The following is a 225,512-nucleotide window of genomic DNA, read 5'->3' as shown; positions in this document are numbered from 1 at the left end:
GAGATGCGTGACCGCCGCCGCGCCATAGGCGAGACGGCCCAGCATCATGGCGTGGCGCACGGCCTCCATGAGGTTGGAACTGTCATTGGACGACGAGCCGTCAACGCCGAGGCCGACAATGGCGCCTGCGGCTTCCAGATCTTTCGTGCGGCAGGTGCCTGAGGCGAGAACCATGTTCGATGTCGGACAGTGGCAGACGCCGACCTTGTGCTTGCCGAGGCGGCATACTTCTTCATCGTTGAAGTGGATGCCATGGGCGAGCCAGACGCGGGAATTGAGCCAACCGACTTCTTCGAGATAGTCGAGTGGGCGCAGGCCGAACTGGGAGATGCAGAATTCATCCTCGTCATGCGTTTCGCCGAGATGGGTATGGAGGCGGCAGTCGTGTTTGTCGGCGAGAGCCGCCGAGTCGATCATCAATTGTTTGGTGACGTTGAAAGGGGCACATGGCGCGAGCGCGACCTGCAAATAGGAGCCTTCTGAGCGGTCGTGATATTTGTGGAGCACCCGCTCGCAGTCGGCGAGCACCGTGTCATAGTCCTGCATCAGCCTTTCATCGGCGATCCCGCCATTCTTCGTTCCGACATTGATGGCACCGCGCGTCAGCGTCATGCGCATGCCGAGCTTCGATGCCTCCTCGGCTTCGATGTCCACGGCGTCGGGTATATCGCCCGGAAAGACGAAGAGGTGATCTGACGCTGTCGTGCAGCCGGACATCAGCATTTCCGTCAGCGCCACGCGCGTTGCGAGGCGGAAGCTGTCGCGGTTCAGGTGATCGCCCCAGATCGGATAGAGCGATTTCAGCCAGGGAAAGAGTTCCTTGTTGATCGCCTGCGGATGCGCGCGGGTGAGCGTCTGGAAGAAATGGTGATGCGTATTGATGAGGCCGGGGAGAACGACATGCCGTCCCGCATCGAAGACCTCATCGCAGGGTATGGAGGGGCCATCGCGACCGACGAGTTCGGCGATACGTCCATCCTCGATAACGATTCCGCGCTCGGCGCCTTCGGCCAGGACGGCAATGGGATCACGCAACCAGGTTCTCATGTCGTCGCCTTACGCTTTTGAATAGCCGAGAACGGCTTTCACTTCGAGAAATTCGGTCATGCCGAAGGTGCCGAGTTCGCGCCCGTTGCCGGATTGCTTGTAGCCGCCGAAGGGCGCGTTGAAATCGAAGGGCGGGTTGTTGATGAAGATGCGGCCGGCGCGGATGTGGGCTGCGACGTGTCGGGCGCGGGCTTCGTCTTTTGAATGGACGTAGCCTGCGAGCCCGTAGACCGTGTCGTTGGCGAGGCGTATCGCTTCGGCTTCATCGTCATAGGTGAGGATCGAAAGGACGGGCCCGAATATCTCCTGCCGCGCGATGGTCATGTCGGGCGTGACGTTGGCGAAGATGGTCGGGCGGACGAAGTATCCGCGATTGAGGTCCTGTGGTCTGCCGGGGCCGCCCACCACGAGCGTCGCGCCCTCTGCAAGTCCAGCGTCGATCATCGAGCCGACCTTGGAGAACTGCGCCGCGCCGGTGACCGGGCCCATGGTGGCTTCCGGCAAGGTTGGATCGCCGACAGCGACCGATGCGGCGATGGCTTTTGCGCGGTCGATGATTTCGTCGAGTTGCGAGCGGTGAACGAACATGCGCGTTGGCGCTATGCAGGACTGGCCTGAATTGATGAAGCAGCGATTGACGCCGTCGGCGACTGCCAGGTCGAGGTCCGCATCCGGCAAGATGATATTGGCAGACTTGCCGCCGAGTTCCTGGTGGACGCGCTTCACTGTTTTCGCGGCAGCTTCGGCAACGAGAATGCCTGCGCGGGTCGAGCCTGTGAAGGACACCATGTCGATGTCCGGATGCGCGGCAATTGCCGCGCCCACCTCCGCGCCCGTGCCGTTGACAAGGTTGAAGACGCCCTTCGGCACACCGGCTTCGTGCAGGACTTCGGCGAGGATAAGCGCGCTCAGCGGCGAAAGTTCGCTCGGCTTCAGCACTACGGTGCAGCCGGCCGCAAGTGCGGGCGCGAGCTTCGTTACGATCTGGTTGAGCGGCCAGTTCCATGGCGTGATGAGGCCGCAGACGCCGATCGCCTCATGCGCGATCAGCGTCGTGCCTCTCAGCGTCTCGAATTCGAAATCGCGCAGGACGGCAGCGGCATCTTCAAAATAGATGATGCTGGAGCCGGTCTGAATGTCCCATGCGAGTTTCGAGGGTGCGCCCATTTCCGCCGTCACGGCACGGGCGAGATCCTCGCGCCGCGCCTTGAAGCATTCGACGATGCGCCCGAAAAGAGCGAGGCGCTCCTCTCTGCTCGTTGCGGCAAAGGCCGGGAAGGCGGCACGGGCCGCCGCCACCGCGCGGTCGACATCGGCAACGCTGCCGTGGCTGATCTGCGCGACGGGAGTTTCCGTCGCTGGATTGATCACATCGGCAGGATTGGGGCTCGCCGGTTCAACCCATCTTCCGTCGATATAAAAAGGGCGGGGATCTGGCATACTTACATCACGTCATATTTAACTGCGGTGGCATCGAGCGCTTCGCGCGCGATGCCGAACATCGTGTCGATTTCAGGCCTGGTGATGACGAGCGGCGGCATGAGGCTCATCGTGTCGCCATTGGCGCGGAAGGCGAGGCCGCGCTTTAGGGCTTCGGTGCTGCAGGCCTCGCCGATCTTCGCCTCATAGGGGAAGGATTCGCGCGTCTTCTTGTTCTGCACGATCTCAAGGCCGCCCATGAGGCCGACCGAGCGCACATCACCGATCAGCGGGTGGTCGACGAATGTTTCGAGCTTCGAGCGGAAATAGGGGACGAGCTCGGCGGCTGCCGTTTCGACGATGCGTTCCTCTTCGAGGATGCGGATGTTCTCAAGCGCAACAGCGCAGCAGGCGGGATGACCCGAATAGGTGAAGCCATGCGCCCATTCACCGCCTTTCTCGATCAGCATGTCGGCCACGCGGTCCGACATGGCGCAGGCGGAAAGCGGCAGATAGCCCGAAGTGATGCCCTTGCCGAGCTGCATGAGGTCCGGCGTGATGCCGTAATGATCGGCGCCGAACCATTGGCCGGTGCGGCCGAAGCCGCATACGACTTCATCGGCGACGAGAAGCACATCGTATTTCTTGCAAATGCGCTGGATCTCCGGCCAATAGGTCATGGGCGGACAGATCGCGCCGCCTGCGCTTTGCGCAGGCTCGGCGAAGAAAGCGGCAACCTTGTCGGCGCCGACCTCCAGAATCTTTTCTTCAAGCCAGCCCGCAGCGACGATGCCGAATTCGTCGGCATTCATCTCAGGTCCGTGCCTGTACTGATAGGGCGTCTTGATGTGGACGATGCCAGGAAGCGGAATATCGCCGCCCGCTGTGTACATTGGCGGAATGCCGGAAAGACTTGCCGCCATATGCGTGCTGCCGTGATAGGCGAGTTCGCGGGCGATGACGACGCGGCGTTGCGGCTGGCCCGCGAGATCCCAGTAGCGGCGGATGGTGCGCATGGCGGTCTCGTTCGCTTCCGAGCCTGACGACTGGAAGAAGACATGGTTCAGTCCCTCCGGCAGCATGCTCGCAAGCTTCTCGGCAAGCGTGACGGCAGCGCGGTGCGTGGTCTTGAAAAAGGACTGGCAAAAGGAGAGTTCGAGCATCTGCTCGGCGGCCGCGTTGACAAGCTCCTTGCGGCCATAGCCGATATTGACACAGCCAAGACCCGACAAGCCGTCGATGATGCGCTTGCCGTCCGTATCCCAGACATAAACGCCTTCACCCCGCGTTGCCACGCGCGAGCCGGTTTGGCGGAGTCCTGCATGATCGGTGAAGGGATGGAGGTAATGCGCCCGGTCGAGCACCTGCCAGGCCTGTGTTTCCATGCTTTTGTAGGTCAAGATGTCACTCGCATACAGCGCGGCGGGACTGCCGCTCTGGCGGCCATTGAGCCTTCATTCGTAACGGGATGCCAGCTTGCCACCTGGTCTGGCGAGGCACGAAAACATGACCGACCGTGCGTCATTCAGTGAGAGAGCCCGTTGCGGTAGTCGCGGGGCGAGACACCAAATTGCCGCCGGAAGCTCCGGCTGAAATGCGAGAAGTCCTTGAAGCCGCAGCTCAGCGCGATGGTGTTGATCGGCCAGCCGCGCTTCAGCGGATCGGCGAGGTCTCGTCTGATCCGGTCGAGCCGGTGTGTCTGAATCCAGCGCGCGACCTGCTGCTCCTCGGCCTCGAAGAGGTCATAGAGGTGGCGGAGTGAAATATGGTGAGCCTCTGCGATGGCGCGGGGCGTGAGGTCGGGCTGGTCCAGCCTGTCGAGAATGTAGGCTTTGATCCGGTCGAGCTGCGATATGCGGTTGACCGTGGAGGCAGGTTCGATATTTGCGCCCAGCAGAGCCGTCGCAAGAAGATCGAGCGTGTGCTGTTCGAGGCGCGAGGCGATAAAGCCCGGAATACCTTCCGGCGCGTCGCAGAGCGCGGCGGCAAAGTCGTAGAAGAAGCGGCCGGGAATGCCGTCAGTGGGGATATGCCGGGAGATCAGCGCGTCGATATTCGGCACGCGGTCGCGCAGCGCCTCGCGCGGCACCTTCAGCGAGAGTTGCCGATATGGTCCGTCGAAGCGCATCTGATAGGGACGGCGGCTGTCATAGAGAATGACGGAGCGTGGGCCGGAAGCGACCTCGCGCCCGTCCTGGGTAAAGGCACTTGCCCCGTCTATCTGGACGTTGATTTCATACCAGCGGTCGTCGTCGCGGGTGATGTCGCGTTCGCTCCTCGTTACGTCGAGACTCGTCGAGACGATGTTGGCCAGCGTCACCTCGCCGAATTTGAGCCATGAGACGCGGCCATAAAAGCCTTCATGGCTCGACCGGCTGAGGCGCGTGGGCGGAAAGAGCCGGTTGGTCGCCGCGTGCCAGTAGTCGAGACGATCGCGTGGAGGAACGGCCTCGGTGCAGAGGTTCTGCCAGCTACCTGTCGCCTGGGCCATGCCGCTCTCTCCGCTGTTCCATCTTCAGGTTGAAAGAATATCCGCGCCGTCGAAGATGCTTTCCGGCGTGAAAGGAGTGGTGATGAGCCCGTCTTCCAGCATGTAGCGGATGAAGACGTCGAGCATCGCCCGGTTCTTTGCAAAGCCGACCGGCCAGTAATCCTTGCCAAGCTTCTCTTCGGTCTGGAGCAGCGCTTCGAGTTGCCAGGGCAGCATGGTGGAAAGGGCCGCGGAATCGAAAAGCTTCGAGCGGGCAACTTCCTGCGCGGCTGCGAAGGCGTTGAAGAGTTTGCGCGGCAGAGTCGGGGCGGCCTCGACCAGCGGGCGCTTGATCGCGAGGATGTGCATGGGCGGGAAGATGCTCGTCTTCTCGAAATAGCCGAGTTCCGCCTCCATCGGATTTTCGAAGAGACGGCCGACATTCGCCGACGGCCAGGTGCTCGGGGCGCGCGCCGTATAGAGCGCGTCGATCTCACCGCTTTCGAGAAGCGCCGCGAGGCTAGCATCGGTACGATGCTCGATCTTGAACTGCTCCGGGTAAAATTGCGGATGCTCGTCGCCCGAGCGCGGGGCATCGAGGCCGCCGCTCACATAGATGGGTGATGTGCGCGGGAGTCCGAAATGCTCCTCGAAAATTCCGCGCAGCCAGACGGCCGCCGCCATGTCGAAAACCATCATGCCGATACGCTTGCCCGCGAGATCGGCAGGCGTCCTGATGCCTTTCGTCTTGTTGATGAAGACGCAGGAGAGGCGGAAATGCCGTGAGGGGAATAGCGGTACGGCCACATAGGGGCGTTCCGGCGTCTCCAGCGTGCGCAGATAGGTTGCGATGGGGAACTCGCAGGCGTCGAAAGTATGGTCTTTCAACTGCCTGTTGAAGAGCGCCTGCACGCCCATCAGCGAGATTTCCGCATCGATGCCATCGAGCGGGACTTCGCCATTCGCCAGCGGCCTTGTCCTGTCGCTGTCGCTGACGCCGATCTTCAGCTTCTTTGATGCCATTTTTTCGCTTCTCTTCGCTTACGCCGTGGGACGCAGGCGCGCCATCAGATCGTCGAGGAGTTCGGGCAGCGCAAGCGGCGTCGCATTGGCGCCGCCGCGCGCATAGACGCCATAGGCATGGGTGAGGTCGGTGCCGAGCCGGTCGGCGAGCCGCTCCACGGCTTCCTTGCATTGCTCGGGCGTCGGCAGGCAGGTGATCTTCTGGCCCTCAGGCAGATGGTCATTCGCGCCGATGAGTTCGAGGCGCGTCGTTCCAACCTTGCGGGATGCCGCGACATTGTTCGCCGAGCGTTCGCTGCGGCCGATGACGAAGCTGCGGTGGGTAAGGCCGGGCGCAACCCAGGAAACGATGTCGTCGTAATTGTGTCCGATGCGCGCGACGACGGTGGCGACAGCCTCCGCCATGGCGTTGTGCATCACCACATAGGCGCGGCGTTCCTCGTCGCCCCATTTCCAGCGGTTCGCGGAGACGGCAGTCGCGGTCGAATCTGTGCGCCAGGGTGAGACGGCATTGCCGCGCTTTTCAAAGAGGCCCGGATCGTCATAGGCGGTCGCGGGCGAGGGCTGGCCGCGATACTCGACGATGTGTTCGTAAGGCACGACGCCCATGGGTTCGGAAATCACCATGCGGTGAATGAGCAAGCCTTCGTCGTCAATCAGCGGCGAAAGATTGAGCACTTCCTGCGAGAAGGAAGGTTCGAGCCGAGCCTGTAATTCCTGCGGTAGATATTGGCGCGATGTGGGGCGGAATCCGGAGTCGATCAGCCGCTGGTTGATAGCCTTGTGCTCCGAGGAGAAGGGGTAAGGCTTGGTCTTGGTGCAAGGCATGAAAAGCAGCACACGACGCTTTGCCTTGGGAAACTTGGGCTCATATTCCTTCCGCACAAAATCGATCCATGCAGCAATGCGCGGATGCGCGAGCGAGTCGACATTGTCCTGCGGGCTATAGAGGCAGAGCGTTGGATCGAGCTGGAAGGGGCTTTCGATTTTCTGCGAGGATTCGAGGAAGCGCTGGTCGCGGTCGATGATGGTAACCATGAGTACTCTCGGAACGATTGAGCTTCAGGCCTCGGCCCGAAACGCATTCAGGAAAACGATGTTGCGACGATGGCCGCCGATGCCGTCGCCTGCGCGCCAGGGGCAGATTTGACGCTTTGGCTCGGGGCGGTTTCGCTTCGCCATTTTGTCGCGACGCATGCTTGACTGGACATTCGGCGAGTTTCCCAAACGCTTACTCATCTGCCCCAGGGACCAGCCGGTATCCGACGCAATTACGCTGCATGTGTCGCGCATTTATGGAGGTCGGCCCGATCCGGTTTTCCGGTCACTCGGAGCAGTATCTACCTAGCAATGCTTGTACCAGTTCAGCGGCGGCGCGATCCCGGCATCGCGCCAAGGGGGTGGCGAAAAACTAGGCAATCACCGCATTGATTTGGGGCAAATGATCCTCTGTGGAGCGGTTTTTGCGTTCAGCATGTGCGAGGAAGGTTTCAAACGAGCGGCGGATAAGGGCCGGATCGATCTCCCGCGCGATGACGACGATTTCGGCTCCGCCGTTCGCCGCTGGTTGGGCCACATGTTCGGGCATGTGGACGATGTGGCGCACGGACTGGATGACCACGGGACCATGTTGTTCTTCGCCCGCGATCGTCATGATGCCTTTCATCCTGAGAATATTGGGGCCGTGCCGGTGCAAGAGCAACGAGAGCCAGCTTGCGAAGACGGCCCAGTCGACCGGCGAAGGCCAGCGAAGCACAGTTGAGGCAATGTGGTGATGGTGTGTGTGAACCGCTGACGCAACCGGCGCTTTCCTATGGCGTGGTTGTAGCGCGTGCAGGTCGAAGGGGTCTGTGTTGTCGTGCGGGCTGCATTCACGCAACGCTGCGATCGGGTTGATTGCCCCTACCACGGCGCAGGCCAATTCGACCGCGCCTTCGTCCGCCATGTCCGCTTTGGTGAAGAGGACGATGTCGGCGGCGACGATCTGCGCGACGGCCTCCTGCTGTTCGGCCAGAGTCGTCGGCGCATGGCAGAGATCGACCAGCGTGACGACACGGCCGAGCCTAAGGCGCGGGCGCAACATCGGATCAGAAACGAGCGTGGCGAGGAGCGACGCGGGATCGGCGATGCCGGACGTCTCGATCAGAATGCGCGTGAAAGGGCGAACCTTGCCGCCTGCGCGATTTTCCAGAAGTTGCAGCAGGGACGCGCGGAGATCGCCATCGGTCGCGCAGCAGAGACAGCCATCGGCGAAGGTTCCGGCCTTGAGGCCGGACAGCCCCATCAGGCTTTGGTCGACGGGAGGGGCGGCATATTCGTTGACCAGCACGGCCACGCCGGAAAGAGCGCCGGCTTCGGCAAGTCGCCGCACCAGCGATGTCTTTCCTGCACCGAGAAAGCCCGTCAGAACATCGACGATGACAGGGGCGTCGCCTGTCATTCTTTCGCCTGTGCTTCGAGGCCGTCGAAAAATGCGTCGTCGAGCGGGTCCGGCATGGCGCGACCGAGCCGATCGACGGCGCGCCAGATGCTGGCCAGATCAGTCGCCAGTTCGCGCTTGCCCGTCGGGCCCGTCAATTGAAAGCGGTCGCGCCATGCCGTCAGGCGGACGCCGGCGGGTGCGGCAAGTTCACCCGCCATGTGTGCGATGCGTATACGCACCGCGCCCTGTCGCGCCGCCGTGAGCGGGCCGGCACTCCAGTGCCTGTGTTCGCTGAAGGATCCGCAGAAGCCGCACATCAGCGTCAGGGCCTCGGACCTTGTGTGCCGCGCGGAAAACGCACAAGGAAATCCCGGGCGATTTCTTCGAAGGTCACGAAACACACGCCGGGATGGCTTGCCATATGGCTGAAGAAGCGCTCATGCATGGAGAGCACTTGCGGGCGGCCCGAGACGTCCGGGTGGATCGTGATGGTGAAGGCCGCATAATCATATTCGCGATAGACCCAATCGAACTGGTCGCGCCAAAGCTCCTCGATATCGCGCGGATTGACGAAACCGTGGCTGTTGGGCGAGGCCTTCATGAACATCATGGGCGGCAGATCGTCGATGTACCAGGAAGCAGGAATTTCGACGAGGTCTGTTTCCGTGCCCCGGTTCATCGGCTTCATCCACGTCTCGGCCGGCTTGCCGTAGTCGATCTTCGACCAGCTTTCGCCCTTGCGCGCGTAATAGGGAAAGAAGTCGTTATGCATCAGACTGTGGTCGTAGAGGATGCCGCGTTCGAGCAGCAGTTCGATCGTGCCCGCGCTGAATTCCCACCACGGCGCGACATAACCGACGGGCGGGCGGCCCTGCAACTTCGTGATGAGCTCGATGGATTTGTCGATGACGGCGGCTTCCTGATCTGGCGTCATCATCAGCGGATTTTCATGCGAATAGCCATGCATGCCGATTTCATGACCAGCATTGGCGACCGCTTTCATCTCGTCGGGAAACGTCTCGATGGAATGGCCGGGGGCGAACCATGTCGTCTCGATGCCGAAGCGGTCGAACATGCGCAGCAGGCGAGGAATGCCGACCTCGCCTGCAAAGACGCCGCGCGAGATGTCGCAGGGACTGTCCTCGCCGCCATAGGAGCCAAGCCAACCCGCGACCGCATCGACGTCGATGCCGTAAGCAACCAGAATTTCCTTCGTCACCAGACTTTCTCCTCGATGCATGAATTGGCGATGGAGTGAACGAGAGCGGCGATGTTTCCAATTGTGGATTGGCCGAGGATCAGCGCGAGCAGAAGCCGCGCCTTGGGACCGTTGAGATCACCTGCAAAAATAGCGCCTGCCCTTTCAAGATCCGCGCCGCCTCCCTGTCCGTAGATCGGCTCGACGCGGCCTTCCGGCGAGCGTGAGGTGACGAGAACGGGGACGCCGCGCGCACTGAGCTGTGAGATGAGGGCGACGATGTTCGGCGTTGCGTTGCCGCGCCCCGTTGCCGCCAGCACGATGCCGCGCGCGCCCGCCTCGGCGCAGAGCTTCAGAATCCTGTCATCCCCGCCGAGTGTCAGCGTGACGAGATCGACGGGTCCGGCGAGTCTTGCCTCGCAAAAACGTGCGAAGGGAGTGGGCCGCTGCGTGATACGAACGACACTGCGATCCACGGTGCCTATCGGTCCGCTGGCGGCGGTGAAGGCGTGCCGACGCGAGCTGTGCCTCTTGGTGGCGTCGCGGGCGGTGAGTATATCGCCGTCGAAGACGACCAGAACGCCGAGACCGGATGCCGCGCCTGTACCCGCAACGCGGATCGCATCAGCGAGGTTGCGCGGCCCGTCACGGTCCGGTTCGTCTGCTGAGGCTTGTGCGCCGGTGAAGACGACTGGCTTGCCCGGCTCAAGCAGAAGGCCGGCCAGAAAGGCGGTTTCCTCCAGCGTGTCCGTTCCATGCGTGACGACGACACCCGCTATGTCGTCTCGAGACCGCGTCTCCTCTATCGCCTCCACGATGGTGAGCGCATCGTCGAAGGAGAGCGCGTAGCTGTTGCGCGTGAGGATGCTGCGGCCTTCGACAGGCGGAAGGCAGGCGGTGGGTAGTCCCGCGAGAAGGACGTTTGCGTCCAGCGCCGCATGTACGGAGCCGCTCGACTGATCGTAGGTCGAGGCGATTGTGCCGCCCGTGGTGAGTATGGCGACCTTACCGGCGAATGAGGCGGCCTCTTCCATGCGTCAGTTTCCGGCGAGAATTTGGCCCCAGCCGGGGATGGCGAGGTCGACGCCTGTCATCAGGCAGGCTTCGCGAAAAGTGATGGCGATCGAGTCGACAATGGGTATGCCGAGTTCGGTTTCCATCTCTTCAACGAGTTCGGTCGCATTGAAATTCGTGCAGACGACGGCGATGCAATCGGGCTTGCTTTGCGCGGCCGCGCGCAGAAGTCTCCTGATCGGTTCGGGGTCGGTCGCACCGATCTCGATATTCTCTCGGGCGCCGAGGCTCGCCGCGCCGACAACCTCGAAGCCCTGTCGCGCATATTCGACGCCGATCTGCCCCGTGATATCCGACGTGTAGGGAACAGCGAGCGCGATGCGGCGCCAGCTGTTCTCACGAAAGGTTTTGCAGAAGGCAATGGTCGTGGTCGAAGCGGCGATGCCTGTTTCGCGGGTGATCGCTTCGCAAAGCGCGACGTCGTTCTCGAGGCCGCGCCAGCTTGCCGAGGAGCCGTTCCAGAGGATCGCATTGAGCGGCGCGTCGGCGAGAAGGCGCGCGGCGGCAAGCATTGGCTCCAGCTGGAATTGCGCCTCCGAGGACCCGCTGAGAGCCAGATGCGTCACCGTCATGCGCGAAAAGTGATGCGTCATGCGATGCTTCAGCGGCTCGTTCATCGCATAGGTGAGCGGTTCGAGGGCTGTGTTGGAAGAGGGCGTGATGTGGCCGATGCGGATGGTTTTGCTCATTAGGCGACGCCTGAAACATTGAGGTCGGGGAGGCCGGGTGAAAAGCGGCCCTGATAGAAGACGAGGGGCGAGCCCTCGCGCGACGTGAGGTCGATGACTTCGCCGACGAAGATGCGGTGATCGCCTGCGTCATAGATGTGGCGCGTGCGGCATTCGAGATGGGCGAGCGCATCGGTGAGGAGGGGAAGGCCAAGCGTCGACGGCGCGAGTTCGTGACCATCGAAGACATCTTCGGCGCCCTTGGCGAAATGCTGTGCAAGAGGCATTTGTTCGGCGGAAAGAATGTTGATGGCGAAATGGCCCGCTTCTTCAAAAACAGGACGAGATCGCGATGTCTCCCGCAGGCTCCAGAGAACGAGCGGCGGTTCGAGGGAGACGGACGCGAAGGAGTTGATCGTCATGCCGACTTGCGCCTCACCGAGGCGGGCCGTGACCACGGCAACGCCGGTCGCGAAGAGAGAACAGGCCCGGCGGAAATCCTGAACACCGATTGTGGTGGACATGACAGTCATTGGCTTTTCTCACGCGGGTTTACAAAACGCTCGACACCGAGGGGTTCTTCGGACGCCTTCTCGGCGAAAGCGACGACATGCGGCTCCAGCCTTGCTGCCAGTGGCCGCGCATCGGCGAGCTTCGCGGAGAGCTTGAGGACGGCTTCGCGTACACGCTCGCGTAGGCCGGATGTATCGATGGCGGTGAAGCGGCCACCGGAAAAGACCATGCGGCCATTCGCCATGACGTCGCTGATCGATGCAGTGTCTGCTGCTGTCACGATCTGGTTGACAGGATCGGTGAGTGGGATGAAATCGAGGTGATCGAGATCGAAGAAAACAAGATCGGCGGCCGCGCCGAGTTCCATTCGGCCCGTGTTTGCAAAGCCGGTGATGCCCGCGCTGCCTTGCGTCGCAAGTCTCAACGTCTCTGTTGCATTGAGCCAGTTTTCGCGGGGGCCGGAAAATCCACGCGATGCATAGGAAGCAAGCCGCATTGCCTGAAGCATGCTGAGCGCATCGGAAGAGTTTGCACCATCGGTCGCGAGGCCGACATTGATGCCTCGGTCGAGCATGGCGCGCACATGCGCCATGCCGGAGCCGAGGCGGAGGTTACTCGCGGGGATATGCGCGACGGAGCATTGATGCTTGGCAAGGAGGTCGAGGTCGCTTCCGTCGAGCCATACGCCGTGAGCGGCAACGAAGCCGGGGCGCAGGATGCCGCGGTCAGCCAGATAGCGCACGGGCGAGACACCCCAGAGTTTCCGCGCCGTGGTTGCTTGAAGCCGGGATTCCGCAATATGCATGTGAATCGGCAGGTCATGCCGTTCGGCAAGATCGATGCAGCGCGCGAGAAAATCTTCCGAGCAGTGATGCGGGATCGTCGGCGCGATGGCGAGTTCGATCCCTTCCGGCAACTCGTCGCGACCCTCAGCTATGTCCTCAATGGCTGCAATCGTGGCATCTGCGCTACCGAGATCGAACTGGCTGACGGTCTTGCGGAGATCTTCCGGCAGGGAATCGAGCAGGCCAGGGATGGCGGTGAAGAGCGTCTTGTCAGCGACCATCGGCGCGAGCACCGCCTTCATGCCTGCGTCGGCATAGGCGCGTGCGACGGCGGCGAAGCCCGCTTTCGTCGGCAGCGGAAATTCATAAACGAGATCGAAGCAGGAGGTGCAGCCCTTGGACAGCATGTCGAGAGCGCCGAGCAGGGCGGAGAGATAGATCGTCTCCGTGTCGCGCGCGCCTGCGAGCCAGGGGCCATTGGTCAGCGAGGCTTCGAGCGTCCAGCGATCGGCCACGCCTTTGACGAGATTGGAATGTCCGTGCGTATGCGCATTGACGAAGGCGGGCAGGATCAAGCGGTTCGAGGCGTCATGAATTTTCGCGCCCGGCGCCGCAATGCTTCCCGGCGCGGCGACGGCAACGATGCGAGCGCCTTCGACCAGAAGATCGCGAGGCTCCACAAGGGCCGATGCCGGGTCGGCAACCAGACCGCCGCGGATGAGGAGTTGCGCCGCGCTCATGATGTCACCGGAGGATGCTCTGCGATCCAGTGCCGCGCGAGGTCGGAGCGTCCGGCGATCCAGACATCATCATGCTGCGCGACAAGATCGAGAAAGCGGCTGATGCCTTCGAGGCGCGCGGGCTGGCCGGAGATACGGGAATGAAGGCTCACCGTCATCAGGCGCGGGCTGCGGGCGCTTTCGGCGTGGAGGACGCGGAAGGCGCTGGCGAGGTGCTCATAGAACTCCGATGCCGTCGCGAGCTTTGCGGTGGCGAGCCTGTTGTCGTTATTCGTGAATGTGTGCGGCACGATGAGGTGGAGCTTGCCTGCGACATCAACCCAGTAGGGAAGATCGTCGGCATAGGAGTCCGCGTCGTAGAGAAATCCGCCATGCTCGACGAGAAGCGCGCGTGTTCGCTCGCTCGGCGAGTAGCGGCTCTGCCAGCCGAGCGGCGCGCGGCCAAGCGTTTGTTGGAGGCCTTTTACGGCGGCGGCGATGGCGTTGCGTTCCGCGTCTTCGCTCATGTTGAACTGGCGCAGGAAACGGTCGCCATGGCAGCAGAGGTCGAACTTTCCTTCACGGATTGCGCTTGCGATTTCCGGATTGCGCAATAGGGCTTGCGTACAGACGTTCATGGTCAGCGGCACACCGCGCTCGACGAAGAGGTCGTGGAGCCGCCAGAAGCCGACGCGGGAACCATATTCGAAGAGCGTTTCGGCCACGAAGTCGCGTGTGCCAGCGGGCACCTCGCCGAAAATCCCATCGGTCAGCGCGATTTCGGTTGCGGCGTCGCCATCGGGCAGGGAGGGCTCGGCCCCCTCCTCAACATTGAGCACGATGACGAGCGCCATGCGCGCCCCGCCTGGCCAGCGGGCATCTGGCCTGTTGCGGCCATAGCCCACGAAGTCGCGCTGTCCGTTGGGCAAAATCTTCATGCGGCGCCGTCCAGTGCACCGAGGTTCTCGGCAAAAGCGAGAAGCCGCTCTTCTCCGCGCGGACCTGCGATGAGCGAAAGTCCGATGGGGCAGCCATCGAATGTCGTCGCCAGGATGTTGATCTGCGGCAACCGGGTCAGGCTCGCAATGCAGGTGAGCGCCAGCGTCTTTTCGCGGAACTCGACCTGTGCGGAGACGGGCGCGTCGCGAAGCGGCGGCAGGTCATGCGCGGTCGGGATGATGATGAAGCCGTCATCGCCGAGAAGGTCGATGAGCCGCGTGGTCAGCGCCTCGCGCTTGAGGACGGCTGCGGCGACGGCCTCCGGCTTGATGGTCGATGAAAGCTCGATGCGTTCGGCAACTGCCTGGCTCAGGTTCCGCCCCGGCGCTGTGCCCCATTGGCCGAGAGTCGACCAGAGATCATGGAGCTGGAGCGGGCGGAACGTGTCGAGCCAATAATCGACGCCTTCCTCGAAGAGGGTGATTTCGCGCGTCGCTCCAAGCGCATTCGCGAAAGGAAGAAGCGCGGCGCCGATGCTGCGCGAGGGAATGTCGAACGTGTCCCGGGCGAGGAGCAAGCGAGGCGCGGAGTATTTGCCGACGGGGCCCAGATAGACCTCGCTCACGCGGCGGAGCATGGCGGCGTCCCGCGCGAGCCAGCCCACCGTGTCGAAGCTCGGCGCCATCGCCATGACGCCTGCGACCGATACGCGGCCGAATGTCGTGCGAAGACCATAAAGGCCGCAGAAGCTCGCCGGCACACGGATCGAGCCGCCGGTATCGGAACCGAGCGCGAAGTCGCAGAAGCCTGCGGCGACGGCTGAAGCCGAGCCGCTGGACGAGCCGCCGGGCACACGGTCGGGGGCTTTCGGGTTGATGGGGATGCCGAAATGCGGGTTCATGCCGAACATGCCGCAGGCGACTTCATCCGTATGCGTCTTGCCGATGAGGCGTGCGCCAGCTGCGAGCGCTACGACGACGGACGGAGCCGTCGCGACAGCGGGAGCGCTGTCCCGCAGCCTGTCCGGATTGCCGCAGGCGGTCTTGTAGCCCGCGACGTCGAAGAGATCCTTCACCGCGAAATCGAGACCGGCAAGCGCGCCGGTCTCCGAAATCTGAAGGGAGGCAGGCCCATGCTCGGCAAAGGCGAGCCGCCGGATTTCATCCGACGAGACTGTCACTGATCCGTGCATCGACGCTCACTCCGCTGCGGAGCGCGAAGATCCAGCGGAGGGCAGATCGTAGGAATTCATGAACTCGTCCACGAATCCCTTGACTCCGTCCCAGTCGAAGAAGCGGAAGGAGTTTCCGCGCGTGACGAAAGTCGGGCCGGAATAGAACATCTCGTATTGCAGATGCCGCGAACCGAATTCCGAGCCGACGGCATCCCAAGCGAGCTTCATCAGCTTCACGCGGCCTTCCGACGTGGTGCTGACCGAGCGCTGCGTCTTCTGGATGATAGCGTTGGTTTCCGGCGTATCGAAATCGGCATAGGAAGACGGCACCATGATGAGGCCCCCGCCGGCGAGCGTGCGGATCGCCTCCACGACTTCCGGGTAGGTGTTTTGGGCGATCACCTGCGCCGTGCAGAGAATGCTGCGGTTCGGCACGTAATAGCCGTGGTAATTTTCGCCAGAGGCTTCCATCGCGATGACGAGCGCCTCGATATTGTTGACCTTGGCCGCCAGCAGGCCGAGCGTCTCGCGCACCTGCGGATAATTGATGATGTTGTTGATTTCCGCGATCTTGCGGGCGAGGCCCAGCAGGAATTGCAGCTTCACCATCAGGCGGATCATGCACTGATAGTTCTGGAAGACATGCGTGCGCGTGTCATGCCACTGCGCCTGCGCCATCTTCATGTCCTTGTAGACGAAGACGCGGTCCCACGGAATCTTCACATCGTCGAAATAGATGACGGCGTCGTTCTCGTCAAACTGGGCGGAGAGCGGGTAGTCGAATGTGGAGGTCGCATTCTGCTCATAACTGCGGCGCGACATCAGCGTCAGGCCCTTTGCGCCGATGGGTACGGCTGCCGTAAAGGCATAGGCCTCATCGCCCGCCTGCAGGGCCTGGAATCCGGAAACCAGAACCTCGTTCGCCATGATGCCGCTGGTTGCAAGCATCTTCGCGCCACGAATGGTGATGCCGGTCGAGTCTTCGTCCACTACTGAGGCGACGAGATGAGGATCGGGCTGACCACTGGCGGATTTCGCCTTGTCGGACTGCGGATTGATGATGACGTAGGAGAGGTAGAGGTCGTTGTCGCGGGCATATTCGTAATAGCTCTCGACCGCGCGGGCGCGCGCCGGATTGTTCTCGTGGAAGACATGCAGGCCCATGCGGAAGCCCGCCATGGTCGAGGCGACGTGGTCCGGTGAGCGACCGACCATGCCGCAGGTCATGCGCGACCATTTGACGAGTGCTTCGCGCCGCTCGACCAGCTCACGGTGGTTGCGGGGCAGCTGCCAGGCGCGGCTCACCTGATCGCCAGTCTTGGGCGAGGTGAAGGTCATCGCATCGATGTTCTGGGGAGCCGCCTGGAAATCGTAGAAATTGCCGGCCGTGGCGACGGCATGAGCGAAAGCGGGATCGGTCGTCACATCCGCGACGCGGCGCCCATCGATGAAGATGGTCCGCCCGTCCTTAAGGCTGTCAATGTGGCGCTTGCTGTCTTTTACCATGGCGGGTCCGCTTTCTGAGCTGGAGACCGACGCCAGGCTTCATGCCCTTTGCAAATCGGAGGAAAGGCCGTTTGAAAGATAAAGGGTATGTCCGAATAACTCGGAATGACGCATCTCCCATTTTCGGGTCCGATGCTGCATTGCAACAAGACTAGCGTTGGCGGCTGGCGGGCGTCAAGCACTCCGCGCGGATTTCGCGTGAAAATGTAAGGTCGCTTGAAAATATATCAACTAATGCTAATATAAGATTTTGTTGAAACACGTCGTCGGCGGGCGGCGACGGGACTAGTTTGAGCATGGCCATGGCGGCGGATATCAGGGATCTGGAGGCGAGCGCCGCCGAGGCGACGAAGCTCCTCGGTGCGCTCGCCAATGAGCGACGGCTGTTGATCCTTTGCCAGATCGCGGACCGTGAAATCTCGGTCGGCGATCTGCAGGAACTCGTCGGTATCAGCCAGTCGGCGCTCTCCCAGCATCTTGCTCTGCTGCGTGAGCTGGGGCTGGTGGCCACGCGGCGCGAAGCGCAGACGATCTATTACAAGCTTGCGAGCCCGGCGGCGCAGCGCGTCATCGAAACGCTGGCCGATATTTATTGCCCGCCCGCAAAGGCGCGAGCCATGAAGAGGAAAATCTGATGTCGCTGAAACCGGTTGACGCAGCCACCGTCAAGTCGTGGCTCGATGCGGGCGATGCCGTGCTTGTCGATATTCGCGAGCGCAATGAGCATGCCGCCGAGCATATCGCCGGCGCTCATCTCGTGCCCCTGTCGGAACTCGGCGAGCACGACCTGAAGTCGCTCGGCAAGCAGCAAGTCGTCTTTCACTGCAAGGGCGGCATGCGCACGACCACGAATGCGGGCAAGCTTGCCGCAGCCTGCGAGGGCGAGCTTTTCGAACTAACCGGCGGCATCGAGGGCTGGAAGCGAGCGGGCCTGCCGGTCAAGCAAGGCTGACCTTTCGCCGGTCTTTCAGGCTCAAAGCTTTTTCAGAACATCCGCGACCTGGGCGATGACGTCCGGCTCCATATGGGCGAAAAGCGGCATGCGGAGAAGGCCGTCGCCCGCGTGTTCTGCGACCTTCATGTCGCTGCCCGTGCGGCCGAAGCGCTTGCCCGCGGGCGAATTGTGTAGCGGAGCGAAATGAGCTGAAGCCGTGAGCCCTTCGGCGACCAGAAGGTCGCGGGCCTTGGCGCGGAGGTCGCCGCTCTCGAAAACCAGCCAATAGATATGGCCGTTGTGGCGGCAGGCATTGGGCACCACGGCGCGCCGGGCGAGGCCCCGCGCTTCGAGCGGCGCCAGCGCGGCATGATAGGTCTCCCACAGCGCGACGCGACGCTCATTGATAGCATCGGCCTGTTCGAGCTGGGCAAGCAGCAGAGCGGCGACGATCTCGCTCGGCAGGAAGGATGAGCCGAGGTCGACCCACGTGTATTTGTCGATCTCGCCGCGGAAGAACTGGGCGCGGTTCGTACCCTTTTCGCGCACGATTTCGGCGCGTAAGCGGTAAGCGGGATCGTTCACCAGCAGCGCGCCGCCTTCACCGGCGATGACGTTCTTGCTGGCATGGAAGCTTAGCGCGGCAAGCGCGCCGAGCGTCCCCAGCGGCTTGCCCTTGTAGGTCGCGCCGTAACCTTGCGCAGCATCCTCGACCACGATGAGGTTGTGCTTCTGCGCGATGGCGAGAATGGTGTCCATCTCGCAGGAAATGCCTGCGTAATGCACCGGCATGATGGCGCGGGTCTTGGGCGTGATGGCCGCCTCGACAAGCGTCTCGTCGAGATTGAGCGTATCGGCGCGGATGTCGACGAAGACCGGAACGCCGCCGCGCAGAGCGATGGCGTTGGCCGAGCTCACGAAGGTATAGGTCGGGATGATGACCTCGTCGCCCGGCTGGATTTCGAGCAACAGGCCGATCATGTCGAGTGCGCCGGTGCCGGAATGGGTAAGCAGCGCCTTGTGGGTGCCCGTTTCCTCCTCGATCAGCGCGTGGCAGGCCTTGGTGAATTTGCCGTCGCCCGCAAGCTGCTTCGCCGAAAGAACTTCGTCCAGATACTGTCTCTCGCGGCCGGCGAGGGTTGGCTCGTAATAGGGAACGGTCATTTGTGTCTGCCAGGGCGGGGTGGGCCGGACGGGCGGCGGGAACAAACGTCCAGGCCCGAGTCGGCGCTCATTCAACAGGCCCGATGATGCTTATGCAAGGGGTGGCCTATGGTCGTTCCCAGGCCCCGGATTTGAGCAGCGCCAGCGCTTCGTGGAGGTCGGCGGCGGCGTGAACCGCGAAGCCGGGCCGCGCAAGTTTCAGCGCAGCGGCGCGTTCCTTTTCGCCATGTCCGGTGAGGACATGGATGGCATGGGTGAGCCCTGCATTGCGGGCCGCTTCGACGTCGCTCGCCTTGTCGCCGATCATGATGCTCGCGCCGAGGTCCAGGCCCAGCTTTTCGGCGGCGAGTTCGAGCATGGCCGGGCCGGGTTTGCGCCAGCGCGCATGCTCCTGCCCGAAGCCCTCCGTGTGGTCTTCATGGAAGGCGCAGGCGATGACGAGGTCGAGCGCCACATTGCGCGCCGCGAGCTGCCGCGCCACTTCCGCCTCTACCGCCTCATATTCCGCCCAGCTGAAGCGCCCGCGCGCGACGCCTGATTGATTGGTGATGGCGGCCACCGCGATGCCCCGCGCATGCGCCCAGCCGATCAGCTCTGCAATGCCCGTTTCCAGAGCCACGTCTTCAGGCCGCGAGAGGTAGTTAATCTCGCGCACGATGACGCCATCGCGGTCGAGAAAGAGGGCGGGGCCGCCATGCCGCGCGGGCGCGGGGTCGGAAATCCAGACGCCGTTCTCCAGAAGCATCAGCCTGCACGCCCGATCATTGTTCCACCTCGCTGTGAATAGCCATTAGATCATGGCTCCCGTGTTTCGTGAAAGGGTGGCGGCTCTGTTCATGAATTTGATGAAGCGCTCTGCTGTTCCCGTGGCCGTTGTCATCATTCCAGCAGTGTTTCCATCAATCTGTGCTCGCATTGTCACATTCGACACAAGAAGTTCATAAGCACTTCACGCAAGCCCTGTAGCTGCTGAAAAGCCGGCACGAGATTTTCGGGCATTCGATTCGCCGGCCTATAGCGCGAAAGCGAGGGACGACGTGACCGACCAGGCCGCTGCCATTGCCGAACCTCTGGTGGAAGAAGGCGCCCTCCTGCGCCCCAAGGAACGTTTGAACCGCGCCGTGCACCGGCACAGTGCGGCCTCGAAAGAGGGTGTTCTGGAGCGGCTTTTCACGCTGCTCTTCACCGGCCTTGTCTATCCGCAGATCTGGGAAGACCCGGTGATCGACCTCGAAGCGATGGAACTTCGCCCCGAGCATCACGTGGTGGCGATCGCATCGGGCGGCTGCAACGTCATGTCCTATCTCGCCGCGGGTCCCGCCCGCATCACGGCGGTGGACCTCAATCCGGCGCATGTGGCGCTCGGACGCCTGAAGCTTGCCGCCGCCGCGCATATGCCGAGCTATGAACACTTCTTCCGCTTCTTCGGCGAGGCGGACAGCCAGGCCAATCTCGAAGCCTATCAGCGTTTTCTGCGCGACCGGCTCGACGATGATACGTTCCACTATTGGGAGCGTCGGTCGATTTCTGGCCGCAAGCGCATCACGCTCTTCACGCGCAATTTCTATCGCTATGGCCTTCTCGGCTATTTCATCGGCTGGGCGCATCTCGCTGCGAAGCTTTATGGCGTCGATTTTCGTCCGTTGCTCGACGCCGGTTCGCTCGCCGGTCAGCGGGTCTTTTTCGATACGAAGCTCGCGCCTCTCTTCGACAGGAAATTCGTGCGTCGCGTCACCGACAATCCGGCTTCGCTCTACGGCCTCGGCATTCCGCCGTCGCAATATGAGAAGCTTGCCGGTGGGCGGCCGATGCATGAGGTGCTGCGCGAGCGCCTCGAACGGCTCGCCTGCGGCTTTCCCATCGCCGACAATTATTTCGCATGGCAGGCCTTTGCCCGCCACTATGCACCGGGCGACAATCCCTCTCTGCCGCCCTATCTTCAGCGCGAAAATTTCGCCGCATTGCAGGCTGGCGCCGGGCGCGTCGAGGTGATGAACCGCAACTTCACCGAATTCCTGCGCAGCGAGCCCGATGCAAGTGCCGACCGCTATGTCCTGCTCGATGCGCAGGATTGGATGACCGACGAACAGCTGAACGACATCTGGCGTGAAATGACGCGCACGGCGCGCCCCGGCGCGCGCGTTATCTTCCGCACGGCTGCCGAGCCGACCTTGCTGCCCGGTCGTGTTGTGCCCGAAATCCTCGACCGTTGGCATTACGAGGCCGAGCGTTCGCACGATTGGACTCAGCGTGACCGCTCTTCGATCTATGGCGGCTTCCATCTCTATACGTTCAAAGGCTGAGGGACGCACATGTCGATCGCCGACACCGGACATTCGCATTTGATGGACCGGGTCTACCGGAACCAGCGGCATATCTACGACCTCACCCGGCGCTATTACCTCCTCGGCCGCGACCGGCTCATTGCCGGTCTCGGCGCGCGGCCGGGCATGCGCGTTCTCGAAGTTGGCTGCGGCACGGGCCGCAACCTCATCTCCGCGCTGCGGCGCTTTCCGCAGGCCGAGTTCTACGGCATGGACATCTCGTCGGAGATGCTCGCGACCGCGCGCGCCGCGGCGTGCAAGGCGCGGCTCGAACAGCGGGTGAGCTTTGCGCAGGGCGATGCGACTGATTTCGATCCGGAGCGCGCGTTCGGCATCCGGAAATTCGAGCGTGTCTTCATGTCCTACACGGTGTCGATGATCCCGGAATGGCGTAGGGCCGTCGAGCAGGCGATGCGGAATGTCGCGCCGGGCGGCAGTCTTCACATCGTCGATTTCGGCCAGCAGGAGGGGCTGCCCCGCTTCTTCCGGGCGTTGCTTTTCGCCTGGCTCGGCTGGTTCCATGTCAGCCCGCGTGCAGATCTGCGCGAGGCGCTGGGTGAAATCGCCGCCGCACATGATGCAACGCTCGATTTTCAGTCACTTCATCGCGGCTATAGCTGGCTCGCTGTGCTGAAACGTCCCGCCTGATTTTTGCCCTGTTGATCTCCTTCAATGTAATCTGGTGCTGGTTGGTCTAGTCTTCGGTCGATTGTGAATGCGTATCGATAGGTTGAAGCAGGGTGTCGCCAGTGCAGCGTTATTCGTCTATCTCCCGGCTATCCGGTCTGGTTTTTCTGACAGTGGCCGGGTTTTTCCTTCCGGGCGGCGGTGCTCAGGCGGGGGAATGCGCCGCTTCGCTTGGAAGCATCGCCTCGTTGAGCGCAGGCCTGCGCACCGAAATTCGCACCGATGATCTGCAGCGGTTATATTCCGGCGCGCAGGGGCCTTGTCTGTGGTCTAGCCAGAACGCGGCTGCGCTCATAGCCACGTTGAGCAAGGCGGGCGAGCAGGGGCTCGATCCCGGGATCTTCCATCTCGGCGATATTGCGCGGCTCCATGGTTCACCTACGGACGCGGCTCTGCGAGATCTGCTTCTTTCCGACGACGCACTTCGCTATGCGCGGATCATGACGCGGGGACAGGTCGATCCCACGACTGTCGATTCCGATATCGATTTCGACATCTATCCCGGCGACGTGCTGCCCGGATTGAAGACGGCGCTCACCGACGGCGATGTTTCGACCTGGCTCGCAGGTCTCCCGCCGCAGCAGCCTCAATATGCGGCTCTTATCGGCCTGCTCGCGCATTACCGCGCGCTCGCCGCACAGGGCGGTTGGCACATGATCGACCCCCCCGAAACCTCTGTGAAGCCCGGCAAGTCGAGCCCGCTCGTCGCGACGCTGAGGCAGCGTCTCGCAGCGGAAGGCTATCTCGCGAATGCCGAAGGTAGCGATGTTTTGACAGGCGATGTGCTCGCGGCGCTGAAGCAATTTCAGGAACGTCATGGTCTCGACGATGACGGCGCGTTGGGCAAGAAGACCGCCGCCGCGCTCAATGTAAGCGCCGCCGCGCGCGCCGAGCAGATCGCGCTCAATCTCGAGCGGTGGCGGCAACTGTCGCGCGGCATCCCCCCGACGCGTATCGAGGTCAACACAGCATCGGCCACAGCGGCACTCATCGTGGACCAGAAGCCCGTGTTGCGCATGCGCACTGTTGTTGGCGCCAGGAAGACGCCGACGCCGCTGGTGCGTAGCGATATTCGCGCGGTGGTGGTCAATCCGCCATGGGTCGTGCCGGTGTCGATCGTGCGCAAGGAGATCATGCCGGCGCTGCGACGCAATCCGGATTATCTCGAAGCGCACAACATGGAGTGGAAGAACGGCCAGATCGTGCAGGCACCAGGGCCGAAGAATTCGCTGGGCCGGATCAAGTTCGAATTGCACAGCGCCTTCGACGTCTATCTGCACGACACGCCGGCGCGGAGTCTCTTCAATAAAGCCGATCGCGATGCGCGTGCCCGCAGCCATGGCTGCGTCCGTCTCGAAAAGCCGCTCGACCTCGCCGAGAAGCTCCTCAAGGCCAATGTGAACTGGCCACGCGAGCGCATCGAAGCGGCGATTGAAGAGGGCGCGACTCAGCGTGTGCAGATGGCGACCGACATTCCCGTGGTGATCGCCTACTGGACGGCCTTTGCCGACGAGGATGGAGCCGCGGAATTCCGCGAGGATATTTACGGCCGCGACGCGCGGCTCGCGGCGGCGCTGCCGCATGGCGGAGAAGCAGCGCCAGCGCCCGGAATGGGCCCGGTCAGCATGGCACCTGTGAGCGGAGCCAAGGTGGGGGCCTGCATGGCCTGAGGGTGATTGCAGTTGCGTCTCATGATCGCATGGCTGCAATGTCATTTGACGCCGGAGACCGTATTTTCTATACGGGATTGGCGGGGGTCCACAAACTTCGAGAGGTAGCGTGGCGTTGGATTTCACACGCAGAGGTTTTTTCGGTCTGGGCGCTGGTGCAGCGACCCTGGCGCTCACGAAACCGGCACTTGCCGCGGGCCCCTCACGTCGGGCCCTGAAATTCCATAATACGCATACGGGCGAAGTTTTTGGCGCGACCTATTGGGCGGACGGCGCCTACGTGCCTGAGGCGCTCACAGGGATCAAGAAGGTCCTGCGCGACCATCGCAACGGCGCCGAGCACGACATCGACACGCGGCTGCTCGATCTTCTGGTCGTGCTGCGAGGCAAGCTCGATACGAACTCCCATTTCGAAGTGATCTCCGGCTATCGGTCGCCCGAAAGCAACGCGAAGATGCACAAGGTGAGCGGCGGCGTCGCCAAGCACAGTCTCCACATGCAGGGAGAGGCGATCGACATTCGTGTGCCGGGTCGCGATCTCGCGGCGGTGCATAAGGCGGCGCTGGTGCTCAAGGGCGGCGGCGTCGGCTATTATCCGGCATCCGACTTCGTACATGTCGATTGCGGCCGTGTGCGCCATTGGCAGCAGGGCCGCGACGCCTGATTGCCGTTTCAAACGCTGTTACCACGGCTGACAGGTGGATTCTTGTCTTCGATAGGCTGTGCCTGAAAATGCCGAGCATCGTAAGCTGACTTGACGGCACCCGGGGGCGCCGAAGGGGAGTTTTGCGTCGGACGGTTTTGACCGTGCGGGCATCAAGGGGAAGACCGGAAATGGAAATCGAGCCGTCGCTTGCGGGCTACAAGGCCGTCGCCAGACTCTACAACGCATTGATGACCGGCCTTGTGCTGACGTTGGTATCGCGCAAGGGCGAGGACGCAGCGGCGCAATTCGTGTTCGGACATTTTCGCCGTCAACATCTTGAAAAGTTTTTGCCCGGATTGAAGAAGCTCGGGCTCGACCATCTTCCGGACGCTGTCGCTTGCGCCCAGTACCATTATTTTTCCAACGCGCTGGGCGGCGTGAAAACCGAATTCATGCCGGAGAATGATCGCAAGGCCTGGGTGCGCTATCCGCCGCCGCGGTGGATCTGGCAGGGCACCGCCATTTGCGGCGTCCCGGCCAAGGTCAACGAGGCCATGCTGCATGGCTGGCACGGGCACAACGGCGTTTCGCTCGGCAATCCATGTCTGGGCTTTGTCTGCACGGGCCAAACGGTCGAAGGCGCGCCGGGACTCGAGGGCTATTACTTCGACTATGGCCGCGAGATTTCGGAATCGGAGCGCGTCCGCTTTGCGCCCGATGAACATGCGCCCGATTTCGATGCGACCAAGGTGCCGAAGCTCGACAGCGCAAGTTGGCCCGATGAGCGCTTGAAGAGGGTAGAGCGGGCCTATGCGATGGAATATGTACGATCGCTGGTCCCGACCATGCTCGATCTCTTCGGCCCGGATGTGACGCGCATGGAACTTGGTCGCGCGGCGCGGCTCATCGGCTTGCAGTTCTATGACGAGACGGCGGCGCTTCTCGGCATCGAGCCGGGATCGGCGATGCAGTTCGCGGATTATCTCGGGCGGATCGCGGCGGCCCAAGGCGAGCATGTTGAAATCGCGAAAGAAGCTGGCGCCGTTGTGCTGCGCCAGCGCGGCTGGAAATTGATGGCGGGGCTTGAGCCGGGCAAAGCCGCCTTCCGGGCGTGGAACACGCTTTGGGAGGGAGCGCTTGCCGTTCACAATCGCCACCTTCGGCTTGATGCCGAATATGGCAACGACGGGATCATCTGGCGAATTACCCGCTGACGGGCCGCGCGGTCAGGCCTTCGCGGCAGCGTGCCGCGCAGCATCGGGATTTGGCAGGAAGCCAGCGATGAGTCCCAGTGCCGGAAGGAAGGCGCAGACCGCATAGACGAAGTCGATGCTCGTCATGTCGGCGAGCTCGCCGAGCACGGCAGCACCGATTCCGCCCATGCCGAAGGCGAAGCCGAAGAAGAGGCCTGCCACCGTACCGACCCGGCCCGGCATCAGCTCCTGCGCATAGACAATGATCGCGGGAAATGCCGAAGCGAGAACGACGCCGATAGGCACGCTGAGGAACGCCGTCCAGAAGAGATTGGCGTGGGGCAGGATCAGTGTGAATGGCAGTACGCCGAGGATCGACCCCCAGATCACATATTTGCGCCCGAAGCGGTCGCCGAGCGGGCCGCCGATGATCGTGCCGGCTGCAACCGCGCCGAGGAAGACGAAGAGCAGCACCTGCGCGTGCTCCACCGACACGTGGAACTTCTCGATCAGATAGAAGGTGTAGTAGCTGGTGAAGCTCGCAAGATAGAAATATTTCGAAAAGATCAGCAGCAAGAGGATGCCGATGGCCATGCGGATGCGCCGCGTCGGCAAGGCGTGAATGTTCGTCGTTCCTTGCGCGGGTCTCTTTACGATGGGCGCTGCGTGGCGCTTGTACCAGCCACCGACATTCCAGAGCAGCACAATGCCGAGCATGGCGGCGATGGAAAACCAGGCGACACTCGCCTGACCCTTCTGGATGACGATGAAGGCAGCGAGCAGCGGACCGATTGCCGAACCCGCATTGCCGCCCACCTGGAAAAGCGATTGCGCCAGCCCATGCCGCCCGCCGGACGCCATGCGCGCGACGCGCGAGGATTCGGGATGGAAGATCGACGAACCCGTGCCGACAAGCGCGGCGGCGGCAAGCAGCAGGAGGAAGGAGCTTGCGACCGAGAGAAGAAGCAGACCTGCGAGCGTGAAGCCCATGCCGATGGCGAGCGACCAGGGGCTTGAGCGCTTGTCGGTGTAGAGGCCGACGACAGGCTGCAACAGCGAGGCGGTCATCTGATAGGTGAGGGTGATGAGCCCCACCTGTCCGAAGTCGAGACCGTAATTCTCTTTCAGCATCGGATAGATCGCCGGCAACAGCGATTGCAGCATGTCGTTGATGAGATGACAGAGGCTGATTGCGGCGAGCACGACGAAGGCCGTGTCCTTGGCCGAAGAGGCGGGAGCATTCGCAACGTTGTCACTCACGATCGTCTCCCATGTATCGGCAAGCGGACCGGCCCATTGGATCCGGTCCGCATCGCCTGTCAGCTGAAAGCCTGTATCCCCGTGATCTCGCGGCCGAGGATCAACGCATGAACGTCATGCGTGCCTTCATAGGTATTCACTGCTTCGAGATTCATCGCGTGGCGGATGACGTGATATTCGTCCGAGACGCCATTGCCGCCATGCATGTCGCGCGCGACGCGGGCAATATCAAGGGCCTTGCCGCAATTGTTGCGCTTCATCAGCGAGATCGCGGCGGGCGCGGCCTTGCCTTCGTCGAAGAGGCGGCCGAGCTGCAGGCAGCCCTGAAGGCCGAGCGTGATCTCCGTTTGCATGTCGGCGAGCTTTTTCTGGATGAGCTGGTTCGCGGCGAGCGGGCGTCCAAACTGCTTGCGGTCAAGCGTATATTGCCGCGCCGCATGCCAGCAGAATTCCGCCGCGCCCATGGCGCCCCAGGCGATGCCATAGCGGGCGCGATTGAGGCAGCCGAAGGGGCCGGCAAGGCCGCGGACGTTGGGCAGCAGATTTTCGTCGGGCACAAAAACGTCCTGCAGAGAGATTTCGCCGGTGATGGAGGCGCGGAGCGAGAACTTGCCCTCGATCTTCGGCGTCGAGAAGCCCTTGAAGGCGCGTTCGACGACGAAGCCGCGGATGACGTCATCCTCCGTCTTCGCCCAGACGACGGCGAGATCGGCGATGGGTGCATTGGTGATCCACATCTTCGCGCCGTTGAGGATGTAGCCGCCATCGACCTTCTTCGCGCGGGTCTTCATCGACCCCGGATCGGAGCCATGGTCGGGCTCGGTCAGGCCGAAGCAGCCGACCCATTCGCCGGTGGCGAGCTTGGGCAGATATTTCTCGCGCTGGGCCTCCGAGCCATAGGCATAGATCGGGTGCATCACGAGCGAGGACTGAACGCTCATCGCCGAGCGGTAGCCGCTGTCGACGCGCTCAACTTCGCGGGCGGCGAGGCCATAGCAGACATAGGAGAGGCCGGCGCAACCATATTTCTCCGGCAGCGTCGGGCCGAGCAACCCTTGGGCGCCCATCTCGTTCATGATCTCGCGATGGAAGATCTCGTGGCGGTTGGCCTCTTTCACGCGGGTAAAGAGCTTTTCCTGCGCATAGGCGCGGGCGCTGTCGCGCACAAGGCGCTCTTCTTCGGTGAGCTGTTCGTCGAGGAGGAGCGGATCCTCCCAGTTGAAGGGCGGAAGCGGCGGATTGGTCTTCACGGCTTCTGACATCGGCTTGACCTCGCGGAAATAGGCGTTTGGCCGGTCATATAGCAGGGCACAGGGGGATGCGCGACTCCCCTTCCGCGCAAGGCATCAGCGATTTTCCGAGGCGATATAGGCGGCGACGTGCTCCGCCAGATGGTCGAACATCAGCCGCATACGGCGGCTGGTTCTGAGGTCCTCATGCATGGCGACCCAGACCTCCAGCTGGAAGCCGATGAGGCCGGGAAGGATGGGGACGAGCCCATCGCGTTTGGCCAGTGCGATCTGGCAGAAGCCAAGACCGAAGCCCGCTCGCTGGGCCGCATATTGTGCGACGTCGCTGTCGCAGCGAAAGGCGAAGAGGTCTCGGGAAATCGGTATGCCGAGACCCTCGAGGCGGCGGACGGAGGGCTCACGGTCGAAGCCGATGATCGGATGGGCTGTGATCTCCTCGACGCTCCTGGGTGCCCCGTGCTTCTCGACGTAGCTCGGATGGGCGTGCAGCCCGAGATGAATGGTGCCGATCTTCTTTGCCACGAGGGCGGCTTGCGTGGGCCTGACCATGCGGATGGCGATGTCGGCATCGCGGCGCAGCAGGTCTTCGGTGCGGTTCGACAACAGCAACTCGACCGCGATGCGCGGATGCTGCTCATGGAAGGCGGCGAGGATCGGGGGCAGAACTTCGGTGCCAATGATCTCGCTCGCGGTGATGCGGACCGTACCCCGGTCTTCCTCGGCCTCGCCGGAGGCTGCTCGTTGCAGGGCCTCGGCGGCGGCGGCCATGGCCTCCGCATGGGGCACGAGGGCCAGTGCTCCTTCGGTGGCGTTAAGGCCCGTCTGCGAACGCGTGAAGAGGGCGATACCCAGCGCCTGTTCCAGCGCGTCGATATGGCGACCGACGGTCGGCTGGGTGATGTCGAGCGCCCGGGCGGCGCCAGAAAGGCTTCCCTCCCGGACCACGGCGAGAAAGGAGCGGTAAAGCTCCCAGCCTGGCTGCGTGTTTGTCATTCAAAAACGTATATCAATCAGCCGATAATAGGCAATTCATATTCGTATTTGAATAGATCATCTTTTCGGGGTCAACAGGAATCCAGGTTGATTGAACAAGAGGACGGAACATGACCCGTACAGCTCTCATCATCGGCGCTACAGGCGGAATCGGCAGCGAAATGGCTCTGGCGCTCAAGGCACGCGGCTGGAACGTCCGGGCGCTCAACCGCAATCCGGAAAAGGCCGCGCGGGGCTTTGCGCGGCTCGGTAGCCTCGAATGGGTGAAGGGCGACGCCATGAATGCGTCGGACGTCATCGCCGCCTCGGAAGGTGTGAGCCTGGTCGTTCATGCCGCGAACCCGCCCGGCTACAGGAACTGGAAGGGCACGGCCCTGCCCATGCTCGAAAGCTCGATTGCCGCGGCGAAGGCGGCAGGCGCACGGATCGTCTTTCCGGGGACGGTCTATAATTTCGGGCCGGATGCCTTTCCGCTCATCAGCGAGACCTCGCCGCAAAACCCGAAGACGCGCAAGGGGGCGATCCGCGTCGCGATGGAAATGCGGCTGCGCCGGGCCTCGAAAGAAGGCGTGCCGGTGCTGATCGTTCGAGCGGGCGATTTCTTCGGGCCGTATGGCGGTAACAACTGGTTCGGACAGGGGCTGGTGAAAATGGGCAAGCCTCTCCGCTCAGTTACCTATCCGGGCAAGCGCGATGTCGGTCATGCCTGGGCCTATCTTCCCGATCTTGCCGAGACGATGGTTCGTCTCATCGAGCGTGATAAGGATCTCGCCGATTTCGACGTCTTTCACTTCGGTGGTCATTGGTTCGAGAAGGGCGTCGAGATTGCGGATGCGACGCGCAAGGCAGCGGGTGTCCCCGATGCACCGATCCGCAGCTTTCCCTGGTTCGCCCTCTATCTCGCTTCGCCTTTCGTCGAGACGTTCCGCGAGATGGTCGAGATGCGTTACCTCTGGAAACGCCCCGTCCGCCTCGACAATCGGAAGCTTGTCGCCTTTCTCGGTGAGGAGCCGCATACGCCGACTGATGTTGCGTTGTGCGTCGCGCTCAAAGGTCTGGGTTGTCTCGACGCGAAATCGTTCAAAGCCGGTGCAATCGGCGCTGAAAGGAGGATGTGATGTGCATGCCTGAAGAAATCAGGGCGCGGGCCGCGCGGATTATGCTCTCGCTCGGCGGAGCCATCGTCGGGACCGCAGTTTGGATCCTCTCGGCTCTGATCCTCGGACACTGACGAATGCTGTCACCCCGGCATCCTGGCCGGGGTGACAGGTTGTTGCTTTACTCGGCAGCCGCCTGCAATCCGGCGAGCGCTTCGCGCGGCATGCGCTCGGCGAATTCGCGGCAAGCCTGAAGATATTCGGCCTTGAGGCGGGCGATGAGCTCGCCTACGGGCGGCGCGTCCTTGATCTGGCCGATGCCCTGACCCGAACCCCAGATATCCTTCCAGGCCTTGGCCTTGGTGTTGCCGCCGGACCCGAAATTCATCTTCGACTTGTCGGCTTCGGGCAGATTGTATGGATCGAGACCGGCAGCGGCGATGGACGGCGCAAGGTAATTGCCGTGAACGCCGGTGAAGAGGTTCGAATAGACGATATCCCCGGCGGCGTAGTCGATCAGCGCCTGCTTGTAGGCGGCCTCGGCATTGGCTTCGGCGGTGGCGACGAAGCGCGTGCCCATATAGGCGAGGTCCGCACCCATGGCGAGCGCGCCTGCGATTCCGTAGCCGTCTGCGATCGAGCCCGAGAGCAGCACCGTGCCCTTGAACCACTGCTTCACTTCGCGCACCAGCGCGAAGGGCGAATGTGTGCCCGCATGGCCGCCCGCGCCCGCGCAGACGAGGATGAGGCCATCGACGCCCTGCTCAGCCGCCTTCTTCGCATGCTTCACATTGATGACGTCATGGAAGACGACGCCGCCATAGGAATGCGCAGCGTCGACAACTTCCGCAGGCGGACGAAGGCTTGTGATGATGATCGGCACTTCGAGCTTCGTGCAGACTTCGATGTCATGGGCGAGGCGATCATTCGACGAGTGGCAGATCTGGTTGACGGCGAAGGGCGCAACCTTCTTTTCCGGGTGCTTCGCCTGATATTCGGCGAGTTCGTCCTTGATCCGCTTGATCCATTCCTCCAGCACATGCGCGGGCCGCGCATTGAGCGCCGGGAAGGAGCCGACGATGCCGGCCTTGCACTGCTCAATGACGAGTTCGGGGCCCGAGACGATGAAGAGCGGCGAGCCGACGACGGGCAGTTCGAGCCGGTTCTTGAGGTTGTTAGTCAAAGCCATGAGCGTTTCCTGACCGGGTGTTGTGAAGCGTTGGCAAAACTATGGTCTGGCGGCGTGGCCTTGTCTGCGCACAAATCCACACAGGCCTGTGCGCAGATGATCAGCGCCCCGCGAGGCGGGCGCGATCCGCCTTTGCCCTTGCGGCAATGAAGTCCATTGCGGCGCGGACTGGCGGCGTGTCCTTGAGATCGGGATGCGTCAGCAGCCAGATGTCGGTCGCGCTGTAGAGCTTTTCCGGCGAGATTCGCAGAAGCTGCGGATAGGCGTCGCCGGTGAGGCAGGTGAGCGCCGAAATGCCGACGCCTGCAAGTACGGCATAGGCCGTGTCGATCTGCGAGGAGAAGCGCAGATGCGTCGCCGCGTTGCGGGTCACATGTGCGCTCCAGCGGGCGAGTTCCTGATTGGCGCTCGATCCGGCGAAGCCGAGGATGGAGTGTTCCGCCCATTCCTCGCGCTTTGTCGGCAGGCCGTGGTCCGCCGCGTAACTCTTCGAGGCGTAGAAGGCGACGCCGAGGCGGCCGATCTTGCGGCCGACGAGGTTTTCTTCGCCGGGCCCATAAAGCCGAATGACGATGTCGGCTTCGCGGCGGCGGACGCTGGCAGGCCAGGACTCGGTGACGAAATCGAGTTCGATGCCGGGATATTGCTCGTGGAAGCCAGGCAGATGCGGCATCAGCCAATGGGCGGTGATGCCGGGCGCCGTGGACACGCGAACAGTGCCGCGCGGCTCGCCATCATCGGCGGTGGCGGCGCGGATCGCGCGCTCGGCAGCCATGGCCATCGGCTCGACCTCGGCCTTGAGGCGCTCGCCTGCAGCGGTGAGTGCGTACCCGGCGGGCTCGCGAATGAAGAGTTTCGTGCCGAGCGCCTTTTCAAGCGCGGCGACGTGGCGGCCGACTGTTGCGTGGCTCAAGCTGAGTCTGCGTCCGGCTGCCGAAAGGCTCTGAGCCTCAGCCACCGCAAGGAATATGCGGTAAGCGTCCCAGCCCGCGCCCGGCGTCTCATCACTGTTCATTGCCGAACACCCCTATGCCAATTTCTGCCGAAAGATGCGCCCTGCGTCCGTCGATTTCAAGTCGAAGCAGGGCGACGCAGGGGAAGCGTGGGCTTCGCCGTGCCGCAAGCAAGAGGCTGCAAAGCCAGCGCGCCTTCTGCTAGAAAGGTGGGGTCAAGGCATCAGGCCGAATGGCCAATTCAGGGAGAGAAATCCGTGCTCAAGACCAGATTTACGGAGATGTTCGGGGTCGAGCACCCCATCGTTCAGGGTGGCATGCAGTGGGTTGGCCGCGCGACGCTTGTTTCAGCGGTTGCGAATGCGGGCGCGCTCGGTTTCATCACCGCGCTCACGCAGCCGACGCCGGAAGATCTCGTGAAGGAGATCAAGAAGTGCCGCGAGATGACGGACAAGACCTTCGGCGTCAACCTTACCATCCTGCCCGCGCTGAAGCCGCCGCCCTATGCCGAGTATCGCCAGGCGATCATCGAAAGCGGCATCAAGGTTGTCGAGACTGCGGGCTACAAGCCGCAGGAGCATGTCGAGGACTTCAAGAAGCACGGCATCAAGGTCATCCACAAGTGCACGGCCGTCCGCCACGCGCTTTCCGCCGAGCGCATGGGCGTTGATGCGGTTTCGATCGACGGTTTCGAATGCGCGGGGCATCCAGGCGAAGACGATATTCCGGGTCTGATCCTCATCGCGGCTGCCGCCGACAAGGTGAAGATCCCGCTCGTCGCCTCGGGCGGCATCGCGGATGCGCGCGGCCTCGTCGCGGCGCTGGCACTGGGCGCGGAAGGCGTCAATATGGGTACGCGCTTCATGTGCACGGTCGAAAGCCCCATTCACCAGAAGGTGAAGGAACAGATCGTCGCCAATGACGAACGCGCCACCGACCTCATCTTCCGTACACTGCACAATACGGCGCGCGTGGCGAAGAATGCGGTGAGCCAGGAAGTCGTCGCGATCGAGCGGAAGGGCGGCGCGAAGATCGAGGACATCGCGCATCTCGTCTCCGGTGCGCGTGGCAAGGTCGTCTACGAGCAGGGCGATCCCGATTACGGCATCTGGTCGGCCGGCATGGTGCAGGGCCTTATCCACGACATTCCGACGGTGAAGGACCTCGTGGCCCGCATCGTCTCGGAAGCGGAAGGCATCATCGCGACGCGTCTTAACCGTATGGCGGGCATCTCCGTGGCGCGCGCCGCTGAGTAAGCGTCTCACTTCTTGAATTGAGCCCGCGCCGGAAACGGCGCGGGCTTTTATTTGGGTGGTGTCTTCGGCCGATGATCCATGTCGAGTAGCATAAACACTGACGTTGGTTCACATTTGGTGGTGCACCATATGCCCCATGCAGAGGTTCCATAGTCGAAGAAGTAGAGGCCAAGTTTTCTCTTCGAGACGGAAGTCAGGTCCAGTCTGTAGCCGTCCGGCTTGACTTTATCTGGGGCAAGAGCCGCGTGAAAAGCTTTGTAAGCTTCCTCATACTCGTCTCCTGATATCCTTCGCATATCTATCTTTGAAAAATAGGATGCGTTGCCCACCCGCTCCGGGTTCTCGCGGACCATCTGCGAGGGAATAAAGACAGGCGAATAGGTTCCCGGTGGCGTCCATATCCAATGTTCACGGCTGGCAATGACATGCCCATAGGGCGTACAGATTATGCGCCCCCATTTGTTGAGCGGTGACGGGAGCTCCATGGCGGCGTCCTTGGGAGTGCCGGTACAAGAATCGGCCCATGCCGTCGCTGGCAGGAAAAAGAATACGATGCCGGCGAGAGCGCATAGGTGCTTTGAGGCGATCATATTCTCTCCGGTCTATCTAGGACATTTGTCGAAGTACGGTTTAAATCTACCGTGCCTTTATTGATCAGTCTCCTGATTGTATGCATTGCTTCAATCCGCGCAGGTCACGCACCTCGATCTCACGATAGCCGAGTGCGACGAAGCCCTTCTTCTCGAAGTCGCGCAAAAAGCCGTTGACCGTCTTGCGGGAGAGACCGGACAATTCCGCGAGTTCGTCCTGCCGGATTGGCAGAGAGACCTCGCCGTCGGTGTCGCCCCATGTGGTCGCATAGGTGTATAGGCGCGCGGCGAGGCGGGCGCGAGGGCTGAGACGTGAGCGCTCCGCAATGATTTTGACTGCCCAGATGAGCTGTTCGGTGGCGAGTTCCGCAAAGTGAATCCAGAGCGACGGTTGTTCGTGGGCAATGGCCGCGAGCGCATGTTGTGGGATGAAGATGATTTCCGACCGTTCGCGGGCAATGGCGGTTGCGACGCGGTGGCCGCCGAGGATCTGTGCCGCATAGCCGAAGATCGTGCCCGGCCCGGAAATGTTCACCGGCACGTTCTCGCCATTGTCGAGCGCGACGAGCGTTGTCACCGAGCCGCTCAGGACGCCATAGAGCCCGCGCGCCTCGTCGCCCTTGTCGTAGAGCCAGTGGCCCGCATCGACGGTCGAAACCTGCGCGCGCTGGATCAACTGCCGGCGAAGCTCCGCCGGCCGGCGGCTGAACCATGCGTTGTGATTCAAAACCCTGGCTACACGCTCATGCGGGCTGGCAGGTCCGGCCATCGGGCCCCTCGAGATTGTTACCTAAGTAACATTTTTGTCCGAATGCGGCCCTATTCTCAAGCTTAATGAGGGTGCCTTTCGGAGGAGGAAACGATGGCGACACCAGTGGTGAGGAAGCTGACGGCGGGATGTGGGGCGGAGGTGCTGGGGGTAGACCTCACACGGCTCAGCAACAGCGAGATGGAACTCGTGCGGCAGGCTTATGTCGATCACGGGGTGATCTTCTTTCGCGATCAGAACCTGACGCCCGAGCAGCACATCGCCTTTGCGCGGCGCTGGGGCGAGATCGACATCAACAAGTTCTTTCCCGCGAACGGGCAATATCCCGAGATTGCGGAAGTGCGGAAGGAAAAGGATCAGAAGACCAATATCGGCGGCGGATGGCATACGGATCATTCCTACGATCCGACGCCCGCCATGGGCTCGATTCTCGTTGCGCGCGAATTGCCCGCAGAGGGCGGCGACACGCTTTTCTCCAACATGTATGCCGCTTATGACGCGCTGTCCGAGGGGCTGAAGCAGACGCTCGCCAATCTCAAGTCCGTGCATTCGAACGCGCTCGCCTTCGGCGCGGCGGGCTTTTACAAGAACAGCGATCAGGCGGGCGGCTTCAAGGGCGAGAGCCTCGTCGGGGAAGCGGCGCATCCCGTCGTCATCACGCATCCCTTGAGCGGCCGCAAGGCGCTCTATGTCAACCCGGCCTTCACGACGCATTTCGAAGGTTGGACGCCGCTTGAAAGCAGGCCGTTGCTCGACTTGCTCTATGCGCATGCGGTTCGGCCCGAGTTCACCTGCCGCTTCCAGTGGCGCGACGGTTCGGTTGCCTTCTGGGACAATCGCGCGACCTGGCATTATGCCGTGAACGACTATCACGGCGAGCGGCGTCTGCTGCATCGCATCACGATCGGCGGTTGCGCGCTCAACTGAGTTTGTTTCCTCCTCTTCCGGCTCGTGGCAGACTTGGCGCCATGAGGGAAAGAGCCGGATCAACCGGCTATGGAGGAGGGACTCATGGCTGAGGCTGCCACAAAAGCATCCATTCAGGTCGCGCCGCGGCAGGGCGGCTTCGGCGCCGCGATCACTGGTGTCGATCTCCGCCAGCCGCTCGATGCGGGGGTGTTGGCGGATATTCGCCGCGTCTGGCTCGCCCATCGCGTCGTCTGGCTTCCGGGCCAGCCGCTATCGCTCGACGATCTCGAGCGCTTCACGCTGTCGATGGGCGATTGGGGCCGCACGGATTTCATCAAGCCGCTCGACGGCCATCCGAACGTGCTCGAACTCCGCCGCGAACCGGATGAGCGTTCATCCAATTTCGGCGCAGGCTGGCACTCGGATTATTCATTCCAGCCGGAGCCACCTGCGGCGACGTTGCTTCTGTCGAAGATCACGCCGCCTGTCGGTGGCGACACGCTGTTCGCCGACATGTATGCGGCCTATGACGATCTCTCCGACGCGATGAAGAAGATGCTCGCGCCGCTCAATGCGGTTCATAGCGCGGCGCTTCCCTATTCGAAGGAAGGCTTCTACGCCAATGAAGGCAAGGCGCGGTCGATGACGATCATTCCGTCGGACGAAGCGAAGAAGACCGAGCTTCACCCGGTGGTGCGGACGCATCCGGAGACGGGCCGCAAGTGTCTCTACGTCAATCGCGTTTACACGATCGGTATCGAAGGCATGACGAGGGATGAAGGCGAGGCGTTGATCGGCTTCCTCACGAAGCATTCGACGCAGGAGAAATATGTCTATCGTCACAAGTGGCAGGTCGACATGCTGACCATGTGGGACAATCGCTGTGTCCAGCATTACGCCGATGGCGGCTATGACGGGCACCGGCGGCTGATGTATCGCACGACGACGGCAGGCGACAGACCGAGGTGATTATCCTAATCCTTGCCGATGCCTATGGCATACATCGCCACGGCAGCTGGGCTACCTGTGTCGATGATGTGCATCGTGAGTTTGCCGGTGGCATTAATGTGCTGACCGTCCAGATTTTGGTCGATCTTTCCTTCTTGTGGCAATAGCTCAATCTGTCTGACATTCGCCATGTCTTCGTTGGGTTCCCCGTCTCCTCCCTTCAGACAGGTCGGATGATCGAGATCGACGATCAGATAAACAGTCTTTTCGTCGGTGTCGGGGCTTTCTCCGAAGCCCGGCGGGCCATAGCCGTGCATGACATGTGCAACACCGGAAATTGTGCTTGTCGCCGGTTCGTAGAATAGGCACTCGGCTGCGTATGCTGTGCGGCCATTCAGAAGAAGTGCTATTGCGATGGCTACGAAGCGCTTTGGCATGGCGTAGCGCCTACCTCGTAAAAAGCAGCAGCAAAATCCCGCAGATCACCAACGCAATGCCGAAGAACTCTAGTCGCTCCGTCTTCTCGCGAAACAGGAAATGCGAAGAGACGAAGGTGAAGACGAGTTCGATCTGTCCGAGCGCGCGGACGTAGGCGGCGTTCTCGATGGTCATGGCGGTGAACCAGCCCATCGAGGCGAGGGAGCCTGCGATGCCGACGAGTGAGCTGACCTTCCATGCCCGCGCCGTGCCGACGAGTTGGGATGGTTCGCGCCATGCGAGCCATGCCGTCATGGCGACAGTCTGGATGACGAGCACCACGACGAGCGTGAAAGCGGCGGGCATCAGGAAGTCCGGGCGGCCGAGCGAGAGCGAGGCAGCGCGATAGGCAACCGCCGAAATGCCGAAGCCCGCACCCGAGCCGAGACCCATCAGCGTCGGGCGCTCCGCGAATGAACGAACGAAATTCGCGAAAGTCAGATGCGACTTCGCCATCGAGATAGCAACGACGCCCGCGAGGCTTACAAGGATCGCGGCGACGGCGCCGGAGCTTGGATGATCGCCCAGCACAATGATGCCAAAAAGGGCCGCCTGTACCGTCTCTGTCTTCGAATAGGTCGTGCCTACGGCGAAGTTCCGATAGGCAAAGAGCGCGACGAGCAGCGCGGTCGCCAGTATCTGTGCGAAACCGCCTATGACGCAGTAGAGAAGGAACGTCCGGTTCGGCGTCGGGATGTCATAGCCCGCAATCGCATGAAGGCCCCAGAAATAGGCGAGCGCGATAGGCAGGCCAAAGGCGAAGCGCACATAGGTTGCAGCGATGGCAGAGAGGTCGCCCGTCAGCTGCTTCTGCAGCGTCGAACGCATGTTCTGCAGAAAGGCCGCGGCGATGGTGAGGGGGATCCAGAGGGGCATGATGCTTTGCGCGCGCTTTACCGGCGCGCCCATGTCTTCGCTTGCGATGCTCCATAAAGGAAGACGTGGATGGCCGGGTCAAGCCCGGCCATGACGTATTCGGGGCGGGCGTGACCGCGCCGCCTCACATTGATCGCGCCGATCAATCCTCTATTGCAGCGTAAACGAGCTGCTGCATTTGAGGCCGCAGCGGGTAGGTGCTCGACGGCATGAGTTGCGTCATCAGGATGGCGACAATTTCTTCTTCCGGGTCGATCCAGAAATAGGTCGAGGCGGCGCCGCCCCATGAATAGTTGCCGACAGAGCCAATCGACTGCGCTTCCGCAGGATCGAGGATCACCTGAAAGCCGAGGCCGAAGCCCGCGCCTTCGGCGGCGAGCTCGCCGAAGCTCGACAGGCTCATTTCCTTCATCGTGCGCCCGCCGGGCAGATGGTTGAGCCGCATGAATTCGAGCGTCTTGCGCGAAATGACGCGCGTGCCATCGAGTTCGCCGCCATTGAGGCACATCTGGCAGAAGCGCCAATAGTCCGTCATGGTCGAGACGAGGCCGCCGCCGCCGGACAGGAAGGGCTTCGCCTTCACATAGGCGCTGGTCTCGTCGCTCCTGTCGACGAGGCGCGTTTCACCTGTCTGCGCGTTCTTCTCGTAATTGGCCGTGAAGCGGTGGAGCTTTTCCTTCGGCACGGTGAAGCCCGTGTCGACCATGCCGAGCGGCATGAATATTCGCGACTGAAGGAATTCGTCGAGCGGACGACCGGAGAGCACCTCAATCAGATAGCCGCAGACGTCGGTGGCGACGGAATAGTTCCAGAATTCGCCGGGCGAGAAGAGAAGCGGAATTTCGGCAAGGCGCTCGATCATCTCCTTCAGCGTCATCTTGTCTTTTGCCAGACTGTCGATGCCCGCGCGGCGATAGAGCCGGTCCACCGGATGCTGGTTCATGAAGTCGTAGGTGAGGCCGGATGTATGCGTAAGGAGATCGCGGATCGTCATCGGCCGCGCAGGTTCCTTCGTCGCCCATGCCGCGTTGGTGCCGCCCGCCCAGACGCGCAGCTTCCTGAATTCGGGGATATAGCGCGAAACCTCGTGGTTGAGCTGAAAGTGCCCCTCCTCGAAGAGCATCATCAACGCGACGCTCGTGATCGGCTTCGACATGGAATAGATGCGGAAGATCGAGTCACGCTCCATGGGCGCACCCAAGTCGCGGTCGCGCTTGCCGATGCTCTCGAAATGGACAATCTGGCCACGCCGTGAAACGAGCGTTGAAAGGCCTGCGAGCTTGCCCTTGTCCACATAGGAGCCGAAATAATCGGGAATGGCGGCGAGGCGATCTGCATTCAGACCGACATCTTCGGGCCGTGCGAGCTTCGTGGCGATATTCATTTTTTATCCTCCCTTTTTTCTATCGGTGCGTCAGCGGAAGCAGTCCGCGATTTTGCCGAGCCAGCGTCTGACGTTTTCCTTTTCTGTCACGCCGGGCGCCTTTCCGTTACGCACGAGAATAAGATCGATATCGGGTGCGATGACAGTGAACTGTCCTTCATAGCCATTGGCCGAGAAAGAGCCCCGACCGCCGAGGCCAAGCCACCAATGGGCGCCATAGGGGCCGTCAACCGTCGTCTCCTGCTGCCAGGTCGGCGTGCGAGCATAATCGACCCAGCCGGGCGGCAGAATGCGCCTTCCGTCCCAGACGCCGTCGCGCATATAGAGCAGGCCGAAGCGCGCAAAGTCGCGCGGTGTCGCGAAGCAGAAGGACGAACCGATGAAGGTGCCGGCCTTGTCGAATTTCGGCCGCGGCGTTCTCATGCCGATCGGCTCGAAGAGGCGCTCGCGCATGAAGCTCTCGAAGTCCGGGCCGAAAGCGTCGGCGGCCTGGGCCGCACAGCGGCTGACGATGTTCGTCGTTCCGCTGGCGTAGGAATAGAATGTGCCGGGCTTGTGGGCGAGGGGAAAGGAGGCGGCGAAATGCGCAACATCTTCCTTGCCCTTGCCCCAAAGCATCTCGACCACGTCGGAGGGGCGATCGGGCAAATATTCCTCAATGAAGGCAAGGCCGCTCGACATGCGCAGAAGCAGATCGGGCGTGATGGCGCGGCGAGGGTCGTCGGCCGCCTCGCGCCATTCGCGGACATCGGCGGGCGCCTGGATGTCGAGTTTGCCGTCATCCACCAGAATACCCACCAGCGCCTGCGTGATGCTCTTTGCTTCCGACCATGAGGGGCAGGTGACATCGGGACCGTGGTTGGGGCCGTAGCGTTCGTAGACGAGGCGTCCCTTGTGCACTGCGACGAAGGCGAAGGTCTCGCCGAAATCGCCATGCTGACGGACGAAGGGCGCATCGACCAGCGCATCGAAGCGCGCGCGATCCATGCCAGCTGGAAGATCGCCGAGCGGCCATTCCTCGGTGGGCCAGGGCGTACCGGCGGGCTGCGGGGGAAGCGGCGGCAGGGATGTCATGCGAGGTCCATCGAATACGGTTGGGTTCGCTCAAAACTAACTGCTTTTTCGACGTATGGGAAAGGTCCGACGGGCACCGTAGCCGTTGTGCTTGGCGGAGAGACCGCTATCCTCAATCCCAACAACCTGATGGGGAGAAGAGAATGGCGTTACCGCGGCTCCAGATCGAAGGCGAATGGTTCGAGGGTGAGGATGGCAGGACGCATATCCTGCGGGGTGTCAATCTCGGCGGCGATTGCAAGGTTCCATTCACGCCGAACGGCTACACGAATATTCCGACCGATTTTTCCGATCACCGTACCGTCTCCTTCATCGGCCGCCCTTTTCCGCTTGCCGAGGCCGCGGAACATCTCGGCAGGCTTAAGGCATGGGGTTTCAATTGCGTCCGCCTGCTGACGACATGGGAGGCCGTCGAGCATGCGGGGCCGGGCAATTATGATGAGGCCTATCTCGATTATTTCGCCACGATCTGCCGCATGGCGGACGAGCACGGGCTCTATGTCTTCATCGACTTTCATCAGGATGTCTGGAGCCGGATGACGGGCGGCGACGGCGCGCCGGGATGGACCTTCGAGACTGTCGGCCTCGACTTCACGAAGTTCCACGCGGCGGGCGCGGCGCATGTGATGCAATACAAATATGACTTCGCGCGGGGCGGGCGGCAGGAAGACCGCTATCCGACGATGACCTGGTCGCAGAACTACCGCTATCCGGCGAACGCGCTGATGTGGACTTTCTTCTTCGCCGGCAAGGCCTTCTGTCCGGACTTCATGGTCGAAGGCCGGAACGTGCAGGACTTCCTGCAGGATCACTATCTCGGTGCGATGGAGGCCGTCGCGCATCGTGTGAAGGGCTTGCCGAACGTGCTCGGCTTCGACTCGCTCAACGAGCCGGGTTCCGGCTATGTCGAGAAGCATATGAGCTATCGCCATGTCGGCCCCAGCGAGCTCGACAGGAGCGGGCCGCAGCCGGGGCTTGCCTGGTCGCCGATTGACGGGCTCGCTGTCGCGCGCGGGCTCTCGCGTGACATTCCGAATTTCCGTGTCGACAAGGCGGCGGGCAAGATCGTCCGCATGGATGACGAGCGGGTCAACGCCGCCGAGGTTTCGATCTGGCTCAAGGGCGCGGAATGCCCCTTCGAGCGGGCAGGGGCCTATCGCGTCAAGGACGGTGGTGTCGAGGTTGTCGACGAATTCTTCTTCATGAAGCGCAGCGGACACGTCGTCTCCATGGAGCGGGATTTCATGTCGCCCTTCTTTCACCGCGTTGCCGACCGGGTTCGCGGCATCGATCCCGACTGGCTTCTCTTCGCGGAGGTCGACCCGTGGCGGCTCGGACACGGCTTCCCGAAGGAAACGCCGCGCGGCACCGTCAATGCGAGCCACTGGTACGATGTGGGAACGCTGGTGACCAAGGAATTCAGGATTCCGGAGACGCCCGAACAGATGCAGGCGCGCGAGGATTCCTATACGCGCAATCTCGCCTTCATCAAGAGCCTCGGCAGCTCTCTCAACGAGGGCCTTGGCGCGCCCACGCTGATCGGCGAATTCGGCATTCCGTTCGATCTCGACCACGCGGCAGCCTACAAGGCCTGGGCCGAGGGCGACCGCAGTTCAAAGCCGTGGGAAGAGCATGTGGTCGCGCTCGATCTCATGTACAACGCGATGGACGCGCTGCTCATCTCCTCGACGCAGTGGAATTATACGGCGTCGAACCGTAACGATCAGGCGGTGGGGGACGGCTGGAACCAGGAAGATCTTTCCATCTATTCCGCCGATCAAGGCGGCTCTGCCAACGACATCAACAGTGGCGGGCGCGCGCTCGAAGGGTTCGTCAGGCCCTATGCGCGGACAACGGCGGGCCGTCCGCTGAAGATGAAGTTCAAGCGCGAGACGGGTGCGTTCCGCTATGTCTATGAGGCGACGCGCGAGGGCGAGACGGAAATCTTCGTGCCGAGGCTTCAATATCCCAAGGGTTTCACGGTTGAAGTTGAAGGGGGCTCGGCGGTGCGGGATGACGCCAATCAACGCCTGCTGGTGCGGGCGGATATGCCGGGCAAGGTGGGCGTGAGCATTACGCCAATACGCTAGTCTGCAAGCGACGCCGAGATGGCGTCGGCGGCGGCGCGCATGGGAGCGAGGTAGCGGCGTGTCGCCTCCTCCTCGGTCATGGCCGAGCCGAAATAGCGCATGGTGAGCGTGGCGACGACCTGATTGCCCTGCATGACAGGCACGGCGAGGCCCGTGGCAGGTTCGCCGGGCATGGGGGCCGTAGAGGCATAGCCACGTTTCCGGATTTCAGCGATGAGACGCGTCACGGCTTTTTCGTCCTTCGCCATGGCATTCGTGGGGGCTTTCGACAAGCGCAGAACCGAAAGGATCGTCTGACGCTCCGTCTCCGGACAAAAAGCGATATAAGCGCGGCCAAGTGCTGAAAGGAGTATCGGCAGGCGCGCGTCGAGATAGTCAGGACCTGTTCCGAGCGGACTCTTGCGAAGAGTGCCGGTGCGCACGAGCATCGCGTCGCCATCGAAGGTCGCAAGCGCGACCGGCCATTTATGCTCGGCGGTGAGGGCATGCATGACGGGACGTGCCGCCTCCACAACCTGATCGGTATGGCGGAAGCCATCGGACAGGCGCAGGACGCGAGCTGTCAGGCTGTAGCCCGCGCGGCGCGAGACGCGGCGCACATATTTGCCGGCAATCAGAGTCTCGAGCAGCCGGACGAGAGTGGGCTTCGGCAGTTTCGTTCGCTCATGCAACCGCTCGAGCGTCGTCACCGTCTCCTTGTTGAGCGCTTCGAGAATATGCAGTGCCCGGAGGACGGGCTGTACCGGCTGATTGTCCATGACGCGATCATAATTCCGTATTGCGGAATTGCAAAACTTTGAACGCGCATCGGCGGGCATGTCCTGCCTAGTTAGGCGGGGCTCGGCGCCGGGCCCCGACGAAGAGGAGAATAGCGATGAAAAGATTCGCCTATTGGGGCGGCATTATCGTGCTGGGGCTCGCGCTCGGCGTCGGCTCTGCCGCTTTCATGCTGAGGCTCGGCGCGCTCGATGGTGGCTACAGCGTCGGCCCCTGGAAAACCGGAACCGATTTCGGCAGCGCCAACGCGGACATGTATACGCGGGCGCGCGTCGCGCTTTACGGTCTTCTCGCGCTCGATCGGAAGGAGACCATGTATTACACAGCCTCGACCGACGACGCGGGCAAACCGCTCTCGGGCGATTGTACCTATGTGGTCGAAGGCAAGGATCTCGCCGCGCGCTGGTGGAGCGTCACGGCCTATGGGCCCGACAGCTTTCTCATTCCGAACGAAGCCAATGTTTACTCCTTCGCCAAGACGACAGTGAAGCGCGAGGCGGATGGGCATTATATCGTGCGCGTTTCGGCGGATCGTCAGGAAGGCAACTGGCTGCCGGTGAAGCGGGGGCAGAGCTTCGACATGACGGCGCGCTTCTATAATCCGGATGCAGAGGTCTCAGCCGCGCCGGCTTCGGCGGAACTTCCCCGCATTACGAAGGAGAGCTGCAAATGAAGCGCATCCTGACATTTATCGTCGGCGTGGCCATTGTCGCTGGCGCCGTTCATGTGGCGACGGTACAGGCCTTGCCGCGCGTCATCATGGCGAAGGTGATGAGCGCAATCGCCGGCGATGCGGAGGTGAACAAGTTCGTCGAGATGCCGCTTGCGACCGCGGCGGCGCGGCGCGTCGTGCGGCCGAGCCCAGATCTCGCCTACTCGGTCTGCATTCTCGATCTCTCGAAGGGGGCCGTGCGTGTGCAGGTGCCGCTGACCGGGCCCTACACCTCGGTCGCGCTCTACTCCTCGACGACGGACAATTATTTCGTGCGCAACGATCGCGAGGCCAAGGGCAAGGAACTCGATGTCGTCATCGTGCCGAAGGGCGCGGCCCCCGCGAACGTCCCTGAAGGCACGGACGTTGTGACGGCGCCGACTGCCAAGGGGCTCGTTCTGGTGCGGCGCGTGGTCGAGAGCGCGGAGGCCTTCCCGGCACTTGATGAGGTCCGCAAGAAGGGGACTTGCGCTCCCTTTCAGGGGTGAGCGCCGAACGGGGCCGCAGTCCGAGGAGGGGGTGCGGCCCCGCTTCGATCAGATGCTATCGCTGACGGCGAGCGCGAACGAGTAGACGAGTGCCACTTCCTTCAGCCGCTCGAAACGGCCGGGCGCGCCGCCATGCCCCGCTTCCATGTTGATGCGAAGAAGTGTGAGGTTTGCGTCGGTGCGGAGAGCACGGAGCTTCGCCGCCCATTTCGCGGGTTCCCAATAGGTCACGCGCGGATCTGTGAGGCCGCCAAGAGCGAAGATGTGCGGATAGGATTGCGCGCGCACATTGTCGTAAGGTGAGTAGGACGCCATGTATTTATAGGCGTCCTCATCCTCGATGGGATTGCCCCATTCATGCCATTCGGGCGGTGTCAGCGGCAGCGATGCGTCGAGCATGGTTGCCATGACATCGACAAAGGGCACTTCCGCGATGATGCCGTTGAAGAGATCGGGCGCCATGTTGGCGACGGCGCCCATCAGCATGCCGCCCGCGCTGCCGCCATGGCAGACGATCCGCCCGCGTGAGGTGAGGCCCTCTTTCGCCAGATGCTCGCCTGCCGCGATGAAGTCGGTGAAGGTGTTGCGTTTCTTCAGGAGCTTGCCGTCCGAATACCAGCGATAGCCTTTTTCCTTGCCGCCGCGAATATGTGCGATGGCATAAACGAAACCGCGATCGACAAGCGACAGCGCCGTCACCGAGAAGGAGGCGGGGATGCTGATGCCGTAAGAGCCGTAGCCATAGAGAAGACAGGGCGCGCTGCCGTCGAGCTTCGTCGTCTTGCGATAGAGCAGCGAGACGGGAACGAGTTCGCCGTCGCCAGCCTTGGCAAAAATACGCCGCGTGACGTAATCGGCCGGGTTGTGACCGGAGGGAACTTCCTGGCGCTTTCTCAACGTACGGGCGCGGCTCTCCATGTCGTAGTCATAGACTTCCGACGGGGTCGTCATGGAGTTGTAGGCAAAGCGCGTGCGCGTCGTGTTGTATTCGTAGCCCGACGAGAGGTTGAGGTCGTAGGCCTCCTCGTCGAAACCGATTTCGTGTTCCGCGCCGTCGCCAAGGCGGCGGATGACGATGCGGCTCAGGCCGTCGCGGCGTTCGAGCCGCGCGTGGTGGTTGCGATAGGCGACATGCGCAAGGACGAGCGTGCCGGGACGATGGGGCACGAAATCGCGCCAGTTCGCGCGTTCAGGCGCGGCGACCGGCGCTTCCATGAGCTTGAAATCTTCCGCGCCATCGACATTGGTGAGGATGAGGAAGCGCTCGCGGTCCTCATCATGCTCGATGTCGTATTCGACGCCATGCTCCCGCGCCGCGACGAGGCGCGGCGGTGTCGCGGGTGCGCCAGCCGGGATGAGGCGGAGTTCGCTCGTCTGATGGTCATGTATGTCGATGAGAAGGAAGCGCCCGCTCTGCGTCTTGCCGACGTCGACATAGAAGCCGTGATCTTCTTCCTCATAGACGAGCGTATCGTCCTTGGCGTGCGTGCCGACAATGTGACGGAAGACCTTGAGCGGACGGTGCTCTTCATCGACATGGACATAGAGAAAGCTCTTGCCGTTCGCATCCCATGCGATGTCACCGGAGGTGTCGGGCACCTCGTCGGCGAGGTCCTTGCCCGTCGCGGCGTCGCGAACGCGGATAGTGAAATATTCCGAGCCTTTGCGGTCTGCCGTCCAGGCGACGAGGTCATGCATCGGCGCGTGGTCGACCTCGCCGATACGGAAATAGGCTTCGCCTTCGGCTTCCTTGTTGCAGTCGAGCAGGACTTGTTCCGATCCCTCCGTGTCGAGGCGGCAGAAGATCGGATGCTGCGAGCCCTGCGCATAGCGGAGGTAATAGGCGAAGGGGCCGTCGGGTGAGGGAACCGAGGCGTCCTCCTCCTTGATGCGCCCTTTCATCTCGGCAAAGAGCGTTTCGCGCAAATCGCCAAGTGGTGCGAGGGCAGCGTCGGTGTAGTCGTTTTCGGCTTCGAGATAGGCGCGGATATCGGGCGAGAGCGCGGCGGGGTCGCGCATCACATCGCGCCAGTTCTGATCGCGCAGCCATGCGTAGTCATCCGTACGGGTGATGCCGTGGTGGGTGTCGGATGCCAGGTGTTTGGCGGCGATGGGGGCAGAGGCGGGGGGCGTGAGGTTCATGCTGCAACTCTATCTGTCATCCCGGCCTTGTGCCGGGATCCAGGGGCAACAAGCACGGAGCAAGCGGCCCCTGGACCCCGGGATGAAGCCGGGGTGACATCAATAATCCGGATCAGGGCGCTTCCTGATCATCGTCAGGTTCGAAGTCGAGCGCGGTGCCGTTCATGCAGAAGCGCAGGCCGGTGGGGCGGGGGCCATCGGGGAAGACGTGGCCGAGATGGGCCTCGCAGGTGGCACAGCGCGCTTCGATGCGGCGCATGCCGTGAGAGACGTCTTCATGCTCGTCGACGGCGTCCTGCATGATGGGAGCGAAGAAGCTAGGCCAGCCGGAGCCGCTTTCATATTTCGTTTCGGAGCGGAAAAGGGGCGCGCCGCAGGCGACGCAGTGGAAGGTGCCCTTGCGATGCTCGTCGAGCCAGGGGCCGGTGAAGGCGCGCTCGGTGCCGGACTGCCGCGTTACCTGATATTGCTCGGGCGTCAGTTCTTCGCGCCATTCCGCTTCGCTTTTGACCACCTTGGGGCGGGACTTGTCGGACATGGGGAGACCTCCGCTGAGAGAAGAATGCCCGCGCCGCAGGAGGCGGCGCGGGCGGTATCTCATTCGAAAATGAGGCTCAGCGTCTCGGCGACCATTGCCGGGCGCTCCTGGCCCTCGATTTCCATCGTCACTTCATTGGTGACCTGCCAGCCGCCGGCCTTGGGCTGCGCGTCCTTCAGCTTCACGCGGGCGCGGACCTTGGAACCGACCGGCACCATCTGGGTGAAGCGCACCGAGTTCGAGCCGTAGTTGATGCCACGGGTCGCGCTCTTGACCGTGCTGACCATGCCCATGAGGTAGGGGAGCAGCGACAGGGTGAGATAGCCATGCGCGATGGTGGGCATGCCGAGCTCTTTCTTGGCGCGCTCGGGATCGACATGGATCCACTGATGGTCGCCCGTCGCGTCGGCGAACTTGTTGATCCGGTCCTGGTCGATCTGGACCCAATCGCTGACACCGATCTCGTTGCCTTTTTCGGCGATGTAGTCGGCGACTGTATTGAAGGTGCGCATGCGCTGTCTCCCGTTCGAATTATGGGGTATTCTGCAGGGACCGGGAGCCCGGCCCCGTTGGCGGGTAAACTAGCCGCGTGGGGCCGCGCCGCCAACCGGGAATCGGTAGGGGGGCCGGCGGCGGCTTTTAGAAAGAAAGCCGCATGCGGACGCGGCGGTCGTCCTCGGAATCCGAGGTCAGGGCCTCATTGAGCCAGCCCCATGCCTCGCCTTCCGGCACAATAACGATCTTGGAGCGCGGCCAGCCCAGGGCCTCGAAGGCATGGGCCACATTCGCCGCGCGCTTGCGGGCGAGGCGGGCATTGGCTGCCTCGTCGCCCGTCTTGCTCGACTTGCCGAAAAGGCAGATCTGGCCTGCCTGTTTGCCGGTGGCGAGGCCATGGACATATTCGATCCGCTCCTGGCCGTCCGGCTTGATGCGGCTCGAATTGGTGTCGAAATAGACGTAGTAGTCCTGGGTGAAAGCGCGGCCCGCGCCGGGGTTGTTCCGGCAGCGGCCGCCATAGGTCGAGACCTCGTCGGCCATGGCAGGCGTCGTTGCGAGCAGGGCGATAGAGACCGCAAGTCCTGCGGCGGCAAGCGCCAGACGTTCGATGTGCATGTTTGCCCCCATCAGATTCGGTGGCCCAACCTAGCATATTGACCGCCGGAAACCATGCGGGCGGCCAATGGCCGCCCGCGGATGTCATCAAACGATCTTCGATTCCTTGTTGCCCCAGTACCGGTCGCGAATGAGGCGCTTGTAGAGCTTGCCCGTCGGATGGCGCGGCAACTGCTCCTCGAAGTCGATCGAACGCGGGCATTTGATGGGCGACAAATGCTGCTTGCAGAACTCGAGGAGCTCCGCTTCAAGCGCCGGGCCTGCGTCGGTCCAGTCGACAGGCTGAACGACGGCCTTCACCTCTTCGCCGAAATCCTCGTTGGGCACGCCGATGACCGCGACGTCCGCGACCTTCGGATGGAGGACCAGCGTATTCTCGGCTTCCTGCGGGTAGATGTTGACGCCGCCCGAGATGATCATGAAGGCCTTGCGGTCGGTGAGATAGACATAGCCTTCCTCGTCGAGGCGGCCGATGTCCCCCAGCGTCGACCAGCCCTTGGAGTGGCGGCTCTCGGCGGTTTTCTTCGGGTCGTTGTGATATTCGAACTGCGTGGCGCTTTCGAAATAGATCGTGCCCGCTTCTCCGACCGGAAGCTCGTTGCCTTCGTCGTCGCAGATATGGACGATTGCGTTGAGCGCCTTGCCGACGGAGCCCCTGTGGGAGAGCCATTCCTTCGAGTCGAGCGCGCAGAAGCCGTTGCCTTCCGAACCTGCATAATATTCGAAGATCACCGGACCCCACCAGTCGATCATCTGCTGCTTCACCGGCACGGGGCAGGGGGCGGCGGCATGGATCGCCACTTTCAGCGAGGAGACGTCGTACTTCTTGCGAACGTCTTCCGGCATTTTCAGCATGCGAACGAACATGGTCGGCACCCACTGGCTGTGCGTGACCTTGTACTTTTCGATGAGCTTCAGCGCTTCCTCGGCGTCGAAATGTTCCATGACGATGACGGTGCCACCGAGGCGCTGGGCGGTCATGCACCAGCGGAGCGGCGCTGCGTGGTAGAGCGGCGCGGGTGAGAGATAGATGGTGTTCTCGTCGAAGCCGTAGAGCAGCTGGGCGAGGCCGGTGAGGCCAGTCTCCTCGTCGATGGCACCGCCGGTCAGCGGGTGCTTCACGCCTTTCGGGCGGCCGGTCGTGCCGGACGAATAGAGCATGTCGGTGCCGGCGCTCTGGTCGGCGATGGGTGTCGTCGGGAAGGCGTTGCGCGCCTCTTCATAGGTCTCGTAGCCGGGGATGTCGCCGCCGATGGCGAAGCAGCGCTCGACCTTGGGGACGAGCTTCTCCGCAACGAGCTGGGCGGCAACCGGCTCCAGCGCCTTTGAGACGAAGAGGAGGCGCGCGCCGCAATCGCCAACGATGTACGCAACTTCGCTGGCCGTCAGGCGCGAGGGGACGCAGGTGAAATAAAGACCGGCGCGCTGGGCAGCCCAGCAGATTTCGAAATAGCGGACATTGTTGTCCATGAAGATCGCGATGGCGTCGCCGGCCTTCAGGCCCGCCGCGCGAAAGAGATGTGCGAGCTGGTTGGAGCGTTCGTCGAGCTCCTTGAAAGTGACGGTCTCGCCGGTCGAGGCCATGATGTAGGCGGGTTTCGACGGCGTCTTCTGCGCGTGAATATAGGGATGCATTAGGGTCCTCTCCCGGGGCTCTGAACGGACGGAAACGTACTCCGCCGAGCCGGACTTCGCTTTTATGTTGGTCCGTTGTTATATCTGGGCGGGACATTTGCCGCGCCACATCTTTGCGTGAAAGTGAGCGCAAGATGATGGCCTCGTCAACTCATGCGCGTTGACGCAGGGGCGGCGCGGCGCAGACGACAAGAAATTCAGGCAATTTGCCATCAACAGGGAGAGGAAGCATGAGCTACCAGACAATCAAATACGAAGTGTCGGAAGGGATTCTGACCATCACGCTCAATCGGCCCGACAAGCTGAACGCCTTTACCGGCGAAATGATGTCCGAGCTGATCGACGCCTTCGACAAGGCGGATGCAGACGACAATGTACGCGCGATCATCGTGACGGGCGAGGGCCGCGCCTTCTGCGCCGGTGCCGATCTCTCCGCGGGCGCCAAGACGTTCGACTATGCCGAGCGCGATGACCGGCCCGACAAGGCCGCGTCGCCCATTATGCCCAACGGCGAAATCGACTGGAGCCACCCCTCCGTGCGCGATGGCGGCGGCCGCGTGACGCTGCGCATTTACGAATGCCTGAAGCCCGTCATCGCTGCGGTCAACGGACCGGCTGTCGGTATCGGCGTTACCATGCAGCTTGCGATGGATGTCCGTCTTGCGTCGGAGAATGCGAAGTTCGGCTTCGTTTTTGCGCGTCGCGGCATCGTGCCGGAAGCTTGCTCGAGCTGGTTCCTGCCGCGCATCGTCGGCATTTCCCAAGCGCTCGAATGGACCTATACGGGCCGCGTGTTCGATGCACAGGAAGCGCAGGAAGGCCGTCTGGTAAAGAAGGTCTACAAGGCTGACGAGCTGCTTCCCGCCGCCCGGGCGCTAGCCCGTGAGATCGCCGACAATACGGCGCCCGTTTCCGTTGCGCTGACGCGGCAGATGCTGTGGCGTCTTTCGGCGCAGGATCATCCGATGGAAGCGCACAAGATCGACAGCCGCGCCATTTATGCGCGCGGGGCCTCGGCGGACGCCAAGGAAGGCGTCATGTCCTTCCTCGAGAAGCGCCCGGCAACCTATCCGAACAAGGTCTCGACGGACATGCCGTCCTTCTTCCCCTGGTGGGACGAGAAGAAATACAGCTGAGACTTGCATATCCGAAGTCCGCTTCCGGGCGGGCTTCGGAATTGTGCGTCAGTCAGCCTGCGCCTTCGCACCCGAATGGCTGCCCGCCTTTTGCGGCAGGAACAGGATGCAGGCGATGATGAAGACTGCGAGGACCGCCGAGGCCGTATAGCGGCTGAAGGCGAGGCCGCCCTGATCGAGGGGTTTGTCGAGCAAGTCGCCGACCGTCGCGCCGAGCGGCCGCGTCAGGATAAAGGCAAACCAGAACAGCAGCGTGTGCGAGATTTTCGTGAAGTAATAGGCGGCTGCGACGAGCGCCAGCCCCGCGCCGAAGACCAGCGCCCCACCCTCATAGCCGAGCCCGTTGGTGTCGGCCATCCAGTCACCAAGCGCAGTGCCGAGCGTTTGCGAGAAGAGGATCGTCACCCAGTAAAATATCTCGACCTTGTGCGAGGTGATGGCGGCGACCGAAACGGAGCCGGCCGAACGGTACCAGATGCCGAGCGATGCGATGAGCAGCGCGAGAAGGAGCGACGATCCGCCTGCATAGCCGATTCCCAATGAGCGGTCGGCAAAATCGGCCATCGTCGTTCCCGCCGTCGTGGTCGCGATGACGACCACCCAATAGAGCAGGGGATGAAAGGCCTTCGCCCTGACCTGCGCAACGACGGCCACGAGAAAGATACCAATGAAGATGATGCTGCTGACGGCATAGCCGAGATTGAGCGACATGGACACTGCGTCGCCACCGGTTTCGCCGAGTGTCGTTGCAGCGACCTTGATGATCCAGAAGGCAAGAGTGACCTGGGGCACCTTGCTCAAACTGGCTTCGTCGAACTTGTTCATGTGATGGGCTTTCGAGGCGGACAGCGGAGCTTCAGGGATTGGGTGTGTAGTTGCGGTTCTACGCTTCGACGTTCCATAGCGGCGTGAAGAAGAAGATCGCGAGCCAGAGTACCATCATAAGGGTGCAGGGCACCAGCAGCGCGTTGAGCGGCCCGAGCCATTTCGCGACGAAGCCGGTGAGGAGCGCGCCGATGGGGCCGCCGCCGATCGAGCCGAGCTGGAACGCGGCGAGCATGCGGGCGCGCAGCGCCTCGGTTGCCGCTTCCTGAACAATGGCGCGGGACTGGCTCATCGATATGCCGCCGGAGAGGCCCCAGATTAACGCGAGCAGGTTCACCGTCCAGAGCGGCGGGCCGAAATGCATGAGTATGGTGACAATGGAGCCGGTGAATCCCGTGAGCATCATCATGCGGCCCTGACGTTTGATCGGGCGGAAGCGGCTCAGCATCAGTGATGAAAAGCCGATGCCGCCAAAGAAGCACATATTGAGGAAACCGATCTCGAAGGATGTGCCGTGATAGACGTCGCAGACAAGCACCGGGAAGAGCACGAGAAAGACGCCCATGAAGAGCACGCCGGAAAAGAAGCTATAGAGCAGTACGGGCCGGATGCTCTCATGCCGCCAGACGGCTTCGAGCCCCTCGCGCACGTCGCGGAAGGGTGAGCGGCGGGCGGGAGCGCCGGGACGCGGTGTGGGCAGGACAACGGAAAGCCGCGAGGTGGTGAAGGCGGCAAGTCCGAGGCCGAGGCATTGAAGGGCGAGGAGCGCGGGTGCGCCGACGATGACCGCGCTGCCCGCTACGAGATAGCCGATCACCTGCGCGAGAAATTGTCCGCCCATGACAAGGGCGACGGCGTGCTGGATGTGGCCGCCGGGCCGCGACGCGGCGACGCGTGAGAGCATGGCATCGCGGGCGGGCATGACGAAGCCGCCAAGCGCCGACATGAGCAGCGCATAACAGATCATCAGCGGATAGCTGAGCCAGCCCGTGAAGATCAGCATGGCGAGGATCGCAGGCGGAACGATGGCGGCGAGTTGCAGGCGGAAGAGATGGGTGCGGAGTTCCCGCCGGTCGGCCATGGCACCGCCGAAAAGGCCGAGCACCATCATGGGTAGCATGGAGAGCATCTGGGCGATGCCGACGCGGTCGGAGCTTTCATGCAGAACGATAGCGACGATCCAGGGAAAGAGGACGCCCTGGATGCCGGCCGAAAAGAAATAGATCCAGACGCCCGACATGTACCAGGCGAATTCGTTACCCCTGTCCGCTGCGGCTTTCGCCGCCGGTTCCCGCGGACGCTCCATGACACTCCCCTCACTCTTCGCGGCGTTGACCGCTCCGTCCCTTGTCGCCTTCTATCGCGTTTGCTTCTTCGATGCTCGCTTGGGGGGCGACCAATGTGAAATTTTTTTGACAAGCTACTGGAAAGGCGCGGTTTTAGTCAGTGGTAAAGGAAACGCGGGCGATAAGGGACGCAGATGCGCCACGATTCTTCAGCCTCGAGTTCAGGATGATGACGACGACAGCCCGCGAGCTAGCCGAACCGGTCGAGCCGATCGACCCGGATATAACGTGCGCCGAGGTTTTCGATTTTCTTCTTTCCGATGGCGAGGTGTTGAACATTCCCGTGGTTGAGCAGGGCCGCCCCGTCGGTCTCGTGAATCGGCTGGATTTCATGCTCGTTTATGTGCGCATGTACGGGCGCGAGATTTATGGCCGCCAGCCCATCAGCGCCCTGATGCACAAGTCGCCGACCATCGTCGAAGCGGGCGCGAGCTGCGAGGAAATCAATGCGCGGCTCTCGGAGCTTGCGGGCAGCTCGCCGCTGCAGGGGTTCATCGTGGTGGAGAGGGAACAGTATATCGGGCTCGGCTCCGCCGCCGTGCTGATGCGCGTCATGGCGGAAATCAACATGCGCCGCGCGGAGGAACTGGAGCAGCAGCGTCGTCGTGCGGAGGCGGCGAGTGAAAGCAAGACGCAGTTTCTCGCCAGCATGAGCCATGAGCTTCGCACCCCCCTCAACGCGATCATCGGCTTTGCCGATCTGATGCGCATGCAGCTCTTCGGCGATATCCAGCCCTCGCGCTATCTCGAATACGTGCATGACATTCACGGCAGTGGCGTTCACCTGCTGCACATGATCAACGAATTGCTCGACATGGCGAAGATCGAGGCTGGACGCTTCGATCTTCATGACGCCGAGATTTGCCCGCTCGAAATCTGTGAGGAAGTGACGCGCATGCTGCGCCAGTCGGTCGAGACGGCGCGGGTGCAGTTCGAAATGCGCGTGGCGAGCGACCTGCCGCATATCATGGCCGATGAGCAGCAGATACGGCGCATCCTCGTCAATCTCCTGTCGAACGCCATCAAGTTTACGCCTGCGGGCGGACGGATCACGCTGTCCTTCGCCGAACGCGCCGATGGCGGGCTCGAACTCGCCGTCGCAGATACCGGCATCGGCATTCCGGCAGACAAGCTCGAAAAGGTGCTGGAGCCGTTCGAGCAGGTGGAGAATTCCTTCACGCGTACGCGGGCTGGAACGGGGCTCGGCCTGCCGCTCACCAAGGCGATGGTCGAGGCGCATGGCGGTCGGCTTTGGATCGAAAGCGTGATCGACAAGGGCACGCGGGTGCGGGCGGTTTTGCCGGCCGAGCGCGTTTTGCGCGAGGCGAAGAACGACGCGGCCTGAGGCTCAGGCAGTGTTGCACGATCTTCGCTTTCGGCTTCGGGGGTCTGCGGTCAACAAATGGCGTTCGCTGACGATATATTCCAGTTCGGCCTCGATCATGGCCCGCGCGAGGCCGATCTTGAACTTGTGATAGGCAGCGGCTGTCGGCACGGATGAACGAGCAAGTTCATCAAGATATCCTCGCAGTTCGCTGAGACGGTCGTCGAGAAGCCGGTCTATGTGCGAGGCGGGCAGCAAGCACGCGAACTGCAGCGGAAACAACAACTCAGACCGAAATTTTTGACGAATCCGGCAATGCAGCAGTGCGTCCAGACACAGTTTGCGTCCGGCTTCGGTCAGGCAATAGACCTTCTTGTTCGGTCGACTTGTTTGTTCGACGCGGACGAACTGCACCAGTCCACTGTCGGCTAGTTCGTTCAATAATGGGTAGAGATTGCTGATGCGTATGTCGAGGACGCCAGCGATGTCGCCATCCAGCGCCTTTTTAATGTCGTAACCGGCCATCGGTCCGTTCAAGAGCAGGCACAGAAGAATCTCCCTCGTATTCAATGGCAACCTCGCGATCTCCCCCATGGGTGCTTCAATACCAAGAGTGTAAGAAAATGCAAATATTAAAACCTCTATCATTTAATGAATACTATTAAAGTCAATATTACTATTTAAACATAATTGTCCAATATTTAAAAAAGTGAAACTCTTCTTGTGGTGACTGTCGACTCAACCGCTAACTTGACGCAGTCACAACAAGAATTGACCGGCGACTCCTCTCGCTAGGTCAGCATCCCTCGACACCTAGCGGCCGGCCCGAAAGGTCGGCCGTAATTCTGTGGCTGTTTAAAATCAATATTCCCTGGGGAGGGCATAATGAATTTTCCCGTTCTCACGACAACCGTACCTCGATTGGGCAGCCGTGCGTTGCTGCTTGCCTTTCTTTTCCTGATGTCGACCGCGGGTGCTGCGTATGCCGACGAATTTACCTTTGGCGAGATCAGCGTCAGCATCGACACTACGGTTAGCCTTGGAGTTTCAACGCGCGTATCAAACAGAGATTGCAGTCACGTCGCGAAGGGCGATGGAGGGTGTCCTTCCGGCGTGAATGCCGGCGGACTCAACACCGACGACGGCAACCTCAACTTCGATCGTTGGGATCTAACGGGCGCGACCGTGAAATCCGTCTCGGATGTCAACGTCAAATGGCAGAATTCAGGAATCTTTCTGAGGCCGCGCCTTTATTATGACGCTGTCTATGCCCAAGACGATCTTCAGTGGCGAGACCTCAATCACGACGCCAAGCAGCGGCTTGATTATGGTGTTGGGATTCTCGACGCCTTTGCCTATTCGAACTTCGAGGTAGGGGGACATTCCGCAGCCCTGCGCTTCGGCAAGCAGGTCGTGAACTGGGGCGAAAGCACATTCCAGCGCGGCGGTATCAACGCCTATCAGGCGATAGATGTCAGTGCGGCGCGCCGTCCGGGTGCCGAACTCAAGGACATCATTACGCCGATGCCAATGGTCTTCGGCTCGCTTCAGATCACCGATACACTCAGTACCGAAGCGTTCTGGCAGTTTGGTCATGCCGAGACGGAGGTCGATCCATCCGGCTCTTACTTCTCGACCAGCGATATCACGGGCGCGGGATCGATCTCGCTAAATAGTGGTGGAACGAACGATTCGGACGCCATCATTCATATTTATCGAACGGCCGATAAGCGCGGGAGCGACACGGATCAGTTCGGATTTGCTCTCCGCAATTACTTTGCCGGTCTCGGCGACGGAACGGACACGGCGCTCTATTTCGTCCGCTACACGAGCAAGCTGCCCTATATCGGCGTCATCTCCGGCTCTCCGGCTCTTCGACCTTTGCCGAGACATGTGTGGCGCTTTATGGGCACGCCTGCGCGAATGCGACGCAAGTTGGAACGGCATATGTCGTCGGGGCGAATAAGGTCAAATATTACTATGAATTTCCTGACAAGATTAATGCGATGGGCGCGAGCTTCAACACGACCGTCGGCGGAACAGCGCTGTCGGGGGAAGCGAGCTTTACGCCTGACATGCCCTTGGCGACCGACTTCTACGAACAGCTTGCATCGATCGCGGACGGAACGGGCGCGACGCCCTATCTGACGGGAGGCGCTTACACGCGCTGGAGCCGTCTGGCTGGAGCAGCGCCGGGTCAATCTTCGGTGACACATGTGGACCTCGACACCTGGCAGGGGCAGATCACAACGATCACGGTGTTCAATGGTAGCGACCCGCTACCGAAGCTCATTCATTCGGATAGCGCCACCTTCGTTTTCAATCCCGGGTTCGTCTATGCGAAAGATGCAGGGCTCTATCCGTTGAGCTACAGCGGGTCCAATGGAGGCCTCCGCAACTACTATGCGGCCTACTACATCACGCCCGACTACTACGGAAATGCAAACCAGAACGGCGTCTATGCCACTGACTGGTCATGGGGGTTTACGACGCTGCTATCCGCGACCTACAACAATCCTTGGGGTCTACCCATTACCCTGTCGCCCGTTCTTCAGTTCTCGGATGGTATTCAGGGGCGATCGCCCGGACCGAACACCGCCGGCTATTCCAAGGGCATGAAGACGGCGACCGTCGGGCTCAATGGCACCTATCAGCAATGGACCGGATCATTGAGCTACACCAACTACTTCGGTGGTGGCTGGTACAACAGCCTGACCGATCGCGACTTTGCTGCGGTTAGCCTGTCTTATTCGTTCTGATACGTCGAGACTGGCTGGGACCCCGGCTGCAGAGATGCTGCCGGGCGCTTCCCGCAAGCTCAATGCTCTCTGTCAGTGGTGAGGGCGCTCATCGACGCATAGGTGTGGATAATACGTCCCGTGGTCGACGTGGCTGCGGCTGCAATCATGGCCGCTGCTATCGTGTCAGCAGGAATGCCGCGATAGATCTTCGTGGGGCCGATGAGCAGCGGATTGAGCAATGGCATTGCGGCCATCATGGCGGCTTCGGCGGGGCGGCGCTCGGCGCGGTCGCCGAGGATGAGGCCGGGCCGGAAGATATGTGTTGCCTCGAAGCCGAGCGCGCTCGCCGCTTCTTCCGCCTCGCCTTTCACGCGCGAATAGAAAATCGTCGAACCTGCGCTCGCGCCGATGGCTGAGACGAGGAGAAAGCGTGTCGCGCCGGACGCCTTCGCAGCGCGGGCGAAATTCACAACATAATCGAAATCGACGCGGTGGAAGGCGGGCTGGCTGCCGGCTTTTCTGATTGTTGTGCCCAATGCGCAGAAGGCGTCGTCGGCATGGACGGCGGATTTTGCGAGGGCGAGTTCCAGCGTGTCGAAATCGGTGACGATCTCGGTGAGCTTCGGATGCGAGAAGCCGAGGCTGCGCCGGGTGACCGCGATCACGCGGTCATAGGCGGGGGCATCGAGCAGGCGCTTCAGCAGGATGCCGCCGACGAGGCCGGTGGCGCCGGCAAGGAGAGCCGTCTTGGTCATTTTGGCGCTTCTCCCGTGTAGCGGGCGCGTGGCCTGATCATCTGGCCTGAACGATATTGTTCGATCGCATGGCCGATCCAGCCCGCCGTGCGGCCAAGGACGAAGATTGCAAGGCCTGTTCCTGGCATCATTCTCAGTGTGACACTGAGTGCGCCGACTGCGAAGTCGATATTCGGGTGGACGCCACCCGCCTCCGCCATGACGTTGACAATGCGTTGAACGCGGAGGAAGGCCGGGTCGTCTCCGTGATTGGCGCGCATGAGATCGAGCAGAGTCGACGCGCGGGGGTCGCCATCCGGATAGAGCGGATGACCGAAGCCCGGTACCAGGTCGCCATTGCGCAGTCGGTTCAGAACCGCGTCTTCAATGTCCTGGCGATGGGCGATGTCGGTGAGGAAGCTTTCAACGCGGCTGGTGAAGGCGCCGTGGCGCGGGCCTTGCGCGGCGCATATGCCCGCCTGCACGGCGGCGTAAAGCGTGGCGCCCGTGCCCGCGACGCAGCGCACGGTGAAGGCGGAGGCGTTGAGCTCGTGGTCGGCGCAGAGGACCAGAGCGGCGCGGATCAGCTCCGCTGCGCGGCGGTCGCCAAAGGTGAGCGAACGGGCAAGGACTTCGTGCACCGGATCGGCGGAAGGCGCGACGCCAGCAATGACTGAGGCGACGAAGCGCAGGAGCCGCGCGCCGGTGGCGGCAAGGCCCCGATCCGTCATGTTGTAGACGGATGGATCGTCGAGCCCCGCGAGAGGCAGCAGCGAGAGGCATCGCTCGATGCGGGGCGCGTCGGAAAGGTCGGCCGCCAACTTTTCAAGCAGCGGCGTCATGTGCGGCACGGCATCGCGGGTGAAGGGCTGCACGTCGCGGCAACCCCAAAGCAGGGCGGCCACCTGCTCGAGGCTCGAGCTGCGGGCAAGCGCCATTGCGTTCGAGCCGCGGTAATGGAGCTTGCCGTCGGCAATGAGGGTGATCGCGGAGTCGAGGACCGGCGCGCCGCCGTAATTGAGCGCGGCCGTGAGCGCGTCCCGTCCGCCTTCGAATTGGGGTGAGGTCGGGCCGCTGCCCGCGACGCGGCGCTGTTTCAGCGCCCGCACATCCTCGGCCCGGTATCGCTTGGCCCGGCTGTCGGGCACCGGCTCCGATCGGATCATGTCGCGGCTTACATAGGCGTAGAGGGTCGCCAGGCTGACGCCGAGTTCGGCGGCGGCCTCCTTTGCGGAGAGGTAGAGGTTTTCGGGCGGTGGAGCGGCTTTTGGCATGTGTTGTTTTTATATAGATTGATTAGCTTAATCAAGATTGACGATATTTGTGCGGCGCAACACCTTTGACGCATGAGGCCCGCTCATGGGTCTGCGGAAATGAGGTGTGAGATGTCCAATGGTCATTTTTCAGATGTGAGCAAGGCGAGCGCCTTCGGCCTCGACAATGTGGTCGCCGCCGAGACTCCCTTGAGCCATGTCGACGGCGAAGCCGGGCGGCTCATCATCGCCGGTCACGATGTCGAGGATCTGGTTGCGGCTTACGACTTCGAGGGCGCGGTCGCGTTGCTCTGGCGGGTGGCGGGGCTTGAGCCTGCACCCTCCGGCGACGATGTCCGCCGCGATCTCGGCCGGGCGCGCATGGAGGCCTTCCGGCTTGTTCCGGCGCTTCTGGCAGCGACCAGGGGGCTCAGCGTGACCGAGGGGTTGAGGACGGGGTTCTCGCTGCTTTCGGACGAGGGAGATCTCGCGGCGCATATCAGGACGGTTGGCAGCGCGCCTGTCTTCATCGCCGCGCTGTGCCGCCGGGACGAAGGCAAGGACGCCATCGCGCCGGACGCGGAGGTGGGCCACGCCGCCGATTTCATCCGCATGCTGAGGGGCGCGCCCGCGAGTGAAGCGGAGGTAAGAGCGCTCAATGCCTATCTCGTTACCGTCACTGATCATGGCATGAATGCCTCGACCTTCACGGCGCGTGTGATCGCCTCGACGCGGGCAGGCATGATCTCGGCTGTTGTCGGCGCCTTCTGCGCGTTGAAGGGGCCGCTTCATGGCGGCGCGCCGGGCCATGTGCTCGACATGCTGGATGATATCGGTACGCGCGAAAACATCGACGCGTGGCTTGTCCGGGAGATTGCGAAGGGCGAGCGGTTGATGGGCTTTGGCCATCGTGTCTACAAGGTGCGCGATCCCCGCGCCGATGTCTTCAACAAGGCGGTGATGCTGCTCACCAATGGCAATGAGCGTGTGCGCTTTGCCCGCGATGTCGAGACGGCAGCACTTGCGGCGTTGAAGGCCGCGAAGCCCAATCAGCGGCTCGACACCAATATGGAGTACTACACCGCCGTCCTGCTCGAGGCGCTGGGCATTCCGCGCGTCGCCGTCACCGCCGTGTTCGGCATGTCGCGCGTCGCGGGCTGGAGCGCTCATGTGATCGAGCAGGAGCGCGTCGGCAGGCTCATCCGGCCACAGTCGCGCTATGTCGGCCGTTGGCCCGACGACAAGGCTGCGTGAAGTCGCTCTTTCAGCAAGGCGGCTTCGAACCGAAGGCGGCGCGCGCAAGCTCGATGGCAGGTCTGTCGAGCAGCGCGGGCTGCCATTCGGCCTGGCGCACGATGCGCGAGGCGAGCTGGTCGTAGGATTGTGGTCCGTCGATATTCGCGCATTCATCAGCCGAGCGCGGCAGGTCCAGCGCTTCCTTTGTATCGCCGGCGCTGCGGACATAGTGGGTCGAGGCGAAATAGCCCGCTATGTATTTGCGGCAAAGAAGGGCGGGGCGCGGCGTCGGGCCTTGCGGGTTCAGCCGGTATTCGGCAAGCGCCTGGCAGGCCGTGACGAGATCGCGTCCGGTCGATATGCGGCTTCCGGCCTGGGCCGGGGACGCGACCAATGAGGTGGCAAGCGCGAAAAGAAGCGCGGCTATTGCGGTTGAACGCATGGCTTCGGCCTCCCCGCGCTTGTGTCGTCCAGCGTTTACTCGGCGGGCTTTTCGACGCCGAACCAGCGGTCCTTGAGCCGCGACACGCATTCGCCTTCCGAATATTGGCTGGTCATGGCGCGGGCGAGGCTCTCGGCGGCTTCCGGCGTTTCTCCGGGTTCGACGCCCATGGCCTTCGCCACCTTCGAATAGCTCTCTCGCGCGAGGTCCTTGGCCAGGATGCGGCAGGGGTCAAGCGTCCCGTAACGGACGAGCGGAGTTCCGATGGCTGCGATGAGTAGCACGATAATCAGACCAAGGATGATGCGCATCGGGACGTCTCCGCTCTGTCGTTCAATGGCTGCCTTTTCACTGGCGGCCTTTTTGTTCAGTAGCCACTTGGACCGTTGCTTCGGCCGCGGCCATATTCGCTGCCGGCGCTTGGGGATGCCGCCGTGCTGGTGCGGCAGGCATTGAAGCCCTTCTTCCATCCGGCGCGATAGGCCTTGCTCGTGCGCCACATGTCCGGATCCCGGATGACGGTCGAGGAATTGCCGGGAATATAGCCCGTGCCGGTGCCGCAGCCGGCGGAATAGCCCGTCGGGTAGTTCGGGTCATCCGACTGATCGTCGCCGAAAGTGCCACAGCCGGAGAGGGCGAGGCCAAGCACGAGGCCGAGCAGGGCGGTTTTTCGGATATTCCTTGTCATAATTCCATTCCGGCTCTTGTCATTTCGCGGCGAAGCATAGCGGAGCAGCTTCTGCCCGCAAGCCTGGGCGCTTATTAGCTTTATAGTTTACGACCTTTTAACAGGCATGATGCTCAGATGGGGCTTTGCGGGAGGGAAGTGCCTCCGGCGGCTGACAAGTGGCGACCATGGCTTCGATCGCAATACCGGGCAATATGAGTTTCGGCGCATCCGCGTCGTCAACCGCCCATGAGCGCGATTTGCTGCTGAGGCGGCTTGCGGATCTCGCCGTTCTGCCTCCAAGCCATATTACCACGCAGGAACGCGGCCTTGTCGACATGGTGATGGCGACGGCGGTTTCTCGCCTCGACGAAGGAGTGCGCAGGCGGCTTGCCGAACGCATCGCGCCGTTACCGGAAGGCCCGCGCGAATTGACCCTGACGCTTGCGCGCGATGCCTTCTCCGTCGCCGAACCCATTCTTGCGCAATCCGTGAGCCTCGGCGCCACCGATCTTGCCGATATCGTGCGTGACGCCGGACGCGATCATGCGCTTGCGATTGCGGGCAGGCGCTCGCTCCCGCCCGTTGTCGTCGATGCGCTGGTCGATCATGGCAATGCAGAGACCATCTGCCGGATGCTCGCGAACAAGGGTGCGCTGCTCTCCTCCCGTGCGGTGGAGACGCTGGCGCGGCGGAGTTCCAGCGAACCGGAATTCGTGCCGCTATTGCTCGCGCGGTCAGAACTCAATACGCGGCAGGCGCTTCTCATGTTCTGGTGGAGCCCTTCGCAGGTCAGAAGCGAGATCCTTGCGCGCTTCACCGTGGAGCGGCGCATGATGCATGTCGCGCTCGACGATGTGCTTGAAACCGGCATGGAGGCGGCGGACACCGACGAAGCGTTGCGCGTCGTCCTGTCGCTTGTGCGTCCGCCGAGATCGGCGTCAAAGTCGCATCTCGGGCAGCTGGCCAGTTTCGCCGGCAGCGGGCAGAGCGAGGAATTTGTCGGCGCACTGGCCGAAGCGGGCCGTATTCGGACCGAAACGGCGTTCCGCATCGTCAACGACACGGGTGGCGAACCGCTCGCGGTTTTCGCCAAGGCCGTTGGCTTCACGCGCGGCGAGTTCGGCGATCTCATGGTCCATGCCGCGAGCATTCGCGGCGGTGCCATTCCCTCGCGCGGTGACGTCGAGCGCATCGTCAAGGTTTTCGATGCGATCTCTATCGACCGCGCCGATCTCGTGCTTCATTCCTGGGACTGGTCGATTTCGGGCGATGCGCAGATCGTCCTGCCCACCGAGTAGCAGGGCGCCTATTCGGCTGCTGAAACCGCGATGCCTGCCTTCTCCGTCGCAGCGAGATCAAGCGTCGCTGCAGTTGCCGGAGGCTGGAAGATGGGTTTGCTGACGATGGTCTCGAGGGCGCGCTGCGCTTTCTCGGCCGTGGCGATGATGTCGCCTTCGGCCTGATCGACGAGATCGAGAACTTCCCGCGCACCTGCCAGAACGCCGTCGAGCCAGCCATCGGGATTGCTGCCCTGCGCCTTGAGCGCAACCGCGTCGGCAGCGAGTGTCGTCACCGTGCGGCGCACGGCGGCGGTGTTGAAATCCATCGAACCGTTCACCAGACCGACGAGCAGGCGAACCTGCGCCCGCACGCCGTCGATCAGCGCATTGCGTTCGCGCAGCCGCTTCTCGCCTTCGTCGGCAGGCGGCGCGAGATCGTCGAGCGAGACATCGAGAACGCGGGCGATCGCGGCCATGGTGCGGAAGGTGCCATCCTTCTTGCCGGTTTCGATTTCGGAAAGATAGGCGGGGCTCATGCCTGCGGCGCGGGCGAGTGCCACGGCTTTCAGTCCCCGAAACTCACGCCAGACGCGAACCGGATTTTCGCCATCCGCGATCCGGTGCGCGACTTTCGCGGGCGCGCCGCCGAGACGTTCGGTCAGCGCGGCGCGGGCTTGGGAAAGCTCGCTCGCGGCGTCGGTCACGCGCGTCAGCGTTTCATATTCGGCAACGGGAACGAGAACGTAGAGCGGTGCGCCGTCGGGCCCCATCACGCGCTGATGGGGCTTGTCGTCGGATTCGCTTCTGGATGTCTGATCGCTCACGAAATTCCGCTCCGCTCGTCGTCTGCCCCACCAGCCGAAGTCGGCTTCCGCGCGGGGTCATCGTCAGATATCCGATTCTCGGCATCCATGGTGCGGAATCCGCAGGCCGGGTGATGCCGAAGATCGAAACATAGGCCGCACGGAAAGTCCATCAAGCGCGCGGGGTGCGGGCGCGATCAGCTCCGCCAGCGGAGCGTCGTTGGCTTTACGGGATTTTCGAAGGGGCGGCCCTGCTCCCCCGCTTCCTGCCATTCGGTCTTCAGGCGGTGATACCACTTCGCCTGCACGTCCGAGTCGTTGATGAGCATGAGACGCGGATCGAAGCGCAGGCCTTCCTGCTGAAGGTCCACCATGGCGCGGTCCTGATCGAGGAAAGCGCGCATGAAGGGACGCAGAACGGGTTTCAGCATCGTGAGGAGCGGCATGGTCCAATAGAAGGATTGCGTAATCTCCGTCGTCTTTTCATCGACGGGAGTGACGCAGGTCAGGCCGGTGACGCGGTGGCGTCCGGCGGTGATGCGCTCGATGCGGATGCCGGGCAGGCGGAAGGAGATTTCCGTGCGCGGCGCGCCACCCAGAATTTTGTAGGCAAATGAATTGCTCGACGGCGCATGCTCGACCATCGCGAAGCCGAGTTCCGCCGGCGCGAAGGCCTTCGCCTTTTCATGGATCGACTTCTGCGTCCGCCAATACCAGCTGCGATGAACGAAGGGACCGTGGGCAGGATCCATCAGACCGATGACCGCATGATCGATATGACAGGAGAACGTCATCTTCTCGCGGATGTTGGGCCTCTGGTCGGCATCGAAGCCGGGCATCAGCGGCGGCTCGCCCGCAGGCGCGAGGTCGGCGCGTTTGTCGTCGGCGATATAGATCCAGATATTGCCCTGGACCTCGCGCACCGGATAGTGGCGAACGCGGATGCGCGAGACTTCGATATCCTGACCGGGGACGAGTGAGGGAATTTCGGCGCAATGGCCATCGGTGCCGAATTTCCAGCCGTGATAGGGGCATTCGACGGCGGTGTGTCCGCAGCCGCTCGACTTGGCGTCATAGAGCTTGCCGGCGGATAGGGGCACGCCGCGATGGGGGCAGATGTCGCGCAGCGCAAACGGCTCGCCCGCCTCGTCGCGCCCGATGAGGATCGGCTCGCCCAGCAGCACCTTGTGGATCATGGCGCCGGGGGCGAGCGTTTCGCCGGGGGCGCCGAAATACCAGATGTCTTTCAGGAACAAACCAATCTCCAGGTCATGCGCGTAAAGGTGCCCGCATAATGCGCGGGGGCGGGCCATTCGGCCAAGCGTTCATACGTCGCAGGGCGGGGCGGCGACAGCACCGACACATTTTTGTCGCATAGATCGAGGGCAATGGCGATGAGCCGTGTTGTCGACTGTGGACCGTCCCTGTATCCGCCAATTTCGTCTTGGGTTCACTTGCTGAATATTAGATCGTTTAAAACACTGTATTCATTGTGAATTCTGCTGGCATTGCGCTTTCAATACGAATTGATATAAATACGCCGTCGTTTTTTACCCTTGACTTGATGTCGGTTTGGTTGCGCAGCAGGGCGTGGGAATATCGGGGGCGATATGAGCGAAAAGGCGGGGTTGATCGGCATGACGGCGGAGATCGTTTCCGCCTATGTGGGCAATAACGAAGTGCTGGCCGAGGATATTTCGGGCCTAATTCATAAGGTCTATGCGGCATTGGCGCAGGCGGAAAGCGGAGCAGCTTCCGCGCAGGCGGAACGGCCGGAGCCGGCAGTGTCGGCGCGCAAGTCGATTACGCCGGACTATCTTGTCTGTCTCGAGGACGGCAAGAAGTTCAAGTCGCTGAAGCGGCATCTGCGGACGCATTACAATTTGAGCCCGGAAGAATATCGCGAGAAGTGGGGGCTGCCTCGCGACTATCCGATGGTGGCGCCGAACTATGCGCAGGCGCGCTCCAAGCTCGCGAAGAAGATGGGGCTCGGCCAGAAGGGCCGCCGCCGCACGGGTCGCCGCGCCGCAGTCAGATAACTGCGCTTCGAGCTTTTTCGTTTTCTGTGTGCTTCCCGATGCCGCCATGCGCCTTGCCAAGGCTCGCGGCGGGATTCATCATCGTTAACGTGATTCGCAGGCTGCCAATGGTCGCCTGCCATGCTGGGGGACACGTCCATTCTGACCGCCGCCGAACAGGCTATCCGCGCACAGCTCATTATTCCCGAGCAGCAGGAGCTTTTCGACTATTGGCGGTCGAAGCGCGGCGCATCTGGCTATCCGATGCGGGCGGATATTCAGCCCGGTGAGATCAAGGCGCTGCTGCCCTGCATCAGCCTTCTCGATATTCTCGATGGAGGCCCGGTCGGCGGCACGCCGAAGCTCCGCGTCCGGTTGGCGGGAACGCGCCTGCGCGATTATCTCGGTATCGAAATGACGGGGCGCTGCCTCGACGAGTTCGACCTCGGCGACCAGCGTCTTTATTGGGATGCGGCCTACCGCGAAGTTGCGGAAGGAGGGCGGCCTGCGCAGGGCGTGGTTCCGCTGACGCCGTGGCGGCAACCGCATATCTTCCAGTTCTGGCTGCGCCTGCCTCTCGTCGATGGCGAGGGCCGCATTGTCATGGTGCTGGGCCATGATGCCTTCCTGCAGTCGGAAAAGGCACATGCGCTGGCGAACCGGGCCAATCTCCGCATAGCCTGAATTGGGCATCGCTACCGGAGCCAGACCATGTTCGTCTTTGCTGAAACCCGCCGTCTGCCAACGTTTCTCGCCGGATTGGTCCTGCTGAGTGCGGCAGGTCTTTCCGCCGCCCATGCCGAGGGGGCGCGGATCGAGGAAGGCGACAAGACGATCTCAAAAGGGCAATCGGCCGAATTCAAGGTGATCGCGCCGCGCGACACATCCTCCGAACTCGCGGCCTGGTGTGAAGTGAACGCCGGAGGCGCGGCCAAACTCACCTTCGACGGCGAGCATTATATCCCGCTGTCCGAGCCCGCCGTGGGCGACGCGGTGACGTTGAAGTCCGGCGAGACGAAGCGTTTCGAGCTCAACGGCACGATCGAGAAGAACAAGGGCGACGCCTATATCGCCTTCGTCTTCACCGATGTTCCGCAGGCCATGTGCTTTCCGGGCATGGATTGTGGCGGCGCCGCAGGCGGCGCGGAGAGCGTGAAGGTCGTCTGCGGCAATCGCTGATTGCTGGCGGGCGATCGCCCAAATTTCTCAGAGATAGCGAATGAGCATGACGACCGGGGCGACCCATCCCGATCGTGGCAGCGAACGCGCCTGTGCGCCCGATTGCGGCGGCACCAGAAAATAATCTCCGTCTACTGAAGAAATGAAGCGGCCGAAACCGCTCTCTTCTCCGTCTACCTCGACGATGCAATCGCGGCCGAGTGCGCGCGCGGCATGTTCCGGCGACAGCCGATCGGCGATCACCACGTCGCCCGCGCAATAAAGACCGATATTGGCGCGAATGCGCAGCGCGACCGGATTTCGTGCTGGAGATTCAAGCGTCAGCGTTTCATCGCCCGCAGGCAGGACGCTTTCAAAATGCCCGTCGCGGCCGATCTGACCGATGCAGGGAATGGAGGCGGCGCGCGGCGGCGTGGAGATCAGGTCCGCGACCTGCACATCCAGCGCGTCGGCGAATTTCGCCAGCCAGTCCATCGAAACGGTCATGTCGGAAGTTTCGAGCCGGGAGACGGTTGCAGCCGTCGTCCCGATGCGATGAGCCAATTCCGACTGCGTCATGCCTCTCAATCTTCGGAAGTGGCGGATTCTTGTTTGGGTCACTCCGTCCTCCTGTCGTTTCGAAATGCGTCGAAAAATTACGCAAACTTATCCCCGCTCTATACTGAATCCGTAATTTTACCATGTGAGTATACGAGGGGTTCTCGTAATGTTCCGTTAACTTTGCGTCAACTGCCCAGGAGGGGACGACATGCAATTTGTGAGTGTGGGTCATACAAGCAGGTTCAATCTGGTGAGAAAGGCGGTTCTCCCGGATTTTGGGGGGCATCTGGCCCGACGACCGCTGGCCATCAAGGCGCGCATGAGCAGGGATGTCGCCTGGGCGGCGCAGGTGGCGTTGACACAGGAGATCATCGCGCAGGCCTTCAACATACCGGTGGGCGAGCTTCGGGCGGCCACTCGCCGCAAGGCCCGGGTGGCGCTGGCGCGGCAGATCGCGATGTATCTCGTCCATGTCGCCTTCGGGCTCAATCTCTCGGAAGTCGGACTTCACTTCGGCAGGGACCGGACGACGGCAGCCCATGCCTGCCGGCAGATGGAGGATCGCCGCGACGATCAGGATTTTGACATGCTTCTAGATCGGCTCGAACGAGCGGTTCGCGCCATGCCGGTAACGGAGCGCATGCAATGATGGCCGCGGCGCAAGAACCTCGGGCGTTGGTTGCGGAGCGGGAAATCGAGCGCGAGGTTCGGCGGCTCTTTCCCCGGTTGAGCGAAGGCGAGGCCTATGTCGCGCCGATGCCGGATGGAGGTTATGGCCTTTTCGTCGCACGTAATCGCTGGCACGCGCCCATCGCGCGGATCGAGGCGCCTGCCTGGCGGGCAATCGAGCGGCGCGATTTCGTAGAGCTTGCCAGTGAGGCGCGTTGGCGGCCGAGCTCCGCGGGGTTGGCCTATTGGCGGCGCCTTGGCGCTGGCGCCGATCCGTTCCGCGCCCAGCACCAGCTTTCCACGGTGAAGCAGGTCGGCGATGTCGCAGTCGATTTCAACGAGGGCGAGTCTCCGCTCGGGTGGCTCAGGCGGCGAAAGGGGGCGGATGGGCAACCGCTCGTTTCGTCAACCCAGTTCGAGGCGGGAGAACGGTTGCGCCGCGATTTCACGCTGTCGTCCATGACGCCACGGCTTACCACCGACTGGTCGGCGGCGATGACGGCGGATAGCGGCGGACGCAGGCCCCGCGATCCATCCGATGTGACCGACCGGGCGCTCGCTGCTCGCGAGCGGCTGGCCCGGGCGCTCAGGGCCGTCGGGCCGAAGCTTTCCGACCTGGCGCTGGCGGTTTGCTGCCATTTGCAGGGACTTGAAGCGGCGGAACAGGATTTTGGCTGGCCACGACGGTCGGCCAAGGTCGTGCTGCAGATCGCGCTCGATCGCCTCGCCATGCATTACGGGCTGGACGAAGAAAATGGGCGTCAGCCGTGAGCGGCGGCGGAAACGGCGCGGGCGTCGCGCTGGATGCGACCAACCATGGAATAAAGGCCATTCGACCGCTGCGGGCTCAGATGCTCGTTGAGGCCGAGTTTCGCCATTATTTCCTTCGCATCGATGGCGAGGATCTCGGCGGGCGTCTTGCCGGAATAGATGCGGAGCAGGATGGCGATCAGTCCACGGACGATATGGGCATCGCTGTCGCCGCGGAATACGAGATGCGGGCCATCCGCTTCGGCGTGAGGTTCGGTGACGAGCCAGACCTGGCTCACGCAGCCTTGCACCTTGTTTTCGGGCGAGTGCTCCTCCGCGCTCAGGGGAGCGAGTTCGCGACCGAGCTCGATGACATAGCGATAGCGCTCTTCCCAATCGTCGAGGAAGGAAAAGTCTGCGATCAGGTCTTCAATGCTCATGCCGCTTTGCCATTTCGGGCCGTTGTCCAGCCGGAGCCGGGAGGGCCGCGTCGTCCATTTCTGCTCAGGACATAGCGACGATGGCGCGGATGCACAAGCTTTGCGACCAAAGGGGCCGCTTGCTGGGAACGCCGCCCGGCGGGTAGGCAAACCAACCGGGCAGCGTTCGGCCGGCCAGAGGCTTAGGACAAAGCTTCCGGCCGGCGGTCCTCAAGCACCCGCAAGGTGCGCCGGGGGAACGGGCCGCGGCGTGGGCGGAAGGTTGACCGCGTCGGCAGGGCTTTGGGCGGGCTGTTCCTGCTGCTCATGGGCCTTTTCGGTCAACCAGAGAAAGAGCTTGCTGCCGTAATAGGCGGTCTGATGCGCGACATGAGCGACGACGGCATGGCTGCGTTCGCAGACATCGGCGTTACGGCTGCAAAAGCCCATCATGTCCTGCGCCGAGCGGGCGGCGAGCGTCAGCATTTCGCCGGCGTCGATGTCAGGCTTTGCCTCGGGCGCGGGCCCGCCTTCGACATAAGTAGCGGCGCTGAGGCCATCCGTTCCGGGCTCGCGCGCCGAGCTTTCGTAACCTGCGGCAGGCAGCAGGAAGGCGAGGACCGTCAGCCAGAAGGCGGCTCTGAGAATGAACGACATGGGCAATTCCTTTCGCGTCTCGACTGCGAAATTAGCCCCGATCTACTGCGCGCCAGTTAAGTCGATACGTAAAATGCAATAATAAATGGCTTCAAATCGACGTTGAGTTACTGATGGTTGAAATGAAGATTATTTTGTTTCTTGTTATTTAGTCTAATTCGACACCAATTCGATTCAAAATCGAGGCAGAGTTGTTTCAATTTTTATCGATGGCGGAATGTCGCCGTTTTTGGTGCCGGACATGAAAAAAGGCCCCGTGGATATTCCACGAGGCCTTTGCTTTGAAGTGTTCCGGCGGATCAGCGCGCCGAGGCCGGCAGGGAAGACGCCCAGCAGGCGCGCACATCTTCGACGCCATGGGTGCCGGTGCACCAGGCCTCTTCCGAGGGGAAGTGGGCTGCAGCGATACACTGGTTGAGATTGAGACGCGCCCAGTTGAGGCAGGTCGCCGTTTCGTCGCGTGTGGCGGCGTTCACCACAGGGGCGGAGAGAACCTGACGCGCGCCGAGTGCGAGGATCTTCGACATCACCGTCGGCGTACCGGCCTGGGCTTCGCCGATAGGCGAGAAGGACCGGGCAAGCGAAGCGAGGCGCGTTGACATGGACGGCGCGGCGGTGGATTGGGCCGGCGCTTCTGCATACTGGGCGGGAGAGAGCGGCTCCATCATGCCCCATTTCTCGCGCTGGAACTGGTGGGCCACGTCCATGAGGCGCTTGTGCAGGCTCGCCATGCGCTGGTTCTCGGCGCTGACGGAAGCGACAACATCTGCCTCTGCGGCGCCGGCGCCGGCGATGCCCCGCACATAATCGGGGTTGTCGAGTGCGGCGAGAACCCTGGCCTCGCCGTTGCGGCTCACTTCGTCATGCACCCCTTGAGCGAAGATCTTGTTCTGCGCCGCGGTCATCGCGCGTACCGCGTACCAGCCGGCAGCCATGTCATCGGGCTGGGCGAAACGCAGACCCTTCAGTATGCGGCGCACTTCCTTGGGCGAGTTGAGTTTGCTCTTTTCCGCAAGCGCGATTGCATCGTCATATTTCAGATAGACGCCCGCGAGCTGGCGGATCGGCACGCTGAAGCTGAAGGTGCTGAGGCCCGCGGTCGGTGAAGTGGATGCAACCTTGAACTCGCGATGGCGCGGCGAGGGCAGGGGAATGGGGATGCCGGCGCTCGCGACATTTTCCGCCGCAGGGCTTGCAGCTGCATATGCTGGCGCAGCGGCGGCGGCCTTTACGGGCGCGGCCTTGTTGCTTTCATTCTCGGCCGAACCACCCTGAATGATCGTGCAGCCCGCGATCAACAAACCCAGAAGGATCGAACTCGCGCCAATCGTCACGCCACGCTTCAACCGCATGAACGCAACCCGGTTCTTCAAACCCAACATGCAAGTCCCCTTTGAAAGCGAGTCCGTTAGTTTTGCTTTTCGGCGTCTACCTGCCTGACGCACCGTCGGGGCAAGCTTTTCGACTGTCCGGTTTCGGTGCGGCGCCCGACGTGTTAACGGATTGGTAGGGATTCTAATGCGCGTCGCCTGCTTCGGCAAAGCGGAAAGATCGCTAAAGTCCGGCTACTTGTCGCCGAAGTGCAATGCATCGCAGATCCAGGGATGGAATATGGAAAGTGCGCCGCGACTAAAGGCGGAAATCTGGGTGAAAGCGCTGATCCGTCGCTGCGAGGTCGCGGGCGCGCAGGCCATGGTCGTGCGCCGAGGTGACGCGCATTCGGGCGTCGTGCTCGTCAAAGTGAACAGACTCGACCGCTCCGCTTCGGTTTATTCACCCGCGCGCGCGGGCGATGGCTCGCTGATCTGGATGGCAGGCACGGGGCCTGAGCCCGTGCCCGAACCAGAGGCTGATGCCTATATCGAAAGGCAGCGCAAATTCGATCCGGACATCTGGGTCGTGGAAATCGAGGATCGCGCGGGGCGGCACTTCCTTCAGGAGCCGGTGGCCTGAAACTCAGGGCCGCATGAACATGAAGTCCTCGTCCGGGTCGAGATGCTCGGCGGCTTCGAGGAGTTCGGCGCGGATGTCTTCCGGGCTTCGCGTTTCGCGCCAGACGCGGAGCACGCCTTCAAAGAAGATGCGGGCGACGGCGTCGGTGGAAAGCTGCTTTTCGCGTGCTTCGGCGATGGCGGCCTCGAAATGCGGGGAGGCGATGTCGCGGGCTGTGGTCATGGGTTTTGTCTTCTCATAAGTGAATGTCGAATGAGGGGAGAATGCCCGGGGACGGCGCCGGAGGCCAGCCTGTCAAGATGTCGCGCATCGGGGCCCTCAGGCGGGTGACATATCGGGTCCCTTCGAGTAGGTTCCGGCCCGCAGAGCGGCATGACGCTTCAAGCGGAACTGGAGACCATCTTGAGCACGATCGCGGACGAGGTCCAGAAGCGGCGGACCTTTGCCATCATCTCCCATCCTGACGCCGGCAAGACGACGCTGACGGAAAACCTGCTCCTTATGGGCGGCGCGATCCATCTCGCCGGTCAGGTGAAGGCGCGCGGCGACTCGCGCCGCGCCCGGTCGGACTGGATGAAGATCGAGCAGGAGCGCGGTATCTCGGTTTCCTCGGCGGTCATGACCTTCGCCTACGAAGGCATCACCTGCAATCTGCTCGACACGCCGGGCCATGAAGACTTCTCGGAAGACACCTACCGCACGCTGACAGCGGCGGACTCGGCCATCATGGTCATCGACGCGGCGAAGGGCATCGAAGCGCAGACGCTGAAGCTCTTCGAAGTCTGCCGCCTGCGCGACGTGCCGATCATCACCTTCATCAACAAGATCGACCGCGAAGGCGTCAGCCCCTTCGAGTTGATGGATGAAATCGCGACCAAGCTCGCGCTCGATACCGCGCCGATGATGTGGTCGGCGGGCATGGGCGGCTTGCTCAAGGGCATCTTCGATCCCGAGCGCGACCGTTTCATTCCCTATGACCGCATGAGCGAGGGCAAGGAAGCGACGAGCCTCTCGGGAAGCGAGATCGCCAAATATATGAGCGCGGACGAGCTCGCTGCCTTCCGCGAGGAAATGGAACTCGCGCGCGAAGGCTCGCCCGCCTTCGATCTTGACGCCTATCGCGCCGGCCATCTCACGCCCGTCTATTTCGGCAGCGCGCTCAGGAAGCTCGGCGTGCGCGAGCTTCTGAACGCCGTCGTGCAATTTGCGCCGACGCCGCGTCCGCAGCCCTCGTCTGTGCGGCTCGTGCAGCCGACCGAGCCCAAGGTCGCGGGCTTCGTTTTCAAGGTGCAGGCCAACATGGACGCCAACCATCGCGACCGCATCGCCTTCATGCGGCTCTGCTCGGGCAAGTTCAAGCGCGGCATGCGGCTCAAGGTTTCCGGTTCCGGCAAGACCATCGGCATTCACAATCCGACGCTCTTCTTCGCGCAGGATCGCGAACTCGTGGATGAAGCCTATGCGGGCGACATCATCGGCATTCCGAACCATGGCACGATCCGCGTCGGCGACACGCTGACAGAGTCGGAAGACCTGACCTTTACCGGCATTCCGAACTTCGCGCCGGAAATCCTGCAGCGCGTACGCCTTGACGACCCGATGAAAGCCAAGCACATGCGCCGCGCGCTCGAAAGCCTCGCGGAAGAGGGCGTGACACAGGTCTTCAAGCCACAGCTCGGCGCGAACTGGATCGTCGGCGTCGTCGGTCGCCTCCAGCTCGAAGTTCTGGCCGCCCGCATCGAGACTGAATACGAGATCAAGGTGAGCTTCGAAGCCTCGCCCTTCGAGACAGCCCGCTGGGTCACGGCGGAAGACCCGGCGGAACTCAGGCGTTTCGTCGATGCGCATCGTGGCAACATGGCCGACGACCGCGACGGCGCGCCGGTGTTCCTTGCAAAGAGCAATTGGGAACTTGGCTACACGGCGGAGAAATGGCCACATGTCCGCTTCTCCGCCACGCGCGAACGCGCGCCGGTGGCCGCCTAGCTTCAGCCCTTCGCGCTTGCGACGGCCTTGTCGACGGCGACCCTCAGCGTCTCAGCGATGCGGTCGAGTTCGCCATCTTCAACGGTGAAGGCCGGGCCCACGCAGACGATGTCGCGGATCTCGCCCGTGCCGCCGCTATAGAAGAAGACGCCTTCCTTCAGGCCGGCGGCGACGACGCGCCCCGTCATGCCGGTTTCGACGGGGAAGCGTTCCAGCGTCTCGCGATCTTTTACGATCTCGATGGCGCGCAGCAGGCCGCGCCCGCGAATTTCGGCGACGTTCGGATGCTGGCCGAGTGCTGCTTCGAGGCGCGCACCGAGAGCGTCGCCCTTGGTCGCCGAACGCGCGACGAGATCCTCGCGCTCCATGATTTCGAGCACCTTGTCGGCAGCGGCGCAGGCGCCTGGATGTGCGCCATAGGTGTAGAACATCAGCGCTTCGCCCTTCGCGGCGAGCGGCGCGACGACGGCATCGGTCGCGAAGACGCCGACGATGGGCGCATAGCCGCCCGCAAGGCCCTTGCCTGCGAACATGATGTCGGGCTCAAGGCCGTAATGCTCGGCGGCGAAGCGCTTGCCGGTGCGGCCATAGCCGACCATGACTTCGTCGGAAACGATCAGGATGCCATGGCGGCGGCAGATTTCCTGCACCATCGGCCAGTAGCGTGGGCCGGGCTCGATGGCGCCGCCGGAGGAACCGTTGAGCGGCTCGCCGACAAAGGCAGCGATGGTTTCCGGGCCTTCGCGCAGGATCGTTTCTTCGAGCGCTTTGGCCGCGGCAATGTCGAAGTCTGGATGATTGCGGCCAAGCGGCGAGCGCAGCGCATAGGGCGTCGGCACATGGAGCACATGCGGCATCACGCTTTCGAAGCCCGCCTTGCGCGCGACATGGCCGCCGACGGCAAGCGTCAGCGCGGTGGTGCCATGATAGGAAATCTCGCGGCCGATGATCTTGACGCGCCTCGTCTCGCCCTTGGCCTGAAAATGCTGAATGGCGAGTTTGATGGCTGCGTCGCCCGCTTCTGACCCGCCGCTCGCCAGCCAGACGCGGGTCAGGTGCGGCGGCAGCCAGGCGCGGCGCAGACGCTCGACCAGGCGCAGGCGCTCTGGCGTCGAGAAGGGCGGCACCGCGTAGGACATGGAGACCATGGCCGCCGCGCAGGCGTCCGCCACTTCCTTCCGCCCATGACCCACATTCGAAACGATGGCACCGCCCGAGGCGTCCAGAATCGATCCGCCATTGCGGAGATAGAGCGTGCGACCCTCCGCATGGGAGAGGTCGATGGAGACGCGGGCGGGAACGAAGGGCCAGGGAGAGTCGTGCATGGCGAATCCTGAGTCGGAGGGCAAAAGGCTGCGCATTATGCCTTAGCGCGTGTTGCGCTTCCATGTCGCCTCATGTCGGGAGTAGAGTGCGCTCATCCCGGAGGTCGATCTTGAAAGTCGTCGTCATTGGTGCCGGTATCGTCGGCGTCACCACAGCTTATGAATTCGCCGAACGCGGCCATCAGGTGATCCTCATCGACAAGCGCGAGGGGGCGGGCCTCGAGACGAGCTACGCCAATGGCGGTCAGCTCGGCGCGGGCGAAGTCGCGCCATGGGCTGGGCCGGAAGTGCCCTGGCTCGCGCTCAAATGGATGGGCCGCGCGGATGGGCCGTTCAGACTGAGGCTGAAGGCAGATCCCGAACAATGGATATGGCTGCTGCGCTTTCTCATGCGCTGCCGCGCCTCGGCGCGGGAGGAGCGCGTGTTGCCGAACCTCGGCCTGGCGCTGCTGACGCAATCCCGCATGGATGAGATTGCGGCGAAGCTCACGAGCGAAGGTGCGCCACTTGCCTTCGACGAGCGGCGCGACGGCATCATGCAGATTTTCCATTACGAGCGCTCGCTGAAGGAGGCGGCGCATGGCGCGGAGACGATGCGCCGGGCAGGGCTGGAACAGCGTGTTCTGACGGCGGCGGAATGCGTGGAGGTGGAGCCGGCGCTCGCTTCCTCCGTGCAGCGCGGCGAGATTGTCGGCGGGCTTTACTGCGCGAGCGACAGAAGCGGCGACGCGCATGTTTTCACGCGCGAGCTGGCGGCACGCGCGGAACGCCTCGGCGTACGTTTCGTCACCGGCGCGGAGGTCGAGCGCTTCGAAACACAAGGCGACAGGATCACAGGTGTCAGAACCAATGGCTGGCTTTTCGGTGGCGACGCCGTCGTGCTCGCGGCGGGCATTGGCTCGGCGAAGCTTGCGCGGCAGCTTGGTCTGCGCATTCCGGTCTATCCGCTGAAGGGCTATTCGGTGACGGTGCCCGCAGGCGAAGGCGTTGCGCCGAAAGTCAGTCTCACCGACGAGGCGCGCAAGATCGTGGTGAGCCGGTTTGGGGATCGCATGCGCGTGGCGGGTACGGCGGAAGTGTCCGGCTATGACACCACGCTCGAAATGCCGCGCGCGAAATCGGTGCTTGATGGATTGCTCAGTCTTTTGCCGCAGCTTTCGGCGGGGGCCGGCGAGGCCCAGTTCTGGACCGGCCTGCGCCCGATGAGCTCGGATGGAAGCCCATTAATTGGGCAGGCAGGGCGATACCGGAACCTCTACCTCAATACCGGGCACGGGTCGCTAGGTTGGACGCTGGGGGCTGGAAGTGCTGCGGCGCTCGCCGATGCGGTCTGCGGCGAGACGCCCAGACTTGACCTAACTCCTTTCAATATAAAGAGATTTTCATTTATTTGAGCTTGCTTGAGCCAGTGTGCGACAGTTTTTTGTGCGGTGCACAATAAATGCTTGACGGCGGAGTGTGGGCAATTTAATTATTGTGCAACGCACAAATTCGGCGTGGATTTGTGCAGATGCCTCCCAAAGGCGGCATTTATGCAATGAGGAGAATGGACGATGACGGAAACGACCGCGGCTCCCAAAGCCAAGAAGACCACAAAGTCGAAGCCCACGGCCGCGTCGGCGAAAGCCGCTCCGAAGGCTGCTGCAGCCAAGAAGAAGACCCCGATCGAAGTCGCGTCGGGCATCATTACTGAACTCACCCGCACCAATTTCGAAGAATCTGTCGAGGCGGCGAAGGCCGTGATGAAGTCGGGCGACATCAAGGCCGCCATCGAACTTCAGAACGAGTTTCTCCGCACCGCCTTCAAGCGCAACATCGACGCCGCCCGCGAGATCAACGAGATCACCGTGTCGGCCATGCGCGAAGCCGTTGCCCCCTATGCCGAGAAGTTCAACGACGCGATCGAGAAGCTTCGCGCCGCGTAATTCGCGCGATCTGATCGTCTTCCTTTAGTAGTCCTGTTGCGTAAGGCCCGACGCTCGAAAGAGCGCCGGGCTTAGTTTTTTGGCCGGTTGCTTTACCGGCGGCTAACCGATGATGCCTAGAGTTTCAGTCCTCAGGCGGACGGGGACGGTATGGACGGATTCAGACGATCGGCGAAGTGGAAGGGTTCGGGCCTCATGGCGCTGATGGCGCTGATGCTGACGGCCTGCGCCCAGCAAGCCGATTTCGGCCGCGACGCGCCGACGGCCTTTGATCGTCTCGAGGAAAAGACACTCACCTATCTGGGCGAGGGGGGTGAGGTTTCGCTACCGCTCACATCCGCCGAACGAGACCTCCGCGCCATGTCGTCGGATTTCTCGACGGGAGGCCTCGCGCCAGGCAAGGGCGCTGTGACCGCCATGACCGAGTGGATCGAGTCTCAGGTCACGACACCTCCGCCAGCGAGTCTCGCCTATTATGAGGCTTTGGCCGACAGGCATCGTGCGAGCCCGGTTTCCCTCGTCAATGCGCTGGGCGACGACATCGCGGTCGACAACGCGCGGATGGATATGATCGAGCCGGTCTGCGACGACGTGATTGCCGCCGATCATTCGCGGGCGGATGAACTTCTCGGTTCAGAGCGCACGCGCGCCGTCATTGATTATGAAGGGCCCGAGACATTCGCCAAGGCGCAGGCCCGTATCGGCGAGAATGGTGTCCTGATCGACAAAACCGTGACCGCGCTCGCGTCGCGGCTTGTCGGCTATCGCGTCGCGCTGGCCCATGCGCGGCTCGATGCGCCGGTCGAGGATCGGCTCAGCATGGTAGAGCAGGCATTGTCGGAGATGGAGTCGCGTGTCGAGACAATGGCCGCAGGCGCCTTGCGCCATGCGGCCATTGTCGATGCGTTGAAGGCTGGAACCGCCAGGAGCTAGCCGGCTTTCCGCGCCTGCGCGGCAAGACGCTGGCGCAAGGACATCACCGGTTCCGCCCCGTCTGTCGACGGCTGGTAGGGATGGGTGAAAGTGCCGATCGATTCCGCGAAGATTTCCGGCGTGATCTCATCGCGCACTTCGAGCGCGTCGAAGCCGCAGCGCACCAGGAAATAGAACTGATCGCGCAGCACGGCGCCGACCGCGCGCACTTCGCCCTTGTAGTCGTAACGCTCGCGCAGAAGACGCGCATAGGAAAAGGCGCGGCCATTGCGATAGACGGGGAACTCCAGCGCGACGAGGGCGAGGCGATCGAGGTGCTCGGCGATGAGGGACGGCTCTTCGCCGCTCTTCAGCCGCACCCCAATAGGTGTACCGCGCGAGAGCAGCAGGTTCTGCTCCTTCTGCCAGCGCTGCAGGCTGACGATGACGGCGCCTTCCGGCAGCGCCTCGTCATCAGCCACATGCTTCCATTCGTCCGGAACGAATTTGCCATTCTTAATGAGCTGCATAGAGCTTCTCCTTGAAGGGCTGGACGCCGACGCGGCGATAGGTGTCGAGAAAGATTTCGCCGTCCTTGCGGATATCGAGATAGGTTTTGACGATGGTGTCGACCGCATCGACGATTTCGGCTTCGGTGAAGGCCGGGCCGACGATGTCGCCAACGGCGGCGGTTTCGTCCGCCGCGCCGCCAAGTGTCACCTGGTAATATTCGACGCCCTTCTTGTCGACGCCGAGAATGCCGATATGGCCGACATGGTGGTGGCCGCATGCATTGATGCAGCCTGACGTGTTGATGTGCAGGCGGCCGATCTCATGCTGGAGCTTCAGGTCGGCAAAGCGCTCGGAAATGCGCTCCGCGACCGAGATCGAACGCGCATTGGCGAGGTTGCAATAATCGAGGCCGGGGCAGGCGATCTGATCGGTGATGAGGCCGACATTGGCGGTCGCCAGATCGGCGGCTTTGAGCGCCTGCCACACCGCATGGAGATCCCGCTTGCGCACATGGGCGAGGCAGAGATTCTGCTCATGCGCGACGCGGATTTCCGAGAAGGCATATTTCTCGGCGATGTCGGCGACGGCATCCATCTGGTCGGAGGTCGCATCCCCCGGCGGCTTGCCAATGGGCTTCAGCGACACATTGACGATGGCGTAGCCCGGCACGCGGTGCGGCTGGACATTCGACTTCACCCAATTGGCAAAGTCGGGTTCGCGAGCGATCGCGGCGTCGAGTTCCGGCGTCGCGTCGGAAAGCGGCTCGAAGGCGGGCGGGGCAAAATAGGCCCTGATGCGCTCGACTTCCTCATCGGGAAGCTGCAGTGCGCCGCGCGTCTTCACGGCTGCGAACTCTTCCTCGACGAGCTTCTTCATCTCGTCGGCGCCGATCTCATGCACGAGGATCTTGATGCGCGCCTTGTAGGCGTTGTCGCGGCGGCCCTGCATGTTGTAGACGCGCAGCGTCGCTTCGAGATAGGCGAGCAAATCCTCGCGGCGAATGAAATCGCCGATCTTCTTGCCGATGATGGGCGTGCGGCCGAGGCCGCCGCCGACCCAGACTTCATAGCCGATTTCGCCAGCGGCGTTTTTCAGGATCTGAATGCCGATGTCATGCACCTTGATCGCGGCGCGGTCGTTCTTCGTTGCGCAGACGGCGATCTTGAACTTGCGCGGCAGGAACGAGAATTCCGGGTGGAAGGTCGACCACTGGCGGATGATCTCGCTGATGATGCGCGGATCCTCGACTTCGTCGGTAGCCGCGCCCGCATAGTGATCGGAGGTCACATTGCGGATGCAATTGCCCGAAGTCTGGATGCAATGCATCTCGACCGAGGCGAGCTCGTCGAGAAGGGCGGGGATGTCCTTCAACGCGGGCCAGTTCAACTGAAGGTTCTGGCGCGTCGTGAAGTGGCCATAGCCCTTGTCATACTTGCGCGCGATGTCGGCGAGCTTGTGGAGCTGGCGCGCGGAAAGCGTGCCATAAGGCACTGCGATGCGGAGCATATAGGCGTGGAGCTGAAGGTAGACGCCGTTCATCAGACGTAGCGGTTTGAATTCGTCTTCCGACAATTCGCCCGAAAGACGGCGCGCGACCTGACCGCGAAACTGCTCGACGCGCTCCGTCACCAGACGGTGGTCGAATTCATCGTACCGATACATGTATTCTTCCTTGCGCTCTTACTCGTGAACGCCTTCGAGTTCCGCCTGCTTGCCAAGGTCGCGGCGCACCGTGGGGCCGGCCTGGCGGATGGTTTCGCGCACGCTCGATGCGCGGATGCCCTTGTCGGTCATTTCGACTTCGAAGAGATAGACGTCGATCACCAGATTGCCGGGCTCGAAGAAATGCTGGCCCCGGGCGAGGAGCGCCTCTCCGGCTTCCTTGCCCTCGGCGACTTCGGCGTGCTGCAGCGATTCAGACCAGCCGTTTTTGGCGGTCAGATAGACGACGACGCCGTCCGCGAGGCGATTGGCGGTTACGGCCTGAAACTGGGCGCCTTTGCGCGTGTGCTGGGCCAAAGGGGCCTCCCTGATGACTGAGAACGCCTTCGCGGCGTAGCGGCGCTGGACTTTTCAAGACCATGCCGAGTTGCCGGTAACATGGGATTTTTTACAATGCGCGTCAACCTTTGTGTAAATAATAATAATCCACACATGGAAAATGTTTTAATGATGGCGCGGGGCTGCGAGCGATTCTATCGCTCGCGCTTGATTGCGCTTTCATGCCAACGCTTTAGCAGGGTGTGTTCAACCCAGGCGAGGCCGAAAAAGATCGTGATGCCGAGCAGGGAAAGCAGCAGAAGGGCGGCAAACATCTTCGGAATATCGAGCCGGTTGCCCGCCTCCACGATGCGCCAGGCAAGGCCGGTCGAGGTGCCCGAGCCGGCGGCAAATTCGGCGACCACGGTTCCGATGAGGGCGAGGCCGCCGGAGATCTTCATGCCCGCGAGCATGTAGGGCGTGGCGGAGGGGAGCTGCAATTCAGTCAGAATCTGCCAGCGCGTCGCACCATAAAGGCGAAAGAGGTCGCGCAGATTGTGGTCCGCGGAGAGAAGGCCGAGGGTTGTGTTTGAGAGGATCGGGAAAAAGGCGACGATCCAGGCGAGGATCAGCAGGGCGAGCTGCGTGTGGTCGAAGCCGACCCAGATCAGGATCAGCGGCGCGATGGCGATGACCGGCGTGACCTGGAGGATGACGGCATAGGGGAAGAGCGCCATTTCAATGGCGCGGCTTTGGGAAAAGAGCACCGCGAGACCGACGCCGCCAACACAGGCCAGGAAGAAGGCCGCGATGGTGATGCGCAGCGTGATCCAGAGCGAGCCCATGAGAGAGCCGAAATTATCGACGAGGCTCTCGGTGATGCGGCTCGGCGCGGGAAGCAGGAACTCGCGGATGCCGAAATAGCGCACCGAGCCTTCCCATATGAGCAGGAACGCGATGCCAACGGCGATCGGCACGAGGATGCGGAGGAGGCGGGAGCTTTCGTTCATGGATTTGCTCCCTCTCTCAGGGCCGCCGAGACCTTCGCGCATTGGCCGATGAAATCCGCCGACTCGCGGAAGTCGTGGTGGCGCGGGAAAGGCCCTTCGATGGCGATGTCCTGAAGGATGCGGCCCGGCCGCGCGCCCATGACGAGGACGCGCTCGGAGAGATAGACGCTTTCATAAACACTGTGGGTGACGAAGATGACAGTCCATTTTTGGCTCGCCCAGAGGTCGAGGAGATCGTCGTCGAGTTTCTCGCGCGTGAATTCATCAAGCGCGGCGAAGGGCTCGTCCATCAGCAGCACCGGCGGTTCGGTGACGAGGGCGCGGGCAATGGAGACGCGCATCTTCATGCCGCCGGAAAGTTCACGCGGGAAGCTCTGCGCGAAATCGGAAAGGCCAACGCGGGCGAGCGCGTCCCTCAGACGCGGCTCGGCATCTTTCCGCGTGATGCCCTTGAGCTTCAGCGGCAGATAGACATTGTCGATGACGCGCGCCCAGGGCATGAGCGTCGCATCCTGAAAGACAAAGCCAATGTCCTTTGGCCGCTCGTTTCCCGTTGCGGGCCAGGAGATGCTGCCGCTGCTCGGCTCGATCAGCCCCGCGATCATGCGCAACAACGTGGACTTGCCGCAGCCCGAAGGGCCGACCAGAGAGAGGAATGAGCCGCGCTCGATCCTCGCATCGACGCCGGTCAGCGCGAGCGTGCCGCTGCCATAGGTCTTGGCAACGCCGGAAAGTTCGATGAGAGGCGCAGCGCTCACTTGCCGGTCAGCTCTTTCTTCATGTCATTGCCGACGCCCTTGTTCACGAAGGCGAGCGTATAGGCCTTGTGGACATCGAGGTCTTTGGCGAAGACGCCTGCCGCCGACATGCTGTCATAGAAGTCCGTCCAGCGCGCATCTGTCATTGCGCCGATGCCGAGCTTTTCGGTGTCGCCGGAGTCGACGATGCCGTGTTCCTTGATCGTCGCGATGGCATGAGCGAGGAGATCGTCCGTCATCTCGGCATTATCTTTCTTGATCAGCGCATTGGCCGGCGAGGGGTCGCCATAGAGATAATCGACCCAACCCCTGATCGAGGCATCGACGAATTTCTGCACGATCTCCGGATGCTCCGCGATCAGCTTTTCATTCGCCATGATGAAGGCCGCGTAGCCCGGATAGCCGTAATCGGAGAGCAGGAAGACCTGCGGCTTGAACTTGCCTTCCTTCTCGATCGTGTAGGGCTCGGAGGAGAGGTAACCCTCCTGGATCGCCTTGTCGTCGGTCAGGAAGGGCGCAAGGTTGAATGTGTATTTGCGGATCTGATCGTCGGTGAAGCCGTACTTCGCCTTGAGCCACGGCCAGAAGGAAGAGACCGTCGCGTCGGCGACCATGATGGGCTTGCCTTTCATGTCGGCGATGGACTTCACATCGTCGCGCGGATGGGCGATGAGGACCTGTGGGTCCTTCTGGAAGATCGCCGCGACGGCCTTCGAGCCTGCATTGGCGGCGACGACGTTCAGGGGAATGAAGCTGTTCGAGCCGATGCCGAATTGCACGGTGTCGGTGGCGAGCAACTGCGGCACGTTCACGCCGGGGCCGCCCTGCTGGATCACGACGTCGAGGCCCGCATCCTTGTAATAGCCCTTGGCGAGCGCCTGATAGAAGCCGCCATGCTCGGCTTCCGCCTTCCAGTCCGTGGCGAAGACGATATGCGTTGGCGCGCCGACCTTGGCGCCGGGCTTCAGCGCGAAGACGCCGACAAGGGCCAGAATGGCGACGGCTATGGCGCCGATGAGCAGAATGCGATTCATGAAGGAGCCTCCCCCGAGGACACGGCTGTTCCAATGGGGGCGGATGGTATCAGCGCCGCGAGGCGACGGCTACCGCCTGCCGCGCCGATTTCAGCCGCCCGACAGCGCCTCGCGCTTCAGCTCCAGTTCGAGCCAGGTTTCCTCAGCCTGCGCCAGTTCGGCGCGGAGCGCGTCATGGCGCGTGGTCTTGGAGGCGAAGGCTTTCGGGTCGCGGGAATAGAGATCGGGGTCGGCGAGTTCGGCTTCGAGCTTCGCAATCTCGGCCTGAAGTTTCGGCATTTTGGAGCCGAGTTCTTCGAGGAGCCGGTTTTCCTTGTAGCTGAGCTTGGTCGCGACGCGCGGAGCGGCGGGAGCGGATTCGGCTGAGTTCGCGGATTTTGCCGTCTGCTTCGCGGAAGCCTGTTCGCGCTGGCGGTTCAGCCAGTCGGAATAGCCGCCGGGATATTCCTCTACCTCGCCGGTGCCATCCACGACGATCACCGAGGCGACGACGCGATCGAGGAAGTCGCGGTCATGGCTGACGAGGAGCACGGTGCCTTCGTAGTCGGTGAGCATCTCCTGCAGGAGATCGAGAGTCTCCATGTCGAGATCGTTGGTCGGCTCGTCGAGAACGAGCAGGTTCGAGGGCCTGGCGAGGGCGCGGGCGAGCAGCAGGCGGCATTGCTCGCCGCCCGACAAGGCCTTCACCGGCTGGCGGGCCTGACTTTCGCGGAAGAGAAAATCCTTCAGATAAGATACGACATGGCGCGGCTGGCCGCGCACCATGACCTGATCGCCGCCGCCTTCGCAGAGCGTCTGCCAGAGCGTCGCTTCCGGATCGAGACTGCCACGGGACTGATCGACGATGATCGGCGTCAGGTTCGTACCCAGACGAATCTTGCCGCTGTCGGGCGGGAGCGTGCCCATCAGCATTTTCAGAAGCGTGGTCTTGCCTGCGCCATTGGGACCGATGACGCCGATCTTGTCGCCGCGCACGATGCGGGTCGAAAAATCGCGAACGATAACGCGGTCGCCGAAGCTCTTGGAAATGTGATCGGCTTCAATGACGAGCGTGCCGGAGGATTGGCCTGTTTCGACCGCGAGCGCGGCCTTGCCCGCGCGCGCGATGCTTTGCGCGCGCTCCTGACGCAGCGAGTAGAGACGGCGGAGGCGGCCCTGATTACGCTTGCGCCGCGCACTGATGCCTTCGCGCGACCATTGCGTTTCCTGCAGGATCAGCCGGTCCAGCTTGTGAGCGACGACCTCTTCCTCGGCGAGGATCTGTTCCGACCATTCCTCGAACTGCGCGAAGCCCTTGTCGAGGCGGCGGATGGTGCCGCGATCGACCCAGAGGCAGTTGGTGGCAAGCCGCTTCAGGAAGGCGCGGTCATGGCTGATGAGGATATAGGCGCCGCGGAACTGCGAGAGGCGTTCCTCCAGCCACTCGATGGAGGGGAGGTCGAGATGGTTCGTCGGTTCGTCGAGCAGGAGAATATCCGGCTCGTCGGCAAGCACCCGGGCAAGCGCCGCCTTGCGGCCTTCGCCGCCGGAAAGCGTCGCGGTCGGCTTCGAGGGGTCGAGGCCCAGTTCGTGGAGAACGGCCTCGGCCTCATGGGGCTCGGCGCCGCCAGCGGTCGCATAATCGAGGACGGTGACCGCGCCGCCGAAATCGGGCATCTGGGCGAGATAGGCAACCCTTGTGCCGGGCTGGAGGAATCGCTCGCCTGCGTCTGGCTCGACGAGGCCCGCCGCTACTTTCAGAAGCGTCGACTTGCCTGCGCCATTGCGTCCGACGAGGCAGAGCCGGTCGCCGGGGCCGATGGCAAAGCCAGCGCCGTCGATCAGGACCTGATCGGCAAAGGCAATGCGGATATCGCGAAGGGCGAGAAGGGGCGGGGCCAAGGTTCAATGTCCGGTGATATGTGGGCACCGGCTATATGGCGCATCGGAGCGGGCGAGGCAATGTCTGGCTTGGGGGAGCCGATCAGGCCACGACGGGAACTGGCTGCAGCTTCGTGCCCCGGCCGATGAAAAGCACCATGACCGAAGCGATGATGCAGAGGCACCCCGCGAGCGTGAAGGCCAGAAAATAGTCGCCCAGATCGACGCGGATGAGGCCCGCGATCCATGCGGCGGAGGCCGCCCCGCGCTGATGAGCGGCGCTGATCCAGCCGAAATAGATGCCGACATTTTCTTCGCCGAAGCTCCTGGTCGCGAGCTTCACCGTGGGGGGGGGGCACGGTGGCGATCCAGTCGAGGCCGTAAAAGACCGCGAAAAGGGAAAGGTCATAGAAAGTGAAGTCGAAGGAACAGGGCAGATAAAGAAGTGAAAGACCCCTGAGTCCGTAATGCCAGCAGAGGAGCTTTCGCGGAGTTGAGCCTCAGCGCGGCTTGCCACCGCCGAGCGGAAGAGAATTTCCGCCACGGCGGAAGCCGGAGCCCCAGCCGCCGCTCGTTCCCTCGGCGCGGGGCGCAGCGGCGGGCGGCGCGTCGCGGAAGAGACCTGCTATCTGCGAAAGAAGGCCGCCAACAGAGCTTTCATCGCGAGCGACGGCGAAGTCGCCCTCGGCGCCGGCGAGCGGCGCGGGCGGCACGCCGGTTTGAGCGGCCGCCATGTAATTATGCCAGGCGAGCGCGGCAAAATTTCCGCCCGAGACATTCTTCATGGGCGAGTTGTCGTCATTGCCGAACCAGACGCCCGCGATCTCATTGCCGGTATAGCCGATGAACCAGGCGTCGCGGTTGTTCTGGCTGGTGCCGGTCTTGCCGGCGGCGAGGCGATCGGGCAGGGCTGCTCGCTGCCCCGTTCCCTCGGTCACAACCTGGTGGAGCATATAGGTCATCTCGCGGGCATGGGTCTCGTCGGTCGCCTGCGTCGCTTCAGTTTGATGCGTATAGAGAATATTTCCGTCTGCACTGGCGACCTCGACAATGCCATAGGGCGAGAAGTGGCGGCCGCCATCGGCGAAAGTCGAATAGGCGGAGGTGAGTTCGAGAAGCGTCACTTCGGAACTGCCGAGCGCGATGGAAAGATTGTCCTGAATGGGCGATGAAATGCCGAGACGGCGGGCCGCATTGGCGATGGAAGAGACGCCTACGCGATCGGCCAGCTTTACGGCGACGGAATTGATGGAGCGGGCGAGCGCCTCCGTCAGCGTCACCGGGCCTGTGTAGCGGCGGTTGGCATTCTGCGGCTCCCATTCGCCGAGCGCGACGGGCGTGTCTTCCATCTCGTCAAAAGGGGTGAATCCCTGTTCCAGCGCCGCGAGATAGACGACGGGTTTGAAGGCGGAACCCGGCTGGCGCAGGGCCTGCGTCGCACGGTTGTATTGGCTTTGCAAATAGGAGCGTCCACCGACAAGGGCGAGGACGGCGCCGTCCGGCGCCAGCGCGATGAACGCGCCCTGACCGACATCGCGCTTCATGCCGCCATTCTTGAAGGCTGCGCGCATGGCGTCTTCGGCGGCGGACTGGCGCCTCGGATCGAGCGTCGTTTTCACGGTGAGGCGGCCATGCGCGTCGGGGAAGCGGTTACGGACCTCGGCAACGACCCAGTCGACAAAATATTGCGGTCCGTCGCGCTTGTCGCGTTCGGCGACCTGCGCCGGATGGGCGCGCGCGCCGGCGACCTCCGCAGGCGTGAGATCCCCATTGTCGACGAGACGGTCGAGAACCTGATTGGCGCGAGCCTGCGCGAGGGCCAGGTCGTTTGTCGGCGCGAAACGCGAAGGCGCCTTGGGAAGTCCTGCGAGCACGGCGGCTTCGGCCAGTGACACATCGCGTGCGCTCTTGCCGAAGTAATAATGAGCAGCCGCATCGACGCCATAATTGCCCGCGCCCATGTAGACGCGGTTGAGATAGAGGGTGAGGATCTCGTCCTTCGTCATGTGGCTTTCGAGCCAGAGGGCGATCAGCGCCTCCTGCGCCTTGCGCCAGAGTGTGCGGTCGGAATCGAGATAGAGGTTCTTCGCCAGCTGCTGGGTGATGGTGGAGCCACCCTCGACGAAGCCGCCGGAACGAAGGTTGACCCATGCCGCGCGCGCTATGCCGCGCAGGTCTATGCCCCAATGGGAATAGAAGCGGCGATCCTCGGTGGCGAGGAAGGCCTTCACCAGATAGGGCGGAAGTTCCGCGAGAGGTACGACGGGCGCCGTCGTGCCGCCGCGGCTGCCGATCTCCATGCCTTCGGCGTCGAGCACGGTGACGGCAAGCGCTGCGGTGGGGCCCATGTCCATCTCGCGCTGAATTTTCGGCACGGTGACGAAAATGAGGAGGGCGACGAGAACGACGCCTGCGCTGAGGACGAAGGCGCCTGCCCGGATAGCCAGCCGGGTCAGGCGGCGGCGATGGGCGGCGCGGTGCGCGGCAGCCTCGGCTTGTCGTTCGTCGTTCTGATCTGACACCTTGAAACCCCCCTTGGGTATCCGGGCGCGCTCCTTGCCGCCCGGAACCGCAGCGAAGGCAGGATTCCGCGTCTTTGTGCCGGGATTAGGGCGGGATTGGGATCGGCCATGCCGCAATTGTGTCTCAATGGTGGACTGAACACTTGACCGGAAAGGCTGTCCGGGTTTTTGTGCGCCGATGAAAAGACAGGCCGACATAGAACCGTTCTGGAAGCGCAAGACGCTCGAAGAGATGACCCGCAAGGAGTGGGAATCGCTCTGCGACGGCTGTGCGAAGTGCTGCCTGGTCAAACTCGAAGACGAGGACACGCTGGAGATTTCCTTCACCAGCTCGGTCTGCAAGCTGCTCGATTGCGATAGCTGCCGCTGCAAGGACTATCCCAACCGCTCGAAGCATGTTCCGGACTGCGTGCAGTTGACGCCGGAAGTCATCTACGAAGTGAGCTGGATGCCGCCGTCCTGCGCCTATCGCCTGATTGCGGAGGGCAAAGACCTGCCGAGCTGGCATCCGCTGGTTTCCGGCGAGACGGAGAGCGTTCACCGCGCGGGCATGTCGGTGCGCGGCAAGGTCGTGTCGGAAGAAGAAGTCGATTTCGACGATATCTGCGACTACATCGTCGACTGGCCGAAGCTCATCGCGGACTGAACGATTCGTCCGAGCGGGGATAAGTTCGCGGCGAAAAAGATTTGTCGGCGGATGATTGACGAGGCCTTGACGAGCGTGACGCTCGGGGCCATCTGTTTTGGCATATCCGGAAGTGTGTCCTTTCGTTTCGTCCGGAAAAATAATCGAAAAATTCGTAGGCAGAGTGAAATCGCTCTTGAAGAGCGTTACGCTCCTTACTATCTGATCGCTATATCCGGAACTGTGGCCGGAGCTTCGAGCCCTCCCCCAAAAGGAGGGCTTTTTTATTGGGCGATGCCCATTTATTGGTCGATGCCATGGCGACGAAGGCGAAACGCAAGGAGCCCGACTGGGCGAAGATACGCGCCGCTTATGAAGACCCTGCGGTGCCGCTTTCCGGGACGGCAAAGGTTGCAGGCGTCAACGCGCAGACGCTGATCGCGCGGGCGCGGCGGGAGGGCTGGCGGGCGCGAACGCCGGCGCCGGCAAAACCCGCACCGGCGGCGGAACTGACCGGCGCTGCGATGAAGCCATCGAGCCTTGCGACGCGGCTGAAGCGGCTGATCGCGCGGGAGATCGAGGCAATCGAGGGAGAGAGCACGAAGAAGCGCGAGGCCGCCGAGAAGGAGCGCGACGCGCGGCGGCTCTCCTCGCTGGTGCGGTCGCTCGAAAAGCTGAAAGACATGAAGTCCGGCAAGGAAAAGACGGACAAGAAGAAGGATGAGGATGGCGATGCGCTCAGAACCGAGCTTCAACGCCGCCTCGCTCGGCTCGCTGCCGCTGCAAATGCGGACGGCGTTTCTGACGAGTCTCAGCCCGGCTGAGGCCGAATGGCTGATGGAGCACTGGCTTTTCTGGGCGCGACCCGACCAGCTTGCACCTGAAGGCCCCTGGACGACATGGCTGGTTCTGGGGGGACGCGGCGCGGGGAAAACGCGCTCGGGCGCGGAATGGGTGCGCGGCGAAGTTGAAGCTGCCCGCGCGAGCCGCATCGCGCTGATCGGCGAGACATTCGGCGATGTCCGCGAAGTGATGATCGACGGGCCGTCGGGGCTTCGCGCCATCGGGATGCGCGGAGGGCGACCGCGCTATGAGGCTTCGCGCAGGCGATTGCTCTGGCCCAATGGGGCGGTGGCGCAGGCATTTTCGGCGACGGAGCCGGAGTCGTTGCGCGGCCCGCAATTTGATGCGGCCTGGGCCGACGAGCTGGCGAAGTGGCGATATGCGGAAGAGACATGGGACATGCTGCAATTCGGGCTGAGGCTCGGGGAGCGGCCGCGCCAGGTTGTGACTACGACGCCGCGCCCGGTGCCGATCCTGCGGCGGTTGATGGCGGAGGCCACATGTGCGGTGACGCGGGCATCGACCCATGCCAATCGTGCGAACCTTGCCGAAAGTTTCTTCCGCGCGGTCATCGCAAGATATGAGGGAACGCGGCTTGGGCGGCAGGAACTTGATGCGGAGCTGATTGAGGACAATCCGGACGCGCTCTGGTCGCGCGGGATGATCGAGACGCATCGCATGGCGATGACACCGGAACTTGTGCGCGTTGTCGTGGCGGTCGATCCGCCCGCGACCAGCGGCGCGAGCGCGGATGAATGCGGGATCGTGGTTGCAGGCGTTGATGGCGAAGGCCGGGCCTATGTGCTCGACGATCGCTCGATGGGCGGGCTGACACCGCTCGCCTGGGCGAACCGCGCGGCCAAGGCCTATCGCGACCATGACGCGGACAGGATCGTCGCGGAGGTGAATCAGGGCGGCGAGATGGTTTCGACCATAATGCGGCAGGTGATGCCCACGGCGGCGCTGCGGCTGGTGCGGGCGACGCGGGGCAAACGTGTGCGGGCAGAGCCCGTGGCGGCGCTTTATGAGCGTGGGCTCGTTTCGCATGTCGGCAGTTTCGCGAAGCTCGAGGACCAGATGTGCGACTTTACCGGCAGCGGCAAAAGCCCGGACCGGCTCGACGCGCTGGTCTGGGCGCTGACGGATCTGATGCTCGAAGGCGAGGCGGGAAAGCCGAAGGTGCGGCGGTTGTGATCGTGGATGAAGGAGAAGACAGAACATGCCATCGGATGTGATCGCGGGACCGTGGGGCAGGCTCGCCGCCGCGATGCGCGGAAAGCCGCGCGTCGAGCAGAAGGCGAGCAAGGCGGGGCCGCTTGTCGCGCTGACGCTGGCGGGACGCGCCGTCTGGACGCCGCGCGATTATGCGTCGCTGGCGCGGGAGGGCTTCGAGCGCAACGCCATCGCCTATCGCTGCGTGCGCATGATTGCGGAGGCGGCGGCAGGCGTGCCCTGGCTTCTTTACGAGGGGGAGCGGGAACTGACCGAGCATCCGCTGCTTCGGTTGCTCGAAACGCCCAACCCGATGGAGAGCGGCGCCGATCTTTTCGAGAGCTGGTATGGGTTTCTGGAGGTCGCCGGTAATTCCTATCTGGAGGTTGTGGAACTCGGCGGCGAACCCCGCGAGCTTTATGCGCTGCGGCCGGACCGGATGAAGGTCGTGCCGGGTCGCGCGGGCTGGCCGGAGGCTTATGAATATTCTGTCGACGGACGGACGGCCATGTTTGCCTGCGATCCGGCAAGGGGCATCGCGCCGATCCTGCACATGAAGCTCTTTCATCCGACGGACGATCACTATGGCATGAGCCCGGTGGAGGCGGCGGCCTTCGCGGTCGACATCCACAACGCGGCGGGGCAATGGAACAAGGCGCTGCTCGACAATGCGGCGCGGCCATCCGGTGCGCTGGTCTACAAGGGCGGCGAGGGCGCGCGGAACCTGACCGAGGATCAGTTCGAGCGGCTGAAGCACGAACTCGCGGAGAATTATCAAGGCGCGGCCAATGCCGGGCGGCCGCTGCTGCTCGAAGGCGGACTAGACTGGACGGCGATGGGCATTACGCCCAAGGACATGGATTTCATCGAGGCCAAACGCGCAGCGGCCCGCGAAATTGCGCTCGCTTTCGGCGTGCCGCCGATGCTGATCGGCATTCCGGGCGACAATACGTTTTCGAATTATCAGGAAGCGAACCGGACCTTCTGGCGGCAGACGGTGCTGCCGCTCGTCAGCCGCACCGCGCGGGCGCTGACGAGATGGCTCGGGCCGCGTTTCGGTGAGGGCTTGCGGCTCAGTTACGACACGGATCAGGTCGAGGCGCTTTCAACCGAGCGCGAGGCGCTGTGGGCGCGCGTCGGCAAGGCGGATTTTCTGACTGAAGACGAGAAGCGGGCGGCGGTGGGCTATGGCAAGAAGTGAGGCTGAGTGCGCTGTCCTATGTTGGGTCGTCATCCCGGCGCAGGCCGGGATCCATCTTGCTTTGCGACACGCGGCCAAGGTGGATCCCGGATCAAGTCCGGGATGACGAAGTGGGACAAGCCGGAGGAGACCATGAAACTCGGCGACAATGCGGGCTGGAAGCTCGACCGGCATATTCCGGTGGCGCTGGTCGTCACCATCGCGCTGCAAACCGGTGCGGCGCTCACATGGTCGGGCGCGGCGGCGGAGCGGTTGACGGCGCTGGAATTGCGGTCGGGACGCACGGATGAAGTGGTCGAGCGCACGGCGCGGCTGGAGGAACAGTCGCAGGCGATGCGGGCGAGCCTCGCGCGGATCGAGGAGAAGCTTGATCGGGCTGTGGCGCGGAGGTGATGTGGTTCCTGTTTCGTCGCCTCGGACTTGATCCGGGGCCCATCTTTGCTGCGAGGGGGGAAGGAAGATGGATGCCGGATCAGGTCCAGCATGACGAGGTAGAGGTGAGACGTGGATGGCCCGGTCGAGCCGGGCCATGACGACGAGTGAGGAATGTCGCGATGCAGAGGCGCCCAGGGGGCGCCTTTTTTATTGGTTGGAGGTCAAGTGGAACAGGGCAGGCGGTCGGAGCAGAAGGCGACGCGGTTCGATGTGAAGGGGCTGAAGGAGGACGGGAGTTTTGAGGGCTATGCGTCGCTGTTCGGGCAGGAGGATCTGGGGCGCGATGTGGTGATGCCCGGCGCGTTCCGCTCGTCGCTGGCAAAGCGCGGCCCTCGCGGGATCAAGATGCTTTATCAGCACGACCCCAACGAAGTGATCGGTGTGTGGATGAAGCTCAGCGAAGATATTCGCGGGCTTCGCGTCGAGGGGAAGCTGCTTCCCGATGTCGGGCGCTCGCGTGAGGTCTTGAGCCTGATGCGGGCGGGCGCGGTGGACGGGCTTTCCATCGGCTACCACGTCGTGAAGGCGACGAAGGACGGGAAGACGGGGCTTCGCAAGCTGATCGAAGTCGATCTCTGGGAAATTTCGGTCGTGACCTTTCCGATGCAGCCGGAGGCGCGGATCAGCGCCGTCAAATCGGAACGGCCGACGGAACGGCAATTCGAACGCTGGCTCATGCGGGATGCGGGGTTCAGCCGGACGGAGGCCCGCCGCATCGTGGCGGGCGGATACAAGGCGCTTCCAGCTTCGCGGGACGCGAGGGGAGGCGATGGCGCGCGGCTGGCGCGGGCATTCCGCGAGGCGGCGCGCATTTTCAACTGACATCAAGAGGAGAGCACCATGAGTGCATTCATGAACGGCGTCCCGCGCATCGGGGCGTCGCTGAAGGGTGAGCCGCGCGCGCCGGAGACGAAAAGCGTCGGTGCGCATGAGGTCCGCGATGCGATGGACGAATTTCTCTCGGCCTTCGACGATTTCAAACAGGCGAACGACGAACGCCTTGACGAGATCGAGAAGAAACTTTCTGCCGACGTGGTGACGGAAGAGAAGGTCGACCGCATCAACCGCGCGCTGGACCGGCAGAAGAAGACGGTGGACGAACTGGCGCTGACGCTGGCGCGGCCCGAAATCGGCGGTGAGCCTCGCCTGCGGCTCGATCCGGCGCGGCGCGAGCACAAGCGCGCTTTCGATCTCTATGTGCGAAAGGGCGAAGCGCAGGATCTGCGGACGCTCGAAGCCAAGGCGCTTTCGGCGCAGTCAGATCCCGATGGCGGCTATCTGGTGCCGGTGGAAACGGAACGCCTGATCGACCGCATCGTATCGGACGCTTCGCCGATCCGCGCCATTGCCGGTGTGCGCCAGATCGGCGCGGCGAGCTACAAGAAGCCCTTCACGGTGTCCGGTCCGGCGAGCGGCTGGGTGGGTGAGACGGAAGCGCGGGCGGAGACTTCCGCCTCGGCGCTGTCCGAAATCGAGTTTCCGGCGATGGAGCTCTACGCCATGCCGGCGGCGACCTCGACGCTGCTCGACGATGCTGCGATCAATATCGACCAGTGGCTCGCCGAAGAAGTGCAGACGGCCTTCGCGGAACAGGAGGGCACGGCCTTCGTCAATGGCGACGGCATCCGCAGGCCGCGCGGCTTCCTCTCCTATGCGAAGGTGACGAATGCCAACTGGTCATGGGGCAAGCTTGGCTATCTCGCCACCGGCGCGGCGGGCGCTTTCCCGACCTCCAACCCGGCGGATGTGCTGATCGACCTCATCTATTCGGTGAAGGCGGGTTATCGCGCCAATGCGCGCTTCGTGATGAACCGCGCGACGCAGAGCGCCATTCGCAAGCTCAAGGATACGGACGGCAACTATCTCTGGCAGCCGGGCATCGCGGCGGGCACGCCGCCGACGCTGCTCAACTATCCGGTGACGGAGGCCGAGGACATGCCCTCCATCGCCACGGATGCGACCGCGATCGCCTTCGGCGATTTCAAGCGCGGCTATCTCATCGTCGACAGGCTCAGCGTGCGCGTGCTGCGCGATCCCTATAGCGCCAAGCCCTATGTGCTCTTTTACACGACGAAGCGCGTGGGCGGCGGTGTGCAGAACTTCGAGGCGCTGAAGCTTCTGAAGTTCGGAACGGCATAAGGAGGACGCGATGCGCGACATTCACCACAACATCAAGACCGTGCAGACGCTCGATCCGGCGATGACGACGGCGGCGCGCGCGGGCGCACCTCTCGATCGCCAGGGCTTCGAGGCGGTGGAGCACATCGTGCTTTTCGGCGCGAGCGGGGACACCTTGTCGTCGACGCTCAAGACGGATGTGAAGCTCGAAGCCTCGGAAGACGGGACGAGCTGGTCGCCCGTAACTGACAGCCGACTCACATCGGGCGTGCCTGTGTCGACGGCGGGTGTCTTCGCCACCGTCGATGCGGCGGCGAAGGCGCAGATGGCCTATCGCATCGGCTATGTCGGCAATGCCCGATATAGCCGCGTGAGCCTCGTGCTCACCGGCACGCATGCGAGCGGCACACCGGTGGCGGCGCTGGCGCTTCTGACCAAGGCGAATGTGAAGCCGGTCACGTAACCGGCTTTGCGGAACGTCCCGGCCTTCGCCCCTCCCTCCGAAGGCCGGGACGACACTCTCAATCTCGAAAGACATCTCATGACACTCATCCTGACGGCGGGGCCGGCCGAGGAGCCGGTGACGCTTGCCGAGGCGCGGGCGTTTCTTCGGCTCGACGATACCAGCGAGGACACGCTGGTGACGGCGCTTATCACGGCGGCGCGGGCGACGCTGGAGGCGGAAACGCGGCGCGCCTTCGTGACCCAGCATTGGCGGCTTCTTGTCGACCGCTTTCCCGAGGACGCGATTGTCCTGCCGCTCGCGCCGGTGAGCGCGGTGAGTGCGATTTCGCTCATTGCACGGACGGCACCGGACGAAGCGCTGGATGCAGCGCTCTACGAACTCGATCTTGCTGGTGAGCCGCCGCGCGTCTGGCGAGCAGACGGCGCTGTTTGGCCGAAGGCGAAGCGGCGTATCGCAGGCATCGCTATCGATTTCACGGCGGGCTATGGCGGCGCGGCGAGCGTGCCGCAGCCGTTGAAGCAGGCGGTGCTGATGCTTGTCGCGCATTGGTACGAGACGCGGCTGCCGGTCGCCTACGATGGCGCGGCGTCGGACATTCCGCTGACGGTGGCGGCGCTGATCGCGCCTTACCGGAGGTTCCGGCTTTGAGCGGGCGCGATCCGGGCAGGCTGCGCGAGCGCGTGACCATAGAGACGCCGGTGCGGACGGCGGATGGTGCAGGCGGCGCGTCCGTTGGCTGGAGCGCATTGGCAACCGTCCGGGCGGAAGTCATCTCGTTCAAGGGGACGACGCTCGCCGCAACCGAGCGCGAAGAGGCGCGAGAGCCTTACCGCGTCGTCATCCGCTACCGTGATGATGTGACGGCGGAGATGCGGCTGCGCTGGCGCGGGCGGGTGCTCGATATTTCGGGGCGCCACGATCCCGATGGGCATGGGCGATGGCTCGCTATCGAGTGCGAGGCGCGGCCATGAGCGCATTTGACGCCGACCTTGCCTTGCAGAAGGCGATCTATGCGCGGCTCTCGGGCGATGCGCCGCTTGCAGCTCTCGTCGCGGGGCGCATCTACGACAATGTGCCGGCCGATGCGGGTTTTCCCTACATGACGCTGGGCGAGGCGCAGGTGAGCGACTGGAGCACCGGCGACAGCGAGGGCGGCGAACATCGTCTGACATTCCATGTCTATTCGCGCGGAGGCGGACGCGCGGAGACAAAGACTATCCTCGGCGCGATCAACGCGGCGCTGCATGACGCAGGCCTGACGCCCGAGGGCGCGCGGCTCGTGGGCATGCGCTTTCTCGATGCGGAGACGCGGCGTGAGCCGGACGGCATCACCTGGCGCGGAACGATCCGCCTCCGCGCGCTCACCGAAATCACGGAGTGACATCATGGCAGCCCAGAAAGGCAAGGACCTGCTCGTCAAGCTCGACGCGGACGGGTCGGGGACATTCACCACGGTGGCGGGATTGCGCACGCGCGCGCTCGCCTTCAATGCGCGCAGCGTTGATGTGACCAATGCGGATTCCGCCGGGCGTTGGCGGGAGCTGCTCGAAGGCGCAGGCGTGCGCTCGGCTTCGATCAGCGGGCGCGGTATTTTTCGCGATCAGGTATCGGACGCAAGTATTCGTCAGGTGTTTTTCGATGGTGCGATCAAGAATTGGCAGGTGGTGATCCCCGATTTCGGCACGGTCGAGGGGCCGTTCCAGATCACGGCGCTGGAATTTGCCGGTGAGCATGATGGCGAGGTGACGTTCGACATGTCGCTCGAAAGTGCGGGCGCCCTGACATTCGCGGCTTTGTGAGGACGGCATGGTCAACAGGCACAGAGGTGAAATCGCGGCCATGCTCGGCGGCGAGCGCCGGACGCTGGTGCTCACGCTCGGCGCGCTGGCCGAGCTCGAAGATGCTTTCGGCGGTGAGGACATGCTGGCGCTGGCATCGCGTTTCGAGACAGGACGCATATCGGCGCGCGACGCGATCCGCGTCATTGGCGCGGGTCTTCGCGGCGCGGGCGAAACGGTGAGTGACGAGAACGTGATGCACATGAATGTCGAGGGAGGCGCTGCGGGCTACATCGCGGTTGTCGCCGATCTTCTGACCGCAACCTTTGGTGGCGACACGGTTGTATGAAAACGTTCCCTTGGACACGTGCGATGGAAATCGGTTTCGGCCATCTCCGTCTTGCACCGGAGCAGTTCTGGGGCATGACGCTGCCAGAACTCGCGTCGGCGGCACGATGTCTGCGTCGTGATGATGGAGATCAGATGACAATGCGCGATCTGGACAGATTGATGGGACTGTTTCCCGATTGATTGGTGGCTGAACCAGAGAAAACAAGCCTACAAACTTCTTTGTCAATTATTGCGAATGGTTCGGAAACCGGCTATTTTCCTCCGACAGCGGATGGCATTGGTCATCCTTGGGGCTGCGACGCCGGGGCGTCGAACTGGGGGAATTCATGACAACTTTCATACGAAAGCTGACACTGCTTTGCGCCTTTTTTCTTGTCGCAGGTTGCGCGGCCAAGCCGGCGGTCCCTTTCGATAGGTCGACAGCCAGCAGCATAAAAGTCATCGGACTTTTAACGCCTGATGTGCCGAGCGAGCCATCTGCCGTCTTGGCCAGCAGCGTTGGGCAGAGCTTTGGCCTCATCGGCGCTCTCGTCGATGCTGGCATGAAGGACAATCGGGACGGTTCGCTGCGAGATGTTCTCGCCGCGCAGAAGTTCGCCGCCGACAAGGCTCTCACGGACGATCTGACGGCTTCACTGAAGTCCAGGGGCTACGAGGTGAAGCTGATACCCGTTTCACGTAACGATAAGGGGAAGCTTCTCAAGACATATCCGACACAGAGTGAAAATCAGGTTGATGCCTATCTCGATGTCGTGAGTGTCAATTATGGGTATGTGGCGGCCGGAATTGCGGGTAACACCCCTTATCGTCCTTTCCTCTATACGGATTGTAAGCTGGTGAAAGCCAGCGACGGGGCCGTGCTGATGGAGGATAGCGTCAACTACAACCCGATCATGGCAGCCGGCGCGGACGCCGAGCATGTCACGATCAGTCCGGATCCAGCTTATTCCTTCGAGAAGTTTTCGGAGATCGAAGCAGATCCCGCAAAGGCGACCAAAGGGGTGAGCGTTGCCTTCGCGCAAACGACCGATGCTATCGGTCGGTTGTTGCGGTGAGCGCACGATGAAAAGCCTTCGATGGGAAGTGCCGATTGCGATGGCCGCTATTGTAGCAGCTGGCTTGGGCGGCTGCGCAAAGGATAAGGTTTCGCAACCGCCGATCCTGTCGCTTCCGACTGCGAGTGTCTGTACGGCAGCGCCGGAGCTCACAAGAGCGCTGCCTCTGGTTTTCGATCCGGAGAAGGATCTGCCGGTGACAGTCTCTCTCGATGCGGGGAGTGCCTGCCTGGAGCAAAAGCCCGGAGAGAGGAGCCTCTATGGCGTCGTGGCATTGCCGGCCGCCGGTCAGCAACTCGTTATTTCGGTGGCAAGCGAGCCGATTGGGCAGAGCATCTTCGCACCGCAACTCATGCTGCTCGATCAGAAGGGCGCCGTGTTGCGGCGGATACCGCGCGACGATTTCATGTTCCGTGGTGGTGCATTGACGGCGCTCATCCGAGCGCATGACGCCGAGCGTTATCTGGTCGTCATTTCCGATCCGAAGATGGTTGGACAAAATATATCGCAGGTTGCCGGGGCGACGACCGCTACCCCGGTCACCAATGGTATCGTCGGATTTGTAGCCTATACGGGATCGGAATCGACGACCAACCTCACCTATTCGCATGGCGGGACGGTAAAGGTCGTCGCGCAGACCTTGGGCGCGGGCAAATAGGATGTCGGAACGACATTTTTCTGCCGGAACTTTCCTCATCTTCATCCTCATTCACGTTGCGTTCGGACTTTCTGCCTGTGCGGCGCATAGCTTGCGCCAGCCTACGATGCACGAGGTGCATATCAATCCGTCGACGAATGCCGAGGCGGACCTTGCGAGCATCGACGCGGTTGCTCGAAGTCTTGGGTTCGTCGCGTCGCCGCAGGATCGCAACATCGGCAAGTCAGGACGAATGCCCTGTGTCGGGACGGTCGATGTCCTGAAGTCATATCGCTATTCGGATGTCATCGGGTTCTATGTCGTGAGGTTCAAGGAGGGTGGGCTTCTGTCTGTCGCTTTCGCAGACACCGCCGAACCCGGTCAACAGACGCCCGCCGCGTCGTATGATCTCTTTGTCAAACTCGCAAAAGGGTTGATCTCGCGCTTCGGCAGAGATCGGACCAGCGTGCCGCCAACGGAGTCGGATTGTGTAAGCTGGAATGGCATCAATCTCGATACGTCGGGCAGCGGCACCTGGTGACGCGAGCAGTCGGCTCTCAGCGCCGCTCTGATATTCCGTCTTCTTCTCGATCTCTCTACTTGTTGGGACATTTCAGCTGCGAGCGATCCTGAACGCATAATCCTCGGTGACGATCGGAAACAAGCTGGGCTGTTCGGTCGGGGGCAGAATGTTACGGCTTCCGGCTTCACTCCGACCATATCGCTCCATGTTGTCGGGGTCGATAATCGCCGCGAGGCGCGCCGCCGACAAATGGCGCGCTACCTCTTTGTTCATACAGGAATTATCAGCATGCACATGATCGATGTGGCGGCTTTGCAGCCGCTTGTGAACGAACTCGTCCTGGCGGCGTTGACGGCGCTTGCTTCGGTTGTCGTGGCGAGGGCTTGCGCGCTCCTCAAGGCCAAACGCGACGGGGAGTTGGGACAGATTCTCGACAAGACGCTCGGCATGGGTATTGCCTTTGCCATGTCGAAGCTCAAGGCGATGGAGGATGCCAATTCCACTCTGGCGGTCAGAAGCGAAGTGGTGGCGGAGGCGGCGAACTACGCGGTGCTTCATGTGCCCCAGACGGTGAAGGCGCTCGGGCTGGATGGCGAGCATCTTGCGCGCATGATCGAGGCGCGGCTTGGGGTGGCCGATGTCGGGGCGCAAGCGTGATTGACCTTTTTGCAAAGCTCGCCGGATTGCTCGGCGAATTCGGCATTGGCTTGCTCGGCTTTTTGCTTGCGCGGCGAAGCGACAATGCGGAAGCGCTGCGACAAGAACTGGAAAGACAGAATGCGATCAACGATGCGCTGGCCGATGCTCCTCGCGATCAGTCCGACGCTGCTCGGCGGCTGCGCGATGGCAGGTTCTAACGCGGCATGTCTGCATGTGCGCGACTACACGAAAGCGGAGCAGGCGGCGGCAGCCGATGAACTCGACAGGCTTGGTACCGCTTCCGTGATGGGCCGCTTCATGGCGGATTATGGCGCGCTGCGTGATGAAGCGCGGGCAGCCTGCCGGTAAAGCCTCTTCCAACAGCAATGAGTGAGCAAACAGGATGACCGATCCAAACGATCCGGCGGCGCTGGCGGCGGCGCTCGACGCGGCGACGGCGGCGACGCGGAATTTCGGCGCGGAGACGACACGCACGCTTTCTTCGGTGACTGACAATTATCGCCGCGCGTCTTCGGGCGGACGTGATTTCAGCACAAGCCTGGTGCGAGCCTTCGATGACATTGCGCTCAAGGGCAAGTCGTTGTCTGAGACGCTCAAGACGCTTGCGCTCGATCTTTCGAAGCTGGTGCTCAACAATGCACTGAAGTCTGTGGCAAGTTCAGCGAGCGGGTCGCTCGTATCGTCGCTCGGTTCGTTGTTCGCGAGCGCGGATGGAAACGTGATAGCTGGCGGGCGCGTGAAGCCTTTTGCGAAAGGCGGCGTTTTGTCGAGCCCGATGCTTTTTCCGCTCGAAAACGGAACCGGGCTGGCGGGCGAGGCGGGGCCCGAGGCGATCATGCCGCTGCAGCGCGGCAGCGACGGCCGGCTCGGCGTCGCGGCACAGGGCGGCGGCCAGCCGGTGACCATCCATTTCAACGTGACGGCGACGGACGCTGCGAGCTTTCGCCGCTCCGAAACGCAAATCGCGGCGATGCTCAATCGCATGACGAGCCGCGGGGCGAGGAATCTCTGACATGTCGTTTCATGAAATTCGCTTTCCAACGAACATTGCGCTTGGCGCAACGGGCGGTCCGGAGCGGCGCACGGAAATCGTGACGCTCGGCTCCGGCGCGGAGGAACGCAACAGCGCCTGGGCGCATTCGCGGCGGCGCTACAATGCGGGGCTCGGTACGCGCTCGCTTGACGATGTGCACGCGCTTATAGGGTTCTTCGAGGCGCGGCATGGGCGACTTTACGGCTTTCGCTGGAAGGATCGCGCGGATTTCAAATCCTGCGCGCCCGGAGCAGAAGTGACCGCGACCGATCAGGCAATCGGAACGGGTGACGGCGCAACATCGGCATTTCAGCTCGTCAAAGCCTACTCGTCAGGCGGGGTGTCTTATCTGCGGACGATCCGGAAACCTGTTGCCGGAAGCCTGCGTGTCGCGGTCGATGGCGTCGAAGTGGCGGGTGCTGCGTTTTCGGTCGATGCGACGACGGGGATCGTCAGCTTTGCAGTGGCGCCGGTCTTGGGCGCGGCAGTGAGCGCGGGCTTCGAGTTCGATGTACCGGTGCGGTTCGACACGGACTTTCTGGAGATCAATCTCGCGGCGTTCGAGGCAGGATCGGTGCCGAATGTGCCGGTGATCGAGGTGAGGGTTTAAATCATGAAATTCTTATCTTCCGAACTCGCCGCGCATCTCGCGGGCGGGGCGACGACGCTCTGTAATTGCTGGAAGCTCACGCGCGGCGATGGGCGCGTGATGGGGTTCACCGATCATGACGGCGATCTCGCCTTCGGCGGCGTGACCTATGAGGCGGCGGCGGGGTTCACGGCGAGCGCGATCGAAAGCTCGGCGGGGCTTGCGGTCGACAATCTCGACCTCGCCGGCGCGCTCGATTCCGAGCGGCTGGATGAGGGCGATCTCGCGGCGGGGATTTACGACGACGCGTCGGTGGAAATCTGGCGCGTCAACTGGCAGGCGCCGGAGCAGCGTGTGCTCATGCGGAAGGGCAACCTGGGTCAGGTAAGCCGGGGCGCCACGGGCTTCACAGCGGAACTCCGGGGCCTCGCGCATCGGCTGAACCAGCCTGTGGGGCGGCTCTTTCAATATGGCTGCGATGCGGATCTCGGCGATGAGCGATGCGGCGTCGCGCTCGCCTCGGTGGAGATGCGCGGCGAGGGCGTTGTTCTTTCGATCGAGGAGAACCGCATCGTCACGGCGTCGGGGCTTGGGGCATTCGATGAAGGGTGGTTCGAGCGTGGACGACTGGTATTCACAAGCGGCGGGAATACGGGCGCGGGATGCGAGGTGAAGCTCCACTCGCTGACGGTTGACGGCGCGGTGATCGAACTTTGGCAGGCGATGGCGCGGGAGATCGCGCCAGGTGATGCCTTCGCGGTGACGGCGGGCTGCGACAAGCAATTTGTCACCTGCCGCGCGAAGTTCGGCAATGAAACGAATTTTCGCGGCTTCCCGCATATGCCGGGCAACGACTACGTCATTTCCTATGCAAGCTCTGGAGACGTGAATGATGGCGGAAGCCGGAACTGAGCTGACGCGAGCGGCCGTCGTCGCGGCGGCGCGAGCCTGGATCGGCACGCCTTATCGGCATCAGGCGAGCTGCAAGGGGGCGGGCGCGGATTGTCTGGGGCTTGTGCGAGGGCTGTGGCGCGAATTCCACGGGGCCGAGCCGGAAGTGCCGCCCGCCTATACCGCCGATTGGGCGGAAGCGCCGGGTACGGACGGAAATGTGATTGAGGCGATGGCGGAGGCGGCGCGGCGGCATCTCGTGGAGATCGCGGTCGGCGAGGCGCGGGCGGGTGATGTGGTGCTTTTCCGTATGCGCGCGCGGGGGCCGGCGAAGCATGCGGGCGTGCTGACCGGCGAGGAGCGAATGGTGCATGCGTGGTCGGGGCGCGCGGTGGTCGAGACATCGCTTGGGCCCTGGTGGCGGGCGCGGATGGCCTGTGCGTTCCGCTTTCCGGGAGTGAATGACTGATGGCGACACTTCTTCTTTCGACGGCGGGCTCGGCGCTCGGCAGCACGCTGCTGCCCGGCGGCCTGAGCTTTCTCGGCGCGACGGTGAGCGGCGCGGCGCTCGGGGGCGCGATCGGCGCGGGGCTCGGCTCTTACGTCGATCAACAGCTTTTCGGTTCGACGGTGGCGAATTCGGAGGGCCCGCGCCTTTCCGATCTGCAGGTTCTGTCCTCCACCGAAGGCGCGCCGGTGCCGCGGCTTTATGGCCGCGCGAGGCTCGGCGGTCAGGTGATCTGGGCGACGAATTACAAGGAGCACAAGTCGACGGAGAGCGCCGGCGGCAAGGGCGGTGGCGGCGCGAGCGTGACGAGCTATTCCTACACCGTATCCTTTGCTGTCGCGCTTTGCGAAGGGCCTATCACGCGCATCGGCCGTGTCTGGGCGGATGGCAAGGCGATGACGCTGGAAGATGCGACATGGCGGCTGCATAAGGGCGATGACGCGCAGTTGGCCGATCCGACCATCGAAGCGGTGGAAGGCGCGGGCAATGCGCCCGCCTATCGCGGTACGGCCTATGTCGTCTTCGAGGATCTGGCGCTGGCCGACTATGGCAACCGCATTCCGCAGCTTTCCTTCGAGGTGTTTCGCTCATTGAGCGACGTCGAAGAGGCGGTGCGGGCGGTGACGATCATTCCCGGCGCGGGTGAGTTCGTCTACGAACCGGACGCCGTGCGCGAGATATTGAGTGAGAGTTCGAGCCGAGCGGTCAATACGCATTCGAGCGAGGGTAGGAGCGACTGGACGGCGGCGTTGGACCAGTTGCAGGACCTTTGCCCCAATGTGGCGAGCGCTTCGCTGGTCGTAAGCTGGTTCGGCGACGATCTGCGCTGCGGACAATGCACGGTGCGACCCAAGGTCGAGACGGATTGGAAGATCACGACGCCGGAAGCATGGAGCGCGGGCGGCGTTGCGCGGAGCGCGGCGGAGGTCTTGAGCCAGGTCGACGGCAAGTCCGCATTCGGCGGCACGCCTTCCGATGGGGCCGTCATTCGCGCGATCAAGGATATGAAGGCACGCGGGTTGCGCACTGTCTTCTATCCATTCGTGATGATGGATATTCCCGAGGGCAATACGCTGACCGATCCATGGAGCGGGGCGGGGGCGCAGCCGACCTATCCCTGGCGCGGGCGTATCACCTGCTCGCCTGCCGCAGGCCGGGCGGGCAGCGTGGACAAGACGGCGGCAGCGGCGGTGCAGGTGGCAAGCTTTTTTGGCACCGCTGGCTCAAGCGATTTTCACGTTGCGGGCGAAGCGGTGAGCTATAGCGGACCGGACGAATGGTCCTATCGGCGCATGATCCTGCATTACGCGCATCTCTGCGCGGCGGCGGGCGGCGTCGACGCGTTTCTCATCGGTTCGGAGTTGAAGGGGCTGACGCAAATCCGGAGTGATGCCTCGATCTATCCGGCGGTGACGGCGTTGAGGGCGTTGGCTGCCGATGTGGCGGGCATTCTGGGAAGTGCGACGAAGATTTCCTATGCGGCGGACTGGTCGGAATATGCGGGGCACGATCCGGCGGACGGGACGGGCGACCGCTTCTTTCATCTCGATTCGCTCTGGGCGGACGCAAATATTCATTTTGTCGGCATCGACGCCTATGCGCCGCTGACAGATTGGCGCAAGACGAGCAATCATCTCGACCGCGAAGTCGCGGATACGATCTACGATATCGATTATCTGAAGTCGCGGATCGCGGGCGGCGAGAATTACGACTGGTATTATGCGAGCGACGCGGATCGAGCGGCGCAGATACGGACACCGATTACCGATGGCGCTTACGGCAAGCCGTGGGTATATCGCGCGAAGGACATCAGGTCGTGGTGGGCGAACGCGCATTACGACCGTCCCGGCGGTGTCGAGAGCGCGGCGGCGACGGCATGGGTGCCGGAAGGAAAGCCGCTCTGGTTCACCGAGATCGGCTGCCCCGCGATCGACAAGGGGACGAACGAGCCCAATCTCTTTGTCGACGCGAAATCGTCCGAAAGCGCGGTGCCGCATTTCTCGACCGGGACGCGCGACGATTTTATCCAGCGCTGCTTTATCGAGGCGCAGACGGGCTATTGGAGCGAGGCAGGCGCGCATAATCCCGTTTCGTCAGTCTATGGCGGGCGGATGCTCGATCCGGCGGACATGTTCTTCTGGACATGGGATGCGCGGCCCTTTCCAGTCTTTCCGGAGCGCACGGACCTTTGGGCGGATGGCGAGAACTGGCAGCGTGGGCACTGGCTGAATGGCAGATTGGGCGCGGTGCCGCTCGGGCCTCTCGTCTCGGCGATCATGAGCGAAGTGGGCTTTTCCGATTTCGACGCCAGCGGCCTCGCGGGCGTTGTGGAAGGATTTGTGATCGATCGCATCATGTCGCCCCGACAGGTGCTGGAGCCGCTGATGCTCGCGCGCTTCTTCGACGCGGCGGAGAGTGAGGGCGCGATCCGCTTCCGGCATTACGGGATGCAGGCGGTCGCAACTCTGACGCCGGAACGATTGGCGGTCGAGGAAGCAAGCGCCGAGGCGGGCTACAGGCTGACGCGCGGGCAGGAAACTGAGTTGCCGCTTTCCGCCAAACTCTCCTTCATCGACGGCGGGATGGAATATCGGCAGGCGGCGGTCGAGGCGCGAAGGCTTGGCGTTTCGACGCAGCGCGTGTCGTCCGCATCCTTGCCGATGGTGATGACGGCGGAGGATGCGCAGGGTGTCGCCGAGATATGGCTTCAGAAAAGCTGGAGTGAGCGCGAGGCGGCGGCACTGAAGCTGCCGCCTTCGCTTCTCGCGCTCGATCCGGGCGATGTGGTGGAATTGGCGATGCCCGCGCGGACGGCGCGGTATCGGCTGACGGCGCTGACCGATGGGGAGCGTCGCGATGCGGAGGCGGTGGCGAGCGAGGCGAGCCTCTACGGACGGCTTGCGGCGCCGCGCCGCACCAGAGCCGCAGCGGCAGCATCGAGCTACGGCGTGCCGCTCGCCGTGTTTCTCGATCTGCCGCTGCTGACGGGCGAAGAGGCGCCCTATGCGCCGCGCATCGCGGTGGCGGCCGATCCCTGGCCGGGCAGCGTCGCCTTGTGGAAGAACGCCGGGGCGGGCTTCGCGCTTGACCGCGCTATTTCCCGGGAGGCAACCATCGGGCGAACGACGAGCGCGCTTGCGCCGGGCGTCACATCGCGTTGGGACTACTCGCAAGTGCTGACCGTCGCGCTCGTCTCGGGCGCACTGTCCTCGGCGAGTGAAGGCGCGGTGCTCGGCGGCGCGAATGTCGCGGCGATTGAGGCGCCCGAGGGTGAGTGGGAGGTGATCCAGTTCCGGGAGGCGGCGCTGGTCGCGGCCGGAACTTACGAGCTTTCGGGCCTGTTGCGCGGGCAGGCGGGGACGGAGGCCGCGATGCGGTCGCCACTGGCGGCGGGTGCGCGCTTCGTGTTGATCGATGCGGCGGTGAGTGAGATTGGCTTGAGCGACGGCGAGCGCGGGCTTGAGCGGACATGGGCTTGGGGGCCCGCATCGAAGCCGATAGACGATGCGAGCTATGCGACGGCGGTGCAGGCATTTGATGGCGTGGGGCTCAGGCCCTTGTCGCCGGTGCATCTGCGTGCGGCGCGGGATGTCGATGGCGACATCGCGATCGGCTGGGTCCGCCGCACACGCATCGGTGGCGATGGCTGGGCGGGGACGGATGTGCCGCTTGGCGAGGAAGAGGAGCGCTATGCGCTCGACATTCTCAGTGACGGGGCCGTTGTACGCAGCTTCGAGGTGACCAGCGCGGCCGCGAGCTACACGGCGGCGATGCAGATCGCGGATTTCGGATCGGTGACATTCGCGACGCTTTCCATGCGCGTTGCGCAAGTGAGCCGCGCGTTCGGGCGCGGCACGGCAAGAGAGGCGACACTTCATGTCTGAGACTTTGCATCTGAAACTTCCCTATCTCGAAGCGGCGCAAGCGCAGAAGCATGTGACGGTGAATGACGGTCTGAGAGCGCTCGATGCGCTGGTGCAGCTTTCGGTGACGTCGCGCGCGTTGAATACGCCGCCATCCACACCTGTGGAGGGCGATCGCTATATCGTTGCCGCAGCGCCCACGGGTGCGTGGAGCGCGGCGGCAGGCGAGGTCGCCGCCTTTGTCGATGGCATGTGGAGCTTCTTTGCTCCGCAGATGGGCTGGCGCGCCTTCGATGAAAGCGCGGGTGAGTTCGTTTACTGGACCGGGGGCCATTGGGTGCCGGAGCCTTCGGGGGCGAGCATGGTCAGCGCGCATGGCGCGGCGACGACGCTCAGTATCATCGAGGGCGATCACACGATCACGGCGGGGACCTATAACGACACGTCGTTCACGATCCCGGACAGGGCCATTGTTCTTGGCATCACAGGGCGGGTTCTGACCGCGCTCGGCGGAGCGACCTCATGGAACCTCGGAGTCGCGGCGGATGCGACGCGCTATGGAAACGGAATCGGAATTTCGGCGGGGTCCACCGTCATCGGACCTTCGGGGACGCCGGTGACTTATTGGGGGGCGACAGCGATCCGCGTTTCATCCGTAGGGGGAAGTTTCACAGGCGGGGCAGTGAGGCTCGCAATTCATTGCCTGACGTTGACCGGGGTGGGTGTGTGACAGGACGGAGGCCTACGTCGGGCGGCCAGGACATGCCGGCCGTTGACGTGGGGCAAATGGCGCGCTCTGTCGCAAGCTCCGGGGGTGACGAGCCGCGTCTGAGCCCCTATAAGGGGTGGGCGCGATCGGGGGAGCCGCGTGAAGTCCTTTGCCTCACTCTGTTCCGATGAAGGGGTTTCATGGCACGGCCTCGCCTGTTTTCATCGCGCAGGATGTTTTCCTCGCGCCGGATGATCTTTTCTGAAGCCCGCCCGAGGCGTTCTTTCCTTCGCGCCCTGGGATTCGCCCTCGCAGCCGCGCTTATTTTCGCGGCTGGCGTTTATACGGGCCAGAGCTTTCCTCACATATTCGGATCGTCGAAGCCCGCGCCGGTTGCCGCAGCGGAATTCTGATTTTTCAAGGCGCTTTCTACCGACGCCCCTATCGGTGCTTGCCGCGCAGCCTTCTTCACGCCAAATATGGTTTCCAACAAGGTTGCAGCCTGAGCTGCGACACAGGGGGAGACATATGGATCTTCAACTCGCAGGCAAGGCAGCGCTCGTCACCGGAGCAAACCGGGGGACGGGGCGGGTTATCGCCGAACGTCTCGCCGCGGAAGGCGCAAGGGTCGTCGTGCATGGCTTTGCCGAGGCCGATGCTGCTGCGGCTGTCTCTGATATCCGCGCAGGCGGGTTTGAGGCTTTTGCCGTGGCCGGGGACATCACGGCGGATGCGGGCGCGAAGGCCACTTATGATGCGGCTGTTGCGGCGGTCGGGACCGTCGACATTCTCATCAACAATTACGGTTTGGCCGAGGCAGGCTCATGGTCGCGTTCGGAAACACCGGACTGGATCGACGCCTACGAGAAGAACGTGCTCTCCGCGGTGCGGATGACGCGGCTTTGCGTGCCGGCGATGAAGGACCGGCATTGGGGCCGCGTCATCATGCTTGGCACAATCGGCTCGACGGAGCCTGCCGCGCGGATGCCGCATTACTATGCGGCGAAGGGCGCGCTTGCGACCATGACCGTCAGCCTCGCGAAGGAACTGGCGGGTACCGGCATCACGGTCAATATCGTCAGCCCGGGCCTTATCCGGACGAAGGAAGTGGAAGAGCGCTTTCTCGCGCAAGGCTACGAGAAGGGCTGGGGCACGACATGGGAAGAGGTTGAGCCCCATGTACTCAAGGCATTCATGAACAATCTGACGGGTCATGTGACGACGACGGCGGAAGTCGCCGATCTCGTGGCCTTTGTCGCTAGCCCCCGCGCGAGCGCCTTGATGGCGCTCAATCTGCGTATTGACGGTGGAACCACCGCGATCGTGACATAAGAGAACAGAAAGAATGCAGACATTCCGTTTCGATCTCTGCGAACTGCCGGAGGAGACCAAGGGGCTTCGCCAGGAAGTGCGCGATTTCCTCGCCGTCGAGCTCAAGCATATTCCCGCCGTGACGCGGGCGCAGACGTGGTCGGGTTCCGATCCCGAGTTCAGCCGCAAGATGGGCGCGAAGGGCTGGATCGGCATGCGCTGGCCGAAACAATATGGCGGGCATGAGCGGTCGGCCTTCGATCGCTATGTGGTGCTCGAGGAAATGCTCGCCGCCGGTGCGCCGGTGGGCGCGCACTGGATCGGCGACCGGCAGTCGGGTCCGCTGCTGCTGAACTTCGGCACCGAAGAGCAACGCCAGCTCATTCTGCCGAAGGTGGCGCGGGGCGAATGCTATTTCTGCATCGGCATGTCGGAGCCGGACTCGGGCTCGGATCTCGCCGCGACGCGCACAAAGGCCGAGAAGGTTGAGGGCGGCTACAAGGTCAACGGCACGAAACTCTGGACCTCGGGCGCGCATCACGCGCATTACATGATCGCGCTGTTCCGCACGAGCCCGGACAAGCATACGGGGCTGACGCAGTTTCTGGTCGATCTGAAGAACACGGATGGCATTACCATCCGGCCGATCAAGGATCTCGCAGGAAATTCCCATTTCAACGAGGTCGTGTTTCAGGACGCCTTCGTGCCGGATAACATGCTGGTTGGAACGGAAGGTTCGGGCTGGGCACAGGTCGGCGCAGAGCTGGCCTTCGAGCGTTCAGGGCCGGAGCGCTATCTTTCGAGCTTCCTGCTGATGATCGAAATGATCCGTGAACTGCAGAAGCGCGGCGGGACGGAAGGCGCGCGCGAGATCGGACGCCTTGTCGCGCATCTCGTGACGCTGCGCCAAATGTCGCTTTCGGTCGCGGGTATGCTCGACAAGGGCGAAAACCCGGCGCTGGAAGCCTCCGTGGTGAAGGATCTCGGCGCCGTTTTCGAGCAGGATATGCCGGTGAAGGCGCATGAGCTGCTCGGTATCGCCCCGACGGTGGGCACGGGCAATGATTTCGAGCAGGTGCTCGGCTACCTCACGCAGACTGTACCTTCCTTCTCGCTGCGCGGCGGGACGCGCGAAATCCTGCGCGGCATCATCGCCCGCGGGCTCGGACTTCGCTGAGGTAGAGAGCCATGAACGAATTGCAGACGATCCTCTCCGACAGCATTGCGAAGCTTCTCGGCGACCATGTGAACAAGGAAGTCATCCAGCAGGCGGAAGAAGGCCAATGGCCTGCCGAACTCTGGGATGCGCTGGTCGAGAACGGCATGACGCGCATTCTGGTGCCGGAGGCGCAAGAGGGCGCGGGCGCCAATTGGGAAGATGCACATGTGGTGTTGAAGGCGGCGGGCGAGCATTCGGCGCCGGTGCCTCTGGCGGAAGCGATCCTCGCGGGTTTCATTCTGGGCCGCGCGGGGATAGCGGTGCCGGAAGGCGTCGTCACCGTGATGGAGGGCGATTTCAAGCTAGAGAGCGGAAGGCTTTCGGGCGTTGCGAAGTCTGTGGCCTGGGGGCGGAATGCAACCCACGCCGTCACCGTCGTCGAAAGCGGCTGGGGCGTCGAGACTGTGCTCGCGCCGCTTCAATATGCACGGATCGAGAAGGACCAGAATGTAGCGCGGGAGCCGCGCGACACGCTGAGCTTCGATCATGTCGTGGTCGATACGGCCTGGGCGGGGCTGCCGGGCAACGCGGTAAGGCTCTACGGCGCGCTGATCCGTTCCATCCAGATGGCAGGCGCACTGGACTACCTCACGCGGGCCTCGGTGCAATATGCCAATGAGCGGACGCAGTTCGGAAAGCCCATCGGCAAGTTCCAGGCCATCCAGCAGCAACTCGCTGTGCTCTCGACGCAGTCTGCGGCAGTCGGCATTGCAGCAGCCCATGCCGCGGCGCGCGCCGACAAGGTCAGTTCGGGTGATGCGGCGGCGTTCGAAATCGCCGTGGCGAAGGTGCGCGCCGACGATGCGTCGAGCGCGGCGACATCCATCGCGCATCAGGTACATGGCGCGATCGGCTTTACCTATGAGCATGGGCTTCATTTCGCGACGAGGCGGCTCTGGTCCTGGCGGGCGGAGTTCGGATCGGGCGCCGAGTGGGCGGACTGGCTCGGCCGCGAAACATTTGCGCGGGGCGCAGATGGATTGTGGCCCTATGTGACGGCGCGGTGAAAAGAACAGGCGGTGCCGCTCTCCACCCGCTGTCATCCCGGACTTGTGCCGGGATCCAGGGGCAACATATTCGGAGCGAGCGGCCCCTGGACCCCGGGACGAGCCCGGGGTGACACGAATGAAATGGGAGAAAACTGTGGACGTACTCGAAGCTCTGAAGACGCGCATTTCCTGCCGCGCTTTTCTGGATAAGCCAGTGCCGGAGGAGACGGTGCGCGCCATTCTGGACGGTGCGAAATGGTCGCCTTCGGGCGGCAATCTGCAGCCATGGCATGTCTATGTCGTCGCAAATCAGCGGCTGAAGGATTTCCTCGGCTTGATCGCCGAGAAGCAGAAGACGGCGCCGTTCGGTGAGGGCTCGGAATACGACATCTATCCGAAGGATTTGAAGGAGCCCTATAAGGCGCGGCGCTTCAAATGCGGCGAGGACATGTATGCGACGATCGGTGTCGCGCGGGAGAACAAGGCGGGCCGCCTTCAGCAGTTTGCCCGGAACTTCCAGTTCTTCGATGCGCCTGCGGCGCTCTTCTTCGCCATCGACAGGCAGATGGGCATCGACCAATGGGCCGATCTCGGCATGTTTGTGCAGTCGGTCATGCTGATGGCCCGGGAGCACGGGCTCCACACCTGCCCGCAAGAGGCCTGGGCGATCTGGCCGAAGACAATTGGCGAGTTTCTCAACATGCCATCCGAGCTTATGCTCTTCTGCGGGATGGGGCTTGGCTACATGGACGAGTCCGCGCCGATCAATGGGCTGCGGACCGAGCGGGCACCGATGGAGGAATGGGCGAGCTTCTCCGGGTTCTGAAGCGCGCCCCGTTCATCGAGGGTTCAGTCTCAAGGACCTAGAACCGGGGCATGATGAGGACGCAGACATATATCGCCTTGGCGCTCGCCGCCTTCCTCGCCCTTCCGGGCGGGGAGGCGACGGCCGCGTCCTGGCGCCATGAGCGCTCCATGATTGGCCGGCCCATTGAGCGGACCGACATGCGCTCCGACCAGAACGACGCTCGCGAGGGCGTTCGCACCGGCCGTATCCAGCCGCTGGGCAAGGTGCTGAGGAGGGTTCATGAGCGCTATCCGGGGCAGCTTCTCGACGCGCAGCTTGTGGACGCGGGCGGCCGTCCGGTCTATCTCATCAAGCTGATGACGCCGGACGGCAATGTGGGCATTGTTTCGGCGGATGCCGCCACCGGCGACATAATCGATTATCGCCAGGGAGGGCGCTGAAGTATGCGGCTGCTCGTTGTCGAGGATGACCCCGATCTGAACCGTCAGCTTGTGAGTGCGCTCACCGAAGCGGGCTATGTCGTCGATAAGGCGACAGATGGCGAGGAAGGACATTTCCTCGGCGAGACTGAACCCTATGACGCAGTGGTGCTCGATCTCGGCCTTCCCGGCATGGACGGCGTGACGGTGCTCGAGAAATGGCGCCGGGCGGGCCGCAATATGCCGGTTCTGATCCTGACGGCGCGCGACCGCTGGTCCGACAAGGTGGCGGGCTTCGATGCGGGCGCCGACGACTACGTGGCCAAGCCCTTCTTCATGGAGGAGGTGCTGGCGCGGATCCGGGCGCTATTGCGTCGCTCGACCGGTCACGCGACGAGCGAACTCGAATGTGGCCCCTTGCGCGTCGATACACGGACCTCTCGGGTGACTGTCAGTGGCACGGCGGTGAAACTCACCTCGCTTGAATACCGGCTCGTCGAATATCTTATCCACCATCAAGGGCGGATCATCTCGCGGACCGAGCTCGTCGAGCATCTCTACGATCAGGATTTCGACCGCGATTCGAACACGATCGAGGTCTTTGTCGGGCGGCTGCGCCGCAAGCTCGGCAAGGACCTGATCGAGACGGTGAGGGGCCTCGGCTATCGCCTCGCGGCTCCGGAAGATGCAGCTTAGAAACCTCCGCATCAAGGACAGCCTGGCGCTACGCCTCATTGCGGGCGCGGCGCTCTGGAGCGTCATCGCGCTGGTCGCGGGCGGCATTATCCTTTCCTCGATTTTTCGCCATTCGGTGGAAAGCTCCTTCGACGCACGGCTTGAAGTGCTGCTCGGCAGTCTTGTTGCAACGACCGACGTCGACGACAAAAAGCAGATTGTGCGTACGCGCGATCTCAATGAGACGCGCTTCGATTTCGCCTATTCGGGCTGGTACTGGCAGATCGCGCCGCTTGCGCAGCGACTTGCGCTGCGCTCGCGCTCGCTCTTCGATCAGGCGATCGACCTGACCAACTCCACCAGCGCGACGCGCGACGTTTCCGGCGCGAGCTTCTTTGATGCAATGGGACCGGAGGATCAGCATTTGCGCGTCGTCGAACGCCGGTTGATGTTGCCGGGCTATGACGTGCCGGTTTCCTTCGCGGTCGCTGGCGACAAGGCCGAGATGGAAGGCGATATCCAGAAGTTCAACTCCACGGTTTTCACGGCCATGGCGGGGCTGGGCCTCGGCATTCTGGTGGCGCTCCTTATTCAGGTGCGCTTCGGTTTGCAGCCGCTTGAGCGTGTACGTCGTGCGCTGGCCTCGATCCGTTCTGGCCGGGCGACGAAACTCGAAGGCCAGTTCCCCGTCGAGATCGAGCCGCTCGCGGAAGAGATCAATTCCCTTCTCGACAGCAATCGCGAGGTGCTGGAACGCGCCCGCACTCATGTCGGGAATCTCGCCCATGCGCTGAAGACGCCGCTCTCCGTTCTTACCAACGAGGCGCGGGCGCATCCGGATACATTCGGCGATCAGGTCGTCAGGATCGCGGCGACGATGCGTGAGCAGATCGACCACCACCTTGCCCGTGCGCGTATGGCGGCCTCCGCCAATGTCTTCGGCGCGCATACGCCGGTGGAGCCGGTGCTGGCAAGGCTCGGCCGGGCGCTCGCCCGTATTTATGCGGAGCAGGGGATCGATGTATCCGTCGAGTGCCCCGAGGGCCTCGGTTTTCGTGGTGAGGCGCAGGATCTGGAAGAGATGGCTGGCAATCTTCTCGACAATGCCTGCAAATGGGCCGTCTCGCGCGTCGAACTCCGGGCGTTGCCATTGCCCGAGCTTCGGAAGGGGCGTCCGGCATTTCTGATCACCGTCGAGGATGATGGACCGGGTGTTCCGGAAGAGAAGCGAGCCGCTGTGTTGAAGCGCGGCGGGCGGCTCGATGAGACGAAGCCCGGCTCGGGGCTCGGGCTCTCCATCGTTACCGAGATTGCGGAGCTCTATGGCGGCGAGTTGAGGCTCGCGGCGTCGGCGCTGGGCGGCTTGCGGGCGGAACTGATATTACCCGCGGCGAGCGAGTAGACTCCATTCGCACAAAGATCATCTGAAAATTAAAAAGCCGCCGCTCTCCTCAGGGGAGTGCGGCGGCCAAGGAAACGGCTGCGACGCGATCCGTTATTGACGCTGTGCCGGATCGCTCCGTTTGTCGCTCATTTGCAAGCGTCGCGTCACCGGGGCCAAGCCCCTTGGTGAAAGAATTGCTGGTTCAGGCGGAAAGGTCCACAGGAGTGTCCGACCTCACCTGCCTCGCCACACGACCCTCTGTCGCGATCGAAATGCTGGCAATGGCAAACGGTGTCATCAAACCGTTAGACATCGGATCACCTCCTTTCAATTGTTGAACTCAGGGAACTTCAGCGTGAAGTGCGTCGTGATTCTTGTCAAGAAAGCGATAGCCGATCAAAGGCTAATCCAACTTTCCTGATGGCTCGCGGCCACTAAGGACATAGCCCGTGGTAGCAAAGTCGGTCGGCATCAGCTTGGCGACCAATAGCGCGATTGGCAAAAGCGCAAAGGTAAAAGCCAAAATCAACGATACCGAAAAGAACGAGGCGTCAGGCTCCTGCGTCGCGCGGCCGAACAGAACAGGAGCCGCTTCGGCCGTCGCTCGTCGCGGATCAACCACATGCTCCAGAACCTCGATGATCAGGATCGCCTCAAAGTGACCGTCGGGGAATGAGGACCATGTGATGTCATCAACGACCTCCGGATTTCGGGCCGGGTCTATGTCAGCGCTGACAACAGAAAAGCCGATTTTTTGGCGTATTCTTCGACAAGGGCCTGCATGTCTCCGCCAGCACCCACATTCAGAACACGCGCATTTGCGGAGATAAGCGTCAGGCGGCTGACGATGAAATCATTTAGTCCCTTTCGAGAAAGAAACTTCGACGCTCGTGAAACTCGATACCGCCACCCATCGTATTTCTCCAAACTGATACTTAAGAAAAAGGCTTACGTCGCATATGTCCTGCGCCAGCTCTGACAAGGTAGCGCATAAGATGCGGCGCCAGAACATGACATGCGCATGTTAGGCGACGCTCGCGCAGGGCGCATCCGATGAATGAACATTGTGACAGTCCATGATTACCTGTTCGTCCACGTCATTCGATGGCGGGAATGGCGTCGCGGCAGACGGATGAGAAACACGCGAGGTCGCCCAAGCGAAGCGGCATTTACAATGTCTAATCGAAGCCAATCTTGGCGATGTTGCTCTTTCCAGCCGGGGTAGCCGCTTCACCGGCGCGGAGAAGGTCCGCGATGGTTGTGCCGTCGAGCACCTTCGCTTCCGCCTCGGCGAGGCGGGCGAAATAGCTGTCGACCCGGGGCTCATGGGCGAGCGTGGCATCATCTATGCCGCCGCGCTCCGTCCGGCGCTGCATGGCGGCGAGTACGTCGGCGAGGCGGACGAGTTCGGGTGGTTTGCCGGGCAGTAACCGGCCTGGACTATCGGCCGAATGGGTGATGAGCCCTGCTTCCTCCAGGGCGGCCTCGATGATCTGCATGGCCTCCATGGGTAAATGGAGACGTGCTGCCAGCGTCTCATCGGTCCAGCAAACCTGTCCCTTCTCGTATGCCTCGTGAATGAGCAGCATCGCTTGCAGACTCGTCTGACGGAGCTGACGTATGTTCAGAATGCCGAGGCCTGCAAGGGGTGAGAGATGGCGGCGGTTCTGGAAGTAGAAGGCGATGGAGCAGCCGACTAAAAGGATGAGCCAGGCGACATAGAGCCAGATCATAAAGACGACCAGGGTGGCAAAGGCGGAGTAGATCGCCACATATTGCGCCGACTTCACGACGAAGGTGGCGAAGGCCCAGCCCGTGCCGCCCCAGACGATGCCTGCGACTGCCGCGCCGGCGAGCGCCGAACTCCAACGCACGCGCGTGTTTGGGATCGTCATGTAGAGAAAGCCAAATGTGCCGATGAGGACAAGATAGGGCACGACGCGGCTCATCTGCGCTATGGCGAAGCGTATAGGTGCAAGCTCCGCGAAAACACCAACCGGGGAGTTGGAAAGCGCCCCCGCCATGATGCCGAGCACCGTGAGCACGACAATGGGGCCCAGCACGCCAACGCCCAGAACCTCTGTAAACTGACGGGCAAGCGAGCGGCTGGCTGAAACATGCCAGATATTGTTGAAGGCTTCCTCGATCTTTCCGATCATCGAGATGACCGTGTAGAGCAGGAATGCGAAGCCGATCGTGCCGAGGACATTGGCGTTCACGCGGTTCACGAATTCCATCATGCGGTCGGTGATCTCGCGCCCCTGATCGCCGAGGGGGCCAAGAAATTCCGCCAGCATGCTCTCGACATAGGCGTCGTAGCCGAAGGCGCGGAAGACGGCGAAGCCGATGGCCAGCACCGGCACGATTGACAGCAGCGTCGTATAGACGAGGCTCATGGCGCGCAGATTGAGGCGGCCTTCAATGAGGTCGCGGGCGACGACCCAGGCAATGCGGGCGGCCTCTACAAGGACGACGCGCCAGAAGGGAGCGCCTTCGAGCGGGCTATCCCAGACGAGGCCGCGCAGGCGGTTATAGAATGGAACCTCGATCAGCATGTGTTCGATGCTAGTTGGCTGCTGAAAAAATGAAAGGCCCTCCGGGTCCGGAGGGCCTTGATCTCTTTCGGGGGATGCTGGGATCCGCTGGCGGACCCGGCCTCGTCAGTTGAGGACCAGATTTTCCGCAGAGAACCGGCCGTTGCGTCCTTCGACCAGCTCATATTGAATCTTCTGGCCTTCGTTGAGGGCCTTTTGTCCGGCCCGCTCGACGGCCGAGATATGGACGAAGACGTCTTTTCCACCGTCTTCCGGCGCAATAAACCCATATCCCTTAGTGGCGTTGAACCACTTAACAACTCCAGTAGCCATAGTCCCTTGATCGCCTCGTCGTGAATAAGGAACGGCGCCGGTTTTACGGCGCCGGTGAAAAAAGCCTAGCACCTTCCCTCGGGGCGGCCTACCGAAAATTCCATCGGAAATGGCCGCATACAGCCCGTTCCACCGCAGAAAAGCGGGGGTGTTGAAAGGTTTGTTAAACGTGGCGTTCTAATCTAGGAGGCTGGTAGCCGACTTGGGGAAGGGTGCGCCGTTCGGGGCCCGCCTTTCCGTCCGGAATTTGCAGGTCATGGAAACGAAGCCCGCAACGCCCTTGATCGAACGCTTGAACGAGGTCCTTTCACGGTTGACGCCGGGGGCCGCGGCAAAGCTTGCTGCCGGGCTCGAGCGGGAAAAGATGCGGGGCACGCCGGGACTTCCCTACGACCTGATCCTGTCGACCATCCGTCCGCTGCTCGGCAAATGGGAAGGGGTACGACCCGGCCTACCGAGTGCGGTGCGCCACTTCTGTCTGCCTTTCGAGGATCTGCTGGTCGACGATGTCCGCCCCTCGGACCATATGCGTCATATCCGGCGCAGTTCCATCCTGCCGGTTTGGAATTGGCTCGAAAGCGAATTGCTGCCGGACGCGCTGCCGGACATCACGCGGCGCCTTGAAGAGAAGGCGGCCGGAGCCAACGGCATCGCGCAGAATGGTAGCCTTACCATCCTGCATGCGAGCTGTTCCAACGCCATCCTTTCGGCCTTCGAGGAATCGAGAAAGGACAGGGCACTCCGCCGCAAGATGGAGAGCCAGCTTGGCGGAGACGCCGTAATCGAGGACGCAGTCGAGATGGCGCGCGCCTTGGCGATTGCGCCCTATCTACTTGCGGCGCGCGACGCACTCCCCAAACGTATCGTCGATCTCGACGAGAGCATGGTTGCCATCGTCGCGGAACTCTACGAAGAAGCGCGCTCGACGTCGCTCGACAGCGCGATCTATCTGCCGCTCGTCGCGGTCGCGCGGATGCATGAACCCTGTCAGATATTGCGGCTGGCACGGAAGCTCGCCGGCTTCGGCAATGAGGATGCGGTCAACCGCTCGGGTCTTGCCGAGCTTGGTGAAATCTTCCTTGGCGAACTCGAGGAGATTGCCGAGAAAGCGCAACCGAGGCGGGGCGTCCCGGCGGATCTCGACGATCTGTTGTCGAAGGTCGCTCGCTTTGCCGAGCTCTCGCAATGCTTCATCGGCGAAATTGACATTAGACGTTGCAGCGACTGGGGGCATCGCATCCTGGCTGCTCGCGCTCGGCTATCGGCGGCGCTCACGGAAGAAATGGCGAAGTTCGAACTGGAACTTGCCCGTGCCCTGCCACTGCATCAGATCGGCAGCTATGGAAAGAACGGTCCGCGCCGCCCGGACGTGTCAGTCGCCCCCAATTTCGACCGCGCCGAAAAAGTGCTGGCTTGCCTGCGTTTTCTGCATGGAGTCTGCGGGGCGTCCGAGTCGGTCGGCATACAGGCCCATTGCAAGACGGTCGGACAGCAGATCGAGACCTATCTGTCATCTTATGAGGATGGGCTCATTGAGGAACTGCGTCGCATCAAGGGCTCGCAACTTGCCAATGCGCAAGCCTATCTCGAAATCGTCATCTCCTGCCGCGAGACTCTGGGCAATGTCGCCCTCGCCGCAACGCTGCGTCGACGCGGACAGGTTGCAGTTGCACAGGCGTCCTAGCCTTTTGCATTGCCCGTGAATTCTTCCTCATAGGCGAAGAGGCCGGGCATACCGCCAGTGTGGAGGAAGACGAGTGCTTCCTCTGGCGGGGTCGATCGGGTGCGAATGAGCGCAAGAAGTCCTGCCATGGCCTTGCCGGTATAAACAGGGTCGAGAAGGATGCCCTCGTTGCGCGCGATCAGTTCGACCGCCTCGATCATCGCCGCGGTCGGCATGCCGTAGCCTCTGCCCAGAAATCCCTCCTCGAGGATCACGGCCTCGTCGGCGGGTGAGGGCGCGCCAAGCGCTTCCGCTGTGGCGCGGGCGAGACTCAATATGCCCGCCTTCATCGCCGCATGATCGCCGCGATAGACATTGATGCCATGAACGGCGGGCCCCCTTCCACGCAAGGCTGCGCCGGCGACAAGTCCTGCTTGTGTGCCACCGCTCGACGAACCATGAATGATGCGGGCATTGGCTATGCCGAGCGCGTCGAGCGCGTCGGCAATCTCGAAATAGGCGGCGGCGTAGCCGAGCGATCCGGTTGCGTTCGAGCCGCCGGTCGGGACGAAGAAGGGCTTTCCATCCGCTGCGGAAATTTCGTCGATCGCGCCCTTGATGAATACTGCCGGGTTCGCACCTTGCGGGACGATCCTCACCTCGGCGCCCATGATATCGTCGAGGAGTAGATTACCGGAATGCCGGTAGGCGCGGCCCTGATAGGGAACCATGTCGAGAAGCACGAGGACTGGTCGAATTCCCGCCGTGATGGCAGCGGCGGCGGTTTGCCGTGCATGGTTCGATTGCAGGGCGCCGGTGGTGACGATGGTGTCGGCGCCCTGCGCAAGCGCTTCGCCGATCAGGAATTCGAGCTTGCGCGTCTTGTTGCCGCCGTCCGCGAGGCCCGTGCAGTCGTCGCGCTTGATGAAGAGGCGGGGAACCAAATGGCCCTCTGCCTGAAGCGCCGCGCGCAGACGCTTCATCTCGGAGAACGGTGTCGGAAGATGAGCGAGGGGCGCGCGAGGAAAGCGAGCAAATGCGTCAAGCATCAGATGGTTCCTTCGGCGCGGAAAGCGGCAATCTCGTCCTTCGTATAGCCTAGCTCCGTGAGGATTTCGTTGGTGTGCTCGCCGAGCAAGGGCGCGCGGTCGCGGAGAGTGCCGGGCGTGCGCGAGAGCCGCACGGGCGTTTCCATGATCGGTGCGGGTTTGGGCAGGCCGGGAAAAGCGAGCGGCTGTAAATAGTGCATCGCATTGATGTGCGGATCGTCCAGGGCCTGTTGCGGCGAGAGAACGGGCCCGGCCGGAATGCGCGCCTTTTCGAGCATGGCCAACGCTTCCTCAGTCGTGTATTGCGCCGCCCATTGGGAGGTCCGGTTCGAAAGAAGGACGCCGTTGTCGCCGCGAACGCTATCATCCTTGAAGCGCGGGTCGGTGAGCCAATGATCTTCGCCCATCAGCTTTGCCCAGCGCTTGAAGAGCGGCGCACCCATGACCTGTACGAGAATCCAGCCATCCTTCGTCTGCACGATGTCGGCGGGCCCCGCATAGGGACTCTTGTTGCCGATTGCGACGCGGTTGACCTTGCGGAGATCCTGTTCAATCAGGTGGAAGTTAAAGAAGGAAAGCGCAGTCGAGAGAAGTGCGCCTTCGACGATCTGGCCTTTGCCCGAACGAGCGCGTTCCATCAGCGCGGCGAGCGTGCCAAAGGCCGAAAGCGAGGCGGTGCCGAAATCGACCCAAGGCGCATAGCTCTTCACCGGCTCCTCGGGATAGCCGGTGAGATAGGCCGCGCCGACCATTGCCTGCGCGATGCCGTCGAAGCCCGTACGCTCACTATAGGGGCCGCCATGGCCGAAGGCGGAGACCATGGTCAGGATGATGTCGGGCTTCACCTCGACGAGGCTTTCATAATCAAGGCCCATCGACTTCAGCGTTGAGGGCGGAAGATTGGCCACGACGACGTCGGCACTCTCGACCAGACGGCGGACGATGCCGCGCCCGGTCTCGGTCATGGGATCGAGAGTAAGGCCGCGCTTGTTTCGGTTCACCTGAAGGAACATCGCGCCTTCGCCGCCTTCACCGGCGGCGGCACCGGGCACGATCGGCTGAATGAAGCGATCCTCGCTGCCCTCGCGTTTCTCGATACGGATGACCTCGGCGCCGAGATCGGCAAGCAGAGCCGCGCAAAAGGGCCCGGCGATATACCGGCCGAAGTCGAGGACCCGTACTCCGGAAAGAATTTGCGCCTTACTGCCCTGATCTGACGTCATTGCTCTCAATCTCCCTGAAATCGGGCCCTTGGGGCCGTTTTTTATGTGGGCACGATAGGGGCTGGGCAGCTCTGATGAAAGCATCACCAAGCCGGAATTTCGCTTTTTGTTTAGGGTTTTCTCATAGGGTTACCCCGCGTTTGGTGGGCAGACCGCCCGCCGCCAAGGGGGATCGTTTGGTCGAAATCGGGAATGCGCATAGCAGGGGACCGGCGGATGGTGCCGGCCAGGGACCTGGCGGATGGCGACCTGCCGAAGGGGCCTATGGCTGGACCGGAGAGTTCATCAACCGTGCGCTTGAGCAGCGTTTCTGCGAAACCGCCTGGCTGGAGACGACAGAGCGGGTGCGTGCCATCCAGACAGGCGTCTATCTTTTCGCCTGTTGGGTGGTCCTCGATTTTCTCATTCTTGGGCCGACGGTGCAGTTCGTGGTCATTGGCTCCTTGCGGGTGGCGACGCTCGCAATTGGCCGCATTCCGTTTCTTTTTTTCGATGCACCGCACAGGCAGGCGGCGCTTCGCGCGTCGCTAACTTTCGTTCAAGCCTATATCTTCGGCGTCTTTCTGCTGCTTGTATCTGCGGGGGGATTCGGCGCCGCCGATCACGCGGTGAGCGCTGCCGTCATCACAATCGCCTTCTATTTCGGCGTGCCGAACCGGCTGGCCTACAATGCCGCGTTGTCGATAGCCTGCGGCATTGCCTTCACGGTGGTCATTGCCTTCTACCCCGATATGTCGCTTACCTCGGCGATGCAGATATTCATGCTGCTCATGGTTGCCAATGCGGTCGGCTTTCAGGCCATGCGCGTCACCAATCGTTTGCGGCGCAATCAGTTCCTGACGATGGAGCATCAGCGGGAGTTGAACGAACAGCTCACGCAGGAAATTTCCGTCCGGCAGGAGGCGCAGCGCGTCATGCGGGCGACGGAAGAAAGCTTCCAGAGCATCTTTGTTGCGGCGCCGTTGCCGCTCGCGCTGATCGACCCGGCGACCTATCGCATCGTTCAGGCGAACAAGGCGGCGCTGGAACTTTTCGGCCTCAATGGAGAGGATGCTGCGCATATCGATGCAAGGCGCTTTTTCGTCGATGACGAGATGAAGGAGCGGCTTGGCGAAGCGGCGGCAGGCAGCCGCCTGCGTGGGCCGATCGAAGCGCGGCTTCTCGGCGGCGAAGGTACGGTCATCTGGGCGCATATCACGGCGGCACTGGTGCGGTTCCAGGGGTTGCCGGCGCTGCTCATCGGCCTTCAGGACGTGACCGCACGGCGGAAAGAGGCAGAGGCTCTTCGCGAGGCGCGCGACGATGCGACGGCCGCGAGCCGCTCCAAATCGGAATTTCTCGCCAATATGAGCCACGAGCTGCGTACGCCGCTCAACGCCATCATCGGCTTTTCCGAGGCGCTGGAGCGCGAACTGTTCGGTCCTGTCGGCAATCCGCGTTATCGCGAATATGCTGAGGACATTCACGACAGCGGTGTCCATCTGCTCAATCTCATCAACGACATTCTCGATCTCTCGAAGATCGAGGCAGGGCATTTCAAGCTGCATGAGGACGAGACCGATCTCGACGCCGTGGTCGCCTCCGCCTGCCGCATCGTTCGCCATCGGGCGCAGCAGTCGGCGATCACCATTGAGGTGAGTCTGCCGACGCCGCCCATTTCCCTTGTGGCCGACGAACGAGCCTTGAAGCAGGTACTCATCAATCTGATGTCGAACGCGGTGAAGTTCAGCGCCGATGGCAGCACGGTCCGCGTCGAAGCCGCGGTTCAGCCAGGCCGTTTGCGCATTGCCGTGATCGACCATGGCATCGGCATTGCCGAAGCGGATATTCCCAAGGCGCTCGCACCCTTCACGCAGATCGACGGTACGCTGTCGCGCGCCCATGAAGGAACAGGGCTTGGCCTGCCTCTCGCCAAGCATTTGACGGAGCTCCATGGCGGCTCGCTCATGATTGAAAGCACGCCGGGCGAGGGCACAACCGTTTATGCTGATCTGCCCGCCTCGCGCCTGGTGGCGCAGCAATCCCATATTCGCGCCGGTTGGTGAGGCTGTCTCTGGACAGGGCGCTGCCGCTCGGCTAGAACCGGCGCCCTTTTCGACGCACCCGTCTCCATCCGCATTGCGATGCCCCGACCGGCTGGCCGGTTAGAGGGACGCGCGAGGTATTCCATGTTCATCGGCCTCGACTTCGGCACGACGAACAGCGCGTTGGCGCTGGCCGGCGCCACAGGTCCGTCGCGTCTCGTTCCGCTCCTTCATAATGGTGTGGAGCATTCGACCTTCAGGTCCATTCTCTACTTTGACGCTGACGAGCGCGACAAGCGCGGAAAACCGCTATCCTATGCGGGTCCCGCCGCAATTGACGCTTATCTGGAGCCCGGCGCCGAGGGCCGCCTCATCCAGTCGATCAAGTCCTATCTCGCCAATCCGGATTTCACTTCGACCAGCATCTATAACAGCCGCTACACGCTCGAAAACCTGATCGGCCTTCTCGTTTCGCGCCTGCTCGAGGCGACGCCCGATGCGGGCGATCTGATGGAGCGGCTCAAGAGTATGCCGATCGTGGTAGGTCGGCCCGCGCGCTTCGTGCGCAACAGCCTCGGACAGGCGCAGGAAGGGCAGGACGACTTCGCCGTTTCGCGGCTTCTCGCCTCGCTGGAAGGTGCAGGGCTTGCCGATGTCCATTTCGAATTCGAGCCGGTGGCCGCTGCCTATGCCTATGAGGCAGGGCTCAACCAAGACGAACTGGTGCTCATCGGCGACTTCGGCGGCGGTACGAGCGACTTCTGCTTGCTGCATGTCGGGCCCGGCATGCGAGCGGTGAAGAACCGCGCCGAAACCATCATCGGGGTTTCAGGCGTCGGTATCGCCGGCGACGCCTTCGACGCGCGCATTGTGGAGAATGTCATCGCGCCGCGGCTCGGGCGTGGCTCCTCCTACAAGAGCACGGGCGGCAAGGTTCTGCCGATGCCCGCGTGGCTCTATGACAGCCTGAAGCGCTGGCACCAGTTGAGCTTCATCAACACCCAGAAGACACGGCGCATGCTCGAGGAAATTCTGCCCGTCTCCGACGCGCCTGCCGAGATCGAGGCCCTGACACACCTCATCGAGGAAAATAAGGGCTTCGAGATGTATCGCGCTGTGGAAGCCGCAAAAGTTGCGCTGTCCGGCTCCACCAAAGCTCATCTCAGCTTCATGGCTGCGCCCATTGCCATCGAGGCGGACATCGAGCGCGGTGATTTCGACCGCTGGGTCGCGCCGGAACTCGCGGAGATTGGCGGCTGCGTGGATCGGCTGCTGGAGGACTCGGGCACAAGCGCCGACAAGATCGACCGGGTCTTTCTGACCGGCGGTACGTCCTTCATTCCGGCCGTTCGGGCACTCTTCGCGGAGCGTTTCGGACGGGAAAAGCTCGCGGGCGGCGGCGAACTCACCTCGGTGGCGACCGGCCTCGCGCTCTCGGCCCGACAGCGATTTGCAGCGTGACCGCGCAGATCAGTTGTCGGTGAAATAGAAGCCGCTGTAACTCGCATCCTTGTCGAGCGCTTCGGCATTCTCCTGCGCCTGCCGATTTCCGTCCATCTCGCTACCGCCGAAATGGACGATCGTTGCGTCGGCGCTGTCGTCCGCCGATGTGCCGGCCAGCTTATCCATCTGCTCGTCGGGATCGGAATAGTTGTCCGCACTGCCCGAGGTGCCCGGCATCATGTAGTTGGAGAAGGCGAAGACGGGGCTGGCCGAGAACAGGGCCAATGCCGTTGACGAGGCAAGTACGAGGGCGGCTTTGCGCATGAGGATGTTCCCGTCGATAACGTGAATGGCTGGTGGAATGAGACGACCGGTGGCCGCACGCGTCAAGGAGACGGAAGTTAAATCGATGTCATGAAGGGGCTTGTGGCAGGTGGCCATTCCATAACCGGACGGTTAAACTATCTTTTTTCTGTTTTCCACACGTCTGGCCGACACTGTGACTCGTATAGAAAAGCAATATATCCCATCGTTATGCTTGATGTGGAAGCCGTGACAGCGGCTTCCGGCGGGAGGCCTTAAGGACATCTCGGAGCCTGCGGCAGCGAGCCGCTTTCCGGCTCGTCCGCAAGTCTCTATACAGGTGCGGCCCGTCCCCAAAAAAGCTGAGCTGCCTTGTCCCAGACCCTTTCAGACCTGCCGCTTTGGTTCCTTTTTGCTGTGCTGACCGCCGGTGTGATCCTTGCCGTCCTGCGCCCGCTCCGCCGGAAGAGGGTGGCAGGCGGCGATGACCGCGAGGTCACGCTTTATCGCGATCAGCTTGCCGAGGTGGAGCGCGATGTGGAGCGCGGCGTGATCGAGCCCGCCGAGGCTGAGGCCGCAAAGGTCGAGGTTTCTCGCCGTCTGCTCGCCGCCGCCGAGGCGCTGGAGAAGGAGCGGGCCGAGGCTGGTGGCCGGAAGGGGCTTTCCGGTCGTGGTGTGGCGCTTGCGATCAGCATCGCTGTGCCCGTTTTCTCCATGGCTCTTTATCTGGCGCTGGGCTCGCCAGGGCTTCCCGATCAGCCCTTCAATGCGCGCATGGCCGCGCCGGTCGAGCAATTGCCCATCGATGCGCTGGTTCTGCGCGTCGAGGAGCATCTGAAAGCCGATCCCAAGGATCTGCGTGGTTGGGAAGTGCTGGCGCCTGCATATATCCGCCAGCGGCGCTACGACGATGCGGCGAATGCCTGGTCGCAGGCTATTGCGCTTGGCGGCGAAAGCGCTGCCCGACTTGCGGCACGGGGCGAGGCGAGGGTCTTCGCAGCAGGCGGCCTGGCGCCGGAGGCGCGCGAGGATTTCAGGAAGGCCGCCGCGCTCGATCCCCATGAGCCGCGTGCACAATATTATCTGGGTGTCGCCGAAGTTGAAGATGGCAAGAAGGATGCGGCCATCGCGCGTTGGAAAGCGCTTCTCGCTTCCGCGCCCGGGAATGCCTCCTGGCGGCCAAGCCTTGAGGCGGAGCTTGCACGGCTTGAAAATCCCAACGCTCCTCGTGCCAATGCCACCATGTCCAACGCGCCCGGTCCGAACGCAGCGCAGCTTGGCGCAGCGGCGAATATGTCGCCTGAGGATCGCCAGAAGATGATCGAGGGGATGGTCGGCGGCCTCGCTGCCCGGCTCGAAAAGTCGCCCGATGACATTGAGGGCTGGCTTCGTCTCATCCGCGCCTATGGCGTGCTCGGCAAGAAACCAGAAGCGCAGGCGGCACTCGCGCAAGCGCGGCGGACCTTCACCTCCGACAAGGCGGCGCTGGCGCGTCTTGACGAAGCGGAAAAAGCACTTCCCTGATTTATCCCCGCCTGCTGGCTCCTTCTTATGATCTGCATGCAGATCACGAGAAGGGAACGGAATGCTTTCGGAGCTTCAGAAGAAGACAGCGCAAGCCATTGTCAATGTTTTCGAGACGGGCCGCGCGCGGGGCGATTATGCGCAGGTGACGCTGCTTCCCGGCGATCCCGGACACCTCACCTATGGCCGTTCGCAGACGACGCTTGCCAGCGGCAACCTTCATCTTCTTATCAAGGCTTACTGCGAGGCGCCGAATGCATCTCGCGCGGAGGTGCTTAGGCCCTATCTCGACAGGCTTGCGGCCATCGACTTCAGCCTTGACCGCGATCCGCCATTTCGAGCCGCGCTGAAGGAGGCGGGCGGCGATCCCGTCATGGAGAATGCGCAGGACGGTTTCTTCGACCGCGCCTACTGGGCGCCAGCCGCGAGAGTCGCCGGCGCATTCGGGTTCTCAACTGCGCTCGCAGCGGCGGTCATCTATGACAGCCACGTTCACGGCTCCTGGAGCGCGCTTCGCGACAGGACGTCGAGGGTACATGGCGACCCGGAAAAGGCGGGGGAGAGGCCATGGATTGCGGCCTATGTAGCCGAGCGGCGCGAATGGCTCGCAACCCATCCAAACGCGCTCCTTCGGCGCACGGTCTATCGCATGGACGCTTTCGAGGCCGTCATCAAGGCCGGAAACTGGCCGCTCGACCTTCCCCTGCGGGTTTGCGGCGTTTCCATCGATGAGGCGGCGCTTTCCTGCCCGCGACCAAATTGCAGTTAAGAACTGTCCGCTCTTGGGCTATACCTTCGGCGTCTCGAAATCGAGGATCGGAAGAACATGACGCGCAAACAGCGCCGCGCCGGCTTTATCGCGCTGGGCCTTGGTATTATTGGCATCGCGATCGGGCTCGTGCTTTACGCCATGCGCGACAACATCGTCTTTTTCTATAGCCCCACGGAAGTTGTGGAAAAGGGCATCGGCCCGGGGACGCGGTTCCGTCTTGGTGGGCTCGTGGAGAAGGGCTCCGTCGAGCATACGGGAGCGGCGACCATCAAGTTCGTGGTGACTGACCTCATGAAATCCGTGACGGTCTCCTATACCGGCATCGTGCCCGACCTCTTCCGCGAGGGGCAGGGCGTGGTCGCCGAAGGCGCCATCGGACCTGACGGAATTTTCGTTGCGGATTCGGTGCTGGCCAAGCATGACGAGAAATACATGCCGCCCGAGGTCGCCAAGGCGCTAAAGAAATCGGGCCGTTGGGAAGAAGGCCAGATGAACCAGGACGAAGGAAAAGGCACGGCTCAATGATTGTAGAACTCGGCCATTTCGCGCTCGTCCTTGCGCTGGCGGTGGCGCTCCTGCAAATGGTCGTGCCGATGATCGGCGCGCAGCGGCGCGATCCTGCGTTGATGGCTGTTGCCGCACCCGCTGCGGTCGCTCAATTCGTGCTCATCGGCATTGCCTTTGCGGCGCTGATGCATGCCTTCCTCACCTCCGATTTCTCGGTCGCTTTGGTGATGAAGAATTCGCATACCGCGAAGCCTCTCATCTACAAGATCGCCGGCGTCTGGGGGAACCATGAGGGTTCGATGGTTCTCTGGGTCCTGATCCTTTCGCTATACGGTGCGCTGGTCGCGCTATTTGGTGGAAACCTGCCCGACGGGCTTCGCGCGCGCGTCCTTTCCGTTCAGGCATTGATCGGCGTCGCCTTCCTCGGCTTCATTCTCTTCACGTCCAATCCCTTTATCCGGCTCGATCCGGCGCCCATCGAAGGTAACGGCCTCAATCCGATCCTTCAGGATCCGGCGCTCGCCTTCCACCCGCCGTTCCTCTATGCGGGCTACGTCGGCCTCTCCATGGCATTCTCTTTCGCCATCGCTGCCCTGATCGAGGGCCGCGTCGATGCGAGCTGGGCGCGCTGGGTCCGCCCGTGGACGCTCGCGGCCTGGGTGCCGCTCACTGTCGGCATCGCGATGGGTTCGTGGTGGGCCTATTACACGCTTGGCTGGGGCGGCTTCTGGTTCTGGGACCCGGTGGAAAATGCTTCGCTGATGCCATGGCTCGTCGCTACGGCGCTTCTGCACTCGGCCATCGTTGCCGAAAAGCGCGGTGTGCTGAAAAGCTGGACGATCCTGCTGGCGATTTTCGCTTTTTCACTGTCTTTGGTCGGCACCTTCCTCGTCCGTTCCGGCGTGTTGACGTCGGTGCACGCTTTTGCTGTCGATCCCTCGCGCGGCATTGCGATTCTTTGCATCCTGGTTTTCTTTATCGGTGGCGCACTGACGCTTTATGGCTGGCGCGCGCCCGTGCTGAAGGCCGAAGGGCTCTTCGCGCCGCTGAGCCGCGAAGGCGCATTGGTGATGAACAATCTGCTGCTGGCGGCGGCTGCCGCCGCCGTTTTCATCGGCACGCTCTACCCGCTCTTCCTCGACGCGATTGGCGGCCCGAAGATCACGGTCGGAGCGCCCTTCTTCAACATGACCTTCGTGCCGCTGATGATTCCGCTATTCTGCCTTGTGCCGATTGGACCGTTGCTCAAGTGGAAGAGGTCAGATCTCGTTGCGGCGAGTGAACGGCTCATGGGTGCGGGCGTCGCGGTGATTATCGTCATTATCGCGGTGCTGGCTTTCCACTCGCGCGGGCCTTGGCTCGCGGCCTTGGGCATGGGGCTTGCGACCTGGCTCATTGCCGGGGCGTTCTTTGAAGTCGCGTGGCGCATAGGTCTTTTCTCCGGGAACATTCGCGAGAGCTTCCGCCGCGCGCTGCGCTTGCCGCGCGCCTCATGGGGCATGGCACTTGCGCATGGCGGGCTCGGCATTGCGGTCGCAGGCATTGTCGGCACGACGGCATGGCGGCAGGAACTTGTGACGGCGCTCAAGGTTGGCGATAGCGCCGAGCTTGCGGGCTATACGCTGACGCTCGAAAAAGTCGGCATGCGGAACGGTCCGAATTACGAGGCGCTGGTCGGCGTCATCCGTGTGACACGTGAGGGACGCGAGGTGGCGGTGATGTTGCCGGAAAAGCGGAGCTTCCCGGTCGAACGCCAGGAAAAGACCGAGGCAGCGATCCGCACCACGGGCTTTTCAGATCTCTATATCGTCATTGGCGATGAGAACGGTCAGGGTGGCTGGACGCTCCGCGCTTACTACAACAACCTGGCGCCCTGGATCTGGGCGGGCGGCATGATCATGGCGGCGGGCGGCATCGTGTCGCTCACCGACAGGCGTTATCGCATCGGTGCGCCGAACCGCGCCCGCTCGCGGCTTGCCGCGCAACCGGCGGAGTAGGTACATGCGCGTGCTCGTCATATCGCTCCTGATGCTCGTCTTTGCCGGCGCGGCCTATGCGGTCGACCCGGGCGAGCAGTTGAAGGACCCGGTGCTCGAGGGGCGCGCGAGAGAGATATCAAAGGAACTTCGCTGTCTCGTCTGCCAGAACCAGTCGATCGACGATTCCAATGCAGATCTCGCAAAGGATCTGCGCCGAATCGTCCGTGAACGCATCGTCGCAGGCGATACCGACCAGCAGGTGCTTGATTATATCGTCGCTCGCTATGGCGATTTCGTGCTGCTGAAGCCGCCTTTTGAGCCGGCCACCTGGCTGCTTTGGTTCGGCCCCTTCCTCGCGCTTCTGGTGGGGGCGGGCATTGCCTGGTCGGTCATCCGACGTGGACGGGAGGGCGTGGCGCCTGCGCTCAACGCCGAGGAAAAGGCCAGACTCGAAAAATTGCTCGACCGCTCGGAATAGGCCGTTTCCCGCCGCTGAAAAGCCGGAATCCGGGCCCAGTTTTTTCACGCACATGCCTGCAGGCGATATTTACCGCCATTATTATTCATTACCAATATGTAATGATGTTGACATGAATTGGTAATGTCTAATGCCCGAATGTCGGAGGGCAGGGATGTGCCTCGATTTCGACAATTGCGAGAAGCGGTTCAAGACCAGTTCAAGGCCGAAAGATCGAGACAACAGAGCCGCCCCGGGCGGTAGTCACAGCCACAGGAGTTCACGATATGACGAACAGCGCTCCCCAACGCGGCCATCAGACGCGTAAAACCGCGCGTAAAGCCACGGCGCTTGCGACCGCCTGCGCCATTGGCATTGGTGGCTGGGGACTGGGGGCATGGGGAACGTCTCCCGCCTTCGCCCAGACCGCTCCGCTTAACGCGCCTTCTCAGCAGCGCACCGAACTCTCCACCCTGCCGAGCTTCGCCGATCTCGTCGAGAAGGTGTCGCCCGCGGTGGTCAGCATCAAGGTCGTGGAGGAAGAGACGGCCACCGATGCGGCCGTGCCCGATATTCCGCTGCCCCCCGGAAGCCCGTTTGAGAAGTTCTTCAAGCAGCTCCAGCCCAAGGGCCCGGATGGCAAGCCGCTGAAGCGCAAGGCGATGGCCCAGGGCTCGGGCTTCTTCATCACTGCCGATGGCTATGTCGTGACCAATAATCACGTCGTGCAGAACGGCAAGGAAATCACGGTCGTCTTCAACGACAGCACCGAGCTGCCGGCGAAGCTCGTCGGCCGCGATCAGAAGACGGACCTCGCGCTGCTCAAGATCAAAACGTCGAAGCCCGTGCCCTATGTGGCTTTCGGCGACTCGGACAAGCTGCGCGTCGGCGACTGGGTGCTCGCGGTCGGCAATCCCTTCGGCCTCGGCGGCACTGTGACAAGCGGCATCGTGTCGGCGCGCGGCCGCGAAATTGGCGCAGGCCCGTATGACGATTTCCTCCAGATCGACGCCTCGATCAATCGCGGCAATTCCGGCGGCCCTACCTTCGACATTCACGGCAATGTCGTCGGCGTGAATACGGCAATCTACTCGCCCACCGGCGGCAGCGTTGGCATCGGCTTTGCGATCCCCTCCAACATCGCGGCCCGCGTCATCGAACAGCTTCGCGACAACGGCAAAGTGACCCGCGGCTGGCTCGGTGTCAGCATTCAGCCGGTCGACCCGGACCTCGCGGCATCTCTCTCCCTCGACAAGCCGAAGGGCGCTCTCGTCGCGGAAGTCACGCCCGCAAGCCCTGCCGCCAAGGCAGGCATTCAGCCCGGCGATGTCATCACCGCGGTCAACGGCAAGGACATGGGCGATGTGCGCGATGTGAGCCGCTCGGTCGCGGATCTGAAGCCCGGCACCAATGCCAATGTCGTTCTGTGGCGCGATGGCAAGGAGAAGGCGATCAAGGTTGCGATCGCGGTTTTCCCCGAGAAGCTCGAAACTGCCTCGGCCGAGGACAATGCTCCGGCAGCGGAGGATGCGACGCAGAGCCTCGGTCTGGCGTTGACGAAGAGCGATGAGGGTGTCGTCGTGCAGAGCGTCGACCCGAACAGCGAAGCGGCCGAAAAGGGCATTCAGGCGGGCGACATCATCGTCAAGATTTCCGGCAAGGAAGTGAAGACGCCGGCAGATGTCGTCGAAGGAGTGAAGCAGGCGAAGAAGGCGAGCAAGCAGTCCGTTCTCCTTCTCCTGCGTAGCCAGGATCAGCAGCGCTTCGTCGCGTTGGCGATCAACAAGGCTTGATGAAACGGTTCCCGGCGCCGGGTTTGTCCGGCGCCGGAACTTCACATATGTGCGATTGAGGCGTGACCTCCATGCGGATTCTCGTCATTGAAGACGATCTCGAAGCGGCGGCCTATCTGGTTAGGGGCTTGCGCGAAAGCGGACATATCGTCGACCATGCTGGCGACGGCGAAGAAGGGCTGACGCTCGGCCTTTCGAGCCCTTATGACGTGATGATCGTCGACCGCATGCTGCCGAAGCGCGACGGGCTCAGCGTCGTGACCACGCTTCGCGCGGAAGGGGTCACCACGCCGGTGCTCATCCTCTCCGCGCTTGGAGAGGTCGACGACCGCATCATGGGCCTTAAGGCAGGTGGCGACGACTATCTGACGAAGCCCTATGCCTTCGCCGAGCTGCTCGCCCGCATCGAGGTGCTGGTGCGTCGCTCCAATCCGGATCAGGTGCGCACAAGGCTTCAGGTGAGTGACCTCGAGGTCGATCTTCTCGCCCGCAAGGTCGTGCGCGCAGGGCAGGAAATCGACTTGCAGCCGCGCGAATTTCGCCTACTCGAATATCTGATGAAACATGCGGGGCAGGTCGTCACCCGCACCATGCTGCTCGAAAATGTCTGGGAATATCACTTCGATCCGCAGACCAATGTGATCGATGTGCATATCTCGCGGCTTCGCGCCAAGATCGACAAGAACTTCAAGCAGCCCTTGCTGCATACGGTTCGGGGAGCTGGTTATTCGCTACGCGCGGCTGATTAATCTCCTCAAGACCTCGACCTTCCGGCTCGCGGTCCTCTACCTTGCGCTTTTCGCCGCTTCCGCGATCACGCTGCTGGCCTACGTCTATTGGAATACGGCGGGCTTTCTCGTGCGCCAGACGGACGAGGCGGTGCAGGCAGAGATCACGGGCCTTGCCGAGCAATATGCGCAGGGCGGGCTGCCGCTCCTCGTCCACACGGTCATCCAGCGCTCGCGCGATCCTGGGCAAGGGCTTTATCTCGTCACCGGCCCGAACGGACAGGTGCTTGCGGGCAATCTTGATGTTCGCCCGACGGCGGCGCCCGGGCCGGACGGTTGGATGGATTTCTTTTACAACCGCAAGGTGGTCGATCGCGTCGAGGTAAAGGCCGCGCGTGCCCGCGCCTTCGTTCTGCCGGAAGGCTTCTTTCTGCTCGTCGGTCGTGATGTGCAGGAGCGGCGCATCATAGAAAGTCTCATCACCAATGCGCTGTTCTGGGCCATCGGCCTTACTGCGGCGCTTGGCCTTGCCGGTGGCCTGGTCATGAGCCGTAACATGCTGGCTCGCGTCGACGCTATCAACCGGATCAGCAGCGGCATCATGCGCGGCGATCTCTCGCAGCGCCTTCCCATCGCTGGCACGGGCGACGAACTCGACCAGCTCGCGCGCAACCTCAACGCCATGCTCGATCAGATCGAAGCACTGATGACCGGCATGCGTCAGGTCACCGACAATGTGGCGCATGATCTCCGAAGCCCGCTCAACCGCCTGCGCAGCCGTCTTGAGGTGACGCTGCTCAAGGATGCGTCGCCTGAGGAATATCGTCAGGCATTGGAGCGGACGATCGTAGAGGCGGACAATCTGCTCACGACCTTCAATGCGCTTTTGATGATTGCGAGAGCGGAAGCCGGATCACTGCGCGAGTCGATGAATGTGATTGATCCTGCGGCAATCGTCGCCGACGCGACCGAACTCTACGAGCCGCTTGCCGAGGAAAGCGGGTTACGGCTCGAAGTCGAGGTGCAGACGGGGCTGGCGGTCAACGGCAATCGCGAGCTTCTGTCGCAGGCGGTCATCAATCTTCTCGACAATGCGATCAAGCATGGGCGACCGCAGGCCGAAGGAGTCGAGCCTCTCATTGCTGTGTCGGTGAAGCCCGATGCCGTGGGGCGTGTGCTCATCAGCGTGGCCGATCATGGGGCAGGAATACCGCAAGAAGAACGCGCCCACGTTCTGGAACGTTTCGTGCGATTGGAATCCAGCCGCAATACGCCAGGCAGCGGCCTGGGCCTCAGCCTGGTCGCTGCGGTTGTACGGCTTCACGGCGGACAACTTGCGCTCGACGACAACAATCCGGGCCTCCGCGCGACCATTTCGCTTCCTCCCGTTGCGCTTTGAATTCTGTTAGTCTTCCACGGTTTTTCGAGGGGAGACGAATTTGAGCGCGGATGTGAGGGCTTTGCGGGAACGTGCGGCGCGGGCGCCGCGTCCATATGATGCGGAACGTGCGGCAAGCGCGATGCAGGATATGGAGGCGAGCCTTGCCTCGATCGGGGATGAGGTCACACGCCGCCGCATGGAGGGCCTTCTCGCCGATGCCGAGACGCGGCGGCTTCTCGATGGCATCTTCGGTAACTCCCCGTTTCTCACGCGCATCCTTCGCGTTCATCCCGACTGGCTGCCGAGGCTCGTCGACGAGCCGCCGGTGGCGACGCTCGACGCGCTGATCGCGAGGACGCTGGCGGCGGCCGCTTCGCCCACACAAGCAGATCTCATGCGCGAGCTGCGTCTCGCCAAGTCCGAGGCAGCGATCCTCATCGCGCTTGCCGACATCACGTCCGCGTGGAATCTCGAAGAAGTGACGGCGGCGCTCACAACCTTCGCGGATGCGGCGGTGCAAGCGGCTGTGGAATGGCTGTTGAAGGATGCGGCGCGACGCGGGCAGGTCTTGCGCGCCGTTGACGAGACGACACAGGCGGGCAGCGGCCTCGCCATTCTCGGCATGGGCAAATATGGCTCGCGCGAACTCAACTATTCGAGCGACATCGACATCGTCGTGTTTTACGAGCCGGGGCAACTGCCGCTGAAGGATGGTGTGGAGGAGGGGCCCTTCTACGTCCGCCTGACGCAGGCGCTCGTGAAGACCCTGCAGGAGCGTACCGAGCACGGCTATGTGTTCCGCACCGATTTGAGACTTCGCCCCGATCCCGGCGGCACACCCGTAGCCGTGTCGCTTCCAGCCGCCGAGCATTATTACGAGAGCCGGGGACAGAACTGGGAGCGCGCCGCCTTCATCAAGGCGCGCGCCGTCGCGGGCGATCCGCAGGCGGGCGCGCTCTTCCTCAAGATGCTGACGCCTTACATCTGGCGCAAGAATCTCGACTTTGCTGCCATTGACGATATTCATTCGATGAAGCGGCAGATCCACGCCGTCGGCGGACACGGCACGATTGCGGTTGCCGGGCATAATGTGAAACTCGGACGTGGCGGCATTCGCGAGATCGAATTCTTTGTCCAGACGCAGCAATTGATCGCGGGTGGTCGCGACAGGGATCTTCGCGGTCAACAGACCTGCTCGATGCTCGACGAGCTGGCGCGCAAGAACTGGATCGCGCCGGAAGCGGCCGACGAACTCAAGACAGCCTATCGTTTTCTCCGTACGCTCGAGCATCGACTCCAGATGATCGCGGACGAGCAGACGCATACGCTGCCCGCAACCGATGAAGGGCTCGATCACGTCGCCTGCTTTCTGGGTTTCGATAGCCGCGCCGAATTCGCGGAAGTCCTGGTTGGCCATCTGCGCTGCGTGCAGGGTCATTATGCGAAGCTCTTCGAAACGGCGCCGCCGCTAGCGGAGGAAAGCGGAAGCCTCGTCTTCACCGGGACAGAGGATGATCCTGAAACGCTCGAAACCCTGCGCAATATCGGCTTCACGCAAGTCTCGGAAATGTCAGCCACCATCCGCGCCTGGCACACGGGTCGCTTTGCTGCCACGCGCTCTCCGCGTTCGCGTGAGCTACTGACGGCGCTCATGCCGGCGCTGCTGCGCGCGCTTTCCCGGACATCGCAGCCTGACACGGCCTTCAATCGTTTCGACCAGTTCCTGACGAAGCTACCTGCCGGTGTTCAGCTTTTCTCGATGCTCTATTCCAATCCGAGCCTGCTCGATCTCATCGCCGATATTTGCGGCACGGCGCCGAGGCTTGCGAATTATCTGGCGCAGAACTCTGCCGTTCTGGAATCGGTGGTCGATCCGAATTTCTTCAAGATGCGGCCCGACCGCGAGACGCTGCGCAAGAGTCTCGCTCAGACGCTCGAACATGCGCGGGACTATCAGGATGTGCTCGACTTCACCCGCGTATGGGCGCGCGAGCATCGCTTCCGGCTCGGCGTGCGCGTGCTCGCGGGCAATGCCGATGCGGAAGAGGCCGGGCCTTCCTATGCGGCGATAGCGGGCGAGCTTGTCGCGGCGCTGGCGCCCATCGCCGAGGAAAAAGTCGCCGAGCGCGCGGGCCACGTGCCGGGCGGCAGCTTTGCCGTCGTCTCCATGGGCAAGCTCGGCAGCGAGGAGATGAGCGCGGCCTCCGATCTCGATCTCATCATGCTCTATGATGTCGCCGATGCGGAAATGACGTCCGACGGCGCGCGGCCGATGTTTGCCTCGCAATATTACGCTCGCGTCTGTCAGCAGCTCATCAGCGCGCTCACCGCGCCGACAAGTGAAGGCAAGCTTTATGAAGTCGATATGCGGCTGCGGCCGTCCGGGAATTCCGGACCGGTGGCGACCCATATTCAGAGCTTTGTTGAATATCAGAAGAGCGAAGCCTGGACATGGGAACACATGGCGCTGACGCGGGCGCGCGTTCTTGCAGGGCCAGACGCGCTGAAGCTCCGCGTCGAAGCCGCCATTCGCGAAACGCTGCTGCGTCCGCGCGATCCCGGCAAGACAGCTTTCGATGTGGCCGACATGCGGGCGCGGATCGAGCATGAATATCCGAGCAAGAACCTGTGGGAACTCAAATATGTGCGCGGCGGCCTCGTCGACATCGAGTTCATCTGCCAGTTCCTTCAGCTCGCCCATGCGCATAAGCATCCGGACATTCTGAAGACCCATACGCGCGCGGCCCTGCAAGCCATCGGCGCCGCTGGCGTCGTGAGCTCGGCGGATGCCGATGTTCTTCTCTCGGCCGTCGACCTCACACTCAATCTCACGCAGGCAATCCGCATCTGCGTCGAGGGCGTGTTCAAGCCGGAGGAGGCGACGCCCGGCCTCAAGGCGCTTCTGGCGCGGACGGGCAACGCGCCGGATTTCTCCGCGCTCGAGGCCCAGCTTCGCGAGTCTCAGGCAGAGGTCTACGACGCCTTCGAACGCATCATCGGTTCGGTGGCGTCGTCCTGACGCGTCACGCCGCCCCCAATATTTCATGGCGAAAGTCTTGCACCGTCCCCCTGCCGGCCGGGCGTCGACCGTTAACGCATGGGCTATCCGACCCAGTTATCCGCGAAATGCCTGGATTCTTTTGGTTAATGTCCCTTCCAGTTTCGGCACGGCGGGGGCGACTGCCCTGATTTCGACGTGTCAAAGCGGTACGATCGAAATTGCCGTCCCATCGGGGCGGCGTGGGGCGATTTGGGGTTCGACGCATGGAGCGTCACGACGCGATTATCATCGGAGGAGGGCTCAACGGTCTGACGGCCGCAGCCTACCTTGCGCGCTCCGGCGCGCGCGTCCTGCTGCTCGAACGCAATGCCGCGCTGGGCGGCGCAGATGCCTCCTATGAGATCGTTCCCGGCTTCACCATCCCGCGCTACAGCCTCGGCACCTCGACGCTGCCCGCCCGCATCGTCTCGGAGCTTGATCTCGCGCGACACGGGCTTCGCTTTCTCCGCGTCGATGGCGGCGTCTCACTGCTGGAAGACGGGGGCTACATCGCGTCCTATCGCGACGGCGCGATCCACCGCCGCGAGCTTGCGCGGCATTCGCTGAAAGACGCCGATGGTTGGACGCGCTTTCGCCGCGACATGCTGCGCGGCGCACAGCAGCTCCGGCCATTGCTGGCCGGGGCGACGGGCGATCCCACGCGCCGTTCCTTCTCCACATTGCGCCGCCTGCTCAAGACCGCCTCTCGCTGGGGCGAGAAGGATGTGGGCGAGCTTCACGATCTGACGCGGCTCTGGACGCTGTCCTGTGCGGATTTCCTCGACGACTATTTCCGTTCCGATGCCGTGAAGGCGCGTCTCGCCTCCGATGCGCTTGCGGGGACTTCGCTCGGACCCCGCGCGCCGACGGGCGCGCGCCACCTTCTCGGCGCCTTTATCGACGAAACCGCGGGCGCGAGCGGCGGCGCACCCGCCCGCGTGCTTGCCATCGGCGGACCGGCGGCCATTGCCCGCGCATTGGGTGCTGCCGTCGAAGCTCATGGCGGTATGATCCGCACCGAGGCCGAAGTGACCGACGTTCTGCTGCGCGAGGGCGGCGCGCGCGGCGTCGTGCTCGCGAATGGCGAAGAGATACAAGCCAGCGCCATTCTCTCTGACCTCGATCTGAAGCGGACCTTTCTCGCTCTCTTCCCCTGGTCTGCGCTGCCGGATGGCTTTGTCGAACGGGTGGGGCGCTTCCGCATGCGCGGGGTCAGCGCCAAGATCAATATCGCGCTTGATAGCGCGCCTGAATTTCAGGCCGTGCCTGAAGGGTGCCCGGCGCTCCTCGGTGGCATGCGGCTGGCGACCACGCTCGATAAAATGGATCGCGCCTCCGACGATTGGCGCGACGGCATACCTCCGCGCGCGCCGCTGATCGATATGCTCGTCCCTACGCTCGCCGATCCGACGCTCGCGCCGCATGGACGACATGTGTTGTCGGTTGCCGTGCATTATGTTCCGGAGACGCTGCATGACGGCGTATGGACCGGCGAGCGCCGCGATGAACTCACCGATCTCGTCGTGGAACGCATCGCGGAAGCGAGCCCCGGCATCAGGGATCGCATCGTCGCGCTCGAAACGCTGACGCCGCCCGACATCGAAAGCGAAGTGGGGATCACCGGCGGCGATCTTTCGCATGGTGAGACCACACTCGACCAGATGTTCTTCAACCGGCCGTCCCCTGCGCTTGCAGGATATGAAACACCGATCCGCAATCTCTATCTCTGCTCGCAGAGCGTTCATCCGGGGCCTCTGGGCGTCGGGAATGCGGGCGCCAATGCGGCGGCGCTGGTCGCCTCCTTTCTTGGAAAGCGAGGCTGATCATGCAGCTCGCCGACCGGAGTTTCGATGCCATCGTGATCGGGGGAGGCCATAACGGTCTCGTCGCCGCTGCCTATCTGGCGAAGGCCGGAAAGCGCGTGATCCTGCTCGAGGCGTCGGACCATCTCGGTGGCGCTGTTACGACGGGTGAAATCTCGCCCGACTACATGGTCTCGACCGCGGCGCATCTCGTCGAAGCCATGCCGCGCAGGATCGAGAAGGATTTGAAACTCGCGCGCAACGGGCTGCGCTTCGCCGCGCGCAATGTGTCGACCGTCGCGCTCTCGCGCGACAAGCGCCATTTGACGTTGTCTAGCCGAAGGCAGGACCTCGCGGCACTGAGGCAATGGAACGCGCATGACGCCACCGCGCTGATCGCCTTTTCTGACCGACTGAAGGCCCATGCGGCCGCATTGCGCCCCTTGCTGCTTGCGTCGGCGCCGCGTTCCGGCGGCGCGTCATTGGACGCCAAGGCGGCCTTCCGCAGTCTGGTCTGGCGCGCCCGCCGCCTCGGCCAGCCCTCTCTTGAGGCCCTGCTGCGCACGCTTCCGGGCAGCATAGGCGATCTTGTCGACGATACCTTCGAGATGCCGCTGCTCCGCGCCGCGTTCGCCTTTGACGCCGTGCGTGGAGCGGCCGAAGGGCCATATTCGCCGGGGACCGCACTCAACCTGATCTATCGCCGCGCCTTGCAGCATGAGAGGAAAGGTACTTCGCTACCGCGCGGGGGCATGGGCGCGCTCGTGGAGGCGTTGCGTCGTTCCGCCGAGGGTTTCGGCGTCGCCATCAAGACGGGCACGGCGGCGAAGCGCATCATCATCGAGAATGGCATTGCGAAGGGCGTCGAGACGGAGGCGGGCGATTTCCTTCATGCGCCCGCTATTCTGTCGAGCGTCGACCCACGCGCGACCATGCTGGATCTCGTCGGTCATGCGCATCTCGATGCAGGGCTTGCCTCGCGTCTCGCGCAGGCGAGCCGTCGGGGCGCGACGGCCAAGCTCAATCTGGCGCTGGAGGGTCTGCCCACCATTGCAGGGCTCTCGCCCGCAGAATATGGCGCGCGGCTTCTCGTCCTCCCCTCGCTCAATGAATTCGATCAGGCATTCGCCTCGTTCAAGCGCGGTAAGTTGCCGGACGAATTGGCGATGGAGGTGACGGTGCCGAGTGTCGTTGACGCGACGCTCGCGCCGATCGGCCATCATGTCATGTCGGTCCTCATTCAATATGTGCCATTTGATGTGGCGGGCGGCTGGGCGGCGCAGCGCGACCGGCTGCTCGACCGCGTCATCGGGACGCTTTCTCTCTATGCACCCGACATAAGGGCGCGGATCATCGCCGGCGAAATGCTACTTCCCCCCGACATCGAGGCCAAGTTCGGCCTTGAGGGCGGCGAGTGGCATGGCGGCGAAATGCGCCCCGACCAATTGTTGATGTTCCGTCCCGCGCCGGAGCTGGCGCAATATCGCACGCCGCTCAAGGGGCTTTATCTCTGCGGCGCGGGCAATCATCCGGGCGGAGGCGTTTCAGGTCGGCCCGGTCAGCTTGCCGCTGAACTTGCGCTTTCCGACGGGAGGCGCGCATGAACGGCGAAAGCGACATGGCCCTCGCGGAACAGGTGGAACCTGGCGAGGCGGCTGAGGCACCCGACGCGGCGGAGCATCCAGATCTCGACAGGCTCGAGGCAACGGCCGAGGTCGATCCCGATCTTTTTGCGCATGCGTCCGACGAGCCGCCTTTCGGCCGTCGTGTGCTTACGACTCCATTGCATCTGAGCGTCGCCGCCGAAAGCAGCACCAATCTCTGGACGGACTGGAACGGCTACACAACGCCGGAAATATTGACCTCGCTCGACGATGAATATCGTGTGCTGCGCCACGCGGCGGCGCTTGGCGACATTTCCCCGATCGTGAAGTATCGCATCAGCGGGCGCGACGCGGGGGCCTATCTCGACCGGCTGGTTACCGGCAATGTGATGCAGCTCTCTGTCGATGAGGCCATGCCGGTCGTTTTCTGCGAGGATCGCGGGTTCGTCGTCGGCGATGGCCATCTCTTCCGGCTGGGCGAGGGCGAATATCGTCTGGTCACGGAGGAGACGCATCTCGCCTGGCTTCTCGACAGCGCACTTGGCTTCCAGGTCCGCATCGAGGATGTGAGCGCCACGCTCGCCGCGCTGAGCTTGCAGGGGCCCCATGCGGCGGCGGTTCTCAATGCTGCGGGCTTTTGCGAGATTGAGACGCTGAGGCCCTATGGCGCCCGCTGGTTCGACATTTCCGGCATGCCAGTCTATGCGAGCCGGACGGGCGCTACGGGTGAACTCGGCTATGAGCTCTGGCTCGATCCGGAGGACGCGCCCATGCTCTGGGCACGTCTCTTCGACAAAGGTGCGGAATTCGGCATTGCCGCGACCGGATTTGCCCTGCGGGAACTTGCCCGGATAGAGGTGGGCATTCCGCGCGCGGGATGCGATTACCTCGGTGCTTTCACTGCCGTCGATCCGGCCGATGCCTCGACGCCTTTCGAGCTTGGGCTTGCCTCGCTCGTCGATCTTGATGGCGGCCATTTCACGGGGCGTGAGGCCTTGCGCCGCCTGAAACAGCGGGAACCGCGCCATCTGGTCGTTGCACTGGCGCTGGACTTCCCGGAGCCTATACAGTTCTGCGCCATCGAGCGTGATGGCGGGATTGAGGGGATCGTGACGAGTTCCGGCTTTTCGCAGGCGCTCGGGGTCAATCTTGCCCTCGGTCGGCTCCGCTACGCGGCCAGCGTGGGCGCCCTGGCCGTTGGCGTCGATTTCAGGGAGGGGCTGCGGGTCCGCCGTCTCAAGATTCCAGCCCGGCTCCTCACCGAACCCGCAATTATCTCGCCGCTGCGGCACACTGTGCCGGCGCCGCTTCTTGCCGATTATTAATTCTTATGTTCCATTGAGGGACATTTTTCGGCGACGGAATTGATTTGCGTCAGCGTTTACCAGTGTGAGTGACAGGACGACGTTCCCACCGGTCTCCTTCCCCCTTCGGACCGGAAGTTAACCCGTTACTCCTGGTCGGGAGTGGGCGCATCAACCCTCCCGACCGCCTTTTTTGGAGGAGAATTGCGTTGCGTGGTCTTAGAGCGGAATTGATTGTCGGCGTTGCCGCCATCGCATTGGGCCTACTCCTTCCTTTCGCTGTTCAGGCGGACAACAGTGTCGGGCGCGATGCCGCCCGCGAGGCCCGTTTCAAGGCTGCGGACACCAATGGTGACGGCGCCATCTCTCATGATGAATTCATTGTCGAAGCTCAGAAGCGGGCGGCCGAGCGCGCCGAAATCCGCTTCAAGCGCATCGACACCGATGGCAACGGCAAGGTGACCAAGGCCGAATATGACGCGGCAGCCGCCCGGCGGTATGAGCGTATGAAGGCGCATCGCCAGCCGGGCACCGTGGCCAAACCCGGTGCGACGGCGCCGAAAGCCGAGTAGGATCGGCACGTCCGCAATCATTATGAGCGGTCTGAATTGATGAAGGGGGCGCGATCGCTTGATCGACGCGTCGGACGACGAATTGGTAGCGCGCGTGGCGCTGGGTGACGAGGCGGCCTGCAGGCTGCTTGTCGACCGGCATCTCACGCGCATGCTTGCCTTGGCGCGCCGCATGCTAGGCAGCCATGCCGATGCCGAGGAGGTTGCCCAGGAAGTGTTTCTCAGGGTCTGGACACATGCTTCGCGCTGGGAGCCGGGCAGGGCGCAATTCAGCACCTGGCTGCACCGGGTTGCGACCAATCTGTGCCTAGACCGTTTGCGCCGTCACACCACAGACGATATCGACTCCATTCCCGAGCCCCAAAGTGACGGTCCGACGCCGCTGGAGGAACTCGAGCGGCAGGATCTCGCGCGGCGGGTCGATCTGGCGTTACAGGGCCTGCCGGCGCGGCAAAGAGCTGCCGTGACGCTGACACATTATCAGGGGCTCTCGAACATCGAGGCGGCGGAAATTCTCAATGTGAGTGTCGAAGCGGTTGAATCTCTACTGGGGCGGGCACGGAGACAACTTCGTGTTGCTCTTGCGACGGAACGGGATGAGTGGCTACGTAAAACCGTGGAATATGGCCAATGAGGGCCGGGGTGAGGCAATGGCGACTGACGAGATGACATTGGAGCGTTTGGCGGAGATCGCCGGGGCATATGGCGCCTCGCCGGATCTGTGGCCGGCGGGCGAACGCCAGGCGGCCCAGTCGCTGCTGGCGCGGTCTGCAGAAGCGCGCGCTCTTGTCCAAGAGGCGGGCGAACTCGACAGCTTGCTCGCTATGGCACCTGCGGCAGACGCGCCCTCGCCGGAGCTGCTCTCCCGGATCATGGCAGCCCGTCCCCGCGCCGCAACGGGGCGGATCCTATCCCACCAAGCGCGTCGTGCGAGCCTGTGGCAATCCATTGCCCGTATCGTCTGGCCATACGGCTCAGCTGCTTTCCCGGCTGGTGCGCTTGCGGCATCCATCATGCTCGGCATCGGCTTTGGCGCCGCCTTGCCGTCGGGCGTCACGGCAGAGGGGCTCAGCTCACTCGGTCTCGCCCCCGTTCAGTCTGCATCGGCTTCGACGGGCACGGCTGGAGAGCAGCTCGTTTCCTTCGCTCTGGCCGAAAATGAATATCCCGAGGACTGGAAGAAATGAGTGAGTTGCCCGTGAACGAGGCTCAGGTGCCGCTTGCAGAGCGTCGCTGGGTAGGGCCGGCGCTGCTCCTTTCTCTCATTATCAATCTCTTCCTCGTTGGAACGATTGCGGCTGCGCTGATCATCGGGCCGCCATCTCCGCCGGGTGCCGAGCCGGGGCGGGTCCCGGCGCCCTTTTTCAAGATGCTGCACAAGGGTACCGATGACTTGCCGCCGGGCGACAGGGCAGCGATGCGCAAGATCATGATCGAGCAGTTTCCGCTCATCAAACCGCATCTCGCCGCGCTTGAGATGGCCCGCAGAGAGCTTGCTGACGCATTGGGCGCGCCGTCCTACGATACTGCCAGGGTTACTGCGGCTTTCGCGAAGGTCGATATGGTGCAGGCCGAAATCGGTCAGGCGACGCGCGACGCCATGATTCAGGGCTTCTCCAGACTGACGCCCGAACAACGAGCCCGCGTGGCAGAGTCGATGCGCAGGCGCGCGGAGCAACATTTCGGTCCGGCCGGTCCGGGCGGCCCGGAGGGGCCTCCGCCAGGCGGTCCGGAAGGCCCGGAGGGCCCGCGGCCCTGACGGAGCGTCGCGTGATATGATCCTGGCTCACCCCGAGTCGAGTACATGACAATTCACCCAAAATGACCTGGTATCATCCGAGCCTTTACGACGCGTCCTCGCCTGCCGGAAGTTTCTGGGAGGACGATGCGCCTCCGCTGGCCGATGGCGCGGACCTCGGGCCACTTGCTGGCGATACGCAATGCGACGTCGCCATTATTGGTGGCGGCTATACAGGGCTTTCTGCGGCGCTTCATCTTGCCCGCGACCATCATGTCGATGTGCGGCTGCTCGAGTCGGGCCCGCTTGGCTGGGGCGCGTCGGGTCGCAATGGCGGCTTCTGCACACTTCCGCCCAGCAGCCTCTCTCTGTCCGGCCTTATTCGACGCTATGGCGAGATGGAAGCGCGGCGCTTTATTTCCTCGCAGGTCGATGCGGTCGAACTCGTTCGTTCGCTCGCGCATGACGAAGACATCGACATTCGCCCGCAAGGCGACGGCACGCTGCATGTTGCCCACTCGCCCTCGCGTTTCGCGGCGCTGGAGGAGGAACGCGATCTTCTCGGAGGAAAGTTCGGTGTGCCCGTGGCACTGCTCACGCGCGAGGAAGTCGCCGAGACGTCCTACGACTCAACCGAGCAGTTCGGCGCCCTGCTGAACAAGGTCGCCTTCGGTCTCCACCCATTGCGGTTCGCGCGCGGTCTTGCGGCGGCGGCGGCGCGTCACGGCGCAAAGCTGCATGGTCGCTCCCATGTGGAGCGCTGGGAAAAGATCGGCAATGAACATCGCCTTGTGACGAAAACCGGCACGTTGCGCGCGCGCCGTATCATCGTTGCGACCAACGGGTTCACCCGCGAGCCGGTGAGCCGGGTATTGGCCGACCGTCTCATGCCGGTCTTGTCCAATATCGTCGTAACCCGTCCGTTGACGGATGATGAGCTGGCCGCGCAGGGGTGGAAGACGGAACGTCCCTGCAGCAATACGCGCAATCTTCTTTTCTATTATCGGCTTCTGCCAGACCGCCGCTTTCTCTTCGGCGCGCGCGGCGATCTGACGGGCAAGCCGCAAGATGGCATGCGCATGCGCGCCATACTCGAGCGCCGTATGGGTGAGGTTTTCACCGCGTGGAAGGACGTTCCGACGACGCATTACTGGCGTGGTTTTGTTTGCATGACGGCGCGCATGACGCCCGCGATTGGACAAATGCCCGATGATGCGAGCGTTTATTTCGGTCTTGCCTATCACGGTGATGGGGTTTCGGCGGCGCCCTGGACAGGAAAAATGCTCGCGGAACTTATCGGCGGCCGAAAAACATTCGCTGAAATTCCTGAGCCTTTCCGCGGGATTCCGCCACGTATGCTCTTTCCGTCGCTCCGGCGCTGGTATCTTGGGGCTGCTCTCGGCTACTATTGGCTTCAGGATAAATAACAGCCAGGTAAATGATGAGCGATCGCGAGAAACCGCGTACCGACGGGCGTGCGACTTTGGCCGAGTTCAAGGCCTTCCTCGCAGAACGAGGCGACATTGACTATCTCGATGCCGTTTTCGTTGATATGTGCGGCACAGTGCGCGGCAAGCGCTTCCCGATCGAAGAAGCCGAGAAGGTGTTCACCTCCGGCGTTCATATGCCGAAGTCGGTCTATTTCTTCGACGTAACCGGCGTCAATGAAGACATTCTTGGCATGGGTTTCTCGGACGGAGACCCGGACGGTCAGGCTTTTCCGGTCGCGGGTTCCATCGTGCCGGTGCCATGGGCTTCGATGAAGCAGGCCCAGGTCCTCATGACCATGCAGGACAGTGACGGCGCGCCACTCAATCTCGAGCCGCGCGTCATCCTTGCCAATGTGGTAGCGAAGCTTGCCGAGCTCGGTCTTCATGCGGTTACGGCCTGCGAATTCGAATTTTATGTTCTCGATCGCGAGCGCGACCGTAAGGGTCTGCCGCAGGCGCCGATCAATCCGGCAACGGGACAGCGTGAAACCGCCAATGAAGTCTATGGCATCACTGAACTCGACGGGTTCATGGCGCTGCTGAAGGACATCGACGAGGCCTCGGCGGAGCAGGGTGTGCCGGCTTCGGGCGCCACCGCGGAATTCGCGCCGGGCCAGTACGAGATCAATCTCAATCACGAGCACGACGCGGTGCGCGCGGGCGATCACGCGATCATGCTGCGTCATCTCATCGGCGCCATTACACGCAAGCATAACTTCATCGCGAGCTTCATGGCGAAGCCCTTTGTCGGCCAGACAGGCAACGGGCTTCACGTCCATTGCTCCCTGCTCGACGAGAAGGGCAACAATATCTTCAACAATGGTACGGACGAAGGCAGCCCGAAGCTGCGCCATGCGATCGGCGGACTGCAGGCGACGCTCGGCGAGGCAATGGCATTCTTCGCGCCGAACCTCAATTCCTATCGCCGGTTCGAACCGAACCTGTTTGTGCCGGTCAATGGCGCCTGGGGTTACAACAACCGCTCGGTCGCCTTCCGCGTGCCGGCGGGCTCGCATTCGGCGATGCGCGTCGAACATCGGGTTTCCGGCGCCGACGCCAACCCCTATCTGGTGCTTGCCGCGATCCTTGCCGGCATTCACTACGGCATCGTCAATGAGATCGATCCGGGCGACCCGGCCGAAGGCAATGCCTGCGACAGCATGGACGAGAGTATTCCCTTCTACCTGCCGAGTGCGCTGAAGCGCCTGCGCAATTCGACGGTGCTGCGCGAATATTTCGGCGACCAGTATGTCGACGTCTATGCCGAGACAAAGATGCTCGAATTCGACAAGTTCCAGCGTGCGATCTCGCCGTTGGAATACGACTGGTATCTCTGACATTCCGTCCTGAGCGAGAACCGGCTGCCCAATTCAAAGGCAGCCGGGTTTGCTTCGAGTGGTCTGAATCTCTGAAAAATCGCGTAAATGCGTGGCCTTCGCCTTGGCATATTGCATGCAATCGCATTGGGAAAACTTTCCCTGCGAGGCTTCAAGTGACCCCCGAACATTACATTGTCGATATCGCCGGCGAGCCCGTCCGGCTTCCGCTCGTTCCCATCAACGACACGTTCGCCATCTCGCTTCTCATGGTCATCGACATGGGAGTGCGCTTCGGCGAGCGCATCGGAAAGGCGATGGCGGAGAAGATCCGCGATCTCAAACCCGACATCATTGTCGGCACTGCGACGCTCGGCATTCCGGTGGCGATCGAGGTCTCGCGCGCGCTCGGGCTCGATCAATATGTGATCCTGCAGAAGTCGCCCAAGATTCATCTTAAGGACGCGATGTTGCGCGAGGTCGTCTCCGTCACCTCGTCGGGCTCGCAGCGCCTGTTGCTCGACCGCGCCGCCATCCCGCTCATCAAGGGCAAGCGCGTCGTGGTCGTGGACGACGTGGTGGCGACGGGTTCGAGCCTCGCTGCCAGTGTAGCGTTGGCGCGCGACGCAGGCGCGGAGATCGTCGGCATCGGTGTCATCCTCACCGAAGGTCATGACTGGAAGAAGCAACTCGGCGCCGACGCGGGCCTTGTGCGGGGTCTCGGCCACATTCCGCAATTCGATGTGAAGGACGGCGTCGCAAGGCCGAAGCCCGAAACGCTCGCCTGAATTCAGAGCGGCAGCGTGAAGGTCACGCGGGTGCCGACGCCTTCGGTGCTGTCGATCAGCAACGTGCCGCCGTGAAGCTCCACGAGCGAGCGTGAGAGGGCGAGGCCGAGGCCTGTGCCCTTGTGCTTCTTCGAGTGCTGGCTTTCCACCTGCTCGAAGGGGCGGCCGATTTTCGGCAGCGCGTGGGCCGGAATGCCGATGCCCGTGTCCTCGACGGCGATGGCGACGAATTTGTCGTCGGCGCCGCTGCGCATGGTGATAGTGCCACCTGCGGGCGTGAACTTGATAGCGTTTGACAGCAGGTTGAGCAGCACCTGCTTGATCGCTCGCTTGTCGGCTTCGACCGTCGGGAGGTCGCCCACCTCGTTGACGATTTTCACCGAGGCGATTTCGGCGCGGCCGGAAACGAGACGCATCGACTCCTCGATCACGACGCCGAGATCGGTCGGCTGCTTTTCGAGCGTCATGCGGCCCGCCTCGATCTTCGACATGTCGAGAATGTCGTTGATGAGTTCGAGGAGGTGCTGGCCGCTCGAGCGAATGTCGTGCGCGTATTCCTTGTATTTCGGCGAGCCGAGAGCGCCGAACATCTCCGCCTCCATCATCTCGGAGAAGCCGATGATGGCGTTGAGCGGGGTGCGAAGCTCATGGCTCATATTGGCGAGGAATTCGGACTTGGAGCGGTTGGCCGATTCTGCGCGGGTCTTTTCGGAGGCGTATTTCTCGGCGAGGTCCACGAGCTGGCGCGCCTGATGCTGAAGCTTGAGGCGCGAGGCTTCGAGGTCGCGCACCGTCTTTTCGAGCGCTGACTTGTTCTGCGTCAGGGATGATTCCTGAACCTTGATCGCCGTGATGTCGGTGCCGACATTCACATGGCCGCCACTGTTGGTCGGCCGCTCGCTGATCTGGAGCCAGCGCCCGGAGGGAAGGTGGATTTCCCACACCGCCTCCTCCAGCCCGCCCGCGCGCGGCCAGTCGGAACCGATGCCTGCATCCGCCATGACCTGTTCGAGCGTCGTCCCCGGCGCAAAGCCGTCTTCGGGCAGGTTCAGGAATTCGGCGAACTTGCTGTTCGCAGTGACGAGCCTGTTGTCGTCGTCCCAGAGGGCGAAGGCCTCGCCGATGCTTTCGATGGCATCGCGCAAGCGGGCAGTGGCGCGGCGCTCGCGTTCTTCGGCGAGCTTCTGCTCGGTGATGTCGATGGTGATGCCGACGAGGCGTTCGCCCGCAATGCGCCCGCCGCCCCAGACCTGCCCCTTGGCATGAACCCAGACCCAGCTTCCATCCACATGGCGGAGCCGGAATGTCGTGTCATAGGATCGCGAGGCCCGCGAGGCCGCGCCGATGATCTCGTCGATTGCAGGCCCGTCGTCCGGATGGGAGATGGATTTGATCTCGGCAGGCGACAGGCGCTTCGAGGGCTGGCGCAGGCCCAGCATGTCGAACATGGCCGAGGACCAGTAGACGCGGTTCGCCGTCAGGTCCCAGTCCCAGATGCCGCAGCGCGCGCCCGCAAAGGCCATGTCGAAGCGCAGCTGGTTTTCGATGAGGGCCGTTTCCGCCTCGATCTTCTTCTCGCGCAGCCGCATCAGCATGAAGGCCAGCAGGAAGCCGCCAAGGGAGAGCAGGGCGGAGAGACCGAGCGCATGGGAATAGCCGTCCCGCACATAGAGCGCGGAATTGACGAAGGCGAGGACGACGCCCAGAAGGACCAGCGCGATGCGCGGCAACCAGCCGGAGGACAGCGCCGGCCGGCTCCGGGCCATGTGCTGCTGCCAGGCCAGGACTTCCGTTCTCGACGAAGTCGCGTCGGGGATACTCATCTGAACCATGCCGGCGGCTTGCGCGTTCGGCCCCTCATTACTCGTCGAAACGCCAAGACTCGTCGAAACGCCAAGGGGGCCGGGAACGGGGCGCCGCGCCGCCCAGTCCGGCCCGCCCGGGGCCGAATCATTGAAACGATGATTCGGGAGCCCTCGGCCTTTGTCCAGATATGGCGGCTCGCTTTTTGGCATCCGATGCATTTCAGACTCACCCGCCACCCTGTTTGGTGCCATCAAGCAAGTGTCTTGCTGGCGATCTCATATACGTCGCGTGAAATGCCCTCCGCGCCGGCGATCCGTTCGAGCTGGCGCGACATCAAGCTGCGGCGCTTGCGGTCGAACTGGCGCCAGCTCTTGAAGGCGCCCAGCAGCCGGGCGGCCACCTGCGGATTGAGCGCGTCGAGCTCCAGCACCTTTTCCGCGACGAGAGCATAGCCCGCGCCATCCGCCGCATGGAAGCGAACTTGGTTGGCGGTGGCGAAACTTGTGATCAGTGCGCGTACCTTGTTGGGGTTTCGTATGGTAAACGCCGGGTGATGCAACAAGCTCTTGACGTCGTCCAGCGCACGGGGAAGCGAGGACGTCGCCTGGATCGAGAGCCACTTGTCCATGACGAGGTGGTCGCCCTTCCACTGTTCGTAGAAGGTCTCGAGCGCACGGGTGCGTTCCTGCACGTCGATATTGGCGAGAACGCCGAGCGCGGCAATCTGATCTGTCATGTTGTCGGCGCCGTCGAAGTGCGCCGCGGCCATCTCCACGCCCGACCCATCGGGTAAAAAGGCGAGATAGCCGAGGCAGGCGTTCCTGAGTGCGCGGCGGCCCGCATCCTCAGCGTCCGGGCTATAGGGCCCGTCGACCTTCATGCGCTCGTAGATGCGTTTCAGATCGTCGCGCACATCCGCCGCAATGGCGATGCGCAGGGTCTCGCGCGCCTCATGGATCGCGTCGACATCGACATCCTTGCCGATCATCTGCGCGATCGCCTGCTCGCTGGGCAGAAGGATCATCTGGGCAGCGAAATCGGGGTCGAGCTTCTTGTCTGCAAGCACCTTGCGTATCATCTCGGCGAAGGCGGTCCCGCGGCGGCGCTTGCCGCCCGTGCGGATCGCCTCGACATTGGCGATCAGAAGCCCGCTAGCGTAGCGCTGCGCCGCCTCCCAGCGGTTGAAGGGATCGCTGTCATTGGCCATCAGGAACACATAGTCGCGTTCCTTGAGATTGCTCGAAAGCGTCACCGGCGCAGTGAAGCCGCGCAGCAGCGAGGGCACGGGCTTCTCGGCGACATTGCGGAAGCGGAAGGTCTGTGTTCGCTCGGTGAGGTTGAGCACACGCGTTTTCGCGTGGGGTTTTTCCTCGCCGTCAAGCTGAAGCGCCATGTCCTTGCCGTCCGGGCCGACAAGGCCGACCGCAATGGGAATGTGATAGGGCTCCTTTACCGGCTGACCCGGCGTTGCGGCGCAAACCTGCGTCATCTTCAACGTGTAGGTTTCGCGAGCGCTGTCGTAACGGCCGGAGACGAGCACTTCCGGCGTACCTGACTGCGAATACCAGCGCTTGAACTGTGTCAGGTCGATTTTCGCCCCGTCGCTGAGGGCTTGCAGAAAATCTTCCACCGTCGCCGCTTCGCCGTCATGGCGTTCGAAATAGAGATCCATCCCCTTGCGGAAGCGCTTCGGCCCCACAAGCGTGTGGATCATGCGGCAGAGCTCGGCGCCTTTCTCGTAGACGGTCGCCGTATAGAAATTGTTGATCTCGATGTAGCTGTCGGGCCGAACGGGATGCGCGAGCGGGCCCTGATCCTCCGGGAACTGATGGCTGCGTAGAAGACGCACGTCTGCGATACGCTTCACGGCGCGCGAACGCATGTCGCTGGTGAACTCCTGATCACGGAAGACGGTGAGGCCTTCCTTCAGGCAGAGCTGGAACCAGTCGCGGCAGGTAACGCGGTTGCCCGTCCAGTTGTGGAAATATTCATGCGCGATGATCGCCTCGATGGAGGCATAGTCGGTATCGGTCGCCGTGTCGGGGCGGGCGAGAATGTATTTGTCGTTGAAGACATTGAGGCCCTTGTTCTCCATCGCCCCCATGTTGAAGCTGCTGACGGCGACGATCATGAAAATGTCGAGGTCGTATTCGCGGCCAAAGGCTTCCTCGTCCCAGCGCATGGAGCGCTTCAGCGCTTCCAAGGCATAGGCGCAGCGATCCTCATTGCCCGGCTCGACGAAGATGCGCAGCGTGACCTTGCGGCCCGACTTCGTGACGAACTTGTCTTCGACATGGCCGAGGCGACCGGCCACCAGCGCGAAAAGATAGGCGGGTTTGGGGAAGGGGTCGTGCCATTCCGCGAAATGCTTGCCAGAGGCGAGCTTGCCTTCCTTCACCAGATTGCCGTTGGACAGAAGAACCGGCGCCACCTTTTCGTCTGCAACGATGCGCGTCGTGAAAACGGCCATGGCATCCGGGCGGTCGAGATAATAGGTGATGCGGCGGAAGCCCTGCGCCTCGCATTGCGTGCAGTAGATGCCGCTCGAAAGGTAGAGCCCGGTCAGCGCCGTGTTCGCCTCCGGCCCGCAGGTCGTCACCGTTTCGAGGGTAAATTCGCCTGCAGGCAGGTCCGGGATCGTCAGGTGGCGGCCATCCACCTGATAGGCGTTCGGGCTCAGCGTCTCGCCGTTCAGACGGACCTCATGCAGCGTCAGCTTCTCGCCGTCGAGTACCAGCGGCCCGCCGCCCGAGGCCGGATTTGTCCTCATTTTCAGCTTCGAATGCACCCGGGTCGCGGCCGGATCGAGCTCGACCTCCAGCGAAACGGTGTCGATCAGATAGGCGGGCGGCGCATAGTCCTTGAGGAGGACGGCGCGCGGTTCTTCTGTTCTCATGGGGACGTCTGCTCGATTTTGAGGGCGGGGCCTGGCCGCTCCGCCCGGGCTGATTACGACAAGTCTAAAACAATCGGCCCGGGATATGGCGAAATTTCGTCGCTTCGCCGGGGGCGGACGCAACGACACTTGCGCTCCGGGACGCTTTCCGCCATCAACGGGCACGGCCAATCAGGGATAAAACAATGGACAAAGCGGCTTTCAGGGCGCGCAAGCATCAGGTGCTTGGCGACGCGACCATTCCGGAGCTTCCGAACCATTACAAGGGCAAGGTCCGGGACAATTACGACCTGCCCGATGGACGCCGCATCATCATCGCTTCGGACCGGCTGAGCGCCTTCGACCGTATTCTGGCCGCCATTCCCTACAAGGGCGAGGTGCTGACCCAGACGGCGCGCTTCTGGTTCGAGGCGACGAAGGACATCTGCCCCAACCACGTCCTCGAATACCCCGATCCCAATGTGGTTGTCAGCCGCCGCCTCGACATCCTGCCGGTCGAGATCGTCGTGCGCGACTATCTGGCTGGCACCACCGGCACCTCGATCCTGACGCTCTACAAGAAGGGTGAGAGGGAGATGTACGGCATCCGGCTGCCTGAGGGCTTGCGCGACAATGAGCGCCTGCCGCACCCGATCATCACGCCGACTTCCAAGGCCGATTACGGCGGGCATGACGAACCTCTCTCTCCGCGGGAGATCGTCTCAAAGGGTATCCTTACGGCGGAGCAGTGGCGCGTCCTCGAATCCTATGCGCTTTCGCTCTTCGCTCGTGGTCAGGAGATTGCGGCGACGCGCGGCCTCATTCTTGTCGATACGAAATATGAATTCGGCACGGACGCGCGCGGCCATATTGTGCTCGCCGACGAGATTCATACGCCGGACAGCAGCCGTTACTGGTTGGCTTCATCCTATCAGGAGCGTTTCGAAAAGGGTGAGAAGCCCGAGAGTTTCGACAAGGATTTCGTGCGCAATTGGGTCGCCTCGCGTTGCGATCCCTACAAGGATGAAATCCCGGAGATTCCCGAAACGCTGATCCTCGACACGGCGGAAGTCTATATCCGCGCCTTCGAGACGATCACGGGCCAAACCTTCAAGCTCCCCGACGCCGACGAGCCAGTTCTCGACCGCATCCGGCGGAATCTCGCGTCCTATTTCTGAGTTCGCTTTGTCGTTCAGCGGTTACAACACGCCGAATGCCCGCAGCAACCACAGAATAACGGCAATGACGACGACGATATTCAGGATTTGTTTGATCTTGCCGTCCATGGGCACGTAGTTGTTGACGAGCCAGAGCAGGACACCGATCACGATCAGAACGACGACAAGTTGAATCAGCGGCATGGAGTTCTCCTGTTGGAATGCTCCCCCGAGGGGTAGCCTTCTCTTGCTGTGCCAAAGTGGCCCCGTCGCTATTTCTTTTCGATCGTAATGCCACCTGGTCCGGCATTGATCTGAACGCCCTCAGGCTGTTTTCGGTCCTGATAAAGTTGATAACCGAACACTATGACCGCGAGTGCGAGCGCGCCGATAATGACGTAGAGAGTGTTGTTGCGGTTCATTCGCTATCCTTCTGCCAGGGACAAACGCGACCCCCGACGGTCGAGTTGTCAGTAGAAAAGCCCATAGACGACTTGCAAAATGTCGCCAGTGTCAGTGTTGATCATTACCGCGTCGTCGCCATAGCGCACCCATTCGCAATCATAGGGCGGAATGGTGAGGCCGAACGTCCAGTAGTCCTCGATCCAGTAGTTGCGCGGCCAGAAGATGGACGGCAGCACCTCGCCATAGGACCAGCTGCGCTCATACCAGCCATGCGGGCGGACATAGCGGCCCATGTTGAAGCGGCGCTGTGCCTGATAGTTGTGATGGTAGTCATTCGGGTCGTAGTCATGGGGCCGCCCGCTCCAGGGCCCCGGAGGATGGCCGACCATGTAATCGCTCGGGCCCGCATAGGGCTCCGTCGGGCCAAGCGGCTTGCCCTGCCACATCCCGCCCGACTGCCCGCGCGAGAGCACATCATGCTCGTTGCCCTGCCAAGGCTCGCCGGACTGAATTTGAATCTGGGGCGCTGGCGCCTGTTGGGCGGGGTGCCAGGGTTGGGTCTGCGTCGGGGCGCTGCGAGCCGGGTTGCTTTGTAGCATGCCGGGCTTCGCGGCGCCCTTTTGCAGAGGCCCGCGGGGCGTCGGTCCGGTCTGCAACATACCATCAGGGACCACCCCATTTTGCAGGATGCCGTTGGAGAGACCGCGTTGGCCATGCTCGGGCTTGCCGCGCTGATATTTGTCGCCGGGCCGCGCGTTCCTGCGCTGGCTCTGCAATATCTCCGAACCGGCCTGCTGCTCCATGGACCGTTCGGCATAGTGCTCCGCGTCGTTCGGTGGGACCGCGTGAGCGGTCGTGCTCACCAGAGTAAAGCCCGCCAGCATCAGCGGGCCGAGCGCGGGAATGAAGAGCCGGTTCATCGCAGGTCTCCTGTCCGATCATGATGTCGTAAACGAGGGCGCGGTGCCCGGCCGTCACTCGTCAGACAATTACAAGATCACGCGACCGCAGATTGAGCGCAATCAAAAGCAGCACCAATGCCCCATGATGGCGCAGAAGGTTGTTCCATGATGAAACCATCTCTGCCTCAAAGCGCTTTCACGATGCTCGGAAAGGCATATCCTTCGCCGACTGATCGTCCGCTGGGAGAGATATCATGGCCATGGAACGCACAGTCGCCGTGCTTGTCGGCAGTCTTCGCAAGGATTCGTTCAACCGCAAGACGGCGCTGGCGCTGACCAGACTCGCGCCCGCAAATCTGAAGCTCGGCATTGTCGAGATACGGGGGCTCACGCTCTACGATCAGGACCATGATGCCGGCCCACCGGTTTGCTGGGTCGAGTTTCGCGATGCAATCCGCCCCGCCGACGCGGTTCTTTTCGTTACGCCGGAATATAATCGCTCCGTACCCGGCGTTCTTAAAAATGCCATTGATGTAGGATCGCGGCCCTATGGCCACAGCGTCTGGGCAGGCAAGCCCGCTGCCATTGTGAGCGTGTCACCGGGCGCGATGGGCGGCTTCGGCGCCAATCACCATCTGCGCCAGTCACTCACTTTTCTGGACATGCCGGTGCTGCAGCAGCCGGAAGCCTATATCGGCAACGCAGCGGCGCTTTTCGACGACAAGGGCGAGATTGCGAATGAAGGCACGCGCGCCTTCATGACGAAGTTCATGGCCGCCTTCGCCGCGTGGATCGAAAAGATAAGGGGGTAGGGCGGTAGACTCAGACCGCCTCGATCTTCTTCGTCTGTTCGATCATCGTCTTCGCATCGCGGGCGAGAACGAGGACTTCCTCCGGCAGGTTTTCCGGATTGCTCGTTGCGTAGTCCACCAGCCGGTTGAGCAGAACCAGGAATTTGGGGCTCGCCGCCATGATGCGGGCCTGCAATTCAACACGCTCTGGCGCAAAGTCGTATTCCATGCCGGGTACGCGCCAGCCGCCGCCTTCCGCGGTATTGGTCATGATGACCGGATAGCTGCCGGGGAAGGGATGCGTCGCGCATTCTTCCACCGAGCGCCACTTGTTCGGCTGGCGGACGACGCGCCATTCCTCCATCGCAGGGTCGATCTCGGTGAGTGCCGCGGATTGCTCCGTCTGAAGCTCCGTCGCGGTGAAGTCGCGGCCCAGCCCGACGTCGTAGAAGACGCGCAGGGGTTCGTCGACATCCTTCACCCATTGCGGCACCACGCGCTCGATCACCGCCCAGGTGCCAACGGGGCGTACATATACGCGCTGGTTCTTGTGGAACTGTGCCTTCGCCATGGAATTTACCGATTCAGGAGTGGACCTTGCCTCCAGTATGCGGGGCCCGGGTTAGCGATTGTTTAATCTGTGTGGCGCGGGCGTGGCGGAGAGTCGATGCGAGGGATCGGCATGGGTGCAGCGCAGCGACGGGCGGGGGACCCCAAGCGGACGCGGCGTCAATGCGCTGCCTCTTTTCACCGCGCCGAATTGCAGGAACAATGCGCGCAAATCGGATACGCGCCGTCACTTTTTGGCGAGGATCCATCAGCCTGACCCGGCCGTAAACAAGGGCCCGACCGAAGCGGGGCGACATGAGCCGCCTGCGCGCGAGCGTGGCCCGAAAAACGTTCAAGGCCAAAGATTTCCAGAGGGAGCGCCCATGAATTTCGATTTCTCCGACGACCAGAAGATGCTGAAGGAGCAGGTGCGCAAGTTCCTGACGGACAAGTGCCCCTATTCGGTGCCGCGCCGCATCCTCGATAGCGACGAGCCCTATGCGAAGGAGGTCTGGAAGGGCCTTGTCGAGATGGGCCTCACCGGTACCGCCATTCCGGAGGCTTACGGCGGCCTCGGCCTCGGCGCGCTGGAGCTTTGCGTCATCGCGGAAGAGCTCGGCCGCGCTGCCGCGCCGGTTCCCTTCTCGTCGTCGGTCTATCTCGCCTCGGAGGCGATCAAGCTCTTCGGCACCGAAAAGCAGAAGCAGACCTGGCTCCCCAAGCTCGCCGCGGGTGAGATCATCGGCACCTTCGCGATTTCCGAAGGTCTCCATGCGCCGAGCGCCGCGAACATCAAGACGAGCTTTGCTGGCGGCAAGGTCAATGGTGTGAAGACGCCGGTTCCCGATGGTGACATCGCCGATGTCGCGGTCGTCGTCGTCAACGCGGGCGGCAAGGTCGCGCTTGCCATCGTCGATCTGAAGGGCGCAGGGCTGTCGCACGAAGTTCTCCGCACCTTCGACCCGACGCGCAGCCATGCCGAAATCACCTTCAAGGACGCGCCCGCCGAACTTATGGATGGCCAAGGCTGGGAGCAGGTGAGCCGCATTCTCGACGGCGCGGCCGTGCTCTTTGCCTTTGAGCAGGTTGGCGGCGCGGAAGCGGCGCTTGAGATGGCCCGCGACTATTCGCTGGAACGTTATGCCTTCGGCCGTCAAATCGGTTCCTATCAGGCGATCAAGCACAAGCTCGCCGACATGTATGTGAAGAAAGAGATCGCGAAGTCGAACGCCTATTTCGGCGCGATGATGCTCAACGACGAAGGCGCCGAATTGCCGGAAGCTGCTGCCGCCTCGCGCATCGCGGGTTGCGACGCCTATGTCTTCGCCGCGCAGGAGAACCTGCAGACCCATGGCGGCATCGGCTACACATGGGAAGCGAACACGCAGTTCCATTATCGCCGCGCGAAGCTCCTCGCGCTGACGGTGGGCGCCGCCATCCAATGGAAGGAAAAGCTCGTCGCGCGTCTTGAAGCCAAGAACGCCGCCTGACGCATTTCCCAGACATTAGAACATCGGAACAGAACCATGGATTTCAACGATACTCCGGAAGAAGCCACCTACCGCGCTCAGGTTCGCAGCTGGCTCGACAAGAACGCCGTTCGCAAGGCCGATGCGAAGGACTTGCCCTTGCCCAAGACCCTCGAAGAGGTGCTGAAGCAGTCGAAAGCCTGGCAGGCCAAGAAGGCCGATGCCGGTTATGCCTGCATCACCTGGCCGAAAGAGTGGGGCGGCGGTGGCGGCACCACGATCCAGAACGTGATCTACGGTCAGGAAGAGTCGAATTACGCCGTTCCCGGCGGCATTTTCGCCATCGGCCTCGGCATGTGCATCCCGACGGTCATGGCCTGGGGGCCTGAAGACGCGAAGAAGCGCTATGTCGGTCCCGCCGTGCGCGGCGACGAGATCTGGTGCCAGCTCTTCTCCGAGCCTGCGGGCGGCTCCGACGTTGCGGGTCTACGCACCCGCGCCGAAAAGGATGGCGACGAGTGGGTCATCAACGGTCAGAAGGTCTGGACCTCCGGCGCCCACTACTCCGACTTCGGCATCGTGCTGACGCGTACCGATCCCAATGTGCCGAAGCACAAGGGCCTCACCATGTTCTATATCGACATGAAGAGCCCGGGCGTCGAAGTGCGTCCGATCAAGCAGATGTCGGGCGGCTCGGACTTCAACGAAGTCTTCTTCACCAATGTCCGCGTCAAGGACAGCCAGCGTCTCGGCAATGTCGGCGACGGTTGGAAGGTTGCGTTGACCACGTTGATGAACGAGCGTCTCGCCGTCGGCGGTAGCCAGGGCAATGCAGATGCCGACGATCTGATCGAGCTTGCACGCGAGACCGAGATTGCCGGTGAGCCCGCGATCCGCAATGGCGCCGTGCGTGAGCGCATCGCCAACTGGTATGTGCAGGCGCAGGGCCTCAAGTTCACGCGCTTCCGCACGCTCACCGCGCTTTCGCGCGGCGAGACGCCCGGACCGGAAAGCTCGATCTCCAAGATCGTCGCGGCGAACAAGATGCAGGAACTCGGTTCCTTCGGCATGGATCTTCAGGACATGGGCGGCGTCATCCGTGACCGGAGCGTTTCTCCGGCCGAAGGCGCCTATACGGAGCAGTGGATCGGCGCGGCGGGCTATCGCATCGCCGGCGGCACGGACGAAATCCTGCGCAACATCGTCGCCGAGCGCGTTCTCGGCATGCCGCAGGACGTTCGTGTCGACAAGGACCTGCCCTTCAATCAGGCCCCGCGCGGCAAGTAACCGGCTTAGGGGCGGGCATCCCGCTCGCCCCTGATCGCCAAGCGTCAAAAGCCTGCCGGCATCCCGCCGGCGGGCTTTTTTCTGTCCCATTTCAGGAGATGGGCCGGAAATGGGCAGCAGCGTCACGGTCTTCAAGAGGTTACAATTCTGGATGCGCAGGCCACGATCTGTTGAGCTATAACTGTCGCCGAAAAACCACAGACGGGTGGACAGTGCGGCGTATTCAGATATGGCTCGAAGCGGCGAAAGGCGATTTTCTCGCTCTTCTGCCGCCATGGAGCGACCGCCGGGCGCCTTATCTCGTTTTCGCAGGGCTTCTCGTCTTTGCCGCCGCGCTGGCCTATTACCTTGTCTTTCTCCAGCCGGTCTCGCAGGGGCTCGCCACCATCCGCAGGAGCAGCACGCTTGTTGTCCTGGCGCGTGTAGCGCCGACGACCTATTACTACGGCACGCTTGGTGAAACCGGTTACGAATACGATTTGACGCAGGCGCTTGGAAAGGCGCTTGGCGTCAAGGTCGAATACCGGACCTATGACACCGAGCCTGAAATTCTCGAAGCGCTTGCCGTGAGGCGGGGACAGATCGCCATCGGCCTCGTGGCCACAGAGGCGCGGCGCAAGGCTTTCGTCGCCGGTCCCGACTACCAGAGCGTGCGTGAAGTCGTCATCTGTCGACGCGACATTCCGCTGCCGAAAAAGCCTGAGGATCTGGTCGGTCTCAAGGTCACGGTTGCCGAGGGCACGGCGGGTGCCGATGCGATGCGCGATCTCGCCGCGAAGACCAAGGGGGTTTCTTTCGATGAGAAGCGCGAGCCGGTTGAAAATATTCTGTCCACGGTTGCCGAGGGCCAGCTCGATTGCACGGTGGCGAGCTCGCTCGAGTTGCAGATCAACAATCCCTATTACCCGGAACTCGTCGAAGCCTTCGCCATCACCGGCGACCAACCGCTAGCCTGGCTTGCCGCGCCGGGTTCGGAGGATGTTGCGGAATATCTTGGCAACTGGATTGCCGACCTGAAGAAGTCGGGCGAGCTTGCCGATATAGGCCGCCGCTATTTCGGCTTCCTGCCTCCTTTCGACTATGTCGATGTGCATGCCTTCCGCGAAGCGATCCAGACGACCTTGCCCGATTACGAGAAAGCGATGCGCGACGCAGCGGACCAGACGGGACTCCCCTGGCAATTGATCGCCGCCGTTGCCTATCAGGAATCGCATTGGCGGCCTGATGCGCGCAGTCACACGGGCGTGCGAGGGATCATGATGCTCACCGAGGATACGGCAGACGCGCTGGGCGTGGAAAATCGTCTCGATCCGATTGCGAGCATCTATGCGGGTGCGCGCTATATCGCGGATATCGAAAAGCGCATTCCCGACTCGGTGCGCGAACCCGACCGCATCTGGTTCGCACTAGCAGCCTACAATATGGGTTTTGCCCATCTGCAGGACGCGCGAGCGCTAGCCGCGCGGCTGGGTCTCGATCCTGATGGCTGGACGGGAATGCGCCGCGCCCTGTCTCTGATCCAGAAGCCGGCTTACGCCGAGCATCTGAAATATGGAACCGCAAGGGGTGGGCAGGCTTTGCGTTTTGTGCAGCAAGTTCGCGCCTATCATCATATACTTGAGGCGCCACGCGGATAGTCCGTGTTCTGAAACAGTTGGTTTCCTCGCGTTGCGTGTGTCTACGTAAAATCCCGTATGCGACAACCTGCGCAGCATGTGCGACAGAATGGCAGCGCACAAACTGCGTCAAATCCGCGACACTGTGACCAACGGAATCGCACCGGCAGGGTGCCCGGTAACGGAGAGATGAAAATGCAAGGCAACAAGACTTCGAAGATCGTAGTAATGGCGCTCGGTGCGCTGCTTGGCACGACGGCGCTTTCCGCTCCGGTCCTCGCCGCCGATGCGTTCCAGGGCAAGTCGGCGGGCGACTTCCTCGTACGTGCGCGTGGTATCTATGTCATTCCCGACGAGAAGCTCGACGGCATTTCCGGCCTGAGCATCAGCAATGAAGTCGTGCCGGAAGTCGATTTCAGCTACTTTGTGACCGACAATATTGCCTTCGAACTGATCGCGGCGACGACGCGTCACGAGGTCAGCATCCCCAGCGCGTCGCTCGGCAAGGTCAGCCTGCTGCCGCCGACCCTGACGGTTCAGTACCACTTCATGCCGAAGGCGCAGTTTAGCCCCTATGTTGGTGCTGGCCTCAACTACACCTTCTTTTATAACGTCGACAGCGGCGACTTCTCGAGCGTCAAATATGACAATCACGTCGGCTACGCCCTGCAGGCCGGTGTGGACTACGCCCTTGGCGGCAATTGGTCGCTCAATGCCGACGTGAAGAAGATCTTCCTGAAGACCGACGCGCATGTGAGCGGTGTTGGCACCGTCGGAACCACGATCGATCCGTGGATCGTCGGCCTCGGCGTCGGCTACCGCTTCTAAGAGCGAAGCTCTCCTCCCCGACTATCGGCCTCGCGCGGGAATCCTCGCGGGGCCGCTTTCTTTTGGATTGAATTGTTCGACCAAACTCCCCGATTGTCTGCGGCGACCTGTCGCTATATAGAAGGTCTAGGGCGTATACCCTAAATGGTCCAGAGAGGCCGTGGGCGGCCCCGATAGCCAAGTTTCAGGGAGTAGAGAAGCCGTGGACGACTTTTTGAGCCAGCCGGGACCGAAGACAGCCGCCGTCCAGAAGCACCTTCAGGTCGCCATTTTCGGCACCGGCATGGGCGGGCTTTGCATGGCCGTCCAGCTTCGGCGTGTGGGCATCGACTCCTTCGTGATGCTGGAGAAGGAAGACGAGATCGGCGGGACCTGGCGCGACAACACTTATCCCGGCTCTGGCTGCGACGTGCCCTCGCATCTCTATTCCTTCTCGTTCGAGCCCAAGGTCAACTGGTCGCGCAAGTTCGCCCTCCAGCCTGAGATCCTCGATTACATGAAGCATGTGACGCGGAAGTACGGCCTGCGCCCGTTCATCCGTTTCAATACCGAGGTCGATGAGGCGCGTTTCGACGAGGCTGCCGGTCTCTGGCGCATCCGCACCAGGGCGGGCGAAGAGATCACGGCGAATGTGGTCGTCTCTGGAACCGGGCAGCTCAACCGCCCGTTCACGCCAGATCTGCCCGGCATCGAATCCTTCGCGGGCAAGGCGTTCCATTCGGCGCGCTGGGACCAGAGCGTCGATCTTCAGGGCAAGAATGTTGCCGTCATCGGCAATGGTGCCAGCGCCATCCAGTTCGTGCCGCAGATCGCGCCCAAGGCAAAGAAGCTCACCGTCTTCCAGCGCTCGGCGAACTGGATAGTGCCGAAGGCGGACCGTCCCTATACGGATTTCGAGCAGCGGATGTTCCGTCGTTTTCCCTGGCTGGTGAAGCTGCATCGCCTGCAGATTTATCTGCGCCTCGAACTCAACTATCTTGCTTTCGTCCGGGGCAGCTTCTTCGGCAAGCTTTTCGAAAAGGCGTCGCTGAAGGAACTTGAAGCCCATATCAAGGATCCGGAGCTGCGCGCGAAGCTCACGCCCGATTATCCGGCGGGCTGCAAGCGCATCCTTCTGTCGAATGACTGGTTCCCGACCATGGCGCGGGAGAATGTCGATGTCTGCACCAGCCATGTCGAGAAGGTGACATCTGACGCCATCGTGACCAGGGACGGCGTGTCCCATCCGACCGATGTCATCATCTATTCGACCGGCTTCGTGACGACGACTTTCCTCGCGCCGATGAAGGTTGTCGGGCGCAACAATGTCGATCTCAATACGGCCTGGGCGAATGGCGCGGAGGCGCATCGCGGCGTCGCGATTGCGGGCTTCCCGAATTTCTTCATGCTTTATGGGCCCAACACCAATCTCGGTCACAACTCCATCATCTTCATGATCGAGTGCCAGGTGAACTACATCATGCAGTGCTTAGGCGCGCTCAGGAATCCGAAGGTGCGCTATATCGACGTGAAAAAGGAGGCGGAAGACGCCTTCAACCGCGACCTGCAAGAGGACATGCAGTCGACCGTCTGGGCTGCCGGCTGCTCGAGCTGGTACAAGACCGCCGACGGCAAGGTCACCAACAACTGGTCGAGCTTCACCGCGAAATATTGGTGGCAGATGCGCCACCCGGACTTTGCGGAATACAGGGTGGTAGGCTGACTGTCGCGTGGCCGCGAGGCGTCGCGCCTTGGCCCGCGCCGGGATGATGAGAAGCTTTGAAGGCTGCCTTTTGCTTTGAGTTGTGCGAGACTCCAAAGCAACATGAGTGGATGGTCCTTGCTGATTTCTCCGATCGTTCCCGACGCCAGGGGCAACGGCCTTGCGCGGCGCGCATGGATGTGGGCGCACGAACTCTCGCGAGCGGGCGATCTCGTCACTCTTGTGATCGGCTCTGGAGATATAGCTCCTGCGTCTAACAAGCTGCCCGGTAGATTGGCAATCGTTCCGCCGGGTATTCGGCGCCCGAAATGGAAAAAGGCGATTGGCTGGAGCATGCCTGATCTGGCCGCGATCAGGCAGGCCTGCACAGCTTTTCCTGCCAGCATTCCAGATAGAGTTTTCGTTTTCCGTCTTGGCGTTGCCCCGGCGCTTGAGGGGCTTCCAACACCCTGGCTCGATCGCGTCGAGATCGATCTCGACGACTGGGAGTCGGCTCGCTGCTTCAGTAGCGCGAAACTCTCGCTGCGCAGCGGGTCGCTCTGGCGGGCCGCACAGTTTGTCGTCGGCGGGTTGTTCTATCGCAAGCGCGAACGATGGGCGCTGGAGAAATTTCCGGTGGTGCATATTTCCGCGCCGAACGACGCTGCGGCGTTGGGGGCTAGATCGGAACCGGGAAGGGTGCGCGCCACTCCAAGCCGGATCGCCGGTCCTGGCTGTCCGCTGGCCGATTGCCCGCCGAACGGTCGTCCTTCCATCCTGTTCGTCGGTACGCTCGGCTATCTGCCCAACCGCGACGCAGCCGACTGGCTGATGAAAGACATTCAGCCGCGTCTCGCGCGGAGCTTGCCCGGCGTCACCGTTACTGTTGCCGGCGACGCGCCCGAGCGCATAGGCGCACGCCTGATCGAGTCGGAACTCGACTGGAGGGGATATGTCCCTGATCTGCGTGATCTCTACCGGGAAGCGACAATCGCCATTGCGCCTCTGCGGGGCGGAAGCGGCACGAAGATCAAGATTCTGGAGGCGTGGTTCTATCGGCGGGCCGTCGTGGCGACGAGTCATGCCGTCCGGGGGCTCGGCGTCATCCCGGGGTGCCACGCTCTGGTTGCCGACACGACCGAGGAATTTGTCGATGCTTGCCGTCGCCTGATCGAGGATCGGGCGTTGCGGGAGAGAGTCGCCGCCGAAGGCCATGCGCTGTTCCTCGCGCACCACATGCTCTAGCCGGAGACCTTGCTTGATCCCCCGCATCATCCATCAGACCTGGAAAACGGACATCATTCCCGAGCAGTTCCGGGCGTGGTGCAGAACTTGGACAGAGATCAATCCCGGGTGGGAAAGGCAGGTATGGTCCGACCGTCGCCTGCTCGAGTTCGTAGCCGCGCAATATCCCGATTTTCTGGAGATCTATTGTTCTCTTCCGTCGGGCGTGATGCGCGCGGATGTGGGGCGCTACATGCTGCTGCATCACTTCGGCGGACTCTACGCGGATATCGACACCGAATGCCTCGGCACCCTCGATGCGCTTGCGGCGGAGAGGCGTGTTGTGCTGAGCCTCGAGCCATCGACGCATTGGCATCCGATTGCGAGCCAGCGCGGACTTCCATATCTCGTTTTCAACGGGATCATGGCGAGTCCTGCCGGTCATCCATTCTGGTTGCATGTTCTCGAACTGATGCGGAAGAATTCCCATGCTCGCAATGTTATCGATGCGACCGGCCCCTGTCTGCTGACCGCCGCGCAGCTCTCGTTTCCGGAGCCTTCCAGGATATGCGTTGCGCCATCGTCTCTGTTCAACGGTCGGGACCGGCACGGGAATGAACCTGACGGTGACAAGGGCACGGAACGCATCGCGCGCCATTACTGGGCCGGAAGCTGGTTGAAGAAGTCGCGCAAGCGGTCGGCCGCAAATATGCTGAAGCGGGAATTTCGGCGCCTGCGCCATTTGATGACGCGCGGTGAATTTCTGGATCCGGTTCGCGCCCGCGCATCGGTCGATCAGGCGGCCGTTGCTGCCTCTCCATCCACCGGCGAAAATCTTGCGATTCTCATTCCGCTTCGCGACGCCGCCGAGCATATCGAGCCGTGTCTCGCGCAAATATCGCGGCTCGATATTCCCGCCGAAAGGATCAAGCTCGTGTTCTGCGAAGGAGACAGCGTCGATGAAAGCTGGGAGCGTCTGAATGCGCTCGTTGCTCCGATGCGCTCGAAATATCGCGACGTGATCCTGCTGCGCAAAACGGTCGGCACGCGCTTTGTCCATGCGGAGCGTTGGAAGAATGCTGTTCAGCGAGAGCGCCGCAGCGGCATTGCAAAGGTTCGCAATCATTTGATCGATTGTGGCATCGACGCATCGGATGATTGGGTGTTGTGGATCGATGCCGATGTCTGGAAATATCCCTCCGATATCGTATCGAAGCTGAAGGCGACTGGTGCGCGCATCGCCGCACCTCATTGTGTGAAGCACCATGGCGGGCCCAGTTTCGACCAAAACACATTCATCACGGTCAATGCCGACCGCGATCACGCCTATTACCGCGATCTGAACGACGGGCTTTACATGCCGCCTGCGAACCGCGGCCGCAGGCTATTTCTCGACGATCTGAGGCATAGCGAGGTGGTACCGCTCGACTCGGTGGGGGGAACGATGCTCCTCGTCGATGCGGCACTGCACCGTGGCGGACTTCGTTTTCCCGAAGCGCCTTATGAGTATCTGATCGAGACTGAGGGCTTCGGGCGTCTCGCCAGAGACCTGGGTATCCGCATCGCCGGGCTGCCGAATGTCGAGGTTCTCCACGTTCCCTGGTGAGAGGCAGGGCGTTACCCGCTCTTTCTCCGCAAATGGGGCTTTGCGTCGGGGCTCAAATATCCTATTTAACAACCAATAAGATGGGTACCGCGATTAATAACTATAATTTACTGTAAATAAGGCCCGCTTGGCGGGAAGAATGCAGATGCTCGACGAACTCATTGCCATAGCGCTCAAGGCTGGTGCCGCGATCATGCCGATCTATGAGCGGCTCGATGCCGCTTCGGTCGTGACCAAGGGGGACGGTTCGCCCGTCACCGCCGCCGACGAGGCCGCCGAAGTGGTGATCCTTGCCGAGCTTGCCCGGGTCGCGCCGGGTATTCCGGTGGTCGCCGAGGAGTCGGTCGCCGCCGGCAAATGCCCTGCAACGGGCAGCCGCTTCTTTCTGGTCGATCCGCTCGATGGCACCAAGGAGTTCATCAACCGCAACGGCGAGTTCACGGTCAATATCGCGCTGATCGAGAATGGCCGTCCGGTGCTCGGCGTCGTCTACGCACCGGCCATTGGCGACATCTATGCAGGCGGCGAGGGCCAGGGCGCGCGCGCGGCCAAGGTCGAGAACGGCGTCGTCGGCCCGTGGCGGAAGATTGCCGTGCGTCCTTGCCCCCGTTCCGGCATCAGCGTGCTCGCCAGCCGCTCGCATCTCACCGACGAGACGAAAGCCTTCGTCGAGAAATTCTCCGTCGCCGATTTCGTCTCCGCCGGATCGTCGCTGAAATTCTGCAAGCTCGCAGCGGGCGAAGCCGATCTTTACCCCCGGCTCGGCCGGACGATGGAATGGGATACGGCGGCAGGCGATGCGGTTCTCCGCGCGGCGGCTGGCGGCGTAATGACGATGGACGGCAAACCGCTTGCCTATGGCAAGCGCAATCAGGCGGAGGATGTCGATTTTGCAAACCCGTGGTTTGTCGCCGCAGGCAACTTCGACCCCTTTGCCGACGTAACCGAATAATGCGCGTAGACGAGGTATCTGCAATGTCTCCCGATCGGAAGTCTCATCTGAAAAGGTTGGAGGATGAGAGCATTCACATCATCCGCGAGGTTGCGTCCGAGTTCCGCAATCCGGTGATGCTCTATTCGATCGGCAAGGACAGCTCGGTCATGCTGCACCTCGCCGCGAAAGCATTTTATCCCGCGCCGCCGCCTTTCCCGCTGATGCATGTCGACACGACATGGAAGTTCCGCGAGATGATCCGCTTTCGTGACGAGACGGCGAAGCGCCTGGGCTTCAACCTCATCGTTCATACGAACCAGGATGGGCTCGCGCAAAACATCAATCCGTTCGATCACGGCTCGTCCTACTACACGAATGTGATGAAGACGGATGCGCTGAAGCAGGCGCTGACGAAATACGGCTTCGACGCCGCTTTCGGCGGCGCGCGCCGCGACGAGGAAAAGTCGCGCGCAAAGGAGCGTATCTTTTCGTTCCGTACCGCCAATCATGGCTGGGATCCGAAGAAGCAGCGCCCGGAACTCTGGAACATCTACAACACGCGCGTCGCGCCGGGCGAGTCGATCCGCGTCTTCCCGATCTCGAACTGGACCGAGCTCGACATCTGGCAATATATCATGCTCGAGGACATTCCGATCGTTCCGCTCTACTACGCGGCAATGCGCCCCGTGGTCGAGCGTGGGGGCCAGCTCATCATGGTTGATGACGAGCGCCTGCCTCTGGAGCCCGGCGAGGTTCCGCAGGAAAGACTCGTGCGCTTCCGCACGCTGGGCTGCTATCCGCTGACGGCTGCCATCGAAAGCGACGCCGCAACGCTGCCCGAGATCGTGCGCGAAATGCTGGTCGCGCGGACGTCGGAGCGTTCGGGCCGCCTCATCGACCATGACGAGGCCGGCTCGATGGAGAAGAAGAAGCGCGAGGGGTATTTCTGATGAGTGAGGCCGCTGAAAATCTCTCCGCGCAGGATCTGATCGCGTACCTTGCCCAGCAGGAAAACAAGACCCTGCTGCGCTTCCTGACCTGCGGCTCCGTGGATGACGGCAAGTCGACGCTGATCGGCCGTCTTCTCTATGACACGAAACTTCTCTTCGACGACCAGCTTGCAACGCTGGAACGCGACAGCAAGAAGCATGGCACGGTGGGCGAAGATATCGACTTCGCGCTGCTGGTCGATGGCCTCGAGGCCGAGCGTGAGCAGGGCATTACCATCGATGTCGCCTATCGCTTCTTCACGACCGACAAGCGCAAGTTCATCGTCGCCGACACGCCGGGGCACGAGCAATATACGCGCAACATGGCGACCGGCGCATCGACCGCCGATCTCGCCATTCTGCTCGTCGATGCGCGCAAGGGCATCCTGACGCAGACGCGCCGTCATGCCTTCATCGCCTCGCTGCTCGGCATTCGCCATGTCGTTGTTGCCGTGAACAAGATCGACCTTGTCGATTATTCACAGGACATCTTCGAGAAGATCCGCGACGACTTCGCGGAGTTCGCGCGCAATTTCGGTTTCAAGCAAATCGTCGCGATCCCGCTTTCTGCGCGTTTCGGCGATAACGTTATTGCACGTTCGGAGCGCACACCTTGGTACAAGGGACCCACGCTTCTCGACCATCTCGAAACGGTCGAGGTGGAAGACGAGCAGCTTGCGAAGCCTTTCCGCATGGCGGTGCAGTGGGTCAACCGGCCCAATCTCGATTTCCGCGGTTTCTCGGGCACCATTGCGAGCGGCACGGTGCGTCCCGGCGATCGCATCGTCGTTGCCGCATCGGGCAGGACGAGCACGGTCGCGCGCATTGTCACGGCGGACGGCGATCTGGATGTCGCGGGCGCAGGCGATGCGGTGACGCTGACGCTTGCCGACGAGATCGATATTTCGCGCGGCGATCTTCTCGTTGCCGCTACCGACCAGCCTGAAGTGGCGGACCAGTTCGCGGCACATGTGATCTGGATGCATGAGGATCATCTGCTGCCGGGCCGTCCCTATCTCGTCAAGATCGGCACCAGGACGGTGACGGCGCAGGTGACGGAGATCAAGCACAAGATCGACGTCAACACGCTTGACCATCTGGCGGCGAAGGAACTCGGGCTCAATGAGGTCGCCGTATGCAACTTCTCGCTGTCGCAGCCTGTCGGTTTCGATGCCTACACGGCCAATCGCGAAACGGGCGCCTTCATCATCATCGACCGCCTGAGCAATGCGACGGTTGGCGCTGGCATGATCATGTTCGGCCTTCGTCGCGCGACGAACATTCACTTGCAGGCGCTCGACGTGAACAAGGCTGCGCGCGCAAACCTCAAGGGCCAGAAGCCGGTCATCCTCTGGTTCACCGGTCTTTCAGGCGCGGGCAAGTCGACCATCGCGAACATTGTCGAGAAATACCTGCTCGCGCAGGGTCGCCACACCTACATGCTCGACGGCGACAATGTGCGTCACGGTCTCAACCGCGATCTCGGTTTCACCGAAGCCGATCGCGTGGAGAATATCCGCCGCGTCGCGGAAGTCTCGAAGCTGATGATCGATGCGGGTCTGATTGTGCTCGTTTCCTTCATCTCGCCGTTCCGCGCGGAGCGCCGCATGGCGCGCGAACTGGTGGAGGAGGGAGAGTTCATCGAGGTATTCTGCGACACCCCGCTCGCCATCGCCGAAAGCCGCGACCCGAAGGGCCTTTACAAAAAGGCGCGGGCCGGGCAGATCAAGAATTTTACCGGCATCGACTCGCCTTATGAGCCACCGGAGAACCCCGAGATCAGGCTCGAATCCGGCACAAAGTCGGTCGAGCTGCTGGCGGAAGAAGTGATCGCGTTGCTGCGCTCGCGCGGCGTCATCGTCTGAAAAAGATTGCGGCTCGCATTCACCCGAATGCGAGCCGCAAAACAATGCGTATTTATCAGGCGTCGAGGAAACCCTCGAGGCGCTTGCGGATGATCACGGTCGCCTCGCTCATGATCCGATCGATCAGTTCCTTCACAGTCGGAATGTCGTGGATGAGGCCGGCGACCATGCCGCAGCTCCAGGCGCCCGCGTCCATGTCGCCCTTCTGCATGACGCGCGGATAGACGCCGCCGACCAGCTCGCGAATATCCTCAATGCCGAGGCCTTCGCCCTTGGCATGCTCGATAGCGACGATCTTTTCGACTGCCGCATTGGTGAGAACGCGCTCGGTGTTACGGAGATTTCGCATGATGAGGCGCGTATCGAGTTCGGAAGCGGCGACGATCGCCTTCTTCACATTCTCATGCACGGGCGCTTCCCTGGTCGCGATGAAGCGCGTGCCCATGTTCATGCCTTCGGCACCGAGCGCCAGCGCCGCAACGAGGCTGCGCGCATCGGCCATGCCGCCCGAAGCGACGAAGGGAATCTTCAGCTCTTCCGCAGCGCGCGGCAGCAGGATCATGTTCGGCACATCGTCTTCGCCCGGATGGCCGCCGCATTCGAAGCCGTCGACGCTAACCGCGTCGCATCCGATCTTCTCGGCCTTCAGCGAGTGGCGCACCGAGGTGCATTTGTGGATGACCTTGATGCCGGCCGCCTTGAGCTGCGGCATGTATTGCTCGGGACTGCGGCCCGCCGTTTCCACCGCCTTCACGCCGCCCTGAATGATCGCATCAATATATTCGGGATAGGGCGGGTTGGCGAAGCCCGGCAGGAAGGTGAGGTTCACGCCGAAGGGCTTGTCGGTCATCTCGCGACAGCGCGCGATTTCCTTCGCCAGCAATTCGGGCGTCTGCTGCGTCAGACCGGTGATGATGCCGAGTCCACCGGCATTCGACACGGCGGACGCCATTTCCGCGAGCCCGACGAAATGCATGCCCCCCTGGATGATCGGGTGCTTGATCCCGAAAAGTTCGGTGATGCGCGTCTTCATAATTATGCTCCTCGTCGTTTTCCTGGCGGTATGTCACCGCGTTCTGATTCCTACCTTAAGTTCATTCTTCGAACGCTCAAAAAGGTTTGGCGCGCCGTCCCGTGGACGCAGCGTCAGGGCCATCTTTAGGACCGGGTCAAAGCGGCAGTCGCCGGGAGCGCTGAATCGGCTGGTCCTGCGCCGCCGTCTGGCTAATCTATGCGGCAATCCGGCTGGGAGGCCGGCTTAGAGCAAAGATGCCCCAAGGCATTGGGCCGCTGAGATCTGCGGCAGGAGGAGGAACATATGAGCACAGCAGAAGCAAGCGCCGCATTTCCCGGCTACACGCGGGATACCATCGATGATCAGGTCGTCAACCCGGAGCTCTATGCCGATGAAGACGAGATCCATGCGCTCTTCACGACGCTCCGCAAGGAAGACCCCGTAAGGCTGATGAAGCCACGCGGCTTCCGGCCCTTCTGGTCGATCACCAAGCATGCCGACATTCAGGAGATCGAGCGCCAGAGCGACAAGTTCGTGAACCGCTTGCGCACCTATCTCTCGCCCGTCGAGGGCGAGGAATGGCTGAAGGCCACCGTGGGCGATACGCATCTTTTCCGCACACTGGTCGATCTCGACGATCCGATTCATTACAAGCTCAGGAACCTGACGCAGAGCTGGTTCATGCCGCCGAACCTCAAGAAGCTCGAAGAGCGGATCGCGGGGCTTGCGAAGGATCATGTCGACCGCATGCAGGACCTTGGCAGCGAATGCGACTTCGTGAAGGAGGTCGCGCTCTGGTATCCCCTACGCGTCATCATGCAGCTTCTCGGCGTGCCGAAGGAAGATGAACCCTTCATGCTGAAGATGACTCAGGAGATCTTCGGCCCCGGCGATCCCGATGTGACCGCCGCAACCGACCACAAGGGCGATGACGATACCGTCGTCTTCAGTGGCGAGCGCGGCCAGAGCGTCGATCTCGCGGCGACGGCCCAGGCGCTGTTCGACTATTTTGGCGCGATCACGGCGGATCGCCGCAAGAACCCGAAGGACGATGTGGCCAGCGTCATCGCCAACGGCATGATCGACGGCCAACTCATCGGCGACCGCGAAGCGATGAGCTACTACGTCATCGTCGCGACGGCGGGCCACGACACGACGAGTTCGGTGACGTCGGGCGGACTGCTTCAACTCATCAAGAACCCCGACCAGATGGCGAAGCTCAAGGGCGATCTCTCGCTGTTGCCGGGTGCAGTCGAGGAGTCGATCCGCTGGGTGACGCCGGTAAAGCACTTCATGCGCACCGCGATGGAGGACTACACGCTGCGCGGAAAGACCATCAAGGCGGGCGATGGCCTCTGCCTCCATTATCCGAGCGGAAACCGCGACGAGGAGGTCTTCGGCGAGCCCTTCAAGTTCAAGGTGGACCGCACGCCGAACCGCCAGATCGCCTTTGGTTATGGCGTTCACCTCTGCCTCGGCATGCATCTGGCGCGCATGGAAATCAAGGCGCTCTACAACGAGCTTCTGCCGCGCCTGAAGCACATCGAGCTGGCGGGCGAACCGAAAAACACGCGGGCGAATTTCGTCAGTGGGCTCAAGTCCATGCCGGTTCGCTACCGCTTCGCGTAAGAAAAGCGACAGGGAGAGAGAAGATGAAGATAACCGCCGCGGTGGCGCGCGCCGCCGATGCCGATTTCAGCATCGAGGAAGTCGAGATCGACGACCCGCGTGCCGACGAGATTCTCGTTCGCGTTGTAGGCGTCGGGCTTTGCCACACCGACCTCGTTTTCAAGGCGGCGGGGCTTCTCGGTCTTCCCGCAGTGCTCGGGCATGAGGGCTCGGGCATCGTCGAGAAAGTCGGGGCCAATGTCTCCAAGGTGAAGGCGGGTGACCGCGTTGCCATCACCTTCCGCTCCTGCGGCGAATGCGACCGCTGCCAGAAGGGTCAGCCTGCCTATTGCCGGACCATGCCGATGCTGAACTACATCGGCATGCGCCCGGACGGCACCAAGGCGCTGCACAAGGGCGGGGAGGATGTGTCGAGCAACTTCTTCGGCCAGTCCTCTTTCGCGACCTATTGCCTGACCTATGAGCGCAATGTGGTGAAGGTGCCGGAAGGTGTGCCGCTGGAACTCGTCGGTCCGCTCGGCTGCGGCGTGCAGACGGGCGCGGGTGGAATCATTCGTTCGCTCGCCTGCGAGAAGGGGTCGTCGGTGCTGATCCTTGGCGGCGGCGCCGTGGGCCTCAGCGCCGTCATGGGGGCCGTGGTGCAGGGCTGCGGCACCATCATCGTGCTCGAACCGCATGAGGCTCGTCGCAAAATAGCGATCGAACTCGGCGCGACACACACCATAGATCCGAAGGCCTCGCCCGATCTTGTCGCGGCGGTGAAGGAAATCCTGCCGCTCGGCGTCGATTATGCTTTCGACACGACCGGCATTCCCGCTGTGGTGAATGCGACCATGAATTGCCTCGGCTCGCATGGCGTCTTCGGCATTGTTGGCGTCTGCCCGCCCGGCACACCGGTTCCTGGCGATCTTTCGACTGTCATCACCTTCGGCCATACGATCAAAGGCATCATCGAAGGCGACAGCGATCCGGATGTCTTCATCCCGGAGATGGTCGAACTTTACAAGGCGGGACGGCTTCCCTTCGACAAGCTTATCCGCACCTATCCGCTCGCCGACATCAACAAGGCGATCGCGGACCAGCATCACGGCGATTGCGTCAAGGTCGTGCTGCTCACCGGTGCTTGAGAATGGGGAGGGCGCGGCTCTGGCGGCTGTGCCCTCGCAGCCCTACTTCGGTCCGTTTTCACGCAAAAAGCGCTTCGGCCCGCTGGCCTCAAACGCAATAAAATGGCGGTTTTCCGCCAGTCCCGCAGGTGCGACGCGATAGACCTTTCTTCCGCCGCAAAAATCGGGCACTTGTTTCAAGTCGCGTTTATGTTCCAGCACGATCCACATCGATGGCGCATGCTTCCGACACCGGCGCGGGCTGAACTGCGCGGGTTCCAGATACCTGTCGTCGGCTGCGTACCGCTCGACAATGCGCGTCATGAGGCGCGTGAACAGGAGATGCGACCATGACGGCGCAGGATGAACGCGCGGCCCCGCGCCTTGATGCGGGCCGCTTGGCGCGTCTGCTCAATCATTATCGTGATGCGAATACCGGGCGCGGAATCTTCGAACTTGCGGTCACGGCCGTGCCCTTCGTCATCGCCTGGGCCTTGATGGCGCTCGCCTTCTATCGCGGCTATATCTGGCTCTACGCGCTTCTGATGCTGCCTGCGGCCGGGTTTCTGGTTCGTCTGTTCCTCATTCAGCATGATTGCGGCCACGGCGCCTTCCTGCCGAACCGGACGGGAAACGACTGGGTCGGGCGTATCATCAGTGTGCTGACGCTGACCCCCTATGATCACTGGAAGCGCAGCCACGCCATTCATCACGCGACGGCCGGAAATCTAGACCGGCGTGGCATTGGCGATGTGGATACGCTGACAGTTGAGGAATATCTTGCGCGCTCGCGTTGGGGCCGCCTTCGCTACCGCTTCTATCGGCACCCCGTGGTCATGTTCGGCATTGGGCCGATGTATCTCTTCCTGGTGCAGAGCCGCGTGCCGCTCGGCTTCATGAGCAAGGGCTGGCGGCCCTGGTTAAGCGCCATGTCGACCAATCTTGCCGTTGCGGCAGCGGCGGGCCTGATGATCTGGGCCATGGGCTTCTGGCCGTTCCTCGCCATCCATCTCCCGGTCGTGCTTCTCGGCGCGACGGCGGGCGTCTGGCTCTTCTTCATCCAACACCAGTTCGAAGCGACACAATGGTCGAAGAGCGATAGCTGGAGCGTGCAGGACGCCGCGCTGCATGGCAGTTCCTATTACGAGCTGCCGCCTGTGTTGCGCTGGTTTTCGGCCAATATCGGCGTGCATCATGTGCATCACCTGTCGAGCCGCATTCCCTATTATCGCTTGCCGGAAGTGCTGCGCGACCATCCGGAACTGCGCGGTGTCGGTCGCGTGACGCTGCTGCAAAGCTTTAAATGCGTGAGCCTCGCGCTTTGGGACGAAAAGCGCCGTCAGCTCATCTCCTTCAGGGATTTGCGCCGGGAATATTCGGCGGCCTGAGCGCGTCGTAGCGTTCAGCCGCAACCTGCGGCCTGCCATAGAGCGGATGTCCGTCCGCGCGGCCACCATTCCCGCACACGTTGATGCAGGTCAATGTCGCGCGCCCACATTTCGGTTGCGATGCTTCCAAGGGCCATTCCGCTCCGATCTTGGTCGCCGCTCATGCCCACTCACAATCCCGATATCGCGCAAGCGCTGGACGATGTCGCCGATCTTCTTGAGCTGCAGAATGCCAATCCCTTTCGCGTGCGCGCTTATCGAAATGCGTCCCGCGTCATTCGTGGCCTCGGCACGGAAGTCTCCGTCATGCTTCAGCGCGGCGACGATCTGGCTGAGCTTCCAGGCATAGGCGATGACCTTGCCGAGAAGATCGCGACGCTCGCGAAGTCCGGTCATTTGCCGCTGCTTGATCGCTTACGGAAGGATATTCCCGCCGTCGCGACCGAGTTGCTGAAACTTCCGGGTCTCGGGCCGAAGCGTGTGCGCGTTCTCTGTGAGGAACTCGACCTCCACAATGTCGAACAGTTGCATCGCGCTTTGCTGGATGGGCGGGTTCGCGCATTGCCCAGCTTTGGGGCCGCGAGCGAGACGAAGCTCCTTCATGCTGTCGAGGCGCGTAGCAAAGCGCCGGCGCGGCTGAAGCTTGCACTTGCCGAAGGCTATGTGGAGCCCTTGCTCGACTGGCTGCGTGGCGCAGCCGGCATAGACCAACTTATCGTCGCGGGCAGCTATCGCCGTTGCCGGGAGACAGTTGGAGATATCGACATTCTGGCCACGGCGCCAAAGGGCGAGCCGGTGGTGGCGCGGTTTACTGCATATGAAGAAGTCGGGAGGGTCATGGCGGCCGGCTCCACGCGGGCGACCGTCGCCCTGAAGTCAGGTCTTCAGGTCGATCTGCGTGTCGTGCTGCCAGAGAGCTATGGTGCGGCCCTCCATTATTTTACGGGCAGCAAGGCTCACAACATTGCTATCCGCAGGATCGGCCAGAAGCGCGGGCTGAAGATCAATGAGTATGGCGTCTTTCGTGGCCAGAAGCGCATAGCCGGGAGAACGGAAAAAGAGGTCTACGGCGCCGTCGATCTGCCCTATATCGAGCCCGAGCTTCGCGAGAATCGTGGGGAGATCGAGGCGGCGGCAGCGGGAACGCTTCCACACCTCATTGAGCTTGCGGATCTGCGCGGTGACCTCCACGCACATACGAATGCGACGGACGGCCATGAAACGCTCGCCGAAATGGCGGAGGCGGCCCGGGCGCTTGGTCTCGAATATCTTGCTATCACCGATCACTCACGTCATCTCGCGATGACGCACGGGCTCGATCCCAGGCGGCTGATGAGGCAGGGCGAGGCGATCGACCGCATCAATGCCGAAAAGTCCGGTATCACGCTGCTCAAGGGTATCGAGGTCGACATTCTCGAAGACGGAGCGCTCGATCTGCCCGACGAAGTGCTCGGCCATCTCGATTTCGTGACCGGCGCGGTGCATAGCCAGTTCGGCCTTTCGCGGGCGAAACAGACCGAGCGGATTCTCCGCGCCTTGGAGCATCCGCATTTCACCGTTCTGGCGCATCCGACCGGCAGGCTCATCGAAGAGCGCGAACCCTATGATGTCGATATGCCGAGGATCATTCGCGCGGCGAAGGAGCGCGGTTGCTTTCTCGAATTGAACGCCCATCCGGACCGGCTGGACCTGACGGATATTCACTGCCGTCTGGCGAAGGAGGAGGGGGTGCTGCTCAGCATCGGCACAGATTCGCACCGGGCACAGGATCTTGCGAACCTGCGCTTCGGTGTGGCGCAGGCGAGGCGCGGCTGGCTTGAAAAGAACGACGTGCTGAACACGCGCTCTCTCAAGGCGCTGCGGCCGCTTCTCGCCCGCACGATGCGCTAGGTGGCCTAGTCCGCGACGAAGCTCGTCATCACATCGCCAAGTCCATGATCGAAGCGGGCGATGACGTCGTCGCCTGCCTTGACGGGGAAGGCGCGGACGAAGGAGCCGGTGAGGATCACATGACCGGGCTCGAAGGTGACGCCGAACTCGCCGAGCTTGTTTGCGAGCCAGGCGACCGAGGTCACCGGATTACCCAGAACGGCGGAGGCCAGGCCTTCCTGCTCGACCTTGCCATTGTTGATGATCGAACCTTTCACGCGGCGAACGTCAATGGTTTCAAGCGGGCGCGGATTGGCACCGAGCACGACCGCGCCGCAGGCGGCGAGATCCGCCACCGTGTCGATGAGGTTCATTCCCGGCTCGCGTGCGAGGCGGAAATCGACGATCTCAATGGCGGGCAGAACGAAGTCCGTCGCGCGGATCACGTCAACCGGCAGGATGCCAGGCCCCTTCAGCGCGTGTTTCATCACAAAGGCGATTTCGATTTCGATCATCGGCGCGAAAAAGCGCGAGGCCGGGATCGGCGTGTCTTCCGGAATGAAGAGATCGTCGGTCATGGCGCTGAAATCGGGCTCGGTCGATCCGGCCATTTCCTGCATGGGCTTCGAGGTAAGTCCCACCTTGTAGCCCTTGATGCGCGCACCGGCCTTAACCTGCCGCGCGACGAATTCCTCCTGAATGCGATAGGAGTCTTCCACCGTAATGCCCGGATAGGTCTTGGTGAGAAGACGGATAGGCTGGCGCGTCTCGTAAACGCGGAAAAGGTCATCGACGATCTTGCTGCGCGTCGCTTGGTCGAGCATGTCAGTTTCCTTTCGCGGCGGCGCGGACCGTTTCGAGATCCATGCGGGTGGCCATGGTGAGGGCGGCGATATCCGTGGTGACGGAAATCATCTGGAAGCCTTGCGTAATGCGGAGCGGCGCAACCTTCGAATTGGAAAGCACAGCGGTTGCGACGCCTGCCTTCTTCGCGGCGGCGGCTACCTTGCCGATGGCGGCATCGAATGCGGGCTTGCCGTCATTGTCCCCCGGCGGAAGGCCGAGTGCGACCGAAAGGTCGAATGGACCAACGAACAGCGCATCGACGCCCGGCACCGCCGCGATTTCCTCGACGGCGGCGAGCGCTTCAGCAGTCTCGATCATCGGGATGACGGCGACGCGGGAATTGGCCTCCATGAAATAGCCGGGACCATCGCGCATTCCAACGCGAACCGGGCCGAAGCTGCGGCGGCCCATGGGCGGATAGAGGCAGGCATCGACGGCTTTCCTGGCGTCTTCGACCGTCTGGATCATCGGAATGACGACGCCAAGCGCGCCCGCGTCGAGAACGCGGCCGATGATGCCCGGATCGTTCCAGGGCACACGGACGATCGGGATGGCGGATGTGAGATCGATGGCGCGGATCATGGAAAGCACCGTCTCGTAGTCCATGCAGCCATGCTGCATGTCGATGAGCACCCAATCGAAGCCGTTACGCGCCAAAGCCTCGGCGGAGAGCGCGCCGGGCATCATGCACCAGGCGCCAAGCGTTACTTCTCCCGCGCGCCAGCGGGCCTTCAAGGCAGCAGCCATGACAAACCTCCCCAGTCGTCCGCGTGAAGCCGCGGAGCGTTTCATAACTGAGTGTCATCATAAATGATGAAAGTCAATATGTCGGTGAGGTGGGTGTCGCCTAATGAGCGACGATTCCCTCAATGGCGCATTCGAGCCGTGGGCGCAGCCGGTTGATGAACTGCCTCCTGGTGGCGAGGCCACCCAACCAGCCGAGAAGGCCTATGTAGTAGATGGCAAAGAAGCTTTCTGCCACGAGCAGTGGATCGATGTCCTGACGCAGCTTACCGGTCTTTTGGCCCGCGATGACGAGATCCGCGATCCCGCCATAGATGACTTGCATCAACGCCTGGAGATCGGATCGCCGGGAGGAATTCTCTGGCGGCACCGTGATCTCCCTGATGAGGGCCTTGGCGAGGTCCAGGTCTTGGGCGTGATAGACGATCATCGTGTCGAAGACATGCATGAGCTGATCGATCAGACTCGACCCTGCGGGCTGCTTCCCGAAGGCGGCTTGCGAGGTCGCGATCATCTCGTCCTTGAAGACCATGACGAGCAGGTCTTCCTTCGACTTCGCATAGAGGAAGAGGGTACCCGTTCCGATATCGGCCTTCTCGGCGATTTCCTGCGTGGTCGTCTCGGCGAATCCCTTGGTGCCGAAGAGCTCCTTGGCGGCCTCGACGATTCGGGCGAGCTTCTCCTGCTTGTTCCGCTCCCGCCGTCCGGTGGGCGCGGATTCGTGCTTATTCTCCGCACCCGCGTGCGCAACTGAAGTCCGCTTTTCCTTACGCTCCACCACTGTTCGCCGCCTCTCCGTACAGACAGATTCATCAAGCACACCATGTCGGTTGAACCGGCATTGTCAATGCGCCCGGTCGTGGGCCGCTCGCCTCACTTGACAGGCGGTTCGCAGTCTATAATCTGAGTGTAGTCATAAATGAGAACCGTCACAACAGCCGCGTCGCGGCGACGTCTGGGAGGGCGTCGACGCAGAGAAAGCGGCAAACGGTCAGCGATTGGAAACGCTCAGGGAGGACCACATGCCGGCTCGTACGGGGAAGCAGTTTTTGCAGGGGCTCAAGGGCCCGCGCGATATCTGGATCGGCGCAGACAAGGTTGAGGACATCACCGAGCATCCGGCCTTTGCCGGCGCGGCCCAAGGCCTTGCCGGCGTGTTCGACCTTCAGCATCAGTTCGCAGATGACTGTCTGATGGCTGACCCGGAAACGGGCGAAGCGATCAATGTCAGCCACATGATCCCGCGTTCGAAGGAGGACATTCTTCGTCGCCACAAGGGGCTGACGCGTATTGCCGAATATACGGTCGGCATTATGGGCCGCTCGCCGGACTACATGAACGTGACCTATGCGGGCTTCGCGGGCCGCGCCGACGAATGGGGCGCGAATGGCAACGAGCAGGGTGCGGAGAATCTCGTCAACTATCAGAAGTTCCTGCGCCGCAACGACATTTCGCTCACCCATACGATCATTCAGCCAACTATCGACAAGGCGCAGGGCGATGCGCCCAAGCCTGGCAATGACGTCGCGCTACACAAGGTTGGCGAAACCGAGCATGGTATCGTGGTGCGCGGCGCGCGCATTCTGGCGACGCTCGCGCCCTTTGCCGATGAACTGGCCGTCTATCCCGCCGCGCCGCTGCCACCCGGCGCGGACGATTATGCGCTCGCCTTCTGCATCCCCATGTCGACGCCGGGGCTCAAGTTCATTTGTCGCGACAGCTGCGCCGGTTCGCGCAATCTGCACGACCATCCGCTGTCCTCGCGCTTCGATGAACAGGACGCCTTCGTGATCTTCGACGATGTGGAAGTGCCCTGGGACCGCCTTCACATCAACTGCAACCTCCCGGTCTACAATCAAGTGATGACCACCGGCTGGTACCCGAACGTCATGCAGCAGACCATGATCAGGGCGCAGACCAAGCTGGAATTCGCCTGGGGTCTCGGCACGCGCATGTGCGAGGCGATCAACGGCCTGCAACCGCCTGCCATGCAGATGCTCGGTGAGATATGGACCTTTTCGGAATTCGCCCGCTCCTGCATCCAGTCGGCGGAAGAAAACGCGCATGAATTCGGCAATGGCGTCTGGTTCCCGCAAGGAGCGCCGCTCGTTGCGCTCCGCGCCACGCTGCCGACCTGGTTCCCGCGCGTGAACGAGATCATCCGCCTTCTCGGTTCGCACAACCTGCTCGCTGCGCCGACGGAGGCGCAGCTTGCGGATCCGAAGCTCCGTCCGCTCATCGACCAGTTCATGCGCGGAGCGGGTGATGTGACGGCGGAGCAACGCGCTCGCGTCTTCCGCCTCGCATGGGATTTTGTGGGGAGCGCGCTGGCGAGCCGCGGCGAACAGTATGAGCGCTTCTATCTCGCGTCCGGCGCGCGCAATCAGCAGCTGGCGCAACTTCTGGCGGAACGCGCACGCGCAGACCGCCTCGTCGATCGCTTCCTGAACGAAGGCAGCGACATCTCGCAGAAAAAGGCAATGCCTGTGGTGGAGACTGTTTGATGAGTGGAAATGTAGCGAAGGTCGCGGGCGTCGAGGTCTCGACCGATCATTGGATCAACGGACGGCGCGTCTCGTCGAAGGAGCGGTTCGCGAATTTCTCGCCGGTCGACGGTTCGCATCTGGCCGATGTCGCGGCGGCGGGCAAGGCCGAGGTGGACGAGGCGGTGGCCGCTGCTCGCAAGGCCTTCCCCGCATGGGCGGCGCTTGGTCCCAAGGGCAGGCTTCCGTACCTCAAGCGCTTCGCTGAAGGCATCAGGGCGCGTGCGGCCGAACTTGCGGCTGTCGAGACCATGGACAATGGCTCGCTGCTTCTCGGCAACCAGCACAGGGTTGTGCCGCGCGCGGCGCAGAACATCGAGTTTTTCGCAGACTGGGCGCTGACGCTCGAAGGCCATTCGATCGAAGGTGCCGAAGTCATCAATCATGTGAAATACGATCCCTCCGGCGTGGCGGCGCTCATCACCCCGTGGAACGCGCCGCTGATGCTCACCACGTGGAAGGTCGGCCCGGCGCTTGCCGCCGGTAATACGATCGTCGTGAAACCGCCGGAGTGGGCGCCGCTCACCTGCTCGCTGATGGCGGACATCGCTCATGCAGCAGGCATCCCCGCAGGGGTCCTCAATGTCGTGCAGGGCATTGGTGAAGTCGCTGGCGACGCGCTGGTAAATCATCCGGACCTCGACCGGATCAGCTTCACCGGCTCGACCGATACGGCCAAGATCATCGGCCAGGCGGCGGCGCGTTCGATCACGCCGATGAGCTCGGAGCTTGGTGGCAAGTCGCCCTTCATCGTTTGCGCGGACGCCGATCTCGACGCGGCTGCCCAGACCGTTGCGGGCCAATACATGAATGCAGGTCAGGTTTGCCTCGCCGGTACGCGCATTCTGGTCGAGAAATCGATCGAGGAGCCCTTCCTCGAAAAGGTGCGCAGCGCCGCAAGTCACATGGTCGTGGGCGATCCGCGCGACAAGGACACGCGCGTCGGGCCGCTCATTCATCCCGAGCATTTCGAGCGCGTCGCGGGTTTCGTCGAACGCGCGAAGAAGGATGGTGCGGTGCCGCTCTGGGGCGGCAGCCGCGCAAATTTAGGCGAGCTCTATTTCCAGCCGACGCTTTTCGCGCATGTGAGTCCGGAGCTTGAAATCGCGCAGCGCGAAGTCTTCGGGCCCGTGTTGACCTGGCAGACCTTTTCGTCTGATGACGAGGTGGTCGAGACCGCGAACAACACGCGCTACGGCCTTGCGGGCACACTTTTCAGCCGCAATGAAGCCCGTGCCATGAACATCGCGTCGAAGGTCGTCGCTGGCACGCTTTGGGTGAACTGCTTCTTTGTCCGCGATCTTGCGGCACCTTTCGGCGGTTCGCGCGACTCCGGTATCGGCCGCGAAGGCGGGAGCTGGAGCTTCGACTTCTACAGCGACATCAAAAACATTTCGGTCCGCAAGGGATCGTTTGCCTGAGGGAGATCAACGTGGTTCAGATCACGGAACTTGGATATCTGACGCTCGGGGTCAAGAGCCTCGCGCAATGGAAGGATTTCGCGTCGCAGATCCTCGGCCTTGAGGTCGCTGATGAGGGCGAGCCCGGGCGCAGCTATCTGCGCATGGACAATTGGCATCACCGTATCCTTCTTGAAGAAGACGGCTCGGATGATCTTACGACGCTGGGATTCCGCGTTGCGGGCGTAGAAGAATTCCGTGCCATGACGAAGCAGCTCACGGATGCCGGCGTGAAGGTTCGCGTCGGATCGCCGGAAGAGGCTGACAAGCGTCATGTGCTTGAAGTCATGTTTCTCAATGACGCGAGCGGTTTTCCGATCGAGATCTTCCACGGGCCGCATGTGCAGGCCGACAAGCCATTTTATCCGGGCCGTCGGATGCATGGGCGCTTCAAGACGGGCGTTGGCGGCCTTGGTCACCTGATCCAGCGCGAGACGGTCGGCTTCGAGAAAACCTACGAGTTCTACAAGCTTCTCGGTATGCGCGGTGGCATCGAATACCGTATTCCGATTCCGGGACTTCCCCGGCCCATCGATTTGATGTTCCTGCACTGCAATGATCGTGACCACACGCTGGCCTTCGGCCCGCCCGGTGAGAAGCGCATCAACCATCTCATGCTCGAGGTGGATAATCTCGACGATGTGGGCCTGACCTACGACCTCGTGCGCCGCGCCGGACATCCCGTTGCCATCGCGCCGGGACGCCATGCCAACGACCACATGTATTCCTTCTACTTCATCAACCCGTCTGGGTGGATGTGCGAAATCGGCTGGGGTGCGCGCAATGCGACGCATCAGTCGGAATATTACCAGGCGGATACATATGGGCATGATCCGGTGGCCGGCGTGGTCACAGGCATCATGGAAACGGCCTGACCGCTTTCGTTCTTGACTGCCCGTCATGTCACGCCGTGGCGGGCGGCCGGGAAGCGCATCGCGTCGCTTTCCGGCATTTTTCTTCGTCCAATAATGAGGACTTCCATGTCTGTTCTGACCGGCAAGAGAGAAGAGTGGCGCCGCATCCTGCATGAGGGCACGCCGAAATGGGTGCGGCCAGAGGGCGACCTGCTGCGCCTTGGCGACGGGCGTACGGTGGCCGATGCCGATGCGACCTATCTGCCGCCCTGCGATCCGACCAAGATCATCTGCATTCATCTGAACTACGATTCACGTCGCGTCGAATTCAAGGCACCGCCGCTCGTCACGCCGACCTATTTCCAGAAGCCGCTCACCGCGCTCAATTCGCATCGCGGTTTCCTCAACCGGCCGGCCGATTGCCAGTATCTCAACTATGAAGGCGAGATCGCGGCCATCGTCGGCAAGCCCATGCGCAATGTCGCGCGCGAGGATGTGTGGGATCATCTCGCGGGCTTCGCCGCCGCAAACGATGTCGGCGCACAGGACTTCCGCGATACCGATGCGGGCTCCATGCTGCGTGTGAAAGGCCATGACGGATTCTGTCCTGTGGGCCCCGGCATCGTGCGCGGCGTCGATATTCGGGAGCAGACGGTGCGCACCTATATCAACGGCAAGGTCGTGCAGGACGGCCCGGTCAGCGAGATGACCTTTCCGATCGACTACATCTTCGCCGATCTCTCACGTCACATCACCTTCCTGCCGGGAGACATCGTGCTCACCGGCACGCCGGCCAATTCACGTCCGATGAATATCGGTGACGTGGTCGAGGTCGAGGTGACGAATATCGGCAAGGTCACGAACACGGTGCAGGAAGTGCCCGCGCCGCTGCACAATGTCGGGCATCAGCCGACGGATACCGACGCGGTCCGTCGCGTCGCGCTCGGACAGTTCTGAGCGGTAGCGAAACGTAAAAAGCCCGGCAATCTTTTGATTGCCGGGCTTTTCTTTTGGCAATGTCTCGCCGATCAATCCACGCCGATGGCCTTGAGCATGGCGGGCACTTCCGTCCATTCGCGCTCCATCTGGGCGAACATGTGGTCCAGCGCGAAGTTGCGCGGGGCGCTCGCAAGATAGAAGCGTTCGTAGAGTTCGACGCGGCCACCGAGAGCGGAGCCCGCGAAGTCCCACGCCGTGCGGAAGAGCTTGGCCCTTTCTCGCGCGCTCATGCCGTTCGAACCCGGCATGTAGGTCTTGATGAGGTGGCCGATTTCCGGATTGTCGATGGCGTCGAGCGACGGCGTGGCGAGCAGGTTGTGCGAGCCGATCGTCTTGATGGCATCGTTCGCCTTCACCATCCAGCCCGGCATCATGGCGCGGGTGGCGCGGAAGGGCCGGTCGTCGGGGAAGAAGGCGCCATTGCCCCAGTCATGGGCTCCGGCTTCCGCTGCCGCGATCGCCGAACGAGTGAGCTGCGAATAGGCCCAGATCTCGCCGAGAAGGGCGGCCGTGTCAGGGCGCTTGTCCGCATTGGTCGCCTGCGCCATGCGTGTGCAAAGCTCATAAGCGAATTCGAGCTTCACGGCGGCACGGATGCAGGTCTGCTGCATGATGTTGGCCGCCCAGCCGTGACGCATCAACCCGTTATAGACGTCGAGATCGCCGTCGATGAAAACGCGCTCATTCGGGATCTCGACGTCGTCGAAGATCATGAAGGCGTCCTGTTCGTCGAAGCGCGACGAGAAGGGATGGTCGCCCGCCGATGAGTTGACGCCGTAATGGTCGCGGCAGAGCGTGATGAGGCCCTTGGTATTCATCGGGATGGAGAAGGCGAGCAGCGTGTCCGGATTGACGCTCGGCGGCTGCGGTACGCCGGGATAGACGAAGAGTTCGTCGGCGAAGGGCCCAAGCGTCGCAAGGATCTTCGCGCCGCGCACCACGATGCTGTCCTTGGTGCGGCGCACGACTTTCAGCGCGCATTCGCCGTTGACGCCCTGCGTATCGGGCAGCGACTTGTCGACGACGGGATGGATGATCGTATGGGTGAGGGAGAGATCGCCTTCGACGACTTCGCGATAGAAGCGGCGGAGCCGGTCGGAATAGGTCTTGTCGCCCTTTGATTCGAAAATGTCGTTGCGCGCGACGAAGCCTGCCAGCGTCACGTTCACATAGTCCGGCGTGCGGCCGAGCATGCCGACCGAGTAGCGGGCGAAGCGGTCGAAGGCCTTGTGGCGACGCTGAAGGTCTTCTGCGTTGCGGGGCACGATCAGGCTCGCGCTCATCGGCTTGCCGGTTTCGGGGTCGGGGACGAGGCAGTCCTCGGCGTGGGTATTCTGCCAGTCGAAATAGGCGGCCATGCCCTTGAGCGACCCGGCGAAGGCCGGATGGCTCATGATGTCCACTTTCTCATTGCCGAGCCAGACGGTGCGGTCGTCGCGCAAGCCGTCGAGATACTGTTGACCAGTACGTGCCGTCATCGTTTCCTCCCAAGCCCTGTCGGGCGGGCTCCCTATGGTTCTGGCGGCCCTTGGGGCCTATTGTGTGAAGCCAAATGATGTGACCTCACATGAATAATGTCTGAGCGTAGTCAGTTTTGCAAGGAGGCTGTTCGGTGTTCACGCCGGAAGAATTCGAAATCCTGTTGAGAGAGCGCTTCCGGCAGGAAGGGCCCGGCGTCGACGTCGCCGCGAACAGCGTCATCGTGGGCATGGTGCTGGGCGCCATGCGGGCAGAAGTGGTGCTGGAACAGCAGGTCCACCGGCCGCAGGGACTGACCTGGGCAGGGTTCCGCATGCTCTTTTGCCTGTGGATTTGCGGTCCGATGAACACGGGTGCGCTATCGCGCATGCTTTTCACCACCGCGCCAACGGTCTCCAGCGTGCTCAACACGATGGAGGGCAGGGGCTATGTCGAGAGGCGGCGCTCAAGCGAAGATCGCCGTCAGGTCTCCGTGCATTTGACGCCCGTGGGCGAAAAGCTCATCGCGCGGGCGTTCCGTGCGCAGCATGTGCTCGAAAAGAAATGGGTGGCTGGCCTGCCGCCGTCCGACATCGCCGCCTTCCTGCGCGTGTTGCGCCACCTGACGGAAAAGGTGCAGGCGGCTGAGTGAGCGTTCCCGGCCTGCTTGATTAAATGGATCGTTCCGGCGATGTTCCGGCCATGAATATGCCGAACCATCGCATCTCCGTTGCGCCCATGATGGACTGGACGGACCGGCACGACCGGTACTTTCTGCGTCTCATCACGCGTCGCACGCTGCTCTATACCGAGATGGTGACGACGGGTGCGGTCATTCATGGCGACCGCGACCATCTCCTCGGCTTCGATGCGAGCGAGCATCCGGTTGCGGTTCAGCTTGGCGGTTCAGAACCCGCCGATCTCGCAGAGTCCGCGCGGATCGCCGAGGGCTATGGCTATGACGAGGTGAACCTCAATGTCGGCTGCCCGTCGGACCGCGTGCAGTCCGGACGCTTCGGCGCCTGTCTCATGCGCGAACCTGAGCTTGTCGCGGAATGCGTCGCGGCGATGCGGAAGGCGGTCTCAATACCGGTCACGGTCAAATGCCGCATCGGCGTCGACGATCAGGACCCGGCCGTGGCGCTGCCGACGCTCGCGCGGATGGTGAGTGACGAGGGATGCAAGACGCTGATCGTTCATGCGCGGAAAGCATGGCTCGAAGGGCTGAGCCCACGCGAGAACCGCGACATTCCTCCGCTCGAATATGACCGCGCCTATCAGTTGAAGCGCGACATGCCCAGCCTGGAAATCATCATCAATGGCGGCATCCAGACGCTCGATGAGGCAGCCGCGCATCTCGACCATGTCGATGGCGCGATGCTTGGCCGTGCCGCCTACCAGACGCCCTATGTGCTGGCCGATGTCGACCGGCGCTTCTATGGCGAGACGGAGGCGCCACTGACACCGCATGAAGTGCTGGAGGCATTCCTGCCTTATGTCGAGGAGCAGCTTGCGCGCGGCATTCATCTCCACGCCATGTCGCGCCACATTCTCGGGCTCTTCCACGGTGCACCGGGCGCGCGGGCTTTCCGCCGCTATATTTCGGAGAATGCGCCGAAGCATGGCGCGGGCGCGCAGGTCATTCGCGATGCGATGGCGCTGGTGCCGCGCGAGGCGCTCGTCTCAGCGTGAGCCGATGATGGCCCAGGCGCCGCTCGCGTTGAGGATGATCTTTTCATTGGCCCGGAGTTCGGATCGCAGGAAGCAGACGGAGCGCCCCTGACGGAGCAATTCCGCGCGGCCCTCGATCCAGTCGCCTTCGCGGCCGGCGCCGATAAAGTCCATGGTGAGGGTAATCGTAGCGCAGGGCGCGCCTTCGATCGCATGGAAGACGAGGCTTCCCATCATCGTGTCGGCAAAAGTCGTCAGCATGCCGCCATGGACGACACCGAACGGATTGCAATGCCGGCGCTCTGCGCGAAAGCCCCAGGTGGCAATGCTGGCCGGTGCGTCTTGCCGCTGATAGAGCGGGCCTACGAGGCTTTCGAAATTTTCGGTGCCCGAGAATGCGCCCACGGGCGTGAAGCCCGTGGGTATGTCGATTGTCATGTCTCTTCTCCCCCCGGAGACTGTTCAGATCTTCTGGTCGTATTCGCCCACTTCCGGATTGGCGGAGAGCCGCTTGTCCACTTCGGCGAACATGCCGCGCATATTTGCTTCAGATGTCGGGCTTTCCACGACGACGACGAGGCCGGGCTTGTTCGACGAGGCGCGGACGAGACCCCAGGTGCCGTCCTCCAGCACGACACGAACGCCGTTCACGGTCACGAGATCGCGAATCTTCTGGCCGAGCATCGTTTCGCCCTTGGCCTTCATGTCGGTGAAGAGCTTCACCATGCGCTCGACGACTTCATATTTCACTTCGTCGGGGCAGAAGGGCGACATGGTGGGCGAGCCCCAGGTCTTGGGCAGGGCCTCGCGCAGTTCGGACATCTTCTTTCCCGGATTGCGGTCGAGCATGTCGCAGATGGCGATGGCCGAAACGAGGCCGTCGTCATAGCCACGACCAATCGGCGGATTGAAGAAATAGTGGCCGGACTTCTCGAAGCCGACCAGCGCGTTGAGTTCATGCGCGCGGCGCTTGATGTAGGAGTGACCGGTCTTCCAGTAGTCGGTCTTCGCGCCATTGGCGATCAGCACCGGATCGGTGAGGAAAAGGCCGGTCGACTTCACGTCCACGACGAATTGAGCATTGGGAAAGCGCGAGGAAAGATCGCGGGCAAGCATGACGCCCACCTTGTCGGCGAAGATTTCCTCGCCCGTATTGTCCACCACGCCGCAACGGTCGCCATCGCCATCGAAGCCGAGTCCGACATCGGCACCTTCCGATAGCACCTTGTCGCGAAGAGCATGGAGCATTTCCATATCTTCCGGGTTCGGATTGTAATGCGGGAAGGTGTAGTCGAGCGTGCAGTCGAGCGGGATCACTTCCACTCCGATCCCTTCGAGAACCCTGGGGGCGAAATGGCCTGCAGTGCCGTTACCGCAGGCGGCGACGACGCGGAGCTTGCGCGTGATCTTCGGACGGTTGGTCAGGTCCGCGATATAGCGCTCGGCCATATCCGTCACTTGAATGTACTTGCCGCCCTCGCGTTCCTTGAAGGCGCCGGAGAGAACGATCTCCTTCACGCGGCCCATTTCGTCGGGACCGAAGGTCAGCGGACGCTGTGCGCCCATCTTCACGCCGGTCCAGCCATTTTCATTGTGGCTGGCCGTTACCATGGCGACGCAGGGCACATCGAGCGCGAATTGCGAGAAATAGGCCACGGGCGACAGCGCGAGGCCGATGTCGTGAACTTCGCAGCCAGCGCGCATCAGGCCGATGATGAGGGCTTGCTTGATCGAGACCGAATAGGACCGATAGTCCTGACCGACGGCCACCGCGGGCCGCACACCCATTTCGTGGAACAGCGTACCGAGGCCGAGGCCGAGCGCCTGCACGCCATTGAGGTTGATCTGCTCGGGATAGAGCCAGCGCGCATCATATTCGCGGAAGCCGGAGGGCGAGACGAGCGGCTGCGTCTCGAATTCATAGGTATTGGGCTTCAGGTCGGCGCGCGGTTTGGGAAACATCCCTCTCTCCTTGATGTCGCATTCTTACCGATCGTTATAGACGATCGGAACACTTGTTTGGGCGCGGATTTTGTTTTGTTTGTGGCAAAGCCGGGGGCGGCGTGGCGTCCCCGCGTTTTAATTGTTCTCTTTCATTACTCGCGGAGGACGAGCCGGTTCCCCTGAAATTCAAAGCCGCGCAGCTCGTTGAGGAAACTCATGCCGAGAAGCGACTGCCCGAGCCCGTCGCGCGACACTGAGGCTTTCACATTGCGCACCTTGATGCCCGCAATGTCGATCTCGTCGAGCGTCACCCGCGCGGCCATGATCGTGCCGTTGGCCGTGCTGTAGGGAACCGTATAGGCGAGTTTCGAGAGATCGAAGCCAAGCCGTTCCGCGTCCGACGCCGTCAGCGCGACGTCGGTCGCGCCGGTATCGACCATGAAATGGACATGGGTACCGTTGACCAGCGCGTCGGCGGCGAAATGACCGGAGAGGTCGCGCGCGAGGTAGACGACGCCCGGCGCCGTTTCCACCGGCTGGCTCGGCACCAGCTCGCCCATGGCGCGCTGGGCCAGCGTTCCGCCGAGGTCCATGAAATCCTCGCGGTAGGAATAGGTGACGACGAGAATGAGCGCGATGGCAAGCCAGGCCAGCGCTTGCTTCAGAGCGAGGCCAGCAGGCCCCCGCCAGCCGACGATGACGCTGCCGAGGATCAGCGTGAGCCAGGTGAGGCCATAGATGAGGCGCATCTTCCGGTCTTCATCCGCCAGTACGCCCGGAAAGCGGCTGTTCAGGAAAAAGAGCAGGGCCACCACAGCGAGCAGAACCAGCGCCGCCCATGTCCATCGATTGTCTCTCATGGCGAAAAGCCTAATTTGAAGGCGTGACCAAGGTGTGAAAGTTTTTCATAGGGAGTCGTCCCCGCGAATAGGGGGCGCTCTTGATCTTGCGATTGCCAACAGCTATTTACATCTTATCGTGCGCTTGACGAATAAATAACAATTCATATTGGTGAAATGAGCGACAAGGTCGTAAAGCTGGGTGGACGGATCGCGGAGAATGTTTCCGCGCGCCTCGGCTTGCCTGCTTTCGAGCCAGGTTGGGTCTGGCTCGTCGGTGCGGGACCGGGCGATCCGGGCCTGCTGACGCTTCATGCCGTCAACGCGCTCAATCAGGCCGATGTCATCGTTTATGACGCGCTGGTGGACGAGACCATGCTTGGCCTCGCTAGCCCCCGCGCGAAGCTTGAATATTCCGGCAAGCGCGGCGGCAAGCCCAGTCCGAAGCAGCGCGACATTTCTGCCCGCCTTGTCGAGCTGGCCAGGCAGGGCAAGCGTGTGCTGCGGCTCAAGGGCGGCGATCCCTTCGTCTTCGGGCGTGGCGGCGAAGAGGCGCTGGCGCTGGTCGATGCGGGCATTCCATTCCGCGTCGTGCCGGGTGTCACGGCGGGCATCGGCGGGCTCGGCTATGCGGGCATTCCGGTGACGCACCGCGATGTCAACCACGCCGTGACCTTCATCACCGGCCATATGGCGGGCGGGGACCTGCCGGAACATCTCGACTGGCCGTCAATCGCCAAGGGCTCACCCGTCATCGTGCTTTACATGGCGCTGTCGCATCTGCCGCGCATCGCCGAGCTTCTGATCGCCAATGGCCGGACGGCGCATGAACCCGTCGCGCTCGTCCGCAATGCGACGCTGAAGGATCAGGAAGTGCTCGAGACGACGCTGGCCACCGCCGCCGTCGATGTCGAGCGCACGGGCTTCAAGGCGCCTGCCATTATCGTTATCGGCGAGGTCGTGCGGCTGCGCGAAGGGCTCGATTGGCTCGGCGCGCTCGAAGGCCGCGTCCTGAAGCGCGATCCGCTGGAGACGCGCGCGACGCGCGACGCCGTCTAAAGCGCTGCTTCAAACCGCCCGCTTGCGATTTGGGCTCCCGCCCCCTAAAGAGGGATTCCATTCCTCCAAGCGGACAAGGCCCATGACACTCATCGTCAAAGACAGCAACGGCACGCAGCTCAGCGACGGCGATTCCGTCATGGTTATCAAGGACCTGAAGGTGAAGGGCACTTCCGTCACGCTGAAGCGCGGCACGGTGATCAAGAATATCCGCCTCACCGGCGACGAAGACCTGATCGAGTGCAATGCCGAAAAGGTGAAGGGCCTCGTCCTGCGGACCGAGTTCCTGAAGAAGGCCTGATCAGCCTACTGGATCGCCAGCCCGCCGCTCTGCTAGCTTCTCCGCCGACCATCGAAAGGACTGGCGGATGAGCGACGTGACAAGCGAGGCCCCGACGCGCCGCAGCCGCTTTCTTGGCGGTGTCGCGCCTTTTGTAAGCGCATGGCTGCTCGCATTCGCCGCCGATGGCGTTCTCTCGACGCTCGACGACCTGTCGATGGGTTTGGGAGCCTTTCATGGCCTCACGCTCCTGCGCGAAATCGTTGCGGCCATTGTTCTCGCGTTCGCGGTCTTTGTCGCGCTGATCCTCGTCTTCGTGCCGCAGGTGCCGAAGCGCATATTCGTTCTGCCTGCCGTCTACGCCTTTTGGGCCAATCTCTGGGGCTGGCCGCTCGCCGCGACGGCAGGGCAGCCGCTTTCGAGTCTGCCGCTCGACTTCATCCAGATAGCCCTCGCCGCGTTGGCTCTCTATCAGGTCAGGAAGCTGAGCGGACGTTTCCTGCTTCGCGCCACCGATCTTCCCGTGAAGACGCACCTCGTTCGCCGCACATTCATTGCGCTGGGCGTCGTGTTCCTTGGGCTGCTGGTCGCGATGCCGATCGTCGGCGCAAAGCTCGTCGCATCCGCAGTTGAAGAGCACACGGGCGGCTATATCGACTTCACGTCGAAAGGTATCGAAGCGCACGAGTCGGTTTTCACGAAAGATGGAAAGACGGTCCGTCTCATCGGCATGATCCATATCGGCGAAGGTCGCTTCTACCGCGATCTCTTCGCGAGCTTTCCTTCCGATGCGCTGGTATTGGTCGAAGGGGTGAGCGACGAGAAGGGGCTGCTCAAGGGCAAGTTTTCCTACAATCATATCGCTGGCGCGCTTGGTCTTGCCGAACAGTCGGGCATTCAGGCCGAATGGATGGCGAAGAAGGCGGGCGAGACCGCTCAAAAACCTGCGGCCGATGCCGCTGTGCCGCAGGTGTCGAATGTGATCCGCGCAGATATCGACATCTCCGATTTCTCAGCCAAGACCGTCGATTTTCTCCGCGAGGTCGGTGAACTCTACAGCGCTCCCTCGATCTGGGTGGCCTGGCGTCGCATCCAGTCGATGAGCGACCGCTACACTGACAAGGATGTGAGCGCTATCTATGTCGAACTCATCGACAAGCGCAACGCGAAGCTGATTTCCACGTTCGACAAGAATGCGGGAGGATGCGCGACGGTCGTCATTCCGTGGGGCGCGGAACACATGCCCGGCATAGAAAAAGCCTTGCGCGCGAGAGGCTATGTCTTCCAGTCGCGCCACGCGCTCAATGTGGTTGAGTATGCGGCGCTCTTCTAGCGGAAGGCAGTTTCACGCCCACGCGCAACCCGCCGAGCGGACTCTCTTCCAGCGTCAGCTCGCCGCCATAGGCTTCGACGATGTCGCCGACGATGGCGAGGCCAAGGCCGCTTCCTGATTTCGTCTGGTCGAGGCGCACGCCGCGTTCGAGCACGGCATGGCGAGAGGCTTCAGGAATGCCGGGGCCGTCATCGTCGATCACCACGGTCACTATGCCGTCCCGTGCGATGGAAGAGAGGCACACCCTGGTCCGCGCCCATTTGGCTGCATTTTCGATGATATTGCCGAGCAGTTCCGCGAGATCGTCCGGGTCGATCGCTGCCGATACATGCGGAGCAATCTCGTTTTCCCACTGCAAGGCGCTGCCGAGCGGCGTCTTGCGAATGGTCTGAATGAGGCGTTCTGCCAAAGGCGCGACCGGTGTTGCAGTGCGCTGGCTGCCTCTCAGGCGGGCTTTGGTGAGTGCTCGCTCAATGTGGCGGTGCATCGCCTCGGCTATGTCCTCGATGTTTCGCGCAGTTTCCGCGTCGCCGCGTTCGCGCAACGCCCGGGCGTCAGCGGCGAGGGCCGTGAGCGGCGTCTTGAGGCCATGGGCGAGGTCGCCCGCGCTGGCGCGGGCCTGCTCGATGGCCTTTTCCTGCGCGTCGAGCAAATTGTTCACCTCTTCCGCAAGCGGCATCACTTCTTCGGGGAAATCATGGGGCAGGCGACGGCGAATGCCGGAGCGTATGGCGCCGACGCCGCGCCGGATTTCCTCCAGTGGGCGAAGGCCGAGCTGCACCTGCGCCCAGGCGGCGCCAAGAAGCACGGCACCGAGCAAAATGAGCGAAGGAATGAGATCGCCTGCGAAGGCGCGCGCTGCCGTTCGCGCCTCGGAAGCGTCGATGCCAACGGCGATGCGGAGCGTCCGGTTGTCGCCGCCCGTTCGATAGGTGATCGACCGTTCGCGAACGATGAGCTGTGCCTTTCCGGGCCCCGCCAATTCATGTCGATGAACCGCGCCGTTGCCGAGCGTGTCGCGGGGGAGCGCCAGCGTCGTGTCCCAGAGAGAACGGGAGCGCAGCAGAGTGCCGCGCGCGTCATCGCCGACCTGCCAATAAAGGCCGCTCAACGGCTGGTCGAAGCGCGGATCAGACAAGGGTGTCGAGATGGTCGCCGTGCCATCGGGCGCGAAGGTGACGAGGCCCGCGAGTTGGTTCAGATAGGTTTCAAGTTCGCTGTCGATGCGCTGTTCGACATGGCGCTCGAAGAGATAGACGAGTCCGACACCGGAAATCGCCAGCGCCAGCGCATTCGCAACGAGTGCCATGAAGAGAAGGCGCAGGCGCAGCGAGCGCAGCTTCATGGTGCGGCCTCCGCAACCATGTAGCCGAAGCCGCGCCGGGTCTCGATCAGATCGACGCCAAGCTTCCGCCGCACCCGGCCCACCATGACTTCGATGGCGTTCGACTCGCGCTCGAAATCCTGCGCGTAGAGATGCTCCGTCAGTTCGAGTTGCGATACGACGCGGCCGGCATGATGCATGAGATAGGAGAGGAGGCGATATTCCTGCGGCGAAAGGTTCACCGGCACGCCATTCACGGTGACTTCCATGCGCCGCGTGTCGAGACGGACCGTGCCGTTGACGAGGATGGAGGAGGCCTGTCCGGCAGCGCGGCGGATCAGCGCCCGCAACCGCGCGATCAGCTCCTCCATCTGGAAGGGCTTGGGCAGATAGTCGTCGGCGCCCGCGTCGATGCCCTCCACGCGCTCGGCCCAGCGCCCGCGCGCAGTGAGCACGAGAACGGGAAAGCGCCGCCCCGCATCGCGCCAGCGTTTCAGCACGGCAAGCCCGTCCATGCCGGGCAGTCCGAGGTCGAGCACCACCGCGTCGAATTCTTCCGTATCGCCACGAAACCAGGCCTCCTCGCCATCAGCCTCGCGCTCGACGGTGAAGCCCGCCGCCGTCAGCGCCGTGGCGACATCGGCGGCGATCCTGTCCTCATCCTCGACCAGAAGAACGCGCATCACTCGCTCTCCCGCTCGATGATGCGGCCTGTCGCGGCATCGACCTTGATTTCCTCAAGATGGCCTTTGCCGTCGATGATCCGGAATTCGTAGACCCAGAGACCGTCATCGCGTTCGAGTTCGATGTGGGACACTTCGCCCGGCGCCTCGCGCGAGACCATCGGCATGATTTCTTCGAGCGACTTGATCTCGCCGCGTTCGCGCGCGTGGCGGGCGCGATCATGGTCGTGTTCCTCAATGTTTTCGCGGGCGGTCGATTCCCCGGCCATCGCCTGCGGCACAAGGGCGCAGAGCGGTGCTGCCAACGCAAGCGCCGCCACGAGTTCTCGCCATTTCATTCGCCGTTCGGTCATTGCGTCAGGATCGCATCCGGCAGCTGACAATTCGCTGACAGGGGCACTCAGCTCTCTGTCAGTGCCACTCCGCTAGGGTCGCATTCGTCGGGGATCGGAGCGATCCCGTTCAACAGGAGAGTTTCACAATGCGTAAGATGCTTCAATTGTCCGCCGTCGTCCTCGCCATGGGCGCGGCTGTTCCCGCCTTCGCCGAGGAAGAGGGCAAAGCGAGCTGTGGCAATGCGCCGCGCGAACAGTGGCTCAGCGAAGACGCCATCAAGGCGAAGGGCACCGCGCTTGGCTATGAGGTCCGCCGCGTGAAGGCCGAAGACGGCTGCTACGAGCTCTATGTGGTCGACAAGAACGGCGCCAAGGCCGAACTCTACTTCAACCCGGTCACCGGCGAGCGCGTCAACGGCAAGGAAGACGACTAATGTCTCCCGCGCTCGAGACTTTGGATGCCGGCCGCGAAATGCGGCCGGCCACCGTCCGCGTCTGGGACCCGCTGGTGCGCATCTTCCACTGGTCGCTGGTGATCGCTTTCGCGACCGCCTGGGCCACGGGTGACGAGCTTCAGAGCGTTCACGAGATCGCGGGCTACACGATCGCCGGACTTGTCGGCATCCGCCTTGTCTGGGGCCTTGTCGGCAGCACGCATGCGCGCTTCTCCGACTTCATCTACCGGCCCTCGACGGTGATCCGTTATCTCTTCGATACGGTCCTGTTCCGCGCGAAGCGTTACATCGGCCACAACCCGGCAGGCGGCGCGATGGTGATGGCGCTTCTCGCCATGCTCGCCGCGCTTTGCGGCACCGGTATCATGATGACGACCGATGCCTTCTGGGGCATCGAATGGGTCGAGGAAGTGCATGAAGCACTCGCCAACCTCGCGCTGATCCTCGTCGGCCTCCACATCGCCGGTGTCTTCGTCGCCAGCGCCGAGCACAAGGAAAACCTGGTGCGAGCCATGTTCACCGGCCGCAAGCGGGCGGAGTGATGCGGAAGAACAAACGGGCGCAGCATTCATTTGCCGCGCTCGCCATTATTTACAGGTGGGACAAAGAAACTTTCTCGCTACGTGAGATGCTATCCTATCGAGGTCACCCATCAAAATTGCCTTGAGTGGACAAAACCTTGTCCGACGGCGAGAAACGTTAAAACTGGTATGTCATTTGTCGGACGCGATAGGCGTTCGACCTGAATATATTGTGGAAACGAGGTGCGAACACGGCCTTCTCGCCGAGCGCCCCATAGGTATTGGTTCGCGCATACTGCTGGGTAGCGACTTACTTGAGGTGAAACTTTTGAGTGGTCATTCTTCGCGCGAACTGTGATGCGCGGTGCTCTTTAAGTACTCGCGAGAACTCAACCCCGCAGTGGGAGGGGGAGGCATATGGGTTATTGTGAGCTTTAACCGGGCGATGTCTGTATGCCATTTCCGGTTCTTTTTTCGATCCGGAAAAAAACCAGATAGCTTGATGCTTGTCGTAACTCAGCTCGACACCACTTTTTTTTGCAGCGTCACTGTATTGATGCACCTTGTGTACCGCCAAGGCCACCTGGCCTTCTTCATTTTGCCACTTCCACCGGTGATAAGTTGCAATCTCGTCAATCTTCTCTATTTCAAGAGAGTTAACCGAAAGGTGGTCATTTGATGGATCGGCACTTGGAGGATCCGGTAAAAATGCTGCGACTGCAGGCCTTCTGTTTTTGAGGCGGTGTACTTTGTCGATATATCGTACGAGCTGTTTTTTGCCCGAGAATGTTGGTGTATTCACTTGGCTTTCCATCGTAGGGGGGCAGCGCGATGTAAGCGCAAAATTTGAGCTACCGTATCGACGCTATCGGCGCCTTCTAAAATGGTATTGTTACTAAATAACCCAAAAAAAACGGACTGATCGGCAAAACGAAGATCAAGCCGCTGGCGGGCCGATTTATACCATTCCGTGTGAAGAGAGCCGTCCGAGGAGAGGCTAATTTCTGGCTCGGCGGCGTCGTTTCGAACCAGAGACCAGAACTCAATAAATCGTTTCAGGGATGATGAGCGAAGTCCCAACGAACCTGGCCCGTGCCATCCATCTGTATACATCGCGATGCGGACAAGACTCTCATACATCGCGATACTTATACTGGCGCGACCAAGGCGCCCCCAGTTTGTCAGCAGAGGTTGGGGCATCGTATCGGTGGATGGATTTAGATCGTCGTCCGCCGCATCGGGGTGCCTGGGGAGGTGTTTGGCTGCACCCTCGGCATGAATCACCGAAAGCCGATGTTTGGTCGAACTGATCTCGTCGCCGATGTCCCAATCAATCGGCGATATGTCGGTTGTATCCATGCCTAATTAATCCACTGAGAATTTGGCCATAGTCGTTGGCAGGATGAGTTGTTTGAAAAATGGACTCGTAATTCCATGGGCGAAGTCGAGCCACTTTTCGACATTTTTGATAAATGGTGCAGGAGTTTTCAGCGCCAATATACCACTTTGACCAGTTGTGACTTTTGTCTCTAGCCGAACTATTTGTTCCTGATTTCCGTTATTCGTCGCTGATCCGATATCGAAGCTAAAGATGGTGTCCTTCCATCCTTTCAGGTCTCTGCGAAATAAAAGGCGACCATCCGCGTCACCGCCAAAAGTGCTACGCTCCGAGAGCATTGGTGGAAGATCTAATTTGAGAGAAGTACCTTTTTGTAGAAAATCGAAAAGGGCAGCTTTTCCGAAGAGAGACCTGTCGAACACGTCAACGTAGCGAAGCTCTAGAAATATCGGAGCTAGTGGAAAAAATCCGAGCTTCGGATATGAGGAAAATAGCGACGTGAGACCTTTGGTGATAAGGGTCTTATAAGAAGTCCACTCGTATTGTGACGCATCGTTGCAGGCAAATATGCCGGGACCGATCTGCAGCAAGGGGAACGGTTTGCTGTCGTCTTTATAATAGCGGCGCACTACTCCATAGGGGGCGGTCTGTAATGGGGAAACTAGCTGTTTAGATGATGCGAAACCGAGTTTCTTTGCGTTTTTTGTAAACGCATCGAGTAGCGGTATTAAGCCTGGATCATTTTGTAATGTGAGAGGCGTGGTGGAGTCACTCTGTAGCGCCCATCGTAGCTCGAACACAACTTCTGCCAACGGAGCATTAGGTAATCGATTCGATGAGGATTGTTTTTTGGCCATTGGGAGCCGGACCGTTCATATGAATTAAATCGTACGATAAATTCTAACCCAACTTTTCGAATCTTGCATCTGAACTTCAGTGACTGCGACGCCCTCGGTGAGATATAATATTACCTTGGTCGGTGTAGATGTCTGTTCAACGAGCTCTTTAAAGCAAGGAGCGAGGCCTTAATACACGATCAAAAACAAAGATCGCCACGCTCGCCGCGCCCGCGATTCCTGCGATCATCAGGAAAAACGCGCCCTTGTCCATCCCGCTCCAGAAGCTGCCGAGCCAGCCGGCGAGGAAGTTACCTGCGAAGTTGGTCAGCAACCAGACCCCCATCAGCATCGAGAGAAGCGAGGCAGGGGCGATCTTCGAGACGAAGGAGAGACCTGTCGGCGAGAGATAGAGTTCGCCCATGGTGACGATGGCGAAATAGGCGAAGAGCCAGAAGGGGCTGGCCTTGCCTGTCGCGCCTGCTTCATAGGCGGCGGCGACCATGATGAGATTGCCGAGCGCGACGCCGAGGCAGCCGAGCGACATCTTGACGAGGGTCGACGGCTCCGTGCCGCGCCGCGACTGCCGCGCCCAGAGCGCGACGACGAAGGGCGTGAAGGCGAAGATCATGAAAGGGTTCAACGACTGGAACCATGTCGTCGGCACTTCACCCCGCCAGACGAGAAGGTTGACGGCGCGGTCGGTATATCCGTCCGCCCACAGAGCGATGGTGTTTCCCTGCTGTTCATAGGTCGCCCAGAAGAAGGCGACGAAAACGCAGAGAAGCCCCAGCGACCCGATGGAGCGCCAGTCGTCGCGGGTGAGCGGCGCCCGGGGCGCCGCCGTTGCCGCGCGCGGCATCTCGGCAGGGAGGTCCGGCGCACCGAAATGGTAGATCGCGATGGCGATCAACATGCCGATGCCCGCCGCGGCGAAGCCGTAATGCCAGCCGATGCGCTCACCCAGAGTTCCGCAGACAAGCGGTGCGAGGAAGGCGCCGAGATTAATGCCGACATAGAAGATCGAATAGGCGCGGTCGCGCCGTGCGTCGCCGGGGGCGTAAAGCGTGCCGACCTGGCTGGAAATATTGGGCTTGAACGCGCCATTGCCGAGAATGAGCGCCAGCAGCGCGAAGAGAAACAGATGCTCGACGGCCATCATGAAATGGCCGAGCGCCATCAGCAGCGCGCCGATGATGACCGTGCGGCGATGGCCGAGCCAGCGGTCGGCGATGTATCCGCCGAGAACGGGCGTGAGATAGACGAGCGCCGTATAGGAGCCGTAGATCTGCGAGGCGAAGGGCTGCGCGTCGAGCGGGCCGAAGACGCTCTCGAAGATGCCGCGCAGCGCGTCGAGGCCGAGCACGCGGTCGCGGTTTTCCGGCAGCAGCAGATATTTGACCATATAGAGGGTCAGCAGGGCGCGCATACCGTAATAGGAGAAGCGCTCCCACATCTCCGTGCCGAAGAGGAAGGCGAGGCCCCTTGGCTGGCCGAAGAGGTCGGGGCTCCGCGCTGTCATTTGGCCAGCATCGCGGCGAGGCGGGCGGGCAGGGTTTCCATGACGGCGCGCCGCTCTCTTTCGGTCAGGCGCGACCAGCGGGCGATCTCCTCCAGCGAGCGGGCGCAGCCGGTGCAAAGTCCGCTTCTGGCGTCGATCGCGCAGACATTGATGCAGGGGGTTGAGATCGGTGGCTGGGCGTTCACGTCATTTCCGGGTTCTATCGCGGTCCGGGGCAGGGTATAGGAAGGCACCTCCCAATTCCGAGACAAATATAATGACCCGTCCGCCCTCTGGCCTGCCTTTCGACGATATTCGCGACCTGATCGCGGGGCTTCCCGCCGGGGATGATGTGGCGACCGTCACCGCCGCCGCCCATGCGGGCGAGCTGGTCGATGTGGGTGGCCTCGGCCGGCTCGAGGAAATCGCGGTCTGGCTCGCCCGTTGGCAGGCCAATCCGAAGCCCGCCGTCGAGCGGCCTCTGGTCGCGATTTTCGCCGCCAATCATCAGGTGGCGTCGCGCGTTTCCGATCTGCCGCAGGCACGGACCCGCCAGATGGTCGAGCTTTTCGCGGCGGGCGGTGCAGCGGTGAACCAGTTCGCGCTGGCGGCCAATGCGGGGCTGAAGGTCTTCGACCTCGCGCTCGACATGCCGGTGCCGGACATCACGGGCGCCGATGCGCTTTCCGAGCAGGCCTGCGCCGCGACCATGGCCTTCGGCATGGAAGCGATTGCGGGCGGGGCCGATCTTCTCTGTGTGGGTGCGGCCGGCGTCGGCAATGGCGCGGTGGCTGCGGCCCTTGCAGCGGCGCTATTCGGTGGCGAGGCATCCGACTGGACGTCCGATCCGCGCGAGCAGGCCGTGGTGGAAGAGGCGCTCGCCTTTCACGGGACCGCGCTTCGCGATCCGCTGGAGGCGCTTCGCCGCCTGGGCGGGCGCGAGCTTGCCGCCATTGCGGGCGCGATCCTTGCCGCCCGCTACCAGCGGATTCCGGTGCTGCTCGACGGTTTTGTCGCCAGCACGGCGGCGGCCGTTCTCCACCGGCAGGACAAGGGCTCGCTCGATCATTGTCTCGCCGCGCATCGCTCGGGTTCGGTTGCGCATGACATATTGCTCGAAGCGCTGGGCAAGGAGCCGCTGCTCGACCTTGGGCTGGCGCTTGAGGATGGTACGGGCGCGGCCTTGGCCATCAGTCTCGTCAAATCGGCCGCCGCCGCCCATTCGGGCATGGCGACCCGGACGCAGGCAGGACTCGACTGAGCCCGATTCGTTGCTTCCAGAGCAACCTGCCGCAGGGGCAGGCGGGGAGTTTGCGCACAGGACCCCGTTTCCCCGCGCACAGCCGCCGGCCTTGCAACGAGCCGGAGGGCCGCTAATATCACGGCCAAAATAAGTGGCCGGGCGTCTTGATCGCGCCGGCCCTTTCGCGCGTAAAAGTCGGCAGTTATGCGGAAGCACTGGTTCCGTTTGCCGCCGAACAGGAGGACGTTTCGATGGATATGAGTTTCTCGCCGCAGGACCTCGCGTTTCGCGATGAAGTCCGCACCTTCATTGCCGAGAACTATCCGAAGGACCTGAAGTCGCGCCGGACCCGCGGCGAGATGACCAAGGAGGAAATCCTCACCTGGCATCGCATCCTCTACAAGAAGGGTTGGGTTGTCCCGCACTGGCCGGTGGAATATGGCGGCACGGGCTGGACGACGACGCAGCGCTACATCTGGAATGAAGAGAACGCGCGCGCCGAGACGCAGGCGCTTCTCCCCTTCGGCCTCGCCATGGTCGGGCCGGTCATCTACACCTTCGGCAATGAAGAGCAGAAGAAGCGCTTCCTGCCGGGAATTCTCTCTGCCGATGTCTGGTGGTGCCAGGGCTATTCGGAGCCGGGCGCCGGTTCGGACCTTGCCGGCCTCAAGACCCGCGCCGTGCGCGAAGGCGACCACTATGTTGTCAACGGTCACAAGATCTGGACGACGCTCGCGCAATATGCCGACTGGATGTTCTGCCTTGTCCGCACGGACGCGAACGCCAAGGCGCAGGAGGGCATCTCCTTCCTTCTCATCGACATGAAGACGCCGGGCATCACCGTTCGTCCCATCATCACGATGGACGGGGCGCATGAAGTGAACGAAGTCTTCCTCGAAGACGTGAAGGTGCCGGCCGAAAACCTCATCGGTGAGGAAAACAAGGGCTGGACCTATGCGAAGTTCCTGCTCGGCAATGAGCGTTCGGGCATCGCGGGCGTTTCGCGCTCCAAGAAGGCGATCGAGCGTCTGAAGTCCATCGCGACCGCCGAACTCGTCGACGGTTCGCCGCTTCTCAAGACCGATGAGTTCTCACGCAAGGTTGCCGAACTCGAAATCGATCTTACCGCGCTCGAAGTGACGGAATTGCGCACGCTGGCCGCTGAAAGCAAGGGGGCAGGTCCGGGACCGGAAGCCTCTATCCTCAAGATCAAGGGCACCGAGATCCAGCAGCGCATCACCGAACTCACGCTCGAGGCCGTCGGCAATTACGGCCACGTCAACGTGCCGACGGGCGATCTCACGGGCAACGAGTTCGTCGCCGGGCCTGATTACTCGAACGGCTCCGCGCAGAACTATTTCAACATGCGCAAGACTTCGATCTATGGCGGATCGAACGAAATTCAGCACAACATCATCGCAAAAATGGTGCTCGGCCTTTAAGGAGGTCGCAAGCGCCGCATAGAAACCAGACTTAACGGGAAGGGCAAGGACATGGATTTTTCGTTCACTGAGGAGCAGACCCTGCTCCGCAATACGGTGCAGAGCCTGCTTGGCGACAAGTACGACTTCGACACGCGTCGCAAGATCGTGAAGTCGGCCGAGGGCTGGAGCCAGCCGATGTGGCAGCAGTTCGCCGAACTGGGCTTGCTCGCCGCGCCCTTCTCCGAAGAGCTGGGCGGCCTCGGCGGCGGCAGCATCGAAACCATGATCCTGATGGAAGAGTTCGGCCGTCACCTCGTGGTCGAACCCTTTGTCGAGACGGTCGTGCTCGCGGGCGGTTTCCTTCGCGAAGGCGGCTCGCCGGCGCAGCAGGAAGCCCACATCCCCGGCATCATCGGCGGCGAGACGGTCTGGGCCTTCGCCTATGCCGAGCCGCAGGGCCGCTACAACCTTGCCGACCTCGCCACGACGGCGAAGAAGGATGGCGAGGGCTACACGATCAACGGCTACAAGGCTGTCGTTCTCGGTGCTCCCTGGGCGCAGAAGCTGATCGTCACCGCGCGCACCTCGGGCGGCCAGCGCGATCGTGATGGCGTCTCGATCTTCATCGTCGACAAGAACGCCCCCGGCGTCTCGACCCGCGACTACCCGACGGTCGATGGCCGCCGCGCCTCGGAGATCACCTTCGAGAACATCAAGGTCGGCGCCGACGCGCTGATCGGCGCGGAAGGCAAGGGCTTGCCGCTCGTCGAGAAGATCACCGATCAGGCGATCGCCGCTCTCTCCGCCGAAGCTGTCGGCTGCATGGGCGAGCTCAACAAGGCGACCGTCGAGTACTGCAAGACGCGCAAGCAGTTCGGTGTGCCGATCGGCAAGTTCCAGGTTCTCCAGCACCGCATGGTCGACATGTTCATGGCCTATGAGCAGTCGGTTTCCATGACTTACATGGTCAATCTGAAGCTTGATGAGAACGAAGCCGAGCGCACCAAGGCCGCCGCTGGCGCCAAGGTTCAGATCGGCAAGGCCGGTCGCTTCGTCGGCCAGCAGGCCGTGCAGCTCCATGGTGGCATGGGCATGACCGACGAACTGAATGTCGGCCACTATTTCAAGCGCCTCACCATGATCGACACGCAGTTCGGCAATGTCGACCACCAGCTGAAGCGCTACTCGACTGCCGCTTGAAGCTTCGAGTCTGACTCAAGGGAAAGGCCGTAACTCACGTTACGGCCTTTTCTTTTTGCTCCGAATCTGAGGATCTGGTTGAGAGTCGCGCCCTATCAGGCGGTGGCGCGGCGCTCCGGCGGCGTCGGCTGGCGCAGCACGCTCGGCCTGCGTGCCCTGGCCGAGCGTGCTGCGCAGCTCGAAACGGCCGCCATGTGCGCCGAGCAGGCCCTTCACGATGGAAAGCCCAAGGCCCGAGCCCTTGCCCGGCTGGGCTATGCCTGCCGCGCCTTGCGCGAAGGCTTCCATGACCTTGTCGATCTCGGAACCCGCGATGCCGGGGCCTTCGTCATGAACGCCGAAGCGGAGATCGCCCGACGGGTCGAGCCGCGCGATCATCCTGACCGTCGTGTTGGGAGGAGAGAACTTGATCGCATTGGTCAGCAGGTTGATCCAGGTCTGGCGCATCGCGCGCGCGTCGGCCCGCAGGACCGGCAAGTTGTCGTCGAACTCCTCGACCACGTTAACGCGCTGGGCCTGGGCGCGGATATCGAGCAGGCGGCGGCAATCCCTGGCCAGATAGATGATGTCGACTTCTTCTTCGACGATCTCGAAGCGGCCCGCCTCGATGCGCGAGAGATCGAGAATGTCGTTGATGAGGCCGAGCAGGTGCTGCCCCGACTGGTTGATGTCGTTCGAATATTCCTTGTAGATGGGTTTCGCATGGGCGCCGAAGATCTCCGTCGCCATGACTTCCGAAAAGCCGATGATGGCGTTGAGTGGCGTCCTGAGTTCATGGCTCATATTGGCGAGGAAGCTCGACTTGGCACGGTTTGCCTCTTCGGCGCGGGCGCGGGCGGCGTCCGACTCGCGCTTGGCGCGGAAGAGCTGCTCGATGAGCGCATTCTTGTCCGACTGAAGATTGGCCGCGCGCAGCATGGTGTTGTTGACGATCTTCGCCAGATGGACGAGCAGCGCGAGGAAAAGGCCGAGCGCAACCACGAAGGTGAGGTGGATGCCCTCGCCATAGGCGATGAAGCGCAGGGCGATCGCGGCGGCAATCGGCATCACGGTGCAGCAGAACACCGGGAAATAGACGATCGAGATGAGCGTCAGAGGCGCGAGCGCCACGGTCGTTATGGCCAGGAGATTGGTCTGGTGATCGGCATGGGCGGCGGGCCAGAGGAAATAGAGTGACGATGCGAACACCGAGCTGAAAGCCAGCGTCAGCAGCTCGAAGCGGTGGGCCCAATGCTCCGCCTCATCGGGCTCGACATGGGTCGCCAGAAAGGCCCGGGCGTTGAAGTAGTTCGCGGCCTGCAACGACAGCATGACCAGAAGCCAGGCGCCGATTTTCCACCAGGCCACATCGTCGCCGAGGCTCATGCCGAAGGTGGCTACCATGAGCGGAAGGACGAGCGGAATGCTGATCTGCGGTTCCGCAAGCGCCCGAAGCTGCGTGAGGCGGGCCTCCGGTGCAATGCGGGCAGGGTGATAATGGCAAGCGCGCACAAGGGTTGAGATCAGGGCTCCCCATTGGGTGCCGATCCCATCCCTGGAAGTGCTATCGCCCGTGTGCCGCCTCTTTTGGCCGACACCTTGCGGCGCGTCTTCCCATGCCATGCCCAAACGTCCCTCAATGACGGAAAGCTTGCGCGTCATGCAGCTCGACTGCGGAATCTCCCGCTTTCCGTTTGAGCTAAGGGTCGGCTAAAATTGTTAACAAGCCTTTCCAGCTAATGGTTAAAGCAGGCTTTCACGCGACGTTTCCTGGGGAAAGTCGTGGACCAAACAAGCTGCGGGGCAAGCATCCCGCACCAGCGGAGGACGTCGGATGAGCGAAGCGTTGTTGTTCGAGAAGAAGGGTCACGTGGTAACGCTGACCATCAACCGGCCGGAGAGCCGCAATCCGCTGGGCGCGGCCGATGATCCGGAGAACTTCACGAATGCCGTGGCCCGCATCAATGCGGATCGCGATGTGCGCTGTGTCATCCTGACGGGCGCGGGCAAGGCCTTTTCCGCGGGCGGCAACGTCAAGGCGATGCGCGAGGGCGGCGAAGGCTTTGGCGGGCCCGGCACGCATATCCGCGAGCGCTACCGCAACGGCATTCACCGCATCGTCCGCGCTGTCTGGAGCATCGAAGTGCCGGTCATTGCTGCCGTGAACGGCCCGGCTATCGGACTCGGAAATGACGTCGCCTGCCTTTGTGATACGCGCATTGCGGCGGACTCTGCGATCTTCGGCGCGACCTTTCTCAAGATCGGCCTGATCCCGGGCGATGGCGGGGCATGGCTCCTGCCGCGCATCATCGGCATGGCGCGTGCCTCCGAGCTTCTCTACACCGGCGATACCATCGACGCGAAGATGGCAAAGGAATGGGGTCTCGTCTCCGAGGTTGTTCCTTCGGCCGAGCTGATGCAGCGTGCACATGAGGTCGCGAACAAGATATCGGTGCAGGCGCCCGACGTGCTCCGCATGACGAAGCAGCTCCTGCGCCACGGCATGACGACAAGCTTCGATGCCATCATGGAGCTTTCCGCTTCCATGCAGGCGATTGCCCATCACAGCGCCGACCACAAGGAGGCGCTCGACGCCTTCTTCGACAAGCGCGTGCCTGTCTATAAGGGCGAATAGCTGTTCAGAAATGAACCGGGGGCCGTTCGCGCGGTTTGACGCAGCGTATCAGAGGCGTTGAAGCGGCCCCCCAATGCCACTAAAGTCGCGACCAATTAAAAATGCAATAAGGGAGCTGTAAATGAGCGTCGTAGGCATTGTTGCCACCATCAAGGTGCAGGCGGGCAAGGAAGCGGAATTCGAGAAGGTCTTCTCCGATCTGCGCGCCAAGGTCCGCGCCAACGAGGCGGGTAACCTTCAATATGATTTCTTCAAGATGAAGGATGAGCCGACCTACATCGTCATGGAGCAGTATGCCTCCGAACAGGCGATGGCGGAGCACGGCCAGTCCGAGCATTTCAAGGCGGCCGGTCCGGCGCTGGGTGCGGTTCTCGCGGGCCGTCCGACGCTCCAGATCGTCTCCAAGGTCGAATAAGGATACTGCAATGGATCTGTCGTTCAGCAAGGAAGACGAAGCCTTCCGTCAGGAAGTCCGCGCTTTCATCGCGGAGGCCTATACGCCCGAGATGCGCGCCAAGCATGCGCGCTCGAAGCATGGCTACATGGACAAAGAGAGCCATGTGAAGTGGCAGAAGTCGCTCGCGAAGAAGGGTTGGCTCGCGCCGAACTGGCCCAAGGAATATGGCGGGCCGGGCTTCACCGTATCGCAGAAGTATATCTTCGACGTGGAGATGGGTGCCGCCGGCGTTCCGCACACCGTTCCCTTCGGCCCGACCATGGTGGCACCCGTCATCATGAAATTCGGTACGCCGGAGCAGAAGGCGAAGTACCTGCCGGACATTCTCGCGACGAATGTTCTGTGGTGTCAGGGCTACTCGGAACCGGGTTCGGGTTCCGACCTCGCCTCGCTCCAGACCAAGGCGGAAAACAAGGGCGACCATTATCTCGTCAACGGCTCCAAGATCTGGACCTCGGTGGCGCAGTGGGCGGATTGGATATTCTGCCTCGTGCGGACATCGAAAGAGGGCAAGCCGCAGGAAGGCATTTCCTTCCTGCTGATCGACATGAAGACACCGGGTGTGAAGGTTGAGCCGCTGGTACTGCTCGACGGTACGCCTGCGCCGCATCAGGAAGTGAACCAGGTCTTCTTCACCGATGTGAAGGTTCCCATCGGGAACCGTATCGGCGAGGAGAACAAGGGCTGGACCTATGCGAAGTATCTGCTCGAATTCGAGCGCGGCAATCCTTATTCGGCGGGCCTTTATCGCGCGCTGAACAAGGTGCGCAAGCGTGCGAAGGAAACGATCGTCGATGGCCGCGCGGTCGCCGACGAGCCTTCATTCCAGGCGCGCGCCGCCGATCTCGAAGCGCAGATCACAGCGATGGAGTTTACCGAGCTTCGCATCTTCTCGGCGCTTTCGACGGGCGGCAATGTCGGCCCCGAGTCCTCGCTTCTGAAGTGCCGTGGCACGGAGATTCAGCAGGAAGTGTCGCAGCTCGCGGTCGAGGTTCTCGGCAGCTACGCGATCCCCTTCGTCGAGGATGGCATGATCGAGACTAATGAGCCTTCGATCGGCCCGGAAAACGCCTTCACGACGGCGCCGTACTACTTCTCGCTCCGCAAGGCCTCGATCTATGCGGGCTCGAACGAAGTGCAGCGCAACATCATGGCGAAGGCTGTGCTCGGGCTTTGAGCGCCGCTGCCGACAATGTGACGATAAGACCAGCGAGCGCCGGAGACATTCCGGCGCTCGCGCGCGTTTGGCACGACGCATGGCATTCGAGCCATGCTGCGATCGACCCCGACGTTGCCGCGCGGCGGCCGATCGAGTTCTTCAACGAGCGGATCGGAACTGCTCTGCCGAATTGCGCCGTGGCGGTCGTCGATGACGAGGTCGTCGGCTTCGCAAGCTGGCAGGGCGATAGTATCGGCCAGGTCTTCGTGATGCCCGCCTTTCATGGACATGGCATCGCGGCGCTGGTGATCGGCGCCGCAGAGGATGCGCTGCGGGACGAGGGTTTCGGGCGCATCACGCTTTTCTGCCGCACGGGGAACGACCGCGCGCGGGCCTTCTACGAAAAGCAGGGCTGGGAAGTCGTCGGCGACGTGCCGCACGATCTCGGCCACATGGAAGGACGAAAGCCGGTCACCGTCTGGCGGCTGGAGAAGACGCTGGACCAAGTGTCGCGTTAGCCCTTCGTCATGCCGGACTTGATCCGGCATCCATCGTCCTTCTCGTCACGCGCGAAGATGGACCCCGGCTCAAGGCCGGGGTGACGAATCCTGTCGGACGAAAGGCAAACAAAAAGGGGAGCCCGCAGGCTCCCCTTAATTCGTCCGTAGACGATATTTCTTACTTGCCGCCGGTGGCGAGCTTGAAGAACTTGCCGGTCTGCTCGCCGCCCATGAAGTAGGGCGCGGCGTTCGAGAAGTCGGAGATCTTCTCCCAGTTCGCGGCAACCTTCTCGGCGGAGAGGTCGTCGCCGCCGAGGAAGACGCCTTCCGACTCTTCCATGCGGGCGGCAGCGAAGACGCCGGCGCCGGCGCAGAGGATCATGCCCGTGGGGGCATCTTCCGAAACGAGGAACATCACGCCAGGCGTGACCGATTCCGGCGAGAGCATCTTTTCAGCTTCCGGCGGCATCAGGTCCGAGGTCATGCGCGTATAGGCGACCGGGGCCAGCGCGTTGCAGCGGATATTGTCCTTCTGGCCTTCGAGCTTCAGCGTGTTGATGAAGCCGACGACGCCGAGCTTCGCCGCGCCGTAGTTGGTCTGGCCGAAATTGCCATAGAGGCCGGTCGACGAGGTCGTGACCATGATGCGGCCATAGCCCTGATCGCGCATGATCTGCCAGACGGCCTTGGTCGGCTTCACTGTGCCCATGAGGTGCACGTCGACGACGAGCTGGAAGTCGGCGATTTCCATCTTCGAGAACGACTTGTCGCGAAGAATGCCGGCATTGTTGATGAGGATGTCGATGCGGCCGAAGGTGTCCATGGTCTGCTTGACCATGTGGGCGACGCCCGCGTCGTCGGTGACGCTGGAGCCGTTGGCGATGGCTTCGCCGCCGAGCGCCTTGATTTCCTCGACGACCTTGTTGGCCGCGTCCGACGAGCCGCCGGAGCCGTCGCGCGAGCCGCCGAGGTCGTTCACGACGACCTTCGCGCCGCGACGGGCGAGTTCCAGGGCGTGGCTGCGGCCGAGGCCACCGCCGGCGCCGGTGACAATGGCGACCTTGCCGTCAAAACGAATGCTCATGGGTCTAGTCTCCCGTTAGGTGTGTCGCGCCTGAAGCGGCCTTTGGTGCCCTTGGGGTAGGGCCAGTTTCGGGGTGACTTTGTGCATGATGGCCGGTAGGGGGTCAAGGGAGGGCGTTGTTGCGTGGATGAACAGGCATCAGTCAGACTTATCCCCGGCCCCCTGCAGGCCATTATATTCCGGCCAGCTTGACCGATTCCCGCGAGGGACAACGTTATTGGAGTGAAGATGTCTCTTCTGTCCCTGCAAAGCGCCTTCGGGCTCGCGGTCATCGTGTGCGCGGCCTGGGCCCTGAGCGAGCGCAAGCGGGCCTTTTCGGTCACCCAGGTCGCCGTTGGAATCGCTCTGCAGATCGCAATCGCGCTTCTGCTTCTGAAGGTGCCGGCGACGCGAGCGGCGCTCCTCGCGCTCAATGGGGCGGTTGATGCGTTGACCGAGGCGACGCGGGCGGGGACGGGCTTCGTCTTCGGCTATCTGGGCGGCGGCCCGGCGCCGTTCGAGATCAGAAACCCGGCGAACGCCTTCGTCATCGGCTTTCAGGCGTTGCCGTTGGTGGTCGTCATGTCGGCGCTTTCGGCGCTGCTCTGGCATTGGCGGGTGCTTGGCTGGGTGACGCGCGGCTTCGCCTTCCTGCTGCAAAGGAGCATGGGGCTCGGCGGCGCGGTGGGGCTTGCCTCCGCCTCGACCATGTTTCTCGGCATGGCAGAGGCGCCGCTGCTCATCCGGCCCTATCTCGAAAGGCTGACGCGGGCGGAACTCTTCATCATGATGACGGTGGGGCTCGCCAGCGTTTCGGGTACGGTCCTCGTTCTCTATGCGAGCGTGCTCGAACCCGTGGTGCCCGGAGCGCTCGGGCAGATCCTCGTCGCCTCGCTCATCTCGCTGCCCGCAGGCATTACGATCGCGCGGGTGATGGTACCGGAGGAGACGGGCTTCGCGGGAACAGGTGTCGCAGGAGAAGAGCCGCTGGTCGATTACGAGAGCAGCATGGATGCGGTGACGCGGGGCACGGTGGACGGGCTCCATCTGCTGCTCAACATTCTTGCCATGCTGGTCGTGATGGTGGCGCTGGTCGCGCTGGTCAACATCATCCTTGGCGCCTTTCCCGATGTCGCGGGAGCGCCGCTCACCTTGCAGCGCATGCTCGGCTGGGCCTTCTCGCCGCTCGTCTGGCTGATGGGGGTGCCGGCCAGTGAAATGCAGACAGCGGGACAACTCATGGGGACAAAGACGATCCTCAACGAGTTCATTGCCTATATCGATCTCGCGCATCTGCCCCAGGGGACGCTCAGCCCGCGCTCGGCGCTCATCATGATCTACGGGCTTTGCGGCTTCGCCAATCTCGGCAGCGTCGGCATTCTGATCGGTGGGCTGACGGCCCTGGTGCCGTCGCGGCGCTCGGATATCGTGACGCTCGGAACGCGGGCCATCGTGTCTGGAACGCTCGCGACTTCGATGACCGGCGCGGTGATCGGCCTCATTACCTGAAGCGCGTCCCGCGAAATACATTGCCGTGGCTTCCGGCGGGATAGTAACGTTTGTTTACTAACCTGCGGGGAGGCGGGAACAATGGATAACAGCCAGCGCAAGCTCGGCACGCCGAAGCTGGGCAAATGGGAGCTCTTCGCCTATGGGCAACTTGTCGTGCCCATGGCGGTCATCGGGCTTCCGCTCGCGATCTATATTCCGCCTTTCTATTCCGGCACGCTCGGCCTCGATCTCGGCGCGGTCGGCGTCATTTTGATGCTCGCGCGACTGAGCGATGTCTTCGTCGATCCATTCATCGGCCGATGGAGCGACCGCACACATACGCGCTGGGGCAGACGGCGGCCCTGGGTCATCGTCGGCGTGATCATCATGATGATCTCGGCGATCATGCTCTTCGTACCGCAGGGGCAGGTGACGAACCTCTATCTGCTCGTCTGGATATGCGCGATCTATCTCGGCTACACGCTGATCGAGATTCCCTATGGCGCATGGGGCGCGGAAATCTCCGACGATTATCACGAGCGCAACCGCATCACCGGCAGCCGCCAGATCTTCCTGCTGATCGGGTTGCTGATCGCGATCACGGTTCCCATCGTGGCAAGCCAGGCGGGCAGCGGTGCAACGGCGGCGAGCGCCGCGTCGCGCCAGGCCATGGCGGCACTGGGCTGGCTCACGGCCGGACTACTGCCCATCTGTCTCGTCATATTGCTGCGTTCGGTTCGCGAACCTGTGAAGGGACACAGCGTGCCGATCTCCTTTGCGGCGGGCGTGCGCGTGGCGATGCGTAACGGGCCGCTGCGCATGATCCTTGCGACGGTGATCCTTGGCGCGCTGGCCAGTTCGATCAATGCGGGCGTGGCCGTGCTTTTCTTCGAGCATGTGGCACAGATGGGCAGCAGCAGCTCGGTGCTGATTTTCGCGCTCTTCGCGGCGGGCGTCGTCGGCTCACCCTTCTGGGTCAGCATCGGCGGACGCATCGGCAAGCACAAGGGCATTGGCGTTGCAGGATTTGCGAGCCTTGCCGCCTTCGCGCTTGTGCCCTTCATCATTTACTGGGTAAAGCCGAATTATCCCGGCGCGGTGTTTCCGGCTATGTTGGTCATCACACTGATACAAGGCTTCTCTATCGGCGCCGCGCCCATTCTCGGTCAGTCGATCCTTGCCGATGTTGTCGATCTCGACACGATCAGGAGTGGCGAGCAGCGCACGGCATTTCTTTTCGCTTTTCTGGCGATGGTGAGGAAGTTCTTCGAAGCGGCAGGCGTGGGGATCGCGTTGCCCGTGCTTTCCTGGATCGGGTTCGATCCGCAATCTCATGCGAACAGTGCGGGAGCGAACTTCGCGCTGACCGCCATGTATTGCCTTGTTCCATTGGCCTTGTGGATTGTCTCGACGACGATCATCTGGAACTACCCGATCACGCATGAACGGCAGGCAAGGCTGCGCGCTGCGCTCGACCGGCGGACGGCGCGACGAGCCCGGGTGCGGGCGGCGGACTAGAGCCCGAAGGATTCCGCCAGAAGTTCGTAGGAGCGGATGCGGTCCTTCTGGTCGTAGGTGATGGTGAGGATCACGAAATCATCCACGCCATATTCCTCGCCCATGGCAAGGAGCCGTCCGCGCACCTGCGCGGGCGTGCCGACGATGCCTCGGCGTTCGACGGCACGCAGCATGACCTTTTCATCGTCCGAATACTGATAGGCGAGTGCCTCTTCGACCGAGGGGAAGGCACCGGCGCGGTTCTGCAGGAGATGCAGCACCCAGAGGTTTCTCGGCGCGGCGATGCGCCGGGCGTCCTCTTCCGTCTCGCCGACCGTGACCGACACGGCGATGGAGCCATGCGGCGATGAAAGATGGCGCGAGGGCTTGAACTGGCTGCGATAGAGATCGAGAGGCCCCGTGCCCGCATCCTGATTGATGAAATGCGCGAAGCAGTAATGCATGCCGAACGAGGCGGCGTAGGTTGCGCCATCGCCGCCGGAACCGAGCATCCAGAGTTCCGGCATGCCGGGACCGCGCGGTGTCGCATGGATGCCGCGCCAAGGGTGGGTTTCGGGGAATCCTCCCGCGTCACCCGACTGCCCGTTCGAGTCTTCGAGGAACTGGATCAGCAATTCGACTTGTTGCGGGAAGACGTCGATGGGGTAGGCGTTGGGGCCGGGCTGAAGGGCGCGGGCCGTGCGCTGGTCCGAGCCGGGCGCGCGGCCGACGCCGAGATCGATGCGGCCCGGATAGAGCGTTTCGAGAACGCGGAAAAGCTCTGCCACTTTCAGCGAACTGTAATGCGGCAGCATGACGCCCGCCGAGCCGACGCGGATGTGGGCGGTCGCGGCGGCGACGGCGGCGATCATGATCTCCGGCGCGGAGCCCGCGAAGGAGCTGGTATTGTGGTGCTCGGCGAGCCAATAGCGGCTGTAGCCCAGACGCTCCGCATGGCGCGCAAGGTCGAGCGTGTTTGCCATGGCCTCGGCGGCGGTGCCGCCCTGGCGGATCGGGGACTGGTCGAGGATGCTCAATGTCACCATGGCTTGGGCTCCGCCGTCGCTGCGCTCTAGTGGGACTCAGGCTTTTGCCTGACGCGCTTCACGATGCCGCTGAAGTTCATGAGGACGCGCTCGCCTTCACCGGTTGCGGTGTAGACGTGGCCGCGCAGGAAAACCATGCTGCCGGTATTCTTCATGACCTCGCCGCGGGCTTCGACGATATCGCCGGGGAGGCCGGCGGCGGTGAATTCCGCATTGAAGGATACGGTGACCGCGTGGCCGCCGATCACATCGCGGCCGATGGCGAAGAGCGAGAAATCGGCGAAGGTCATCAACAGGCCGCCATGAAGGAAGCCGCCGCCATTGCAGTGGGCAGGCGTCGCCTCGAAGGCGCAGCGCACTTCGCCTGTTTCCAGCTTGCGGAAGAAGAAGGGACCGGCGCGATCCTCGAAGGGGTCGGTTCCATCCCAGCTTTCATAATCGGCGAGACGCGGAGGAGGAGTTTTCATTTAGGGCCTCGAAACAGGTCGAAAATTTCATCGTCAGTCTCATAGCAGGTCGGATGACGACGTCGAAGAAACAATAGGCTCTGGCGGCCGATTTCCGCAGCGGAAGGGGCCTGATTTCCCCCTTTTTCGCGGGACTTTGAATCTTTCGGCTTCAGCGGCTAAATTCCGCCCCTGCGAACCCACAGAAGATAAGAGCGGAGCGAACATGGCCCTCGATGCCGAAACACGCGAACAACTGATCTCCTCCGTCCGCCGCTTCGTCGACGAGCGGCTGCGGCCGATTGAGGACCAGGTGTCCGAGAACGATGCCGTTCCCGCCGAGATCGTCGAGGAAATGAAGGAGCTTGGTCTCTTCGGCATCTCCGTGCCGGTCGAATATGGCGGGCTCGGGCTCAACATGGAGGAGGAATGCCTTCTCATGTTCGAACTGGGCCGCACTTCGCCTGCCTTCCGCTCCGTCATCGGCACCAATGTTGGCATCGGAAGCCAGGGCATCGTCATGCATGGCCGCCAGGACCAGAAGGAATACTGGCTCCCCAAGATCGCGAGCGGCGAGGTGATCATCAGCTTCGCGCTGACGGAACCGGAAGCGGGCTCGGACGCGGCATCGCTCAAGACGACGGCGATCCGCGACGGCGACCATTATGTCGTCAACGGCACGAAGCGTTTCATCACCAATGCGAACAAGGCGCATGCCTTCACGCTGATGGCGCGCACCGACCCCAAGACGCCCGGCGCCAAGGGTGTTTCCGCCTTCGTCATACCGCGCGACATTCCGGGCATCAGCATCGGCAAGCCGGAAAAGAAGATGGGCCAGCAGGGCGCGCATATCTGCGACGTGATTTTCGACAATACCCGCATTCCGGCGGATTGCCTTCTCGGCGAGACGGAAGGCAAGGGCTTCGTGACCGCGATGCAGGTGCTTGAGCGCGGACGCCTTCACATTTCCGCTGTCTGCATGGGCGTGGCCTCGCGGCTCGTCGAGGACTCGACGAAATATGCAGCCGAGCGCAAGCAGTTCGGCGCGCCCATCGGCAATCTGCAGCTGGTGCAGGCGATGCTGGCGGATTCGAAGATGGAGCATTATGCAGGCCGCTGCATGGTGATCGACGCCGCGAAGCGCCGCGACGCAGGAGAGGATGTGGCGACCGAAAGCTCCTGCGCCAAGCTCTTCTGCTCCGAAGCCGTCGGCCGCATCGCCGACCGGGCGGTGCAGATCTTTGGTGGCGCTGGCTATGTCGCCGATTACGGCATCGAGCGCTTCTATCGCGACGTGCGCATCTTCCGCATCTATGAAGGCACGAGCCAGGTGCAGCAGGTCATCATCGCGCGCAACATGCTGAAGGAAGTTCAGTAAGGCGAATGAGCCGGAGCGCGCTCGACAAGCTCGCCAGGGAAATCCGTGCCTGCCGGCTCTGCATCGACGAGCCGGCGGGCAAACCGCTTCCGCATGAGCCGCGTCCGGTTTTGCGCGTGTCGCAAACGGCGCGGCTTTGCATTGTGGGGCAGGCGCCGGGGACGCGGGTCCACGCGTCCGGCATGCCGTTCACAGATCCGAGCGGCGACCGCCTGCGCGACTGGATGGGCGTGAGTTCGGAGGAATTCTATGACGTCTCCCGCGTCGCCATCGTGCCCATGGGCTTCTGCTTTCCGGGGCTCGACGCCAAGGGCGGCGACCGGCCGCCACGGCGCGAATGCGCGGGCCACTGGCGGACGCGGCTTTTCGAACTCATGCCGCAGATAGAATTGACGCTGCTTGTCGGGCAATATGCCCAAAGCTGGCACCTCGGCCCGAGGCGCAAGGCGAGTTTGACCGAAACAGTTGCAGCGTGGCGCGATTATCTCCCGTCCGCCATACCTCTGCCACATCCGTCCTGGCGTAATAATGCCTGGATCAGGAAGCATCCATGGTTCGAAACGGACGTTCTTCCGGCGCTGCGACGAGACGTGCGCCGGCTGATTGGATAAGGCAAATGCGCAAGGCAATGCGGGTGGCGCTCGGATCGGCGCTCGTTCTGGGCGTGACCTTCGGCTGCGCCCCGCGCCTGATGGCAACGGGCACCCCGGTCTATACGCCGCGGATCGAGAGCCAGAATGTCGTGACTTCGGATGGGGCGCGGCTGCCCTTGCGCGTCTGGCCGGCGGCGAATCCGAAGGCGATCATCATCGGCGTTCACGGCTTCAACGATTATTCCAACGCCTTCGACATGCCGGGGCACTGGTTCCCGGAGCATGGGATCAGCGTCTATGCCTATGACCAGCGCGGCTTCGGGCAGGCGCCGGGACGCGGGCTCTGGGCGGGCGATGCGCGGATGGCGGACGACCTCAACGCCGTGGTGGCGCTGGTCAGGAAAGAGCATCCCGACGTACCGGTCTATCTGCTTGGCGAAAGCATGGGCGGCGGCGTGGTGATGCGCGCCTTCTCGCTGCCGAACCCGCCCAAGGTCGATGGTGTCATTCTCGCTGCGCCGGCCGTCTGGGGCTGGCGGGAGATGAACGCGTTCTACGACGTCGTGCTCTGGTCGAGCGCCCATATGGTGCCGGAGATGACGGTGACCGGGCGGGGGCTCAATATCAGGCCATCGGACAATATCGAGATGTTGCGCGCGCTGGGCCGCGATCCTCTGGTCATCAAGGAAACGCAGGTTGGAACGATCTATGGTCTCGTCAACCTGATGGACGAGGCTGCGGTGGCCGCGACGCGCATCAATGTGCCGGTGCTGCTGCTCTATGGCGCGCATGACCAGATCGTGCCGGAACTGCCGGTCGCGCATTCGCTCGCCGAAATGAAGGCGGCGCATGTCGATGTGAATGCCGCCTGCTACACCAATGGCTATCACATGCTGCTGCGCGATCTGGAGCGGAAGGTCGTGTGGACGGATATCGCGGGCTGGATCGACGATCACGACGCGCCGCTGGCCTCGGGCGCGGGCGATCTCAAGCCATGCGGGGAGATTGCGTCCGCCAGTGAAACGCGTCAGGCGCGGTCGGGCGCGAGTTCCGTCATTCCCTGAGCGGGTTCCGCCGCCGGTTCGCCCGGCCGCTCGGCGATGTCCTCAATGTCGATATTGAAGCGCGTTGCGATTTCGTGTTCGAGATCGCGGACGAGATCGGGCACGGCGCTGAGATATGGCTTCTCGGCGGCGAGAATGGCGCGGAAGAGGCGGCCTTTGAGCTTCGGGAGGTCGATGCCTGAAGCGGCGACATTCGGGGCGGCCGCGCTGACCACGATGTCGACCAGCCGGTCGGCGGTATGGAGACGGCCCCAGAGATAATCGTTTTCGCGCGCCCGGCGGCTGAAGAAGGCCGCGAAGTGGCCGAGGTCTCGGCCCATCAGCGTGGCGCGCGCGCCGCCCGAGCGAATGGCTTTTGCGTCTTCCGGGCTGATGCGGTCGATCTGGACCGTGTCGACATCGTCGAGATCGTTCCACTTATTGAGCGGCAGCGTCAGCACGTCGAAGAAGGAGAAGCCTACAAAGGCGTGGATGAGTTCGAGCCGGACCGCATAGGGCAGATAGCTGCCCGACATGACGGAAATCGTCTGGTCGATGATGTGATCGGCACCGACGAGATCGAGCATGGGGCCGACCTTCCGCAGGAGCGCGTCGATGGCGTCCGGCGTCGGCGCGCCGTCGGCCAGCATTTCGGCGCATAGCGCGATGACCTCCGGCGTGCGAATGCGCGACGCCGGACGGCTGTTGAGCAATTCGAGGCATTCATAGAGGCTCGTCTTGAAATCATCGAGCGCATTGGTGCTGTCGGTGTCGCCCGCATGTTCCTCGTAGAGCTCGTTGAGCCGACGGATGACAAAGCGCAGCCGGCGGACGCGGAAGTTCAGGTCGAAATCGCGCAGGAAGCGGACCCATGAGGTGGCTGCCGTGGGCGTTTCGATCTGCCCGTCGACGCGCGTCCAGCGCACCGGGAAGATATCGCGCTGGTGCGCCCATTCCTCGATGGAGCGGGCGAGCTTCTGGCGCATGCTCGGCTGAGGCATGCTGCCGCTTACTTCGATGAAGAAGGTAGCGAGGCGGTCGAGGACCGAGCTTACCTTGAGTTGGATATAACCGTCATAGGCGTAACCCGCCTCGACCGCGGACTGTGAGTTCGCCTTGTCGCGCCAATTGGCGAGCGCATGGGGGCTCGGCGCGATTTGCGGGCCGCTCTCGACCAGTTCGCGCACCCGTTCGGCGACATGCGGGCGCGTCGCGGCGACGATCCGGCGATATTGGCGGACGCGCTCGGAAAATTCGTGGACTGACTCAAGTTCGTCGCGCACGGGCTGGTTGCGCGGGATGTCGGACAGCGCACCGCGGATCGTGTGGAAGAAGCCGGGGGGCATACCGCCCGCTTCGAGGTGGCCGCCTTCGGGATCGGGATCGATATAGACGATGCGGCGATCGACCTCACGATAGGCGGGGCGACCGCGCAGCGAGGCGATGGCCTCGCCGAAGGGCTTGTTGTTCAGCACACTGCCGTCGATGAAGGAGGTCTTCACCGGATCGGCGCCCGAGGCGATGAGCGGTTTGAAATTGCCGCTCAGAAAATCGGCGCGGGTCGGCCATGCCTCGCCGCGTCTCTCGAGCACGAGGTCGATCTCGCCGATCTCGGCAGGCGGAAAGGCGCCGGGAAAGGACGACGTCGCGCGCGCGGCAAAGATGAGGCCCGGCACATGGTCGCTGTCGAAATCCGTGTCGGTCTGCCCGCCTGGATGCTGCAGATAATAGAACTTCAGCACATGGCGATGCTCGCGCTCGCGGATCGAGGGCGGATCGTGGAGCGGGATGTTCTGCGTGTATCCGTAGAAATCGGTGACGGAGACGATAAGCTCCAGCTTGTGACCGAAGGGGAGCAGGGTGCCGCCGGGCGCAGCGTCTTTTTCCATCGCGCGGCAGGCGTCGAGCAGCATGTTGGTGAGCAACTCACCGGAAAAGGGCGGCTTGAACCAACGCGAGCGCGTGAAGAGAAGAAGCTTCTGGCGCATCTCCGCATCGGGGGCAAATCGCGATAGCCAGCGATTGTTGATCGCCCAGAAGACCGGCTTCATGAAGAGCTTGCTCCATCTGCCGGCGATATGTTCCTCGTCCATCAACGACAGGATGTCGGCCTGTTCAAGCCACATCTTGCGGTGCTGGTCGAGCGAGAGGTCGTGGGCAAGAGCCCGGGCGAGGAGGACGCCGTTGATGCCGCCGGCGGATGCGCCCGCGATCGTGTCGACGAAGACGCGCAGTTCGAGCGTACCGCCGATGGCTTGAAGCAACTCGAAATAGAGCTCCTCAGTGTCGCATTCGCGACCATTGCCGGGCTCGAGATCGGAGAAGCTCGCGGACTGACGGCGCTGATGGTCCGGTTCGCGGTGATAGACGCGCGAGGCGCGCACGAGCTTCAGGACCTCACGCGACACGCCATACATGTAGACGGCCAGAGACACTCCGCCGTAGCAGACGAGAGCGAGCCTGAGTTCCTTTTCCTTCATGCCTGGACTGCGCTCCGGGGGCGGGGGATAGTCTGTGCAGGTTCATCCTGACAGTCATTGGTAAAGGAACATTAACGATGTTGGGAAGGAGATTTCGCCGCTGCGGGGAAAATGCATGAGCCGGCACGCTGCCGGAAGCGTCCTCATGACAGTTTTAACGATTTGGGTAAGGAGCTCTTAAATCCCCAGGTGAAATAATGACTTTCATCGACCGAGTCGGGTCGGACGGGGATTTCATATTCACCTGAGTAGCGCGCATGACCTCTGAAGAGCACATTCGTCGCAAGGTGCTTCTCTACTGGATATCGTTGGAAGATCGCCTTTACTTGTTCAGGTGCTCGTTCCCGCTGGCTCTCGCGGTCACGACGATGCTGGCGAATGGGCTCTCCAGCGGAGTAAGCTGGTTCTTCGCCGCCGTGGCGCTCGACACGGGCACGATGATCTGGCGCCGTAAGGTCAAGAAGAACATCGTCTTCATCGATACCGAACGATGCTGGCGCGACGCGGGACTCTTCCATGTCGCGGCCGTCGCTACCTACACAATCGCCGGCTACAACTGGATTCTGGCTGAACCGCGAAATTTCGTGGTCACGGCGATCGTCTTCGGCGCCAGCCTGATGACGCATTGCTCCTGGGCTCCGACGATGAGGCAGTGGCCGAACTATGTCGCGCTCGCGCTGCCTTTTTCACTGATCGTCTTTGCAGCCCAGCAGGCGGGCTTGCTCACCGTGATTTCGGGCGTTCTCTGCATCGTTCTGCTGGGGACGACCGTCATCATCATGCAGTTCAACCGGCAGAAATATTTCGAGACCTTTGCTCAGCTTCAGGCTGAAGAGGATCTCGCCAAAAAGCTCGACGAGGCCTTCGAGACGGCGGTGTTTGAAAAGGCGCGGGCCGAGGAAGCGAACCGTATCAAGTCCGATTTCCTTGCCACCATGAGCCATGAAATCCGCACCCCCATGAATGCAATCATGGGATTTTCAGATCTCATCACCCGGATGAGCAAGGAGCCCAAGACCCGCGAATATGGCCAGTATATTCACGACGCTTCGGTGGGTCTGCTCACTGTTCTCAACGATGTGTTGATGTTCTCGAAAATCGAGGCCGACAAGATCGAGCTGGATGAACGGCCGACGGAACTTTCCGCGCTGTTCGAGTCGCTGCTCTACTGGCAGGCGATGGCGCGCGAAAAGAACATAAAACTCAACGTCGACCACAGTGCCCTGCCAGAGGAGTTTGTGCTCGCCGATGAGGGCAAGCTGCGGCAGGTGCTCACCAACCTCATTTCCAATGCGATCAAGTTCACACCTTCGGGTGGCCAGGTCGATCTGCGCTGCATGGTCCTTACACGTCAACACGATGCCTTGCGCATTCGCTTTGAGGTCGAGGACACCGGGATCGGCTTCACAGACGACGTGGCCGAGCGCCTCTTCAAGCCCTTCGTGCAGGCCGATGGCGACATATCCAAGGTCTATGGCGGCACGGGGCTGGGGCTCGCGATCAGCGCCAAGCTCGTCAACCTGATGCACGGCGATATCGGCGCCCATGCGGTGCCCGGCAAGGGTGCGCGCTTCTGGTTCGAGATTCCCTTCGCTCTGACCGTGGTACCGCTCTCGCGAACTGCCTGAGCGGCGTCAGAGGGCGAGCCAAGGGCCATCGGGCAGGGCAGGAACCTCGCTCCAGCGCGGCTCCACGTCGGGCTCTGTACTAATAAAGATTGCGGTTGCAAGCGTGAACTCGCCGGGCGCGTGCTCGCCTTCGAGAAGGGGGAGGAGCGTCCGTGGCCAGATGAGGCTCGTTTGTTCTGCCGGTGCCCCGATGCGCGCTCTGCGTCCACCCTCCAGATCGCAAATGCCGCTCAGACCTGCCGCGCTGCGGACAAGTGCGTTCCGCTCGATGGGCTGGGGCAGTTCCTCGCCGCCGGTACGGTCGATCGAGAAGCCGCCTTCGCGAGAGAGAAGGGCCGTGGGCGATTTTATGCGGTGTATGCGGAGCACCCAGGGTAGATCGGTCGTGATGAGCCAGGTGTCGACGGTGACATTCCGCCATTGGCGCCAGGCAGCGGCTTCCCACGGGGTCCAGCCGGTGTGGATGAAGCCCGGCTCGATGGAAACGACAGTGGCATCGCGGCGGATCGCATATCGGTCGGGCCGATCCGGGTGAGCGAGAGTGAGCATGTTGTCCGGCATGATGTCGGCGCGTTTTGACATGGGGCTGCCGACGCTGAAGCCGAAGCGTGAGGAATAGGCGAATTTGCCGTATTTTGCGGCTGCACCACGATGCGCCGGCACCGTCTGCCCGCCGGAAAGCGCGACGACATGGGCGGAATCTTCGACAATGATCATGCCGGGGTGGCGCTGTGGCGCCGCTGCGTGGGGCGACGGCGATGCCGTGGCCTCTTCCGTCGCCCAGAATGGGTGCGACGCGGGCAGGGCGAGTGGAAGGAATGCCTTCATGGCCCAATAGGGTGATTGGGGTGAGTTATACTGCTCACCCATCGTCGGATTGTCATAGGCATAGCCAATGGTGAGCGCGCCGCGCGCATCGGCGATTTCGCGGTGCGACCACCAGCGCAGGTGCCGCAGATAGACGCCCTTGACCTCGCCCCAGGGGAGCGCCTCGACATCGGCAAAGGCAAGCGCGCCCCAGAAGCCGGCGGGCGCGAAGCGGTAAGTCAGGCTGCGGCCGAAGGGGAGCGCCGCCCCATCGGCTGCGAACCAGCGTCGATAGTCATGAGCGAAGAGGCGTGCGCGGGAACGGAAGATTTCGGCCCGGCCCGCATCGCCGGAGAGCTTCGCGTAGATTAGCCCATAGAAGTGGAAGGCAAAGGCGATGTAGTGATCGACCTGATTTTCGGCGCCGTCGCGATACCAGCCATCGCCGAGATAGAAGCTGTCGAGGCGGGCAAGCGCGGCCTCGACGGCCTGCGGATTACAAGGCGCGCCGACGCGCTTCAAGCCGAGATTTACGATGACGCGGAAGAACAGCCAGTTGTTGTCGACGATGCCGACCTCGTTGATGCGGTGGAGCCAGCGCGCGACATTGTGCTTGGCAGCATCCGGCAACGGCGACCAGATGTGTTCGGGGACCAGCGCGAGCGCAAAGCCGATGGCCGCCATTTCGACGAGGCGCTGATCGCAATTTCTGGGCTCCTCCCAATATTCCGGATGAGCGGGGTCGACACCATTGGCGAGTCCTTCACGGTACAGATCCCAATGGAGGAAATCGAAGCCACCGGCGGCCAGTGGCGCAAGCCCCCAGAGCGGCCGCGCGAACCCTTCAAGCTCCGCCGCCGTCGCATCGAATACTGCATGCGAGATACCGACGCGGACACGGGCGCGACCGGGACTGAAACAGGCAAGGAGAGGCTTGAAAAGTTCCAGTGCGGCGCGTGCAACATCGTCGCGCGTCGCGAGCGGATTGCCGGCGAGGGGATTGGTCGAGGTCGATATCATTCAAGCGTTGCCGTTTCGTCGAGCCAGTTACGGAGCGTGTGTGCGTCGCGCCGCAAGGCATCCGGGTCGTCGCCGGAGACGAATTCGAGCAGGGCGTAGCGGGGACGGCTATGCGGAGACGGCATCGCGCGGACGCGGCGCAGAAGGGGGCGCCAGAAATCGGCGCCATCCGCGAGCGGCAGCCGCTCGCCAGAGGCTTTCCAGTAGAAGACATGCAGATGCGATAGATGGGGCGCGAGAGCTGCGAGTTCCGCCTCTGCCTCATCGGCCGCGATGCCGGGGCGCGGCTGCCAGTAGGTGTGGAGATTCGAATGTCGGGCGGCGGCGAGAAGGGCAAGCGCTGCCTTCGCTCCGTCGTTCAGCGTTTGTGGATGAAATTCGAGCGAAAGCGCGATGCCGAGCGTTGCGGCCTTTGCGGCCATGTCGTGCAATGCGTGGGCGGCAACATTGCGCATTTCGAGGCTCGCTTCGGCGGAGGCGAGACCTCGCTGCCCGCCCCAGACGCGGATGTTGGGGGCGCCGAGCGCCTGAGCCGCTTCCAGCACATCGGCGAAGTTCTGCCCCGTGATGTGGTTTCCCGCTTCGACATAGGAGCCATAGGATGCGATGGCGATATCCGCATCGCGGCAGTGTGCGGCAATGGAGCGGGCAAGCGCGCGATCATGCGGAGGCACATGGATGTCTGCGCCCCATTCGATGCCGGAAAGGCCGCATTCGGCGGCAAGTGCGATCACGGCGTCCGGCGGGAGAGCACGGAAGGTGACGGAGCAGAGGCCGGGCAGCAGCTCGCTCATGCCTGATGCTCCAGTTCCGCCAGCGCGACGGTGTGCTGCAGGGGGCGGCCTTCGATATAGCGAGTGATCTCGTCGAGGATCAGTTCCGTCATGCGCTGCGTCTCCGTGCCGAGAGAGCCTGCGACATGTGGCGTCAGAAAGATATTGGGAATGTCGAAAAGGGGGGAGCTCGCGGGCAGCACATCGGGCTCGGTGACGTCGATAATGGCGTCGATGCGGCCGCTCAGCGTTTCTGCGATGAGCGCATCCTGATCGACGATGGCGCCCCGCGCGGTATTGACAAGTGTTGAGCCTGTTTTCATCAGGGCGAGGCGGCGGCTGTCGATCATGCCGGTGGTTTCCGGCAGAAGTGGCGCATGGATGCTCACCACGTCGGCTGCTGCCATCAGGGTGTCGAGTGCGACGAGTTTCGCGCCGAGCCGCGAGGCTTGTGTACTGTCGATAAGAGGATCGGCCAGCAGGACTTCGAAATCGAAAGGCTTCAGCAGGGCGATGACGCGCCGGCCAACCCGCGAGGCGCCGACAATGCCGATTGTCTTGCGGTAATTTCCGAGGCCGGGCGTGACCTTCGTCCACGCCTCGGCGTGCCGTGCCTTTCGATATTCCTTCCCTAGACGGAATATATGCTTGTTCGCGAAGATGATGGCGGCGAGTGTGTATTCGGCGACGGGTATGGCGTTGGCGTCCGCCGCGGAAGTGACCACGATGCCTCGGCTTTGGATGGAGGGATCGAGAAACGGCTTCACCGAACCTGCCAGATGGGCGACGAGACGCAGGTGTGGGGATGCTGCGAGTTCGGCGCTGCCGAGATGCGGAGCACCCCAGCCAGTGAGGAGGATTTCTGTCCGGCCGAGAAGAGCGCGGGCTTCGGGCGTGTCGAAAGAGGTCACGGGCTCAGGCGCGACGAGCGTTACGAGCTCCCTCAGCCGCGCGGTTTGCGCATCCGAAAATGAATCGGCATGGGCCTTTGGGTCGAATGCCAGCAGTGTCGCAGGCTTTTGAGGCATCGCGGGCTCCGGCAGCGGTTCGCAAGGCTGAAATTGGTTCATTATGCATGGAACAGGAGCGGGGCGAGCGCCCCGATTGGAACCCCGCGCTCCAGCCACCTGAATTGCTTATCGATATTTATCTTCATGCGGATGAAAATGAAATGACTGGGCAAGCCTCAGGCGAGGACAATAGCAATTTGCGTCGATTGCGGCGGTGTGTCTAACGGGTGTTTAACGACCGCGAACATCGTAAGTTTCATATAACTACAATTCAGAAAGTATCGTTCGTTGATCGGCGCCGGAGACGCAGCAGAAATTATTTTCTGTGCTGTTATGGACACGATGCTCATTCCATCAGTCTCGATGTCGATGCATTTGGCTCAAAGCGTCTTGACGGATTAAATAAATTAGGTGGAATACATCTAAAGATAAATCACATAAGCGACTCAAAAGTAGAAGCATGTGGTCTATCTAGCGCAGGCAGAGCCTCGCGCTGAGGAGGAGACGTAAATCACAAGCGACATCCCTGCCGCGCCCTGACCTGAAGGGCGCGAACGCAGATGTGCGCCCTGAAAGAAATGTGCCGTTGCAATGCGATGGCGCAAGGGCGATGGCGCGTGATGAAACTGCCCCTCCAGAAAAACAGGAATTTGAAATCGCCTCTGATGTGAGGCGGTCAACTGGGGAGAGGTGTTAATGAGTAAAATAAAGCGCTTACCGCTTCTGGTCATGGCCGGAACGATCGGCCTGGCGGGCGCCTGTGCGCCGGCATTCGCCGAAGGGTTCAAATTTGGCGAGATGGATGTCTCCATCGACACCACGGTTTCGCTGGGCGTCGGTATCCGCACCAGCAAGCAGAGCTGCACGAAGATCAGCGCTGAAAACGGTGGCTGCCCGGTCAATCCGAGTGCGCCCACGGCCGCGCATGTCTACAACGACGTCAACCTTGACGATGGCAATGTTGACGTGCCACTGAGATTTTCGTCCAGAAGGATTTAGAGTCCGGCCCTATGGAAGGGAGACGGACGATGAAGAGGCAGCGTTTTACGGAAGAGCAGATC

The 225,512-nt window shown here is 62.3% G+C and carries 222 protein-coding genes and 1 pseudogene (1 of these 223 running past the window's edge); 125 read left to right on the top strand and 98 right to left on the bottom strand.

Annotation, left to right across the window (positions count from 1 at the left end; genetic code table 11):
* The 16 genes from F2P47_RS04650 to F2P47_RS04575 all read right to left on the bottom strand — a co-directional run.
* Positions 1-1,047: the 5' portion of an 8-oxoguanine deaminase gene (locus F2P47_RS04650; RefSeq protein ID WP_152215001.1), read on the bottom strand. The gene continues 294 nt to the left of window position 1, outside the view; the window shows 1,047 of its 1,341 coding nt (coding positions 1-1,047); it begins with the start codon at positions 1,045-1,047; the stop codon falls past the left edge of the window.
* A 9-nt stretch (positions 1,048-1,056) separates the two neighbouring features.
* Complete coding sequence (locus F2P47_RS04645) at positions 1,057-2,487, bottom strand: aldehyde dehydrogenase family protein (RefSeq protein WP_152215000.1); 1,431 nt, start codon at positions 2,485-2,487, stop codon at positions 1,057-1,059.
* Between the two features lie 2 nt (positions 2,488-2,489).
* Positions 2,490-3,866 carry an aminotransferase gene (locus F2P47_RS04640; RefSeq protein WP_281349273.1) on the bottom strand — a complete coding sequence of 459 codons (1,377 nt, stop codon included), beginning with the start codon at positions 3,864-3,866 and terminating at the stop codon, positions 2,490-2,492.
* A gap of 125 nt (positions 3,867-3,991) precedes the next feature.
* Complete coding sequence (locus tag F2P47_RS04635) at positions 3,992-4,957, bottom strand: AraC-like ligand-binding domain-containing protein (RefSeq protein ID WP_152214999.1); 966 nt, start codon at positions 4,955-4,957, stop codon at positions 3,992-3,994.
* 24 nt (positions 4,958-4,981) lie between these two features.
* Positions 4,982-5,959: a substrate-binding domain-containing protein gene (locus F2P47_RS04630; RefSeq protein ID WP_152214998.1), complete on the bottom strand. Its 978-nt coding sequence runs from the start codon at positions 5,957-5,959 to the stop codon at positions 4,982-4,984.
* 18 nt (positions 5,960-5,977) lie between these two features.
* Complete coding sequence (locus tag F2P47_RS04625; protein ID WP_152214997.1) at positions 5,978-6,997, bottom strand: hypothetical protein; 1,020 nt, start codon at positions 6,995-6,997, stop codon at positions 5,978-5,980.
* Between the two features lie 373 nt (positions 6,998-7,370).
* The gene (locus tag F2P47_RS04620) at positions 7,371-8,399 is read right to left on the bottom strand and encodes a CobW family GTP-binding protein (RefSeq protein ID WP_152214996.1); all 1,029 of its coding nucleotides are present in this window, start codon (positions 8,397-8,399) and stop codon (positions 7,371-7,373) included.
* Positions 8,396-8,620 carry a hypothetical protein gene (locus F2P47_RS04615; protein WP_152214995.1) on the bottom strand — a complete coding sequence of 75 codons (225 nt, stop codon included), beginning with the start codon at positions 8,618-8,620 and terminating at the stop codon, positions 8,396-8,398. Before F2P47_RS04615 ends, F2P47_RS04620 begins: the two co-directional genes overlap by 4 nt.
* A gap of 83 nt (positions 8,621-8,703) precedes the next feature.
* Positions 8,704-9,600: a polysaccharide deacetylase family protein gene (locus F2P47_RS04610; protein WP_152214994.1), complete on the bottom strand. Its 897-nt coding sequence runs from the start codon at positions 9,598-9,600 to the stop codon at positions 8,704-8,706.
* Positions 9,597-10,613 carry an asparaginase gene (locus tag F2P47_RS04605; RefSeq protein WP_152214993.1) on the bottom strand — a complete coding sequence of 339 codons (1,017 nt, stop codon included), beginning with the start codon at positions 10,611-10,613 and terminating at the stop codon, positions 9,597-9,599. Before F2P47_RS04605 ends, F2P47_RS04610 begins: the two co-directional genes overlap by 4 nt.
* Positions 10,614-10,616: 3 nt before the next feature.
* Entirely contained in the window at positions 10,617-11,342 is a 726-nt protein-coding gene (locus tag F2P47_RS04600) for a maleate cis-trans isomerase family protein (protein ID WP_152214992.1), read from the bottom strand.
* On the bottom strand, positions 11,342-11,854 hold the full coding sequence (locus tag F2P47_RS04595) for a flavin reductase family protein (protein WP_152214991.1): 513 nt from the start codon (positions 11,852-11,854) through the stop codon (positions 11,342-11,344). The genes F2P47_RS04600 and F2P47_RS04595 overlap by 1 nt, the downstream gene beginning before the upstream one ends.
* Positions 11,851-13,359: an amidohydrolase family protein gene (locus F2P47_RS04590; RefSeq protein WP_152214990.1), complete on the bottom strand. Its 1,509-nt coding sequence runs from the start codon at positions 13,357-13,359 to the stop codon at positions 11,851-11,853. Before F2P47_RS04590 ends, F2P47_RS04595 begins: the two co-directional genes overlap by 4 nt.
* On the bottom strand, positions 13,356-14,276 hold the full coding sequence (locus F2P47_RS04585) for a polysaccharide deacetylase family protein (RefSeq protein ID WP_152214989.1): 921 nt from the start codon (positions 14,274-14,276) through the stop codon (positions 13,356-13,358). The genes F2P47_RS04590 and F2P47_RS04585 overlap by 4 nt, the downstream gene beginning before the upstream one ends.
* Complete coding sequence (locus tag F2P47_RS04580; RefSeq protein ID WP_152214988.1) at positions 14,273-15,469, bottom strand: amidase; 1,197 nt, start codon at positions 15,467-15,469, stop codon at positions 14,273-14,275. The genes F2P47_RS04585 and F2P47_RS04580 overlap by 4 nt, the downstream gene beginning before the upstream one ends.
* A 6-nt stretch (positions 15,470-15,475) precedes the next feature.
* Entirely contained in the window at positions 15,476-16,957 is a 1,482-nt protein-coding gene (locus F2P47_RS04575; RefSeq protein WP_152214987.1) for a 4-hydroxyphenylacetate 3-hydroxylase family protein, read from the bottom strand.
* A gap of 296 nt (positions 16,958-17,253) precedes the next feature.
* On the opposite strand from F2P47_RS04575, the gene F2P47_RS04570 reads away from it, so the two are divergent.
* Both F2P47_RS04570 and F2P47_RS04565 read left to right on the top strand, forming a co-directional pair.
* The gene (locus F2P47_RS04570) at positions 17,254-17,592 is read left to right on the top strand and encodes an ArsR/SmtB family transcription factor (protein WP_152214986.1); all 339 of its coding nucleotides are present in this window, start codon (positions 17,254-17,256) and stop codon (positions 17,590-17,592) included.
* Entirely contained in the window at positions 17,592-17,909 is a 318-nt protein-coding gene (locus F2P47_RS04565; protein ID WP_152214985.1) for a rhodanese-like domain-containing protein, read from the top strand. The genes F2P47_RS04570 and F2P47_RS04565 overlap by 1 nt, the downstream gene beginning before the upstream one ends.
* A gap of 21 nt (positions 17,910-17,930) precedes the next feature.
* Here the strand turns inward: F2P47_RS04565 and rffA are convergent, their stop codons facing one another.
* Both rffA and F2P47_RS04555 read right to left on the bottom strand, forming a co-directional pair.
* Positions 17,931-19,055, bottom strand: a complete 1,125-nt coding sequence (gene rffA / locus F2P47_RS04560) for a dTDP-4-amino-4,6-dideoxygalactose transaminase (RefSeq protein WP_152214984.1) — start codon at positions 19,053-19,055, stop codon at positions 17,931-17,933.
* A gap of 106 nt (positions 19,056-19,161) precedes the next feature.
* Positions 19,162-19,800, bottom strand: coding sequence for a D-glycero-alpha-D-manno-heptose-1,7-bisphosphate 7-phosphatase (locus F2P47_RS04555; protein ID WP_152214983.1), 639 nt, complete (start codon positions 19,798-19,800; stop codon positions 19,162-19,164).
* A 328-nt stretch (positions 19,801-20,128) separates the two neighbouring features.
* Between F2P47_RS04555 and F2P47_RS04550 the strand changes: the two genes are divergently transcribed.
* The 5 genes from F2P47_RS04550 to F2P47_RS04530 all read left to right on the top strand — a co-directional run bounded on the left by F2P47_RS04550 (position 20,129) and on the right by F2P47_RS04530 (position 25,596).
* Complete coding sequence (locus F2P47_RS04550) at positions 20,129-21,358, top strand: BtaA family protein (RefSeq protein ID WP_185680947.1); 1,230 nt, start codon at positions 20,129-20,131, stop codon at positions 21,356-21,358.
* Between the two features lie 9 nt (positions 21,359-21,367).
* Entirely contained in the window at positions 21,368-22,027 is a 660-nt protein-coding gene (locus F2P47_RS04545; protein WP_152214982.1) for a class I SAM-dependent methyltransferase, read from the top strand.
* A gap of 227 nt (positions 22,028-22,254) precedes the next feature.
* A complete protein-coding gene (locus tag F2P47_RS04540; RefSeq protein WP_152214981.1) occupies positions 22,255-23,736 on the top strand; it encodes a L,D-transpeptidase family protein in 1,482 nt (493 codons plus the stop codon).
* A 109-nt stretch (positions 23,737-23,845) separates the two neighbouring features.
* Positions 23,846-24,400, top strand: coding sequence for a peptidoglycan L,D-endopeptidase MepK (gene mepK, locus F2P47_RS04535; RefSeq protein WP_152214980.1), 555 nt, complete (start codon positions 23,846-23,848; stop codon positions 24,398-24,400).
* 170 nt (positions 24,401-24,570) lie between these two features.
* Positions 24,571-25,596: a hypothetical protein gene (locus tag F2P47_RS04530; RefSeq protein WP_152214979.1), complete on the top strand. Its 1,026-nt coding sequence runs from the start codon at positions 24,571-24,573 to the stop codon at positions 25,594-25,596.
* A gap of 12 nt (positions 25,597-25,608) precedes the next feature.
* Here F2P47_RS04530 and F2P47_RS04525 read toward each other — a convergent pair whose 3' ends face one another.
* From F2P47_RS04525 to F2P47_RS04515, 3 genes are all read right to left on the bottom strand, one after another.
* Complete coding sequence (locus F2P47_RS04525; protein WP_204886510.1) at positions 25,609-26,835, bottom strand: MFS transporter; 1,227 nt, start codon at positions 26,833-26,835, stop codon at positions 25,609-25,611.
* Between the two features lie 59 nt (positions 26,836-26,894).
* A complete protein-coding gene (locus F2P47_RS04520; RefSeq protein WP_152214977.1) occupies positions 26,895-28,097 on the bottom strand; it encodes an acyl-CoA dehydrogenase in 1,203 nt (400 codons plus the stop codon).
* A gap of 84 nt (positions 28,098-28,181) precedes the next feature.
* Entirely contained in the window at positions 28,182-29,078 is an 897-nt protein-coding gene (locus F2P47_RS04515; protein ID WP_152214976.1) for a LysR family transcriptional regulator, read from the bottom strand.
* 110 nt (positions 29,079-29,188) lie between these two features.
* Between F2P47_RS04515 and F2P47_RS04510 the strand changes: the two genes are divergently transcribed.
* Entirely contained in the window at positions 29,189-30,196 is a 1,008-nt protein-coding gene (locus F2P47_RS04510) for an SDR family NAD(P)-dependent oxidoreductase (protein ID WP_152214975.1), read from the top strand.
* A 160-nt stretch (positions 30,197-30,356) separates the two neighbouring features.
* Here the strand turns inward: F2P47_RS04510 and F2P47_RS04505 are convergent, their stop codons facing one another.
* The gene (locus F2P47_RS04505; RefSeq protein WP_152214974.1) at positions 30,357-31,364 is read right to left on the bottom strand and encodes an NAD(P)H-dependent flavin oxidoreductase; all 1,008 of its coding nucleotides are present in this window, start codon (positions 31,362-31,364) and stop codon (positions 30,357-30,359) included.
* 100 nt (positions 31,365-31,464) lie between these two features.
* Positions 31,465-32,379 carry a LysR family transcriptional regulator gene (locus F2P47_RS04500; protein ID WP_152214973.1) on the bottom strand — a complete coding sequence of 305 codons (915 nt, stop codon included), beginning with the start codon at positions 32,377-32,379 and terminating at the stop codon, positions 31,465-31,467.
* A gap of 195 nt (positions 32,380-32,574) precedes the next feature.
* On the opposite strand from F2P47_RS04500, the gene F2P47_RS04495 reads away from it, so the two are divergent.
* Positions 32,575-33,573 (top strand): NAD(P)H-dependent flavin oxidoreductase, encoded by a 999-nt coding sequence (locus tag F2P47_RS04495; protein WP_152214972.1) that lies wholly within the window; start codon positions 32,575-32,577, stop codon positions 33,571-33,573.
* Between the two features lie 47 nt (positions 33,574-33,620).
* Here the strand turns inward: F2P47_RS04495 and F2P47_RS04490 are convergent, their stop codons facing one another.
* Positions 33,621-34,163 (bottom strand): hypothetical protein, encoded by a 543-nt coding sequence (locus tag F2P47_RS04490; RefSeq protein WP_152214971.1) that lies wholly within the window; start codon positions 34,161-34,163, stop codon positions 33,621-33,623.
* Positions 34,164-34,227: 64 nt separating this feature from the next.
* Entirely contained in the window at positions 34,228-34,932 is a 705-nt protein-coding gene (locus tag F2P47_RS04485; protein WP_152214970.1) for a Crp/Fnr family transcriptional regulator, read from the bottom strand.
* A 93-nt stretch (positions 34,933-35,025) separates the two neighbouring features.
* Between F2P47_RS04485 and F2P47_RS04480 the strand changes: the two genes are divergently transcribed.
* Positions 35,026-35,859 (top strand): TauD/TfdA dioxygenase family protein, encoded by an 834-nt coding sequence (locus F2P47_RS04480; protein ID WP_152214969.1) that lies wholly within the window; start codon positions 35,026-35,028, stop codon positions 35,857-35,859.
* A gap of 84 nt (positions 35,860-35,943) precedes the next feature.
* Positions 35,944-36,810: a TauD/TfdA dioxygenase family protein gene (locus tag F2P47_RS04475; RefSeq protein ID WP_152214968.1), complete on the top strand. Its 867-nt coding sequence runs from the start codon at positions 35,944-35,946 to the stop codon at positions 36,808-36,810.
* A gap of 5 nt (positions 36,811-36,815) precedes the next feature.
* Here the strand turns inward: F2P47_RS04475 and F2P47_RS04470 are convergent, their stop codons facing one another.
* From F2P47_RS04470 to F2P47_RS04455, 4 genes are all read right to left on the bottom strand, one after another.
* The gene (locus F2P47_RS04470) at positions 36,816-37,226 is read right to left on the bottom strand and encodes a hypothetical protein (RefSeq protein WP_152214967.1); all 411 of its coding nucleotides are present in this window, start codon (positions 37,224-37,226) and stop codon (positions 36,816-36,818) included.
* A gap of 10 nt (positions 37,227-37,236) precedes the next feature.
* Positions 37,237-38,142 carry a DMT family transporter gene (locus tag F2P47_RS04465; protein WP_152214966.1) on the bottom strand — a complete coding sequence of 302 codons (906 nt, stop codon included), beginning with the start codon at positions 38,140-38,142 and terminating at the stop codon, positions 37,237-37,239.
* 142 nt (positions 38,143-38,284) lie between these two features.
* Positions 38,285-39,526, bottom strand: coding sequence for a serine hydrolase domain-containing protein (locus F2P47_RS04460; protein ID WP_152214965.1), 1,242 nt, complete (start codon positions 39,524-39,526; stop codon positions 38,285-38,287).
* A 30-nt stretch (positions 39,527-39,556) separates the two neighbouring features.
* Complete coding sequence (locus F2P47_RS04455) at positions 39,557-40,600, bottom strand: serine hydrolase domain-containing protein (protein WP_152214964.1); 1,044 nt, start codon at positions 40,598-40,600, stop codon at positions 39,557-39,559.
* Between the two features lie 143 nt (positions 40,601-40,743).
* Between F2P47_RS04455 and F2P47_RS04450 the strand changes: the two genes are divergently transcribed.
* A complete protein-coding gene (locus tag F2P47_RS04450) occupies positions 40,744-42,690 on the top strand; it encodes a glycoside hydrolase family 5 protein (RefSeq protein WP_152214963.1) in 1,947 nt (648 codons plus the stop codon).
* Here the strand turns inward: F2P47_RS04450 and F2P47_RS04445 are convergent.
* On the bottom strand, positions 42,687-43,448 hold the full coding sequence (locus tag F2P47_RS04445; protein WP_185680944.1) for a DNA-binding transcriptional regulator: 762 nt from the start codon (positions 43,446-43,448) through the stop codon (positions 42,687-42,689). The genes F2P47_RS04450 and F2P47_RS04445 overlap by 4 nt on opposite strands.
* 116 nt (positions 43,449-43,564) lie before the next feature.
* Between F2P47_RS04445 and F2P47_RS04440 the strand changes: the two genes are divergently transcribed.
* Both F2P47_RS04440 and F2P47_RS04435 read left to right on the top strand, forming a co-directional pair.
* A complete protein-coding gene (locus F2P47_RS04440) occupies positions 43,565-44,140 on the top strand; it encodes a DUF1214 domain-containing protein (RefSeq protein ID WP_152214961.1) in 576 nt (191 codons plus the stop codon).
* The gene (locus tag F2P47_RS04435; RefSeq protein ID WP_152214960.1) at positions 44,137-44,667 is read left to right on the top strand and encodes a DUF1254 domain-containing protein; all 531 of its coding nucleotides are present in this window, start codon (positions 44,137-44,139) and stop codon (positions 44,665-44,667) included. Before F2P47_RS04440 ends, F2P47_RS04435 begins: the two co-directional genes overlap by 4 nt.
* A 48-nt stretch (positions 44,668-44,715) precedes the next feature.
* On the opposite strand, the gene F2P47_RS04430 is transcribed toward F2P47_RS04435, so the two are convergent.
* The 5 genes from F2P47_RS04430 to F2P47_RS04410 form a co-directional block, all read right to left on the bottom strand.
* On the bottom strand, positions 44,716-46,809 hold the full coding sequence (locus F2P47_RS04430; RefSeq protein WP_152214959.1) for a S9 family peptidase: 2,094 nt from the start codon (positions 46,807-46,809) through the stop codon (positions 44,716-44,718).
* A gap of 112 nt (positions 46,810-46,921) precedes the next feature.
* Positions 46,922-47,347, bottom strand: a complete 426-nt coding sequence (gene msrB, locus F2P47_RS04425) for a peptide-methionine (R)-S-oxide reductase MsrB (protein ID WP_152214958.1) — start codon at positions 47,345-47,347, stop codon at positions 46,922-46,924.
* Between the two features lie 59 nt (positions 47,348-47,406).
* Positions 47,407-47,859: a MaoC family dehydratase gene (locus F2P47_RS04420; protein ID WP_152214957.1), complete on the bottom strand. Its 453-nt coding sequence runs from the start codon at positions 47,857-47,859 to the stop codon at positions 47,407-47,409.
* Between the two features lie 127 nt (positions 47,860-47,986).
* Positions 47,987-48,460: an OmpA family protein gene (locus F2P47_RS04415; RefSeq protein WP_185680943.1), complete on the bottom strand. Its 474-nt coding sequence runs from the start codon at positions 48,458-48,460 to the stop codon at positions 47,987-47,989.
* Between the two features lie 87 nt (positions 48,461-48,547).
* Positions 48,548-50,095, bottom strand: a complete 1,548-nt coding sequence (locus F2P47_RS04410; RefSeq protein ID WP_152214955.1) for an AMP-binding protein — start codon at positions 50,093-50,095, stop codon at positions 48,548-48,550.
* Positions 50,096-50,325: 230 nt separating this feature from the next.
* Between F2P47_RS04410 and F2P47_RS04405 the strand changes: the two genes are divergently transcribed.
* The gene (locus F2P47_RS04405) at positions 50,326-51,231 is read left to right on the top strand and encodes a crotonase/enoyl-CoA hydratase family protein (protein ID WP_152214954.1); all 906 of its coding nucleotides are present in this window, start codon (positions 50,326-50,328) and stop codon (positions 51,229-51,231) included.
* 48 nt (positions 51,232-51,279) lie between these two features.
* Here F2P47_RS04405 and F2P47_RS04400 read toward each other — a convergent pair whose 3' ends face one another.
* Positions 51,280-52,056 (bottom strand): COG4705 family protein, encoded by a 777-nt coding sequence (locus F2P47_RS04400; protein ID WP_152214953.1) that lies wholly within the window; start codon positions 52,054-52,056, stop codon positions 51,280-51,282.
* Positions 52,057-52,114: 58 nt separating this feature from the next.
* A complete protein-coding gene (locus tag F2P47_RS04395) occupies positions 52,115-53,362 on the bottom strand; it encodes an MFS transporter (RefSeq protein WP_152214952.1) in 1,248 nt (415 codons plus the stop codon).
* A gap of 206 nt (positions 53,363-53,568) precedes the next feature.
* Here F2P47_RS04395 and F2P47_RS04390 point away from each other — a divergent pair, with 206 nt between their 5' ends.
* Positions 53,569-54,747 carry an ATP-binding protein gene (locus F2P47_RS04390; protein ID WP_152214951.1) on the top strand — a complete coding sequence of 393 codons (1,179 nt, stop codon included), beginning with the start codon at positions 53,569-53,571 and terminating at the stop codon, positions 54,745-54,747.
* Between the two features lie 3 nt (positions 54,748-54,750).
* On the opposite strand, the gene F2P47_RS04385 is transcribed toward F2P47_RS04390, so the two are convergent.
* A complete protein-coding gene (locus tag F2P47_RS04385) occupies positions 54,751-55,320 on the bottom strand; it encodes a PadR family transcriptional regulator (RefSeq protein ID WP_185680942.1) in 570 nt (189 codons plus the stop codon).
* Positions 55,321-55,611: 291 nt separating this feature from the next.
* Between F2P47_RS04385 and F2P47_RS18025 the strand changes: the two are divergent.
* Together F2P47_RS18025 and F2P47_RS18020 are read left to right on the top strand one after the other, a co-directional pair.
* Positions 55,612-56,577: pseudogene (locus F2P47_RS18025) on the top strand (DUF1302 domain-containing protein); the annotation flags it as partial.
* A gap of 44 nt (positions 56,578-56,621) precedes the next feature.
* Positions 56,622-57,485: a DUF1302 family protein gene (locus tag F2P47_RS18020; protein ID WP_152214948.1), complete on the top strand. Its 864-nt coding sequence runs from the start codon at positions 56,622-56,624 to the stop codon at positions 57,483-57,485.
* 59 nt (positions 57,486-57,544) lie between these two features.
* Here F2P47_RS18020 and F2P47_RS04370 read toward each other — a convergent pair whose 3' ends face one another.
* On the bottom strand, positions 57,545-58,222 hold the full coding sequence (locus F2P47_RS04370) for an NAD(P)H-binding protein (protein ID WP_152214947.1): 678 nt from the start codon (positions 58,220-58,222) through the stop codon (positions 57,545-57,547).
* Positions 58,219-59,475, bottom strand: a complete 1,257-nt coding sequence (locus F2P47_RS04365; protein ID WP_152214946.1) for a citrate synthase family protein — start codon at positions 59,473-59,475, stop codon at positions 58,219-58,221. The genes F2P47_RS04370 and F2P47_RS04365 overlap by 4 nt, the downstream gene beginning before the upstream one ends.
* A gap of 111 nt (positions 59,476-59,586) precedes the next feature.
* Between F2P47_RS04365 and F2P47_RS04360 the strand changes: the two genes are divergently transcribed.
* Positions 59,587-60,708 carry a citrate synthase/methylcitrate synthase gene (locus tag F2P47_RS04360; RefSeq protein ID WP_152214945.1) on the top strand — a complete coding sequence of 374 codons (1,122 nt, stop codon included), beginning with the start codon at positions 59,587-59,589 and terminating at the stop codon, positions 60,706-60,708.
* A 10-nt stretch (positions 60,709-60,718) separates the two neighbouring features.
* On the opposite strand, the gene F2P47_RS04355 is transcribed toward F2P47_RS04360, so the two are convergent.
* Genes F2P47_RS04355 through F2P47_RS04345 form a run of 3 tightly spaced genes read right to left on the bottom strand, consistent with a single transcriptional unit; the run spans position 60,719 to position 61,820 of the window.
* A complete protein-coding gene (locus F2P47_RS04355; RefSeq protein WP_152214944.1) occupies positions 60,719-61,132 on the bottom strand; it encodes a Rap1a family protein in 414 nt (137 codons plus the stop codon).
* 35 nt (positions 61,133-61,167) lie between these two features.
* Positions 61,168-61,443 carry a hypothetical protein gene (locus tag F2P47_RS04350; RefSeq protein WP_152214943.1) on the bottom strand — a complete coding sequence of 92 codons (276 nt, stop codon included), beginning with the start codon at positions 61,441-61,443 and terminating at the stop codon, positions 61,168-61,170.
* A gap of 56 nt (positions 61,444-61,499) precedes the next feature.
* The gene (locus F2P47_RS04345) at positions 61,500-61,820 is read right to left on the bottom strand and encodes a hypothetical protein (RefSeq protein ID WP_152214942.1); all 321 of its coding nucleotides are present in this window, start codon (positions 61,818-61,820) and stop codon (positions 61,500-61,502) included.
* A 167-nt stretch (positions 61,821-61,987) separates the two neighbouring features.
* Between F2P47_RS04345 and F2P47_RS04340 the strand changes: the two genes are divergently transcribed.
* Entirely contained in the window at positions 61,988-63,100 is a 1,113-nt protein-coding gene (locus F2P47_RS04340; RefSeq protein ID WP_152214941.1) for a DUF2336 domain-containing protein, read from the top strand.
* Between the two features lie 8 nt (positions 63,101-63,108).
* Here F2P47_RS04340 and F2P47_RS04335 read toward each other — a convergent pair whose 3' ends face one another.
* Both F2P47_RS04335 and F2P47_RS04330 read right to left on the bottom strand, forming a co-directional pair.
* Positions 63,109-63,906, bottom strand: a complete 798-nt coding sequence (locus F2P47_RS04335) for a helix-turn-helix domain-containing protein (RefSeq protein WP_246176735.1) — start codon at positions 63,904-63,906, stop codon at positions 63,109-63,111.
* 176 nt (positions 63,907-64,082) lie between these two features.
* Positions 64,083-65,141: an aromatic ring-hydroxylating oxygenase subunit alpha gene (locus F2P47_RS04330; protein ID WP_204886509.1), complete on the bottom strand. Its 1,059-nt coding sequence runs from the start codon at positions 65,139-65,141 to the stop codon at positions 64,083-64,085.
* A gap of 354 nt (positions 65,142-65,495) precedes the next feature.
* Between F2P47_RS04330 and F2P47_RS04325 the strand changes: the two genes are divergently transcribed.
* The 3 genes from F2P47_RS04325 (at position 65,496) to F2P47_RS04315 (ending at position 67,082) form a co-directional block, all read left to right on the top strand.
* Positions 65,496-65,924: a Ros/MucR family transcriptional regulator gene (locus tag F2P47_RS04325; RefSeq protein ID WP_152214939.1), complete on the top strand. Its 429-nt coding sequence runs from the start codon at positions 65,496-65,498 to the stop codon at positions 65,922-65,924.
* 120 nt (positions 65,925-66,044) lie between these two features.
* Complete coding sequence (locus tag F2P47_RS04320) at positions 66,045-66,587, top strand: PAS domain-containing protein (protein WP_152214938.1); 543 nt, start codon at positions 66,045-66,047, stop codon at positions 66,585-66,587.
* Positions 66,588-66,614: 27 nt separating this feature from the next.
* Positions 66,615-67,082, top strand: coding sequence for a hypothetical protein (locus F2P47_RS04315; protein WP_152214937.1), 468 nt, complete (start codon positions 66,615-66,617; stop codon positions 67,080-67,082).
* Between the two features lie 27 nt (positions 67,083-67,109).
* Here F2P47_RS04315 and F2P47_RS04310 read toward each other — a convergent pair whose 3' ends face one another.
* A complete protein-coding gene (locus F2P47_RS04310; RefSeq protein WP_152214936.1) occupies positions 67,110-67,682 on the bottom strand; it encodes a helix-turn-helix domain-containing protein in 573 nt (190 codons plus the stop codon).
* Positions 67,683-67,941: 259 nt separating this feature from the next.
* Between F2P47_RS04310 and F2P47_RS04305 the strand changes: the two genes are divergently transcribed.
* A complete protein-coding gene (locus F2P47_RS04305; protein WP_152214935.1) occupies positions 67,942-68,271 on the top strand; it encodes a helix-turn-helix domain-containing protein in 330 nt (109 codons plus the stop codon).
* Positions 68,268-69,062 (top strand): DUF6456 domain-containing protein, encoded by a 795-nt coding sequence (locus F2P47_RS04300; protein WP_152214934.1) that lies wholly within the window; start codon positions 68,268-68,270, stop codon positions 69,060-69,062. Before F2P47_RS04305 ends, F2P47_RS04300 begins: the two co-directional genes overlap by 4 nt.
* Here the strand turns inward: F2P47_RS04300 and F2P47_RS04295 are convergent.
* The 3 genes from F2P47_RS04295 to F2P47_RS04285 all read right to left on the bottom strand — a co-directional run bounded on the left by F2P47_RS04295 (position 69,053) and on the right by F2P47_RS04285 (position 71,499).
* On the bottom strand, positions 69,053-69,481 hold the full coding sequence (locus tag F2P47_RS04295) for a SufE family protein (protein WP_152214933.1): 429 nt from the start codon (positions 69,479-69,481) through the stop codon (positions 69,053-69,055). The two genes, F2P47_RS04300 and F2P47_RS04295, sit on opposite strands and share 10 nt — an antisense overlap.
* 210 nt (positions 69,482-69,691) lie before the next feature.
* Positions 69,692-70,117, bottom strand: a complete 426-nt coding sequence (locus F2P47_RS04290; protein WP_152214932.1) for a DUF5330 domain-containing protein — start codon at positions 70,115-70,117, stop codon at positions 69,692-69,694.
* A gap of 299 nt (positions 70,118-70,416) precedes the next feature.
* On the bottom strand, positions 70,417-71,499 hold the full coding sequence (locus F2P47_RS04285) for a hypothetical protein (protein WP_152214931.1): 1,083 nt from the start codon (positions 71,497-71,499) through the stop codon (positions 70,417-70,419).
* Positions 71,500-71,728: 229 nt separating this feature from the next.
* Here F2P47_RS04285 and F2P47_RS04280 point away from each other — a divergent pair, with 229 nt between their 5' ends.
* On the top strand, positions 71,729-72,070 hold the full coding sequence (locus F2P47_RS04280) for a DUF1491 family protein (protein WP_152214930.1): 342 nt from the start codon (positions 71,729-71,731) through the stop codon (positions 72,068-72,070).
* Between the two features lie 3 nt (positions 72,071-72,073).
* Here F2P47_RS04280 and F2P47_RS04275 read toward each other — a convergent pair whose 3' ends face one another.
* On the bottom strand, positions 72,074-72,292 hold the full coding sequence (locus F2P47_RS04275) for a hypothetical protein (RefSeq protein ID WP_152214929.1): 219 nt from the start codon (positions 72,290-72,292) through the stop codon (positions 72,074-72,076).
* 150 nt (positions 72,293-72,442) lie between these two features.
* Between F2P47_RS04275 and F2P47_RS04270 the strand changes: the two genes are divergently transcribed.
* Entirely contained in the window at positions 72,443-74,056 is a 1,614-nt protein-coding gene (locus F2P47_RS04270) for a peptide chain release factor 3 (RefSeq protein ID WP_152214928.1), read from the top strand.
* Positions 74,057-74,058: 2 nt separating this feature from the next.
* Here the strand turns inward: F2P47_RS04270 and F2P47_RS04265 are convergent, their stop codons facing one another.
* A complete protein-coding gene (locus tag F2P47_RS04265; RefSeq protein WP_185680941.1) occupies positions 74,059-75,381 on the bottom strand; it encodes an aminotransferase family protein in 1,323 nt (440 codons plus the stop codon).
* A 110-nt stretch (positions 75,382-75,491) separates the two neighbouring features.
* Here F2P47_RS04265 and F2P47_RS04260 point away from each other — a divergent pair, with 110 nt between their 5' ends.
* From F2P47_RS04260 to F2P47_RS04250, 3 genes are all read left to right on the top strand, one after another.
* Positions 75,492-76,775, top strand: a complete 1,284-nt coding sequence (locus F2P47_RS04260) for a D-amino acid dehydrogenase (RefSeq protein ID WP_185680940.1) — start codon at positions 75,492-75,494, stop codon at positions 76,773-76,775.
* A gap of 159 nt (positions 76,776-76,934) precedes the next feature.
* Positions 76,935-77,306: a phasin family protein gene (gene phaP / locus F2P47_RS04255; RefSeq protein ID WP_152214925.1), complete on the top strand. Its 372-nt coding sequence runs from the start codon at positions 76,935-76,937 to the stop codon at positions 77,304-77,306.
* Positions 77,307-77,456: 150 nt separating this feature from the next.
* Positions 77,457-78,239 carry a hypothetical protein gene (locus tag F2P47_RS04250; RefSeq protein WP_152214924.1) on the top strand — a complete coding sequence of 261 codons (783 nt, stop codon included), beginning with the start codon at positions 77,457-77,459 and terminating at the stop codon, positions 78,237-78,239.
* On the opposite strand, the gene F2P47_RS04245 is transcribed toward F2P47_RS04250, so the two are convergent.
* The 9 genes from F2P47_RS04245 to F2P47_RS04205 all read right to left on the bottom strand — a co-directional run bounded on the left by F2P47_RS04245 (position 78,236) and on the right by F2P47_RS04205 (position 87,895).
* On the bottom strand, positions 78,236-78,748 hold the full coding sequence (locus F2P47_RS04245; protein WP_152214923.1) for a DUF934 domain-containing protein: 513 nt from the start codon (positions 78,746-78,748) through the stop codon (positions 78,236-78,238). The genes F2P47_RS04250 and F2P47_RS04245 overlap by 4 nt on opposite strands.
* Positions 78,735-80,393 (bottom strand): nitrite/sulfite reductase, encoded by a 1,659-nt coding sequence (locus tag F2P47_RS04240; protein ID WP_152214922.1) that lies wholly within the window; start codon positions 80,391-80,393, stop codon positions 78,735-78,737. Before F2P47_RS04240 ends, F2P47_RS04245 begins: the two co-directional genes overlap by 14 nt.
* Before the next feature lie 18 nt (positions 80,394-80,411).
* Positions 80,412-80,750 (bottom strand): DUF2849 domain-containing protein, encoded by a 339-nt coding sequence (locus tag F2P47_RS04235; protein WP_152214921.1) that lies wholly within the window; start codon positions 80,748-80,750, stop codon positions 80,412-80,414.
* A gap of 176 nt (positions 80,751-80,926) precedes the next feature.
* Positions 80,927-81,721: an ABC transporter permease gene (locus tag F2P47_RS04230; RefSeq protein ID WP_152214920.1), complete on the bottom strand. Its 795-nt coding sequence runs from the start codon at positions 81,719-81,721 to the stop codon at positions 80,927-80,929.
* A complete protein-coding gene (locus tag F2P47_RS04225; RefSeq protein ID WP_152214919.1) occupies positions 81,718-82,479 on the bottom strand; it encodes an ABC transporter ATP-binding protein in 762 nt (253 codons plus the stop codon). Before F2P47_RS04225 ends, F2P47_RS04230 begins: the two co-directional genes overlap by 4 nt.
* Positions 82,476-83,513: an ABC transporter substrate-binding protein gene (locus tag F2P47_RS04220; RefSeq protein WP_152214918.1), complete on the bottom strand. Its 1,038-nt coding sequence runs from the start codon at positions 83,511-83,513 to the stop codon at positions 82,476-82,478. Before F2P47_RS04220 ends, F2P47_RS04225 begins: the two co-directional genes overlap by 4 nt.
* A gap of 90 nt (positions 83,514-83,603) precedes the next feature.
* Positions 83,604-85,394, bottom strand: a complete 1,791-nt coding sequence (locus F2P47_RS04215) for an ABC-F family ATP-binding cassette domain-containing protein (protein WP_152214917.1) — start codon at positions 85,392-85,394, stop codon at positions 83,604-83,606.
* Positions 85,395-85,476: 82 nt separating this feature from the next.
* Entirely contained in the window at positions 85,477-85,716 is a 240-nt protein-coding gene (locus tag F2P47_RS18090) for a hypothetical protein (RefSeq protein ID WP_152214916.1), read from the bottom strand.
* Between the two features lie 157 nt (positions 85,717-85,873).
* On the bottom strand, positions 85,874-87,895 hold the full coding sequence (locus tag F2P47_RS04205; protein WP_185680939.1) for a transglycosylase domain-containing protein: 2,022 nt from the start codon (positions 87,893-87,895) through the stop codon (positions 85,874-85,876).
* Positions 87,896-88,073: 178 nt separating this feature from the next.
* Between F2P47_RS04205 and F2P47_RS04200 the strand changes: the two genes are divergently transcribed.
* From F2P47_RS04200 to F2P47_RS04120, 17 genes are all read left to right on the top strand, one after another.
* Positions 88,074-88,541, top strand: a complete 468-nt coding sequence (locus tag F2P47_RS04200; RefSeq protein ID WP_152214914.1) for a YcgN family cysteine cluster protein — start codon at positions 88,074-88,076, stop codon at positions 88,539-88,541.
* A gap of 266 nt (positions 88,542-88,807) precedes the next feature.
* Positions 88,808-89,344, top strand: coding sequence for a hypothetical protein (locus F2P47_RS04195; protein ID WP_152214913.1), 537 nt, complete (start codon positions 88,808-88,810; stop codon positions 89,342-89,344).
* Positions 89,247-90,557 (top strand): DNA-packaging protein, encoded by a 1,311-nt coding sequence (locus tag F2P47_RS04190; protein WP_425500025.1) that lies wholly within the window; start codon positions 89,247-89,249, stop codon positions 90,555-90,557. Before F2P47_RS04195 ends, F2P47_RS04190 begins: the two co-directional genes overlap by 98 nt.
* Positions 90,558-90,630: 73 nt before the next feature.
* Positions 90,631-91,776, top strand: coding sequence for a phage portal protein (locus F2P47_RS04185; protein WP_246176739.1), 1,146 nt, complete (start codon positions 90,631-90,633; stop codon positions 91,774-91,776).
* 102 nt (positions 91,777-91,878) lie between these two features.
* Positions 91,879-92,169: a hypothetical protein gene (locus F2P47_RS04180; protein ID WP_204886505.1), complete on the top strand. Its 291-nt coding sequence runs from the start codon at positions 91,879-91,881 to the stop codon at positions 92,167-92,169.
* A 207-nt stretch (positions 92,170-92,376) separates the two neighbouring features.
* On the top strand, positions 92,377-93,033 hold the full coding sequence (locus F2P47_RS04175; RefSeq protein WP_246176733.1) for an HK97 family phage prohead protease: 657 nt from the start codon (positions 92,377-92,379) through the stop codon (positions 93,031-93,033).
* 18 nt (positions 93,034-93,051) lie between these two features.
* Positions 93,052-94,350, top strand: a complete 1,299-nt coding sequence (locus F2P47_RS04170; RefSeq protein ID WP_152214910.1) for a phage major capsid protein — start codon at positions 93,052-93,054, stop codon at positions 94,348-94,350.
* Positions 94,351-94,360: 10 nt separating this feature from the next.
* Positions 94,361-94,792: a hypothetical protein gene (locus F2P47_RS04165; protein WP_152214909.1), complete on the top strand. Its 432-nt coding sequence runs from the start codon at positions 94,361-94,363 to the stop codon at positions 94,790-94,792.
* 78 nt (positions 94,793-94,870) lie between these two features.
* A complete protein-coding gene (locus F2P47_RS04160; RefSeq protein WP_152214908.1) occupies positions 94,871-95,443 on the top strand; it encodes a head-tail connector protein in 573 nt (190 codons plus the stop codon).
* Positions 95,440-95,766: a phage head closure protein gene (locus tag F2P47_RS04155; RefSeq protein WP_185680938.1), complete on the top strand. Its 327-nt coding sequence runs from the start codon at positions 95,440-95,442 to the stop codon at positions 95,764-95,766. Before F2P47_RS04160 ends, F2P47_RS04155 begins: the two co-directional genes overlap by 4 nt.
* The gene (locus tag F2P47_RS04150; protein ID WP_152214906.1) at positions 95,763-96,176 is read left to right on the top strand and encodes a DUF3168 domain-containing protein; all 414 of its coding nucleotides are present in this window, start codon (positions 95,763-95,765) and stop codon (positions 96,174-96,176) included. Before F2P47_RS04155 ends, F2P47_RS04150 begins: the two co-directional genes overlap by 4 nt.
* Positions 96,177-96,180: 4 nt before the next feature.
* Positions 96,181-96,594: a phage major tail protein, TP901-1 family gene (locus F2P47_RS04145; protein ID WP_152214905.1), complete on the top strand. Its 414-nt coding sequence runs from the start codon at positions 96,181-96,183 to the stop codon at positions 96,592-96,594.
* Positions 96,595-96,601: 7 nt separating this feature from the next.
* On the top strand, positions 96,602-96,922 hold the full coding sequence (locus F2P47_RS04140; RefSeq protein WP_152214904.1) for a gene transfer agent family protein: 321 nt from the start codon (positions 96,602-96,604) through the stop codon (positions 96,920-96,922).
* The gene (locus F2P47_RS04135; RefSeq protein ID WP_152214903.1) at positions 96,919-97,104 is read left to right on the top strand and encodes a phage tail assembly chaperone; all 186 of its coding nucleotides are present in this window, start codon (positions 96,919-96,921) and stop codon (positions 97,102-97,104) included. Before F2P47_RS04140 ends, F2P47_RS04135 begins: the two co-directional genes overlap by 4 nt.
* Before the next feature lie 146 nt (positions 97,105-97,250).
* Positions 97,251-97,979 (top strand): hypothetical protein, encoded by a 729-nt coding sequence (locus tag F2P47_RS04130; protein WP_152214902.1) that lies wholly within the window; start codon positions 97,251-97,253, stop codon positions 97,977-97,979.
* A gap of 7 nt (positions 97,980-97,986) precedes the next feature.
* The gene (locus F2P47_RS04125) at positions 97,987-98,637 is read left to right on the top strand and encodes a MalM family protein (protein ID WP_185680937.1); all 651 of its coding nucleotides are present in this window, start codon (positions 97,987-97,989) and stop codon (positions 98,635-98,637) included.
* Position 98,638: 1 nt separating this feature from the next.
* On the top strand, positions 98,639-99,157 hold the full coding sequence (locus F2P47_RS04120; RefSeq protein ID WP_152214900.1) for a hypothetical protein: 519 nt from the start codon (positions 98,639-98,641) through the stop codon (positions 99,155-99,157).
* Positions 99,158-99,229: 72 nt separating this feature from the next.
* On the opposite strand, the gene F2P47_RS04115 is transcribed toward F2P47_RS04120, so the two are convergent.
* Positions 99,230-99,412: a hypothetical protein gene (locus tag F2P47_RS04115; RefSeq protein ID WP_152214899.1), complete on the bottom strand. Its 183-nt coding sequence runs from the start codon at positions 99,410-99,412 to the stop codon at positions 99,230-99,232.
* Between the two features lie 15 nt (positions 99,413-99,427).
* Here F2P47_RS04115 and F2P47_RS04110 point away from each other — a divergent pair, with 15 nt between their 5' ends.
* From F2P47_RS04110 to F2P47_RS04040, 15 genes are all read left to right on the top strand, one after another.
* The gene (locus F2P47_RS04110) at positions 99,428-99,796 is read left to right on the top strand and encodes a hypothetical protein (RefSeq protein ID WP_152214898.1); all 369 of its coding nucleotides are present in this window, start codon (positions 99,428-99,430) and stop codon (positions 99,794-99,796) included.
* A 120-nt stretch (positions 99,797-99,916) separates the two neighbouring features.
* The gene (locus F2P47_RS04105; RefSeq protein ID WP_152214897.1) at positions 99,917-100,147 is read left to right on the top strand and encodes a hypothetical protein; all 231 of its coding nucleotides are present in this window, start codon (positions 99,917-99,919) and stop codon (positions 100,145-100,147) included.
* A gap of 34 nt (positions 100,148-100,181) precedes the next feature.
* Positions 100,182-100,811 (top strand): phage tail tape measure protein, encoded by a 630-nt coding sequence (locus tag F2P47_RS04100; RefSeq protein WP_152214896.1) that lies wholly within the window; start codon positions 100,182-100,184, stop codon positions 100,809-100,811.
* A gap of 1 nt (position 100,812) precedes the next feature.
* Entirely contained in the window at positions 100,813-101,442 is a 630-nt protein-coding gene (locus tag F2P47_RS04095) for a DUF2460 domain-containing protein (protein WP_152214895.1), read from the top strand.
* A gap of 3 nt (positions 101,443-101,445) precedes the next feature.
* Positions 101,446-102,333 (top strand): DUF2163 domain-containing protein, encoded by an 888-nt coding sequence (locus F2P47_RS04090; protein ID WP_152214894.1) that lies wholly within the window; start codon positions 101,446-101,448, stop codon positions 102,331-102,333.
* Positions 102,311-102,781: an NlpC/P60 family protein gene (locus tag F2P47_RS04085; RefSeq protein WP_425500024.1), complete on the top strand. Its 471-nt coding sequence runs from the start codon at positions 102,311-102,313 to the stop codon at positions 102,779-102,781. The genes F2P47_RS04090 and F2P47_RS04085 overlap by 23 nt, the downstream gene beginning before the upstream one ends.
* Positions 102,781-106,704, top strand: coding sequence for a baseplate multidomain protein megatron (locus tag F2P47_RS04080; RefSeq protein ID WP_152214893.1), 3,924 nt, complete (start codon positions 102,781-102,783; stop codon positions 106,702-106,704). Before F2P47_RS04085 ends, F2P47_RS04080 begins: the two co-directional genes overlap by 1 nt.
* Positions 106,697-107,413, top strand: a complete 717-nt coding sequence (locus F2P47_RS04075; protein ID WP_152214892.1) for a DUF2793 domain-containing protein — start codon at positions 106,697-106,699, stop codon at positions 107,411-107,413. The genes F2P47_RS04080 and F2P47_RS04075 overlap by 8 nt, the downstream gene beginning before the upstream one ends.
* 507 nt (positions 107,414-107,920) lie before the next feature.
* The gene (locus tag F2P47_RS04070; RefSeq protein ID WP_152214891.1) at positions 107,921-108,724 is read left to right on the top strand and encodes an SDR family NAD(P)-dependent oxidoreductase; all 804 of its coding nucleotides are present in this window, start codon (positions 107,921-107,923) and stop codon (positions 108,722-108,724) included.
* Between the two features lie 13 nt (positions 108,725-108,737).
* On the top strand, positions 108,738-109,880 hold the full coding sequence (locus tag F2P47_RS04065) for an acyl-CoA dehydrogenase family protein (protein WP_152214890.1): 1,143 nt from the start codon (positions 108,738-108,740) through the stop codon (positions 109,878-109,880).
* An 11-nt stretch (positions 109,881-109,891) separates the two neighbouring features.
* A complete protein-coding gene (locus F2P47_RS04060) occupies positions 109,892-110,929 on the top strand; it encodes an acyl-CoA dehydrogenase family protein (RefSeq protein ID WP_152214889.1) in 1,038 nt (345 codons plus the stop codon).
* Between the two features lie 118 nt (positions 110,930-111,047).
* A complete protein-coding gene (locus F2P47_RS04055; protein WP_246176732.1) occupies positions 111,048-111,737 on the top strand; it encodes a nitroreductase in 690 nt (229 codons plus the stop codon).
* A gap of 50 nt (positions 111,738-111,787) precedes the next feature.
* The gene (locus tag F2P47_RS04050; RefSeq protein ID WP_152214888.1) at positions 111,788-112,159 is read left to right on the top strand and encodes a PepSY domain-containing protein; all 372 of its coding nucleotides are present in this window, start codon (positions 111,788-111,790) and stop codon (positions 112,157-112,159) included.
* 3 nt (positions 112,160-112,162) lie between these two features.
* Complete coding sequence (locus F2P47_RS04045) at positions 112,163-112,834, top strand: response regulator transcription factor (protein ID WP_152214887.1); 672 nt, start codon at positions 112,163-112,165, stop codon at positions 112,832-112,834.
* Positions 112,824-114,215, top strand: a complete 1,392-nt coding sequence (locus F2P47_RS04040) for an ATP-binding protein (protein WP_152214886.1) — start codon at positions 112,824-112,826, stop codon at positions 114,213-114,215. Before F2P47_RS04045 ends, F2P47_RS04040 begins: the two co-directional genes overlap by 11 nt.
* A gap of 385 nt (positions 114,216-114,600) precedes the next feature.
* Here F2P47_RS04040 and F2P47_RS18085 read toward each other — a convergent pair whose 3' ends face one another.
* The 3 genes from F2P47_RS18085 to F2P47_RS04025 form a co-directional block, all read right to left on the bottom strand.
* Positions 114,601-114,885 (bottom strand): methyltransferase domain-containing protein, encoded by a 285-nt coding sequence (locus tag F2P47_RS18085; RefSeq protein ID WP_425500026.1) that lies wholly within the window; start codon positions 114,883-114,885, stop codon positions 114,601-114,603.
* Between the two features lie 490 nt (positions 114,886-115,375).
* Positions 115,376-116,752 carry a YhjD/YihY/BrkB family envelope integrity protein gene (locus F2P47_RS04030; protein ID WP_152214884.1) on the bottom strand — a complete coding sequence of 459 codons (1,377 nt, stop codon included), beginning with the start codon at positions 116,750-116,752 and terminating at the stop codon, positions 115,376-115,378.
* A gap of 105 nt (positions 116,753-116,857) precedes the next feature.
* Positions 116,858-117,064, bottom strand: a complete 207-nt coding sequence (locus F2P47_RS04025) for a cold-shock protein (protein ID WP_152215067.1) — start codon at positions 117,062-117,064, stop codon at positions 116,858-116,860.
* Between the two features lie 256 nt (positions 117,065-117,320).
* Here F2P47_RS04025 and F2P47_RS04020 point away from each other — a divergent pair, with 256 nt between their 5' ends.
* Positions 117,321-118,748 (top strand): hypothetical protein, encoded by a 1,428-nt coding sequence (locus F2P47_RS04020; RefSeq protein ID WP_152214883.1) that lies wholly within the window; start codon positions 117,321-117,323, stop codon positions 118,746-118,748.
* Here F2P47_RS04020 and F2P47_RS04015 read toward each other — a convergent pair.
* Positions 118,745-119,776, bottom strand: coding sequence for a D-cysteine desulfhydrase family protein (locus F2P47_RS04015; RefSeq protein WP_152214882.1), 1,032 nt, complete (start codon positions 119,774-119,776; stop codon positions 118,745-118,747). The two genes, F2P47_RS04020 and F2P47_RS04015, sit on opposite strands and share 4 nt — an antisense overlap.
* Positions 119,776-120,999, bottom strand: a complete 1,224-nt coding sequence (locus F2P47_RS04010; protein ID WP_152214881.1) for a CaiB/BaiF CoA transferase family protein — start codon at positions 120,997-120,999, stop codon at positions 119,776-119,778. Before F2P47_RS04010 ends, F2P47_RS04015 begins: the two co-directional genes overlap by 1 nt.
* A gap of 176 nt (positions 121,000-121,175) precedes the next feature.
* Between F2P47_RS04010 and F2P47_RS04005 the strand changes: the two genes are divergently transcribed.
* Together F2P47_RS04005 and F2P47_RS04000 are read left to right on the top strand one after the other, a co-directional pair.
* Complete coding sequence (locus F2P47_RS04005) at positions 121,176-123,044, top strand: sensor histidine kinase (RefSeq protein WP_185680936.1); 1,869 nt, start codon at positions 121,176-121,178, stop codon at positions 123,042-123,044.
* Between the two features lie 123 nt (positions 123,045-123,167).
* Positions 123,168-124,484 carry an Hsp70 family protein gene (locus tag F2P47_RS04000; protein WP_152214879.1) on the top strand — a complete coding sequence of 439 codons (1,317 nt, stop codon included), beginning with the start codon at positions 123,168-123,170 and terminating at the stop codon, positions 124,482-124,484.
* 9 nt (positions 124,485-124,493) lie between these two features.
* Here the strand turns inward: F2P47_RS04000 and F2P47_RS03995 are convergent, their stop codons facing one another.
* A complete protein-coding gene (locus F2P47_RS03995; protein WP_152214878.1) occupies positions 124,494-124,790 on the bottom strand; it encodes a hypothetical protein in 297 nt (98 codons plus the stop codon).
* Positions 124,791-125,141: 351 nt separating this feature from the next.
* On the opposite strand from F2P47_RS03995, the gene ccmI reads away from it, so the two are divergent.
* The 19 genes from ccmI (at position 125,142) to F2P47_RS03900 (ending at position 147,564) form a co-directional block, all read left to right on the top strand.
* On the top strand, positions 125,142-126,293 hold the full coding sequence (ccmI, locus tag F2P47_RS03990; RefSeq protein ID WP_152214877.1) for a c-type cytochrome biogenesis protein CcmI: 1,152 nt from the start codon (positions 125,142-125,144) through the stop codon (positions 126,291-126,293).
* A gap of 61 nt (positions 126,294-126,354) precedes the next feature.
* Positions 126,355-127,062, top strand: a complete 708-nt coding sequence (locus F2P47_RS03985; RefSeq protein ID WP_152214876.1) for a chitosanase — start codon at positions 126,355-126,357, stop codon at positions 127,060-127,062.
* Between the two features lie 57 nt (positions 127,063-127,119).
* Positions 127,120-127,590, top strand: coding sequence for a cytochrome c maturation protein CcmE (ccmE, locus tag F2P47_RS03980; RefSeq protein WP_152214875.1), 471 nt, complete (start codon positions 127,120-127,122; stop codon positions 127,588-127,590).
* Complete coding sequence (locus F2P47_RS03975) at positions 127,587-129,569, top strand: heme lyase CcmF/NrfE family subunit (protein WP_152214874.1); 1,983 nt, start codon at positions 127,587-127,589, stop codon at positions 129,567-129,569. The genes ccmE and F2P47_RS03975 overlap by 4 nt, the downstream gene beginning before the upstream one ends.
* Before the next feature lie 4 nt (positions 129,570-129,573).
* Complete coding sequence (locus tag F2P47_RS03970) at positions 129,574-130,029, top strand: cytochrome c-type biogenesis protein (RefSeq protein WP_152214873.1); 456 nt, start codon at positions 129,574-129,576, stop codon at positions 130,027-130,029.
* Between the two features lie 266 nt (positions 130,030-130,295).
* On the top strand, positions 130,296-131,801 hold the full coding sequence (locus F2P47_RS03965; RefSeq protein ID WP_152214872.1) for a DegQ family serine endoprotease: 1,506 nt from the start codon (positions 130,296-130,298) through the stop codon (positions 131,799-131,801).
* 71 nt (positions 131,802-131,872) lie between these two features.
* Complete coding sequence (locus tag F2P47_RS03960) at positions 131,873-132,550, top strand: response regulator transcription factor (RefSeq protein WP_152214871.1); 678 nt, start codon at positions 131,873-131,875, stop codon at positions 132,548-132,550.
* Positions 132,447-133,928 (top strand): sensor histidine kinase, encoded by a 1,482-nt coding sequence (locus tag F2P47_RS03955; RefSeq protein WP_152214870.1) that lies wholly within the window; start codon positions 132,447-132,449, stop codon positions 133,926-133,928. Before F2P47_RS03960 ends, F2P47_RS03955 begins: the two co-directional genes overlap by 104 nt.
* Positions 133,929-133,980: 52 nt before the next feature.
* Positions 133,981-136,929 (top strand): bifunctional [glutamine synthetase] adenylyltransferase/[glutamine synthetase]-adenylyl-L-tyrosine phosphorylase, encoded by a 2,949-nt coding sequence (locus tag F2P47_RS03950; RefSeq protein WP_246176738.1) that lies wholly within the window; start codon positions 133,981-133,983, stop codon positions 136,927-136,929.
* 245 nt (positions 136,930-137,174) lie between these two features.
* On the top strand, positions 137,175-138,773 hold the full coding sequence (locus F2P47_RS03945; RefSeq protein ID WP_152214868.1) for a phytoene desaturase family protein: 1,599 nt from the start codon (positions 137,175-137,177) through the stop codon (positions 138,771-138,773).
* Positions 138,774-138,775: 2 nt separating this feature from the next.
* Positions 138,776-140,356 carry a phytoene desaturase family protein gene (locus F2P47_RS03940; RefSeq protein WP_152214867.1) on the top strand — a complete coding sequence of 527 codons (1,581 nt, stop codon included), beginning with the start codon at positions 138,776-138,778 and terminating at the stop codon, positions 140,354-140,356.
* Positions 140,353-141,681 carry an aminomethyl transferase family protein gene (locus F2P47_RS03935; protein WP_152214866.1) on the top strand — a complete coding sequence of 443 codons (1,329 nt, stop codon included), beginning with the start codon at positions 140,353-140,355 and terminating at the stop codon, positions 141,679-141,681. Before F2P47_RS03940 ends, F2P47_RS03935 begins: the two co-directional genes overlap by 4 nt.
* Positions 141,682-141,869: 188 nt before the next feature.
* A complete protein-coding gene (locus F2P47_RS03930) occupies positions 141,870-142,232 on the top strand; it encodes an EF-hand domain-containing protein (protein WP_185680935.1) in 363 nt (120 codons plus the stop codon).
* Between the two features lie 58 nt (positions 142,233-142,290).
* Entirely contained in the window at positions 142,291-142,866 is a 576-nt protein-coding gene (locus tag F2P47_RS03925) for an RNA polymerase sigma factor (protein WP_152214864.1), read from the top strand.
* 16 nt (positions 142,867-142,882) lie between these two features.
* Complete coding sequence (locus tag F2P47_RS03920; protein ID WP_152214863.1) at positions 142,883-143,419, top strand: hypothetical protein; 537 nt, start codon at positions 142,883-142,885, stop codon at positions 143,417-143,419.
* Positions 143,416-143,991 (top strand): periplasmic heavy metal sensor, encoded by a 576-nt coding sequence (locus tag F2P47_RS03915; RefSeq protein WP_152214862.1) that lies wholly within the window; start codon positions 143,416-143,418, stop codon positions 143,989-143,991. The genes F2P47_RS03920 and F2P47_RS03915 overlap by 4 nt, the downstream gene beginning before the upstream one ends.
* Positions 143,992-144,053: 62 nt before the next feature.
* On the top strand, positions 144,054-145,397 hold the full coding sequence (locus F2P47_RS03910; RefSeq protein ID WP_152214861.1) for an NAD(P)/FAD-dependent oxidoreductase: 1,344 nt from the start codon (positions 144,054-144,056) through the stop codon (positions 145,395-145,397).
* A gap of 11 nt (positions 145,398-145,408) precedes the next feature.
* A complete protein-coding gene (locus F2P47_RS03905) occupies positions 145,409-146,797 on the top strand; it encodes a glutamine synthetase family protein (RefSeq protein WP_246176731.1) in 1,389 nt (462 codons plus the stop codon).
* A 155-nt stretch (positions 146,798-146,952) separates the two neighbouring features.
* Complete coding sequence (locus tag F2P47_RS03900; RefSeq protein WP_246176729.1) at positions 146,953-147,564, top strand: phosphoribosyltransferase family protein; 612 nt, start codon at positions 146,953-146,955, stop codon at positions 147,562-147,564.
* 2 nt (positions 147,565-147,566) lie between these two features.
* On the opposite strand, the gene F2P47_RS03895 is transcribed toward F2P47_RS03900, so the two are convergent.
* Together F2P47_RS03895 and pepN are read right to left on the bottom strand one after the other, a co-directional pair.
* Positions 147,567-149,387, bottom strand: coding sequence for a PAS domain-containing sensor histidine kinase (locus F2P47_RS03895; RefSeq protein ID WP_185680934.1), 1,821 nt, complete (start codon positions 149,385-149,387; stop codon positions 147,567-147,569).
* A gap of 233 nt (positions 149,388-149,620) precedes the next feature.
* On the bottom strand, positions 149,621-152,266 hold the full coding sequence (gene pepN, locus F2P47_RS03890; protein ID WP_152214859.1) for an aminopeptidase N: 2,646 nt from the start codon (positions 152,264-152,266) through the stop codon (positions 149,621-149,623).
* Positions 152,267-152,451: 185 nt separating this feature from the next.
* Between pepN and F2P47_RS03885 the strand changes: the two genes are divergently transcribed.
* Positions 152,452-153,423 (top strand): phosphoribosylaminoimidazolesuccinocarboxamide synthase, encoded by a 972-nt coding sequence (locus F2P47_RS03885; protein WP_152214858.1) that lies wholly within the window; start codon positions 152,452-152,454, stop codon positions 153,421-153,423.
* A gap of 21 nt (positions 153,424-153,444) precedes the next feature.
* On the opposite strand, the gene F2P47_RS17605 is transcribed toward F2P47_RS03885, so the two are convergent.
* The 3 genes from F2P47_RS17605 to F2P47_RS03880 all read right to left on the bottom strand — a co-directional run bounded on the left by F2P47_RS17605 (position 153,445) and on the right by F2P47_RS03880 (position 154,727).
* A complete protein-coding gene (locus tag F2P47_RS17605; RefSeq protein ID WP_185680933.1) occupies positions 153,445-153,606 on the bottom strand; it encodes a Thivi_2564 family membrane protein in 162 nt (53 codons plus the stop codon).
* Positions 153,607-153,674: 68 nt separating this feature from the next.
* Positions 153,675-153,824, bottom strand: a complete 150-nt coding sequence (locus F2P47_RS17600; protein WP_185680932.1) for a hypothetical protein — start codon at positions 153,822-153,824, stop codon at positions 153,675-153,677.
* Between the two features lie 48 nt (positions 153,825-153,872).
* Positions 153,873-154,727 (bottom strand): RcnB family protein, encoded by an 855-nt coding sequence (locus F2P47_RS03880; RefSeq protein WP_152214857.1) that lies wholly within the window; start codon positions 154,725-154,727, stop codon positions 153,873-153,875.
* A gap of 236 nt (positions 154,728-154,963) precedes the next feature.
* Between F2P47_RS03880 and F2P47_RS03875 the strand changes: the two genes are divergently transcribed.
* Entirely contained in the window at positions 154,964-155,521 is a 558-nt protein-coding gene (locus tag F2P47_RS03875) for an NADPH-dependent FMN reductase (protein ID WP_152214856.1), read from the top strand.
* Between the two features lie 10 nt (positions 155,522-155,531).
* Here F2P47_RS03875 and F2P47_RS03870 read toward each other — a convergent pair whose 3' ends face one another.
* Positions 155,532-156,071: a hypothetical protein gene (locus F2P47_RS03870; protein ID WP_152214855.1), complete on the bottom strand. Its 540-nt coding sequence runs from the start codon at positions 156,069-156,071 to the stop codon at positions 155,532-155,534.
* Between the two features lie 361 nt (positions 156,072-156,432).
* On the opposite strand from F2P47_RS03870, the gene F2P47_RS03865 reads away from it, so the two are divergent.
* From F2P47_RS03865 to cysN, 10 genes are all read left to right on the top strand, one after another.
* Positions 156,433-157,539, top strand: coding sequence for an acyl-CoA dehydrogenase family protein (locus F2P47_RS03865; protein ID WP_152214854.1), 1,107 nt, complete (start codon positions 156,433-156,435; stop codon positions 157,537-157,539).
* A 36-nt stretch (positions 157,540-157,575) separates the two neighbouring features.
* On the top strand, positions 157,576-158,805 hold the full coding sequence (locus F2P47_RS03860; RefSeq protein WP_152214853.1) for an acyl-CoA dehydrogenase family protein: 1,230 nt from the start codon (positions 157,576-157,578) through the stop codon (positions 158,803-158,805).
* A gap of 212 nt (positions 158,806-159,017) precedes the next feature.
* Positions 159,018-160,442 carry a membrane-bound lytic murein transglycosylase MltF gene (gene mltF / locus F2P47_RS03855; RefSeq protein ID WP_185680931.1) on the top strand — a complete coding sequence of 475 codons (1,425 nt, stop codon included), beginning with the start codon at positions 159,018-159,020 and terminating at the stop codon, positions 160,440-160,442.
* A gap of 174 nt (positions 160,443-160,616) precedes the next feature.
* Positions 160,617-161,249, top strand: coding sequence for an OmpW/AlkL family protein (locus F2P47_RS03850; RefSeq protein ID WP_204886503.1), 633 nt, complete (start codon positions 160,617-160,619; stop codon positions 161,247-161,249).
* A gap of 202 nt (positions 161,250-161,451) precedes the next feature.
* Positions 161,452-162,951, top strand: a complete 1,500-nt coding sequence (locus F2P47_RS03845) for a flavin-containing monooxygenase (RefSeq protein WP_246176728.1) — start codon at positions 161,452-161,454, stop codon at positions 162,949-162,951.
* Between the two features lie 102 nt (positions 162,952-163,053).
* Positions 163,054-164,175 carry a glycosyltransferase gene (locus tag F2P47_RS03840; RefSeq protein ID WP_152214851.1) on the top strand — a complete coding sequence of 374 codons (1,122 nt, stop codon included), beginning with the start codon at positions 163,054-163,056 and terminating at the stop codon, positions 164,173-164,175.
* Between the two features lie 13 nt (positions 164,176-164,188).
* Positions 164,189-165,760, top strand: coding sequence for a glycosyltransferase (locus F2P47_RS03835; RefSeq protein ID WP_152214850.1), 1,572 nt, complete (start codon positions 164,189-164,191; stop codon positions 165,758-165,760).
* 145 nt (positions 165,761-165,905) lie between these two features.
* On the top strand, positions 165,906-166,712 hold the full coding sequence (cysQ, locus tag F2P47_RS03830; protein ID WP_152215062.1) for a 3'(2'),5'-bisphosphate nucleotidase CysQ: 807 nt from the start codon (positions 165,906-165,908) through the stop codon (positions 166,710-166,712).
* 23 nt (positions 166,713-166,735) lie between these two features.
* Positions 166,736-167,644 carry a sulfate adenylyltransferase subunit CysD gene (gene cysD, locus F2P47_RS03825; protein WP_152214849.1) on the top strand — a complete coding sequence of 303 codons (909 nt, stop codon included), beginning with the start codon at positions 166,736-166,738 and terminating at the stop codon, positions 167,642-167,644.
* Entirely contained in the window at positions 167,644-169,548 is a 1,905-nt protein-coding gene (gene cysN / locus F2P47_RS03820) for a sulfate adenylyltransferase subunit CysN (RefSeq protein ID WP_152214848.1), read from the top strand. The genes cysD and cysN overlap by 1 nt, the downstream gene beginning before the upstream one ends.
* 55 nt (positions 169,549-169,603) lie before the next feature.
* Here cysN and F2P47_RS03815 read toward each other — a convergent pair whose 3' ends face one another.
* Complete coding sequence (locus tag F2P47_RS03815) at positions 169,604-170,581, bottom strand: NAD(P)H-dependent flavin oxidoreductase (protein WP_152214847.1); 978 nt, start codon at positions 170,579-170,581, stop codon at positions 169,604-169,606.
* 285 nt (positions 170,582-170,866) lie between these two features.
* Here F2P47_RS03815 and F2P47_RS03810 point away from each other — a divergent pair, with 285 nt between their 5' ends.
* Both F2P47_RS03810 and F2P47_RS03805 read left to right on the top strand, forming a co-directional pair.
* Positions 170,867-172,192, top strand: coding sequence for a cytochrome P450 (locus F2P47_RS03810; protein ID WP_152214846.1), 1,326 nt, complete (start codon positions 170,867-170,869; stop codon positions 172,190-172,192).
* Between the two features lie 23 nt (positions 172,193-172,215).
* Entirely contained in the window at positions 172,216-173,319 is a 1,104-nt protein-coding gene (locus tag F2P47_RS03805) for an NAD(P)-dependent alcohol dehydrogenase (protein ID WP_152214845.1), read from the top strand.
* A gap of 42 nt (positions 173,320-173,361) precedes the next feature.
* Here the strand turns inward: F2P47_RS03805 and F2P47_RS17595 are convergent, their stop codons facing one another.
* Complete coding sequence (locus F2P47_RS17595) at positions 173,362-173,529, bottom strand: hypothetical protein (protein WP_185680930.1); 168 nt, start codon at positions 173,527-173,529, stop codon at positions 173,362-173,364.
* Positions 173,530-173,648: 119 nt separating this feature from the next.
* Between F2P47_RS17595 and F2P47_RS03800 the strand changes: the two genes are divergently transcribed.
* Together F2P47_RS03800 and polX are read left to right on the top strand one after the other, a co-directional pair.
* Positions 173,649-174,686 carry a fatty acid desaturase gene (locus F2P47_RS03800; protein ID WP_152214844.1) on the top strand — a complete coding sequence of 346 codons (1,038 nt, stop codon included), beginning with the start codon at positions 173,649-173,651 and terminating at the stop codon, positions 174,684-174,686.
* A 162-nt stretch (positions 174,687-174,848) separates the two neighbouring features.
* Positions 174,849-176,576, top strand: coding sequence for a DNA polymerase/3'-5' exonuclease PolX (gene polX / locus F2P47_RS03795; protein WP_152214843.1), 1,728 nt, complete (start codon positions 174,849-174,851; stop codon positions 176,574-176,576).
* A 5-nt stretch (positions 176,577-176,581) separates the two neighbouring features.
* Here the strand turns inward: polX and F2P47_RS03790 are convergent, their stop codons facing one another.
* The 3 genes from F2P47_RS03790 to F2P47_RS03780 all read right to left on the bottom strand — a co-directional run bounded on the left by F2P47_RS03790 (position 176,582) and on the right by F2P47_RS03780 (position 178,926).
* The gene (locus F2P47_RS03790; RefSeq protein WP_152214842.1) at positions 176,582-177,379 is read right to left on the bottom strand and encodes a 2-keto-4-pentenoate hydratase; all 798 of its coding nucleotides are present in this window, start codon (positions 177,377-177,379) and stop codon (positions 176,582-176,584) included.
* A 1-nt stretch (position 177,380) separates the two neighbouring features.
* Positions 177,381-178,148 (bottom strand): HpcH/HpaI aldolase family protein, encoded by a 768-nt coding sequence (locus F2P47_RS03785; protein WP_152214841.1) that lies wholly within the window; start codon positions 178,146-178,148, stop codon positions 177,381-177,383.
* A gap of 100 nt (positions 178,149-178,248) precedes the next feature.
* Complete coding sequence (locus F2P47_RS03780; protein ID WP_204886501.1) at positions 178,249-178,926, bottom strand: TetR/AcrR family transcriptional regulator; 678 nt, start codon at positions 178,924-178,926, stop codon at positions 178,249-178,251.
* 241 nt (positions 178,927-179,167) lie between these two features.
* Here F2P47_RS03780 and F2P47_RS03775 point away from each other — a divergent pair, with 241 nt between their 5' ends.
* The 4 genes from F2P47_RS03775 (at position 179,168) to F2P47_RS03760 (ending at position 183,959) form a co-directional block, all read left to right on the top strand.
* Entirely contained in the window at positions 179,168-180,649 is a 1,482-nt protein-coding gene (locus tag F2P47_RS03775; protein ID WP_152214840.1) for a 4-hydroxyphenylacetate 3-hydroxylase family protein, read from the top strand.
* A complete protein-coding gene (locus F2P47_RS03770; protein WP_152214839.1) occupies positions 180,649-182,109 on the top strand; it encodes an aldehyde dehydrogenase in 1,461 nt (486 codons plus the stop codon). The genes F2P47_RS03775 and F2P47_RS03770 overlap by 1 nt, the downstream gene beginning before the upstream one ends.
* Positions 182,110-182,120: 11 nt before the next feature.
* Positions 182,121-183,023, top strand: a complete 903-nt coding sequence (locus F2P47_RS03765; RefSeq protein WP_152214838.1) for a VOC family protein — start codon at positions 182,121-182,123, stop codon at positions 183,021-183,023.
* A gap of 105 nt (positions 183,024-183,128) precedes the next feature.
* Positions 183,129-183,959: a fumarylacetoacetate hydrolase family protein gene (locus tag F2P47_RS03760; protein ID WP_152214837.1), complete on the top strand. Its 831-nt coding sequence runs from the start codon at positions 183,129-183,131 to the stop codon at positions 183,957-183,959.
* Between the two features lie 71 nt (positions 183,960-184,030).
* Here F2P47_RS03760 and F2P47_RS03755 read toward each other — a convergent pair whose 3' ends face one another.
* Complete coding sequence (locus F2P47_RS03755) at positions 184,031-185,479, bottom strand: 4-hydroxyphenylacetate 3-hydroxylase N-terminal domain-containing protein (protein ID WP_152214836.1); 1,449 nt, start codon at positions 185,477-185,479, stop codon at positions 184,031-184,033.
* Positions 185,480-185,613: 134 nt separating this feature from the next.
* On the opposite strand from F2P47_RS03755, the gene F2P47_RS03750 reads away from it, so the two are divergent.
* Together F2P47_RS03750 and dusA are read left to right on the top strand one after the other, a co-directional pair.
* On the top strand, positions 185,614-186,111 hold the full coding sequence (locus F2P47_RS03750) for a MarR family winged helix-turn-helix transcriptional regulator (RefSeq protein WP_152214835.1): 498 nt from the start codon (positions 185,614-185,616) through the stop codon (positions 186,109-186,111).
* A gap of 50 nt (positions 186,112-186,161) precedes the next feature.
* Positions 186,162-187,151, top strand: coding sequence for a tRNA dihydrouridine(20/20a) synthase DusA (gene dusA / locus F2P47_RS03745; RefSeq protein WP_152214834.1), 990 nt, complete (start codon positions 186,162-186,164; stop codon positions 187,149-187,151).
* Here the strand turns inward: dusA and F2P47_RS03740 are convergent.
* The 3 genes from F2P47_RS03740 to F2P47_RS03730 all read right to left on the bottom strand — a co-directional run bounded on the left by F2P47_RS03740 (position 187,143) and on the right by F2P47_RS03730 (position 189,934).
* Positions 187,143-187,568 carry a PaaI family thioesterase gene (locus tag F2P47_RS03740; RefSeq protein WP_152214833.1) on the bottom strand — a complete coding sequence of 142 codons (426 nt, stop codon included), beginning with the start codon at positions 187,566-187,568 and terminating at the stop codon, positions 187,143-187,145. The two genes, dusA and F2P47_RS03740, sit on opposite strands and share 9 nt — an antisense overlap.
* Positions 187,569-187,592: 24 nt before the next feature.
* Positions 187,593-189,092, bottom strand: coding sequence for a phosphomannomutase/phosphoglucomutase (locus tag F2P47_RS03735; RefSeq protein WP_152214832.1), 1,500 nt, complete (start codon positions 189,090-189,092; stop codon positions 187,593-187,595).
* Positions 189,093-189,226: 134 nt separating this feature from the next.
* The gene (locus F2P47_RS03730) at positions 189,227-189,934 is read right to left on the bottom strand and encodes a retropepsin-like aspartic protease family protein (RefSeq protein ID WP_152214831.1); all 708 of its coding nucleotides are present in this window, start codon (positions 189,932-189,934) and stop codon (positions 189,227-189,229) included.
* 156 nt (positions 189,935-190,090) lie between these two features.
* On the opposite strand from F2P47_RS03730, the gene cobA reads away from it, so the two are divergent.
* The 3 genes from cobA to F2P47_RS03715 all read left to right on the top strand — a co-directional run bounded on the left by cobA (position 190,091) and on the right by F2P47_RS03715 (position 192,585).
* Positions 190,091-190,972, top strand: coding sequence for a uroporphyrinogen-III C-methyltransferase (cobA, locus tag F2P47_RS03725; protein ID WP_152214830.1), 882 nt, complete (start codon positions 190,091-190,093; stop codon positions 190,970-190,972).
* 82 nt (positions 190,973-191,054) lie between these two features.
* The gene (locus F2P47_RS03720; RefSeq protein WP_152214829.1) at positions 191,055-191,273 is read left to right on the top strand and encodes an alkylphosphonate utilization protein; all 219 of its coding nucleotides are present in this window, start codon (positions 191,055-191,057) and stop codon (positions 191,271-191,273) included.
* A 67-nt stretch (positions 191,274-191,340) separates the two neighbouring features.
* Complete coding sequence (locus F2P47_RS03715) at positions 191,341-192,585, top strand: hypothetical protein (RefSeq protein WP_152214828.1); 1,245 nt, start codon at positions 191,341-191,343, stop codon at positions 192,583-192,585.
* On the opposite strand, the gene F2P47_RS03710 is transcribed toward F2P47_RS03715, so the two are convergent.
* From F2P47_RS03710 to F2P47_RS03700, 3 genes are read right to left on the bottom strand one after another with little or no spacing between them, the layout of a single operon-like run.
* Positions 192,554-193,930: a sensor histidine kinase gene (locus tag F2P47_RS03710; protein ID WP_152214827.1), complete on the bottom strand. Its 1,377-nt coding sequence runs from the start codon at positions 193,928-193,930 to the stop codon at positions 192,554-192,556. The two genes, F2P47_RS03715 and F2P47_RS03710, sit on opposite strands and share 32 nt — an antisense overlap.
* The gene (locus F2P47_RS03705) at positions 193,927-194,592 is read right to left on the bottom strand and encodes a response regulator transcription factor (RefSeq protein WP_152214826.1); all 666 of its coding nucleotides are present in this window, start codon (positions 194,590-194,592) and stop codon (positions 193,927-193,929) included. Before F2P47_RS03705 ends, F2P47_RS03710 begins: the two co-directional genes overlap by 4 nt.
* Positions 194,592-194,945, bottom strand: coding sequence for a PepSY domain-containing protein (locus tag F2P47_RS03700; RefSeq protein WP_152214825.1), 354 nt, complete (start codon positions 194,943-194,945; stop codon positions 194,592-194,594). The genes F2P47_RS03705 and F2P47_RS03700 overlap by 1 nt, the downstream gene beginning before the upstream one ends.
* A 128-nt stretch (positions 194,946-195,073) precedes the next feature.
* On the opposite strand from F2P47_RS03700, the gene F2P47_RS03695 reads away from it, so the two are divergent.
* The gene (locus F2P47_RS03695; protein ID WP_246176726.1) at positions 195,074-195,361 is read left to right on the top strand and encodes a PepSY domain-containing protein; all 288 of its coding nucleotides are present in this window, start codon (positions 195,074-195,076) and stop codon (positions 195,359-195,361) included.
* The gene (locus F2P47_RS03690) at positions 195,361-195,924 is read left to right on the top strand and encodes a cytochrome b/b6 domain-containing protein (protein ID WP_152214824.1); all 564 of its coding nucleotides are present in this window, start codon (positions 195,361-195,363) and stop codon (positions 195,922-195,924) included. The genes F2P47_RS03695 and F2P47_RS03690 overlap by 1 nt, the downstream gene beginning before the upstream one ends.
* A gap of 289 nt (positions 195,925-196,213) precedes the next feature.
* Here the strand turns inward: F2P47_RS03690 and F2P47_RS03685 are convergent, their stop codons facing one another.
* The 5 genes from F2P47_RS03685 to F2P47_RS03665 all read right to left on the bottom strand — a co-directional run bounded on the left by F2P47_RS03685 (position 196,214) and on the right by F2P47_RS03665 (position 199,785).
* Positions 196,214-196,705, bottom strand: a complete 492-nt coding sequence (locus tag F2P47_RS03685) for a hypothetical protein (protein WP_152214823.1) — start codon at positions 196,703-196,705, stop codon at positions 196,214-196,216.
* Positions 196,702-197,262, bottom strand: a complete 561-nt coding sequence (locus F2P47_RS03680; RefSeq protein WP_152214822.1) for a hypothetical protein — start codon at positions 197,260-197,262, stop codon at positions 196,702-196,704. The genes F2P47_RS03685 and F2P47_RS03680 overlap by 4 nt, the downstream gene beginning before the upstream one ends.
* A 6-nt stretch (positions 197,263-197,268) precedes the next feature.
* Positions 197,269-198,099: a TIGR04255 family protein gene (locus F2P47_RS03675; protein WP_152214821.1), complete on the bottom strand. Its 831-nt coding sequence runs from the start codon at positions 198,097-198,099 to the stop codon at positions 197,269-197,271.
* 148 nt (positions 198,100-198,247) lie between these two features.
* Positions 198,248-199,600, bottom strand: coding sequence for a peptide MFS transporter (locus tag F2P47_RS03670; RefSeq protein ID WP_152214820.1), 1,353 nt, complete (start codon positions 199,598-199,600; stop codon positions 198,248-198,250).
* Positions 199,597-199,785, bottom strand: a complete 189-nt coding sequence (locus F2P47_RS03665) for a DUF1289 domain-containing protein (RefSeq protein ID WP_343032301.1) — start codon at positions 199,783-199,785, stop codon at positions 199,597-199,599. The genes F2P47_RS03670 and F2P47_RS03665 overlap by 4 nt, the downstream gene beginning before the upstream one ends.
* A gap of 71 nt (positions 199,786-199,856) precedes the next feature.
* Between F2P47_RS03665 and F2P47_RS03660 the strand changes: the two genes are divergently transcribed.
* From F2P47_RS03660 to F2P47_RS03650, 3 genes are all read left to right on the top strand, one after another.
* On the top strand, positions 199,857-200,840 hold the full coding sequence (locus tag F2P47_RS03660; protein ID WP_152214819.1) for a nicotinate-nucleotide--dimethylbenzimidazole phosphoribosyltransferase: 984 nt from the start codon (positions 199,857-199,859) through the stop codon (positions 200,838-200,840).
* Between the two features lie 233 nt (positions 200,841-201,073).
* Positions 201,074-202,264 (top strand): acyl-CoA dehydrogenase family protein, encoded by a 1,191-nt coding sequence (locus F2P47_RS03655; protein WP_152214818.1) that lies wholly within the window; start codon positions 201,074-201,076, stop codon positions 202,262-202,264.
* A gap of 51 nt (positions 202,265-202,315) precedes the next feature.
* Complete coding sequence (locus tag F2P47_RS03650) at positions 202,316-203,446, top strand: acyl-CoA dehydrogenase family protein (protein ID WP_152214817.1); 1,131 nt, start codon at positions 202,316-202,318, stop codon at positions 203,444-203,446.
* A gap of 39 nt (positions 203,447-203,485) precedes the next feature.
* Here the strand turns inward: F2P47_RS03650 and F2P47_RS03645 are convergent, their stop codons facing one another.
* Positions 203,486-205,087 (bottom strand): sensor histidine kinase, encoded by a 1,602-nt coding sequence (locus F2P47_RS03645; RefSeq protein WP_152214816.1) that lies wholly within the window; start codon positions 205,085-205,087, stop codon positions 203,486-203,488.
* Positions 205,088-205,259: 172 nt separating this feature from the next.
* Here F2P47_RS03645 and F2P47_RS03640 point away from each other — a divergent pair, with 172 nt between their 5' ends.
* The 4 genes from F2P47_RS03640 (at position 205,260) to F2P47_RS03625 (ending at position 208,194) form a co-directional block, all read left to right on the top strand.
* Positions 205,260-206,060, top strand: a complete 801-nt coding sequence (locus tag F2P47_RS03640) for a crotonase/enoyl-CoA hydratase family protein (protein WP_152214815.1) — start codon at positions 205,260-205,262, stop codon at positions 206,058-206,060.
* A gap of 121 nt (positions 206,061-206,181) precedes the next feature.
* The gene (locus F2P47_RS03635) at positions 206,182-206,475 is read left to right on the top strand and encodes a putative quinol monooxygenase (RefSeq protein ID WP_152214814.1); all 294 of its coding nucleotides are present in this window, start codon (positions 206,182-206,184) and stop codon (positions 206,473-206,475) included.
* A gap of 10 nt (positions 206,476-206,485) precedes the next feature.
* On the top strand, positions 206,486-207,694 hold the full coding sequence (locus tag F2P47_RS03630; RefSeq protein WP_152214813.1) for an acyl-CoA dehydrogenase family protein: 1,209 nt from the start codon (positions 206,486-206,488) through the stop codon (positions 207,692-207,694).
* The gene (locus tag F2P47_RS03625) at positions 207,691-208,194 is read left to right on the top strand and encodes a GNAT family N-acetyltransferase (protein WP_152214812.1); all 504 of its coding nucleotides are present in this window, start codon (positions 207,691-207,693) and stop codon (positions 208,192-208,194) included. Before F2P47_RS03630 ends, F2P47_RS03625 begins: the two co-directional genes overlap by 4 nt.
* A 160-nt stretch (positions 208,195-208,354) precedes the next feature.
* On the opposite strand, the gene F2P47_RS03620 is transcribed toward F2P47_RS03625, so the two are convergent.
* Positions 208,355-209,260 carry an SDR family NAD(P)-dependent oxidoreductase gene (locus tag F2P47_RS03620; protein ID WP_152214811.1) on the bottom strand — a complete coding sequence of 302 codons (906 nt, stop codon included), beginning with the start codon at positions 209,258-209,260 and terminating at the stop codon, positions 208,355-208,357.
* Positions 209,261-209,488: 228 nt separating this feature from the next.
* On the opposite strand from F2P47_RS03620, the gene F2P47_RS03615 reads away from it, so the two are divergent.
* A complete protein-coding gene (locus F2P47_RS03615) occupies positions 209,489-210,748 on the top strand; it encodes a NupC/NupG family nucleoside CNT transporter (protein ID WP_152214810.1) in 1,260 nt (419 codons plus the stop codon).
* A gap of 81 nt (positions 210,749-210,829) precedes the next feature.
* Positions 210,830-212,248 carry an MFS transporter gene (locus F2P47_RS03610; RefSeq protein ID WP_152214809.1) on the top strand — a complete coding sequence of 473 codons (1,419 nt, stop codon included), beginning with the start codon at positions 210,830-210,832 and terminating at the stop codon, positions 212,246-212,248.
* On the opposite strand, the gene F2P47_RS03605 is transcribed toward F2P47_RS03610, so the two are convergent.
* Entirely contained in the window at positions 212,245-213,273 is a 1,029-nt protein-coding gene (locus F2P47_RS03605) for an LLM class flavin-dependent oxidoreductase (RefSeq protein WP_152214808.1), read from the bottom strand. The genes F2P47_RS03610 and F2P47_RS03605 overlap by 4 nt on opposite strands.
* A gap of 26 nt (positions 213,274-213,299) precedes the next feature.
* Positions 213,300-213,740 (bottom strand): PaaI family thioesterase, encoded by a 441-nt coding sequence (locus F2P47_RS03600; protein ID WP_152214807.1) that lies wholly within the window; start codon positions 213,738-213,740, stop codon positions 213,300-213,302.
* Between the two features lie 205 nt (positions 213,741-213,945).
* On the opposite strand from F2P47_RS03600, the gene F2P47_RS03595 reads away from it, so the two are divergent.
* The 3 genes from F2P47_RS03595 to F2P47_RS03585 are packed head-to-tail and all read left to right on the top strand — an operon-like array spanning position 213,946 to position 216,754.
* Positions 213,946-215,097 carry an acyl-CoA dehydrogenase family protein gene (locus tag F2P47_RS03595; RefSeq protein ID WP_152214806.1) on the top strand — a complete coding sequence of 384 codons (1,152 nt, stop codon included), beginning with the start codon at positions 213,946-213,948 and terminating at the stop codon, positions 215,095-215,097.
* A 5-nt stretch (positions 215,098-215,102) separates the two neighbouring features.
* Positions 215,103-215,708, top strand: a complete 606-nt coding sequence (locus tag F2P47_RS03590) for a uracil-DNA glycosylase family protein (protein ID WP_152214805.1) — start codon at positions 215,103-215,105, stop codon at positions 215,706-215,708.
* 5 nt (positions 215,709-215,713) lie between these two features.
* Positions 215,714-216,754 carry an alpha/beta hydrolase gene (locus F2P47_RS03585; RefSeq protein ID WP_246176724.1) on the top strand — a complete coding sequence of 347 codons (1,041 nt, stop codon included), beginning with the start codon at positions 215,714-215,716 and terminating at the stop codon, positions 216,752-216,754.
* On the opposite strand, the gene F2P47_RS03580 is transcribed toward F2P47_RS03585, so the two are convergent.
* On the bottom strand, positions 216,718-219,213 hold the full coding sequence (locus tag F2P47_RS03580) for a patatin-like protein (RefSeq protein WP_152214804.1): 2,496 nt from the start codon (positions 219,211-219,213) through the stop codon (positions 216,718-216,720). The genes F2P47_RS03585 and F2P47_RS03580 overlap by 37 nt on opposite strands.
* 257 nt (positions 219,214-219,470) lie before the next feature.
* On the opposite strand from F2P47_RS03580, the gene F2P47_RS03575 reads away from it, so the two are divergent.
* Positions 219,471-220,841: a sensor histidine kinase gene (locus F2P47_RS03575; protein WP_152214803.1), complete on the top strand. Its 1,371-nt coding sequence runs from the start codon at positions 219,471-219,473 to the stop codon at positions 220,839-220,841.
* A gap of 6 nt (positions 220,842-220,847) precedes the next feature.
* Here F2P47_RS03575 and F2P47_RS03570 read toward each other — a convergent pair whose 3' ends face one another.
* Genes F2P47_RS03570 through F2P47_RS03560 form a run of 3 tightly spaced genes read right to left on the bottom strand, consistent with a single transcriptional unit; the run spans position 220,848 to position 224,469 of the window.
* Positions 220,848-222,668 carry a DUF2264 domain-containing protein gene (locus tag F2P47_RS03570; RefSeq protein WP_152214802.1) on the bottom strand — a complete coding sequence of 607 codons (1,821 nt, stop codon included), beginning with the start codon at positions 222,666-222,668 and terminating at the stop codon, positions 220,848-220,850.
* A complete protein-coding gene (locus F2P47_RS03565) occupies positions 222,665-223,462 on the bottom strand; it encodes a sugar phosphate isomerase/epimerase family protein (RefSeq protein WP_152214801.1) in 798 nt (265 codons plus the stop codon). The genes F2P47_RS03570 and F2P47_RS03565 overlap by 4 nt, the downstream gene beginning before the upstream one ends.
* Complete coding sequence (locus F2P47_RS03560) at positions 223,459-224,469, bottom strand: hydroxyacid dehydrogenase (protein ID WP_152214800.1); 1,011 nt, start codon at positions 224,467-224,469, stop codon at positions 223,459-223,461. The genes F2P47_RS03565 and F2P47_RS03560 overlap by 4 nt, the downstream gene beginning before the upstream one ends.
* Before the next feature lie 678 nt (positions 224,470-225,147).
* On the opposite strand from F2P47_RS03560, the gene F2P47_RS03555 reads away from it, so the two are divergent.
* On the top strand, positions 225,148-225,450 hold the full coding sequence (locus F2P47_RS03555) for a DUF1302 family protein (RefSeq protein WP_152214799.1): 303 nt from the start codon (positions 225,148-225,150) through the stop codon (positions 225,448-225,450).
* Positions 225,451-225,512 lie beyond the last annotated feature (62 nt).

The organism is Parvibaculum sedimenti (genome assembly GCF_009184905.1).
GTDB classification, from domain to species: domain Bacteria; phylum Pseudomonadota; class Alphaproteobacteria; order Parvibaculales; family Parvibaculaceae; genus Parvibaculum; species Parvibaculum sedimenti.
This window is presented reverse-complemented; position numbering and strand designations above follow the sequence as displayed.

Bases quoted from the DNA above. Each gene is read 5' to 3' on its own strand.
- F2P47_RS04250 (WP_152214924.1), top strand. From the start codon at position 77,457: ATGGACGGATTCAGACGATCGGCGAAGTGGAAGGGTTCGGGCCTCATG.
- F2P47_RS04440 (WP_152214961.1), top strand. From the start codon at position 43,565: ATGAAAAGATTCGCCTATTGGGGCGGCATTATCGTGCTGGGGCTCGCG.
- F2P47_RS03640 (WP_152214815.1), top strand. From the start codon at position 205,260: ATGAGCGAAGCGTTGTTGTTCGAGAAGAAGGGTCACGTGGTAACGCTG.
- F2P47_RS04450 (WP_152214963.1), top strand. From the start codon at position 40,744: ATGGCGTTACCGCGGCTCCAGATCGAAGGCGAATGGTTCGAGGGTGAG.
- pepN (WP_152214859.1), bottom strand. From the start codon at position 152,266: ATGAGAACAGAAGAACCGCGCGCCGTCCTCCTCAAGGACTATGCGCCG.
- F2P47_RS04555 (WP_152214983.1), bottom strand. From the start codon at position 19,800: ATGCTTCTGGAGAACGGCGTCTGGATTTCCGACCCCGCGCCCGCGCGG.
- F2P47_RS03960 (WP_152214871.1), top strand. From the start codon at position 131,873: ATGCGGATTCTCGTCATTGAAGACGATCTCGAAGCGGCGGCCTATCTG.
- F2P47_RS03870 (WP_152214855.1), bottom strand. From the start codon at position 156,071: ATGGCGAAGGCACAGTTCCACAAGAACCAGCGCGTATATGTACGCCCC.
- rffA (WP_152214984.1), bottom strand. From the start codon at position 19,055: ATGACCGTTCCCTATTACGAGCCAACCCTCGCCGGCCGCGAGAGACAG.
- F2P47_RS04130 (WP_152214902.1), top strand. From the start codon at position 97,251: ATGACAACTTTCATACGAAAGCTGACACTGCTTTGCGCCTTTTTTCTT.
- F2P47_RS04160 (WP_152214908.1), top strand. From the start codon at position 94,871: ATGACACTCATCCTGACGGCGGGGCCGGCCGAGGAGCCGGTGACGCTT.
- F2P47_RS03630 (WP_152214813.1), top strand. From the start codon at position 206,486: ATGGATCTGTCGTTCAGCAAGGAAGACGAAGCCTTCCGTCAGGAAGTC.
- F2P47_RS04110 (WP_152214898.1), top strand. From the start codon at position 99,428: ATGCACATGATCGATGTGGCGGCTTTGCAGCCGCTTGTGAACGAACTC.
- F2P47_RS04245 (WP_152214923.1), bottom strand. From the start codon at position 78,748: ATGCAGCTCATTAAGAATGGCAAATTCGTTCCGGACGAATGGAAGCAT.
- F2P47_RS04430 (WP_152214959.1), bottom strand. From the start codon at position 46,809: ATGAACCTCACGCCCCCCGCCTCTGCCCCCATCGCCGCCAAACACCTG.
- F2P47_RS04320 (WP_152214938.1), top strand. From the start codon at position 66,045: ATGCTGGGGGACACGTCCATTCTGACCGCCGCCGAACAGGCTATCCGC.
- polX (WP_152214843.1), top strand. From the start codon at position 174,849: ATGCCCACTCACAATCCCGATATCGCGCAAGCGCTGGACGATGTCGCC.
- F2P47_RS04370 (WP_152214947.1), bottom strand. From the start codon at position 58,222: ATGACCAAGACGGCTCTCCTTGCCGGCGCCACCGGCCTCGTCGGCGGC.
- F2P47_RS03985 (WP_152214876.1), top strand. From the start codon at position 126,355: ATGCTTTCGGAGCTTCAGAAGAAGACAGCGCAAGCCATTGTCAATGTT.
- F2P47_RS03735 (WP_152214832.1), bottom strand. From the start codon at position 189,092: ATGTTTCCCAAACCGCGCGCCGACCTGAAGCCCAATACCTATGAATTC.
- F2P47_RS04145 (WP_152214905.1), top strand. From the start codon at position 96,181: ATGGCAGCCCAGAAAGGCAAGGACCTGCTCGTCAAGCTCGACGCGGAC.
- F2P47_RS03580 (WP_152214804.1), bottom strand. From the start codon at position 219,213: ATGAAGGAAAAGGAACTCAGGCTCGCTCTCGTCTGCTACGGCGGAGTG.
- F2P47_RS03805 (WP_152214845.1), top strand. From the start codon at position 172,216: ATGAAGATAACCGCCGCGGTGGCGCGCGCCGCCGATGCCGATTTCAGC.
- F2P47_RS17605 (WP_185680933.1), bottom strand. From the start codon at position 153,606: ATGCCGCTGATTCAACTTGTCGTCGTTCTGATCGTGATCGGTGTCCTG.
- F2P47_RS03955 (WP_152214870.1), top strand. From the start codon at position 132,447: ATGTGCATATCTCGCGGCTTCGCGCCAAGATCGACAAGAACTTCAAGC.
- F2P47_RS04180 (WP_204886505.1), top strand. From the start codon at position 91,879: ATGACGAAGTGGGACAAGCCGGAGGAGACCATGAAACTCGGCGACAAT.
- F2P47_RS04570 (WP_152214986.1), top strand. From the start codon at position 17,254: ATGGCCATGGCGGCGGATATCAGGGATCTGGAGGCGAGCGCCGCCGAG.
- F2P47_RS03590 (WP_152214805.1), top strand. From the start codon at position 215,103: ATGAGCCGGAGCGCGCTCGACAAGCTCGCCAGGGAAATCCGTGCCTGC.
- F2P47_RS04590 (WP_152214990.1), bottom strand. From the start codon at position 13,359: ATGAGCGCGGCGCAACTCCTCATCCGCGGCGGTCTGGTTGCCGACCCG.
- F2P47_RS04075 (WP_152214892.1), top strand. From the start codon at position 106,697: ATGTCTGAGACTTTGCATCTGAAACTTCCCTATCTCGAAGCGGCGCAA.
- F2P47_RS04400 (WP_152214953.1), bottom strand. From the start codon at position 52,056: ATGAACAAGTTCGACGAAGCCAGTTTGAGCAAGGTGCCCCAGGTCACT.
- ccmE (WP_152214875.1), top strand. From the start codon at position 127,120: ATGACGCGCAAACAGCGCCGCGCCGGCTTTATCGCGCTGGGCCTTGGT.
- F2P47_RS04620 (WP_152214996.1), bottom strand. From the start codon at position 8,399: ATGACAGGCGACGCCCCTGTCATCGTCGATGTTCTGACGGGCTTTCTC.
- F2P47_RS04475 (WP_152214968.1), top strand. From the start codon at position 35,944: ATGGCTGAGGCTGCCACAAAAGCATCCATTCAGGTCGCGCCGCGGCAG.
- F2P47_RS04360 (WP_152214945.1), top strand. From the start codon at position 59,587: ATGTCCAATGGTCATTTTTCAGATGTGAGCAAGGCGAGCGCCTTCGGC.
- F2P47_RS03785 (WP_152214841.1), bottom strand. From the start codon at position 178,148: ATGGCTGCTGCCTTGAAGGCCCGCTGGCGCGCGGGAGAAGTAACGCTT.
- F2P47_RS04455 (WP_152214964.1), bottom strand. From the start codon at position 40,600: ATGACATCCCTGCCGCCGCTTCCCCCGCAGCCCGCCGGTACGCCCTGG.
- F2P47_RS04530 (WP_152214979.1), top strand. From the start codon at position 24,571: ATGGAAATCGAGCCGTCGCTTGCGGGCTACAAGGCCGTCGCCAGACTC.
- F2P47_RS04100 (WP_152214896.1), top strand. From the start codon at position 100,182: ATGACCGATCCAAACGATCCGGCGGCGCTGGCGGCGGCGCTCGACGCG.
- F2P47_RS04490 (WP_152214971.1), bottom strand. From the start codon at position 34,163: ATGATCGCCTCAAAGCACCTATGCGCTCTCGCCGGCATCGTATTCTTT.
- F2P47_RS03885 (WP_152214858.1), top strand. From the start codon at position 152,452: ATGGACAAAGCGGCTTTCAGGGCGCGCAAGCATCAGGTGCTTGGCGAC.
- F2P47_RS04645 (WP_152215000.1), bottom strand. From the start codon at position 2,487: ATGCCAGATCCCCGCCCTTTTTATATCGACGGAAGATGGGTTGAACCG.
- F2P47_RS03810 (WP_152214846.1), top strand. From the start codon at position 170,867: ATGAGCACAGCAGAAGCAAGCGCCGCATTTCCCGGCTACACGCGGGAT.
- F2P47_RS03975 (WP_152214874.1), top strand. From the start codon at position 127,587: ATGATTGTAGAACTCGGCCATTTCGCGCTCGTCCTTGCGCTGGCGGTG.
- F2P47_RS04055 (WP_246176732.1), top strand. From the start codon at position 111,048: ATGAAATGGGAGAAAACTGTGGACGTACTCGAAGCTCTGAAGACGCGC.
- F2P47_RS04340 (WP_152214941.1), top strand. From the start codon at position 61,988: ATGGCTTCGATCGCAATACCGGGCAATATGAGTTTCGGCGCATCCGCG.
- F2P47_RS04025 (WP_152215067.1), bottom strand. From the start codon at position 117,064: ATGGCTACTGGAGTTGTTAAGTGGTTCAACGCCACTAAGGGATATGGG.
- F2P47_RS03880 (WP_152214857.1), bottom strand. From the start codon at position 154,727: ATGAACCGGCTCTTCATTCCCGCGCTCGGCCCGCTGATGCTGGCGGGC.
- phaP (WP_152214925.1), top strand. From the start codon at position 76,935: ATGACGGAAACGACCGCGGCTCCCAAAGCCAAGAAGACCACAAAGTCG.
- F2P47_RS03655 (WP_152214818.1), top strand. From the start codon at position 201,074: ATGGATATGAGTTTCTCGCCGCAGGACCTCGCGTTTCGCGATGAAGTC.
- F2P47_RS04240 (WP_152214922.1), bottom strand. From the start codon at position 80,393: ATGTATCGGTACGATGAATTCGACCACCGTCTGGTGACGGAGCGCGTC.
- F2P47_RS04505 (WP_152214974.1), bottom strand. From the start codon at position 31,364: ATGGCTTTGACTAACAACCTCAAGAACCGGCTCGAACTGCCCGTCGTC.
- F2P47_RS03940 (WP_152214867.1), top strand. From the start codon at position 138,776: ATGCAGCTCGCCGACCGGAGTTTCGATGCCATCGTGATCGGGGGAGGC.
- F2P47_RS04285 (WP_152214931.1), bottom strand. From the start codon at position 71,499: ATGTTGGGTTTGAAGAACCGGGTTGCGTTCATGCGGTTGAAGCGTGGC.
- F2P47_RS04545 (WP_152214982.1), top strand. From the start codon at position 21,368: ATGTCGATCGCCGACACCGGACATTCGCATTTGATGGACCGGGTCTAC.
- F2P47_RS03945 (WP_152214868.1), top strand. From the start codon at position 137,175: ATGGAGCGTCACGACGCGATTATCATCGGAGGAGGGCTCAACGGTCTG.
- F2P47_RS03970 (WP_152214873.1), top strand. From the start codon at position 129,574: ATGCGCGTGCTCGTCATATCGCTCCTGATGCTCGTCTTTGCCGGCGCG.
- F2P47_RS04050 (WP_152214888.1), top strand. From the start codon at position 111,788: ATGATGAGGACGCAGACATATATCGCCTTGGCGCTCGCCGCCTTCCTC.
- F2P47_RS04395 (WP_152214952.1), bottom strand. From the start codon at position 53,362: ATGGAGCGTCCGCGGGAACCGGCGGCGAAAGCCGCAGCGGACAGGGGT.
- F2P47_RS04510 (WP_152214975.1), top strand. From the start codon at position 29,189: ATGACCCGTACAGCTCTCATCATCGGCGCTACAGGCGGAATCGGCAGC.
- F2P47_RS17600 (WP_185680932.1), bottom strand. From the start codon at position 153,824: ATGAACCGCAACAACACTCTCTACGTCATTATCGGCGCGCTCGCACTC.
- F2P47_RS04325 (WP_152214939.1), top strand. From the start codon at position 65,496: ATGAGCGAAAAGGCGGGGTTGATCGGCATGACGGCGGAGATCGTTTCC.
- F2P47_RS03920 (WP_152214863.1), top strand. From the start codon at position 142,883: ATGGCGACTGACGAGATGACATTGGAGCGTTTGGCGGAGATCGCCGGG.
- F2P47_RS03610 (WP_152214809.1), top strand. From the start codon at position 210,830: ATGGATAACAGCCAGCGCAAGCTCGGCACGCCGAAGCTGGGCAAATGG.
- F2P47_RS03675 (WP_152214821.1), bottom strand. From the start codon at position 198,099: ATGGCCAAAAAACAATCCTCATCGAATCGATTACCTAATGCTCCGTTG.
- F2P47_RS03740 (WP_152214833.1), bottom strand. From the start codon at position 187,568: ATGACAATCGACATACCCACGGGCTTCACGCCCGTGGGCGCATTCTCG.
- F2P47_RS04080 (WP_152214893.1), top strand. From the start codon at position 102,781: ATGGCGACACTTCTTCTTTCGACGGCGGGCTCGGCGCTCGGCAGCACG.
- F2P47_RS04165 (WP_152214909.1), top strand. From the start codon at position 94,361: ATGCGCGACATTCACCACAACATCAAGACCGTGCAGACGCTCGATCCG.
- F2P47_RS03775 (WP_152214840.1), top strand. From the start codon at position 179,168: ATGCCGGCTCGTACGGGGAAGCAGTTTTTGCAGGGGCTCAAGGGCCCG.
- F2P47_RS04070 (WP_152214891.1), top strand. From the start codon at position 107,921: ATGGATCTTCAACTCGCAGGCAAGGCAGCGCTCGTCACCGGAGCAAAC.
- F2P47_RS03710 (WP_152214827.1), bottom strand. From the start codon at position 193,930: ATGAAGCTGCGCTCGCTGCGCCTGCGCCTTCTCTTCATGGCACTCGTT.
- F2P47_RS04010 (WP_152214881.1), bottom strand. From the start codon at position 120,999: ATGACGTCAGATCAGGGCAGTAAGGCGCAAATTCTTTCCGGAGTACGG.
- F2P47_RS03705 (WP_152214826.1), bottom strand. From the start codon at position 194,592: ATGCGCGTTCTTCTGGTCGAGGATGAGGACAGGATCGCCGCCGATGTC.
- F2P47_RS04415 (WP_185680943.1), bottom strand. From the start codon at position 48,460: ATGCACATCGAACGTCTGGCGCTTGCCGCCGCAGGACTTGCGGTCTCT.
- F2P47_RS04470 (WP_152214967.1), bottom strand. From the start codon at position 37,226: ATGCCAAAGCGCTTCGTAGCCATCGCAATAGCACTTCTTCTGAATGGC.
- F2P47_RS03715 (WP_152214828.1), top strand. From the start codon at position 191,341: ATGAGCGACGTGACAAGCGAGGCCCCGACGCGCCGCAGCCGCTTTCTT.
- F2P47_RS04270 (WP_152214928.1), top strand. From the start codon at position 72,443: ATGACGCTTCAAGCGGAACTGGAGACCATCTTGAGCACGATCGCGGAC.
- F2P47_RS03605 (WP_152214808.1), bottom strand. From the start codon at position 213,273: ATGGTGACATTGAGCATCCTCGACCAGTCCCCGATCCGCCAGGGCGGC.
- F2P47_RS03815 (WP_152214847.1), bottom strand. From the start codon at position 170,581: ATGAAGACGCGCATCACCGAACTTTTCGGGATCAAGCACCCGATCATC.
- F2P47_RS04520 (WP_152214977.1), bottom strand. From the start codon at position 28,097: ATGTCAGAAGCCGTGAAGACCAATCCGCCGCTTCCGCCCTTCAACTGG.
- F2P47_RS04390 (WP_152214951.1), top strand. From the start codon at position 53,569: ATGATGACGACGACAGCCCGCGAGCTAGCCGAACCGGTCGAGCCGATC.
- F2P47_RS04385 (WP_185680942.1), bottom strand. From the start codon at position 55,320: ATGGGGGAGATCGCGAGGTTGCCATTGAATACGAGGGAGATTCTTCTG.
- F2P47_RS03935 (WP_152214866.1), top strand. From the start codon at position 140,353: ATGAACGGCGAAAGCGACATGGCCCTCGCGGAACAGGTGGAACCTGGC.
- F2P47_RS04295 (WP_152214933.1), bottom strand. From the start codon at position 69,481: ATGAGCATTGAAGACCTGATCGCAGACTTTTCCTTCCTCGACGATTGG.
- F2P47_RS03690 (WP_152214824.1), top strand. From the start codon at position 195,361: ATGTCTCCCGCGCTCGAGACTTTGGATGCCGGCCGCGAAATGCGGCCG.
- F2P47_RS03700 (WP_152214825.1), bottom strand. From the start codon at position 194,945: ATGACCGAACGGCGAATGAAATGGCGAGAACTCGTGGCGGCGCTTGCG.
- F2P47_RS03840 (WP_152214851.1), top strand. From the start codon at position 163,054: ATGAGTGGATGGTCCTTGCTGATTTCTCCGATCGTTCCCGACGCCAGG.
- F2P47_RS03585 (WP_246176724.1), top strand. From the start codon at position 215,714: ATGCGCAAGGCAATGCGGGTGGCGCTCGGATCGGCGCTCGTTCTGGGC.
- F2P47_RS03560 (WP_152214800.1), bottom strand. From the start codon at position 224,469: ATGCCTCAAAAGCCTGCGACACTGCTGGCATTCGACCCAAAGGCCCAT.
- F2P47_RS04040 (WP_152214886.1), top strand. From the start codon at position 112,824: ATGCAGCTTAGAAACCTCCGCATCAAGGACAGCCTGGCGCTACGCCTC.
- F2P47_RS03600 (WP_152214807.1), bottom strand. From the start codon at position 213,740: ATGAAAACTCCTCCTCCGCGTCTCGCCGATTATGAAAGCTGGGATGGA.
- F2P47_RS04135 (WP_152214903.1), top strand. From the start codon at position 96,919: ATGAAAACGTTCCCTTGGACACGTGCGATGGAAATCGGTTTCGGCCAT.
- F2P47_RS04065 (WP_152214890.1), top strand. From the start codon at position 108,738: ATGCAGACATTCCGTTTCGATCTCTGCGAACTGCCGGAGGAGACCAAG.
- F2P47_RS03790 (WP_152214842.1), bottom strand. From the start codon at position 177,379: ATGCTCGACCAAGCGACGCGCAGCAAGATCGTCGATGACCTTTTCCGC.
- F2P47_RS03635 (WP_152214814.1), top strand. From the start codon at position 206,182: ATGAGCGTCGTAGGCATTGTTGCCACCATCAAGGTGCAGGCGGGCAAG.
- F2P47_RS03875 (WP_152214856.1), top strand. From the start codon at position 154,964: ATGGCCATGGAACGCACAGTCGCCGTGCTTGTCGGCAGTCTTCGCAAG.
- msrB (WP_152214958.1), bottom strand. From the start codon at position 47,347: ATGTCCGACAAGTCCCGCCCCAAGGTGGTCAAAAGCGAAGCGGAATGG.
- F2P47_RS03860 (WP_152214853.1), top strand. From the start codon at position 157,576: ATGGATTTCAACGATACTCCGGAAGAAGCCACCTACCGCGCTCAGGTT.
- F2P47_RS04515 (WP_152214976.1), bottom strand. From the start codon at position 29,078: ATGACAAACACGCAGCCAGGCTGGGAGCTTTACCGCTCCTTTCTCGCC.
- F2P47_RS04190 (WP_425500025.1), top strand. From the start codon at position 89,247: ATGGCGATGCGCTCAGAACCGAGCTTCAACGCCGCCTCGCTCGGCTCG.
- F2P47_RS04290 (WP_152214932.1), bottom strand. From the start codon at position 70,117: ATGTCGTTCATTCTCAGAGCCGCCTTCTGGCTGACGGTCCTCGCCTTC.
- F2P47_RS04000 (WP_152214879.1), top strand. From the start codon at position 123,168: ATGTTCATCGGCCTCGACTTCGGCACGACGAACAGCGCGTTGGCGCTG.
- F2P47_RS03670 (WP_152214820.1), bottom strand. From the start codon at position 199,600: ATGACAGCGCGGAGCCCCGACCTCTTCGGCCAGCCAAGGGGCCTCGCC.
- F2P47_RS04605 (WP_152214993.1), bottom strand. From the start codon at position 10,613: ATGGAAGAGGCCGCCTCATTCGCCGGTAAGGTCGCCATACTCACCACG.
- F2P47_RS03865 (WP_152214854.1), top strand. From the start codon at position 156,433: ATGAATTTCGATTTCTCCGACGACCAGAAGATGCTGAAGGAGCAGGTG.
- F2P47_RS04030 (WP_152214884.1), bottom strand. From the start codon at position 116,752: ATGCTGATCGAGGTTCCATTCTATAACCGCCTGCGCGGCCTCGTCTGG.
- F2P47_RS03755 (WP_152214836.1), bottom strand. From the start codon at position 185,479: ATGACGGCACGTACTGGTCAACAGTATCTCGACGGCTTGCGCGACGAC.
- F2P47_RS04200 (WP_152214914.1), top strand. From the start codon at position 88,074: ATGAAAAGACAGGCCGACATAGAACCGTTCTGGAAGCGCAAGACGCTC.
- F2P47_RS04045 (WP_152214887.1), top strand. From the start codon at position 112,163: ATGCGGCTGCTCGTTGTCGAGGATGACCCCGATCTGAACCGTCAGCTT.
- F2P47_RS04115 (WP_152214899.1), bottom strand. From the start codon at position 99,412: ATGAACAAAGAGGTAGCGCGCCATTTGTCGGCGGCGCGCCTCGCGGCG.
- F2P47_RS03905 (WP_246176731.1), top strand. From the start codon at position 145,409: ATGATGAGCGATCGCGAGAAACCGCGTACCGACGGGCGTGCGACTTTG.
- cobA (WP_152214830.1), top strand. From the start codon at position 190,091: ATGAGCGACAAGGTCGTAAAGCTGGGTGGACGGATCGCGGAGAATGTT.
- F2P47_RS04595 (WP_152214991.1), bottom strand. From the start codon at position 11,854: ATGACTGTCATGTCCACCACAATCGGTGTTCAGGATTTCCGCCGGGCC.
- F2P47_RS03730 (WP_152214831.1), bottom strand. From the start codon at position 189,934: ATGAGAGACAATCGATGGACATGGGCGGCGCTGGTTCTGCTCGCTGTG.
- F2P47_RS03770 (WP_152214839.1), top strand. From the start codon at position 180,649: ATGAGTGGAAATGTAGCGAAGGTCGCGGGCGTCGAGGTCTCGACCGAT.
- cysD (WP_152214849.1), top strand. From the start codon at position 166,736: ATGTCTCCCGATCGGAAGTCTCATCTGAAAAGGTTGGAGGATGAGAGC.
- F2P47_RS04365 (WP_152214946.1), bottom strand. From the start codon at position 59,475: ATGCCAAAAGCCGCTCCACCGCCCGAAAACCTCTACCTCTCCGCAAAG.
- F2P47_RS03915 (WP_152214862.1), top strand. From the start codon at position 143,416: ATGAGTGAGTTGCCCGTGAACGAGGCTCAGGTGCCGCTTGCAGAGCGT.
- F2P47_RS04085 (WP_425500024.1), top strand. From the start codon at position 102,311: ATGATGGCGGAAGCCGGAACTGAGCTGACGCGAGCGGCCGTCGTCGCG.
- F2P47_RS03595 (WP_152214806.1), top strand. From the start codon at position 213,946: ATGGCCCTCGATGCCGAAACACGCGAACAACTGATCTCCTCCGTCCGC.
- F2P47_RS04220 (WP_152214918.1), bottom strand. From the start codon at position 83,513: ATGAATCGCATTCTGCTCATCGGCGCCATAGCCGTCGCCATTCTGGCC.
- F2P47_RS04275 (WP_152214929.1), bottom strand. From the start codon at position 72,292: ATGACCACAGCCCGCGACATCGCCTCCCCGCATTTCGAGGCCGCCATC.
- F2P47_RS04580 (WP_152214988.1), bottom strand. From the start codon at position 15,469: ATGCACGGATCAGTGACAGTCTCGTCGGATGAAATCCGGCGGCTCGCC.
- F2P47_RS04420 (WP_152214957.1), bottom strand. From the start codon at position 47,859: ATGCGCACCTTCAATACAGTCGCCGACTACATCGCCGAAAAAGGCAAC.
- F2P47_RS03895 (WP_185680934.1), bottom strand. From the start codon at position 149,387: ATGAGTATCCCCGACGCGACTTCGTCGAGAACGGAAGTCCTGGCCTGG.
- F2P47_RS03760 (WP_152214837.1), top strand. From the start codon at position 183,129: ATGTCTGTTCTGACCGGCAAGAGAGAAGAGTGGCGCCGCATCCTGCAT.
- F2P47_RS04405 (WP_152214954.1), top strand. From the start codon at position 50,326: ATGAGCTACCAGACAATCAAATACGAAGTGTCGGAAGGGATTCTGACC.
- F2P47_RS04635 (WP_152214999.1), bottom strand. From the start codon at position 4,957: ATGGCCCAGGCGACAGGTAGCTGGCAGAACCTCTGCACCGAGGCCGTT.
- F2P47_RS04460 (WP_152214965.1), bottom strand. From the start codon at position 39,526: ATGAATATCGCCACGAAGCTCGCACGGCCCGAAGATGTCGGTCTGAAT.
- F2P47_RS03850 (WP_204886503.1), top strand. From the start codon at position 160,617: ATGCAAGGCAACAAGACTTCGAAGATCGTAGTAATGGCGCTCGGTGCG.
- F2P47_RS04600 (WP_152214992.1), bottom strand. From the start codon at position 11,342: ATGAGCAAAACCATCCGCATCGGCCACATCACGCCCTCTTCCAACACA.
- F2P47_RS03800 (WP_152214844.1), top strand. From the start codon at position 173,649: ATGACGGCGCAGGATGAACGCGCGGCCCCGCGCCTTGATGCGGGCCGC.
- F2P47_RS04350 (WP_152214943.1), bottom strand. From the start codon at position 61,443: ATGCGCATCATCCTTGGTCTGATTATCGTGCTACTCATCGCAGCCATC.
- F2P47_RS03575 (WP_152214803.1), top strand. From the start codon at position 219,471: ATGACCTCTGAAGAGCACATTCGTCGCAAGGTGCTTCTCTACTGGATA.
- F2P47_RS04445 (WP_185680944.1), bottom strand. From the start codon at position 43,448: ATGGACAATCAGCCGGTACAGCCCGTCCTCCGGGCACTGCATATTCTC.
- F2P47_RS17595 (WP_185680930.1), bottom strand. From the start codon at position 173,529: ATGTGGATCGTGCTGGAACATAAACGCGACTTGAAACAAGTGCCCGAT.
- F2P47_RS04630 (WP_152214998.1), bottom strand. From the start codon at position 5,959: ATGGCATCAAAGAAGCTGAAGATCGGCGTCAGCGACAGCGACAGGACA.
- F2P47_RS03680 (WP_152214822.1), bottom strand. From the start codon at position 197,262: ATGGATACAACCGACATATCGCCGATTGATTGGGACATCGGCGACGAG.
- F2P47_RS04020 (WP_152214883.1), top strand. From the start codon at position 117,321: ATGGAAACGAAGCCCGCAACGCCCTTGATCGAACGCTTGAACGAGGTC.
- F2P47_RS04090 (WP_152214894.1), top strand. From the start codon at position 101,446: ATGAAATTCTTATCTTCCGAACTCGCCGCGCATCTCGCGGGCGGGGCG.
- F2P47_RS04305 (WP_152214935.1), top strand. From the start codon at position 67,942: ATGAGCAGGGATGTCGCCTGGGCGGCGCAGGTGGCGTTGACACAGGAG.
- F2P47_RS04480 (WP_152214969.1), top strand. From the start codon at position 35,026: ATGGCGACACCAGTGGTGAGGAAGCTGACGGCGGGATGTGGGGCGGAG.
- F2P47_RS04410 (WP_152214955.1), bottom strand. From the start codon at position 50,095: ATGCATCCCTATATTCACGCGCAGAAGACGCCGTCGAAACCCGCCTAC.
- F2P47_RS04150 (WP_152214906.1), top strand. From the start codon at position 95,763: ATGAGCGCATTTGACGCCGACCTTGCCTTGCAGAAGGCGATCTATGCG.
- F2P47_RS03695 (WP_246176726.1), top strand. From the start codon at position 195,074: ATGCGTAAGATGCTTCAATTGTCCGCCGTCGTCCTCGCCATGGGCGCG.
- F2P47_RS03660 (WP_152214819.1), top strand. From the start codon at position 199,857: ATGACCCGTCCGCCCTCTGGCCTGCCTTTCGACGATATTCGCGACCTG.
- F2P47_RS04435 (WP_152214960.1), top strand. From the start codon at position 44,137: ATGAAGCGCATCCTGACATTTATCGTCGGCGTGGCCATTGTCGCTGGC.
- F2P47_RS03720 (WP_152214829.1), top strand. From the start codon at position 191,055: ATGACACTCATCGTCAAAGACAGCAACGGCACGCAGCTCAGCGACGGC.
- cysQ (WP_152215062.1), top strand. From the start codon at position 165,906: ATGCTCGACGAACTCATTGCCATAGCGCTCAAGGCTGGTGCCGCGATC.
- F2P47_RS03555 (WP_152214799.1), top strand. From the start codon at position 225,148: ATGAGTAAAATAAAGCGCTTACCGCTTCTGGTCATGGCCGGAACGATC.
- F2P47_RS04095 (WP_152214895.1), top strand. From the start codon at position 100,813: ATGTCGTTTCATGAAATTCGCTTTCCAACGAACATTGCGCTTGGCGCA.
- F2P47_RS04465 (WP_152214966.1), bottom strand. From the start codon at position 38,142: ATGCCCCTCTGGATCCCCCTCACCATCGCCGCGGCCTTTCTGCAGAAC.
- F2P47_RS04500 (WP_152214973.1), bottom strand. From the start codon at position 32,379: ATGAACAGTGATGAGACGCCGGGCGCGGGCTGGGACGCTTACCGCATA.
- F2P47_RS04265 (WP_185680941.1), bottom strand. From the start codon at position 75,381: ATGCACGACTCTCCCTGGCCCTTCGTTCCCGCCCGCGTCTCCATCGAC.
- F2P47_RS04355 (WP_152214944.1), bottom strand. From the start codon at position 61,132: ATGCGTTCAACCGCAATAGCCGCGCTTCTTTTCGCGCTTGCCACCTCA.
- F2P47_RS04170 (WP_152214910.1), top strand. From the start codon at position 93,052: ATGAGTGCATTCATGAACGGCGTCCCGCGCATCGGGGCGTCGCTGAAG.
- F2P47_RS03565 (WP_152214801.1), bottom strand. From the start codon at position 223,462: ATGAGCGAGCTGCTGCCCGGCCTCTGCTCCGTCACCTTCCGTGCTCTC.
- F2P47_RS03615 (WP_152214810.1), top strand. From the start codon at position 209,489: ATGTCTCTTCTGTCCCTGCAAAGCGCCTTCGGGCTCGCGGTCATCGTG.
- F2P47_RS04140 (WP_152214904.1), top strand. From the start codon at position 96,602: ATGGTCAACAGGCACAGAGGTGAAATCGCGGCCATGCTCGGCGGCGAG.
- F2P47_RS03965 (WP_152214872.1), top strand. From the start codon at position 130,296: ATGACGAACAGCGCTCCCCAACGCGGCCATCAGACGCGTAAAACCGCG.
- F2P47_RS04015 (WP_152214882.1), bottom strand. From the start codon at position 119,776: ATGCTTGACGCATTTGCTCGCTTTCCTCGCGCGCCCCTCGCTCATCTT.
- F2P47_RS04485 (WP_152214970.1), bottom strand. From the start codon at position 34,932: ATGGCCGGACCTGCCAGCCCGCATGAGCGTGTAGCCAGGGTTTTGAAT.
- F2P47_RS04105 (WP_152214897.1), top strand. From the start codon at position 99,917: ATGCGATCAACGATGCGCTGGCCGATGCTCCTCGCGATCAGTCCGACG.
- F2P47_RS03910 (WP_152214861.1), top strand. From the start codon at position 144,054: ATGACCTGGTATCATCCGAGCCTTTACGACGCGTCCTCGCCTGCCGGA.
- F2P47_RS04565 (WP_152214985.1), top strand. From the start codon at position 17,592: ATGTCGCTGAAACCGGTTGACGCAGCCACCGTCAAGTCGTGGCTCGAT.
- F2P47_RS03995 (WP_152214878.1), bottom strand. From the start codon at position 124,790: ATGCGCAAAGCCGCCCTCGTACTTGCCTCGTCAACGGCATTGGCCCTG.
- F2P47_RS03620 (WP_152214811.1), bottom strand. From the start codon at position 209,260: ATGAGCATTCGTTTTGACGGCAAGGTCGCCATTGTCACCGGCGCCGGC.
- F2P47_RS04575 (WP_152214987.1), bottom strand. From the start codon at position 16,957: ATGGTAAAAGACAGCAAGCGCCACATTGACAGCCTTAAGGACGGGCGG.
- F2P47_RS04060 (WP_152214889.1), top strand. From the start codon at position 109,892: ATGAACGAATTGCAGACGATCCTCTCCGACAGCATTGCGAAGCTTCTC.
- dusA (WP_152214834.1), top strand. From the start codon at position 186,162: ATGAATATGCCGAACCATCGCATCTCCGTTGCGCCCATGATGGACTGG.
- F2P47_RS04185 (WP_246176739.1), top strand. From the start codon at position 90,631: ATGCGCGGAAAGCCGCGCGTCGAGCAGAAGGCGAGCAAGGCGGGGCCG.
- F2P47_RS04300 (WP_152214934.1), top strand. From the start codon at position 68,268: ATGATGGCCGCGGCGCAAGAACCTCGGGCGTTGGTTGCGGAGCGGGAA.
- F2P47_RS04585 (WP_152214989.1), bottom strand. From the start codon at position 14,276: ATGAAGATTTTGCCCAACGGACAGCGCGACTTCGTGGGCTATGGCCGC.
- F2P47_RS04315 (WP_152214937.1), top strand. From the start codon at position 66,615: ATGTTCGTCTTTGCTGAAACCCGCCGTCTGCCAACGTTTCTCGCCGGA.
- F2P47_RS03570 (WP_152214802.1), bottom strand. From the start codon at position 222,668: ATGATATCGACCTCGACCAATCCCCTCGCCGGCAATCCGCTCGCGACG.
- cysN (WP_152214848.1), top strand. From the start codon at position 167,644: ATGAGTGAGGCCGCTGAAAATCTCTCCGCGCAGGATCTGATCGCGTAC.
- F2P47_RS04625 (WP_152214997.1), bottom strand. From the start codon at position 6,997: ATGGTTACCATCATCGACCGCGACCAGCGCTTCCTCGAATCCTCGCAG.
- F2P47_RS04345 (WP_152214942.1), bottom strand. From the start codon at position 61,820: ATGACAAGGAATATCCGAAAAACCGCCCTGCTCGGCCTCGTGCTTGGC.
- F2P47_RS04280 (WP_152214930.1), top strand. From the start codon at position 71,729: ATGGAAAGTGCGCCGCGACTAAAGGCGGAAATCTGGGTGAAAGCGCTG.
- F2P47_RS03650 (WP_152214817.1), top strand. From the start codon at position 202,316: ATGGATTTTTCGTTCACTGAGGAGCAGACCCTGCTCCGCAATACGGTG.
- F2P47_RS04120 (WP_152214900.1), top strand. From the start codon at position 98,639: ATGTCGGAACGACATTTTTCTGCCGGAACTTTCCTCATCTTCATCCTC.
- F2P47_RS04230 (WP_152214920.1), bottom strand. From the start codon at position 81,721: ATGAACGAAAGCTCCCGCCTCCTCCGCATCCTCGTGCCGATCGCCGTT.
- F2P47_RS03645 (WP_152214816.1), bottom strand. From the start codon at position 205,087: ATGACGCGCAAGCTTTCCGTCATTGAGGGACGTTTGGGCATGGCATGG.
- F2P47_RS04125 (WP_185680937.1), top strand. From the start codon at position 97,987: ATGAAAAGCCTTCGATGGGAAGTGCCGATTGCGATGGCCGCTATTGTA.